This window comes from Acidovorax sp. Leaf191, from assembly GCF_001424425.1.
GTDB lineage: Bacteria > Pseudomonadota > Gammaproteobacteria > Burkholderiales > Burkholderiaceae_C > Acidovorax.
This window is the reverse complement of the sequence record NZ_LMPT01000023.1, coordinates 1-166,513: the sequence shown is the minus strand read 5'-3', so window position 1 is coordinate 166,513 and position 166,513 is coordinate 1. Positions and strand designations below refer to the sequence as shown.

General features: G+C 67.5%; 145 protein-coding genes, 1 tRNA gene, 3 pseudogenes and 1 riboswitch. Of the genes and pseudogenes, 84 read left to right on the top strand and 65 right to left on the bottom strand.

Going from position 1 to position 166,513, the window contains the following annotated elements; translation table 11 throughout:
• Positions 1-1,418 (bottom strand): PAS domain-containing protein (locus ASG27_RS24945; protein ID WP_235508476.1); only part of this gene is annotated, 1,418 nt, incomplete at its 3' end.
• 423 nt (positions 1,419-1,841) lie between these two features.
• Between ASG27_RS24945 and ASG27_RS24940 the strand changes: the two genes are divergently transcribed.
• The 10 genes from ASG27_RS24940 to ASG27_RS24895 all read left to right on the top strand — a co-directional run bounded on the left by ASG27_RS24940 (position 1,842) and on the right by ASG27_RS24895 (position 15,753).
• Entirely contained in the window at positions 1,842-2,390 is a 549-nt protein-coding gene (locus ASG27_RS24940; RefSeq protein WP_056413100.1) for a hypothetical protein, read from the top strand.
• A complete protein-coding gene (locus ASG27_RS24935) occupies positions 2,377-3,114 on the top strand; it encodes a hypothetical protein (RefSeq protein ID WP_200912395.1) in 738 nt (245 codons plus the stop codon). Before ASG27_RS24940 ends, ASG27_RS24935 begins: the two co-directional genes overlap by 14 nt.
• A 338-nt stretch (positions 3,115-3,452) precedes the next feature.
• Positions 3,453-6,044, top strand: a complete 2,592-nt coding sequence (mutS, locus tag ASG27_RS24930) for a DNA mismatch repair protein MutS (protein WP_056413097.1) — start codon at positions 3,453-3,455, stop codon at positions 6,042-6,044.
• Positions 6,045-6,225: 181 nt separating this feature from the next.
• On the top strand, positions 6,226-7,053 hold the full coding sequence (locus tag ASG27_RS24925) for a proteasome-type protease (protein WP_056413095.1): 828 nt from the start codon (positions 6,226-6,228) through the stop codon (positions 7,051-7,053).
• Positions 7,054-7,114: 61 nt separating this feature from the next.
• Positions 7,115-7,936, top strand: coding sequence for an alpha/beta fold hydrolase (locus ASG27_RS24920; protein WP_056413092.1), 822 nt, complete (start codon positions 7,115-7,117; stop codon positions 7,934-7,936).
• Positions 7,937-8,086: 150 nt separating this feature from the next.
• Positions 8,087-8,908: a carotenoid biosynthesis protein gene (locus tag ASG27_RS24915; RefSeq protein ID WP_056413089.1), complete on the top strand. Its 822-nt coding sequence runs from the start codon at positions 8,087-8,089 to the stop codon at positions 8,906-8,908.
• Entirely contained in the window at positions 8,905-10,434 is a 1,530-nt protein-coding gene (locus ASG27_RS24910) for an oxygenase MpaB family protein (RefSeq protein ID WP_235503942.1), read from the top strand. The genes ASG27_RS24915 and ASG27_RS24910 overlap by 4 nt, the downstream gene beginning before the upstream one ends.
• A gap of 17 nt (positions 10,435-10,451) precedes the next feature.
• On the top strand, positions 10,452-12,236 hold the full coding sequence (locus ASG27_RS24905) for a diguanylate cyclase (RefSeq protein ID WP_056413085.1): 1,785 nt from the start codon (positions 10,452-10,454) through the stop codon (positions 12,234-12,236).
• Between the two features lie 72 nt (positions 12,237-12,308).
• Positions 12,309-14,120, top strand: coding sequence for a diguanylate cyclase (locus tag ASG27_RS24900; protein ID WP_235503940.1), 1,812 nt, complete (start codon positions 12,309-12,311; stop codon positions 14,118-14,120).
• Positions 14,121-14,259: 139 nt separating this feature from the next.
• Complete coding sequence (locus ASG27_RS24895) at positions 14,260-15,753, top strand: FAD-binding oxidoreductase (RefSeq protein ID WP_056413080.1); 1,494 nt, start codon at positions 14,260-14,262, stop codon at positions 15,751-15,753.
• Between the two features lie 127 nt (positions 15,754-15,880).
• Here the strand turns inward: ASG27_RS24895 and ASG27_RS24890 are convergent, their stop codons facing one another.
• From ASG27_RS24890 to ASG27_RS24865, 6 genes are all read right to left on the bottom strand, one after another.
• Positions 15,881-17,215, bottom strand: coding sequence for a diguanylate cyclase domain-containing protein (locus tag ASG27_RS24890; protein WP_156370450.1), 1,335 nt, complete (start codon positions 17,213-17,215; stop codon positions 15,881-15,883).
• A 162-nt stretch (positions 17,216-17,377) separates the two neighbouring features.
• Positions 17,378-18,202 (bottom strand): undecaprenyl-diphosphate phosphatase, encoded by an 825-nt coding sequence (locus tag ASG27_RS24885; protein ID WP_056413153.1) that lies wholly within the window; start codon positions 18,200-18,202, stop codon positions 17,378-17,380.
• Between the two features lie 127 nt (positions 18,203-18,329).
• Positions 18,330-19,826 carry an efflux transporter outer membrane subunit gene (locus tag ASG27_RS24880; protein WP_082485766.1) on the bottom strand — a complete coding sequence of 499 codons (1,497 nt, stop codon included), beginning with the start codon at positions 19,824-19,826 and terminating at the stop codon, positions 18,330-18,332.
• Between the two features lie 9 nt (positions 19,827-19,835).
• Positions 19,836-23,018: an efflux RND transporter permease subunit gene (locus ASG27_RS24875; RefSeq protein WP_056413075.1), complete on the bottom strand. Its 3,183-nt coding sequence runs from the start codon at positions 23,016-23,018 to the stop codon at positions 19,836-19,838.
• Positions 23,015-26,275 carry an efflux RND transporter permease subunit gene (locus tag ASG27_RS24870; RefSeq protein ID WP_056413071.1) on the bottom strand — a complete coding sequence of 1,087 codons (3,261 nt, stop codon included), beginning with the start codon at positions 26,273-26,275 and terminating at the stop codon, positions 23,015-23,017. The genes ASG27_RS24875 and ASG27_RS24870 overlap by 4 nt, the downstream gene beginning before the upstream one ends.
• A gap of 15 nt (positions 26,276-26,290) precedes the next feature.
• A complete protein-coding gene (locus tag ASG27_RS24865; RefSeq protein WP_056413068.1) occupies positions 26,291-27,628 on the bottom strand; it encodes an efflux RND transporter periplasmic adaptor subunit in 1,338 nt (445 codons plus the stop codon).
• A 375-nt stretch (positions 27,629-28,003) separates the two neighbouring features.
• Between ASG27_RS24865 and ASG27_RS24860 the strand changes: the two genes are divergently transcribed.
• From ASG27_RS24860 to ASG27_RS24830, 7 genes are all read left to right on the top strand, one after another.
• A complete protein-coding gene (locus tag ASG27_RS24860) occupies positions 28,004-28,417 on the top strand; it encodes a DUF2306 domain-containing protein (protein WP_056413064.1) in 414 nt (137 codons plus the stop codon).
• 72 nt (positions 28,418-28,489) lie between these two features.
• The gene (locus ASG27_RS24855) at positions 28,490-29,059 is read left to right on the top strand and encodes a DUF6622 family protein (protein ID WP_056413061.1); all 570 of its coding nucleotides are present in this window, start codon (positions 28,490-28,492) and stop codon (positions 29,057-29,059) included.
• 56 nt (positions 29,060-29,115) lie between these two features.
• Complete coding sequence (locus ASG27_RS24850) at positions 29,116-29,421, top strand: 2TM domain-containing protein (RefSeq protein ID WP_056413058.1); 306 nt, start codon at positions 29,116-29,118, stop codon at positions 29,419-29,421.
• Positions 29,422-29,483: 62 nt separating this feature from the next.
• Positions 29,484-30,527 carry an alpha/beta hydrolase family protein gene (locus ASG27_RS24845; protein ID WP_056413147.1) on the top strand — a complete coding sequence of 348 codons (1,044 nt, stop codon included), beginning with the start codon at positions 29,484-29,486 and terminating at the stop codon, positions 30,525-30,527.
• Between the two features lie 35 nt (positions 30,528-30,562).
• A complete protein-coding gene (locus ASG27_RS24840) occupies positions 30,563-30,868 on the top strand; it encodes a 2TM domain-containing protein (RefSeq protein ID WP_056413055.1) in 306 nt (101 codons plus the stop codon).
• Between the two features lie 42 nt (positions 30,869-30,910).
• Positions 30,911-31,981, top strand: coding sequence for a sensor histidine kinase (locus ASG27_RS24835; protein ID WP_056413052.1), 1,071 nt, complete (start codon positions 30,911-30,913; stop codon positions 31,979-31,981).
• The gene (locus tag ASG27_RS24830; RefSeq protein ID WP_056413049.1) at positions 31,978-32,832 is read left to right on the top strand and encodes a LytR/AlgR family response regulator transcription factor; all 855 of its coding nucleotides are present in this window, start codon (positions 31,978-31,980) and stop codon (positions 32,830-32,832) included. The genes ASG27_RS24835 and ASG27_RS24830 overlap by 4 nt, the downstream gene beginning before the upstream one ends.
• Positions 32,833-32,893: 61 nt before the next feature.
• Here the strand turns inward: ASG27_RS24830 and ASG27_RS24825 are convergent, their stop codons facing one another.
• Both ASG27_RS24825 and ASG27_RS24820 read right to left on the bottom strand, forming a co-directional pair.
• Entirely contained in the window at positions 32,894-33,526 is a 633-nt protein-coding gene (locus tag ASG27_RS24825) for a LysE family translocator (protein WP_056413046.1), read from the bottom strand.
• Between the two features lie 60 nt (positions 33,527-33,586).
• Positions 33,587-34,234, bottom strand: a complete 648-nt coding sequence (locus tag ASG27_RS24820) for an ABC transporter ATP-binding protein (protein WP_235503939.1) — start codon at positions 34,232-34,234, stop codon at positions 33,587-33,589.
• A gap of 103 nt (positions 34,235-34,337) precedes the next feature.
• On the opposite strand from ASG27_RS24820, the gene ASG27_RS24815 reads away from it, so the two are divergent.
• The 4 genes from ASG27_RS24815 (at position 34,338) to ASG27_RS24805 (ending at position 37,129) form a co-directional block, all read left to right on the top strand.
• Positions 34,338-34,706 (top strand): hypothetical protein, encoded by a 369-nt coding sequence (locus ASG27_RS24815; RefSeq protein ID WP_056413042.1) that lies wholly within the window; start codon positions 34,338-34,340, stop codon positions 34,704-34,706.
• Between the two features lie 367 nt (positions 34,707-35,073).
• A complete protein-coding gene (locus ASG27_RS24810) occupies positions 35,074-35,961 on the top strand; it encodes a transglutaminase-like domain-containing protein (protein ID WP_056413142.1) in 888 nt (295 codons plus the stop codon).
• Between the two features lie 175 nt (positions 35,962-36,136).
• Positions 36,137-36,307, top strand: coding sequence for a hypothetical protein (locus ASG27_RS27375; protein WP_200912394.1), 171 nt, complete (start codon positions 36,137-36,139; stop codon positions 36,305-36,307).
• A gap of 132 nt (positions 36,308-36,439) precedes the next feature.
• A complete protein-coding gene (locus ASG27_RS24805) occupies positions 36,440-37,129 on the top strand; it encodes a glutathione S-transferase family protein (RefSeq protein WP_056413040.1) in 690 nt (229 codons plus the stop codon).
• A gap of 39 nt (positions 37,130-37,168) precedes the next feature.
• Here ASG27_RS24805 and ASG27_RS24800 read toward each other — a convergent pair whose 3' ends face one another.
• From ASG27_RS24800 to ASG27_RS24770, 7 genes are all read right to left on the bottom strand, one after another.
• Complete coding sequence (locus tag ASG27_RS24800; protein ID WP_056413037.1) at positions 37,169-38,272, bottom strand: XdhC family protein; 1,104 nt, start codon at positions 38,270-38,272, stop codon at positions 37,169-37,171.
• A gap of 165 nt (positions 38,273-38,437) precedes the next feature.
• The gene (locus ASG27_RS24795) at positions 38,438-39,184 is read right to left on the bottom strand and encodes a CoxG family protein (RefSeq protein WP_056413034.1); all 747 of its coding nucleotides are present in this window, start codon (positions 39,182-39,184) and stop codon (positions 38,438-38,440) included.
• Between the two features lie 182 nt (positions 39,185-39,366).
• The gene (locus ASG27_RS24790) at positions 39,367-40,581 is read right to left on the bottom strand and encodes a vWA domain-containing protein (protein ID WP_056413031.1); all 1,215 of its coding nucleotides are present in this window, start codon (positions 40,579-40,581) and stop codon (positions 39,367-39,369) included.
• 144 nt (positions 40,582-40,725) lie between these two features.
• Positions 40,726-41,658 carry an AAA family ATPase gene (locus tag ASG27_RS24785; protein WP_056413027.1) on the bottom strand — a complete coding sequence of 311 codons (933 nt, stop codon included), beginning with the start codon at positions 41,656-41,658 and terminating at the stop codon, positions 40,726-40,728.
• Positions 41,659-41,778: 120 nt separating this feature from the next.
• Positions 41,779-42,570: an FAD binding domain-containing protein gene (locus tag ASG27_RS24780; RefSeq protein ID WP_056413024.1), complete on the bottom strand. Its 792-nt coding sequence runs from the start codon at positions 42,568-42,570 to the stop codon at positions 41,779-41,781.
• A 15-nt stretch (positions 42,571-42,585) separates the two neighbouring features.
• Positions 42,586-44,973 (bottom strand): xanthine dehydrogenase family protein molybdopterin-binding subunit, encoded by a 2,388-nt coding sequence (locus ASG27_RS24775; RefSeq protein ID WP_056413022.1) that lies wholly within the window; start codon positions 44,971-44,973, stop codon positions 42,586-42,588.
• Between the two features lie 21 nt (positions 44,974-44,994).
• Positions 44,995-45,465 carry a (2Fe-2S)-binding protein gene (locus ASG27_RS24770; RefSeq protein WP_056413019.1) on the bottom strand — a complete coding sequence of 157 codons (471 nt, stop codon included), beginning with the start codon at positions 45,463-45,465 and terminating at the stop codon, positions 44,995-44,997.
• A 225-nt stretch (positions 45,466-45,690) separates the two neighbouring features.
• Here ASG27_RS24770 and ASG27_RS24765 point away from each other — a divergent pair, with 225 nt between their 5' ends.
• A complete protein-coding gene (locus ASG27_RS24765; protein ID WP_056413018.1) occupies positions 45,691-46,851 on the top strand; it encodes a helix-turn-helix domain-containing protein in 1,161 nt (386 codons plus the stop codon).
• A 175-nt stretch (positions 46,852-47,026) separates the two neighbouring features.
• Here ASG27_RS24765 and ASG27_RS24760 read toward each other — a convergent pair whose 3' ends face one another.
• Together ASG27_RS24760 and ASG27_RS24755 are read right to left on the bottom strand one after the other, a co-directional pair.
• Positions 47,027-47,833, bottom strand: coding sequence for a TOBE domain-containing protein (locus ASG27_RS24760; RefSeq protein ID WP_056413015.1), 807 nt, complete (start codon positions 47,831-47,833; stop codon positions 47,027-47,029).
• A 60-nt stretch (positions 47,834-47,893) separates the two neighbouring features.
• On the bottom strand, positions 47,894-48,598 hold the full coding sequence (locus ASG27_RS24755; RefSeq protein ID WP_056413012.1) for an alpha/beta fold hydrolase: 705 nt from the start codon (positions 48,596-48,598) through the stop codon (positions 47,894-47,896).
• A gap of 164 nt (positions 48,599-48,762) precedes the next feature.
• On the opposite strand from ASG27_RS24755, the gene modA reads away from it, so the two are divergent.
• From modA to ASG27_RS24715, 8 genes are all read left to right on the top strand, one after another.
• Positions 48,763-49,554 carry a molybdate ABC transporter substrate-binding protein gene (modA, locus tag ASG27_RS24750; RefSeq protein ID WP_082493126.1) on the top strand — a complete coding sequence of 264 codons (792 nt, stop codon included), beginning with the start codon at positions 48,763-48,765 and terminating at the stop codon, positions 49,552-49,554.
• A 62-nt stretch (positions 49,555-49,616) separates the two neighbouring features.
• Positions 49,617-50,297 (top strand): molybdate ABC transporter permease subunit, encoded by a 681-nt coding sequence (modB, locus tag ASG27_RS24745; protein WP_056413008.1) that lies wholly within the window; start codon positions 49,617-49,619, stop codon positions 50,295-50,297.
• The gene (gene modC / locus ASG27_RS24740; RefSeq protein ID WP_056413005.1) at positions 50,297-51,397 is read left to right on the top strand and encodes a molybdenum ABC transporter ATP-binding protein; all 1,101 of its coding nucleotides are present in this window, start codon (positions 50,297-50,299) and stop codon (positions 51,395-51,397) included. Before modB ends, modC begins: the two co-directional genes overlap by 1 nt.
• 61 nt (positions 51,398-51,458) lie before the next feature.
• A complete protein-coding gene (locus tag ASG27_RS24735; RefSeq protein ID WP_082485764.1) occupies positions 51,459-53,192 on the top strand; it encodes an EAL domain-containing protein in 1,734 nt (577 codons plus the stop codon).
• Complete coding sequence (locus ASG27_RS24730) at positions 53,189-54,316, top strand: saccharopine dehydrogenase NADP-binding domain-containing protein (RefSeq protein ID WP_056413003.1); 1,128 nt, start codon at positions 53,189-53,191, stop codon at positions 54,314-54,316. Before ASG27_RS24735 ends, ASG27_RS24730 begins: the two co-directional genes overlap by 4 nt.
• Positions 54,316-54,858 (top strand): SRPBCC family protein, encoded by a 543-nt coding sequence (locus ASG27_RS24725; RefSeq protein WP_056412999.1) that lies wholly within the window; start codon positions 54,316-54,318, stop codon positions 54,856-54,858. The genes ASG27_RS24730 and ASG27_RS24725 overlap by 1 nt, the downstream gene beginning before the upstream one ends.
• Complete coding sequence (locus ASG27_RS24720) at positions 54,858-55,256, top strand: DoxX-like family protein (protein ID WP_056412997.1); 399 nt, start codon at positions 54,858-54,860, stop codon at positions 55,254-55,256. The genes ASG27_RS24725 and ASG27_RS24720 overlap by 1 nt, the downstream gene beginning before the upstream one ends.
• Positions 55,253-55,729, top strand: a complete 477-nt coding sequence (locus ASG27_RS24715; RefSeq protein WP_056412995.1) for a DUF2269 family protein — start codon at positions 55,253-55,255, stop codon at positions 55,727-55,729. Before ASG27_RS24720 ends, ASG27_RS24715 begins: the two co-directional genes overlap by 4 nt.
• Positions 55,730-55,865: 136 nt before the next feature.
• Here the strand turns inward: ASG27_RS24715 and ASG27_RS24710 are convergent, their stop codons facing one another.
• From ASG27_RS24710 to ASG27_RS24700, 3 genes are all read right to left on the bottom strand, one after another.
• Positions 55,866-56,693 (bottom strand): substrate-binding domain-containing protein, encoded by an 828-nt coding sequence (locus ASG27_RS24710; RefSeq protein ID WP_056412992.1) that lies wholly within the window; start codon positions 56,691-56,693, stop codon positions 55,866-55,868.
• 83 nt (positions 56,694-56,776) lie between these two features.
• Positions 56,777-57,529, bottom strand: coding sequence for an ABC transporter ATP-binding protein (locus tag ASG27_RS24705; protein ID WP_056413136.1), 753 nt, complete (start codon positions 57,527-57,529; stop codon positions 56,777-56,779).
• A 29-nt stretch (positions 57,530-57,558) separates the two neighbouring features.
• Complete coding sequence (locus ASG27_RS24700) at positions 57,559-58,296, bottom strand: ABC transporter permease (RefSeq protein ID WP_056412989.1); 738 nt, start codon at positions 58,294-58,296, stop codon at positions 57,559-57,561.
• Positions 58,297-58,351: 55 nt separating this feature from the next.
• Here ASG27_RS24700 and ASG27_RS24695 point away from each other — a divergent pair, with 55 nt between their 5' ends.
• The 7 genes from ASG27_RS24695 to ASG27_RS24670 all read left to right on the top strand — a co-directional run bounded on the left by ASG27_RS24695 (position 58,352) and on the right by ASG27_RS24670 (position 64,130).
• The gene (locus ASG27_RS24695; protein ID WP_056412986.1) at positions 58,352-59,476 is read left to right on the top strand and encodes a substrate-binding domain-containing protein; all 1,125 of its coding nucleotides are present in this window, start codon (positions 58,352-58,354) and stop codon (positions 59,474-59,476) included.
• A 253-nt stretch (positions 59,477-59,729) separates the two neighbouring features.
• The gene (locus ASG27_RS24690) at positions 59,730-60,269 is read left to right on the top strand and encodes a TRAP transporter small permease subunit (RefSeq protein WP_056170573.1); all 540 of its coding nucleotides are present in this window, start codon (positions 59,730-59,732) and stop codon (positions 60,267-60,269) included.
• Positions 60,270-60,391: 122 nt separating this feature from the next.
• Positions 60,392-61,930 (top strand): TRAP transporter large permease, encoded by a 1,539-nt coding sequence (locus ASG27_RS24685; RefSeq protein WP_056412984.1) that lies wholly within the window; start codon positions 60,392-60,394, stop codon positions 61,928-61,930.
• Positions 61,931-61,967: 37 nt separating this feature from the next.
• Entirely contained in the window at positions 61,968-62,459 is a 492-nt protein-coding gene (locus ASG27_RS24680; RefSeq protein WP_235503937.1) for a hypothetical protein, read from the top strand.
• A gap of 317 nt (positions 62,460-62,776) precedes the next feature.
• Positions 62,777-63,169 (top strand): hypothetical protein, encoded by a 393-nt coding sequence (locus tag ASG27_RS24675; protein ID WP_235503936.1) that lies wholly within the window; start codon positions 62,777-62,779, stop codon positions 63,167-63,169.
• Between the two features lie 32 nt (positions 63,170-63,201).
• Positions 63,202-63,411 carry a hypothetical protein gene (locus ASG27_RS26345; RefSeq protein WP_082485763.1) on the top strand — a complete coding sequence of 70 codons (210 nt, stop codon included), beginning with the start codon at positions 63,202-63,204 and terminating at the stop codon, positions 63,409-63,411.
• A gap of 152 nt (positions 63,412-63,563) precedes the next feature.
• A complete protein-coding gene (locus ASG27_RS24670; protein ID WP_056412978.1) occupies positions 63,564-64,130 on the top strand; it encodes a dihydrofolate reductase family protein in 567 nt (188 codons plus the stop codon).
• A gap of 89 nt (positions 64,131-64,219) precedes the next feature.
• Here the strand turns inward: ASG27_RS24670 and ASG27_RS24665 are convergent, their stop codons facing one another.
• The 5 genes from ASG27_RS24665 to ASG27_RS24645 all read right to left on the bottom strand — a co-directional run bounded on the left by ASG27_RS24665 (position 64,220) and on the right by ASG27_RS24645 (position 70,271).
• Positions 64,220-65,302: a TRAP transporter substrate-binding protein gene (locus ASG27_RS24665; RefSeq protein WP_056412974.1), complete on the bottom strand. Its 1,083-nt coding sequence runs from the start codon at positions 65,300-65,302 to the stop codon at positions 64,220-64,222.
• Between the two features lie 337 nt (positions 65,303-65,639).
• A complete protein-coding gene (locus ASG27_RS24660; protein ID WP_056412972.1) occupies positions 65,640-66,722 on the bottom strand; it encodes a TRAP transporter substrate-binding protein in 1,083 nt (360 codons plus the stop codon).
• A gap of 354 nt (positions 66,723-67,076) precedes the next feature.
• On the bottom strand, positions 67,077-68,966 hold the full coding sequence (gene dxs, locus ASG27_RS24655; RefSeq protein WP_056412969.1) for a 1-deoxy-D-xylulose-5-phosphate synthase: 1,890 nt from the start codon (positions 68,964-68,966) through the stop codon (positions 67,077-67,079).
• A gap of 91 nt (positions 68,967-69,057) precedes the next feature.
• The gene (locus tag ASG27_RS24650; RefSeq protein ID WP_056412966.1) at positions 69,058-70,032 is read right to left on the bottom strand and encodes a polyprenyl synthetase family protein; all 975 of its coding nucleotides are present in this window, start codon (positions 70,030-70,032) and stop codon (positions 69,058-69,060) included.
• A complete protein-coding gene (locus tag ASG27_RS24645; RefSeq protein WP_056412963.1) occupies positions 70,029-70,271 on the bottom strand; it encodes an exodeoxyribonuclease VII small subunit in 243 nt (80 codons plus the stop codon). The genes ASG27_RS24650 and ASG27_RS24645 overlap by 4 nt, the downstream gene beginning before the upstream one ends.
• A gap of 333 nt (positions 70,272-70,604) precedes the next feature.
• Between ASG27_RS24645 and ASG27_RS24640 the strand changes: the two genes are divergently transcribed.
• From ASG27_RS24640 to flhC, 5 genes are all read left to right on the top strand, one after another.
• Positions 70,605-71,735, top strand: coding sequence for an aromatic ring-hydroxylating oxygenase subunit alpha (locus ASG27_RS24640; RefSeq protein ID WP_056412960.1), 1,131 nt, complete (start codon positions 70,605-70,607; stop codon positions 71,733-71,735).
• A gap of 264 nt (positions 71,736-71,999) precedes the next feature.
• Positions 72,000-72,911, top strand: coding sequence for a DMT family transporter (locus ASG27_RS24635; RefSeq protein ID WP_056412959.1), 912 nt, complete (start codon positions 72,000-72,002; stop codon positions 72,909-72,911).
• Between the two features lie 70 nt (positions 72,912-72,981).
• On the top strand, positions 72,982-73,887 hold the full coding sequence (locus ASG27_RS24630; protein ID WP_056412956.1) for a sulfurtransferase: 906 nt from the start codon (positions 72,982-72,984) through the stop codon (positions 73,885-73,887).
• Positions 73,888-74,206: 319 nt separating this feature from the next.
• Positions 74,207-74,533 (top strand): flagellar transcriptional regulator FlhD, encoded by a 327-nt coding sequence (flhD, locus tag ASG27_RS24625; protein WP_008902803.1) that lies wholly within the window; start codon positions 74,207-74,209, stop codon positions 74,531-74,533.
• Positions 74,534-74,588: 55 nt separating this feature from the next.
• Positions 74,589-75,155, top strand: a complete 567-nt coding sequence (gene flhC, locus ASG27_RS24620; protein ID WP_056412953.1) for a flagellar transcriptional regulator FlhC — start codon at positions 74,589-74,591, stop codon at positions 75,153-75,155.
• Positions 75,156-75,340: 185 nt separating this feature from the next.
• On the opposite strand, the gene ASG27_RS24615 is transcribed toward flhC, so the two are convergent.
• Both ASG27_RS24615 and ASG27_RS24610 read right to left on the bottom strand, forming a co-directional pair.
• A complete protein-coding gene (locus tag ASG27_RS24615; protein ID WP_056412951.1) occupies positions 75,341-75,919 on the bottom strand; it encodes a FlgO family outer membrane protein in 579 nt (192 codons plus the stop codon).
• The gene (locus tag ASG27_RS24610) at positions 75,916-76,662 is read right to left on the bottom strand and encodes a hypothetical protein (protein WP_056412948.1); all 747 of its coding nucleotides are present in this window, start codon (positions 76,660-76,662) and stop codon (positions 75,916-75,918) included. Before ASG27_RS24610 ends, ASG27_RS24615 begins: the two co-directional genes overlap by 4 nt.
• 193 nt (positions 76,663-76,855) lie before the next feature.
• Here ASG27_RS24610 and ASG27_RS24605 point away from each other — a divergent pair, with 193 nt between their 5' ends.
• Positions 76,856-78,226 (top strand): AI-2E family transporter, encoded by a 1,371-nt coding sequence (locus ASG27_RS24605; RefSeq protein ID WP_235503935.1) that lies wholly within the window; start codon positions 76,856-76,858, stop codon positions 78,224-78,226.
• Positions 78,227-78,271: 45 nt separating this feature from the next.
• Here ASG27_RS24605 and ASG27_RS24600 read toward each other — a convergent pair whose 3' ends face one another.
• On the bottom strand, positions 78,272-78,598 hold the full coding sequence (locus tag ASG27_RS24600) for a hypothetical protein (RefSeq protein WP_156370446.1): 327 nt from the start codon (positions 78,596-78,598) through the stop codon (positions 78,272-78,274).
• A 407-nt stretch (positions 78,599-79,005) separates the two neighbouring features.
• Here ASG27_RS24600 and ASG27_RS24595 point away from each other — a divergent pair, with 407 nt between their 5' ends.
• On the top strand, positions 79,006-79,299 hold the full coding sequence (locus ASG27_RS24595) for a hypothetical protein (protein WP_056412939.1): 294 nt from the start codon (positions 79,006-79,008) through the stop codon (positions 79,297-79,299).
• A gap of 61 nt (positions 79,300-79,360) precedes the next feature.
• On the opposite strand, the gene ppc is transcribed toward ASG27_RS24595, so the two are convergent.
• Positions 79,361-82,150, bottom strand: coding sequence for a phosphoenolpyruvate carboxylase (gene ppc / locus ASG27_RS24590; protein ID WP_056412937.1), 2,790 nt, complete (start codon positions 82,148-82,150; stop codon positions 79,361-79,363).
• A gap of 197 nt (positions 82,151-82,347) precedes the next feature.
• Between ppc and hemC the strand changes: the two genes are divergently transcribed.
• The 7 genes from hemC (at position 82,348) to ASG27_RS24555 (ending at position 89,197) form a co-directional block, all read left to right on the top strand.
• On the top strand, positions 82,348-83,313 hold the full coding sequence (gene hemC, locus ASG27_RS24585) for a hydroxymethylbilane synthase (protein ID WP_056412934.1): 966 nt from the start codon (positions 82,348-82,350) through the stop codon (positions 83,311-83,313).
• 12 nt (positions 83,314-83,325) lie between these two features.
• Positions 83,326-84,147 carry a uroporphyrinogen-III synthase gene (locus ASG27_RS24580; protein ID WP_056412930.1) on the top strand — a complete coding sequence of 274 codons (822 nt, stop codon included), beginning with the start codon at positions 83,326-83,328 and terminating at the stop codon, positions 84,145-84,147.
• On the top strand, positions 84,144-85,259 hold the full coding sequence (locus ASG27_RS24575) for a uroporphyrinogen-III C-methyltransferase (RefSeq protein ID WP_056412927.1): 1,116 nt from the start codon (positions 84,144-84,146) through the stop codon (positions 85,257-85,259). The genes ASG27_RS24580 and ASG27_RS24575 overlap by 4 nt, the downstream gene beginning before the upstream one ends.
• A 160-nt stretch (positions 85,260-85,419) precedes the next feature.
• On the top strand, positions 85,420-86,697 hold the full coding sequence (locus ASG27_RS24570) for a heme biosynthesis HemY N-terminal domain-containing protein (RefSeq protein WP_056412924.1): 1,278 nt from the start codon (positions 85,420-85,422) through the stop codon (positions 86,695-86,697).
• A gap of 395 nt (positions 86,698-87,092) precedes the next feature.
• Entirely contained in the window at positions 87,093-87,674 is a 582-nt protein-coding gene (locus ASG27_RS24565) for a cytochrome b (RefSeq protein WP_056412921.1), read from the top strand.
• Between the two features lie 165 nt (positions 87,675-87,839).
• On the top strand, positions 87,840-88,415 hold the full coding sequence (locus ASG27_RS24560; protein WP_056412918.1) for a YceI family protein: 576 nt from the start codon (positions 87,840-87,842) through the stop codon (positions 88,413-88,415).
• 203 nt (positions 88,416-88,618) lie between these two features.
• A complete protein-coding gene (locus tag ASG27_RS24555; RefSeq protein ID WP_056412915.1) occupies positions 88,619-89,197 on the top strand; it encodes a YceI family protein in 579 nt (192 codons plus the stop codon).
• A 132-nt stretch (positions 89,198-89,329) separates the two neighbouring features.
• Here ASG27_RS24555 and ASG27_RS24550 read toward each other — a convergent pair whose 3' ends face one another.
• Positions 89,330-91,063 carry an ABC-F family ATP-binding cassette domain-containing protein gene (locus ASG27_RS24550; RefSeq protein ID WP_235503934.1) on the bottom strand — a complete coding sequence of 578 codons (1,734 nt, stop codon included), beginning with the start codon at positions 91,061-91,063 and terminating at the stop codon, positions 89,330-89,332.
• 318 nt (positions 91,064-91,381) lie between these two features.
• Here ASG27_RS24550 and ASG27_RS24545 point away from each other — a divergent pair, with 318 nt between their 5' ends.
• Entirely contained in the window at positions 91,382-92,002 is a 621-nt protein-coding gene (locus tag ASG27_RS24545) for a VOC family protein (protein ID WP_056412913.1), read from the top strand.
• A gap of 248 nt (positions 92,003-92,250) precedes the next feature.
• Here the strand turns inward: ASG27_RS24545 and ASG27_RS24540 are convergent, their stop codons facing one another.
• Positions 92,251-94,107 (bottom strand): M48 family metallopeptidase, encoded by a 1,857-nt coding sequence (locus tag ASG27_RS24540; protein ID WP_056412910.1) that lies wholly within the window; start codon positions 94,105-94,107, stop codon positions 92,251-92,253.
• A 364-nt stretch (positions 94,108-94,471) separates the two neighbouring features.
• Here ASG27_RS24540 and ASG27_RS24535 point away from each other — a divergent pair, with 364 nt between their 5' ends.
• Both ASG27_RS24535 and galU read left to right on the top strand, forming a co-directional pair.
• Complete coding sequence (locus tag ASG27_RS24535; protein WP_056412907.1) at positions 94,472-97,369, top strand: valine--tRNA ligase; 2,898 nt, start codon at positions 94,472-94,474, stop codon at positions 97,367-97,369.
• A gap of 98 nt (positions 97,370-97,467) precedes the next feature.
• The gene (galU, locus tag ASG27_RS24530; protein ID WP_056412904.1) at positions 97,468-98,355 is read left to right on the top strand and encodes a UTP--glucose-1-phosphate uridylyltransferase GalU; all 888 of its coding nucleotides are present in this window, start codon (positions 97,468-97,470) and stop codon (positions 98,353-98,355) included.
• Positions 98,356-98,700: 345 nt separating this feature from the next.
• Here galU and ASG27_RS24525 read toward each other — a convergent pair whose 3' ends face one another.
• From ASG27_RS24525 to cysM, 3 genes are all read right to left on the bottom strand, one after another.
• Complete coding sequence (locus ASG27_RS24525) at positions 98,701-98,928, bottom strand: sulfurtransferase TusA family protein (RefSeq protein ID WP_056167055.1); 228 nt, start codon at positions 98,926-98,928, stop codon at positions 98,701-98,703.
• 39 nt (positions 98,929-98,967) lie between these two features.
• Complete coding sequence (locus tag ASG27_RS24520) at positions 98,968-99,534, bottom strand: NUDIX hydrolase (RefSeq protein WP_056412903.1); 567 nt, start codon at positions 99,532-99,534, stop codon at positions 98,968-98,970.
• 95 nt (positions 99,535-99,629) lie between these two features.
• Positions 99,630-100,532, bottom strand: coding sequence for a cysteine synthase CysM (gene cysM / locus ASG27_RS24515; protein WP_056167059.1), 903 nt, complete (start codon positions 100,530-100,532; stop codon positions 99,630-99,632).
• A gap of 40 nt (positions 100,533-100,572) precedes the next feature.
• Here cysM and ASG27_RS24510 point away from each other — a divergent pair.
• Together ASG27_RS24510 and ASG27_RS24505 are read left to right on the top strand one after the other, a co-directional pair.
• Positions 100,573-100,657: transfer RNA gene (locus tag ASG27_RS24510), tRNA-Leu, on the top strand.
• Positions 100,658-101,398: 741 nt separating this feature from the next.
• Complete coding sequence (locus tag ASG27_RS24505) at positions 101,399-102,115, top strand: hypothetical protein (protein ID WP_056412898.1); 717 nt, start codon at positions 101,399-101,401, stop codon at positions 102,113-102,115.
• 177 nt (positions 102,116-102,292) lie between these two features.
• Here the strand turns inward: ASG27_RS24505 and ASG27_RS27080 are convergent, their stop codons facing one another.
• Complete coding sequence (locus tag ASG27_RS27080) at positions 102,293-103,642, bottom strand: AlbA family DNA-binding domain-containing protein (protein WP_156370445.1); 1,350 nt, start codon at positions 103,640-103,642, stop codon at positions 102,293-102,295.
• Between the two features lie 188 nt (positions 103,643-103,830).
• Positions 103,831-104,703 carry an aldo/keto reductase family oxidoreductase gene (locus tag ASG27_RS24495; protein WP_056412892.1) on the bottom strand — a complete coding sequence of 291 codons (873 nt, stop codon included), beginning with the start codon at positions 104,701-104,703 and terminating at the stop codon, positions 103,831-103,833.
• Between the two features lie 102 nt (positions 104,704-104,805).
• Between ASG27_RS24495 and ASG27_RS24490 the strand changes: the two genes are divergently transcribed.
• Positions 104,806-105,726, top strand: a complete 921-nt coding sequence (locus ASG27_RS24490) for a LysR family transcriptional regulator (RefSeq protein WP_056412888.1) — start codon at positions 104,806-104,808, stop codon at positions 105,724-105,726.
• Between the two features lie 718 nt (positions 105,727-106,444).
• Positions 106,445-107,380 (top strand): DUF4238 domain-containing protein, encoded by a 936-nt coding sequence (locus ASG27_RS26340; RefSeq protein ID WP_082493124.1) that lies wholly within the window; start codon positions 106,445-106,447, stop codon positions 107,378-107,380.
• Between the two features lie 66 nt (positions 107,381-107,446).
• Here ASG27_RS26340 and ASG27_RS24485 read toward each other — a convergent pair whose 3' ends face one another.
• Positions 107,447-108,625: a tyrosine-type recombinase/integrase gene (locus tag ASG27_RS24485; RefSeq protein ID WP_056412886.1), complete on the bottom strand. Its 1,179-nt coding sequence runs from the start codon at positions 108,623-108,625 to the stop codon at positions 107,447-107,449.
• Positions 108,626-109,253: 628 nt separating this feature from the next.
• Positions 109,254-110,003: a lysozyme inhibitor LprI family protein gene (locus tag ASG27_RS26335; protein ID WP_162240416.1), complete on the bottom strand. Its 750-nt coding sequence runs from the start codon at positions 110,001-110,003 to the stop codon at positions 109,254-109,256.
• Positions 110,004-110,160: 157 nt separating this feature from the next.
• Here ASG27_RS26335 and ASG27_RS27740 point away from each other — a divergent pair.
• A pseudogene (locus tag ASG27_RS27740) lies at positions 110,161-110,317 on the top strand (peptidylprolyl isomerase); the annotation flags it as partial.
• 358 nt (positions 110,318-110,675) lie between these two features.
• Here the strand turns inward: ASG27_RS27740 and ASG27_RS28060 are convergent.
• Together ASG27_RS28060 and ASG27_RS27075 are read right to left on the bottom strand one after the other, a co-directional pair.
• A complete protein-coding gene (locus tag ASG27_RS28060; RefSeq protein WP_442854074.1) occupies positions 110,676-110,909 on the bottom strand; it encodes a DMP19 family protein in 234 nt (77 codons plus the stop codon).
• Positions 110,896-111,090, bottom strand: coding sequence for a hypothetical protein (locus tag ASG27_RS27075; protein WP_156370444.1), 195 nt, complete (start codon positions 111,088-111,090; stop codon positions 110,896-110,898). Before ASG27_RS27075 ends, ASG27_RS28060 begins: the two co-directional genes overlap by 14 nt.
• Positions 111,091-111,234: 144 nt before the next feature.
• Here ASG27_RS27075 and ASG27_RS26320 point away from each other — a divergent pair, with 144 nt between their 5' ends.
• Together ASG27_RS26320 and ASG27_RS24480 are read left to right on the top strand one after the other, a co-directional pair.
• A complete protein-coding gene (locus tag ASG27_RS26320; protein WP_082485758.1) occupies positions 111,235-111,747 on the top strand; it encodes a hypothetical protein in 513 nt (170 codons plus the stop codon).
• A gap of 161 nt (positions 111,748-111,908) precedes the next feature.
• Positions 111,909-112,217: a zinc finger Ran-binding domain-containing protein gene (locus tag ASG27_RS24480; RefSeq protein ID WP_156370443.1), complete on the top strand. Its 309-nt coding sequence runs from the start codon at positions 111,909-111,911 to the stop codon at positions 112,215-112,217.
• A gap of 60 nt (positions 112,218-112,277) precedes the next feature.
• Here the strand turns inward: ASG27_RS24480 and ASG27_RS24475 are convergent, their stop codons facing one another.
• The 4 genes from ASG27_RS24475 to ASG27_RS24460 all read right to left on the bottom strand — a co-directional run bounded on the left by ASG27_RS24475 (position 112,278) and on the right by ASG27_RS24460 (position 115,020).
• On the bottom strand, positions 112,278-112,490 hold the full coding sequence (locus tag ASG27_RS24475) for a hypothetical protein (protein WP_056422285.1): 213 nt from the start codon (positions 112,488-112,490) through the stop codon (positions 112,278-112,280).
• 351 nt (positions 112,491-112,841) lie between these two features.
• Positions 112,842-113,762 carry a DUF6279 family lipoprotein gene (locus ASG27_RS24470; protein WP_235503933.1) on the bottom strand — a complete coding sequence of 307 codons (921 nt, stop codon included), beginning with the start codon at positions 113,760-113,762 and terminating at the stop codon, positions 112,842-112,844.
• Positions 113,763-113,765: 3 nt separating this feature from the next.
• Positions 113,766-113,981, bottom strand: a complete 216-nt coding sequence (locus ASG27_RS24465; protein ID WP_056412877.1) for a hypothetical protein — start codon at positions 113,979-113,981, stop codon at positions 113,766-113,768.
• Between the two features lie 85 nt (positions 113,982-114,066).
• On the bottom strand, positions 114,067-115,020 hold the full coding sequence (locus ASG27_RS24460) for a LysR family transcriptional regulator (protein WP_056413124.1): 954 nt from the start codon (positions 115,018-115,020) through the stop codon (positions 114,067-114,069).
• Between the two features lie 182 nt (positions 115,021-115,202).
• Here ASG27_RS24460 and ASG27_RS24455 point away from each other — a divergent pair, with 182 nt between their 5' ends.
• Together ASG27_RS24455 and ASG27_RS24450 are read left to right on the top strand one after the other, a co-directional pair.
• Positions 115,203-116,399, top strand: coding sequence for an acyl-CoA dehydrogenase (locus ASG27_RS24455; protein ID WP_056165206.1), 1,197 nt, complete (start codon positions 115,203-115,205; stop codon positions 116,397-116,399).
• A 507-nt stretch (positions 116,400-116,906) separates the two neighbouring features.
• Positions 116,907-118,181 (top strand): CaiB/BaiF CoA transferase family protein, encoded by a 1,275-nt coding sequence (locus ASG27_RS24450; protein WP_056412874.1) that lies wholly within the window; start codon positions 116,907-116,909, stop codon positions 118,179-118,181.
• A 315-nt stretch (positions 118,182-118,496) separates the two neighbouring features.
• Here ASG27_RS24450 and ASG27_RS24445 read toward each other — a convergent pair whose 3' ends face one another.
• Entirely contained in the window at positions 118,497-120,155 is a 1,659-nt protein-coding gene (locus ASG27_RS24445; protein WP_056412871.1) for an ankyrin repeat domain-containing protein, read from the bottom strand.
• A 361-nt stretch (positions 120,156-120,516) separates the two neighbouring features.
• Between ASG27_RS24445 and ASG27_RS24440 the strand changes: the two genes are divergently transcribed.
• A complete protein-coding gene (locus ASG27_RS24440) occupies positions 120,517-122,043 on the top strand; it encodes a methyl-accepting chemotaxis protein (RefSeq protein ID WP_056434662.1) in 1,527 nt (508 codons plus the stop codon).
• Between the two features lie 135 nt (positions 122,044-122,178).
• Here ASG27_RS24440 and ASG27_RS24435 read toward each other — a convergent pair whose 3' ends face one another.
• The 3 genes from ASG27_RS24435 to ASG27_RS24425 form a co-directional block, all read right to left on the bottom strand.
• Positions 122,179-122,688 (bottom strand): 6,7-dimethyl-8-ribityllumazine synthase, encoded by a 510-nt coding sequence (locus ASG27_RS24435; RefSeq protein WP_056412867.1) that lies wholly within the window; start codon positions 122,686-122,688, stop codon positions 122,179-122,181.
• Between the two features lie 202 nt (positions 122,689-122,890).
• Positions 122,891-123,071, bottom strand: a riboswitch (FMN riboswitch).
• Positions 123,072-123,178: 107 nt separating this feature from the next.
• Entirely contained in the window at positions 123,179-123,661 is a 483-nt protein-coding gene (locus ASG27_RS24430) for a hypothetical protein (RefSeq protein ID WP_056412866.1), read from the bottom strand.
• Positions 123,662-123,798: 137 nt separating this feature from the next.
• Complete coding sequence (locus tag ASG27_RS24425) at positions 123,799-124,731, bottom strand: LysR family transcriptional regulator (RefSeq protein ID WP_056412863.1); 933 nt, start codon at positions 124,729-124,731, stop codon at positions 123,799-123,801.
• A 215-nt stretch (positions 124,732-124,946) separates the two neighbouring features.
• Here ASG27_RS24425 and ASG27_RS24420 point away from each other — a divergent pair, with 215 nt between their 5' ends.
• From ASG27_RS24420 to ASG27_RS24390, 7 genes are all read left to right on the top strand, one after another.
• Complete coding sequence (locus ASG27_RS24420; protein ID WP_056412860.1) at positions 124,947-125,954, top strand: TRAP transporter substrate-binding protein; 1,008 nt, start codon at positions 124,947-124,949, stop codon at positions 125,952-125,954.
• Between the two features lie 201 nt (positions 125,955-126,155).
• On the top strand, positions 126,156-127,937 hold the full coding sequence (locus ASG27_RS24415) for an IlvD/Edd family dehydratase (protein ID WP_056412857.1): 1,782 nt from the start codon (positions 126,156-126,158) through the stop codon (positions 127,935-127,937).
• A 202-nt stretch (positions 127,938-128,139) separates the two neighbouring features.
• On the top strand, positions 128,140-129,387 hold the full coding sequence (locus ASG27_RS24410) for a fumarylacetoacetate hydrolase family protein (protein ID WP_082485757.1): 1,248 nt from the start codon (positions 128,140-128,142) through the stop codon (positions 129,385-129,387).
• A 53-nt stretch (positions 129,388-129,440) separates the two neighbouring features.
• Positions 129,441-130,040, top strand: coding sequence for a TRAP transporter small permease (locus tag ASG27_RS24405; RefSeq protein WP_056412854.1), 600 nt, complete (start codon positions 129,441-129,443; stop codon positions 130,038-130,040).
• A gap of 80 nt (positions 130,041-130,120) precedes the next feature.
• The gene (locus ASG27_RS24400) at positions 130,121-131,401 is read left to right on the top strand and encodes a TRAP transporter large permease subunit (protein ID WP_056412852.1); all 1,281 of its coding nucleotides are present in this window, start codon (positions 130,121-130,123) and stop codon (positions 131,399-131,401) included.
• Positions 131,402-131,451: 50 nt separating this feature from the next.
• Positions 131,452-132,207: an SDR family oxidoreductase gene (locus ASG27_RS24395; protein WP_056412849.1), complete on the top strand. Its 756-nt coding sequence runs from the start codon at positions 131,452-131,454 to the stop codon at positions 132,205-132,207.
• Positions 132,208-132,267: 60 nt separating this feature from the next.
• Positions 132,268-133,131, top strand: a complete 864-nt coding sequence (locus ASG27_RS24390) for a fumarylacetoacetate hydrolase family protein (protein WP_056412845.1) — start codon at positions 132,268-132,270, stop codon at positions 133,129-133,131.
• Between the two features lie 186 nt (positions 133,132-133,317).
• Here the strand turns inward: ASG27_RS24390 and ASG27_RS24385 are convergent, their stop codons facing one another.
• The gene (locus tag ASG27_RS24385; protein WP_056412842.1) at positions 133,318-133,872 is read right to left on the bottom strand and encodes an acyloxyacyl hydrolase; all 555 of its coding nucleotides are present in this window, start codon (positions 133,870-133,872) and stop codon (positions 133,318-133,320) included.
• Positions 133,873-134,234: 362 nt separating this feature from the next.
• The gene (locus ASG27_RS24380; RefSeq protein ID WP_056412840.1) at positions 134,235-134,876 is read right to left on the bottom strand and encodes an NAD(P)-dependent oxidoreductase; all 642 of its coding nucleotides are present in this window, start codon (positions 134,874-134,876) and stop codon (positions 134,235-134,237) included.
• Positions 134,877-135,014: 138 nt separating this feature from the next.
• Between ASG27_RS24380 and ASG27_RS24375 the strand changes: the two genes are divergently transcribed.
• The 4 genes from ASG27_RS24375 to ASG27_RS24360 all read left to right on the top strand — a co-directional run bounded on the left by ASG27_RS24375 (position 135,015) and on the right by ASG27_RS24360 (position 138,981).
• Positions 135,015-135,917 carry a LysR family transcriptional regulator gene (locus tag ASG27_RS24375; RefSeq protein WP_056412837.1) on the top strand — a complete coding sequence of 301 codons (903 nt, stop codon included), beginning with the start codon at positions 135,015-135,017 and terminating at the stop codon, positions 135,915-135,917.
• A gap of 341 nt (positions 135,918-136,258) precedes the next feature.
• Entirely contained in the window at positions 136,259-137,218 is a 960-nt protein-coding gene (locus tag ASG27_RS24370; protein ID WP_056165232.1) for a chemotaxis protein, read from the top strand.
• A 325-nt stretch (positions 137,219-137,543) separates the two neighbouring features.
• Positions 137,544-138,095 carry a hypothetical protein gene (locus ASG27_RS24365; protein WP_056412835.1) on the top strand — a complete coding sequence of 184 codons (552 nt, stop codon included), beginning with the start codon at positions 137,544-137,546 and terminating at the stop codon, positions 138,093-138,095.
• Positions 138,096-138,273: 178 nt separating this feature from the next.
• Positions 138,274-138,981 (top strand): DUF4124 domain-containing protein, encoded by a 708-nt coding sequence (locus ASG27_RS24360; protein ID WP_056412832.1) that lies wholly within the window; start codon positions 138,274-138,276, stop codon positions 138,979-138,981.
• Between the two features lie 61 nt (positions 138,982-139,042).
• On the opposite strand, the gene ASG27_RS24355 is transcribed toward ASG27_RS24360, so the two are convergent.
• Positions 139,043-139,987, bottom strand: coding sequence for an SDR family oxidoreductase (locus ASG27_RS24355; protein ID WP_056412830.1), 945 nt, complete (start codon positions 139,985-139,987; stop codon positions 139,043-139,045).
• Positions 139,988-140,066: 79 nt separating this feature from the next.
• On the opposite strand from ASG27_RS24355, the gene ASG27_RS24350 reads away from it, so the two are divergent.
• From ASG27_RS24350 to ASG27_RS24335, 4 genes are all read left to right on the top strand, one after another.
• Positions 140,067-141,137, top strand: coding sequence for a CDP-6-deoxy-delta-3,4-glucoseen reductase (locus ASG27_RS24350; protein WP_056413117.1), 1,071 nt, complete (start codon positions 140,067-140,069; stop codon positions 141,135-141,137).
• A 135-nt stretch (positions 141,138-141,272) separates the two neighbouring features.
• A complete protein-coding gene (locus ASG27_RS24345) occupies positions 141,273-143,438 on the top strand; it encodes a PAS domain S-box protein (protein WP_056412826.1) in 2,166 nt (721 codons plus the stop codon).
• Positions 143,435-144,124: a response regulator transcription factor gene (locus tag ASG27_RS24340; protein WP_056412823.1), complete on the top strand. Its 690-nt coding sequence runs from the start codon at positions 143,435-143,437 to the stop codon at positions 144,122-144,124. The genes ASG27_RS24345 and ASG27_RS24340 overlap by 4 nt, the downstream gene beginning before the upstream one ends.
• A gap of 67 nt (positions 144,125-144,191) precedes the next feature.
• A complete protein-coding gene (locus ASG27_RS24335) occupies positions 144,192-145,169 on the top strand; it encodes a Bug family tripartite tricarboxylate transporter substrate binding protein (RefSeq protein WP_056413112.1) in 978 nt (325 codons plus the stop codon).
• A gap of 30 nt (positions 145,170-145,199) precedes the next feature.
• On the opposite strand, the gene ASG27_RS24330 is transcribed toward ASG27_RS24335, so the two are convergent.
• Positions 145,200-146,318 carry an ABC transporter substrate-binding protein gene (locus tag ASG27_RS24330; RefSeq protein ID WP_082485756.1) on the bottom strand — a complete coding sequence of 373 codons (1,119 nt, stop codon included), beginning with the start codon at positions 146,316-146,318 and terminating at the stop codon, positions 145,200-145,202.
• A gap of 494 nt (positions 146,319-146,812) precedes the next feature.
• Positions 146,813-147,814: a GlxA family transcriptional regulator gene (locus ASG27_RS24325; protein WP_056412818.1), complete on the bottom strand. Its 1,002-nt coding sequence runs from the start codon at positions 147,812-147,814 to the stop codon at positions 146,813-146,815.
• Positions 147,815-147,938: 124 nt separating this feature from the next.
• Between ASG27_RS24325 and ASG27_RS24320 the strand changes: the two genes are divergently transcribed.
• Positions 147,939-148,574 carry a cysteine hydrolase family protein gene (locus ASG27_RS24320; protein WP_056412815.1) on the top strand — a complete coding sequence of 212 codons (636 nt, stop codon included), beginning with the start codon at positions 147,939-147,941 and terminating at the stop codon, positions 148,572-148,574.
• 95 nt (positions 148,575-148,669) lie between these two features.
• Here the strand turns inward: ASG27_RS24320 and folK are convergent, their stop codons facing one another.
• The 11 genes from folK to xylF all read right to left on the bottom strand — a co-directional run bounded on the left by folK (position 148,670) and on the right by xylF (position 160,989).
• Positions 148,670-149,206: a 2-amino-4-hydroxy-6-hydroxymethyldihydropteridine diphosphokinase gene (gene folK / locus ASG27_RS24315; protein WP_056412809.1), complete on the bottom strand. Its 537-nt coding sequence runs from the start codon at positions 149,204-149,206 to the stop codon at positions 148,670-148,672.
• 76 nt (positions 149,207-149,282) lie between these two features.
• Entirely contained in the window at positions 149,283-150,905 is a 1,623-nt protein-coding gene (gene pcnB / locus ASG27_RS24310) for a polynucleotide adenylyltransferase PcnB (protein ID WP_056412807.1), read from the bottom strand.
• Between the two features lie 44 nt (positions 150,906-150,949).
• Positions 150,950-151,675 (bottom strand): HAD family hydrolase, encoded by a 726-nt coding sequence (locus ASG27_RS24305; RefSeq protein ID WP_056412804.1) that lies wholly within the window; start codon positions 151,673-151,675, stop codon positions 150,950-150,952.
• Positions 151,676-151,708: 33 nt separating this feature from the next.
• Positions 151,709-152,407, bottom strand: a complete 699-nt coding sequence (hda, locus tag ASG27_RS24300; RefSeq protein ID WP_056413110.1) for a DnaA regulatory inactivator Hda — start codon at positions 152,405-152,407, stop codon at positions 151,709-151,711.
• 373 nt (positions 152,408-152,780) lie between these two features.
• Positions 152,781-153,785, bottom strand: coding sequence for a Gfo/Idh/MocA family protein (locus ASG27_RS24295; protein ID WP_056412801.1), 1,005 nt, complete (start codon positions 153,783-153,785; stop codon positions 152,781-152,783).
• A gap of 23 nt (positions 153,786-153,808) precedes the next feature.
• Complete coding sequence (xylA, locus tag ASG27_RS24290) at positions 153,809-155,125, bottom strand: xylose isomerase (RefSeq protein WP_056412797.1); 1,317 nt, start codon at positions 155,123-155,125, stop codon at positions 153,809-153,811.
• A gap of 62 nt (positions 155,126-155,187) precedes the next feature.
• Complete coding sequence (gene xylB, locus ASG27_RS24285) at positions 155,188-156,636, bottom strand: xylulokinase (protein ID WP_056412794.1); 1,449 nt, start codon at positions 156,634-156,636, stop codon at positions 155,188-155,190.
• A gap of 15 nt (positions 156,637-156,651) precedes the next feature.
• Complete coding sequence (locus tag ASG27_RS24280) at positions 156,652-157,839, bottom strand: ROK family transcriptional regulator (protein WP_056412792.1); 1,188 nt, start codon at positions 157,837-157,839, stop codon at positions 156,652-156,654.
• Positions 157,836-158,630, bottom strand: a complete 795-nt coding sequence (locus ASG27_RS24275; RefSeq protein WP_056412789.1) for an ATP-binding cassette domain-containing protein — start codon at positions 158,628-158,630, stop codon at positions 157,836-157,838. Before ASG27_RS24275 ends, ASG27_RS24280 begins: the two co-directional genes overlap by 4 nt.
• Positions 158,627-159,760, bottom strand: coding sequence for a sugar ABC transporter permease (locus tag ASG27_RS24270; protein ID WP_056413107.1), 1,134 nt, complete (start codon positions 159,758-159,760; stop codon positions 158,627-158,629). The genes ASG27_RS24275 and ASG27_RS24270 overlap by 4 nt, the downstream gene beginning before the upstream one ends.
• Positions 159,761-159,960: 200 nt before the next feature.
• Entirely contained in the window at positions 159,961-160,989 is a 1,029-nt protein-coding gene (xylF, locus tag ASG27_RS24265) for a D-xylose ABC transporter substrate-binding protein (protein WP_056412786.1), read from the bottom strand.
• Between the two features lie 453 nt (positions 160,990-161,442).
• On the opposite strand from xylF, the gene purM reads away from it, so the two are divergent.
• The 4 genes and pseudogenes from purM to ASG27_RS24245 all read left to right on the top strand — a co-directional run.
• Positions 161,443-162,507, top strand: coding sequence for a phosphoribosylformylglycinamidine cyclo-ligase (purM, locus tag ASG27_RS24260; RefSeq protein WP_010459230.1), 1,065 nt, complete (start codon positions 161,443-161,445; stop codon positions 162,505-162,507).
• A 143-nt stretch (positions 162,508-162,650) separates the two neighbouring features.
• Entirely contained in the window at positions 162,651-163,739 is a 1,089-nt protein-coding gene (locus ASG27_RS24255; protein ID WP_056413103.1) for an AI-2E family transporter, read from the top strand.
• A 621-nt stretch (positions 163,740-164,360) separates the two neighbouring features.
• Positions 164,361-164,647, top strand: a pseudogene (locus tag ASG27_RS27820) (DUF6531 domain-containing protein); the annotation flags it as partial.
• A 22-nt stretch (positions 164,648-164,669) separates the two neighbouring features.
• A pseudogene (locus tag ASG27_RS24245) lies at positions 164,670-166,090 on the top strand (DUF6531 domain-containing protein); the annotation flags it as partial.
• Between the last annotated feature and the right edge of the window lie 423 nt (positions 166,091-166,513).

Here is a 166,513-nt window from a genome sequence, read left to right as displayed (position 1 = left end):
TGGTCGCCCATGTCGTGGCCCAGGGTGTCGTTGAGGTCCTTGAAGTTGTCGAGGTCGATGAACAAGAGGGCGCCCAGGTTCCTGGTGCGCTGGCAGGCGGCGATGGAGCGCTGCAGGCGGTCCAGCAGCAGGCGGCGGTTGGGCAGGCCAGTGAGCGCGTCGTAGAACGCCAGGCGCTCGATCTCCTGCTCTGCGCGCTTGCGGTCGGTGATGTCCATGGTGAAGCCATGGGACACCACCGAGCCGTCGGGCTCGCGGTGCGGTATGGCGTTGGTCATGTGCCAGCGGATGCTGCCGTCGGGCATGCGCACGCGGTATTCGCACTGCCAGGGCACGAGCTTGCGCACCGAGGTGATGGCGGACCTCTGCACATGCGGCAGGTCCTCGGGCAGCACGCGCAGCATCAGCACCTCGTGGTCGGCCGTCACCTCGTGCGGCTCCACCCCCATGAACTCGCGCACCGCGTCGCTGATGTACTGAACGCTGGTGCTGCCGTCGGCATGCAGGCGGTATTCGTAGATGAAGCCGGGGATGCGGCTGGCGATGCGCTGGATGAAGAGCAGTTGCTCGCGCAGCTGTTCGGCCGCGCGGTGCTCGTCCGTCACGTCCTGCACCACGCCCATCACCACCTGCACGCCGTCGCGCGGCAGCGTGCGCTGCACGCGCGAACGCATCCAGCGCACCTCGCCATCGGGCCGGCGCCAGCGGTACTCCACATCCAGGCCCTGGCCGCGCTCGCGCACCTTGTCGAACACGCCGCGGTCCTCGGGCAGGATGCCGCTCACGGCGCGCTCGGGATCCACCCACTCCTGCTGCTCGAAGCCGGCGATGTTGCACAGGCCGGGCGACCACAGCAGCACGGTCTCGCCCGGGTCCTCGATGCGGCGCCAGTGCCCTGCGCGGGCCAGGCTTTCCATGGTGTTGAAGACGTCGGTCTGCTCGCGCAGCTCACGGCGCACTTCTTCGAGGGCGTGCTCGGCGTTGGCCAGCGCGGCACGCAGGGTCTCGGCCTCGGTGGCGTCGCGCACCGTGACGACGATGCAGTCCGTGGTCACGCGGCGCGCGGACAGGTCCCAGGCCAGCAGCAGGCGCCCGGCTTCGCGCACCACCTGGCGGCACTCCAGCGGCGCCCCCACGCGCACGACGCCGTGCAGCTGGTCCAGCAGCTGCGTGCCGGCCAGCAGGTCGAACACCTCGCTGGCGTCCGCACCGGGGTGGCGCACCGCACCGAGCCCCGGCATGCGGCGCGCGGCGGCGTTGGCGGCCAGCAGCAGCAGGCGGCCGCCCTGCAGCCGGAACTCCATCAGCGCCACCGGCACCGCATCCACCAGGGCCTGCAGGCGCGCCTGCGCCATGGGCTCGATGGCCCCTTCGCCAGCGGGAGCAAGAAGGTCGGTCAGCAGTTCGGACGAAATCACGGTCGGTCTGAAACCTCTGAAGGAAAGGGGCCTGCGCGCGCACAGCAGCCGGTTGCAAAGCCGTGGCGGCCACTGCGCCAGGCCATGGCACAGCATACAGGCAAGAGTATGTCAAAACGTAACACCATGACAAACAGACATGTAACCGCGTGAGGGGAAACCCCAGGGGTTGAATGGCTGGTCTCCCTGCATGTCCGAGACGTTGGAACACCACACACCCACGATGCTGCAGTACAGGTCAGCGACAGGGCATGCGGTTGTTGATCAGTGCCAGTGACGCCGTCCCCTCATTTTTTATAGTCTCCAACCTGTCACTCTTGCCCCTACCTTGTCAGTACCCATCCGCGTAGATTCTCCAAAGCTTGCCAAACGCTCGTGCATCAGCGATATTCGCAATTCACGAATAGCGAATTCACATCGCCCATGGACCTCAAACCCCAAGACCTGCTGGTGCTGCTGAAGGTTGCAGCCCACCCGCCCCAACGGTGGCCATACGCCGCCTTGGGCGAGGCGCTGAGCATGAGCGCTTCGGAAGCGCATGCCAGCGTGAAGCGGGCCGTGGCATCAGGCCTCGCTGTGGCGCCGTCACGCGTCGAATGGTCACCGGTCCGGCCGAACCTGCTCGAGTTCATGCTGCATGGCGTGCGCTACGTCTGGCCGGCCACGATGGGCCCCGTCAAGCGCGGTGTCCCGACGGCATTCGGAGCCGAGCCGCTGGCCAGCCAGTTGACAGTTGCGCAAGGAGAGGCGCCCGTGTGGGCACATCCTGACGGCAAGGCCAAGGGACCGACGCTGTCACCGCTCTACCGCACCGCTGCGCAGGCGGCTCTGGCCGACCCGTCGCTCCATCGCCTGCTGGCCTTGCTCGATGCCTTGCGCACAGGCAGGGCGCGCGAGCGCAACCTTGCTGCCCAACTCCTGGAGGCCGAACTGATGCGCTTACACGCTGAGGCACCCGATGCGGGCCGATGATCCGAATCTGCCGCAGCTCCGCCAGATCGCCGAGGCATTGGGCGATCTGCGTGAACAGGTGGTGTTCGTCGGCGGTGCCGTCGCCGGCCTGCTGGTGACGGACCCGCTGGCCGACCCGGTGCGCGCCACCCGCGACGTCGATGCGGTAGTGAACGCCAGTCGAGCCCTGTTTTATCGCATCGAGGAAGCCGTGGCGCAGCGTGGTTTCGCGCGCGATATGAGCAGCGATGTGATCTGCCGCTGGGTGCACAAGGAGTCGGGCCTCCTGCTCGACCTGATGCCGGTGCAGCCGCAGGTGCTGGGGTTCTCCAACCGGTGGTATCCGTATGCGGTTGAAAGTGCAGCGCCTGCGAATTTGGGATCGGGCATCACGATTCGGCTGGTCAGCGCCGTGGCCTTCGTGGCGACCAAACTGGAGGCCTTTGCAGGCCGCGGTGGCGGCGACTACCTGAGCAGCCACGACATCGAAGACGTGCTCAACATCGTCGATGGACGCGAGGAGCTGGCCAGTGAGATGGCTGTGGCGCCCGCCGCGCTGCGGCAGGCCGTGAGCACAGCGTTGACTCAACTGCTGGCGAGCCCGGACTTCGCGAACGTGCTGCCAGGCATGATTGCCGAGCCGCAGCGGTCCGGGTTGGTCCAGCAACGCCTGAAGGCCATGTGTCTGGGCGATGAGTTCGTCCAGCCGGGAGATTTCAGCGGGCACCCTCCTCGAAATCTGTAGGTGGTCCCAGGCCGCTGAAGCAGCCAAGAACGGATCACCTGCTGGCCGACATCTGGCGCATGAGCATTGAGGGCATCCGGCAGACGGTGTTGTCTTTCATAGATGCCGAGAACATCAGGATTTTTCACTGCAGTTCGAAGGCGGGCGCCAAGCGATAGCCAGATCAACGAAAATGCGCTTCGGTCCAAAACAGCCCCCTCCCCAAAGCATCGGCAGGGCTGACGGCAATGGAAAATCCCTGGCAATGCAAGACCAAGAAATAGCTGGTTAAGTTGTTGAACATACAAGACAAATCCCAAACACCCGCAGGGGAGCAGGACCTCGCCGGTCATACCCCCATGATGCAGCAATATCTAGCGCTCAAGGCCGGGTACCCCGACACGCTGCTGCTCTACCGCATGGGCGACTTCTACGAAGTCTTCTGGCAGGACGCCGAGAAGGCCTCGCGCCTGCTCGATATCACGCTCACGCAACGCGGCCAGTCGGGCGGGCAGCCGGTGCTGATGGCAGGCGTGCCCTTCCATGCGCTGGAGACCTACCTGGCGCGCCTGATCAAGATGGGCGAGTCGGTGGCCATTGCCGAGCAGGTGGGCGAGGTCGGCGCGGCCAAGGGACCGGTGGAGCGCAAGGTGGTGCGCGTGGTCACGCCCGGCACGCTGACCGACACCGAACTGCTGTCCGACAAATCCGAATCGCTGCTCATGGCCGTGCACCAGGCGCCCCGCGCGCGCTGCGGCCTGGCCTGGCTGAGCGTGACCCAGGGCCGCGTGTACCTGGCCGAATGCGCGCACGACGAACTGGGCGGCTGGCTGGCGCGCGTGGCCCCGAGCGAGCTGATCTACAGCGCCGGCGTGACCGAGCGCTTCGAGCAGCAACTGCAGGTGCTGCGCCAGGGCGGCGCCTTCACCTGCCCGATCAGCCTGCGCCCCGACTGGCAGTTCGACAGCGCCTTGGGCGAGCGCAAGCTGCTGGAGAACCTGGGCGCCGCCAGCCTGCAGGCCTGGGGCGCGCAGGACCTGGGCGAAGCGCACGCCGCCGCCGCCGGGCTGCTGGCGTATGCCGAGCACACGCAGGGCCGCACGCTCACGCACGTGCACAGCGTGCAGGTGCAGCGCGGCGACGACCTGATCGACCTGCCGGCCACCACGCGACGCAACCTCGAACTCGTCAAGACGCTGCGCGGCGACGATGCGCCCACCCTGTTCTCGCTGCTCGATACCTGCATGACCGGCATGGGCAGCCGCCTGCTCAAGACCTGGCTGCTCGAGCCCCAGCGCGACCGCGACCAGGCGCGCCAGCGCCTGTCGGCCACGACGGCGCTGCGCGGCGACGCGGGTGCCGGCGGGGGCAGCGGCCCGTGGTCCCTGCTGCGCGGCGAACTCAAGGGCGTGAGCGATGTGGAGCGCATCACCGCCCGCATCGCCCTGCGCCAGGTGCGCCCGCGCGAGCTGGTCGCCCTGTGCAAGACGCTACAAAAATCAGAGCACCTTGCGCTGTCCGGGCAAGCGCCAGAGCCCTATTTGATTCAAATCTTCAGCCACCTGCACCCGCCCGAGGGCTGCACCGCGCTGCTGTGCGCGGCCATCGACGAAGAGCCCGCGGCACTGGTGCGCGACGGCGGTGTGATCGCCAGCGGCTTCGACACCGAACTCGACGAGCTGCGCGCCATCCAGACCAACTGCGATGCCTTCTTGCTCGACCTGGAAACCCGCGAGAAAGCCCGCACCGGCATCCCCAACCTGCGCGTGCAGTTCAACAAGGTGCACGGCTTCTACATCGAGGTCACCAGCAGCCATGTGGACAAGGTGCCCGACGACTACCGCCGCCGCCAGACGCTGAAGAACGCCGAACGCTTCATCACGCCCGAACTCAAGACCTTCGAAGACAAGGCACTGTCGGCCAACGAGCGCGCCCTGTCGCGCGAGAAGTGGCTGTACGAGCAGATCCTGGACCAGCTGCAGCCCCACGTGCCCGCCCTCACCCGACTGGCCCAGGCCCTGGCCGCGCTGGACGTGCTGTGCACCCTGGCCGAGCGCTCGCTCACGCTCAACTGGTGCGCGCCCCAGTTCGTGCCCGAGCCCTGCATCGAGATCGAAAACGGCCGCCACCCGGTGGTGGAGGCGCGCCTGGCCGAGACATCCAGCGGCAGCTTCATCGCCAACCACACGCGCCTGAACGCCAACACGCGCATGCAGATCATCACCGGCCCCAACATGGGCGGCAAGAGCACCTACATGCGGCAGGTGGCGCTGATCGTGCTGCTGGCCTGCATGGGCAGCCACGTGCCCGCATCGCACTGCCGCCTGGGCCCCATCGACGCGATCCACACCCGCATCGGCGCGGCGGACGACCTGGCCAACGCGCAGTCCACCTTCATGCTGGAGATGACCGAGGCCGCGCAGATCCTGCACGCCGCCACGCCGCACAGCCTGGTGCTGATGGACGAGATCGGCCGCGGCACGAGCACCTTCGACGGCCTGGCGCTGGCCAGCGGCATCGCCACGCACCTGCACGACAAGACGCGCGCGTTCGCGCTGTTCGCCACGCACTACTTCGAACTGACCGAGCTGCCCGCCAAGGCACGCCACGCCATCAACATGCACGTGAGCGCCACCGAGTCCGGCGCGGACATCGTCTTTCTGCACGAGATCCAGCCCGGCCCCGCCAGCCGCAGCTACGGGATCCAGGTGGCCAAGCTGGCGGGCATGCCGTCCCCCGTGCTGCACCACGCCCGCCATGCCCTGGCCGCGCTGGAAGAGCGTGCGGGCGAAAACGATCTGCAGGTGGATTTGTTCGCCACGCCGGAGGCCCCCGAGGGCGCGGGCGCCAGCCCCATCGAAGCAGCCCTGGCGGGCATCCACCCCGACCAGTTGAGCCCGCGCGAGGCGCTGGACGCGCTTTACCAACTCAAGAAGATGCTGGCCAATTGAGTGTAAATGCCACCTGCCGCATGCCTGGCGTGCGCTGTCAGCTATTATTTCAATAGCAATTCACTCAAAACTGCGCCAGCGCCGTGCGGCGCGCAGGGCCTTGCACGGGCCATGCACCAACCTGGAGCGCAAGCCGGACTAAACTTGCGGGTTCCCCCACCCTAGACCCACCATCTGCTCCATGACGTATTGCGTCGCCATCAAACTCAACGCCGGGCTGGTTTTCCTGTCCGATTCCCGTACCAACGCCGGCCTGGACCAGATCAGTTCTTTTCGCAAGATGATGGTCTATGAGAAGGCGGGCGACCGCTTCATGGTGCTGCTGTCGGCCGGCAACCTGTCCATCTCCCAATCGGTGCGCGAAATCTTGCAGACCGAGCAGCTCAAGGACGGGGACTCGGGCGAGACCATCTCCATCTGGAACGCCAAGAGCATGTTCGACGCCGCCCGCGTGCTGGGCGCTGCGGTGCGCCATGTGCACGAGCGCGACGGCCTGGCGCTCAAGCGCTCGGGCGTCGACTTCAATGTGTCGATGGTGTTCGGCGGCCAGATCAAGGGCGAGGGCATGCGCCTGTTCCAGGTCTACTCGGCCGGCAACTTCATCGAGGCCACGTCCGAGACGCCGTACTTCCAGGTGGGCGAGTCCAAGTACGGCAAACCCGTGCTCGACCGGGTGCTCACGCCCGAAACGCCGCTGGACGAAGCCGCCAAGTGCGCGCTGGTGTCCATGGACAGCACGCTCAAGTCCAACCTGTCGGTGGGACTGCCGCTGGACCTGGTGGTCTACGAGGTCGACCGCTTCTCCACCGAGAAGGTGGTCTGCATCGACGAGAACAACCCGTACTTCCGCATGCTGCACGACAACTGGGGCCAGAAGCTGCGCGAGGTGTTCGACAGCATCGAGGACCCGGCCTGGGGCGGCGGTGCCACCAACGTTCCCATCATGGTGAACCCTGCGCGCAGCAAGCCGCTCAAGAAGATCACCAACCACCTGGACAAGCTCATCTGACCTGCCCTGCGCGCCCCGTCCGGGGTGCCGGCTGCAGCCCTTGCTCCCTGCGCGTACCTCCATGCTCCCCATCGTTTTCTCGCACGCCAACAGCTTTCCGGCGTGCACCTACCGCGTCCTCTTCCAGCACCTGAAGGCCCGCGGCTTCGAGGTGCATGCCGTGGAGCGGTACGGCCACGAAGCGCAGTACCCCGTCACCAACAACTGGCCGCACCTGGTGCAGCAGCTGGCCGACTTCGCCACGCCGCAGGTGCAGCGCCTGGGCCAGCCGGTGTTTCTGGTGGGGCATTCGCTCGGCGGCTTTCTGAGCGTGATGGCTGCCGCGCGCCACCCCGAGCTGGTGCGGGGCGTGCTCCTGATCGACTCGCCGCTGCTGGGCGGCTGGAAGGCCAATGCCGTCGACGTGGCCAAACGCACGCAGGTGGTGGGCTCGATCTCGCCGGGCAAGATCAGCCGGCAGCGCCGCTTCAGCTGGGCCAGCAACGACGAGGCGCTGGAACACTTTCGCAAGAAAAAGGCGTTCGCGCGCTGGGACCCGGAGGTGTTGCACGACTACGTCACCCACGGCCTGGTGGACCACGACGGCAAGCGCATCCTGGGGTTCGACCGCGCGGTGGAAACCGCCATCTACAACACGCTGCCGCACAACCTGGGCCGGCTGCTGGCCGCGCACCCGCTGCAGTGCCCCGCCGCCTTCATCGGCGGGCGCGACTCCGAAGAGATGAAGCAGGTGGGCATGGCCCTGACCCTGCGCATCACGCAGGGCCGCACGATGATGCTGGACGGCAGCCACCTGTTCCCGATGGAGCAGCCGGTGGCCACCGCGGCGGCCATCGAGGCCTCCTTACTCAATCTCGCTTCGCTGAAAGCCCTGACCTCGTGATGCGCTGAGCCGGCACGTGTGACGCTGATATAACACCAAAACGGCCCGCAAAAGTACCGAAAAGGCACTGAGGTTTCTGCAAAAACAAGGGGCGCGAATCACGGGCGCATCCTCTACACTGGGGGTTTGTTACAGCGTGATACACCCCACATGCCTGCAAAGACTCCCCTGACTGCCCGACTGCCCGCGGTGACCTTCGCGTTGCTGGCGGCATTCCTGGTGGTCACGGCCTTGCGCACGCACAACGACACCACCATTGCCATCGTCACTGCGTCGGTGCTCATGTTCGCGTGCTGCTGGGCCAGTGCCACCCATTTGCTCGGCGCCCGCCCGGCGCTGCAGTTCGTGCTGATCGCGGTGAGCCTGGGCTGGTTCGCCGAGCAGATGGGCAGCACGCACGGCTGGTTCTTCGGGCACTACACCTACACCGATGTGCTGGGGGCCCGGCTCGTCAACGTGCCCATCGTCATCCCCATGATGTGGTTCTCGCTCACCTACGCAGGCTACGTGATCGGCAACCTGATCGTGTGGCAGTCGCCAGTGGACGGCGCGCCGGGGCTCGGCAATGCGGCCATGCTGTCGTTCCTGGCCGCGATGATCGTCACCGCGTTCGATCTGGGCGCCGACCCCTACCTCGTCTACACGCTCAAGGCCTGGATCATGGCCAAGACCGACGGCGCCTGGTTCGGCGAGACCGTGCAGGGCTTTTTCGGCTGGGTGTTCGTCGCCTTCTGCATCATCTTCAGCTTTCGCCTGTCGGTGCGCCGCCGCCCGCTGCAGCCCGTGAGCCCCTTCCTGCGGCGCCACGCGCTGGTCCCGCTGGCCATCTACGCGTCCGGCATGGTGTTCCAGATGGTCCTGGGCAACCCGGTGGAGATCCGCTCGATCGCCCCGTTTGCCATGGGCATACCGTTGCTGTGCGCCATGGCGGGATTCCAGCGCTGGCGCACCCCCACAGAAGCCGCAGCATGAAGACAGCCACCATGACGAACTCCCGCCACTTCCCGCTTCCCGACGCCGAACTGGCCGGCATGCAGCACCACGCCGACCCGCTGGCCGACCAGACCATTGCCGACATGCTCGGCCCCTGGCCCCCCGGCATGGTGGATGCCGATGCCGAGCAATGGAAGCGCCTGGACACGGTGAACATCCTGCTGGGCCAATGGGCCGACAACGCGGGCATCGCGCAGTGGACGGTTGCGGTGGGCCCGGTGCATGGCACCGTGGGCGGCAAGCCGGCCGATGGCTATGTGGACCAGGCCATGGCCGATGCGCTGAACCACTATGTCCGCACCGCCCAGGTGCTGCCCGACTGGGCCGACGCCCGCCAGATCGAGCGCGCCGAAAAGCTGTTCATGGAGCACGGCGCGCTGTCGTGCATCCTGCTGTTTTGCGCCAGCCTGCCCGAGTGCTACGTGATTCCCGACCTGTCGGCCGTGCTGCACACCGCCGGGCAGCTGGAGCAGAACACCGAATACCGCATCCGCTCCACCGCCGCCATGATCTTTCCGGTGATGATGCACGGCGGCCTGAGCGAACGCGGTGCGGGCGTGGCGCAGGTGCTGAAGGTGCGGCTCATCCACGCCACCATCCGCAACCTCATCCTGCACGGCAGCCCGCAGCGTGCCGTGGACCATCTGAACGCGGGCGATGCCAGCGCCATCGCGCCCACGCCGCTGCCCGCCAGCGGCGGCCGCGGCGTCACCATGTTCCAGATGCTGCATGCGCGCGGCTGGGACGTGGCCGATGACGGCCTGCCCTGCAACCAGGAAGAGCTGGCCTACACGCTGCTGACCTTCGGCTATGTGTTCCTGCGCAGCCTGCACAAGCTGGGCATCGGACTGCCGCGCCACGAGGAAGAAGCCTACCTGCATGCCTGGAACGTGGTGGGCCACGTCCTGGGCATCGAACGCTCGCTGATGGTCGACACCATGGAGCAAGGCCAGGTGCTGATGGCGCAGATGCAGGCGCGCGGGCGCGCAGACCCGATCAGCCCCGATCCCCGCCCGGCCCTGGGCCAGGCGCTGATGCAGACCATGGCCAAGGCTTTGCCGTGGGACATCGTCAAACCCTTCCCCCAGCTCATGACCCGCTACCTGTGCGGGCGCGACACGGCCAGCGACCTGGGACTGACCCAGCCCGTGCCCTGGCCGTCGGCGCTGTTGTTCTGGGTGGTGCTGATCGCGGCGCGCGTGCTCGATGCGGTGGTGCGCCTGGCAATGCCCCGGTTCTCGATAGTCCGCGCCCTCACCCGCGTGCTGGGCTACCACTTCATGAGCCGGGTGCTCATGAGCCAGACACGGCCTTTGCAATTGCCGACCGCGCTGCTCAACCAGGTCGACGACGTGGTCCACAGCTGGAGCGACGACCCCAACGCACCCCGTTGGCTCAACCGCCTGGAAGACCGCCTCACCACGCACGGCAGCTGGAGCCTGGGCCTGGGCCGGACCGAGAAGGCGCAGGCCACGGGCTCCGCGCAGGCGCAGCGACCCGCGTAACCAGGGCCTCCCCACTGATGCACCTGTTGCTCCATGCCCTCCTGCTCCCGGCCCGGCTCTGGCGCGCGCATCGCGGCTTGGCACTCACCCTGCTGTGGCTGCTCGCACCCATGGCCGTGCCCGTGCAGGCACGGGCTGATGCGCCCCTGGTGCTGACGCAGGCCCGGCCCCAGGTGAATGCGTGGGAAGCCATCACCCTGCAGGCCGACCCCACGTACAGCCTCACGGCCGAGGACATGCTGGAACGCCTGGACGCGTTCGAGGCGCCCGCCCGGCGTGGTGGATCATTGGGTGTGCACAAGGCCGCGATGTGGCTGCGCATTCCCGTCATTGCGCCCGAGGCCCCGCGCACGCCCTGGGTGGTGGATCTGGGCTACAGCTCGCTGCAGGCCGAGATCTACCTGACCCGCGGCGGCCAGGTGATCCAGAGGCTGCGCACCCGCCAGCCGGGCGAGGGGCAGCTGTCCAGCCGCACCCCTGCGATGGCGTTCGAGCTGCAGCCCGGGCAACCGTACGACCTGCTGATCCGGGTGCAGGCGACGGGGCCGCTGATCCTGCCCATCACGGTGGGGGAGATGCCCTATCAGATGCATGCAGCCCTGAGCGAGCAGATGCTGCAGGGCCTGCTCAACGGGCTGGCGTTCTTCCTGCTCGCGTACAGCCTGGTCCAGTGGGTCACGCAGCGCGACCGGATGTTCGGCTTCTATGCGCTGGTGGTGCTGGGCAGCGCGATTTTTTCGCTGCAGTTCTTCGGCCTGGGCGCCCAGTTCCTGTGGCCCGACAATCTCTGGATGGGCCGGTATGCGGGCCTGGCAGCCGGGCTGATGGCCCTGGCGGGCTCGTTCCTGTTCCTGGGCCACACGCTGGCCGGCGACACACCGCACAGCCGGTACGCGCGCACCATGCGGGCGGGCGCGGCGATCACCGCCGCGGTGTGCGCCGCGCTCGTGCTCGGCTGGGTGAGCGTGCCCATCGGCATTGCCTACATGAGCCTGGCGGGTGCCCTGCCCTCCCTCATCAGCCTGCCCGCGGCCATCACGCGGGTGCGGCGCGGGGACCCGATCGGCGCCACCCTGCTGGCTGCATGGGTCGCGTTCGGCGTCGCCGCCGCAGTCATGGTGTGCCTGGTCCAGGGCTGGGTGCCCGCGAACTTCTGGACGCTGCATTCGTTCCAGTTCGGCGCCACCCTGGACATGCTGCTCTTCTTTCGCGTGCTGGGCCTGCGCGCCAACGCGGCCCAGGCACGCGCCGTGGAAGCCATGCAGGAGCGCGATCTGATGCGCTCGCTGGCCCACACCGACCACCTCACCGGCCTGAGCAACCGGCGCGGCCTGCAGCATGCGCTGCATTCCGCGCTGGCGCAGTGCTCCGAGCAGCGGCTGGTGGCGCTCTACCTCATGGACCTGGACGGGTTCAAGCCCGTCAACGATGCGCACGGCCACGACGTCGGCGACGACCTGCTGGTGGCCGTGGGCCACCGCCTGCAGCGCAGCGTGCGCCACCACTCGGACATGGTGGCCCGCATGGGCGGCGACGAGTTCATCATCATGGCGCAGGGCCTGGAAACACCGCAGCAGGCGCATGAGCTGGGCCAGGCGCTGCTGCGTGCCTTCGAGCAGCCGTTCAGCCTGAGCCACTTGCGGCTGCACGTGGGGCTCACGGCAGGCTATGCCATCGCGCCGCTGGACAGCGCAGACCCGCAGGTGCTGCTGCGCCTGGCCGATGCAGCCATGTACGCCGGCAAGCAAGACGGCAAGCGCACGGTACGCCGTGGCCGCAACGACCTGGCGCCGGCCACCTGAACGAGACAGCCACACCACCTGCAACCCCGCGACCCTGCTGCCTCCTATACTGCCCAAGCGTCGATCCACACCATGCGCACCGTCCCCCTCTTGCTGCCGTGGCAACGGTTGCCGGCCCTCCTCAGGCGCTGGATGATGGGCTGCGTTCTGGTGTGGCTGTCGGTGGGGTGCCACGGCAGCTGGGCGCAGGGCGACGGCAACGGCCACGGCAGCCGCATCCTGCTGCGCGACGAGGTGCACTCGCACGAAGCCTGGCCCGCCGTCACCATCCTGAACGACGCGTCGCGCGTGCTGTCGGTGGACGACGTCATGCGGCGCACCGCCGAGTTCGCCGCGCCCCCGCGCAGCAGCGGAACGCTGGGCGTGCGCACCGACGCAGTGTGGGTGCGCGTGCCGGTCAGCGTGGCGCCCAGCTCCGACGGCACCTGGGTGCTGGACATCGACTACCCTGTGCTGCAGCGCATCGAGGTCTACCTGACCCATGGGGGCCACGTGACCCAGCAGGCCACGCTCGGCAGCCTGCAGCCGTTCTCGCAGCGCCCGCTGCGCACCCGCACGCATGCCCTGCCGCTCCTGATGCAGCCGGGCCACCACTACGACCTGCTGCTGCGCGTGGAGACCACCGGCGCGATGGTGCTGCCCATCACGCTCAACAAGCCCACCGCATGGCACAGCGCCGCCATGAACGAGCAAATGCTGCAGGGCATCCTGACCGGCCTGGCGCTGTGCCTGTTGATCTACAGCCTGGCGCAGTGGATCAACCTGCGGGACATCCTGTTCCTGCAGTACGCGCTGCTCATCACCGGCAGCACGCTCTTTTCGCTGCACCTGTTCGGCCTGGGATCGCAGTACCTCTGGCAGGACAACATCTGGCTCGAGCTGCATGCCGCAGGCCTGTCGGCGCTGATGGCCACCTGCGGGTCGTTCCTCTTCATCAGCCAGGCCCTCGTGGGCCACCGGCCGCAAAGCCGGCTGCTGCGCGCCATGCGGGCCGGCGCGGTGCTGTGCGCGCTGCTGGCCGTGGTGCATGCGCTGGACGTGCTGAGCACCGCGGCCATCGCCGCCGTGGTGAGCATCCTCGGGCTGGTCCCGGCGCTCATGGGCATCCCCGGCGCCGTGCGCCGCGCGCGGCAGGGCGACCCGGTGGGCACCAGCCTGCTGCTGGCCTGGCTGATCTACTTTGCCGCCACCGCCACGGTGATCGGCGTCATCCGCGGCTGGGTGCCGGTGAACTTCTGGACCATGCACTCGTTCGGCTTTGGCGCCACGCTGGACATGCTGCTGTTCATGCGGGTGCTGGGGGTGCGCACCAAGGCGCTGCGCACCGAGGCCATCGACGCCAACCGCGAACGCGATGCCATGCGCTCCCTGGCCCACACCGACCCGCTCACCGGGCTGCCCAACCGGCGCGGGCTGAACATCGCGCTGGCCTCGGCCCTGCCTCGGTGCGGCCCCGACAAGCTGCTGGCGGTGTACGTGATGGACCTCGACGGCTTCAAGCCCGTCAACGACCGGCACGGCCACGATGTGGGCGACGAGCTGCTGGTGGCCGTCACGCGCCGCCTGCAGGGCCACCTGCGGCAAAGCGACGTGGTGGCGCGCCTGGGCGGCGACGAGTTCGTGGTGATGACGGGCGACCTGGGCAATGCACAGCAAGCCCACGAGCTCGGGCTCAAGCTGCTCGATGCCTTTCGCTCGCCGTTCTCGCTGGGCCAGCTGCAGGTGCAGGTGGGCCTGACCATCGGCTACGCGCTGGCGCCGGAGGACAGCAACGACGCCGTGGGCCTGCTCAAGCTCGCCGATGCGGCCATGTACAGCGGCAAGCAGGGCGGCAAGTTCTGCCTGCGGCGCAACACCGGCGACCTGGCGCTGTCGTCGTCCTGACCTGCGTTGCACCGGCCCCGCGGCGGGCCGCCGACCCCTCGCATGCACTGCGCGGGCAACAGCGGTCATTCAGCACTGGTCAAAACCCACGGCCTGCGATAAACACGGGGCTCCCTTTCACTCTGGAGGATAGTTCGCCATGCCCCATCGCAAGAGCCCTGCCCGTCACGCCAAGGACGAACGCATCGCACTTTTCAGGTCACACGCCGCATTGAACACGGCCGCCGTGGTTGCCGGCGACGGCGCCGGTGAAGCCATCTCGTGGGAGGCCATCGCCGAACTCGAATACAACATCGTCGGGCGCGTGGTGCTGCCGTCGGACCGCAACTACGACAAGGACCGGCAGGAGTCGAACCCCGCGTTCCAGGCCTACCCCCAGGTCATCGTCTACTGCGTGTGCGAAGGCGACGTGCTCGAATGCCTGGCCGTGGCGCGCAAGTACCGGCTGTGGGTGGCGGTGCGCAGCGGCGGCCACAGCACGGCAGGCTACTCGGTCAACAGCGGCATGGTGATCGACCTGAGCGGCATCTCGGGCGTCACGCTCGACCCGCTGGCCCGGCGCGTGCATGTGCTGCCCGGCACCGACTTCGACACCTTCAACGGTGCCATGAGGGGCACCGGCTGGCACGTGCCCACCGGCGCCTGCGGCAATGTGCGCGTGGGCGGCTTCGTGCAGGGCGGTGGCTTCGGCTACACCTCGCGGGCCTTCGGCATCCAGAGCGACATGGTGGAATCCTTCCGCGTGGCGCTGGCCGACGGCAAGATCGTGCTGGCCAGCGCGGCCGAAAACCCCGAGCTGTACTGGGCGATGCGCGGCGGCACCGGCGGCAACTTCGGCGTGCTGCTGCAGGTGACCTACCGCATGGTGCGCCTGGACGACGTGTGGGCCTGGGCCATCAGCTGGGACGAGGCCCATGCCGCCGAAGTCCTCACCCTCATGCAGCGCGACTTCATGAAGACCGGCGCGCCCGATGCGCTGGGCTACATGATGAACCTGGGCTACCAGAACGGCGTGCCCGTGTACATGGTGCAGGGCATGTACACCGGACCGCGCGATGCGGGCCTGGCAGCCATCGCGCCGCTGCTGGCCGTCCCCAGTGCGAAGCTGCTGGTGGACAAGACCGGCAGCTACCCGGCCATGAACACCTGGCTCGAAGACCACCCCTACACCCTGCCCGACAACCTGCCCAATGGCGTGGCCGAGTCCAAGGCCAGCGGCTACATCAGCGCGCGCCTGAGCACCGCCGACTGGCAGCGCATCATCGACTACTTCAAGACCTCGCCCAACACCTGGTCGCTGGCCTACCTGGAGGCCTACGGCGGCGCCATCAACCGCTACCCGGTGGAAGACAGCGCCTTCATCCACCGCAGCGCAGATGCCGACCTGGTGGTGGACGTGTTCTGGCGCAACCCGGCCGAGCGGGCGCAGATGGAGGCCTGGCTTGACGGCTTCATGGCGCTGGTCAAGCCGTTCCTCAACGGCCACGTCTACCAGAACTACCCCGACGGCAGCCTGGAGAACTTCGCCGACGCCTACTGGGGCCCGGCCTACCCGCGGCTGCGCAAGGTGAAGGCGCAGTACGACCCGACCAACTTCTTCCACTTCGCGCAGAGCATCGCGCTGCCGGGGTAGCAGCAGCTTGCCGCCAGGGCCCAGCGCCCTGGCGTTGCGTTGCGTTGCGTGGTGTTGTGTGGTGTGGCAGGTCACGGCCCGGCACTGGCCCCGGCCCGGGCGCCCTGCCCGCCGGCCAGCCGGCGAATCAGCCCGCGTCCGCGTCTGCGTCCGCGTAGTGCAGGCGCCCCTTGCCCGCGCGCTTGGCGCTGTACATGGCCTGGTCGGCGCGGTTGATGAGATCGTCGATGTGGCCGCCCAGCGGTGGGCACACGGCCACGCCGATGCTCGCGCCGATGGACAGCTCCCGCCCGTCCACCAGCATGGGCTGCTGCAGCGCCTCCAGCAGCCGGTGGCCGATGGTGTCCGTCACGTCGCGGGTGACGTCGTGCTCCAGCATCACCAGGAACTCGTCTCCCCCCAGGCGCGCCATGGTGTCGCCGGACCGCACGGTGCCGGCGATGCGCCGCGCCACGATGCGCAGCACCTCGTCGCCCGCGCGGTGGCCCTCGGTGTCGTTCACGCTCTTGAAGCCGTCCAGGTCGATGAACAGCAGCGCCACGCAGCCCACGCTGCGCGCGGGCTCCAGGGCTTTTTCCAGCTGGGCCTGGAAGGCCGCCCGGTTGAGCAGGCCGGTGAGCGAATCGTGGTTGGCCAGGTAGTGGTGCTGGCGCGCGATCTCGATCTTGGCGGACACGTCCTCGACCAGCGCCATGATCGATGTGACCTGCCCCTCGGCATCGGTCAGCGCCGAGTTGAACCACTCGCAATGCACCTCGGACCCGTCGTCGCGCGTGAAGGAAGTCTCGGCCCGGTTTTGCGACTCCTGGCCCGACTGCAGGCGCTGCAGGGCCAGCTGCAGGGTCGCATCCGCGGGCGAGAGGTCCAGCAACTCGTTGAGCAACTGCCCTTGCAGGTCCGCCACATGCAGCCAGCCCATGAGCTGTACCGCGCGCTGCGAGCAGTGCAGCAGCCGCAGGTTGTGGTCCATTTCCAGCACCGCCAGCGGGCTGTTTTCCATGTGCGAGGACAGGCGCTGGTTGGCGGCGCGCAGCGCGTCCATGGTGACCTGCAGCTCGTGCACATCGAGTGCGGTGGTGATGAAGCCCTCGATGGAGCCTTCACGGTTGTGCCAGGGCGTCAGGCAGATGGTGCGCCACTCGTCAAAGCCGTAGGGCGTGCGCAAAAGACGCTGGTACTGAACCCGCTCACCCGACAGAACGCGGGCGACGAAGGGCATGAATGCGGTGACCGCCGCATCGCCGTACATGTTGGTCAACGACTTGCCCGCCAGTTGCTCCGGCACGGTGCCGAACCAGCGCGCGTATTCATCGTTGACATACAGCATCGTGAGGCTGCGGTCCACCACCGCCATGGTGGCGCCAGCGCTGCGCGTGATCACATCAAGCAACTCGTCCTTGGACAGGCTGTGCCCGGGGGCGATGGCCCGATAGTCGGACAACTCTGGATCGTCTTGCATCATGCGGCGAAAGCCCCAGCGGGGCAGGGTCATCGGTGGAACGCCCCGCGCGCCAGCCCTCCAGGAAGGTCACCGCCGCGCGCCTCGGCCCCTGCGCCGAGCGGCAGGGTGTGCCATCAGCTTATCACTTTCGTCCCATAACCAATCCGAGTGAATGCGCAGCCGTCAATCCGCCCACTGCACCCAGCCCGTCCAGGCGGTCACCAGCACGATGATGCCGAACACGATGCGGTAGTACGCGAACGGCACGAAGCTGTGGCTGCTGATGTAGCGCAGCAGCCAGCGCACGCACAGCCAGGCGCTGATGAACGAGAACACCAGCCCGACCGCGAACATCGGAATGTCGGCCGCCGACAGCAGCGCGCGCTCCTTGTACAGGCTGTACACCCCCGCACCGATCAGCGTGGGGATGGCCAGGAAGAACGAGAAGTCCGTCGCCGCCTTGCGCGACAAGCCCAGCAGCATGCCGCCGATGATGGTGGCGCCGCTGCGGCTGGTGCCGGGCACCATCGCCAGGCACTGCACCAGGCCGACCTTGAGCGCATCGAGCGGCGTCATCTCGTCCACCGTCTGGATGCGCGTGGCGGCCGGCGAGCGCCGCTCGGCCCACAGGATGATGAAGCCGCCCAGGATGAAGGTGCTGGCCACCACCACCGGCGTGAACAGGTGCGCCTTGATCATCTTGCCGAACAGCAGGCCCAGCACCACGGCGGGCAGGAAGCCGATGAACACGTTGAGCGCGAACCGCTGGGCCTGGCGCTCGGTGGGCAGGGCCACCAGCGTCTCGCGGATCTTCTGCCAGTACACCAGGATGACGGCGAAGATGGCGCCCGTCTGGATGGCGATGTCGAACACCTTGGCCTTGGCATCGTCGAAGCCCAGCAGCGAGCCCGCCAGGATCAGGTGCCCCGTGGAGGAAATGGGCAGGAACTCGGTCAGGCCCTCGACCACACCCATGATGGCGGCCTTGACCAGCAATAGAACGTCCACGCGCACTCCTTAAGGAAAATTTAAGCCAAATCGGGCTCCACCGCTTGCCTGGCAAGCGCTAGCAGCTATCAAAACAGGAGTATATGCGCAGCGGGCCTGTGGCGGGCCCGCGCAGGCCCCAGCCCCCTCAGGGCCGGGACTGCGGTAGCGTTTGAGCCGGAGCCTGCTGCTGCTCCTGCCACGGCGCCTGCCACCCGCCGCCGAGCGCCTGCACCAGCGTCACCGCCGCCAGCTGGCGGTTGACCTGCAATTGCAGCAGCGCGCGCTGCGCCGACAGCGCCGAGACCTGGGCCGTGACCACCTCGGTGTAGCCCACCTGCCCTTCGCGGTAGCGGTTGAGCAGCTGCTGCGCCGTGCGCTCCGCCGCGGCCACCGCCTCGCGGCGCAGGGGCTCCTGCTCCTGCAAGGTGCGCAGCACCGTGAGCTGGTCTTCCACCGTCTGGAAGGCCGTGAGCACCGTCTGGCGGTAGACCGCCACGCGGCCCTCGCGCGCGGCCTGGGCTTCTTCCACCCGGGCCGCCGTGGCGCCGGCATCGAAGATCGTCTGCGCCACCGACAGGCCCAGCGACCACACCAGTGTGGATGCCTTGAACAAATCGGCCACGCTGCTGCCGCCACTGCCCACCGACCCGCCCAGACTCAGGTTCGGGAAGTACGCGGCGCGCTGAATGCCGATCTGCGCATTGGCCGCCGCCACCGCGCGCTCGCCCGCTGCGATGTCGGGCCGGCGCTGCAGTAGCGTCGAGGGCACCCCCAGCGGCACGTCGGGCACCGCAGCCACCCACTGCGCACGCGCCAGCGAAAAGTCGGCCGGGGCGCGCCCGGTCAGCACGGCCAGCGCATGCTCGAAGCGCGCCCGGTTCTGCCGCACGGTGGCCAGGTCGGCGCGCGCGTTGGCCAGCTGGGTCTGCGCCTGCAGCACGTCGGTCTGCGCCACCACCCCGGCACCGTAGCGGTTGCGCACGATCTGCAGGCTGCGCTCGTAGCCCTCCACCGTGGCCTGCAGCAGCTCGATCTCCGCATCCGCCTCGCGCAGCTGGAAGTACGCCGAGGCCAGCGTGCCCACGGCCGACAGACGCGCCGAGGCCAGGTCGGCCTCGCTCGCCTGCGCGCTGGCCTGGGCGCCGGTGACGCCGCTTTGCAGTCGGCCCCAGAGGTCCGGCGCCCAGTCGACCCCCAGCGATGCCTGGGTGGTCAGGCCCGAGCGGGCGGCGCCCTCGCCGCCGGTGCGCGTGGCACCGCCCGACAGGCTCACCGAGGGGAACAGCCCTGCCCGCTGCTGCCGCACCACGGCCTGCGCCTGCGCATAGGCGGCCACGGCCGCGGCGATGTTCTGGTTGGACAGCTGCACCTGCTCGGCCAGGCGGTTGAGCTCGGCGTCCTGGAACAGCTCCCACCAGGGGCCGCGGTCCAGCGCGTCGGCAGGCGCCGCGGGTGCCCAGGTGGCACCGGCCTCCTTGAACGACGCGGGCACCGCCATCTCGGGCTGCTGGTAGGGCGGCGTGACCGAGCAGGCGGACAGCAGGGCAGCGGCTGCCAGCACCAGTGCCAGCGTGGTCGGGCGGGCCAGGGGGGGCCGGGCGGCGTGCGCGCCGGGTGTGAGCGGGGCGTGGAGATGTGTCATGGGCACCGATCAGGTGGCCGCGCCGGGGGCGCCGGCACGGCTCAGATGTTGTTCGTTGGGGGCGGGCGTGCGCAGCCTGTCCAGCAGCACATAGACCACGGGCGTGGTCAGGAGCGTGAGCAACTGGCTCGCGATGAGCCCGCCGATGATCGCCACGCCCAGCGGCTGGCGCAACTCCGAGCCCTGCCCGAAGCCGATGGCCAGCGGCAGCGCGCCCAGCGCAGCCGCCATCGTGGTCATGAGGATGGGCCGAAAGCGCAGGATGCAGGCCTCGCGCACGGCATCGAGCGCCGACAGGCCGCGCGCGCGCTCGGCCTCCAGCGCAAAGTCGATGATCATGATCGCGTTCTTCTTGACGATGCCGATCAGCAAAAACACGCCGATGAGCGCGATGATGGTGAACTGCATGTTGAACAGCAGCAGCGCCAGCACCGCCCCCACGCCGGCCGAGGGCAGCGTGGTCAGCACCGTGATCGGGTGGATCAGGCTTTCATACAGCACGCCGAGCACGATGTAGATCACGATGATGGCCGTGATGATGAGGAAGGCCTGCTGCCCCTGCGACTGCTGCGCGCTGAGCGCCGTGCCCTGGAAGCTGCCGCGCACGTTGGTGGGCATGGCGATGTCGGCCTCGGCCTGCGCGATGACCTGCTGGGCCTGGCCGAGCGACGTGCCCGGGTCGATGTTGAACGACACCGTGGTGGCCAGCTCGCCGTCCTGGTGGCTGATGGAGGTGGGCGACGCCCGCTCCACCACCTTGGCGATCGCGCTCAGCGGCACCATGGTCGATGCCGCCGTGCTGATCACCTGGCCGGTGGACGCGCCGCGCTGGCCCGGGTTGGCCACCGTGCCGGTGGCGCCGCTCGGGTTGGCGGCGACGTAGATGTCCTTCAAGGCCGGCGGGCCGCGCGTGTACTCCGGCGCCCACTCCATGATGACGGCGTACTGGTTGAGCTCGCCGTAGATCGTGGCCACCGAGCGCTGGCCGAAGGCGTTGTACAGAGCGTTGTCGATGGCCGACGACGTCACGCCCAGGCGCGATGCGGAAGCCTTGTCCACCTCGATGTACGTCTCCACGCCGTTCTCGGCCAGGTCGGTGTCCACGTCTTTCAGCAGGGTCTCGTCCTTGAGCCGGTCGGCCAGCTTGCCCGCCCACAGCTTGAGGTCGGCCATGTTGTCGCTCTTCAGGGTGTACTGGTAGGTCGAATTGCTGGACCGCCCGCCCATGCGCAGGTCCTGCACCGGGTTCAAAAACACCCTGAGGCCGGTGATCTGGTTGAGCTGCGGCCGCAGCCGCGCGATGACGGCGGGCGTGCTGTCGGTGCGCTGCTTGAGGGGCTTCAGGTTGACGAACATGAAGCCGCCGCCCGCGCGGCTGCCGCCCGAGAAACCCACCACCGTGTCCACCGCCGGGTCCTTGCGGATGATCTCCACCGCCTGGCGCAGCTTGGCCGCGAGCGCGTCGGACGAGATGCTCTGGTCGGCGCGCAGGCCGGCGTTGAGCTGGCCGTTGTCCTGCTCCGGAAAATAGCCCTTGGGGATCTTGGCGAACAGGTAGACGTTCAGCCCCACCACCGCCAGCAGGATCAGCACCACCAGCCCCTTGCTGGCCAGTGCCCAGTCCAGGCTGCTGGTGTAGGTGCGCAGCACGCCCTGGTAGCCGCGCTCGGCCCAGCGGGCCAGGCGCGATGGCGGCTTGTCATCGGCCGGGTCGTGCGCGCGCAGCAGCCACGCGCACATCATGGGCGTGGTGGTGAGCGAGATCACGAGCGAGATCATCACCGCGGCCGACAGCGTGATCGCGAACTCGCGGAACAGCCGGCCCACCTGCCCGTCCATGAACAGCAGCGGTATGAACACCGCCACCAGCGACAGGCTGATGGACAGCACCGTGAAGCCCACCTCGCGCGCGCCCTGCAGCGCCGCCTGCATGCGGTCCATGCCGGACTCGATGTGGCGCATGGTGTTCTCCAGCACCACGATGGCATCGTCCACCACGAAGCCGGTGGCCACCGTCAGCGCCATCAGGCTCAGGTTGTTCAGGCTGAACCCCAAAAAGTACATCACCCCAAAAGTGCCCAGCAGCGACACCACCGTGGCCACCGCCGGGATCACCGTGGCCCGCGCCTTGCGCAGGAACAGCCCCACCACCAGCACCACGAGCGCGATGGAGACCATGAGCGTGAGCTCGATCTCCTTGAGCGACGAGCGGATGGAGTTGGTGCTGTCCGACGCCACCGCCACCTGGATGTCCTGCGGCAGCTGGGCCTGCAGGTCGGGCAGCAGCGCGCGCACCGAATCCACGGTCTCGATGATGTTGGCGCCCGGCTGGCGCGTGACCAGCACGATGATGGCCGGCTCGCCGTTGAACAGGCCCACCGTGCGGCGGTTCTCCACGCCGTCTTCCACCCGCGCCACATCACCCAGCCGCACGGCGGCGTTGTTGCGCCACGCGACGACCAAGGATTCGTATTCGGACGCCTTGCGCGCGGGCGACGGCGTGTAGATCTGCAGGCGGCGACCGTCGCCCTCGATGGCGCCCTTGGGGCGGTTGGCGTTCGAGGCCTGGATGGCGGCGCGCACGTCTTCGGTGCTGATGCCGTAGCGGTTGAGCGCGAACGGCAGCAGCTCCACGCGCACCGCGGGCAGCGAGCCCCCGCCGATCTCCACCTCGCCCACGCCGTCCACCTGCGACAGCCGCTGGCTCACCACATTGGACACCGCGTCGTAGATCTCGCCCGGCGTGCGGGTCTTGGAGGTGAGCGCCAGGATGATGACGGGCGACGCCGCCGAGTTGCGCTTGCGGTAGGTGGGGTTGCTGCGCAGCGTGGAAGGCAGGTCGGCGCGGGACGCGTTGATGGCGGCCTGCACCTCGCGCGCCGCGGCGTCGATGTCGCGGTTCAGGTCGAACTGCAGGCTCACGCGGGCGGAGCCGTTGGAGCTCGACGAGGTCATCTCGTTGACCCCCGCGATCACGCCCAGGCGCCGCTCCAGCGGCGTAGCCACGCTGGTGGCCATGGTTTCGGGGCTGGCGCCGGCCAGGCTGGCCGACACCGAGATGGCCGGGTAGTCGACCTGCGGCAGCGGCGACACCGGCAGCACAAAGAACGCCGCGATGCCCGCGAGCGCGAGGCCAATGGTCAGCAGCACGGTGGCGACCGGCCGCTCCACGAAGGGGCGCGAGAGGTTCACCGCACGTCTCCCGCACCCGCACCGGTGCGCACACCGGCAGCTGCTTCAGGCCCTGCCCCCTGCTGCGGCGCCGCGGCAGTGCCCCGGCCCGTGACGCGGCGGCCCATGCGGTCGAACGCGAGGTAGATCACCGGCGTGGTGAACAGCGTGAGCATCTGGCTCAGGATCAGCCCGCCGAAGATCGCGAGGCCCAGCGGCCGGCGCAGCTCGGCGCCCTCGCCCCAGCCCAGCATCAGCGGCAGCGCCGCGAACAGCGCCGCCAGCGTGGTCATGAGGATCGGCCGAAAGCGCAGCAGCGCCGCCTGGTGGATGGCCTCCTGCGGCGACTTGTTCTGGTTGCGCTCGGCGTCGATGGCGAAGTCGATCATCATGATCGCGTTCTTCTTGACGATGCCGATCAACAGGATGATGCCGATGATGCCGATCACCCCCAGGTCGTTGCCCGTGAGCATCAGCGCCAGCAGCGCGCCCACGCCCGCCGACGGCAGGGTCGAGAGGATGGTCACCGGGTGGATGTAGCTCTCATACAGCACACCGAGCACGATGTACACGCACACCATGGCCGCCAGGATGAGCCACAGCTGGCTGGACAGCGACTTCTCGTACGCGCCGGCCGCGCCCAGGAACTCCATCGACAGCCCGGCGGGCATGCCGATCTCCTTGGCGGCGGCGCGGATCGCATCCACCGCCGCGCCCAGCGACACGCCCGGCGCCTTGTCGAAGCCCAGCGTGGCCGCCGGGTACTGCGCCACGCGCGTGACCTGCAGCGGCGCGGGCTGCTCGCGGATGGTGGCAATGGCCGCCAGCGGCGTGGGCGCGCCCGAGCCGGTGCGCAGCTGCAGCGTGCCCAGGGCCTCGGGCGTGTTGAGCTGGTCCTGCTGCGCCTCCAGGATCACGCGGTACTGGTTGGTCTCGGTGAAGATGGTGGACACGATGCGCTGGCCAAAGGCGCTGTACAGCGTGTCGTCCACATTGCTGGCCGTGACGGACAGGCGCGACGCTGTGTTGCGGTCGATGTCCACGTAGGCCGACAGGCCCTGCGCGCCCGCATCGGTGGTGGCGTTGCGCACCTTGGGCTCGGTCTTCAGGCGCTCGGCCAGCTTGCGCGTCCAGTCGTTGACCTGGGCCGAATCCACGCCGCCGATGGACGCGCGGTATTCGGTGGGCCCGGTCTCGGCGTCGATGGTCAAGTCCTGCGTGGGCTGCAGGTACAGCGTGACGCCCGCCACCGACCGCACCCGCTCGCGCAGGCGCTGCATGATGGCCTCTTGCCCGTCGCGGTCGGGCTGGAGGTTGATCAGCATGCGCCCGGCGTTGAGCATGGTGTTGTTGGCCGCGTCCACGCCCACGAAGGAGCTGAGCGACTGCACGTCCGGGTCCTGCAGGATGGCGCGCGAGGCCTGCAGCTGCAGCTCGCTCATGCGGGCGTACGACACATCCTGCGACGCCTCGATGCGCGCCTGCAGCTGCCCGGTGTCCTGCGTGGGGAACAGGCCCTTGGGGATGACGACGTACAGCAGCGCGGTGAGCACCAGCGTGAGCACCGCCACCACCAGGGTCGCGCCCTGGTGGCGCAGCACCCACTGCAGCCAGCGGTCGTAGCCCGCGATCACGCGGTCGAAACCGCGGTTGATGCGGCCCGCAATGCCGTGCTGCCCGCCCACGGGCTCGGGGCGCAGCCAGCGCGCGGCCATCATGGGCACCAGCGTGAGCGACACCACGCCCGAGATCAAAATCGTGATGGCCAGCGTGACCGCGAACTCGCGGAACAGCCGCCCCACCACGTCGCTCATGAACAGGAGCGGGATCAGCACCGCGATCAGCGACACGGTCAGCGAGATGATGGTGAAGCCGATCTGCGTGGCGCCCTTGAGCGCGGCCTGGAACGGCGGCTCGCCCTCTTCGAGGTAACGCGCGATGTTCTCGATCATCACGATCGCGTCGTCCACCACGAAGCCCGTGGCGATGGTCAGCGCCATGAGGCTCAGGTTGTTGAGGCTGTAGCCCAGCAGGTACATCACGCCGCAGGTGCCGATGAGCGAGATGGGCACGGCCAGGCTGGCGATGATGGTGGCGCGCAGGCTGTGCAGGAAGAAGAAGATCACCAGCACCACCATCAGCACCGCCAGGATCAGCTCCAGCTCCACGTGGTGCACGGAGCCCCGGATGCCGGTGGTGCGGTCAGAGAGCACCTGCACCTTGAGCGACGCGGGCAGGCCGGCCTCCAGCTCGGGCAGCAGCTTTTTGATGCTGTCCACCGTGGCGATCACATTCGCCCCGGGCTGACGCTGCACGTTCAGGATGATGGCCGGGGTCAGTGTGGCCCCGGGCTCCTTCGCGCCTGCATCGGCCCCCCCGCTGCCGCTGCCGAATGCGGGCGCGCTGGCCGGCTGGCGGCGGTCGGGCGCAGCGCCGGGCAGCTCGTTGAGGCCCGCCCAGGCGCCCAGGCGGTTGTTCTCGGCACTGTCCACCACGCGCGCCACCTCGATCATGCGCACCGGCGCGCCGTTGCGCCACGAGACGATGAGGTTCTTGTAGTCGTCGGCCGTGAGCAGCTGGTCGTTGGCGTTGATGGTGTAGGAGCGTTGCGGTCCGTCGAAGCTGCCCTTGGCGCTGTTGGCATTGGCCGACGTGATGGCCGTGCGCAGGGTATCGAGGCCGATGCCGTACGACGCCAGCGCCTTGGTGTCGGCCTGGATGCGCACCGCGGGCCGCTGCCCGCCCGCCAGCGACACCAGCCCCACGCCGGTGACCTGGCTTATCTTTTGCGCCAGGCGCGTGTTGACCAGGTTCTGCACCTCGGTCAGCGGCAGCGTGTCGGAGCTGATGGCCAGCGTGAGCACCGGCGCATCGGCCGGGTTGACCTTGGCGTACACCGGCGGCGCGGGCAGGTCGGCGGGCAGCAGCGAGTTGCCGGCGTTGATGGCCGCCTGCACCTCCTGCTCGGCCACGTCGAGCGCCAGGCCCAGGCCGAACTGCAGCGTGATGATGGACACGCCCGACGCGCTGGTCGAGGCCATGCGCTCCAGCCCCGGCATCTGGCCGAACTGGCGCTCGAGCGGCGCACTCACCGTGCGGCTCATCACCTCGGGGCTGGCCCCGGGGTACAGGGTCTGGACCTGGATGGTGGGGTAGTCCACCTCCGGCAGGGCCGACAAGGGCAGGAAGCGAAAGCCCAGCAGCCCCGCCAGCACGATGGCCAGCATCAGCAGGGCGGTGGCGACGGGCCTCTCGATGAACGGACGCGAAGGACTCATGGTGTCAGCGCGCGCTCAAGGATTCTGCGGTGGACGCTGGCGGCGTTCCCCGCGCTCTCCGCGGGGGCCGGACGCACCGCTGCGCGGCCCGCTCGCCCCCGAGCGCGGCCCGCGCGCGCCCTGGCCGTCGGCCGTCTGCACGGCCATGCCGTCCTGCAGCCGGTCGCCGCCCTCGGTGACCACGCGCTCGCCCTCCTTCAGGCCTTCGGCGATCGCCATCAGGCCCACGGTGGCCTGGCCGCGCTTGACCTTGCGCAGCGTCACGGTGCGGTCTTCGTTGATCACATACACATAGTCGCCGTTGGCCCCGGTGCGCACGGCCGTCACCGGCACCACGATGGCCGGCACATTGCGCAGCAAGAGCTGCACGTTGACGAACTGGTTGGGGAACAGCGTGCCCGCGGCGTTGGCAAAGCGCGCCTTGGCCTTCACGGTGCCGGTGGTGGTGTCGATCTGGTTGTCGAGGGTGGAAAAGCGTCCCTTATCCAGCTCGGACTTGCGGGTGCGGTCCAGCGCGGTCACGGCCAGCGCGTCGGCGTCGCGCTGCGCAGCCAGCACGTCGGCCACGCGGTCCTGCGGCACGGCAAACTGCACGTCGATGGGCGCCACCTGGGTGATGGTGGCGATGCCCGTGGCGTCGCCCGAGGACACGAGGTTGCCCGCATCCACGGTGCGCAGGCCGATGCGGCCCGTGGCCGGCGAGGTGATGCGGGTGTAGCTCAGGTTCAGGCGCGCCGTGCCTTCCTGGGCCTTGTCGGTCATCACCGTGCCTTCGAGCTGCTTGACCAGCGCGGCCTGCGTGTCCACGTCCTGCCGGGCGATGGAGTCCTGCGACAGCAGGGTCTGGTAGCGTGCCAGCGTGAGGCGCGCATTCTCCAACTGCGCCTCGTCGCGCTGGCGGGTGCCCTGGGCCTGCATCAGCGCCTGCTCGTAAGGCCGGGGGTCGATCTGCGCCAGGAGCTGCCCCTTCTTGACCATCTGCCCTTCGGTGAACAGCACCTCGGTCAGCGTGCCCGACACCTGGGGCTTGAGCGTCACGGTGGTGGCCGGGATCACGGTGCCGAGCGCATCGATGACCACCGGCAGCTCGGCCCTGCGGGCCACGGCATCACCCACGGTGACCATGGGCCGGCCCCCGCCAGGCGCTCCCCGACCCGGGCCGGCACCCGGCGCCGCGGCGGAATCGCCATTGGCCCGCTGGACCAGGTACCAGGCCGCACCGCCCACCAGGACCACCAGCAGCAACGCCAGCACGCTACCCATCCAGCGGCGCCGGCGGCGCGGTGCCTGCGGGGGCTGTGGCGGGACGGCCGGTTGCGGGGCGGGCGCGTTGACTTCTTCTTGCGGATTCATGGCGGTAGCTGGTGGGTGTTCTTGGGTTCGGCCGGGTCAGAGCATCGTAGGGGGCCAGTTCACGGTCTGCCTTGAACGCTGTGCGAAGAAAAGTAAACCTCGGGCAGCAGCCGCCTCGCGGCCCCTGCCCAGCCGGGTCTTTGTCCTTGCACCGGCCCGGCCCCCTCACGACCCCCGGTAGTTTGCCTGCTCGCCGGCGCAAAAAGGCGTCCGCCATGGCGCTGCGGACCGTAGGCCATCGCCGAATGTTGCTCCGGCCGCTCCCGCCGACTGCATTTCGCGCCCGCCAAGCGGCATTTCGTCGCAAGCCGCTGGCGGCGACAGGGGTGCATCGGCACAGTCCACCCCATCGACCGACCGCCAGGAGAACCCGCCATGCAAAGCTTCACCCCCGTCATCGCCATCCATGTCGCCGCAGCGCTGGCGGCCATTGCCATCGGCCCGGTGGCCCTGTGGGCCCGCAAGGGCGCCACCCAACGCCCCCGCCTGCACCGGGCCGCAGGCTACGCCTGGGTCACCCTGATGGTGGCGACGGCCGTCTCGGCCCTCTTCATCACCGGTGGCGGCGGCCCCCGCTGGGGCAGCTTCGGCCTGATCCACCTGCTCATCCCCATCACGCTGGGCATGCTGGCCCTGTCGTTCGTCTACCTGGCCCGCCGCAACATCACCGGCCACAGGGCCGTCATGCAGCGCGTCTACTTCGGCGCCTGCGTGGTGGCGGGCGCCTTCACCCTGCTGCCCGGGCGGCTGCTCGGCCACTCGCTGTGGACCCAGCTGGGCGTGATCTGACGCCGCGGCGCCCCGTTTTTTGCTCACCAGCGCCTTCCCCACCGCTTCAACCCCCTTCCAAGGATTTTCACCATGCTGCTCCAACTCCTCGTTCACCAGCCCCAGGCCCTGGGCCAGATCATTCAGCAAACGCCCTACTGGGTCTGGGGCCTGCTGGCCGCGCTGGTGTGGCTGGGCGCCAGCCAGCTGTTCGACCGCACCGCCAGCCTGGTGCGGGTGGTGGTCATGCCGGTGGCCATGACGGGCTTTTCCATCTACGGGCTGGCCTCGGCCTTCGGCGGTGCAGGCCATACCGGCGGCGCCGTGGGCGCCTGGATGGCTGCCGCCACGGCCGCCACCTGCTTGGCCCTGTGGTTCCAGCCCACCGCGCCTGCAGGCACGCTGTACGACAGCGGCTCGCGCTGCTTCCAGTTGCCGGGCAGCGCCATGCCGCTGGCATTGATCCTGGGCATCTTTCTGACCAAGTACCTCGTGGGCGTCGAGCTGGCCATGCAGCCGGCCCTGGCCCGCGACGGCAGCTTCGCCCTGCAGATCGCTGCGCTCTACGGCGTGTTCAACGGCCTGTTCGCGGCCCGGTCGCTGCGGCTGTGGCGCCTGGTGCGCAGCAGCGCGGGCTTGGCCAGCCAGGCTGCCAGCGCCTGAAGGCGGCCCCCCTCGCCCCCCCTCCACCACCCACCTCGATCCCCCAGGAGTTCCCCATGCGCCACCACCGCTTCGACCACGACACCGCCCTCGACCCCATCGAACGCCAGGCCCGCAGACGCGCAGGCGCCAAGCTGGGCTGGTACATGCACGCCGGTGTGTACCTGCTGGTCAACCTGCTGCTCGTGACCCTGTCTGCCACCAGCGGCAGGCACTGGGCGGTGTACCCGGCGCTGGGCTGGGGCCTGGGCTTGGCCATCCACGGGATGGTGGTGTTCCTGGTGTCGGGCAGCGGGCTGCACGAACGCATGGTGCAGGCCGAGCGCAACCGTCTGGCCCTGCAACAGGAGCGGCGCCTGTGAGCCACACACCGGTCGCCGCGCGCACCCCGGCGTGGCGGCTGCTGGCCACGGGCCTGTTGGCGATGGCCACCGCCACCGCCGCCCACGCCGGCACGGGACTCAGGGAGTTGCCTGGCCTGCAGGGCGATGGCCCGGTCACCGTGTTCTACCCCAGCGGCAGCGCCGACCAGGCAGTGACGCGCGGCCCCTTCACCCTGCACCTGGCCCTGGACGGCGCAGCCACACCGGGCAACGGGCGGCTGGTGGTCATCACCCACGGCTCCGGCGGCAGCCCCTGGGTGCACACCGACCTGGCGCGCGCGCTGGTCGCGGCCGGGTTCGTCGTCGCCCTGCCCGAACATGTGGGCGACAACTACAAGGACCCATCCACCCCCGGCCCCGAGAGCTGGAAACGCCGCCCCGCCGAAGTCTCTCGCGCCATCGACGCGGTGGCGCAGGATGCGCGCCTGGCGCCGCTGGTGGACTCGGCCACGGTGGGCGTGTTCGGCGGCTCGGCCGGCGGCCACACCGCGCTGACGCTCGCGGGAGGCCACTGGTCCCCGGCGCGCTTTCGCCAGCACTGCGAGGCCCACATCGCCGAGGACTTCTCGTCCTGCGTCGGCTTCATCACGCGGCTGCACGGCAACCTGCTGGACGGGTTGAAGAAAGCCGTGGCGCTGGGCGTGATCCGCCAGCGCTTCGACGACGCCACCGACCAGTCCTATAGCGACCCGCGCGTGCAGGCGGCCATCGCCTTCGTGCCCTTTGCCGCCGACTTCGACATGGCCACGCTGGCCACTCCGCGCATTCCGCTGGGGCTGATCACCGCGGGCCTGGACATCAATCAGGTGCCGCAATTTCACAGCAGCGCGGTGCTGGCCGCCTGCCAGGACCGCTGCACCCTGGTCGCCCACCTGCCCGGCGCCAGCCACGGCGCCATGCTCTCGCCCCTGCCGCCGATGCACCTGCTGGGCACGGTGCACCAGCAGTTGCTGGGAGACCCGCCCGGGTTTGACCGCAGCAGCACCCTGCCCCAGCTGGACGCCAAGGTGGTGGCGTTCTTTGCCCAGCACCTGCAGCCGCTGCAGCCGCTGCAGCCGCTGCAACCGCTGCGGCGTGCGCCGTGACCAGCAGTCCGGCGCCCTAGAATCCACCCTTCACCATGCCCCACCCCATGACTCCCGACGACATCGAACAACTGGCCCGCCGGCGCGCCGGCGCCAAGCTGGGCTGGTATGTGCATGCCGCGGCCTTCGTCGTGGTCAACCTGGTGGTGTTCGGCATGTCGCGCTACGGCTTCGGCAACCGGCCCTGGTCGGTGTTCCCCCTGCTGGGTTGGGGCCTGGGGCTGGCGCTGCACGGCATCTCGGTGTTCGTGCTGGGCACGGGCAGCGGGCTGCGCGAGCGCATGGTGCACAAGGAGCGCGAGCGGCTGCTGCGCGAGCAGCAAGAGCGCAACCAGCGCTAGCACGCACCGCTCCGAGCCCCCGACCTCCACGCCCGCGCTGCCATGAAAATCGACTGGATCGAGAAACTGCAGCACCTGCTGCAAGTGCTGGCCTTCTGCCTGGCCATCGCCGCCCTGCAGTACGCCTTCCAGCCCGAGAAGGCCTACGACATCCCGGCCCGCTACTCGATCGCCATCGGCTCGCTGACCTGGGCGCTGATCGACTTCGGCCGGCACCTGTTTCCGTCCAGCAAGGAGACGGGCTGGCCCACGGGCCTGTCCGGGTTTCTTCTGCCGTTTGCCAGCATCGTGCTGGGCTACCTGGGCGGCACGCTGCTGGGCGACTGGTGGTGCGGCTATTCGTCGTGGGACCAGGGCGGCCGCGCGCAGCTGCGCATCTCCATCGGCATCACCGTGGTGGCGGGGTTCCTGGGCACCTATTACTTCTACACCAAGAGCAAGAGCGCCTGGCTGCTGGCCAAGGTGAACGAGGTGCGCAGCCAGGCCAGCGAAGCGCAGCTCAAGCTGCTGGAGACCCAGCTCGAGCCGCACATGCTGTTCAACACCCTGGCCAACCTGCGCATGCTGATCGGCACCGACCCGGCCCGCGCGCAGGAGATGCTGGACCGCATGATCGGCTACCTGCGCGCCACGCTCAGCGCATCGCGCAGCACCCAGCACCCGCTGGAAAACGAGTTCGAGCGCCTGCGTGACTACCTGGAGCTGATGGCGGTGCGCATGGGCCCGCGCCTGGCCTACACGCTGGATCTGCCCGACGCGCTGCGCGGCGTGCCCGTGCCGCCGCTGCTGCTGCAGCCGCTGGTGGAAAACGCCATCCGCCACGGCCTGGAGCCGCAGGTCGAGGGCGGGCACATCACCGTGCGCGCCAGCACCCGGCCGGGTGACGGCGGGCCGCAACTGGTGCTCGACGTCATCGACACCGGCGCGGGCCTGCCCGACACCCTGCCCACCCCGGGCCCGGGGCAGAGCTTCGGCCTGGCCCAGGCCCGTGAGCGGCTGGCCACGCTGCACGGAACGGCGGGCACTCTGAAATTGATAGCTGGTAGCGCTGGCGGGACAAGCGCTACGGTCACTTTTCCCTTGAAATCGAGCCCATCGAGCACCACCCCATGACCCAGCCTGCCGTGCGCGCCCTGATCGCCGAAGACGAACCCCTGCTCGCCGCCGCGCTGCAGCAGGAGCTGGCCCGCGCCTGGCCCGCGCTGCAAGTGGTGGCCACGGTGGGCGACGGCCTGTCCGCCGTGCGCCAGGCCCTGGCGTTGCAGCCGGACGTGCTGTTCTTCGACATCCGCATGCCCGGCCAGAGCGGGCTGGATGCGGCGGTGGAACTGGCCGACGCCTGGCCGACGGACGGCCCCGCGGGCCGCCCCTTCCCGGCGCTGGTGTTCGTGACCGCCTACGACCAGTACGCGGTGCAGGCGTTCGAAGCCCAGGCAGTGGACTACCTGCTCAAGCCCGTGCAGGCGGCCCGGCTGCAAAAGACAGTGCAAAAACTGCAGCTGGCGCTTGCCAGCAAAGCGCCAGCAGCTATTGATCTGGAAGCAACCATGGCGCAACTGCGCCATCTGCTGGTGGCGCCGGGGGTGGCGGCACCCGCACCCGCAGCCGCAACAGCGCCTGCCACGCCCGCGGCGGGCACGCCGCTCACGCTGATCCAGGCCAGCAGCGGCAGCCAGATCCACATGGTGCCGGTGGCCGACGTGCTGTACTTCGAGGCGGCCGACAAGTACGTGCGGGTGCTGACCGCAGCGCGGGAGTACCTGATCCGCACCCCGCTCAAGGACCTGATCGGCCAGCTCGATACCCAGGTGTTCTGGCAGATCCACCGCAGCACGCTGGTGCGCGCCAGCAGCATCACCACCGTGACCCGCGACGAGGCGGGCAAGCTGCACCTGGAGCTGGCCGGCCGGCCCGAGAAACTGCCCGTGAGCCGCCTGTACGCCCACCTGTTCAAGGCGATGTAGCGCAGCAGCGCAGGGCTGTCCTGGCTGCGCGGCCCGCTGCTCGCTCTACCGCGTCACCGCGCTACCGGTTGGTGGCCAGCAGCAGGCCGCCCGCGCCCATGAAGAAGCCGCCGGTGGCCTTGTTCAGCCGCACCACCCCGCGCGATGTGCGGATGAAGCGGCGGATCTGCCGCCCACCCGCTGCGTACACCGCCGTGGACACGAACTCGGCGGCCAGGTACACGGCGCCCAGTACCACGAACTGGCGCACCGCCGGCTGGGCCGGGTCGATGAACTGCGGAAAGACCGCGGCGAACAAGATGATCGCCTTGGGGTTGGTGATGCCCAGCAGGAACTCCTGCGTGATGAGCGCCCGCAGGTTCACCGGCGCGCCGGACGCCTTCACATCGCCGCCCTCCACCACCTCCAGCCCGCTGAACTCGCGGCTGCGCCACGCACGCCAGCCCAGCCAGAACAGGTACAGCGCGCCCACCCACTTGACCACGGTGAACGCCGTCTCGGACGCCAGCAGCATGGCTCCCAGGCCCACGGCCGAAACCGTGAGGAAGATGGCGAACGCCGCCACCCGGCCCACCGTAGCCACCAGCGCGGCGCCCACACCGGCGCGGATGCCGTTGTTCAGGCCGCAAAAATTGTTGGGGCCGGGCGTGAGCGCAATGGCCACCGCCACGGGGGCGAAGAGGAGCGCGTCCATGGTGTTCCTTGGGATGAAAGGAAAAAAAGTAGAAAAAACTGCCGGGGGAAGGCGCCCAGTTTACCGAGCCCGGGCCAGCGTCAGCGTGCGGCCCCAGGCCACGCCCGGCAGCGGCTCGTAGTGCGCCACCACCACCAGCCGCGCCGGGTCGGCGGCGGCCCGGCCCAGCACCTGCACCAGGTAGTTGACCGAGGGCTTGTCGAGCCCCGCCACCGGTTCGTCGATGAGCAGGAGCGCCGCCCCGCTGGCCAGGCCGCCAGCCATCAGCACCTTGCGGCGGCTGCCGGTGGACAGAGCAAAAAAGGGCTTGTCCAGGTGCGGCTCCAGCGAAAAGCCTTCCACATGGGCCGCCAGGGCCGCAGCATCCCACCGTGCATGCTGCGCAGGCAGCCCCGCCAGCCACTGCCGTGCGGTGAGCTCGTCCAGCGCCGTGCTGCGCGGGTCCTGCCAGAACACCTGTGCGCGGTAGGCCGCCGGGTCGGTGCGCTGCCGCACGCCCTGCAGCGTGACCTCGCCCGACCGGGGCGCCAGCTCGCCCGCCAGCAGGCGCAGCAGCGTGGTCTTGCCGCTGCTTTCATCGCCCTGCACCAGTGCCAGGCCTGCGGGCCAGGCCAGAGACACGTCCTCCAGCACCGCGCACTCGGGGTAGGCAAAACCCAGGCGCTCCACCCTCAAAACCACGTTGTCGGCCACCGCGCGTCCTTGCACATTGAAAAAAGAAGGAATTCTAGAGAGTGGGCCGCGCACGCACCGAGCGCACCAGCACGCGTGGCCGCGCCAGGTTGCCATACGTCTCCCGCACAATGCCGCAATGACCTTGAACTACCTGGACTTTGACTACAGCGAAGACGACGAAGGCACCGGCACCTTCGACGCCATGGCCAGCGTGTCGCCCGCACAGCTGCCGCCCTTGCAGGCCGAAGTGGCGCAGGTGCTGCAGTGGGCCCACGCCGAATTCCCCGGCGCCTGCGGCCCGGCGGAAGATGGGGGCCAGTGGCAGTACGACCTGCAGGGCGTGCAGGAAGTCAGCACGCCGCTGCAACTCGCCTTCGAGCCGCTGTCCGGCAGCATCCACAGCGTCCCGGGCAGCCCGGCGCCTGCACGCACCACCTGGACGCTGTCGATCAGCGGCAGCGCAGCGTTCTGCGCAGCGCTGCGCAGCGCGTTCGATATAGCGTGAATCCCCCCTGGCGGCCACAAAGCCCCGCACAGCCTGCGCAACGGCGCGCCGTCGGCCTACAGTGGCCGCAGGGCCTGCGGGTCTATCCTCAATGCAAGCTGTCGCGCCCGGATTGCGGATGCGCAGCGTACCAAGGACACCCCATGGATCGCCACCTCCAGTACCCCCGCCACACCCGCACCGCGCGCCGCGGTGCGGTACCTTTTGCGTCCACGGCCGGACAGTGGAGCGCAGCATGACCCTTTTGCACACCATGGCCGCCACGCCACCCCACAGCGCATTGCTCGCCACCGATGGCTGGTCCCTGCCCGGCACCGGGGGCAGCGACGCCAACGCAGCGTCGCGCCCGTCGGCCGATCGCGTCCGCATGGAGCTGCACATCGGACTGCGCTACGAGATCGACCAGTACGGCGCGGACTTCGTGTTCAACATCCACGCCGCCAAGACGCCCCAGCAGACAGTGAGCAATGAGCGGCTGGTCATCAACCAGGACATCTCCTACCAGATCCACACCGACCCCGCCACGCTCAACCGCTCGCTGCGCCTGCACGGCGAGCCGGGCGTGCTGGAGCTGTCGTACTCGGCCACCGTAGACATCGCCCACCACCGCGCCGACCCCCTGCAGCTGGCGGAAGTGCCGGTGCGGCAACTGCCGCCTGAGGTGATGGGCTACATCTACCCCAGCCGCTACTGCCAGTCGGACAGGCTGCTGCGCCTGGCCAACAAGGAGTTCGGCGCGCTCTGGCAAGGGCATGGCCGCGTGCAGGCGATCCGGGACTGGGTGAACCGCCACGTGGCGTTCACGTCCAACACCTCGAACTCCAACACATCGGCCGTCGATACCCTGATCGAACAGGTGGGCGTGTGCCGTGATTTCGCGCACCTCATGATCGCGCTGTGCCGCGCGGTGAACATTCCTGCGCGGTTTACCACCGGCACCGACTACGGCGCCGACCCCAGCCTGGGCCCACCGGACTTTCATGCCTACGTGGAGGTGTACCTGGGCGACCGCTGGTACATCTTCGACCCCTCCGGCACCGCCATCCCGATGGGACTGCTGCGCTTTTCCACCGGGCGCGATGCGGCGGACGTGGCTTTTGCCACCATCTTCGGCGGCGTGCGGGCCGACCCGCCGGTCATCCGCACCACTGCCATCGAAGATGCGGACAACCGCTTCGTGCAGCCCGTGCACTGCATCGAGGCACTGTCCACCGACCAGGGAACGGTCGCAGGCAACCATTTCACGGTGCCTTGACGCGCGCAGGCTGGGCCCTGCCTGCCGGCGCGGCAACTGGGTGCCAGCAGATGGCCGCCGGCTCGCAACCGGCCGGCTGTGACCACGCTCGATGCCCGTGCGCCACGCGTGAAAAAGCCCGAAAGCCGCATGTGGCCTAAAATCACTCTTTTTTCCACTTCGACAGAGAACCACCATGGGCAACAAGATCGTCACCGAAGCAGACCGCAAGCGCACTCCCCGTCCCCAGCCCCTGCCTGGCATGTCGCTGGCCACCCCTGGCCGCGGCCAGCGCACCAGCCTGGAGCGTGGCGTGGCCACCCGCAGCAAGAAGAACCCTGGCAAGCGCACCCACAAGGGCGGCTGATCTGCCCCTGGGGCCATGGCCCCGTGCCAAGAAACGCCCTCCTTCGCGAGGGCTTTTTTGTGCCTGCCGGCCTGCCCCCGCCATCGGCCCGCCACAGCGCGGGCGCCCATCTCCAACCGCTAAGATGACACCATGATCACCGTGCACCACCTCGAAACCTCGCGCTCGCAGCGCGTCCTGTGGCTCCTGGAAGAACTGGGCGTGCCGTACGAGCTCAAGATCTACCAGCGCGACAAGGCCACCAAGCTGGCCCCGCCCGCGCTGAAAAAGATCCACCCCCTGGGCAAGTCGCCCGTCATCACCGACGGCGACGAGGTGATCGCCGAGTCCGGTGCCATCGTCGAATACCTGGTGGAAACCTACGGCGCCCAGGCCGGCGGCGACCTGGCCCACCTGCAGCCTGCGCGCGGCACGCCGGCCTACCGCCAATGCCGGTTCTGGATGCACTACGCCGAGGGCTCGTTGATGAACTGGCTGGTGATGAAGCTGGTGTTCATGACCATCCCGACGCAGCCCATGCCCTTCTTCGTCAAACCCATCGCCAAGGCGCTGTGCGGCAAGGTGCAGGACAAGGTGATCGACCCCAACGTGAACACCGCGCTCGACTTCATGGAGCAGCACCTGGGCCAGAACACCTGGTTCGCCGGCGAGCACCTGAGCATGGCCGACTTCCAGATGAGCTTTGCGGTCGAGGCCGCCCTCTCACGCGCCAGCAAGGCTGCCAGCTGCCCGAACCTGCAGGCCTACAAGCGGCGCATGGAAGCACGCCCGGCCTACCAGCGCGGCATCGCCAAGGGCGGGCCGGTGGTCATGGGGGCCTGAACGGGTGGCTGAACGAGGGGTCGGCGCGGCTGGCTCGCGTCAGCCCACCCCGCACACCAGCGCACCCGGCTCGTTGTGCGCCAGTTCCCGCTCGTTCTTGGCCTGTGCCACCTCCACGTCGCGCGGCAGGGCCACGCCGTTCTTCACGGCCAGGATCTCGGCCATCACGCTCACCGCGATCTCGGGCGGGGTCTTGCTGCCGATGTAGATGCCGATGGGCCCGCGCAGCCGCGCCAGGCTCTCTGCCGTCTGGTCGAAGTGCTCCATCATCCGCGCGCGGCGCGCCTCGTTGTTGCGGCGCGAGCCGATGCCGCCCACGTAGAACGCCTCGGTGCCCAGCGCCTCCAGCAGCGCCAGGTCGTCGAGCTTGGGGTCGTGCGTGAGCGCCACCACGCAGCTGCGCCGGTCGGGCTTGAAGGCGGCCACTACGTCGTCCGGCATGTCGCTCACCACCGTGGCGGCGGGCACGTTCCAGCTGCCGCGGTATTCCTCGCGCGGGTCGCACACCGTGACCGCGAAGCCGTTGAACAGCGCCATGGTGGCCAGGTACTCGGCCAGCTGACCCGCGCCGATGAGCAGCATGCGGTATTCGGGGCCGAAGGTGTTGGTGAGCTGCTGCGCGTCCAGCACCAGGTCCTGCGGCGCTGCAGCCGCTTGCAGCGTGACCACGCCATCGGCCAGGCGCACGCTGCGCTGCATGAGGCGGCCGGCCTCCAGCGCCTGGATCAGCGCGGCCAGGCCGGCCGGGTCGGGGTCGTACTCCAGCAACAGCTCCAGCGTGCCGCCGCAGGGCAGGCCGAAGCGGTGCGCCTCGTCCGCCGTGATGCCGTATTTGACAAAGGCTGGCGGCCCGCTGGGGATGCTGCGGTCCACACCGCCACCGCCACCGCCATCGCCACCCCCGCCAACGGCGGACGCTGCCACCTGCGCATAGGCCCGCGTGTGGCGGTCGATCAAATCGTCCTCGATACACCCGCCCGACACCGACCCCACCACCGCCCCGTCCTCGCACAGCGCCATGATCGAGCCCACCGGCCGCGGCGACGAACCCCAGGTCCGCACCACGGTGGCCAGCAGCGCCCGCCGCCCCGCAGCCCGCCAGCCCTGCAGCGTGCGCAGCACCATCACATCCAGGTTTTCCATTTGCTTCTTCGCTAGTTCATTTCAACGGTCTTGCACCGCCATCCACCACGCCCGCTGCGCCCCAAAGCAGCACGGTGCCCCCGCCAGCGCCACCGTGGATCCGGCTTCGCCGGTCCACCGGAGGCGTCCCCCTCAGGGGGAAGGCGCAAAGCGACTCAGGGGGAGTCAGTTCCACCACCACGCTAACAGCACCAGCGCGCCTGCGCCGGCCGCCCACACCCAAACCGGTATGCCGCTGGGGGGATTGTCATCACCCGCTGTGGCGGCCAATGCGCTGTGCTCTGCGGCGGCAGTCGCCCCCGAGGCTGCAGACACGGTGGCGGCGGCAGTGGGCGCACCGGGCCCGCTGCCTGCCTGCATCCCAGTCGCCGCTGCCAGGGCCGCCACCGCAGGCTCGGGCTCTTCGGGCGGCACCGCTGCACCCGCTGCGTCGTCCGCCGCAGCGCGCGGGTGGCGGCGCTGCATCTCGTTGTCAAAGCGCTTGAAGAAATCCTCGGCCATCGACTTGGCCGCGCCGTCGATCAGCCGCTGGCCCAGCTGCGCGATCTTGCCGCCCACCGTGGCCTGCACGGTGTAGTGCAGCTCGCAGCTGTCCTGCCCTGCCGCATCGGCAGGCAGCGGCACCAGCCGGACCTGCGCGCTGCCCTTGCCAAAGCCGGCCACGCCGCCCGATCCGTCGAAGGCGATGGTGTAGCTCTCGGGCGGCACGATGTCCGACAGCGTGATCTTGCCGGCGAACTTGGCCGACACCGGCCCGATCTTGAGCGCCATGGCCACGCTGTACTGGTGCTCGGCGGTGGGCTCGACCTTGTCGCAGCCGGGGATGCACAGCTTGAGCACCTCGGGGTCGTTGAGTGCGTCCCAGGCCTGCTGCTGGCTCACGGCAAGGGTACGGCTGGCTTGCATTTCCATGGTGGGGTCCTCTCAGTGTTCACAGGTCTCAGAAATCCATTGCATTCGATACAGCGCAGCCCCTTCACCGTTCGTGCTGAGCCTGTCGAAGCCCTGCGCGGCGCTTCGGCGGGCTCAGCGTGAACGGTGGTGATGGCATTCGTCGGCAAACCGCCACCGCATCCGCGTCCCGCTCCAAGTCCTCACTGCCGCAGCAGCGCCGCCAGGCTGCCCGCCAGGTCCTGCAGCCGCGCGAGGTTGTGCACCGCCAGCATGCCGTGCGCCTGGCGGTGCAGCGCCGCCGCGCCCCGCGCGGTGGGCGCATAGCCGCCAAAGCGCAGCAAGGGGTTGAGCCACAGCAGGCGGCCGCTGTGGCGGCGCAGCCAGCCCAGCTCGCGCTCCAGCAATTCGGGCGCGCCGGTGTCCAGGCCGTCGCTGATGAGCAGCACCAGCGTGCGCCGCCCCACCAGGCGCCGCGCGTGCTGCAGGCGCAGCGCGGCCAGGCTGTCGCCCATGCGCGTGCCGCCGGCAAAGTCGGCAATCGTTTGGCCGGCCACCTGCAGCATGGCGTCGGTGTCGGCCAGCCGGAACGCAGGCGTCAGGTCGGTCAGGCCCGTGCCGAACGCGAACACGTCGCGCCGCAGACCGGGCCCTGCATGGCGCGGTGCGGTGGCCGCGTGCAAAAAGGCAAGCAGCAGCCGCGCGTAGCGCTCCATGGAGCCCGACACGTCCACCAGCACCAGCAAGGGCAGCGGCTGCTGGCGGCGCTGCAGGCGCGGCAGGGTCAGCAGCTCGCCGCCGGTGCGCGCGGCCTGCTGCATGGCGCCGGGCCAGTGCGGGCGGCTGCCGCGCACGCCGGGGCGGGTGCGGCGGGCGGCATAGTGCGGCAAGGGCAGTGCGATGTCCCGGGCCAGGCGTTCGACCAGCAGGTATTCGCTGGCCGACAGCTGGTGGAAGTCTGCGTGGTGCAGGCGCTGCCGGTCGCTGGCGGTCATGGCGGCGTCGAGATCGATTTTTTCGTCCTCCCGCACCGGCGGGGCGTTGCGCGCGGCCTGCACCGGGGCCAGGGCCTCGCTCACGCGCGGGCGGCGTTTGACCGGGTCTGCCTTCGCTTCGGCACTGGGCAGCATCTGGGCCAGCAGCTTTTGCGCGATGGCGGGGTTCTTGAAGTACGCATCGAACAGCTCGCGGAACACCAGCCGGTCCTGCTCGCGGCTGATCAGCACCGACTCCAGCGCCGCGCCGAAGTCGGCGCGCTCCACGCCCACCAGCATCACGGCCTGCTGCGCCAGCGCCATGCGGGCGGCATCCACCGGCACGCCGGCGCGGCGCAGGGTGCGGCCAAAGCCCGTGAGGTTGTCGGCCAGCTTGCCGGTGCGGGCGTCGCCAAGTTGAGAGATGGGTGTGCCTCCCGCCATGGTCGCACCCTCACAGGTTCCCACACAGGTGACGGATGCGCATTCGATCGCTCCAGACCATTCGGGCTGAGCCTGTCGAAGCCTCGCGCAGCGCTTGGACAAGCTCAGCGTGAACGGCTGCGTGTTTTGGAGGGCCGCTTGGCATCACGCGTCGGCAGGCAGCAACAGCTGCTGCGACATGTCGCGCGTGAGTGCCGCCACATCCTCGCGCTGTTTGAACAAGATGCCCGCCGTGTCGGACACCACTTCGGGGTCCACCACGATGGTGTCGAGCGCGACCAGCGCCTTGGCCCATTCCACGCTTTCGGCAATGCCGGGCGCGCGCTGGAAGGCGTTGGCGAACGGCTGGCTGCGCAGGCGGCCCACGAAGTCGGCCACCTGCTGCGCGAGGTCCGCGCTCGCGCCCGGCACCTGCGCGCGCACGATGGCCAGTTCGCGGTCGCGGTCGGGGTAGTCGAGCCAGTGGTACAGGCAGCGGCGCTTGACGGCGTCGTGCAGGTCGCGCGTGCGGTTGCTGGTGAGCAGGGTGACGGGCGTGGCGCTGGCGCGCACCGTGCCGATCTCGGGGATGCTGACCTGGTACTCGCCCAGGTATTCGAGCAGGAAGGCCTCGAAGGGCTCATCGGCGCGGTCCACTTCGTCGATGAGCAGTACGGCACCGGGCGCGGGGGCCTGCAAGGCCTGTAGCAGGGGGCGGCGGATGAGGTAGCGGTCCTGGTAGACCTCGCGCTCGACCTGCGCCATGTCGGCGTTGGCCTTGCCTTCCGCCAGGCGCATGTGCAGCAACTGGGCGGCATAGTTCCACTCGTACAGTGCCTCGCGCTGCTCCAGCCCGTCGTAGCACTGCAGGCGGATCAGGCTGCGCGAGAGCACGGCGCTCAGGGCCCGGGCCAGCGCAGTCTTGCCCACGCCGGGCTCGCCCTCCAGCAGCAGGGGGCGCTGCAGTTGCAGGGCCAGGAACACCGACGTGGCGAGGCGCCGGTCGGCGAAGTAGCCCACGCCCTGCAGGGCCTGCAGCAGCGCGTCCACGGAGGCGGATGCCGGGTGGTGTGCAACGTGAGGGGCTTGTGGATTCATTGCTATTTAATTGATAGCTGCTAGCGCTTTCCCATCAAGCGGTAGCGGCCATTTTTATTCAATACCTACCCACCACGGAGCACCCGGCGCCGTGGTGGGTCGCCGATCTCCCCTCCCCGCTTATCCCACCAACTGGGCCACGGCCCGTTGGGTTTGCACACTGATGAGATTCGCCCTGTAAGCCGCGCTGGCGTGGATGTCGCTGTTCAGGTCGCTCGCATCGATCTTCACGGCAGCGGCCGACGCAGGCGTGAAGCTCTGGTTGAGCGCTGCCTCCAGCCCCGCGTGGCGGAACACGCTGCTGGCCGCGCCGGTGATGGCCACGCGCACACCGCCGTCCGTCTGCGCCACGAACACGCCCACCAGCGAAAAGCGCGACGCGGCCTGCTTGAACTTGAGGTACACCGCGCGCTTCGGAATCGGAAAGCGAATGGCGGTGATGATCTCGCCCTCCTCCAGCGCGGTGGTGTACATGCCCACGAAGAAGTCGTCGGCCGCGACCTCGCGCTGGTTCGTGATGACCGTCGCCCCCAGGCCCAGCACCGCGCTGGGGTAGCACGCCGCCGGGTCGTTGTTGGCCACCGACCCGCCCAGCGTGCCCCGCGCGCGCACCTGCCGGTCGCCGATGTGCGCGGCCAGGTCGGCCAGCGCCGGGATGGCGCTTTTAACCTCTGCACTGTTCGCCACGTCCATGTGGCGCGTCATGGCACCGATGACCAGCGCGTTGCCCTCGCGGCGGATGCCGGCCAGCTCGGCGATGCTGTTCAGGTCGACGATCTTCTCGGGATTGGCCAGCCGCAGGCGCATCGACGGCAGCAGGCTCTGCCCGCCCGCGAGCAGCTTGCCGCCCTGGGCGATGAGCTGTGCGGCGGCTGCGGTGGAAGAAGGCGCTTCAAAGGTGAATGCGTACATGGTCGATCTCCTTCCTTATGCCTTGGCCGACTGAATGGCTTCCCACACGCGGTGCGGCGATGCGGGCATGTCGAACTCCTTCACGCCCAGCGGGTGCAGCGCGTCGAGCACGGCGTTGATCACCGCCGGTGGCGAGCCGATGGCCCCCGCCTCGCCACAGCCCTTGGTACCGAGCGGGTTGTGCGTGCAGGGTGTGCAGACATGGCCCAGCTTGAACTCGGGGAAGTCATCGGCGCGCGGCATGGCGTAGTCCATGAAGCTGCCCGTCAGCAGCTGGCCCGTCTCGCGGTCGTACACGCAGTTTTCCATCAGAGCCTGGCCGATGCCCTGCACCAGGCCGCCGTGCACCTGGCCTTCCACGATCATCGGGTTGATGATGGTGCCGAAGTCGTCCACGGCGGTGAACCTGTCCACCCGCGTGCTGCCGGTGGCGGGGTCTACCTCGACCTCGCAGATGTAGGTGCCAGCGGGGAAGGTGAAGTTGGTCGGGTCGTAGAACGCTGTTTCGTTGAGCCCGGGTTCGAGCTTGTCGAGCGGGTAGTTGTGCGGCACGTAGGCCGTGAGCGCCACCTGGCCGAACGGGATCTTCTTGTCCGTGCCGCGCACGGTGAATTCGCCGCCGCTGAAGTCGATGTCGGCGTCGCTCGCCTCCATCAAATGCGCCGCGATTTTCTTGGCCTTGGCCTCGATCTTGTCCAGCGCCTTCATGATGGCCGCGCCGCCCACGCTGATGGAGCGCGACCCGTAGGTGCCCATGCCGAACGGCACACGGCCCGTGTCGCCGTGCACGATGTCCACGTTCTCCACCGGAATGCCGAGGCGCGCGGCCACCACCTGCGCAAAGGTGGTCTCGTGCCCCTGGCCATGGCTGTGCGAGCCGGTGAACACCGTCACGCTGCCGGTGGGGTGCACGCGCACCTCGCCGCATTCGAACAGGCCCGCGCGCGCACCCAGGGCGCCTGCGATGTTGGACGGCGCGATGCCGCAGGCCTCGATGTAGCTGCTGTAGCCGATGCCGCGCTGGAGGCCCTGGGCCTCGCTGGCCGCCTTGCGCGCCGCAAAGCCGGCCACGTCGGCCAGCTCTTGCGCCTGCGTCATGCACGCGTGGTAGTCGCCCACGTCGTACTGCAGCGCCACGGGCGTCTGGTAGGGCCAGCTGGTGATGAAGTTGCGCTTGCGGATCTCGTCCTGCGGCAGGTTCATCTCCCAGCCGCAGCGGCTGACCAGGCGCTCGAGCAGGTAGGTGGCCTCGGGCCGGCCCGCGCCGCGGTAGGCATCGACCGGCGCGGTGTTGGTGAACCAGGCGTCCACCTCCACATAGATCTGCGGCGTGGTGTACTGGCCCGCCAGCAGCGTGGCGTACAGGATGGTGGGTACCGCACTGGCAAAGGTGCTGAGGTACGCACCCATGTTGGCGTCGGTGTGCACGCGCATGGCCAGAAACTTGCCGTCCTTGTCCATCGCCATCTCGGCATGGCTCACGTGGTCGCGGCCATGCGCGTCGGACAGGAACGACTCGCTGCGGTCGGCCACCCACTTGATGTTGCGGTTGAGCTTCTTGGCCGCCCAGGTCAGGCAGACGTCCTCGGCATACAAAAATATCTTGGAGCCGAAGCCGCCACCCACGTCGGGCGCGATCACGCGCACCTTGTGCTCGGGCAGGCCCATCACGAAGGCCGTCATGAGCAGCCGTTCCACGTGCGGGTTCTGGTTGCTCACGTACAGCGTGTACTCGTCGTTGGCGCGGCTGTAGCTGCCGATGGCCGTGCGCGGCTCCATGGCGTTGGGGATCAGCCGGTTGTTGACCAGATCGAGCTGCGTCACATGCGCCGCGTTGGCAAAGGCCGCATCCACCGCGCCCTTGTCGCCGATGGCCCACTTGTAGCAGTGGTTGTCCGGCGCCGCGTCGTGCAGGCCTGCGCCGGCCACCGTGCCTGCGGCGGCATCGGCCACGCTGACCACCGCGGGCAGTACGTCGTAGTCCACCTCCACCAGCTCGGCCGCGTCGCGCGCCTGCTGCTGCGTGAGGGCTACCACCATGGCCACATGGTCGCCCACATAGCGCACCTTGCCCTGCGCCAGGATGGGGTGCGGTGGCTCCTTCATCGGTTGCCCATCAGTGCTGGTGATGAGCCAGCCGCAGGGCAGGCCGTTGATGTTGTCGGCCGCCACGTCGGTGCCCACAAAGATGCCCAGCACGCCCGGCGCGGCCTTGGCGGCGTCGGTGTGGATGCTGTTGATGCGCGCATGCGCATGCGGCGACCGCACGAACACGGCGTGGCTTTGCGCAGCCAGCACCACGTCGTCGGTGTACTGGCCCGCGCCGGTGAGGAAGCGGTAGTCCTCCTTGCGCTTGAGCGACTCGCCGATGTGCGGCAGCTTGGAGAAGTCGGATGCACCCATGGTCTGTCTCCTTGTTTTCCGTTATGCCGAGGCCATGGCTTTTTGGCCGACCTGCACTGCGCGCACGATGTTCTGGTAACCCGTGCAGCGGCAGATGTTGCCTTCGAGCAGCTCGCGGATCTCGCCTTCGCTCGCGTGCGGGTGGCTGTTGCACAGGTCCACCGCGCTCATCACCATGCCCGGGGTGCAGAAGCCGCACTGCAGGCCGTGGCATTCCTTGAAGGCCGCCTGCATGGGGTGCATGGTGCCGTCCGGCGCGGCCAGGCCCTCGATGGTCTGCACGTCGGCGCCCTGGGCCTGCACGGCCAGCATGGCGCAGGATTTGACCGCGCGGCCGTTGACGTGCACCGTGCACGCGCCGCACTGGCTGGTGTCGCAGCCCACGTGGGTGCCGGTAAGCAGCAGGTGCTCTCGCAGCGCATGGACCAGCAGGGTGTTGGGTGGAACGTCAACACGGGCCGCGCGCCCGTTGACCGTGAACTGGACTTGCATCTGGCTGTCTCCTCGAAGAGTTTGGCTGTGAACCTGTCCTAAGCCGCTGCATCTTCTGCCCGCCCCCCGGCCCCATCCCTAGGGAGAACCCTGAATTTCCGGCAGCGCGCGCCGGAAATTCTCAAAATGAAACATGTTGCGCCGCACACCGGCGCATCATGCGAAGCACGCCGCTGCTACCGCCCCTGCTGCGGCGCCGCCACCCGCCATCCATCCGGGATACCGATGCTCGCCACCGCACCGCCATCACCCGCCGAGGACCGCCACGCCCTGATCGCACAGGCACGCCGCGCACTGCTGGACGACGGTGCGCTGGCCACCCGCACGGCGGTGGAGCCGTGGATCACGCGGTCGTGGCAGCGCTGCCTGGACCGGGGCCTGCAGCCCGCGCAGCGCGTGGCCTTCGACATGGTGAGCGCGCCCGCCCAGCGCCGCAGCCGCGAGCAAAGCCACGCCCTGCTGCGCGCGGCGCGCCCGGTGCTGGACCAGCTCACCCGCGCGATTGCCGGCATGCGGTACTTCGCCATCCTGACCAACGCGCTCGGCATCGTGGTGGACGTGCAGGGCCCGTGCGACCGCCACGACCCGCGCGCCAGCGCCATCGGCCGCGTGGGCATCGACCTGTCGGAAGCCGCAGTGGGCACCACCGCCATCGGCGCGGCGCTGTCCGAGCTGCAGCCGGTGTGGCTGCACCGGGGCGAGCATTTCTTTGACGACAACGGCAGCTACAGCTGCGCGGGCGCGCCGCTCTTCGGCCCCGACGGGCAGTGCATCGGCATGCTGGACCTGACCGGCGTGGATGTGCCCGAACGCCCCGAACTGCGCCACCTGGTGGCCCGGTCCGCCCGCGCCATGGAAGACGCGCTGCTGCTGCAACTGCCCCACGCGCTGCTGCTGCGCGTGAACTGGCCCGGCAGCACGCTGGGCAGCGAAGCCGACGGGCTGCTGGTGCTGGATGCCGACGGCTACGTTCTGGGCTGCAACAGCATGGCCCGGCAACTGCTGCCCCTGCCGCTGTGCCCGCCCGGCAGCCTGCGGCACTGCAGCGACCTGATGGCCCTGCCCTGGCCTCAGCTCTTCGATGCCGCCCGCTCGCGCGGCACGCCCGCGCCGCTGGACCTGCCGCTGTGGTCGGGGCTGCGGCTGTCGGGCCTGGCCCTGGCCCCGCACCAGGCGGCGTCCGGCAGCGCCTGGACTGCGGGCCCTGCGACCATGGCGCCGATGGCCCCCATCGCCACATCACCCGCCCCGCTGCGCGAGGCCGAAACCGCCCTCATCCGCCGGGCCGTGCAGGACGCCCGCGGCAATGTCGCCGAAGCCGCACGCGCCCTGGGCATCAGCCGCGCCACGGTGTACCGCAAGCTGGGCGTGCCCAAGGGGCATTGAGCGCAGACGGCGGGCACACGCTACGGGCATGCGCGGTGCGCCCACGCCCGCAAGGACTCAAATTTCTTGAATAAAAACGTGGTCTGCCGCTGGGTAGACAAGCGCTACCAGCTATCAAATCCATAGCATCTGCATAGATTGCGCCGCACGGCGCAGACAGCCGACTGCGGTCCCTTCAGACTTCGGCCAGCGCCAGCACCACCGCGTTGTCGTCCACGATCAGCTCCACCTGGCTGCCTGCGCGCAGCCCGCTGCCCGCCGCGGCAAAGCCTACCATCTGCACGCCGGCAGCGAGCTGGGCCGACACTTCGTCGCCTGACTCGCCGCGCACCACGCGCACGGCTTTGGCCGGCAGGCGAAAGCTGCCCGTGGCGGCGCTCTGCGCGCCCGCATCGGTGCGCGAAACCGCCCGGCGCTCCACCCGCACCGCGGTCGCCTTGCACAGCGCCTGCACCACCAGCCCCGGTTGCAGGCCCAGGAGTTCCGCACTCTCGCGGGTGATGCGCGATGCGAGCACCGTCGCACCCGCGAGATCGCCCAGCTCGGCCTCGAACACCAGGTGCACGCGCACGATCTGCCCCAGCACTTCGAGCCGCTGCACCACGCAGGGCCACTGGTTGCGCATGCTGGTGCGCACCGCCAGCCTCGCCAGCGCGGGGCCCGCATGCGGCGTGGCCTGCCAGCGCGAGAGCACGGCGCCCCGCGCCTGGGCCATCGCATCCGCAGCCGCCAGCAACTGCTGCCCCGCCTCCGTCAGCCGCGCGCCCCCCCCACCCGCGCCGCCCACGGCCCGTGCGACCAGCGCCGCACCGGCCAGGTTGGTGAGCGTGTCCACCGCCTGCCACGCCGCCTTGTAGCTCACGCCCACCACCCGCGCCGCCTGCGAGATGGAGCCGGTGTCACCGATCTGCCGCAGGATGTCGATGCGCTTGTCGGTGAGCGCGTGGGTCAGTGCGGACGAGATGGACAGCGATGAGGACATGGAAGATTCAGGATGATGGCCAGGCGGCGCGGGCGGCCAAGCACAAGTGTCGCACCACACCTAGCCGCGCAGCGTGGCCAGGACGCGGCCAAACACGTGCCCACGGTCCGCGGGGTGGTCCTGCAGCCAGGCATGCAGCGCGTGGCCCGACCCTGCCAGGCGGATCACCTCCACGCTGCGCGCCCGCGTGGCCCGGGTGATGTACCCGTGCTCGACCTCCCGGGGGATCACTGCGTCGTGCTCGCCCAGCACCAGCAACAGCCGGCCTTCGAATTGCTCCAGCGCGCTGAACGCGGGCGATGCCGCAAAGGCCGTGGTGGTGCGAATGAGCTGCTGGAATGCCGGCCCGAAAGCCACCGGCTGCGCCGCGGCCTCGTACGCGGCCGGGCAGAACAGCACGATGGCCGCAGGCATCAGGCGCGGGATGAGGCTGCACGCGATGTGGCCGCCCATGCTGCTGGCGATGAGCGACACCGGCGGCTGCAGGCCGAGCCTCTCCACCACCGCCAGCGCCTGCGCCACACGGTCGTCCAGGCTGGAGTCGGACATCGGCCCCGGGCTGTCGCCCTGGCCCGCGAAATCGAACGCCGCCGCAGATTGATCCTGGCCCGCCAAGTAGGTCAGCAGAGGCCGGTAGCCCTGGCGCGACGAGCGCCCGCCACCGTGCAGGGCCAGCGTGCGCGGGGGTTGTGGCGAAATGCCGTGAAAAGCTGTTCCATGCAGCGCCCTGCCTTTGCACAGCACCTGAAATTCTTGCTCTTGCATCCGCCAAAGCTTACAGCGCAGCCGACTGCGGCCTGGCCGGTGCGGCTGCCTCCATTGGCCTGACCCGGCGCAGCCGGCCCCCCTGGCCCCACCAGCACACCACAGCGATCTGCATATACTCGCGCTATTCCATTCATGAATAGCGCTACCCGCGCCGCGCCGCCATGCTGCATCGCCTTGCCTCCCTGCCCCGCATCCTCACCGCCATCGGCTGGTCCACCAGCCTGTCCACGGGACTGTTCGCCGCCCTGCTGCCGTCGGCCCATGCCGACACCGTGTCGGTCGCCGTGGCCGCCAACTTCACGGCCCCCATGCAGAAGATCGCCACCGCCTTCGAGGCCGACACCGGCCACAAGGCCGAGCTGTCGTTCGGCGCCACCGGCAAGTTCTACGCACAGATCACCAACGGCGCGCCGTTCCAGATCCTGCTGTCGGCCGACGACACCACGCCCGCCCGGCTGGAGAAGGAAGGCAAGGCCGTGGCCAACGCACGCTTCACCTATGCCATCGGCACGCTGGTGCTGTGGAGCGCGCAGCCCGGCTATGTGGATGCGCAGGGCGCCGTGCTCAAGACCGGCGACTTCAAGCACCTGGCCATCGCCAACCCCAAACTCGCGCCCTATGGCCTGGCCGCCATGCAGACCATGGACAAGCTGGGCGTGACCGCGCAGCTGCAGCCGCGCTTCGTGCAGGGCGAGAACATTGCCCAGACGCACCAGTTCGTCGCCACGGGCAATGCGCAACTGGGCTTCGTGGCGCTGTCGCAGGTGATGGCCGACGGCAAGATCACCAGCGGCTCGGCCTGGCAGGTGCCGGCGGATCTGCACGAGCCCATCCGCCAGGATGCGGCGCTGCTCACGCCGGGCAAGGACAGCGCGGCGGCCACGGCGCTGCTCCAGTACCTGCGCGGCGACAAGGCCCGCGCCATCATCAAGTCCTACGGCTATAGTTTCTGAAGGGCGTGTGCGCAAATCGCCTGGCACCCCTTCCCGACTTCCAAGACACTTTCCGACGCTCCATGCCCTTTTCCAGCGCCGATCTGGCGGCCATCGGCCTGACGCTGCGCCTGGCCGGCACCACCATGGCGCTGCTGCTGGTGCTGTGCACGCCGTTGGCCTGGTGGCTGGCGCACACGCCGTCGCGCTGGCGCGGGCCGGTGTCCGCCGTGGTGGCGCTGCCGCTGGTGCTGCCGCCCACGGTGATCGGCTTTTACCTGCTGGTCACGATGGGGCCGCATGGGCCCATCGGGCAGTTCACGCAGAGCCTGGGGCTGGGCACCCTGCCCTTCACCTTCTGGGGGCTGGTGGCGGGCTCGCTCATCTATTCGCTGCCGTTCGCGGTGCAGCCGCTGCAGCATGCGTTCGAGAGCATCGGCCGGCGGCCGCTCGAAGCCGCTGCCACGCTGGGCGCCGGGCCGCTGGACCGGTTCTTCACCGTGGCGCTGCCGCTGGCCCGCCCAGGCTTCATCACCGCGGCGATCCTGAGCTTTGCGCACACGGTGGGCGAGTTCGGCGTGGTGCTGATGCTGGGCGGCAACATCCCCGGCGTGACGCGCGTGGTGTCGGTACAGATCTATGACCATGTGGAAGCGCTGGAGTACACGCAGGCGCACTGGCTGGCCGGGGGCATGGTCGTGTTTTCCTTCCTGGTGCTGCTGGGCCTGAACCTCACGCGGCGCCGGGCGTCGATGGTGTCGTGATGAGCGCCAACCCACCGAGTTCTCAGCAGATCGAGGCGCGCCTGCACCTGGCACGCCCCGGCTTCACGCTGGATGTGGACCTGCGCCTGCCCGGGCGCGGGGTGACCGCGCTGTTCGGCCCCTCGGGCTGCGGCAAGACCACCTGCCTGCGCGCCATCGCGGGCCTGGAGCGTGCGCAGCCGGGGCACGTGCAGGTCAACGGCGAGACCTGGCAGGACGACGCACAGCACATCTGGCGGGCCACGCACGAGCGCGCTCTGGGCTATGTGTTCCAGGAAGCGAGCCTGTTCGACCACCTCACGGTGCAGGGCAACATCGGCTACGGCCAAAAGCGCACGCCGCCGGCGCGCCGCCAGGTGGCGCTGGAGCAAGCGGTGGATCTGCTGGGCATCCACCACCTCATGGACCGCAAGCCCCAGGCCCTGTCGGGCGGCGAGCGCCAGCGCGTGGCGATTGCGCGGGCCCTCACCACCAGCCCGCGCCTGCTGCTCATGGACGAGCCCCTGGCCGCGCTGGATGCGCAGCGCAAGGCCGAGGTCCTGCCTTACCTCGACACACTGCACCGCACACTCGACATCCCGGTGCTGTACGTGAGCCACGCCATCGATGAAGTGGCCCGCCTGGCCGCCCACATGGTGCTGCTGGACGATGGCCGCGTGCGCGCCCACGGCCCCACCGCCGAACTGCTCGTGCGGCTCGACCTGCCCCTGGCCCATGGCGACGCCGCCGCCACGGTGATCGAAGGCCAGGTCATGCAGCACGACGACCACGACCTGGTCACCACGGTGGCTTTCGCGGGCGGACAGCTGCTGCTGGTGAGCCCCGGTGCGCATGCGGTGGGCGCGCCGATCCGCCTGCGCATCCAGGCGCGGGACGTGAGCATTGCGCTCACTCCGCCTGCAGGCACGAGCATCCTCAACATCCTGCCTGCCACGGTGGCCCACGTGGCGCACGACAGCCCGGGCCAGCTGATGGTGGCGCTGGACGCCGGGCCCACGCGGCTGTTGGCGCGGGTCACCGAGCGTTCGGCCCAGGCGCTCGGCCTGGTGGCGGGCAAGCCGGTGTATGCACAGATCAAGGGCGTGGCCATCGTCAACTGAGCGCAACAGTGGGCCCGTCCCCGGGTCGTATGATGACCGCCTACAACGGGGGTGGGGCAACATGGTTTCAATCTGGCATGACGCCGCGCAGGCGTTCGGGGTGGGTTTTCCTGCGCCGCTGCAGGGCCTGCTGTTCTGGGTGACTGCGTCTTTGGTGGTGCACGTGTGCCAGCGCCTGGTGGAGCACACGGCGTTCTCGGCCGACCCGCCCAGCCGGCGCGTGAGTGCATCGCACGCATCGCTGGGCATCGGCTGCATCGTGTGGGCGCTGGATGTGGTGGGCCTCTTTCTGTATGAAGAGCTGGCGCACCACGCGGTGGCACTCGACCTGGTGCCCGCCCTCAGCGGGCTCATCATCATGGCGGTGAGCACGCGCCTGACCATACCGACGCTGAGCACCAGCGCCCGAAAACTGCACATCGCGATGGCGGGGGCCTGCCTGGCGGCGGGCATGCTGCTGGCGCACTTCACCATCACGCAGGACTTGGTGCGCAGCTTTGCCACGGTGAACTGGACGGCGATCGTGCTGGCGGCTGCCATTGCGCTGTGCCTGGCCACCTGGACATCCATCCGCCACCGGGCGGTGAAGATGAGCGTCCTCACACCCCATCTGCTGCGCCGGTCGTGGGAAGAAAAAGCCGTGTGCGGCGCGGCCATCCTGCTGCTGCACTGGCTGCTGGTCAACACGTTCGGCCTGCTCAGCGTCCCGGCTGGCGACACGGCGCACAACAGCGCGCTGCTGGTCTGCGTGCTGGTGTTCGGCACGGCGCTGGCCGTGGAGCAGCTGCGCAACATGCACTTCGATGCAGGCCGCCAGCAGCTGCTGCGCCGCGGGCTGTCGATGATGCGGGCGTCCAACATGGCGCACAACCCCGAGCGCGACATGCAGCTGTCGCTCATCGCCGACCGGCTGCACGACCTGCTGCAGCCCGACCGGCTGGCACTGCACTTTCAGCCCATCGTGGACCTGCGCCAGCCCGGCGTGCAGTTCGAGGCGCTGCTGCGCGTGAAAGACCCGGCCCTGGGCCCGCTCAACCCCGAGATCTTTCTGCTGGCCTGCGAGCTGCAGGGCCGCACTGCCGATGTGGACCGCATGATCCTGCGCAACGCGCTGGACTGCCTGGCCGCCTGGCGCGAACAAGGGCTGCTTCAGATCACCATCAGCGTGAACGTGGCACCCAGCACGCTGCTGGCGCCCGGATTTTGCGACTGGCTGCGCGCAGAACTCGCGCAGCGCGCCCTGCCGCACCACGCGCTGCGGCTGGAGATGACCGAGCACGCCGTGATCGCGCTGGGTGCACCCATGGTGGATGCGCTGCAGGCGCTGGGCACGCTGGGCATCGCGGTGGTGATGGACGACTTCGGCACCGGCTACTCGTCGCTGGGCATGCTGGCGGACCTGCCGATCGCGGGCGTCAAGTGCGACCGGTTGTTCGTGCAGCAATTGGCCAGCGATGCGCGCAGGCAGTCGCTGCTGCGGCACATCGGGGCGCTGACCCGCGAGTTCGGCCTGTCGGTGGTGGTGGAGGGCGTGGAGACCGCGGACGAACTGCAAGCCGTGGCGGCCGCGGGCCTGCACGCCATCCAGGGCTACCTGTACAGCAAGCCCATGGCATCGGCCAGCGTGCCGGCCTGGTACGCCAACGAGATGCAGCCGCGCCGCAAGGCACTGCAGGCCCTGCTCTCCCACACCACCCGGGCGGCCGCTGGCAGCGCTGCGGCGGCGCCGGTGCTGTCCGCGTCGCGCGCCTCCGGGCCCGACTTTCTGCACTCCGTTCATCCCTCTCATTCGTGAAAACACTCACCACACTGGTCCTGGGCGGCTATGGCAACTTCGGCGCGCGCATCTGCCGCGCCCTGGCAGGCGACCCGTCCCAGCACCACCACATGACCCTGCTGGTGGCAGGCCGCGATGCAGCCCGCGCGCAAGCGCTGGCAGACACGCTGCACCACGGCGCACGCGGCGTGGCGCTGGACCACCAGGCCCCGGGCCTGGCCGACCAGCTGCGCGCCTGGGACGTGGGCCTGGTCATCCACACGGCCGGCCCGTTCCAGGCGCAGGCCTATGCCGTGGCGCAGGCAGCGGCCGAGGCCGGGGCGCACTACATCGACCTGGCCGACGGGCGCCGCTTCGTGTGCGACTTCCCGGCGGCGGTGCACGGCACCTTCGCTGCGGCGCAGCGCACCGCCGTCACGGGCGCGAGCACCGTGCCCGCGCTGTCGTCCGCCGTCATCGACCACCTGTGCGCCGGCTGGCAGCACATCGACAGCATCGACATCTGCATCGCCCCCGCCCAGCGCGCACCGCGCGGGCAGGCCACGCTGGCGGCGGTGCTGAGCTATTGCGGCGTGCCCATCCCGGTGTGGGACGGCGGCCGGTGGCAGCCCCGACGCGGGTGGGCCGACCCAGTGCCGGTGCACTTCCAGCGGCTGCGGCCCCGCCTGGCCGCGGTGTGCGACATCCCGGACCTGGAGCTGTTCCCACAGCGCTACCAGGTGCGCGACCGCGTGGTGTTCCGAGCCGCGCTGGAGGTGGGCCTGGCGCAGCGCAGCTTCGCCGCCATCGCCGCGCTGCGCCACTGGGGCCTGCTGCCGCACCCCGAGCGCCTGGCCGGGCTGCTGCACCGCGCGGGCGGCGTGCTGGACGTGCTGGGCACGCCGCTGGGCGGCATGGTGGTGCGCGTGGCCGGCACGGATGCCCACGGCCACACGCGCCGCCGCGCCTGGCACATCGCGGCCGACCACGACCACGGCCCGGAGATCCCGTGCATGGCCGCCATCCTGCTCGCGCGGCGCCTGGCGGCCGGCAACCCCTTGCCGCTGGGTGCGCACACCAGCACGGGCCTGCTCGCACTCGAATCCTTCGCGCCTGAATTCGAACGCTGGGGCATGGTGACCGATGTGGTGGAAGAAGCCTAATGGCCCACGGAAAGTTGACGTTCCCTATGCCTGCACGCGCAGACATCGTGTTCGATGCATTTCACTACCATGAGTGGAAAGTTCAGTGGGATTCTCTGGTGCGTGATACGCAGGTACTGGATGGTTCGAGCTGCCCCAGCGTGGGCGCAATGACGGAGAACGCCGGTGCAGGCGCTCTGCGCACGTTGTCGATGCGTACCCGCTTCATACAGTACGACCGCCCCCTACTGGCAGCGGCAACCATGGTCGGACGTTCTTTCCCGTTTGTGCACTGGGCTGCATCGATGCGCCACGAACCCGTGGGCTCCGGCAACTCGCAGCTGGTATACACCTACACATTCCGCACCGGTCCAAGGCTCTTGCGGTGGTTCATGGAACCCCTGGTGAACTGGGTGTTCGTCCGCAAAACACGTGATCGCTTCCAGCGCCTGGAGAAATTCTTGCAGCACCATTCGAACGATATCCACACGTGGCAGCAAAGTCGGTACGAACTGCCCGTGGTGCCGGTACACGCTGCTGCCACAACGCCCCCAGCCCGCTGATGTTCCCGCAAGCAACCTTGCGCCTGCTGCGCTACAGCCTCGTGGCCGTGTGGCTCATCACGGCTGTCGTCAGCGTGTGGGAGCTGCACGGCCAAAGCCGCGACCTGCTGGCCGGCCTGCCGGCCGCGCTGAAGACGCCCCGCTGGACCGCTGCACTCATCCTGGGCGGCGCCGCTGCCGATGCGGTGCTGGGCGTGTGGATGGCGCTACGCCCGGGCCGCGCCGCGTATGCCGCCGCGCTGGCGCTGATGGCCACCGTGACGGTGCTGGCCACGGTGATCCAGCCCGACCTGTGGCTGCACCCGCTGGGGCCCTTGACCAAGAACCTGCCCATCGCCGCCATCCTGTGGGTGCTGCTGCAGGCCACGCCGCACGCTGCGCCAACAAGCCGACCATGAGCCTGTACCTCACCCTCAAGTGGATCCACATCGTCTCCAGCATGCTGCTGGTGGGCACGGGCCTGGGCTCGGCGTTCTACATGTTCTTCACCAACCGCAGCGGCAACGTGCAGGCGCAGGCCGTGGTCACGCGGCTGGTGGTGCGGGCGGACTGGTGGTTCACCACGCCCACGGTGTTCGTACAGCCCGCCACAGGGCTGGGCATGGCGTACATGCTGGGCCTGCCTTTGACAACGCCGTGGCTGGCGCTGTCACTGGGGCTGTATGTGCTGGCGGGCGCCTGCTGGCTTCCGGTGGTGTGGCTGCAGCTGCGCATGCGCGACATGGCGGCAGAGGCTGCGTGCACAGGCAGCGCCCTGCCCCCGCAGTACTGGCGCTGCGCCCGCTGGTGGGAAGCGCTGGGCTACCCCGCGTTCATCGCGATGGTCGTGGTGTTCTACCTGATGGTGAACAAGCCCGGCCTGTGGGGCTGAGTCCCCACCGGACGATGCCTTCACCCGGGGGGTTAGCAGAGCGGCGCGCCGCAGGCCAGCGCCCCCGTGGAGCCGGCTTCACCGGGCCACGGGTGGCGTCCCCCTGGCGGGATGGCGCGCAGCGCCTCAGGGGGGTTCACTTGCTCGCGTTCGGGAAGAACAGTTGCTCGCCGCCGATCTTGTAGCTGGCGATGACCTGCTGGCCCGCGGGCGACACGACCCAGTCGACGAATTTCTGCGCGTCCTGCGCCTTGACGTGCGGGTGCTTGGCAGGGTTGACCACCATCACGCCGTACTGGTTGAAGAGCTTGGTGTCGCCCTCGACCAGGATGGCCAGGTCGGCGCGGTTCTTGAAGTTGAGCCAGGTGCCGCGGTCGGCCAGCACGTAGGCGTTGCTCGACGCCGCGATGTTGAGCGCGGGACCCATACCGCAGCCGCATTCCTTGTAGCCGCTGCCCTTGGCGGCATCGGCGCCCGCAAGCTTCCAGTAGCGCAGCTCGGCAGCGTGCGTGCCGCTCTTGTCGCCGCGCGAGACGAAGTTGCCGTTGCCCGCCGCGAGCTTTTGCAGCGCCTGCACGATGTCCTTGCCGCGCGTGCCTGCCGGGTCGTCCTTGGGGCCGACGAGGATGAAGTCGTTGTACATGACGGGGTAGCGCTTCACGCCCCAGCCATCGGCCACGAATTTCTCCTCGGCTGCCTGGTCGTGCACGAACAGCACGTCGGCGTCGCCCCGGCGCGCCATGTCCAGCGCCTGGCCCGTGCCCAGGGCCACCACCTTCAGGTCGATGCCGCTGGTCTTCTTGAACTCGGGCAGCAGGTGGCCGAACAGCCCCGACTGCTCGGTAGATGTGGTGGACGCCATCGTGATGCTCTGCGCAGCAGCCGCGCCAGACGCTACAAAAATAATAGCTACCAGCGCTTGCTGAATGCGCGGTACAGGGCCCAAAAGCTTGAAATTCTTCATCACCGGGCCACCCCGGGACGAGAAAGCGGAGCCCTCGGGCGACAGCGACGGCACGGGGTGGCGAGCGTGGGGGGCAGTTCTTTTCATACCAGTTCTCCTTTGACAAACAGACGGGCGGCCTCGGGCAGGGGGCCGTTGAAGAAGTCGTGCACCGGCAGGTCGGCCACCAGGCGGCCGTGTTCCATGTAGATCACGCGGCTGGCCAGGCGCTTGACCTGGCCCAGGTTGTGGCTGCTGAACACCATGGTCACCGGGTGGGCGGGACCGCCAGCGCCGTGGCTGGCGGCGAAGTCGGCCATCAGGGCCTCGACCTCGCGCTTGGCGTGCGGGTCCAGGCTGGCGGTGGGCTCGTCGAGCAGCAGCACATCCGGCCGCAGCGCCCAGGCGCGGGCCAGCGCCAGCCGCTGCTGCTGCCCGCCCGACAGGGTGCGCGCGTTCTGCGCGGCGATGCCCTGCAGACCCACGCGCTGCAGCGCCGTGAGCGCGGCCAACCGGGCATCGCGCCAGCGCGTGCCGCGCAGCCACAGGGCCAGCGCCACGTTGTTCAGGGCGCTGGTGCGCAGCATGTGCGGCCGCTGGAACAGCATGGCCTGGCGCAGCGTGCGGTTGCAGTGCAGGCCTCCGCCGCCGTTGGCATCGGCCAGGCCGTGCAGCACGCGCAGCAGCGTGCTCTTGCCGCTGCCGTTGGCGCCCACCAGGGCCACGCGCTCGCCGGGCACGATGCACAGGCTGACATTCGCCAGCGCCACCACGGCGCCATAGCGCACCGAGACGTGGCGCAGGTCCACCCACGGGGCGCCGTCGTTGGCGGCTGGCTGGCCTGGCGCGCCGGCCATCTCCACGCCTTGGGTGGTGTGCACTGCGCTCATGCGGCCACCCCCACCGGCATGCCGGAGGCCGCACCGTCCACCCGCTCGCGCCATCGGCGCACCAGGGCGATGACCACGTTGAGCGCCAGCACCACGGCCAGCAGGAGCATGCCCAGCGCCAGCGCCAGCGGCAGGTCGCCCTTGCTGGTCTCGAGCGCGATGGCGGTGGTCATGACGCGGGTGAAGCCGTCGATGTTGCCGCCAACGATCATCACGGCGCCCACCTCCGAGATGGCGCGCCCGAACGATGCGATCAGCACGGTGAGCAGCGCGTAGCGCTCGTCCCACGCCAGCAGCAGGCTGCGCAGTAGCGTGCCCGCGCCCAGGGAGCGCAGCTGCTCGCCGTGCGCGCGCTCGGCGTCTTCCACCGCCTGCCGCGTGAGCGCGGTGACCACCGGCAGCACCAGGATGGCCTGGGCCAGCACCATGGCCTTGAAGCTGAACAGCCAGCCCAGGGACCCGAGCGGCCCGCTGCGCGACAGCAGCAGATACACCACCAGCCCCACCACCACGGACGGCACGGCCAGCAGGGTGTTGAGCACGGCCAGGACCGCGCCGCGCCCCGCAAACCGCGCCACCCCGAGCCATGCCCCCAGCACCAGCCCCAGGCCGCAGGCCAGCAGGCAGGCGGTGGCGCTGACCGACAGGGAGCGGCCCACGATGGCCCACAGGACCGGGTCGAAGGAGAGGGTGAGTTGCAGCGCTGTGCTCGCGCTTTCGGTCAGCGTGGACATATATTGAATTGGGCTATCGTAGGCACCCTGCCAATATCCAGCCATATGAAATCCTGTGCATAGGGTCCAACTCCACTACACGCTGAGCCGCGACGCGGGCACCGCACTCATTCGCAACCCCTTGCCGGAACTGCTGCAGGCCGTGGCGGAGCACGGCTCCATCTCGGGCGCGGCGCGTGCGCTCGACCTGTCCTACCGCCATGTCTGGGGTGCGCTCAAGCGCTGGGAAGAGCAGTTGGGCGGCGAGCTGATCATCTGGGGCAAGGGGCAGTCCGCCCAGCTCAGCGAGTTCGGCACCAAGCTGCTGTGGGCCGAGCGGCAGGCCCAGGCCCGCCTGGCGCCGCAGATCGCGGCACTGCATGCGGACCTGGAGCGCGCGTTCGCCGTGGCCTTCGACCCGCAGGCCCACGTGCTCACGCTGTACGCCAGCCACGACGACGCGCTGGCCGCACTGCGGGCGCATGCGGCCACACCGGGGCGCACCGGCGGGCTGCACCTGGACATCCGCTTCACGGGCAGCGTGGATGCGATCCGCGCGCTCAATGAAGGGCGCTGCACGCTGGCGGGTTTCCACACGGTGGAGAACGCCCAGGCCGAGTCGCTGACCGCGCGCACCTACCAGCCCCTGCTGCAGCCGGGCCTGCACAAGGTCATCGGCTTTGCCCAGCGCACGCAGGGCCTCATCGTCGCGCCGGGCAACCCGCTGCAGTTGAACACCCTGGCCGACGTGGCCCGCACCGGGGCACGGTTCGTGAACCGGCCGCTGGGCTCCGGCACGCGCGTGCTCATCGACGAGCTGCTGGCGCAGGACGGGCTGGCACCGGGCGCGCTGACCGGCTATGCGTCCGACGAGCCATCGCACACCGCGGTGGCGCAGGCCGTGGCCGCCGGCGCGGCCGATGTGGGCGTGGGCATCGAGCTGGCGGCGCGGGCGCGCGGCCTGGGCTTTGTGCCGCTGGTGCGCGAGCGCTACCACCTGGCCTGCCTCAAGGCGAGCCTGGACCAGCCCGCCACCCTGGCCCTGCGCACCCTGCTGCAGACGCCCGACTGGCTGCAGCAGATGGCCGGGCTGCCGGGCTACACGCCGCTGCGCTGCGGCGAGGTGCTGGCGATGAGCCGGGTGCTGCCCTGGTGGCGCTTTGCCAAGCCCAAGCGCGCCTCCCGCGCCCAGGCGGCCTGAGAACGCATACAGGCAGCGCATGCCGCACAAGCGCATGCTGCGGGGGTGGTGCCAAGAGGGAAAATGGTGTGGGGATACCGGCGCGCAAAGCCTCGGAAAGCGCCGATGAAGGGGCCCGACCCTGAGGAAAACCCCATGTCGGCGCGTCAGGCTTTCTTCAGCGCTTGGGGAGTAGGATGCGCGTTACTTTCAGACACCCTCGGGCCCGGCAGCGCATTGGGCCCGCCCCATTTTCATACTCAGGAGACACAACGTGTCAGCACTTCTCAAATTGGCCTTGGGCATGGACTGGATTTCCAGCAAGCTCAGCAAGATCGCCACCTGGACCGTCCTCGCCGCCGCCCTCATCTCTGCCGGCAACGCCTTCGTGCGCTACGGCATCGACATGAGCTCCAACGCCTGGCTCGAGATCCAGTGGTACCTGTTTGCCGCCACCGTCATGCTGGGCGCGCCCTTCGTGCTGATGCTCAACGAGCATGTGCGCGTGGACATCATCTACGGCAAGCTGCGCGGCAACAAGCAGGTGTATGTGGACATCATGGGCCTGGCGCTGTTCCTGCTGCCTGCCATGGCGCTCATCGCCTACCTGAGCTGGCCCCTGTTCGAGCGCGCCTTCCTGTCAGGCGAGATGTCGGGCAACTCCGGCGGCCTGATCCGCTGGCCCGCCATCATCCTGATGCCCGTCGGCTTCACCCTGATGGTCCTGCAGGGCCTGGCCGAGATCATCAAGCGCGTGGCCTACCTGCGCGGCATCTACCAGATGAACACCCACTACGAAAAGCCGGTGCAGTAAGCATCCCGCTCCTTGGGCCGCCCCCTCCAGGACGCGCCATGAAGAAGACCCCGCGGCACCCCGGCCCCGCTTGCTAGGACGGCCTGCCGCGCTCTCACTCCCGGAATTTCAGGAACAACAAAATGCACATGGAAAACTTCGCCCCGATCATGTTCGCGGGGCTGGTGGTGGTGATGCTGATCGGCTTCCCGGTCGCCTTCTCACTCGCGGCCCTGGGGCTGGCGTCGGGCTTCTTCGCCATCGAGATGGGGTGGTTCCCGCCCGTCTTCATGGCCAACCTGCCCATCAACATCTTCGGCATCCTGTCCAACGAGCTGCTGCTGGCGATCCCGTTCTTCACCTTCATGGGCGCGATCCTGGAGAAGTGCGGCCTGGCCGAAGACATGCTCGACTCGATGGGCCAGCTCTTCGGCACCGTGCGCGGCGGCCTGGGCTACTCGGTCATCATCGTGGGCTTCATCCTCGGCGCCATCACCGGCACCGTGGCCGGCCAGGTGATCGCCATGGCGCTGATCTCGCTGCCGGTGATGATCCGCTACGGCTACAACATGCGCTACGCCACCGGCGTGCTGGCCGCCTCGGGCACCATCACGCAGCTGGTGCCGCCGTCGCTCGTGCTGATCGTCATGGCCGACCAGCTCGGCCGCTCGGTGGGCGACATGTACCGCGGCGCCTGGGGCCCTTCCATCCTGCAGGTGCTGATCTTCGCGGGCTACACGTTCTTCCTGGGCGTGTTCAAGCCGCACTACCTGCCGGGCATTCCGAAGGAAGCGCGCACCATGTCGGGCGCCAAGCTCTGGCTCAAGTGCCTGCGCGGCATCATCCCGTCGGCGCTGCTGATCTTTGCGGTGCTGGGCTCCATGGGCGGCCTGCCCGGTATCGACACCGCCATCGCCACCCCCACCGAAGCCGGTGCCATGGGCGTGGTCGGCGCCATGCTGCTGGCGGCCATCCACAAGCGCCTGACCTTGTCGCTGATGTGGGAGGCCATGCAAGGCACGATGCGGCTCACGGCCATGGTCGTCTTCATCCTGATCGGTGCCCGGGTGTTCTCGATGGTGTTCCAGGGCGTGGACGGTGCCAAGTGGGTCGAGCACATGCTCTCGGGCCTGCCCGGCGGCCAGGTCGGCTTCCTGATCGCCGTCAACCTGTTCATCTTCTTCCTGGCGTTCTTCCTCGACTTCTTCGAGATCGCCTTCATCATCCTGCCCATGCTGGGCCCGGTGGCCGACAAGCTCGGCATCGACCTGATCTGGTTCGGCGTGCTGCTGTGCGTGAACATGCAAACGAGCTTCATGCACCCGCCCTTCGGCTTTGCGCTGTTCTACCTGCGCGGCATTGCCAACACGCTGTTCAAGGAAGGCCGCATTCCCAAGCCCGTGCTGTCCAGCGACATCTACATGGGCGCGATCCCCTGGGTGATCATGCAGCTGCTGCTGGTGGCCATCGTGATCTTCGTGCCCCAGACCGTGACGATGTTCCTGCCCAAGGCCGAGGTGATCGACACCGACAAGGTGCAGATCGAAGTGCCGGTGGACGACATGCGCAGCGAAGAGTCATCGTCGGGCGGCGAGAACCCCTTTGGCGACTCCGCCACCCCACCCGCCGAGCCTGCCACGCCGGCAGACCCCGCGGCAGCGCCGGCCGAGCCTGCCAAGTGATGGCATCCGTGATCGCACGAACCAAGGTGGCCTGCGCATGCTGATGAACATCACGCCGCAGCCCCTGATGGAGCCGTTTCGCTTTGCCCCGAAAGACGGTGAAGTGAACGGCGCGGCGTTCTCGCCCACCTTCCGGGCGTTTGCCACGCTGATCGTGGGCGGCTGCACCCTGTGGTTCTACCAGCTGTGGTCGCGCGGCGCCCTGGGCAGCGGCGTGAGCAACGGCACGGGGTGGTTCATCGCCGGCCTGTTGCTGATGGCCTGGACCTGGTGGAGCATCATGGTCAGCCGCACCCGTATCACCCCCAGCGGCCTGCACCAGCGCTGGGTGTGGGACAAGTCCATGGCTTTCGACGACCTGGCCTACGTGCGCCTGATCCGCGTGCCGGGCTTGAGCTGGTTGATTGCGCCGCGGCTGTATGTGCGGACGCTGGCGGGCAAGTTCACGGTGTTCTACGGCGCGACACCGCAGCTCATGGCGGAGTTCGAGCGGATCGGGGCGGAACTGAAGGCGTTTCGGCAGTTTTGACCGCAACAGCACTGGACATTGCGCCGGGCTCAGAAACACCAGAACCGCGCTGAGGCGCGGTTTTTTCTTGCCGGGTGATCGCGGCATGCCGGTGCACGCTGGACCGTTGCGTCTTGACTCAACGCCACAGTGAGTGGGTAGACTTCCCGCATCGGCCCCATGCGGTCCGCCAAAGACTGGGCGTCGAAGACTGCTCCAAGCTGATCTGATTCAACAGGGTCTGCGACTTTGGCAACCAAGGCAACCAAGGCAACCATGGCAACCATGGCGACAGATGGCGCTTTGCAAGGAAATAAATGCTGTTAACAGATATAGCCGTGGAGCACACGCTGGTGTCCAAGAAGGATGGCGTTCGTCAGACGTTCTTGCTGCACCCGTTCACCGATACGCAGCGAGATTCGCTGGGTAAATTCGAGATCGTTCGTGACATCCAGGAGCCTGGACACAGGGACGTCAAACGTTCAACTTTCGTGACGTTCCAACAATTGGCAGAGCTGTATGCGAAGGGTGCACTCGAAGAATTCGGGTTTTCCGTTCGCATGTGTCCGGGCCAGGGCACCTACCCCTCCAAGCTTCCAGCAAAAAAGATACTGCCTTCGAATATCAAGCCAGGCTCACCGTTCGACCTGGCCGTTCAACAGGTGGATGTGTCGAAGTCTGCGACTCGCGAGTTGAGGACAGCCTTGCTGCGCACCAGCGTCAAGCTTTGAGGCCAACTGCGCCGATTGATGTGGGAGTACCTGTGAATTCATCCGTTGCACATTCCGAACTCATTGCCACGTTCAGACGGGCTCAGGCAGATGCCGCTCACAAGCTCGGATTGATCAAAGCTGCGGAGAACAAGGGCCCCAGGGCCATCCAAGCTGCGGTCGAAACCGCTGCAAAGGCGGTAAAACGCAGAGACTCGTATGCGAAAAAACTGGACAACCTGGGGGTGAGCCTCAAGGAATGAGTGCAGCCGAACCTGCGGCCCGGCACCAGCGATGGGTCAGCACCCACAAGTGGTGTGTGCAGCAACGAGGGAAAAGACACAAGAGCGCAGCAGTGGCCGCAATTGCTAGACAGCGGCTCTGAACACCTGATCACCCAACGCGGAGACATCCCATGGGACTTCTCACCTTCAGCCTCAACCTCACCCTGGACGGCTGTGCCGACCACCAAGAGGGCATTGCCGACGACGAGACACACGCCTTCTTCACCCAGCTCATGGACGAGCACGGCGCAATGCTCTGGGGCCGCGTCACCTACGAGATGATGGAGGGCTACTGGCCGGGCGTCGCGCGTGGCGATGTGCAGGCGCCGCCGGCCGTGCGCGAGTGGGCGGTGAAGCTGGAGGCCAAGCCGAAGTACGTGGTCTCGTCCACACGCAAAGATTTCCCGTGGACCCAAAGCCACCACATCGCTGGCGGTGCTGACTTGCCAGAGCAGGTGCAGGCGCTGAAGGACGCGACAGCTGCTGGCGTGCTGCTCGGCAGCGGCCAGCTCGCGGCGGCGCTGGATGCGCTGGACCTGATCGACGAGTACCGATTTCTGGTGCATCCCCGCATCGCGGGCCACGGACCGACGCTGTACGCCAGCGGGCTGCCTGGCACGCGACGGCTGGCGTTGATTGCTGCGGCGCCTATGCGCAACGGCGCCGTCGCCCTGCACTACCGGCGAGCGCGTGACTGAGTGCGAAATGGGGAAGCTTCTTCACGCCACCCATAAAAAAACCGCGCCGAAGCGCGGTTTTTTGTTGCAATGTCTGACGCAGCGCCAGATCAGAGCTTGATGGTCTGCATGTAGCTGTCGAACCGGCCTTCGGCCACGCGGAACCATGCCACCTGGTCCTTCTGGAATGCGGCGAAGTCGGTGTAGATCTTCTTCCACTCGGGGCTCTTGGCGCTGTTTTCTTCGTACACGGCCAGCGAGGCCTTGAACGATGCGTCCAGGATTTCCTTGCTGAAAGGCAGCAGCTTGGTCTTGGCGCCGATCAGTTGCTTCAAGGCGACGGGGTTGCGGGCGTCGTACTTGGCCAGCATGTCCACCGAAGCCTGTGCCGAAGCGGCGGCGATGATGGCCTTGTTTTCGGACGACAGGGCATCGAAGGCCTTCTTGTTGACGAAGAAGTCCACTTCAGGACCGCCTTCCCACCAACCGGGGTAGTAGTAGTTCGGAGCGACCTTGTTGAAGCCCAGCTTCTGGTCGTCGTACGGGCCCACCCACTCGGCCGCGTCGATCGTGCCCTTTTCCAGCGCTTGATAGATTTCGCCGCCAGGGATGCTCTGGGGCACCACGCCCATCTTGGTCATCACGTCGCCCACCAAGCCGCCGCCCAGGCGCATCTTCAGGCCCTTCAGGTCGGCTGCGGTCTTGATTTCCTTGCGGAACCAGCCGCCCATCTGCGTGCCGGTGTTGCCGCCCGCAAAGCTGAGCATGCCGTAGCCGCCGTAGAACTCGTCCATCAGCTTGCGGCCATTGCCGTGCAGCATCCAGGCGTTCATCTGGCGGGCGTTCATGCCGAAAGGAATGGCCGAACCGATGGCGAACGCGGGGTTCTTGCCGTAGAAGTAGTAAGGCACGGTGTGCGCCATTTCGACGGAGCCCTGCTGCACGCCGTCGACCACGCCGAAGGGAGGCATCAGCTCGCCACCCGCGTGGACCGAGATCTCGAACTTGCCGCCGGACATCGCCTTGACGGCGTTGGCGAACACTTCAGCGCCACCGTAGATGGTGTCCAGGGGCTTGGGGAAGCTCGATGCCAGGCGCCAGCGCACTGCGGCTTGCGCGTGCACTGCTGGTGCCACTCCGGCGGCCAGCACACCGGCAATACCTGCCTGCTTGATGATTGAACGACGATCCATGAGTTCTCTCCGAAATACTTGTGATTGCACACCCTGGCACGCAAGCGGGTCGCCCGCAGCCAAGGACCTTCTAGCCCGATTGATTGTAGGAACATGCCCCCCCGCGGATTTGGGGGTTTTCCCGTGAAAGCCCGGCGCGCGCATACGGGCTTCAGGGTTCTGCAAGCATCGCGATTCAGAGCGCCAACGATGGCTCTGCGGAGTCACAGCGCGCAAGCGCCATCACCAGCCGCAGAAACTGGCGCGCCCCATGCGAGTGCACCCGCGGAACTGGCTTTGCCAGGCCGCTGGGTGCGTCCCCCTCAGGGGGAAGGCGCCGCAGGCGACTCAGGGGGAGCTAAATCTTTTGCGCCGACATGAACGTGTCATACCGCGCTTCCGCAAACCGGAACCACAGGATCTGGTCGCGCTGGAAGTTGCGCATGTCGCCGTAGATCTTTTTCCACTCGGGGCTCCTGGAGTCGTTCTGCGCAAAGACTTCCATCGATGCCTTGAACGCAGCGTCCATCACGGTCTGCGAGAACGGGAGCACCTTGGTCTTGGCGGCCACCAGTTGCTTGAGCGCGTTGGGATTGAGCGCGTCGTACCGGGCGAGCATGTCCGTGTGCGCTATCGATGCCGCAGCCTCGATGATGAAGCGGTAGTCTGGCGTGAGCGACTCGTAGGCCTTCTTGTTCACATAGAGGTCGACCTCGGGGCCGCCCTCCCACCAGCCGGGATAATAGTAGTAAGGCGCCACCTTGTTGAAGCCCAGCTTCTGGTCATCGTAAGGGCCGATCCACTCGGCCGCATCGATCACGCCCTTTTGCAGCGCCTGGTAGATCTCGCCGCCCGGCAGGCTCTGCGGAATGGCGCCCAGCCTCTGCATGACCTCGGCCACCAAGCCGCCACCCACCCGGATCTTCAGTCCTTTGAAGTCCGCAGGCGTCTTGATCTCGCGCAGGAACCAGCCGCCCATCTGCGTGCCTGTGTTGCCGCAGGCAAAACTCACGATGTTGTAGCCGGCGTAGAACTCGTTCATGAGCTTGCGCCCGTTGCCATGCAGCATCCACGCACTCATCTGGCGGGCATTGAAGCCGAAAGGCACCGCACAACCCAGCGCGAACGCCGGGTTCTTGGCGTAGAAGTAATACGGCACGGCGTGGCACATCTCCACCGCGCCGCTCTGCACGCCATCCACCACGTCGAACGGGGGCATGAGTTCTCCGCCGGGGTGGACCGAGATCTCGAACTTGCCGTTGGACAGGGTGCGCACGGCCTTCGCGAACACCTCGGCGCCGCCGAAGATGTTGTCCGAGGAGCGCGGGAAACTGGATGCTATGCGCCACCGCAGCGTGGGCTGGGCATGCACGGCCGGCGCAACGCCTGTGGCCAGTACACCCGCCAGACCGGAGTGCTTGATGAGCGAACGGCGATCCATACAAAAAGTCTCCAGAGGGGTGGTAGTGCCGGAAGGGAGCAGCCAGGGCGCCCTTGCAGCGCCCGCACGGGCTGGTGGCCCGTTGCTTTTTGACGCAATTGTAGAAGGCAGGGGTGCGGACTGCCCTCTAGGTTTTCCCGGGCGCCGGGCGAGGTATCTCTGCGCCCGGCCGAAGCCGTCCAGGGGCGCAGCGGCAACTGCCCCGCTCTGGCCGATCGCAGGTCAGGGTGACGCCGAAGCGATGGCACCGCACGCGGCGACGCTCCGAACGCGGCCGGCCATCAGTGCACGGCCTGTGCGGGCCGCCCATGCCAGTAGCCATTGCCGCACCACCGCCCCCTGGCGGTGTGCCGATCAGGACGCCAGAAAGCGTTGGCGGATCGCCCGCTCGATGCCCGCGGCATCCAGGCCCTGCAGCGCCAGCAGCTTGGCCGGGTCGCCATGCTCGATGAAGGCATCGGGCAGGCCCAATTGCAGCATGGGGCGCACGATGCCCATGGCGTTGAGCGCCTCGGTCACGGCGCTGCCTGCGCCGCCCTGGATGGCGCCCTCTTCCAGCGTCACCAGCACATCGTGGCGCTCGGCCACGTCGCGCAGCAGGGCCTCGTCGATGGGCTTGGCCCAGCGCATGTTGACCACGGTGGCGTCCAGCGCCTCACCGGCCTGCAGGGCCGGGTACAGCAGCGTGCCGAAGGCGAGGATGGCGATGCGCGGGGTGCTGCCGGGCGCAGCAGTGCCCTGGCGCTCGCGGCGGATCTCGCCCTTGCCGAACGGCAGGCCTTCCAGCCCCGGCAGGGGCGCCACGCCAGCGCCGCTGCCGCGCGGGTAGCGCACGGCCACGGGGTGGTTCTGCGCGAACGCGGTGGACAGCAACTGGCGGCATTCGCGCTCGTCGGCCGGGCACGCCATGCTCATGTTGGGAATGCAGCGCACGAAGGGGATGTCGTACGCCCCCGCGTGCGTGGCGCCGTCGGCCCCCACCAGGCCCGCGCGGTCAAGCGCAAAGACCACCGGCAGGTTCTGCAGCGCCACGTCGTGGATCAGCTGGTCGTAGCCGCGCTGCAAGAACGTGGAGTAGATCGCCACCACGGGCTTGACGCCCTCGCAGGCCATGCCGCCCGCAAAGGTCACCGCGTGCTGCTCGGCAATGCCGACGTCGTAGTAGCGGTCCGGGAAGCGCTTTTCGAACTCGACCATGCCCGAGCCTTCGCGCATGGCGGGCGTGATGCCCACCAGGCGCGTGTCGTGCGCGGCCATGTCGCACAGCCACTGGCCGAACACCTGCGTGAACGTGGGCTTGGGCGGTGTGGCAGGCTTGGTCAGGCCCACGCTGGGGTCGAACTTGCCCGGGCCGTGGTAGGCCACGGGGTCGGCCTCGGCCAGCTTGTAGCCCTGGCCCTTTTTGGTCACCACGTGCAGGAACTGCGGGCCCTTGAGGCTCTTGATGTTCTCAAGCGTGGGGATGAGCGAGTCGAGGTCGTGCCCGTCGATGGGGCCGATGTAGTTGAAGCCGAATTTTTCGAACAGCGTGGCGGGCACCACCATGCCCTTGGCCTGCTGCTCGAAGCGCTTGGCCAGCTCCAGCAGCGGCGGCACGGGCTTGAGCACGGTCTTGCCCACGTTCTTGGCGGCCGCGTAGAACTGGCCGCTCATGAGCTGCGCCAGGTACCGGTTGAGCGCACCCACGGGCGGGCTGATCGACATGTCGTTGTCGTTGAGCACCACGAGCAGGTTGGCATCGGCCACGCCGGCGTTGTTCAGCGCCTCGAAGGCCATGCCGGCCGTCATGGCGCCGTCGCCGATGATGGCCACCGCGTGGCGGTTTTCGCCCTTGAGCTTGGCCGCCAGGGCCATGCCCAGCGCGGCCGAGATGCTGGTGCTGGAATGCGCGGTGCCGAAGGTGTCGTACGGGCTCTCGGCCCGCTGCGGAAAGCCCGAGATGCCGCCCATCTGCCGCAGCGTCTGCATGCGGTCGCGCCGGCCGGTCAGGATCTTGTGCGGATAGGTCTGGTGGCCCACGTCCCACACCAGCCGGTCTTCGGGGGTGTTGAAGACGTGGTGCAGGGCCACCGTCAACTCGACCGTGCCCAGGTTGGAGCTCAGGTGCCCACCGGTCTGCGAGACGCTTTGCAGCACGAACTCGCGCAGTTCGGTGGCCAGCGCCTTGAGGTCTGCGCGGGAGAGCTGGCGCAGGTCTGCCGGGTCGTTGATGGTCTGCAGCAGGGGAAAGGACGTGGTTGACATTACTATTCTTTTGATAGCTGCCAGCGCTTGCTGGACAAGCGGCAGGGGCTGGTTTTCATCGTGATCTGCGCCAGCGGTGCAAGAACGGGAGTCAGTGGGAGCGGCGCACGACCATGTCGGCCAGCGCCCCCAGGGCACGGGTGTCGGGCAGGCCGCTGCGCTCAAGCGCCGCCTGCGACTCCCGCAGCAGCTCTTGCGCATAGGCCTGCGCACGCGCAAGGCCCAGCAGCGACACATAGGTGGGCTTGTCGGCCGCGGCATCCTTGCCGGCGGTCTTGCCGAGCGTGGCCGAATCGGCCACCACGTCCAGGATGTCGTCCACCACCTGGAACGCCAGGCCCATGGCGGCGCCGTAGTCGGACAGCGCCTGGTACGCCGGCTGCGCGGCGTGGCCGCACACGGCGCCCATGAGCACGCTGCCCTGCAGCAGCGCGCCGGTCTTGAGGCGGTGCATCTGGCGCAACTGGTCTTCGGTCAATGCCAGGCCCACGCTGGCCAGGTCGATCGCCTGCCCGCCCGCCATGCCGGCCGAGCCCGCCGCGCGCGCCAGCAGGCGGCACAGCGTGGCCTGCGTGGCAGGCGGTATGGCACTGCCGTCGGGCGTGAGCAGCTCGAACGCAAACGCCTGCAGCGCGTCGCCCGCCAGCAGGGCCTGCGCCTCGCCGAACTGCACGTGCACCGTGGGCTTGCCCCGGCGCAGCACGTCGTTGTCCATGCAGGGCATGTCGTCGTGCACCAGCGAGTACGCGTGGATCAGCTCGACCGCGCACGCGGCCCGCAAGGCGGCGTCGTCGGCCGCAGTGGCCGGTGCAGCCGCTGCCGCTGCGGGTTGGCCGCTGCACACGGCCTCGTACGCGGCCAGTACCAACAGGGGCCGCAGCCGCTTGCCGCCATCGAGCACCGCGTAGCGCATCGCATCGCCCAGGCCGGCCGGCGCACCGTCGCCCACCCAGAGGGACAGGGCCTGTTCCACGCGGGCGAGGTGGTGGTGGCTCCAGGGGCCGGCTTCAAATTCAAAAGGCACGGGATTCGTTGCTGCGGATGTCGGCGCGGGCACTGCACTCATTCCTGGCTCCATGGTTGCAGCTGGCCGTCGTCCAGCACCTTGATCTGGTCCTGCACGGCTTCGAGCCGCTGCCGGCAAAAGGCCAGCAGCGTGGCGCCGCGCTGGTAGCCGGCCAGCATCTGGTCCAGCGGCAACTGGCCCGACTCGATGCGGGCCACAAGCTGCTCCAGTTCTTCCAGCGCCGCTTCGTAGCTGGCGGGTTCGGAAGGAGGCGCGGGGGTGGCGGGGGCCTTGGGCATGGAGGGGGCGCAGAGCGCGGGTGAAAAAACCGGTCATTTTAGGCGCACCACTGCGGCGCAGGGGACCTCGGCCACGGGAACGGGTGCGCCGCGGACCGCGCCAGCTGGCCAGCCAACCCGCCCATGGGCCCGGACACTGCGGGAGGTTTGATTTTGATCTGCATCTAGAACGAAGCTTTTCAATACACGTAGCTGGGATGCGGGAATAACCCCACCGCCTATAATCCCATTCCCGCACACCGGCTCAGCTTCCCTAGCCGGTTTCTTTTTTCTGGATGCGCTTCGGCGCACCTCCCGCACTTCCCTGTGGGGAGTCTTTAGGTCAGGTCACCCATGTCTGATTTAAGTCTTCAACTGCAGCAGGCCGCAAGCCAACTACCAGTTTCAAGCTACTTTGACGAGGCGCTGTTCCAGCGCGAGCTAGCCACCATCTTCCAGCGCGGGCCCCGCTATGTGGGGCACCAACTGAGCGTGCCGAATGCCGGCGACTACTACGCCCTGCCTCAGGAGGGCGAGGGCCGAGCGCTGGTGCGCAACGCCCAGGGGGGCATCGAGCTGGTCTCCAACGTCTGCCGCCACCGCCAGGCCGTCATGCTCAAGGGCAAGGGCTCGCTGCAAGGCCAGGGCAAGGGCCATGCGGGCGGCAACATCGTGTGCCCCCTGCACCGCTGGACGTACAGCCCGAAGGGCGAACTGCTGGGCGCGCCCCACTTCTCGCACGACCCCTGCCTGGATCTGAACAACTACAAGCTGCGGGAGTGGAACGGGCTCCTCTTCGAAGACAACGGCTACGACGTGGCCGCCGACCTGGCCCAGATGGGCCCGCGCGCCGACCTCAGCTTCGACGGCTACGTGCTCGACCATGTGGAACTGCACGAGTGCAACTACAACTGGAAGACCTTCATCGAGGTCTACCTGGAGGACTACCACGTCGGCCCCTTCCACCCGGGCCTCGGCAGCTTTGTCACGTGCGACGACCTGCGCTGGGAATTCGGCAACAACTACTCGGTGCAGACCGTGGGCGTGGCCAACCGCCTGGGCAAGGCCGGCAGCCCCGTGTACGAGCGCTGGCATGAGGCACTGCTCGCCTTCCGCGAGGGCAAGCCGCCCAAGCACGGCGCGATCTGGCTCACGCTGTACCCGCACATCATGGTGGAGTGGTACCCGCACGTGCTGACCGTGTCCACGCTGCACCCCATCAGCCCGACCAAGACCATGAACATGGTGGAGTTCTACTACCCCGAAGAGATCGCTGCGTTCGAGCGCGAATTCGTCGAGGCGCAGAAGGCTGCCTACATGGAGACCTGCGTCGAGGACGACGAGATCGGCGAACGCATGGACGCCGGCCGCAAGGCGCTGCTGGCGCGCGGCGACAACGAGGTCGGCCCCTACCAAAGCCCGATGGAAGACGGCATGCAGCACTTCCACGAGTGGTACCGCCAAGCCATGGGAAGCCCACCCTGAGTCGCTTCGCGCCTTCCCCCACGGTGGGGGGACGCCCCCAGCGCGGCGGGGCGGCCCTTGCGCGGGGACGCTGGATCAGGCCGCGACGGTTTCGCACGACGTGGACGCACTCCCCTTGCCGCCGCGACCGAATACCCGAACACCCGAACAGCGAGGTAAATGCTGTCGAGTAGCGGCAATTGCTGAAACCGCTCTCATTACAATAGCTGCAAGCGCTTGGTAATCCAGCGCGGCAGCTATTTTTACTTTCGAGACTCATTCCCCATGCAAGCCCTCTGGATGGTGTTGGCCGCGTTCCTGTTTGCCAGCATGGGCGTGTGCGTGAAGCTCGCCTCCAGCTTCTTCAACTCGGCCGAGCTGGTGTGCTACCGCGGCATCATCGGCATGGCCATCCTGTGGCTGCTGGCGCGCTCGCAAAAGGTGAGCCTGGCCACGCAGTACCCGGGCATGCACGCCTGGCGCAGCTCGGTGGGTGTGGTGTCCCTCGGGGCCTGGTTCTACGCCATCGCCCACCTCCCCCTGGCCACGGCCATGACGCTCAACTACATGAGCAGCGTGTGGATCGCGGCCTTCCTCATCGGCGGCACGCTGCTGGCCTGGCGCCCGTCGGCCACCACCCCGCGTCCCGCGCTGCAGGGCACGCTGATCGCCACCGTGCTCACCGGCTTCGTGGGCGTCGTGATGATGCTGCGCCCCAGCCTGGATGCGCACCAGGCCTTCGCCGGCATGATCGGCCTGATGTCGGGCCTGTCGGCCGCGTTTGCCTACATGCAGGTCGTGGCGCTGTCGCGCCTGGGCGAACCGGAGTCGCGCACGGTGTTCTACTTTGCACTGGGCTCGGCGGTGGCGGGCGGCGCAGCGATGCTGTTCACCGGCACGTCGGTGTGGCCGGGCTGGCAGGCCCTCTGGCTGCTGCCCATCGGCATCCTGGCGGCGGGCGGCCAGCTGTGCATGACCAAGGCGTATGCCAGCGCCAAGACCCAGCGCGGCACGCTGGTCGTGGCCAACCTGCAGTACTCGGGCATCGTGTTCGCGGCGATCTACAGCGTGGCCCTGTTCGGCGACCAGCTGCCGCCCATCGCCTGGGCGGGCATGGCGCTCATCGTGGGCAGCGGCATCGCCGCCACCATCCTGCGCGCCCGCGCCGCACCCGGCGCGCCCGCCGAAGAACATTGATACGAAGTGGATGCGCGGGACCGCGCGCAACTGGACACAATGGAGCCCGTTGTTTTGACATCCCACTCCGATGACCACCTCCTACACCACCCTCATTTCCGCTTCTGAACTGCAGGCCCTGATCGACGGCGGCGCGCCGCTGATGGTGTTCGACTGCAGCTTCGAGCTGATGCAGCCCTCGGCCGGTGCACAGCAGTACGACCAGGCCCACATCCCCGGCGCCGTCTACGCCGACCTGGACCACGACCTGAGCGCCAAGCACGGCGCGCCCGGTGCGGGCGGCACCCTGACCGCGCAAGAGGCCGGCAAGCCCGCGTCCGGCGGCCGCCACCCGCTGCCCAGCCGCGAACGATTTTCGATGTGGCTCTCCGGCGTGGGCTTTGCCAACCCCATGCAGGCGGTGGTGTACGACCGCCAGGGTGCCAACTACTGCGGTCGCCTGTGGTGGATGCTCAAGTGGGCGGGCCACGATGCGGTGGCCGTGCTCGACGGCGGCCTCCAGGCCTGGCAGGCGGCCGGTGGCGCGGTGGCCAGCGGCGAAGAGCCCGCGCACTTCCAGTCCAACTTCGAGCTGGGCGAGCCCCTGCGCCGCCTGGCCACGGCCGACGAGGTGCTGGCCGGTCTGGGCAGCCCTGCGCAGAACGTGATCGACGCCCGTGCCGGCGCCCGCTTTCGCGGTGAGGTGGAGCCGCTGGACCCGGTGGCGGGCCACATCCCCGGCGCGCTGAACCGCCCGTTCGCCGAGAACATCGGCGCGGACGGCCGCTTCAAGCCCGCCGCCACGCTGCGCGCGGAGTTCGACACCCTGCTCGCAGGCCGTGACCCCGCCACGGTGGTGCACCAGTGCGGCAGCGGCGTGAGCGCCGTGCCCAACCTGCTGGCCATGGAAGTCGCCGGCCTGGGCCCTACCGCACTGTTTGCCGGCAGCTGGAGCGAGTGGTGCGCAGACCCCGCCCGCCCCGTCGAAAAAGGCTGATCCGCGCCACAACGTGCCGACGCGACATGTAAAACCGCAAAAAAGATGGTTTTGCAGGCGCTATCAAAACCATGAGCAGAACCGGGCAGGGTGTGCGCCAAGGTACAGCACCCCTGCACCAATGGAAATGCGGGACAGCGCCTGAGGTTCTTGTAAGGCAAATTCCTACACGGCCCACCGCACAACCAGACACGCGGCACATCCAAACCCCGACTTAATTTCTGATTGGGGCGGTTTCACAATCCATTTCAACGGATCACGCAAACCCTGCAACCAGCAGACAACGCAGGATCCGGGCAATGGAACAAAGGAAGCCGCCATGACCAACGAACAACTCCTCGCTGAAATCCGCGAAGCCAACCTCACTTACCTGATGCTGGCCCAGACCCTGATTCGCCAGGACAAGGCGGAAGCCGTGTTCCGCTTGGGCATGAACGAGGAGTCTGCCGATATTCTCGCTTCGCTGTCCGCAGCGCAAGTGATGAAGCTGGCCTCCCGCAACACGCTGCTGTGCAGCTTCCGCGTGGACGACAACCTGGTGTGGAGCTTGCTGACCAACCACTCGGCCAAGAAGGTGGGCAACGAAGCCACCAACACGCTGCACGCCAACATCCTGATGGCCAGCCGCGTGTCTGAAGTGCTCTGACGCAGCAGCGCTTCACCCGCCCCGCCCCCACCGCCCACCCCGCCGAAAGCCCGCCATGTCGTCCACCACCCCTGCCGCCGCCGCCAAAGCCCCAGCCAAGAGCGTTCTGAACGAATCCAAGCAGATCGAACGCGCCGCCATGCTGATCCAGATGGGCGCCCGCATGCAGGTGCTGGAGTCGGAAACCACGCTGTCGTACGAGCGGCTGATCCGCCTGTACAAGGAGATCGCGGGCAAGTCGCCGTCCAAGGGCCAACTGCCCTTCTCGACCGACTGGTTCCTGACCTGGCAGGAAAACATCCACAGCTCGCTGTTCTTGAACATCTACGAATACCTGTCCAAAGGCGTGGACCTGGATTCGGTGGAACTGCTGACCAAGGCCTACCGCCTGTACAACGAACAGGTCGCCACCGCCGAGATCGAACCCCTGCTGTCCTTCACCCGCGCGTGGCGCCTGGTGAAGTTCGTGGACGCCGGCATGCTCACCCGCACCAAGTGCTCGCAGTGCAGCGGCCAGTTCGTGACCGAGCTGTACGAAAACCGCCACTTCACCTGCGGCCTGTGCAACCCACCCGCACGCGCTGGCAAGAGCAAGACCGCCGGCGCGCTGATGCTGCATTGACCTTTCCAGCAAAAAGCCCCGCACGGACTACCGGCGGGGCTTTGGTGTTTCTGGAGGAGACAACAGTCCACTGGTCTATGAACTCGCATGGACCAAGCCAGTGCCCCCGCGCAAGGGCCGCCCCGCCGCGCTGGGGGCGTCCGTCCCCCTCGGGGGAAGGCGCGAAGCGGCTCAGGGGGGCTTCACTACCTTCCAGCCAGCAACACCCGCACGTTCTCGTCCATCGGCACCGCATAGTTGTACGCCGCCACCACCGTGTTGCCCACGGGGTTCACCAGCTTCAGGCTGATGTAGACCACCGTCGTCGACACCGCGTATGTGCCCACCACCACGGCCTGCGCATCCTGCGCCTGGCTCACCTCGCGCACCTCGCGCGACAGCAGCAACTCGCCCTGGTCGCGCTGCAGCAGCAGGTTGTCGCGCAGCTTCACCTCGGTCACCCGCAGCCCGCGGTGCACCAGGCGGCCGGCGATCTGCTCGGAGAAGATGCGGCCCAGGCGGGACGATTCGGTCAGGCGGTCCACATTCACCAACGTGGCCACGAGCACGGGCTGGCTCGCATCCAGCGGTGCGTACTGCAGCAGCGCGTCGGCAGCGCGTTCGTTGGTCTCGATCAGGTCGCTGCGAGAGATGCCACCGGCGCGGTCGCCGTAGTAGTAGCTGTGCATGGGGCTGGTTGCGCAGCCCTGCAGGCCCAGGGCCAGGCAGGCTGCGGCCAGCGCGTGCACGGCGCGGGTTGGGGCGCCAAGCAGACGGGGCCTCATGGCGCCACCACCCGCCAGGTCTTCATGGGCGTGGGGGGCGGCGGCATCGGCGGTGGCGGCTCCGGCGCCTTGGCCTTGTACAGGCCCGAGTCATCTTGTTCGATGTAGTACACGTCGGCCGTGCGCGCCAGATAGCGGTCGGCGCTCTCCAGCGAGGTGGTGATCAGCACTTCGGTGCGCGTGGGCCCGCCCGCGGCGGCGCCGCTGATGGCGTACTGCGTCAGGTCGGTGATCGCGCCCAGGGCCACGATCCCGCCGAGCATCGAGCCCGCGCTCTGGTGGTACAGGTGCCAGTCCCGCGCCACACCCACGCCCAGCGCGAGGCGGGTCCAGGGCATCGGGCCCATGCTGACGACCCGCGCCTCGTGCTGCACCAGTTGCGTCTCGAACGTCAGCGTCACGGCCGTAGGCTGGGTGGACAGCGTCACGCCCCGGTCCAGCAGGCGCGTGATGAGGAGCTTGCGAAACCCGTTGTTGAAGCTGGTGTCGCCCGCAGACGGTGCCACGTAGATGGGGTACTCGCCCGGCGGCCAGGCGCTGATCTTGCCCGCGACCCGGCTGGCCACATCGTCGGCCAGCACGTCCCAGTGGTGCACGGCGCGGGCCTTCTTCTGGTCGGTGGCGGGGTAGTTGTCGGCACGGGGCACATCCAGTGACGAGCAGCCCGCCAACAGCAGGACGATCGAGGCCGCCGCGGCGCGCCAGAGCACGCCCCCTACCGCTGGATGTCGTTGGTTTTTCATGCGCACGACCCCTTTGTCGCCGTGTGGTGGTGGAAATGCAGGCAATGCAATGGCATCGCGTCATCCTAGCGATGAGCGGGGTGCGGCCATCGGGCAATAAGCGCGGGTTTTGCGCCGCTCTTCCCTGCGCACCATCCCAGCGCTGGCGTGGCCGCCTACACAGGGAGCCCGGTGGCTGCAGCACAATCTGCGCATGACTGCGCTCACTGCCGACCCTCTGCCCCCTGCCCCCGCAACCCCTGCGGACGCCATTCCCGCCGAACCGGCAGGCAGCGAAACGCAGGAAACGCCGCACGCAGCAGCCCCCCCGGCGCAAGCCCCCGCATTCGCCACGACCGCAGACAGCCTCATCAGCCCCACCCCCACCCCCCAAGCCGCAGCTGCAGCCGCAGAGTCCGGCACTGCGGCCCCCTCCCTGTCAGGAGCCGCGCTGTCTTCAGCTTCCCCCTCTGCCTTGAACGGCCCGCTCATGCTCCACATGCCCGTGGACGTGCGCAACCTGTCGCTCGCCCTGCTCGCCCTGTTCGCGAGCGTGGCCCTGCTGCACTGGGCCAGCGCGGTGTTCATCCCCATCATGCTGAGCCTGCTGCTCACCACGGCGCTGCGGCCCGCCGTGGAGATGCTGCACCGCGCCCGCGTTCCGCGCTGGCTGGGCGCGGGCGTGCTGCTGATCGCCATCGTCGGCAGCCTGGCCACCGCCGCCTGGTCGCTGAGCGACGGCGCTGCACAGCTGGTCGACTCCCTGCCCGTAGCCGCCAAGAAGGTGCGCGACAACATCCGTTCGCGCGCCACCTCCGCCAGTCCGCTGGACACCGTGCAACAGGCCGCAGCCCAGATCGAACAGGCCGCCAACGAGAACACGGCCGCCGCCCCCGCCCGGCGCGGCGTGCAGCGCGTGATCGTGGAGCGCCCGCCCTTCAACGTGCGCGACTACCTGTGGAGCGGCACCATGGGCCTGATGTCGGCGCTCGGGCAACTGACGGTGGTGATCTTCCTCACCTTCTTCGCGCTGGCCTCCGGCAACCTGTTTCGCAACAAGCTGCTGCGCATCGCGGGCACCAGCCTGGAGCGGCGCAAGGTGACCATCCACGTGCTGGAAGACATCACCAACCAGATCCAGCGCTACCTGCTGGTGCAGGTGTTCACCAGCGTGCTCGTGGGCGTGGCCACGGGCCTGGCGTACTGGGCGCTGGGCCTGCAGAACGCTGCCGTGTGGGGCGTGGTGGCCGGGGTGCTCAACCTGGCGCCGTACATCGGCTCGGCCTTGGTCACGGGTTCATCGGCGCTGGTCGCCTTCCTGCAGTTCGGCACCATCGACATGGCCCTGGCCATCGGCGGTGCGTCGCTGGTCATCCACACCCTCATCGGCAACCTGCTGACCCCCTGGCTCACAAGCCGCACCAGCAGCATGAGTCCCGTCGCCGTGTTCGTGAGCGTGCTCGCCTGGGGCTGGCTGTGGGGCCTGTGGGGCCTGCTGCTGGGCATCCCGGTGATGATGGCGGTGAAGGCCATTTGTGACCGGGTGGAGGATTTGAAGGCGGTGGGGGAGTTGCTGGGCGATTGAGTCAGCGCTGTCGCCCGGCCCGGGCTTGGCCACGGGTCACGCCCGTTATGGGCTGCGCTGGGTGCGCCGCGCCCAGGCCCATTCGATTGCGTTGGCGATGAAGCACAGGGTCGCGATCCCGGCGGCCGTCAGCCAAATTTCCAGCTGGGCGGCTTGCGCCTCCCACCGGCGAATGGTGCTGTAGAGCACCACGGGCGATATTCTTTCGTCGCGCTCGCCGGCCGTCTCCAGAATCGCAATTTCCTGTTCGGCCGAGTTCCAGGTCACCCAATGGACCACTGGCGCCCCGACGGCGAACCACCCGGCCAACGCAAACAGCCAACAGGCCACGCGCCTGAGCATGTAGTTTCTTATTTGTGAAGAACTCGCCATAGATATCTACTGAATGATTGCGTCCCGCCGGCTCCCCCCGAGCCGGACGCGACGTTCGTGTGGACGGTGCCTTCCGCCGCAGGCAAGCCCCCCGCCGGAGCCATCCACGCTGCCACAGAATGCAGCACACCAGCCAGCCGTGACGGCCTGCCTTGCAAGCCACACAAAACCGAAGGCCCACGACCGAGGAAATGGTAGTGGAGGGCTGCCGGGGTTCATGCCGGACTGAAGCTGCGATACCAACCAAGGTGTGGATTTGACGCACTGACCGCTGATGAAATGCTGGCGTTCGCGGTTGGCACTACATTCCGCTTGGATCTGCCCCGCACCTGCACATCCCGTACGGGCGCGGCGGCAGCCACTTGCCACTTCAAGAACGACCACTGCAGCAAAGGTGTGAACTTGCCATGAGCATCGTGACCGATCTTCTCTCCGGCATCGCGGAGTTCATCGCGGACGTCTTCGTATTCAGGCGCCAACGCGAAACGCGCGGCAGCTCAAAGCGCAGCGCGGACGAGGATGCCATGGCAGTCGCCCACTTCGACCTCGTCACGATGTTCTGGATCGCGCTGGCGAGCCTGGGGGTGACGGCCCTGCTCATCTTCGGCATCGGCCTGCCGGTGGCCTGGGGGCTGGGCATCGGCATCGCGTTGGGCGTGGCGTGGGGATGCTTGCGGCACTCCCAGTTGCTGCGCGATTGACGCCATACGCCATACGCCATACGCCACATGCAGGGGCAGCCGCGCCCCTTCCCGGCCCTCGTCAGCCGGTATTGCGCAACCCCGCCGCGATCCCGTTGATGGAGATGTGAATCCCGGTCTGCACCCGCTCATCCCCCTGCCCCGCGCGCCAGCGACGCACGAGTTCGACCTGCAAATGGTGCAGCGGGTCGATGTACGGAAACCGGTGCTTGATGGACCGGGCCAGCGCCGCGTTGTGCATCAGGCGGTGCTTGTCGCCGGTGATGCGGGTCAGGGCGTCTGCCGTGCGCAGCCATTCGGCTTCGATGGCGGTGAAGACCTTCTTGCGCAGCCGCGCGTCGGTCACCAGTTCGCTGTAGCGTGAGGCCAGGGCCAGGTCGCTTTTGGCGAGCACCATGTCCATGTTGGACAGCAAGGTGCGGAAGAACGGCCACTGGCGGTACATCTTTTGCAGCAGTGCCAGCTGGCTCTTGGGGTCCTTGCCTTCGGCGTTGACGAAGGCATCGACCGCGGAACCGAAGCCGAACCATCCGGGCAGCGTGAGGCGGCACTGGCCCCAGCTGAAGCCCCAGGGGATGGCGCGCAGGTCTTCGATCTTCTGGCTGGCCTTGCGGCTCGCGGGGCGCGAGCCGATGTTGAGCTCGGCGATCTCGCGGATGGGGGTGGAGTTGAAGAAGTATTCGGTGAAGCCGGGCGTCTCGTACACCAGTGCGCGGTAGCTGCCCATGCTCGCCAGCGACAGTTGGGCCGCAGCGTCGAGGAAGGCCTTGGTCGCAGGCTTGGTGGGCTGCAGCAGCGTGGCTTCGAGCGTGGCGGCGACCAGGGTCTCCAGGTTGCGCCGGCCGATCTCGGGGTTGGCGTACTTGGAGGCGATGACTTCGCCCTGCTCCGTCAGGCGGATCTGGCCGCGCACGGTGCCGGGGGGCTGGGCCAGGATGGCCTGGTAGCTCGGGCCACCGCCACGTCCCACGGTACCGCCGCGGCCGTGGAACATGCGCAGCTGGATGCCGTGGCTGGTGGCCAGTTCGTCGAACAGCTCCACCAGCGCGATCTCGGCGCGGTACAGCTCCCAGTTGCTGGTGAAGATGCCGCCGTCCTTGTTGCTGTCGCTGTAGCCGAGCATGATGTCCTGCTCGCTGCCGCTTCGGTGCACCAGGCCTGCCACACCCGGCAGGGCATAGAACTCGCGCATGATGGGCGCGGCATTGCGCAGGTCTTCGATGGTCTCGAACAGCGGCACCACGATGAGGTCGTTGCGGGCATCGCCGTCCAGCGTGCCGCGCATCAGCCCCACTTCCTTTTGCAGCAGCAGCACCTCCAGCAGGTCGCTCACGGTTTCGGTGTGGCTGATGATGTAGTGGCGAATGGCCTGGTGGCCGTAGCGCTGGCGCATAACCAGGGCCGCCTCGAAGATGGCGAGCTCACCCCGGGCATGGTCCGAGTAGCTGGCGCCCACCACACGCAGCGGGCGCGCGTCGTTGAGCAGGCGCAGCAGCAGCGCGCGCTTGTCGGTCTCGGACAGCGTGGAATACGCGGTCTCGATGCGTGCCGTGGACAGCAGCTCGGCCACCACCTCTTCGTGCTTGTCGGAGCTTTGGCGCAGGTCCACCGTGGCCAGGTGAAAGCCGAAGACCTGCACCGCACGGATCAGCGGGTGCAGGCGCTCGGCGGCCAGGGCTTCGCCGTGGTGGGACTTGAGCGACGCCTCGATCACGCGCAAGTCGGCCAAAAAGGCCTCGGCACTCACGTACGGGTTCTGCGGGGCGACCGCATGGCGCGCCGCCTCGCCGCCGGTCAGCTCCTTGAGCGAAGCGGCCAGGCGCGCATAGACGCCCGTCAACGCCCGGCGGTACGGCTCGTCCACCCGGTGCTCGTTGGTGTCGGGCGAGCGCGCAGCCAGCGCCTCCATCTCGGCCGACACCTGCACCAGGCGTGCCGACAGCGACAACTCGCCGCCCAGGTAGTGCACCTCGGTCAGGTAGTGGCGCAGTGCCACCTCGGCCTGGCGGCCCAGGGCGTACTGCAAAGTTTGCGCGGTGACGTTGGGATTGCCGTCGCGGTCCCCGCCGATCCACTGGCCCATGCGCAGGAAGCTGTGCACGGGGTACTGGCCCAGCTCGGCTTCCAGGTCGGCATAGATCTTGGGGATCTCGCGCAGAAAGGTGGCTTCGTAGTACGACAGCGCGTTCTCGATCTCGTCGGCCACGGTGAGCTTGCTGTAGCGCAGCAGGCGCGTCTGCCACAACTGGGCCACGCGGGCGCGCAGCTGGGCCTCGTTGGCGGCCAGCTCGCGCGGGGTGAGCGCGTCCTTGGCGGTGTTGTACAGCTGGGCGCGCACCTGGATGTCGTCGCGCGTGGCCAGCAGCTGGGCGATGTCGCGCTCGGCATCCAGAATGCTCTTGCGTTGCACTTCGGTGGGGTGGGCCGTGAGCACCGGCGCCACGTAGCTGCCGGCCAGCGTCTGCGAGATGGTCTTGGGCGCAATGCCGGCCCAGCGCAGGCGCGACAGGGCGACCTCGATGCTGCCCTCTTGCGTGTCGCCGGCGCGCTCGTGCACGGCGCGGCGGCGGATGTGGTGGCGGTCCTCGGCCAGGTTGGCCAGGTGGCTGAAGTAGGTGAAGGCGCGGATCACGCTCACCGTCTGGTCGCCCGACAGGGACTTGAGCAGCTTCTTGAGCGCCCGGTCGGCCTCCTGGTCGGCATCGCGCCGGAAGGCCACGGAGAGCTTGCGCACCTGCTCGACCAGCTCATAGGCGGCCACGCCTTCCTGGTCGCGGATCACGTCGCCCAGGATGCGGCCGAGCAGGCGGATGTCGTCGATCAGGGGCTGGTCCTTGTCGGATCGTTTCATGCAGGTGTCTCCGGGAATGGATGGGATGGCCGGGGGCCGCCCGCCCGGTCTGCGCCAGGCCACACCACAGCCCCGGTGCGGGCGCATGCTAGCATCGCCCGCCCCTGAAAGATTACAAACAGGTTACGAACTTGAGCACCCCCAAAGACGCCCCCCACGCTTCGCCGACCGGGTCGCTGCCCCCCCAGGAGTCTCGCTTGCCGCAAGGGCACAGCCCCGCGGCAACCCCGCCGCTGTCCATCGTGATCGCCACGCGCGAGAGCCGTCTGGCGCTGTGGCAGGCCGAGCATGTGCAGGCCCTGCTGCGCGCGCAGGGCCACACGGTGGAGCTGCTGGGCATGACCACCAAGGGCGACCAGATCCTGGACCGCTCGCTGTCCAAGGTGGGCGGCAAGGGTCTGTTCGTGAAGGAGCTGGAGGTGGCGCTGGAAGAAGGCCGCGCGCACATCGCCGTGCACTCGCTGAAAGACGTGCCCATGGAGCTGCCCGAAGGCTTCGTGCTGGCCTGCGTGATGGAACGCGAAGACCCGCGCGACGCGTTCGTCTCGCCCCGCTATGCGTCGCTGGATGAATTGCCCCAGGGCGCGGTGGTGGGCACCTCCAGCCTGCGCCGCCAGGTGCTGCTGCAGGCCCTGCGGCCGGACCTGAAAATCGAGCCGCTGCGCGGCAACCTCGACACCCGCCTGCGCAAGCTGGACGAAGGCCAGTACGACGGCATCGTGCTGGCGGCCGCAGGCTTGAAGCGCCTGGGGCTGGAGTCCCGCATCCGCACCGCGTTCGACCCCGACACCATGCTGCCCGCAGCGGGCCAGGGCGCGCTGGGCATCGAGGTGCGCGGCGAGCGGCAGGACCTGGTGGACGCGCTGGCACCGCTGGCGCACCAGGCCACCTGGCTCACCGTGGCGGCCGAACGCGCGGTCAGCCGTGCGATGGGCGGCAGCTGCTCCATGCCGCTGGCGGCGCACGCCACAATGAATGGCGATGTGCTGCAGATCCATGCGGCCTGGGGCGACCCGGACGGCCAGGCCCCGCTGGTGCGCGCACAGGCCCACGGGCCCGTGGCCACGCTGGTTCAAGCAGAAGCACTGGGCACCGCGGTGGCCGAGCGCCTGCGCGCTGGCGGCGCGCGCGGCGTGGACCCCGCGTTCCGCCCACAAGACTGAGCCGAGGCGGCCATGCCCCTGCCCCGGGTGATCGTCACGCGGCCGGCCCGCGAGGCCGCGCACTGGGTGGAGCAACTTTCGGCGCACGGCCTTGATGCCGTCGCACTGCCGTTGATCGGCATCGGCCCCTGCACCGACCCCGCAGCCCAGCAGGCGCTGGCGCAGGCGCGCGCACGGCTGGCCGGGTACCGCGCGCTGATGTTCGTGAGCGGCAATGCCGCCACCTACTTTTTTGCATCAAAACAGCCCCTACCGCTGGATAGGCAAGCGCTACCAGCTATCAAAACAAGAGCATGGGCACCCGGCCCGGGCACAGCAGCCGCGCTGGTGCAGGCGGGCGTGCCACCCAGCCAGATCGACGGCCCGGCGCCCGATGCCGCGCAGTTCGACTCCGAATCGCTGTGGCAACAGGTGCACGGCCAGATCGGAGCCGGTGACCGTGTGCTCATCGTGCGCGGGCGCTCGGCCACGCCCGACGGCGCGCACGAATCGGTGCAGGGCACGGGGCGCGACTGGCTAGCACAGCAGATCACTGCCGCCGGCGGGCAGGTGGACTTTGTGGTGGCATACCAACGCGGCGCACCCACTTTCAGTGCGGCGGAGATGGCGCTGGCGCAACAGGCCGCGCAGGACGGTTCGGTGTGGCTGCTGAGCAGCTCCGAGGCCCTGGCCCACTTGGCACAGGCGCTGCCGGGCCAAACCTGGGCGGCGGCGCAGGCGCTGACCACCCACCCTCGCATCGCCCAGGCGGCCCACGCAGTGGGCTTTGGCACGGTGCGGGAATGCCGGCCAGCGCTGGCCGACGTGGTGGCGTCGATAGAATCGGGCGCATGAGTTCCGCGCCTTCCCACGACCTGCCTCCAGCCCACGCCGGCGCGCCCGTGGCCGCACCGGCGGCCATCCCCGTACCTGCACCGGCACCCGCCGCCACAGGCCGCGGCGGCGCCGTGACGCTGCTGCTCGGCACGGTGGCCGCCGCCGCGCTGATCAGCAGCGGCCTGTTGTGGCAACGCCTGAGCGCCATCCAGGAACAACTGGCCCGGCAGTCCGCCGACTCCGGCGCGCAGGCCATCGAGGCCCGCACCATGGCCCGCCAAGCCGAAGAACTGGTGCGCGACACCGCCGCCCGCCTGTCGGTGGCCGAGGCGCGCGTGAGCGAAGTGGCCCTGCAGCGCAGCCAGCTCGAAGAGCTCATGCAAAGCCTGTCGCGGTCGCGCGATGAAAACCTGGTGGTGGACATCGAGTCCGCTATCCGCCTGGCCCAGCAGCAGGCCCAGCTCACCGGCAGCCTGGAGCCGCTGGTGGCGGCCCTCAAGAGCGCCAACCAGCGCATCGAGCGCGCAGCGCAACCCCGCCTGGCCCCCGTGCAGCGCGCCATCGGCCGTGACCTGGACCGCCTGACCCGTGCGGCCGTCACCGACACCGCCGGCCTGCTGGCCCGCCTGGACGACCTGGTGCGCCAGGTGGACGAGCTGCCCGTGCTGAACGCGGTGGCGCAGGCAGCGTCGACCAAGCGCCTGTCCACCGGCCCGGCCGCTGTCGGCAGCCCGCCCGCCCCCACCGAGGGCATGGCGTGGTGGCAAGCCACCCTGCAGCGCAGTTGGGAAGTGGTGCGCGACGAAGCCCGGGGCCTGGTGCGCGTGAGCCGTATCGACCAGCCCGAGGCGATCTTGCTGGCGCCCGAGCAGACCTTCTTTCTGCGCGAGAACCTCAAGCTCAAGCTGCTCAACGCGCGGCTGGGCGTGCTCGCGCGGCAGTTCGAGTCGGCCCGCGCCGACCTGACCGCCGCCACCGTGGCCTTGAACAAATACTTCGACCCCGCATCGCGGCGTACCCAGAACGCGGCCAACACGCTGCAGACCGCGCAGGCCAGCATGAAGGCGGCCGAGCAGCCGCGGCTGGACGAAACCTTGTCCGCCCTGGCCACCGCAGCAGCCGGAAGGTAAATGAATCACCCCCTGAGTCGCTTCGCGCCTTCCCCCTCTCCTGCGGGAGGGGGACGCCACCGGTGGCCTGGCGAAGCCAGTTCCACGGTGGCACTCGCCTCTGGCCGCGCCAGTTTCACGGGCAGGCGCGCAGTGCAGCGGATCACTGAGCAATATTGAAATGCGCGCAGCACTTTGGCTTTTGGCATTGTTTGGCGTGGCCGTGGCGGCTGCGCTGTTCGCGGGCAACAACCAGGGCACTGTCACCCTGTACTGGCCGCCGTACCGCATCGACCTGTCGCTGAACATGGTGGTGCTGCTGCTGGTGGGCGGGTTCGTCACCGTCTACGCCGCGCTGCGCGCCCTGGCTGCGCTGCTGGAGCTGCCGCACCAGGCCCGCCGCTGGCGCGTGCAGCAAAAGGAGCGCGCCATGCACGCGGCCTTGCTCGATGCGCTGACCCACATGCTGGGCGGCCGTTTCATCCGCTCGCGCAAGGCGGCGGTGGCGGCGCTGTCGCAAGAGAGCGCGCTGGCAGCGTCCGGCGAAGGCGTGCCGCACGGCGGCCAGCTGCGCGCCCTGGCGCACATGATTGCGGCCGAGGCATCGCATGCCCTGCAAGACCGTGCGACGCGCGAAAGCCATCTGCAGGACGCGCTGCAGGAGGCCCCGGCCCGCGGCTCCGTGAACGAGCAGGAAATGCGCGAAGGCACGCAGATGCGCGCCGCCCGCTGGTCGCTGGACGACCGCGACCCGAGCGCAGCGCTCGAACGCCTGGCGGCCCTGCCCCAGGGCGCGGCGCGTCGCACGCTGGCCCTGCGCATCAAGCTCAAGGCCACGCGCCTGGCACGGCAGACGCAAGAGGCACTCGACACCGCGCGCCTGCTGGGCAAGCACCGCGCTTTCTCGCCCAGCGCGGCACAGAGCATCGTGCGCGGCCTGGCCACTGAGCTCATCCACAGCGCGCACGACACCGCGCAGCTGCAGCAGATCTGGCTGTCGCTGGAATCGTCCGAACGCAACATGCCCGAGCTGGCGATTCAGGCCGCGCAGCGCCTCGCATCGCTGGGTGGTGACGCCACGCAGGTGCGCGCCTGGCTGCTGCCGGTGTGGGAGCGCATGGTCGGCCTGCCCGACGCGCTGGCCGAACACCATGCGCTGAAGCTGGTGCGCGCGCTGGAAGCGGGCCTGGACGCGCTGGACGCGCCCTGGCTCGCCCGCATCGAATCCGCCCACCAGGCGAACCCGCGCGACGCGCGCCTGCAGTACCTGGCCGGCATGGCCTGCCTCAAGCGGCAACTGTGGGGCAAGTCCCAGCAGTTGCTCACGCAGGCCGCGCAGCAGCTGGCCGACGCCGGCCTGCGCGCCAGTGCGTGGCGCCACCTGGCCGAACTCGCCGAGCAGCGGGGCGACGATGCCGTCGCGGCCGAGGCGTGGAAGAAAGCCGCGCTGGGCCGGTAACCCTGCGCCGCGCAATCCGCGCAACCCGCGCAACCCGCGCACCGGCGGCTTGAGCTAGCTGCCCGAGCACGCCGTTTGAAAGAGCCGCCAGGACGCGCTGCATGACAGAGCGACCTGCCGCCATGCCGCCGCTTCACAGTCCGACCGGCGCGGTCCGGCCAGACCCCGGGCGCTCTTCATCCATCGCCTCACCTGATGCCCCCTGACCGCGCAGGGTTACCCCAAGCATTGGGGAACTTTGATTGCTCAGGCCCCCTCAATTCATTTTTTTTGAACTGAGTGGTCAATCTGCCTGAAGCCGGGCTCGCCCCTGGCTTCCTACACTGCCCTATCACGGACGCGCACCAGCACCCGCTGCAGCGCGCCGGCGCCCACATTCCTGAGCCACCTTTTTGATGACTGCAACCGCCCAAGCCCCTGCTGCCGCAGCACCACCACGCCGCTACACGCGCACCGCCATCCTCCTGCACTGGGTGCTGGGTCTGGCGCTGATCGGACTGTTCGGCTTCGGCCTGTACATGACCGGCCTGCCGTTCTCGCCCCAGCGGCTCAAGTTCTACAACTGGCACAAGTGGGCGGGCGTGACCATCCTGGTGCTGTCGGTGCTGCGCCTGCTGTGGCGCTTGACGCACCGCCCCCCAGCATTGCCTGCCGCTGTCGACAACGCCATGCCGCGGTGGCAAAAACTGGCGCACCACGGCACGCACCACCTGCTGTACCTGCTGTTCTTCGCCGTGCCGCTGATCGGCTGGGCGTACAGCTCTGCGGCGGGCTTTCCCATCGTGTTCCTGGGCCTGTGGCAGCTTCCCGACTTCGTGCCGGTGAGCAAGGAGCTGGCCGAGGCCATCAAGCCGTGGCACCAGTACACCGCGTTCGCGATGGCGGGCCTGGTGGTGCTGCATGTGGCGGCAGCGCTGAAGCACCAGATCATCGACCGCGATGGCCTGCTCCGACGCATGCTGCCTGGTGGAGGATGAAGGCCCCCCTGAGCCGCTTCGCGTCTTCCTCCGAAGGGGGACGCACCCGGTGGACCGGCAAAGCCGGATCCACGGGTGCGCTGGCGAGTGCTCGCCCCAGTCATACCTCAGTGGCACATCTCGGCACTGCTCTCTTTTCCAACAATCTTTGATCGGAGTTTCCGAATGAACTTGTCTTCCGCCTTCTCCCGCATCGTGCTGGGCGCCGCCTTCGTCGTGAGCGCCCAGGCTGCCATGGCCCAGCAACAGCTTGTGCCCGCCCAGAGCGAAGTGCAGTTCACCGCGCGCCAGATGGGTGTGCCGCTCGACGGGCATTTCAAGAAGTTCAGCGCCCAGGTGGCGTTCGACCCCGCCAAGCTGGCTACCAGCAAGATCGCGCTCACCGTGGACACCGGCAGCGCCACGCTGGGCTCCAAGGAAACCGATGCCGAGCTGCCCAAGCCCGTCTGGTTCAACGTGGCCAAGTTCCCGCAGGCGCAGTTCGAGTCCACCGCCATCAAGGCGCTGGGCGGCGGCAAGTTCGAAGTGGCCGGCAAGCTCACCATCAAGGGCAATGCCCAGAACGTGGTCGTGCCCGTGACGCTCACGCAAAGCGGCCCCACCACCACGGCCACCGGCACCCTGCCCATCAAGCGCCTGGCGTTCAAGATCGGCGAGAACGAGTGGGCCGACACGTCGATGGTGGCCGATGACGTGACCGTCAAGTTCAAGCTCGCTCTCACCGGCGTGGGCAAGATCTGAATGAAGCTCCCCCTGAGTCGCTCCGCGCCTTCCTCTCTCTCTCGCATTGCTGCGCAATGCGGGATGGGGACGCTCCCAGCGCGGCGGGGCGGCCCTTGCGCGGGAGCGCTGGCCTCGGCCATGCCTGTTTCGGGCCTGGGCTGACAACTCAAACTTTTTCGTGTTCCTTCGTCCCTGAACCTTTCCTTTTAAGGAGTTTTCGCATGCGCAAGTCCCTGTTCTCCCTGCTGGCCGTGGCTGCTGCCACCACCCTGACCGCTGGCGCCGCCCAGGCCGCCAACTACGCCATCGACCCGACGCACACCTTCGTGACGTTCGAGATCGGCCACTTCGGCACGACCACGAACCGCGCCCGCTTCGACAAGAAGCAAGGCACCGTGGAGTTCGACCGCGCGGCCAAGACCGGCAAGGTGGACATCACCATCGACACCACCTCGGTGAACTCGGGCACGCCTCCGTTCGACAAGCACCTGCAAAGCCCTGACCTGTTCGATGCGGCCAAGCACCCCACCATCAAGTTCGTGTCGGACAAGTTCACCTTCAACGGCGACAAGGTCAGCGAAGTGACCGGCCAGCTCACGCTGCTGGGCAAGACCGCCCCCGTGACCCTGAAGGCCACGCAGTTCAACTGCTACGACAGCCCGATGCTCAAGCGCGAAGTGTGCGGCGGCGACTTCGAGACCACCATCGACCGCACCCAGTGGGGCATGAATTACGGCGTGGAATGGGGCTTCCCCAAGAACGTGCGCCTCGTGGTCCAGATCGAAGCCGTGAAGCAGTAATCACGGTCGTCACTGCCCCCAAGGCGCCGCTGGCGTCTTGGCCCAGAAGCCACCCGCAGCCTCAGCGCAGCGGGTGGCTTTTTTCCTGGGCACCACCGTGGGCATCTGGGGCGCAAGCTGCCCGGTGTGCGCTCAGGCTGTGTCCAGCGACGCATCCAGATCCCAGCCCTGGTGCCGCCACGCCCACACCACATCCGGCTGCAGGGCACGCAAAAAGGCATGGTCGTGGGACACCACGATCCAGGCGCCGGTGAAGGCCTGCAGCGCAGACTGCAGGGCATCCACGGCGGCCATGTCCAGGTGGTTCGTGGGCTCGTCGAGCAGCAGCATCTGCGCCGGCTCGCCCGCCCACAGCGCGCAGGCCAGCGCGGCCTTGATGCGCTCGCCACCGCTGAGCTGCCCCGAAGGCTGCCGCACCTTGTCCGCCCCCAGCCCCATCTGCGCCAGGTGCGTGCGCAACGCAGCCTCGGGCAAGGGCGAGCCCAGCGCCTGCAGTTGCGCGAGCACGCTGCGCCCGGGCGGCAGCATGTCGGTGTTGTGCTGGTCCAGCCAGGCGGCCCGCACGCTGCGCAGCACGCGGCCCCCATACACGTGGCCCGACACGTTGCCCGACACAGCCCCCGAAACATTGCCCGAGACATCGCCCGGCCCCGCGATCAGCCGCAGCAGGCTGCTCTTGCCGCAGCCGTTCGGCCCCATGACCGCGATGCGCACCGGCCCGCTCCACACGCCGTCCAGCGGCGGCTGGCCGGGCGCGGCATGGGGCACCACCACCTGTTCGAACGCCAGCACCTGCTTGCCCGCGGGCACAGCGCTTTGCGGCAGCACCAGCGTGGCCGGTGCCTGTGCGGGAAGGCGCGAGGCCGCCTCGCGCACCGCGTCGTTCAGGCGCATCCGCTCCTGCTGCTGGCGCTCGTGCTCGCGGCCGGCGTGGGCCTGGGCGTTGTTCTTCTGGCGGTCCAGCAGCACGGACGCCTGGTTGGCCGTGCGCCCCACTTCGCGGCCCCGGGCCGCGCGGCGCAGTTGTGCATCGTGGTCCCGCTGCAGCGTGCGCAGGGCCCGCTCGCGCTCGGTGCGCGCGTGGTCCAGGTCTGCCTGGGCGGCTGCGGCTTCGGCCTGGCGCTGCGCCTGGTACAGGGCCCAGTTGCCGCCATAGCGCTGCAGCCCGGCCGGGGACAGCGCCACGATGCTGCCCACCGTCCCCAGCAACTCGCGGTCGTGGCTGGCCACGAGTACGCTGCCGGTCCACTGGCCGAGCGACTCCAAGAGCCAGCGGCGGCCGGGGCGGTCCAGGTGGTTGGTGGGCTCGTCCAGCACCAGCAGGTCCGCACCCGACAAGAAAGCGCCCGCCAGCGCCACGCGCATGCGCTCACCGCCGCTCAGCTGCCGGGCCGCATGCCCCGGTTGCAGGTGGGCCAGGCCCAGTGCCTGCAGCGCCTGTTGCCAGCGCGCGGGCAGGTCCCACCGCCCATCGGCGGCCAGCACATCGTCGGCAGACCCCTCCCCGGCCGCGAGCCGCGCCAGCGCGCCCAGCACCGGCCCCAGGCCGGCGATGTCTGCCACTGTGGCCTGCGGCGCGGCGTCCACATCCTGCGCCACCGCGTGCACCGAGGGCTGGCCCAACACGACGCCGCTGGCCGGCTGCAGCGCACGCGCCGCCAGTTGCAGGAAGACGCTCTTGCCACTGCCATTGGCACCCACGATGCCCGTCACGCCGCGGCCCACGGCCACGGTCAGGGGGCGCGCCCACAGCGCATGCCCGCCGGGCGGGCCCCAGGTGACGTCGTGAAACTGCAGCACGCTGGCGCCCGCACCGGCACGCGGGTGCGGCGGCGCGCCGCCGTCAGCTGCGTAAGAAGCCGTCAAGACGGCAGACGATGAAAAACCCGAAGAAGGATGAGCAGCCGAAGCTGTGGCAGCGCTGCGGCTGCCGGGGACGGATGTGCCCCGTGAAGGTGTCGCCATGCCAAAGCACTCCAGACAAGACAGAGAGCCCCCTGGCCTTCGCAAAGGCAAGCGGGGGAACGGCTTGAAGGGGGCTTACAGGCGCATGGGAGTCGGGCCTCGGTGGGTGGCAATGGACGGATGCGGACTGTACCGCAAACTCGTCGCCCCCAAAAATTAACTTAACGTAAATTGATTACGAATAGTAGAATTGCAACCATCCATCTGAGGAGACACCGCATGAATGCCGTCCTGAAGCCCGACCTGGCCACCCTGCCCGCGCCCGCTGCCATCCAGCAACTGCACCACTACGCCTACAAGGCGCGCGACGCCGAGGAAACGCGCCACTTCTACGAAGACATCCTGGGCCTGCCGCTGTACCACATCATCCAGAGCGACCACGTGCCCAGCACCGGCGAGTACTGCCCGTACACGCACTTCTTCTTTCGCCTGAAGGACGGCTCGTTCATCGCCTTCTTCGACCTGGGCGACGACGTGAAGGCCGAGCCTTCGCCCAACACGCCGCTGTGGGTCAACCACATCGCCTTCCGCGTGAACACCATCGAAGAGCTGGAGAACACCAAGCAGCGCCTGCAGGCCCACGGCATCGAGGTGCTGGGCGTGACGGACCACCACATCTTCAAGAGCATCTATTTCTTCGACCCCAACGGCATCCGCCTGGAGCTGTCGGCCCAGCTGGCCAATGAGGAAGCCATGGAAAAGGACAGTACGGTGGCGCATGCACGACTGAAGGAGTGGACGGCACGCAAGGAGCAGTGGCGCAAGGAGCGCGCCGAAGGCACGGCAGCCCAGCCCCTGAAGCCGCAGCAGAACGACCGGCCGGAGTACGCACAAGGCTGATGCGGTGGCCCGGGGGCGCCCGGCTGGCACTCGCTCGTGATGAAAAAGTGCTCCACCGCTTGATAGAAAAGCGCCAGCAGCTATAAAAAAAGTAGCAAAAAGCCAACACCTGGCGCAGGCCGGGCACTGGCGGCTACAGACAAAGCACGAGTTGCACCGACAGCCCGCGCTCGCCAGCACATCCCCAGGCGTCCAACAGCACGCCTCCCGACCGGCAATGAGCGCTCCCGCAGGCGCTCCCTGGTGCCTCAGCCGCCCTGCTGGTGCGCCCGCATGATCTGGTGCCGCTGCCAGTAATGGCCCACCGCGGCGTTGAACTCGTCCTTTTGCTTGGCCAGGCCGCCGAGCTTGATCTTCGTGGTCTTGGCCGTGCCCAGCGCGCCCTTGTCGGGGTGGGTCACGATGAGCGCATTGCCGAAGCTGCTTTCCTTGTACTCCAGCGCCTTCACCGCGTCCCAGAACACGGTGGTTTCGTCGGCGCTGGTGCGGATGCCGTCGATGCTGATCTCCACGGTGTCATCACCCTTGAGCTGGAACACCACCGGCGGGAAGTACTTCAGCACCACGGCGCGCTCTGCGTCATTGGCCGGCTCGTAGCGGTAGGCCAGGCTGCGCTCGTGGTCTTGCGCGAACTGCTGCTCGTAGTCGCTCCACAGGCGCTGCTCGATGGCGTCGGCCGTGAGGATCTGCTGCACCCAGGTGGCCGCAGGCACGCGCACGGCGATGCTGCCCCAGTCCTGCTCCTTCAGGGCCATGCCCACGTTGCGCAGCCGCTCGGGCATGGCGGGGTGCGAGTCGTAGGGGTGGGGCACGTTGGCGGTCTTCATCGCGGCCAGGAAGTCGTCCGACGCGGCGTACGGCGCGAGGCCCTGGGCCACGAAGCTGGCGATGCCCAGCGTGGCCTGGTCGTGCCGCTCGTTGCGGCCGAAGAGCTCGTCCTCGATCTTGTGGCGGTACTGCGCGTACGCCGCGATCTTGACGAGCGACTGCGCGATCGCCGCGGGGGTGATGAGCTTGGCGGCGATGCGGTCGGCCTTGAACTCGCGCTCGCGGCTGTCGCGGGCGAGCGCGATCTCGAAGATCATGCGGTACAGGTCGAGCACGGGCGAGACGATGGCGGTGAGCCCCCCGGTGCGCATCGCGTGGCGGTAGTGGTCGTACTGCACGAGCTTGGGGCCCAGCAGCGCACTGCTCTTGGTGTCGCCGCCGCGCAGGTGGGCCAGCTCATGGCCGAAGACCGCGTCGGCCTCGGACTGGTCGAGGATGCGCAGCAGCGGCAGGCTGACGAACAGCGTGCGGCCCGTCAGGAGCTTGTCGCCCACGGCCAGCGGGGCTTCGGTGACGAAGAAGTTGGCGTCGATGCCGGCCACGATGTGCTGCGGCGGCTCGGTCTTCAGGCGCTCGGCCATGTGGCGGATGCGCTTCCACAGCAACGGTGCATCCTCTTCGGACACCAGCTCGCCCACGGCGCGGCTTTCGGAATGCACCCGCTTGAAGATGCCCGCCACCGCCAGGAACACACCGGCCGCCACGGCCAGGCCGACGACGATGATGAGCTTGGGCGAGTACTTGTGAAAGAAAAAGGCAGTGACCCAGAAAGACAGCCAGACCGCCATGGCCCCCTGCACGACCAGCGCCGCCGCACTGGCCCAGGTGGTCAGGCGCCAGCCGGTGACGAAGCTGGTGTACTGCAGCGTGCGGTCCGCAAAGGCCAGCGCGCCCAGGCCCAGCACGCTCACCAGCAGCAGGGCACTGGCCACCAGGGTCCAGAACGACACCTTGCGCGCCATGTTGAACTGCCAGACGTCCGAGTACCGCTCGCACAGCGCCGCGCGGTAGTCCTGCGCCTCCGGGTCGGTGCTGCCGCAGATGGTGGACGGCGGGTTCAGGCGGTAGTAGTCCTTGCGCGCCAGCTTCTCGGCCGCGGGCATGCCCTTTTCGGCGTCGATGCGCTGGCTGATGCCGGCCACGAAACCCGCATCCTGGTCGCGCTGCGCGTAGCCGCTGAAGAAGTACGTACCCGCCGGCACCAGAAACAGCGCGAGCAGCGCGTACACGAAGACCTTGGCCAGGGCCGTGCGGAAAGAAGATGGAACTGCTGTCATGGGTTCGGACGTGTGTTATGGCGGCCCAATGCCCGAAACCGGCGCTTTTGCGCGCCGCCTTTCGGGCCGGTAGTCCACCGTGTTGTATGTAGTGATCCGAAGAGCACGCGCGTGCTCTCTTGCATGGAGCCCGGCCTGCTTCGCTGCGGCCTTCCCTCGCTCCATGGGCGGCGATTATCGGCACCGCTGTGGCTGAAGGTGCAGGCACAAGGTAACAATTGGATAGAAACGCTGGATGAACGGTCGGACAGCCCGCAGCCCCACGGCGCCGGGGCAGTGGCTGCGCTCCCGTAAAATGCCCGGTCCATCTTGTCCGACCCGGCGCCGCACAGCGTGGCCGCCGGGTCCCACCGCCCCATACCCCATGAGCTCGCCCCTGCAACAAACCGGCCTCGACAGCCTGTCCAAGTCTTTTGAACCCGCCGCCCTGGAAGCCCACTGGGGCCCCGAGTGGGAGCGCCGTGGCTACGGCGTCGCCGGGTTCCGGGGCACCGGCGCCGCCCAGGCGGGCGAACCGGCGTTCTCCATCCAGTTGCCGCCACCCAACGTGACAGGCACGCTGCACATGGGCCATGCGTTCAACCAGACGATCATGGACAGCCTGACGCGCTACCACCGCATGCGCGGCTTCAACACGGCGTGGGTGCCGGGCACCGACCATGCGGGCATCGCCACGCAGATCGTGGTGGAGCGCCAGCTGCAGGAACAAGGCATCAGCCGCTACGACATGGGCCCGACCCCGCCCGAGGCGCGCAAGAACTTCGTGAGCAAAGTGTGGGAGTGGAAGGAAAAGTCGGGCAACACCATCACCACGCAGATGCGCCGCATGGGCGACAGCGTGGACTGGAGCCGTGAATACTTCACCATGGACGACAAGCTCTCCACGGTGGTGACAGACACCTTCGTGAAGCTGTACGAACAGGGCCTGATCTACCGCGGCAAGCGCCTGGTGAACTGGGACCCGAAGCTGCAGTCGGCCGTGTCCGACCTGGAAGTCGAGAGCGAAGAAAAAGACGGCTCGCTGTGGCACATTGCCTACCCGCTGGCCGATGGCTCGGGCAGCCTGACGGTGGCCACCACCCGCCCCGAGACCATGCTGGGCGACGTGGCCCTGATGGTGCACCCGGAGGACGCGCGTTACACCCACCTCATCGGCAAGATGGTGAACCTGCCGCTGTGCGACCGCCAGATCCCGGTGATCGCCGACGACTACGTGGACAAGGAATTCGGCACGGGCGTGGTGAAGGTCACCCCCGCGCACGACCAGAACGACTACGCCGTGGGCCAGCGCCACAAGCTGCCCATGATCGTGGTCCTCACGCTGCAGGCCACCATCAACGAGAACGCCCCGGCCAAATACCAGGGCATGGACCGCTTCGTGGCCCGCAAGGCCGTGGTCGCAGACCTCGAAGCCCTCGGCGCGCTGATCGAGGTGAAGAAGCACAAGCTCATGGTGCCCATCTGCACCCGCACCGGCCAGGTCATCGAGCCCATGCTGACCGACCAATGGTTCGTGGCCATGAGCAAGGTGAGCGACCAGGACCCCACGGGCAAGAGCATCGCGCAAAAGGCCATCGACGCGGTGGCCACGGGCGAGGTGACGTTCGTGCCCGAGAACTGGGTCAACACCTACAACCAGTGGATGAACAACATCCAGGACTGGTGCATCAGCCGCCAGCTGTGGTGGGGCCACCAGATCCCGGCGTGGTACGACGAGGACGGCACCGTGATCGTGGCCCGGAGCGAAGCCGAGGCGCAGGCCAAGGCGCCCGGCAAGACGCTGCGCCGCGACGAGGACGTGCTCGACACCTGGTACTCGTCCGCGCTCGTGCCTTTCAGCACCATGGGCTGGCCTGAACAAGGCGACGCACCCACCGACGACTTCAACCTGTACCTGCCCAGCACCGTGCTGGTGACGGGCTACGACATCATCTTCTTCTGGGTCGCCCGGATGATCATGATGACCACGCACTTCACCGGCCGCGTGCCGTTCAAGCATGTGTACATCCACGGCCTGGTGCGCGACGCGCAGGGCAAGAAAATGTCCAAGTCCGAAGGCAACGTGCTCGACCCGGTGGACCTGATCGACGGCATTGCGCTCGACCCGCTGCTGGACAAGCGCACCACCGGCCTGCGCAAGCCCGAGACCGCACCCACCGTGCGCAAGAACACGCAAAAGGAATTCCCCGAGGGCATCCCGGCCTACGGCGCCGATGCGCTGCGCTTTACCTTTGCGGCGCTGGCCAGCCTGGGGCGCAGCATCAACTTCGACAGCAAGCGCTGCGAGGGCTACCGCAACTTCTGCAACAAGCTCTGGAACGCCAGCCGCTTCGTGCTGATGAACTGCGAAGGCCAGGACTGCGGCCTGAAAGAGCACACCAAGGAAGAATGCCAGCCCGGCGGCCCCGCCCACGGCTACATGCACTTCAGCCAGGCCGACCGCTGGATCACGTCGCTGCTGCAAAAGACCGAGGCCGAGGTGGCCAAGGGTTTTGCCGAGTACCGCCTGGACAACGTGGCCAACACGATCTACGACTTTGTCTGGAACGAATACTGCGACTGGTACCTGGAGATCGCCAAGGTGCAGATCCAGAACGGCACCGAGGCCGAGCAGCGCGCCACGCGCCGCACGCTGATCCGCACGCTGGAAGCCATCCTGCGCCTGGCCCACCCGATCATCCCGTTCATCACCGAAGCCCTGTGGCAAGTGGTGGCGCCCGTGGCCGGTATCCCCGGCGAGTCGGTCAGCATCGCCCGCTACCCAGAGGCCCAACCCGCCAAGATCGATGAGGCCTCCATCGCCCACATGGGCCGCGTGAAGGGCCTCGTGGACGCCTGCCGCGCCCTGCGTGGCGAGATGAACGTCTCGCCCTCCACCCGCCTGCCCATGTTCGTGGTGGGCGACACCGAGTTCATGCGCGGCGTGGCGCCGGTGCTGCAGGCGCTGGCCAAGCTCAGCGAGGTCAAGGTGTTCGACGACGAAGCCGCCTGGGCCGCCGCCGCGCAGGCCGCGCCCGTGGCTGTGGTGGGCGATGCCCGCATGTGCCTGTACATGGAGATCGACGTGGCGGCCGAGAAGGCCCGTCTGTCCAAGGAAATCGCCCGCATCGAGGGCGAGGTCGCCAAGGCCCACAACAAGCTCTCCAACGAAGCGTTCGTGGCCAAGGCCCCCCCTGCCGTGATCGACCAGGAAAAGAAGCGCATCGCCGACTTCGGCGCCACGCTGGGCCGGTTGCGCGATCAACTGACACGACTGGGCTGACCACCGACGCCATACTCGTCGGGCTGGCGGGCCCGCCCTGGCGGCGCCCCCACCACCGCCCGATTTCACTGCTTCACATCCCCGAAGGAACCTTCTCCATGACCGTTGCCACCACCGTCCGCAAAGCCGTGTTCCCCGTTGCCGGCCTGGGCACCCGTTTTCTGCCCGCCACCAAGGCGTCTCCGAAAGAGATGCTGCCCGTGGTCGACAAGCCGCTGATCCAGTACGCGGTGGAAGAAGCCTACGCCGCCGGCATCCGCCACATGATCTTCGTCACGGGCCGCAGCAAGCGCGCCATCGAAGACCATTTCGACACCGCGTACGAGCTGGAAGCCGAACTCGAAGCCGCCGGCAAGAAGGAACTGCTGGACCTGGTGCGCTCCATCCAGCCCGACGACATGGACTGCGCCTTCGTGCGCCAGCCCCGCTCGCTGGGCCTGGGCCACGCCGTGCTGTGCGCCGAACCGCTGGTGGGCAAGGAGCCCTTCGCCGTGTTGCTGGCCGATGACCTGATGGTCGGCCCCCAGGGCGGCCAGCCCGTGCTGGCGCAGATGGCCACGGCTTTTCGCCAGCAGGGCCGCTCGGTCATCGCCGTGCAGGAAGTGCCGGAAGACCAGGTGCACAAGTACGGCATCGTGGCCGGTGAATCCGCCGGGGGCCCGCTGATCCGCATCGAGCGCATCGTCGAAAAGCCCAAGGCCGACGTGGCCCCGTCCCGCATGGGCGTGGCCGGCCGCTACATCCTCACGCCCGGCGTGTTCGACGAGATCCGCAACCAGCCACGCGGCGTGGGCGGCGAGATCCAGCTCACCGACGGCATCGCCCGCCTGATGCAGAACGAGGCCGTGTACGCGTTCCAGTACCAGGGCAAGCGTTATGACTGCGGCAGCAAGGAAGGCTTTCTGGAAGCCACGGTGGAACTGGCGCTGCGCCACCCGCAGGTGGGTGCGCACTTCCGTGAATACCTGAAGGCGCTGGAGCTGTAAGCGTAAGCGCGACCGCGGGGATCAGGCCCCGAGGATCGTTCTCCAGGGATCGTTCTCCGGGGATCAGGACTCGGGGGCCAGAGATCGCCCACCGGCGCACCATCCCCCCCGCCCGTTCGGGCTGAGCCTGTCGAAGCCAGGTGCCGCGCCTGGCCCGCGCGGATAAAGCTGACCGGCGCCCAGTCACAACACCGTGCCTGCACAACAAAAAACCCTCTTCCAGCAAACGCTGCGAGAGGGTTTCTTTTGAATGGCCGGGCGTGCGCCCGTGGCCCCCAGCCCTGCACAGGACGCCCCGCGTCGTGAACCGCCTGCGGTGCCTCCGTGCGTGTACCCGTCAGGTCGTCAACGCCGACGCAGCACGTGGATGTATTCCTCGCCCACCGTCTGCTGCTCCACCAGCTCATTGCCTGTCTGCTTGGCAAACGCCTGGAAGTCCCGCAGCGAGCCGCTGTCCGTCGCCACCACCTTGAGCAACTGGCCGCTGGCCATGTCGGCCAGCGCCTTCTTGGCCTTGAGGATGGGCAGGGGGCAGTTCAGGCCGCGCGTGTCGACTTCTTTGTGGATGTCCATGGTGTTGTGTCCGTATCTTGTCTTGTCTTGTCTTGTGCTTCAGTCTTTGGGCGGCAGGTTCAGGCCCCGGCGGCGTTCTTCATTTTCTTCGGCCGTGAAGAACACCGGCTCGTGCCCGCGCGTACGCAGCCAGTCGGCCAGCGCATAGCCGGTGCCGGCGGGCCAGCATTTGAGCTCGCCCAGGTCATAGAACCGGTAATCCACCAGTTCGGGCGACAGCCGCACCTCGCCCTGCGCCACCACATGGTAGGCAATGATGACCTGGTTCATGCGCAGAAACTCGTACGCCCCCACCATGGTGGTGGACAGGACGTCGAGGTTGGTCTCTTCCTTCACCTCGCGCGCAATGCCTTCCTGCGGCGACTCGCCCGCTTCCATGAAGCCGGTGATCAGCGCAAACATCTTGGCCGGCCAGGCCGCGTTGCGCGCCAGCAGCACCCGGCCGTCCACCTCCACGATGGCGGCCAGCACCGGGGTGGGGTTGTTCCAGTGCGTCCAGCCGCAGGCGGGGCAGCGCAGACGCTCCTTGTCGCCACCATCCTCGGCCAGGGTGATCGGCTGCAGCGCGGTGCCGCAGTGGGTGCAGTAGCGGGTTTCGTAGTGCATATGCTCTTATTTTGATAGCTGCTTGCGCACGCTCATCCAGCGGTAGCGGCCATTTTCATTAAAAAAGAAGGGCACGCAGCCGGCCTTCTTCCAGATCACGCGGGGAATACGCCGGTGGACAGGTAACGGTCGCCCCGGTCGCACACCACGAAGACAATCGTGGCGTTGCTGTCGCGCGCGGCGATCTGCTGGGCCACCCAGCAGGCACCAGCGGCAGAGATGCCCGCAAAGATGCCCTCTTCGCGCGCCAGGCGGCGGCACATGTCTTCGGCGTTGTCCTGGTTCACGTACACCAGCTCGTCCACCGTGCTCGCGTCGTAGATCTTGGGCAGGTACTCCTGCGGCCACTTGCGGATGCCGGGGATGCGCGAGCCCTCTTCCGGCTGCGCGCCGATGATCTGGATGGCCGGGTTCTTCTCTTTGAGGAACCGCGACACACCGGTGATGGTGCCCGTGGTGCCCATCGCGCTCACGAAGTGCGTGATGCGCCCGCCGGTCTGCTCCCAGATCTCGGGGCCGGTGGTTTCGTAGTGGATGCGCGGGTTGTCCGGGTTGCCGAACTGGTCGAGCACCTTGCCCTCGCCCCGCTTTTGCATCGCCTCGGCCAGATCGCGCGCATGCTCCATGCCGCCGCTCTTGGGGGTGAGCACCAGCTCTGCGCCAAAGGCCTTCATCGTCTGCGCGCGCTCGATGGACAGGTCCTCGGGCATCACCAGCACCATGCGGTAGCCCTTGATCGCCGCCGCCATCGCCAGCGCGATGCCAGTATTGCCCGACGTGGCCTCGATCAGCGTGTCACCGGGCCGAATGTCGCCGCGTTCTTCGGCCCGGCGGATCATCGACAGGGCCGGCCGGTCCTTGACCGAGCCCGCCGGGTTGTTGCCCTCCAGCTTGCCCAGCACCACGTTGCCGCGCGCGGCGTTGTCCTGAGCCCCAATGCGCTGCAGCGCGACCAGCGGCGTGTTGCCAACCGCATCTTCAATCGTCGGATATTTCATGCGCCCTACTGTGCCATAATTTGCGGCTTCACGAATTCCAGCCCGGGTGGTGAAATTGGTAGACGCAGGGGACTCAAAATCCCCCGCCGCAAGGCGTGCCGGTTCGATTCCGGCCCCGGGCACCACGAACGAGTCCAGAAGAGTCCATGCTCTTCTGGACTTTTTTTTATTTGTCCTTTGGGATCAGCAGCTTGGCTGTCCGTACCCGTCGAGACCAGCCGCCCATCCGAGAAAACTAGGGCATATTTACATGTGCCAGGTCTACAGCTTGTGCCCCCACTGCGGGGTCGTATCGCACCCTGGAAAGCGCCCTGAAGCGGACTCTTGTGACAGCAGACGTCAGCCCAACGTCTTTCCATACTATTTCCGTCATACAGAGCGTCCGAATCTGCTGCTAGGCACATTTTTTCGCGCTCTCGGTCAGGTCCCACAACTCACCGAAACCCACCGAATTCACGAACCGCCCGCCGGTAGTGCCCCCAGCCGCTCGGATTTGTGCCGCTCGCCTTGCACGGTCACCCTTCTCACACGGCCCCCTTAATTTCTCAACGCCCGACGGACCCGCCCCGCTATTGCCCCGGCGCCGGCCCTGCGCGAGGACGCCCAGTCGCTGCGCACGCAGCTCAGTGCAGCCCGCAGACGCAGCGAGGCGCAGCGGCCCGCCGGTGGTCCTGCGCGCAGTGTTGAAGGGACTCATTGGCAAGTTCTCGCAAGGCCGGGCGTGCGGCGCGCCGTCACCTGCAGAAGACAGATCGCCGGCGAGTCTCCACTGTCGACAAGAAGGTGTCCCTGCAGTTCAGCACCCGCACGGGCCAGACCCACACCGCAGAAATCCAGCTGACCGACTGCTGATAGGAACCATCACCATGACCACCAAGACCACCCCCATTCAGGCTGAACTGACCCAAGCCGAAGCCACCTATCACGCTGCGCTGCGGGCGCTCGCACAGGCGTGCGCGGAGTTCAACAACGGCGCGGGTAAAACCTACGCCGAGTTGCTGGAGCGCCATGCGGAGCTGCGCAAGAAGATCGCCGCGCATGAGGCCGCGGCCGAGTCCGCAACGCAGGAATTCAAGCGTCTGTTAGCGGCCTCGAACTACGAGAAGACCAAGGCGGTCAAGGATGCGCTGTTCACGAAGAACGATGCCCAGTCGATTGCCGAAGAGCTGCGCGAGGCGCTGGCCGATTCGGAGCGCACCGCGCTGCCCATTCGGGCCAGTGCGTCACGGGCCGCGGAGCACTACGCAACCGCCCACGATGCCGCCTATGGGGCCTATGCGCGCCTGGAGGCCTACAAGGCCCTGGCAGAGTGCGAAGAGGCCCTCTCGAAGGCTATGGCGCTGCTGGCGCACGTTCCCGACCCTTTGGGCTTTGATCAGCGCGCTGAGGACATGCGGGCCTACCGCATGAAGTTCGTCGGGGATCGCCTGACGGCCGTGGCGCTGGAGCGGCCTGAGGCTCTGGAACAGCCCGAGGTGGAGGCGCTGGGCGTGCTGGAGCTGGGGGCGTTTACGGGGCGTGCGTACCTGACGCCGGTGCAGGCGCTGCAGTTGCAGCGCGCGGAGGATGCTGCGGCGGCGTGAGCGTCGCGGTGGTCCTGCCAGGCGTGCGCCTGGCGCTGAAAGCAAAAGGCCCCGGCAGTGATGTCGGGGCCTTTTTGCGTTGGTCAGCAATCCGCCAAGAGCAGCCGGTCAATTTAAATGAAAGCGGCGCTCCGCTGGGGCACGGGGTTAGGCATCACTGGGACCGATTGCGCGCCTCTAAAACCGGTTCTTTGTCATTTCCGCCAGTTCTTCAGAGTAAAAGCTGTCCGAAGGGGTGAAGAAGTCAAAATGTTCATACAGTGGATGTGTCATCGCCTTCACGGTGTCAGGCAGAAGCTCCCGCACTACCTGCTGGGAGAACTTGGCTCTGGTCGTAACGGTCTGCGCCGTTGTTACGTGTCCGCCAGGCATGAAGCGACGCATATTGTGAACAAACAGGCTTCTGCCAGCTAACCCGGTCCACGTGCACTCAACAAGCACTTCATACCCGGCCTCGAACATAACGTCTGCAAGGTCAACGACTCGCAAAAGAAACTCGCCAAGACGCCACACCGGTAAGGTTGCTTCAAAAAGTTCGCCGGGCTTTCCAAACCCCTTTACCGGATCATGAGAGTCTTCTTGGTAGCCACGAAGCAGGAAAAAATTCCCCTTGGGGTCTATCCTCCAGAAATCGGCATGCCCAACGTCGGGAAAGCTGATATGCGCGAGCCATGCTTCGATACAGCCATCTACAAGCTTTGGCTTAGCAGTCTCTTGATTGAGCACAACAAGTGCTGACCATCCCGTGTACCGTCTAGCAGACTGATTAGCCTCGATGATTTCCTTTGCTGTCGCGTTTTTGCTATTGCCGACAATGCGAGCTGCGAAGGAGAAGTGACCGCGGGTGATCTTGGCGGGGTTCTCTGCAGGTAGACCAGCGTTTAGGCCCTCCCAACGAACTGTAGAGGCTTCCACAAATGCGTGAAGCACTTCCTGTTCATCAGTCTGTTTACCCCCTAAAAGATCAGTTGCGCTTGGAAGCAACGTCCTCAACATAGCCACAATCTCTTCCCTCTGGTTCTGGACAGAGCGCTTCAAAAGCGCATCCCATTCAGCCGAACTTTGTGGGCCGCGGCTCTCGGGGCCCGGTGCCCGCACGTAGTAAATATGCGGCTTCAGGCTGCCGTCCGGAGTACCGCTGTCTGAGCGTATCGGCACCTTGGATCTGCCAGTAACTCGAATCAACGGGTATTCCTCCTTCGTTACGGGATGGATCTGAAGCGTGGTCTCAACGTGGAATGAAGGCTCCGCGCGTCTCTTCAATATCGCGTTCATAGCATCCGTGAGATATGGCTCCATCGATGCAGGGCGCGTCGGGTCCGGTACCAGCTTCTTTGACGCATCCTCCAAATATCCAATTAGAAGAAAGCCGCCGCCATGATTCTCAAGCGCTATCAAGGCTTTGGCGACTAAGCCTTGAGACTCTAAATCTTTCATATCCAACCAGCGCTTGACCTCGAAGTCGAGAGACTCGCTCGGGCTGACCAGCCAATCTTCGAAACGTGAGTTGATATCTCGATTTAACAAGGGATTGGCTCCAGCATAAAAATTCTTTGAAACCCGGCAAGCCGTAAGTCTGCAAACTATAGCGTGTCAGTAGGCTAAACATGGCCCGCGTTATGTTCGCTGTGGGTGCCGATCGCAGACATCATCCTTCCCTGGTCGCGTTGTGGAACCTTGCGCACCCGGTTCAAACAACTGAGACCCGCCTTGCATCATCCCGCCGCCACGTTCTCAAGCCGGTCCACCGCCTCTTGTGGCAGGGTCAAGCTGCCAGCTGCCAAGTTCTCATGCAGGTGCCCCACCGACGAGGTACCGGGGATCAGCAGGATATTGGGTGACCGCCGCAGCAGCCAAGCCAGGGCCACCTGCATCGGCGTGGCGCCAAGTTGCTTCGCCACCTCCGACAGGCCCGCCGATTGCAATGGCGAGAAGCCACCCAGAGGGAAGAAGGGCACGTAAGGCACGCCCTCACGGGCTAGGCTGTCGATCAAAGCATCGTCAACACGGTGCACGAGGTTGTATTGGTTCTGCACGCAGGCGATGCGGCAGATGCGTTGGCCATCGGCGATTTGCTTGGCCGTGACGTTGCTTAGGCCGATATGGCGCACCAGGCCCTGCTGCTGCAGTTCCGCCAGTGCGGAAAGGGGCGCCTCCAACGAACCTTCGACAGGGCCGTGCACATCAAACATGGCGCGCAGGTTCACCACCTCGAGCCGGTCTAGGCCCAGGTTGCGCAGGTTGTCGTGCACCGCTTGGCGCAACTGTTCAGCCGAGGTGGCCGGGTTCCACGAGGCGTCCGCTCCGCGCACGCAGCCAACCTTGGTCACGATGACCAAGTCATCCCGATAGGGATGCAGCGCTTCGCGGATGAGCTGATTGGTTATGTGCGGCCCGTAGAAATCGCTGGTGTCGATGTGGTTCACGCCCGCCTCGACAGCTGCGCGCAGCACCGCCAGTGCGGCGTCGCGGTCCTTGGGCGGGCCGAACACGCTGGGGCCGGCCAACTGCATGGCGCCGTAACCTAGGCGACGCACCTGGCGGTCGCCCAAGGCAAAGGTGGTGGGAATGTTCTGGGGGTCCGTCATGTCGCTATCTCCTGAGTTGAAAGGGATGGCGTCCACTTTAGGCACCAGGCCATTGATTGATAAGCCGGCACAATCAGCACAGGCTGTGCAGGAATTGAAACGATGAAGATCGATCTAGGTGACCTCGATGCGTTTGTGGCGGTTGCCCGCACCAAGGGCTTCCGCGAAGGAGCTCGGGCCAGCGGCGGCAGCGCTTCCGGGCTGAGCCTGGCAGTGCGCCGGCTAGAGACCCAGTTGGGCGTGCGGCTCCTGCACCGCACCACCCGCAGCGTGGTGCCGACCGAAGCCGGCCAGCGCCTGCTGGAGCGCCTGGGCCCGGCCCTGAGCGAGGTAGAAAGCGCGCTGGATGTGATCAATGGCTTTCGCGACAAGCCTGCCGGCACTTTGCGCCTCAATGTGCCTATGAGTGCCTCGCGCCTGGTGCTGCCGGACCTGGTGCCTGACTTCTTGCAGGCCTTTCCCGATATCCAACTCGACGTCATCGTCGAGGATGGCTTTGTGGACCTATTGGCCAGCGGCTGCGATGCCGGTATCCGCTACGACGAACGCCTGGAGCAGGACATGGTGGCCGTACCCATCGGTCCTCGTGTGCAGCGCTTTGCGGCCGCCGCTTCGCCCGCGTACTTGAACCGCTGTGGGCGCCCGGCGCACCCCCGAGAGTTGCTGAACCATGCCTGCCTGCGCGGACGCTTCGCCAGCGGCACCGTGCCTCCGTGGGACTTCGAGCGTGATGGTGAATCGCTCAGGTTGGAACCTGTCCCACGCATGGTGGTGCGCCTGGGAGCTGCGGCCGATCTGGCCGTTGACGCCGCCGTCGGCGGTGCAGGCGTGGTTTATTTGTTCGAAGACTGGCTGCGGCCGCATTTCGACAGCGGCAAGCTGGAACCGGTGCTGGCCGACTGGTGGCCGAGCTTCTCGGGACCATTCCTGTACTACACAGGGCGCAAGTTGATGCCGGCCCCGTTGCGGGCGTTTGTGGACTTTGTGCGGGCGCGGTCTGGTGGGCTTGTCGCCGGTCAATGAGCCCATCTAAGTCAGCCCGCACGCTTAGGTAAATAGCCACGAAAATCGCACTAGCGACTAAATGGTGCTTTAAGACCTTGCCTGGCTGCTACAGCTGTCCCGGAGAGCATCATCACCATGCCCGAAAAACTTTTCGGGTGATATGTAGCCATCGCTTCTTAGCCGTCAAAGTCGTAACGTAACTGAAGCAGTTCCACTCAGCAGCGTGAACTGACAAATGCCGGCATTTCCCGTCACGCCAACCAACTCGGCAATCGGCCGCCAAGCCGCACCACGCCTAGCGCAAGGCCCATTCGGCACAATCAGCAGAAACGGCCTCTTTAGAGGGCAGGCGAGGCGGGGTCTCCACTGCGCGCCACGACCTCGCGGCAATGCCTCCGACCTTGAACCCAAAACCGCTCACCAGTCGGCTGACGGGAACGCATCAAAACATGATTTTGAAAGCACTTACCACTGCGCAGTCGGGATCGGGCGTTTAGCGCGATCTGGATGCATGCGAATTGCTCGATGCAGTGAGTCATTGCCCTGGGATTTCCGGCTGGCCTCTGGCCACGCCAGGACAAGTACGTTACTCAAACATGCACGGCAACCCGCAGCTCATCGATGTGGGTCGCCCGGCGCTGCGTTCTCTCCGATACGACCCCTAAATACTACAAATCTGATAAAACGCCAACAATCGAAACCAACTTGAATTACTCACTCGAATAATACCAACACCATGACCCACGCAAAAAATCATCACTACGTTCCTCAATTACTATTGAAAAACTTTTCATCAAACAAAGGACGGCTACATGTATTTGACAAGCTAAATACTCGACCTTTTCCAGAGAATCAGAAAAATATAGCTAGCGAAAATTACTTCTATAACTTCAGCGAAGATGGAATCAATCACTCCATGGAGGAATGGCTATCCCAACTAGAAACAAAAGCAGCCCCAATAATTGACGAAATAGTTTCATCCAAAAATCTGAATAGCATTAATAGCGCCACAAAATCTGAATTATCATTTTTCTTTGCAGTTCAAATGGCAAGAACTAAAATGCCACAGGAAAAAATCAAAAGATTGGTTAAGAGATTTCGCGAACTCCTTACAGAAAACGGTCAAGAAATATCCAACCTTGACGAGAAACTTAAAGATTTTGTCACTGAGCCTACGGAAAATGACCTAAAGGCAGGTACAGCCAAGGCAATTTGGGTCGACGCCCCAATGTATGCGCCATATCTCGAAAATAAAATCTGGATGCTTATTGAGCGAAGCCAAGAAACCCCATTCATCATAGGTGACCACCCCGTCGCTCGAAAGAATGAAATCGATAAGGACTGGTCAGATTTCCCTGGACTTATGAAAATAGGAGTTGAGTTTTATATACCACTCTCTCCCGATCTGTGCCTTGCCATGTGGTGCCCATCAATCGTGCAAGGGGTGATAAATCAATTTGCACCAGAGAAAGAATGGATCGTAGACAGAACATTTAAAGTTGCAAACATTCTTTCAGGCTCCAAAAATTCATCAAAAATAGTTAACGCCCTTCAAGTTTATTGGAGCGAGCGTTTCTTGTTTTCAAAAAATGATGATTTTGGTGATTTGGCTGAAAAAATTAATAACCTCCCATATATGAGGCATGGCCCTCGACCAAAATTAAATATTTAGCGCGACGAATAAATATTCGCATCAAATTACTGGCGCAACTACACATATTTAGGATGCGAACCATATTCAAAACACCTTTTTATCTCCACCCAGATAATCCGCCCACCATTGCATCAACCTCGTCCGGTCCGCCATGTACGTTGTCCGGTGGTATGCAGCTCTGATCTCGTTTTGTTCACGGTGCGCGAGCTGCCGCTCAATCACATCCGGGTTCCATCCGTGTTCGTTGGCCACGGTCGAGAACAAGGCCCGGAACCCGTGGGCCGTGGCGATGCTCTTGTAGCCCATTCGCGCGAGCGCTGAGTTGAAGGTGTTCTCGCTAAGTGGCTTGCTGGGGTAGTACGGGCTTGGGAACACAAGCTCGCGGCCGCCGCTGATGGCTTCGATCTTGTCCAGCACTTCAAGGGCCTGTTTGGACAAGGGCACGCGGTGTTCCTCGCGCATCTTCATGCGCTCTGCGGGGATGGTCCACAGGGCCGCCTTGTGGTCGAACTCCACCCAGCGCGCGCCGCGCACTTCCCCGGGCCTACAGGCCGTCAGCATGAGCATGCGCAGGCCCAAAACGATGCTCGGGGAGCCGTCATAGGCCGCGAGCTTGCGCATAAACTCGGGCAGCTCTTTTTCCGCCAGGGCGGCCCGGTGCTGGACGATGCGGGGTTTGAGGATCTCCGAGGGCACGAGATCGAGCATGGGGTTGGTGTCGATGCGCTGGTGTGAGACGGCCCAGCGGTAGATGGCCTTCACGCGCTGCAGCACTCGGCCTGCTTGGTCGGCGGCGCCGCGTGCTTCCACCTGTTTGACCGCTTCCATCACGTCCCGGGCCTTGAGGCTGGCCATGGGGCGTGAACCCAATGTGGGAAAGATGTCGTTTTCGAGCGAGGCCGCGATGCGGCCCATGGTGACGGGCTCCCAGCGGGCCGACTGGTGATCGATCCAGTCTCGGGCCACGGCTTCGAAGGTGTTGCGGTTTTCATGGACGACCCGGGCCTTTTGTTCCTTGCGGGCCTCCCCCGGGTCTTGGTTGTCCTGCAGGAGCTTGCGGGCCTTGCTGGCGGACTCCCTGGCCATCTTCAGGCTGATGTCGGGGTAAACGCCAAAGGCCAGGCGCTTTTCTTTTCCTGCGAAGCGGTACTTCATGCGCCAGTAGCGCCCGCCTGCCTTGGTGATTTCGAGATAAAGGCCCAGGCCGTCTGAGTGTTTGCCGGGTTCGGAGAGGGTGCGGAGCTTCGTGTCTGTGAGTTTCAAGGGGGCACCAAAAAGGGCTGGGGGCACAAATGGGGGCACATTCTGCCAGCACAAAGCAGAGAGTGAGCATTCATGCGGGTTAGCGCCCAGATTGTGAGAGTGGCCCCGGCACCACGAACGAGTCCAGAAGAGTCCATGCTCTTCTGGACTTTTTTATTTGTCCTGTGGAATCAGCAGCTTGGCTGCCCGTACCCGTCCAGACCAGTCCACCCCCGGACTTGGCCAATGGCCCGAACTCGCTTCTCTTTGGCCCCTTGATCCAAATCGACCGACTCCCGCATGTGTACAGCCCGCACACATGCGGGAGTCGCTTGTTCATGGCCGTCCGTCCCTGATCGCCTCAAGGCCGTGGCGCTGGAGCGGCCGGAGGCTTTGGAGCAGCCCGAGTGGAGGCGCTGGGCGTGCGTACCTGACGCCGGTGCAGGCATTGCAGTTACAGCGAGCGAAAGATGCTGCGGCGGCCTGAGCGTCGCGATGATTCCTACCAGGCATACGCTTGGCGCTGAATGCAAAAGGCCCCGGCAGTGATATTGGAGCATTTTTGCGTTGGTCTGCAATCAGTTAAAAGCAGTCAATGCTAAGAAGCGCCAATCTCAAAAGATCGTTTTTATTCCCAATAAATATCGTACTAATATCGGCAATAGCCTTCATCGCGCGAAACCACAAGGCAGTCCTTTTTTCCTCTCAACGCACTGCGATTTACGGAATCTCCCATACCAGGACGCACAGTCTCGGTCACACCATTACGCTCGAAGCGAAGACCATCCGCTGTAATGGTGCCAACAAATTTGCCATGCATATCCGCGTCCAAGCCCCACTGATTGTCAATCAAGAGGCGATTGCCTTCGCGCGTAATTTTCATTACAGTGCCTTCGCCGCCGCGCCAGCGGCCGAGAAACGCGGATGCTGGCAAAGGAGCTGCAGAATTCACCTTCGACCCGAGTTCTTTCTCCAGCGATGAAGAGCGAGATTTAGTTACTTCAACCCAACAGCTAGCAACGGCTACAGAAGCCATCGTGCCGCCACTGCGCCCTTTGGAGACGCAGTCCCGATCACGCGATTTCAGCCACGCCCGTTGCTCGGTCAAAAGAGTCTTTCGAGCAGCTGTACTCAGGGTAGCACGCAACTCAGCATAGTGCTTGCTCATCTCGGCATCTGCATCACGCAAGTCATGTGCAGCGCATTGCTGCATTTCAAGTGTTGAGATGCACTGCGCCGGCCTTTGACCGGTAAACGCTGGATTATTCATGAATTGGCCTGCGGTCTGAGCCCACGCCGAAGCAGAAAGGTTCATGGCGACGAGAGCAATGCCGATAAATAAAGGTTTTTTCATTTCTACTTTGAATATATTGGCGGACTTGAATTTCTTTGATGCCATCAGAATTAACACCCAAGAATGCCTATTAAAGTATAAAAAATTTGCTCTCACTGTAGGAGCAATTCCCATTGGCCTGTTAACTCAATTTTGGAGCAGAAGAGCAAATTTTTAAGGTAGCACCGGCACAACTCGCGCACCGCATCTCTGCGTATCAGCCTCCGGCTCATGGGGTGGCGACCTGGATACGGCCGACCCTTCGCGCTACGTGAGCGAGTTCAGCGCCGCCCTCTTCACACTCGAAAAAGGCCAAGACCACCGAGACCCCCATCAAGAGCCAGTTTGGCTACCACGTCATCCGCCTTGACGATGTGCGCTAGACCGAGCGGCTCAGACCGGACGGCCAAGGCACCAGCAAGAACGCTCAGCGTCTAGCGCTTGTACTTGTTCGGGATGGGATGGGTCCGGCACCACGAACGACTCCAGAAGAGTCCAAGCTCTTCTGGACTTTTTCTTTCTCCTTTGGAATCAGCAGCTTAGCTATCCATGCAGTCCACGGCCATCTACGCAATTGGACAATCGGCAAACCCATCAAAGCCCATCAAAGCCCATCAAAGCCCACCAAACCGACCGAGCCGCCCGGCCGTATGCCGCTGCCAACTTACGAACAGCAAACAACACGGGCGACGAAATCGGACGGTGGTGGACTGTCCGCTTGCCAATCCTTTTCAGATATCAGGCATCAAGGACGTGCGCCCTGAGATAGCTCGCCAGAAGCGATACACGGTGCTCTTGATCTTGGTAGAACTCCCGCTCCAGTGCGCCGAATCGCGCAGTCTCTCTGACCGAGTCAAGAGCTTGTTGGCGTTTCTCTCGGTCTACCGGCGGCACGGCGTGTGGAAACTCAGCATTGGCTGCCGCCAGCAAGTGGGCTGTATTGCTAGCGCCGATGGCTTCAAGCGCGGACACGGTGGGAACCGCCAGAGCCCCGGCGGAATTGGAGTAATACTGATCCGTTGTTCACCTTCGCTTCCAGCAGCCATACGCCCACGCCGACGACCTGCAGCGGAGTCATATCTGTCGTCCCTGAAAAAATGAACTTCGAGACCCAAGGATCAATGCGTTCCAGAACGTAGTCGAGGTCATCCATGATGGGTATTCAGCGAGCCTTGGTCGGACCTGCTGACACGCGCGGCGCGTGTCCTTGCATCAAGTGGGCCGCGAGCAGCTGCGTAGTCATAGTCCTGTGTCTCCCGCAGGTTTTTACAGGATACAGACGTCATGAGGAATTGTTGTGCTGAGTTTGACGAGTGAGCGGTGGTCAGAACTGCAACACGCATACGGCAGCGCGGTGGATATCCCCGCGCTGCTCGCTCAATTGAGCTCTCTTCCGTCATCGGAGGGTACTGCCGAGCCTTGGTTCAGTCTGTGGAGCGCACTCGCTCACCAAGGCGACGTTTATTCCGCGTCGTTCGCCGCTGTTCCACATGTCGTTGCCGCGCTGGCAATCGCACCAGCCGAAGCCGATTCTTCATTCCTTCAATTCCCCGCATGGATAGAAATTTGCCGTGCAAAAGGTGGAATCGAAGTTCCTGAAGACCTCTCAGAAGCCTATTTCAGTTCTCTTGTGCGCCTTCCGTCGCTGGCAGCGCTGGCGCTCGCCAGTCAACGTGAGCGCGGGGTTGTTGCTTGCGCGCTGTCTGCCACGGCCGCCGCCCAAGGACAGCACGCTATTGCTGAGGCAGTGCTCGAGATGGCAGAGCCTGAGACCGCTGGGAAATTTCTGCAGTGGTACTTCGACCGATAGCGCCCCACCTCTCGGTCAATCGGAACTGCGCCAGCGGCCTTCAAGCTGCCTTCAACCCTTCGACAATGCGCGGTGGTTGGACGGAGCAGACCTGGTGACCGGACCGCCCGACGTTCAGCGATACATTCGGCAGACCACAATAACAGGAGGGGTCACCGATCATGCAATGTCCGACATGCAACAACCTTAATGCAGCGACCGACGTGAGGTGCATGAGGTGCCAAACGACGCTGATTCACGAGGCGGCGGGCCACTCGGAAGGGTTCAAGAAGGCTGCGAACGCACTCGACGCGCGCATGTACTCGGGCATCGGGGCTTTCTTCGGTTTTGCGCTGACCGCCGTGCTTTTGAAGTTTGTCCTGACGGAGCACTGGCTTTCAGACCGGCAGATTTACCTGTCCGCAGTGGTGGCAGGCGTCGTGGGTTCGATTCTTGGGCGGCTGTTTCTCAAAGCCAGGCAAAATTTCTGAGGCTGGCGCGCGCTGACTGAACTTTGGTTTTTGAAAAGCAGATGCCGGGATAAGGCCTGCTCACTTGCGCTGCGTTTGTGCCGCAGCGGCAGCAGCACCGCGTGACCGCTGCGCCGCCCGAAGCTCGGCCAGCGCCTCTTCCACCGCCCGCCGGTACTCCGGCGTCAGATCCTCGGTCTTGAGTTCGCGCTCGTGGAATTGGGCGCGGTGCGGGTCTTTCAGCAAGTCCTGAATCACGATGCCCTTGAGCTTTACATAGACAGCGTTGTCCATCGGGGTCTCCTGCAAGTGCCAAGCAAGGACCCCATGATCTACCCAAATGCGCAAAAGACGTCATGGGGGATTGCCACGGGATGCGAGGCGACCAGCGGCACGCAGTTGCACGCCGTCGCAGGCCGCAATACGCCGTGCGGCCACCGATCAGCATGTGGTCTGGCTTCGCGCGTCAATGCCTGCAGCTCCGGCCTGACTGCACGGCAGCGGGCAGCAGCGCTCAACAGCCACAGTACCTGCCAGCCCCTGCCGGTCAAACCTCGTCGCCGCAAGCTGTAGCCAACCATCCCGCACCAGTCAGGCCTGCTGGTTCGCCACCGCGGCCCCCACGACCTGCACGGCTCTACCCCGTCACTGCGCAGCCAGCGTCATGAAATCCTGCTCGTACGACTTGGCCGATGCCACCGCCTTCACGCGCTGGGCCGGCGTGGTGGCGTTGTGCACCTGTGCAAAGCCGGCGCAGCCTTCGGTCACCAGCATCTGTGCGTAGCTGCGGTAGGCCGGGTCGGGGGATTGGTCGAACCGGGCCAGGTACTCGCGCACCAGAGTTTTCGTCTGGGCGGTGTTCTGCCGGTCGCGGGCCACGGTCTGCAGCACCTGCACCAGGTCCTTTTGGCGGCGCAGGCGTTCGTTGTAGGTGCGCTGGGGGTCGAAGGAGGACTGGGCGATGAAGGCGCGCAGCGCGGCCTTTTGCGGCTCGTCCAGCCGGCCATAGAAGCCCTCGGCCCGCGAGAGCAGTTCCTTGAAGCGGTGTTCACGCAGTTTCTCGGGCGTGGGGTCGAGCCATTCCTTGCGCCAGTCGGCATTGCTGTCGGCCTGCTTGCGCTCCAGCTGGCGGATCTGGCTGTCCGTCAGCTGCGATGCCAGCCACAGCATCTTGGGCTCGGCCTGGCTGACCACCTGGTCGAGCTGGGTGCGGATATCGGCGTAGGTGCTGCAGGCCTGCTGCGCGGTCACGTCGTCCGCCAGCTGGCGCTGGACCTTCTGCAGCACCTGGGCATGCTGGGGCAGCATGGTGTCGCGGTGCCACTGGTGCAGGTCATCGAGCTCATCGCGCACGCGTTCGCTCTGTGCGTCCGACAGCCCCAGGTAGCGGTTGATCTGCCACGCCATGAGCTGCGGCGCCTGGTTGTAGGCCAGCTTGACGGTGCTGCAGCCCTGGAGCAGCAGCGCCATGGCGGCGCCCAGCACCACCGCGCGCAGGGCGCGGGCCCTGCCCGACAGGGGCGTGCGCTTCGAACGAGGCGCTGCAACAGCGGTGTGGTGTGCCACGGGTCAGTTGTCTTGCCGGCGTATGAGCTGGCGACCGCTGGGGGTGATGGTCAGGTCTCCGGAGGTGCCCTTGGCGATGAAGCCCCATTCCAGCAGGCGCGCGGACACGTGGTCCTTGAGCGCGTGGGGCATGGTGATGGTCTGGCCCATTTCGAGTTGCTTCAGGGTTTCGATCTCGTCGACGGTGGGATCGAAATGCGGTGCATGGTAGGTCGTCATGGAGGGCGCTTTCAGGTTGTGATTTATGTGTTGACTGATCCTTGCAGCGCCAGATTAGTTCAGCCAGAAGGCGCATGCAAGCGCATTAGCCGGGTCCCGGCATTGGACTGCCCCCCAACGCGGCCATGTCCTGCAACCAGCGTGAGAACGCGGTCAACACCGGGGACTGCGCGGGTTGCGCGGGGCTGATGAGGTAGTAGCCGCGCTCGCCGCGCAGGGGCCGGGCGCAGGCCACCACCAGTTCGCCGCAGGCAAGCTCCGCCTCGATCAGCAGCGGCGGGATCAGCGCCACGCCCATGCCGTGCGTGGCCGCCACGGCCAGCATGGAGAACAGCTCGTAGCGCGGGCCATCGAGCGCGTGCGGCGCCTCCACCGCCATCGCATCGAACCACTGCCGCCAGCCATACGGGCGCGTGCTTTGCTGCAGCAGGGGCAACTCGGCCAGCGCTTCGGCCGCCACCGGCTGGTGGGCGCGGCCCCGGCCACGTGGCGCGGCGGACTCGAGCAGGCGGGGGCTGCACACGGGCACGACGTCTTCGTGCATCAGCAACTGGGCTTGCACGCCGGGCCAGTTGGCCACCTGCTCCGGCGTGCCGGCGTACAGCGCGGCATCGAACGTGGTGTCGGCAAACAAAAATGGCCGCGTCTGCGTGTCGATGTGCACCACGATGTCGGGGTGCACCTGCGCCAACTGCGGCAGGCGCGGTATGAGCCAGCGCGTGGCGAACGTGGGCACGGCCGCCAGCGACAGCGTGCCGCCCTCGCCCTGGTGGGCCATCACGTCGAGCGTGTCGCGCTCCAGCCCCTGCAGCCAGCGCGCCACCTGGCGGCCATAGTGCGCGCCGGCAGGCGTCAGCACCACGCCGTGGCGGGTGCGGCGAAACAGCTGCACGCCCAGAAACTCTTCCAGTGCCTGGATCTGGCGCGAGACGGCGCTTTGGGTCAGCGCCAGTTCTTGCGCGGCGCGGGTGTAGCTCTCGTGGCGGGCGGCGACTTCAAAACAGGCCAGGGCCTGGGTCGATGGAATATTGCGGCGCATGATGAAGATGAACTTGTACGCTGCCGACTTGACAGGCGGTATCTGGCACAAAGTATTCCATACATTCCATTCATGCATATCTGGATGAAAAGAACTCGCTTGCGGCCTGGTGGGGTGAGGCCTACGATGCGCCCCAGAACACCTTTGTTGCCACCCCTTTTTTTCCGCCTGGAGACACGCACATGGCCCACGCCTCTTTTCAATGGGATGACCCTTTCCTCCTGAGCCAGCAGCTGACCGACGACGAGCGCGCCATCCGCGACGCTGCCGCCGCCTACTGCCAGGACAAGCTGGCACCCCGCGTGCTGGACGCCTTCCGCCACGAGAAGATGGACGTGAGCATCTTTCGCGAGATGGGCGAAGTGGGCCTCCTGGGCCCCACCATCCCCGAACAGTACGGCGGCCCCGGCCTGTCGTACGTGGCCTACGGCCTGATTGCCCGCGAGGTGGAGCGTGTGGATTCGGGCTACCGCTCCATGGCCAGCGTGCAGTCGTCGCTGGTGATGGTGCCCATCCATGAGTTCGGCACCGAAGCGCAAAAGCAGAAGTACCTGCCCAAGCTCGCCACGGGCGAGTGGATCGGCTGCTTCGGCCTGACCGAGCCCGACCACGGCTCCGACCCCGGCAGCATGGCCACGCGCGCCTACAAGGTCGATGGCGGCTACAAGCTCAAGGGCAGCAAGATGTGGATCACCAACAGCCCCGTGGCGGATGTGTTCGTCGTCTGGGCCAAGGAAGTATCCGAAGGCGGCGCGGTGGGCCCCATCCGCGGCTTTGTGCTGGACAAGGGCATGAAGGGGCTGACGGCTCCTGCCATCCACGGCAAGGTGGGCCTGCGTGCATCGATCACGGGGGAGATCGTGATGGACGACGTGTTCGTGCCTGAAGAAAACGCGTTTCCTGAAGTGCAGGGCCTGAAGGGCCCCTTCACCTGCCTGAACAGCGCGCGCTACGGCATCGCCTGGGGCGCACTGGGTGCGGCCGAGTTCTGCTGGCACACCGCCCGCCAGTACACGCTGGACCGCAAGCAGTTTGGCCGCCCCCTGGCTGCCAACCAGCTCATCCAGAAAAAGCTGGCCGACATGCAGACCGAGATCGCCATCGGCCTGCAGGCCTGCCTGCAGTTCGGCCGCATGAAGGACGCGGGCACGGCCAGCGTGGAAGGCACGTCCATCATCAAGCGCAACAGCTGCGGCAAGGCCCTGGACATCGCCCGCCTGGCGCGCGACATGATGGGCGGCAATGGCATCAGCGACGAGTTCGGCGTGGCGCGCCACCTGGTGAACCTGGAAGTGGTGAACACGTATGAAGGCACGCACGATGTGCACGCGCTGATCCTGGGCCGTGCGCAGACGGGGATTGCGGCGTTCTCGAACTGAGACGTGGAACTCCCCTCTGACCTTGCGGGAGAGGGGCTGGGGGAGGGGGCGTAGCGGCGCATGCGTTGTGCTTGATCACCCCCTCTCCCCAGCCCTCTCCCGCGAGGGGAGAGGGAGCGAATCCTGGGGGCCTATGGGGTGCGGTGCTGTGTCGACACTCCCCTCTCCCCTTGCGGGAGAGGGGTCGGGGGAGAGGGGTCTGCGGCGTGCGCCTATGCCTGTGCCACCCCCTCTCCCCAACCCTCTCCCGCGAGGGGAGAGGGAGCGAATACGGGAGCCTATCGGGCGCTGTGTTGTGTCGACACTCCCCTCTCCCCTTGCGGGAGAGGGGCCGGGGGAGAGGGGTCTGCGGCTGCGCCATGCCTGCGCCGCCCCCTCCCCTCAACCCTTCGCCCACGAGCTAGATTGAGTCTGCAACGCGCCCTGAGCACGTATCTGGAGGCATAAAAGGCCTCCATCGCTTGCCAGACAAGCGCCAACAGCTATCAATTCCATAGTAACAACACCATGACCACACCCTCCTCCCCCCAAGGCGCCCTGGCCGGCATCAAGGTCCTCGACCTCTCCCGCGTGCTCGCGGGCCCCTGGTGCACGCAGGTGCTGGCCGACCTGGGGGCGGATGTGGTCAAGGTGGAGCGCCCCGGCGTGGGCGACGACACGCGCCAGTGGGGCCCGCCCTTCTTGAAGGACGCCGAGGGCAACGACACGAACCAGGCCAGCTACTACACCGCCTGCAACCGCAACAAGCGCTCGGTCACCATCGACATGGCCTCGACCGACGGCCAAGCGCTGATCCGGCAGATGGCGCAAGAGGCCGACATCGTGGTCGAGAACTTCAAGGTCGGCGGCCTGAAGCAATACGGCCTGGACCACGAGAGCCTGCGCGCGCTGAACCCGCGGCTCATCTACTGCTCGGTCACCGGCTTCGGGCAGGACGGCCCGTACGCCGAGCGCGCGGGCTACGACCTGATGGTGCAGGCGATGACGGGCCTGATGAGCATCACCGGCCAGGCCGACAGCCAACCCGGCGGCGGCCCCATGCGCGTGGGCGTGGCCGTGATCGACCTGTTCACCGGCCTGTACGCCAGCAACGCCATCCTGGCCGCGCTGCATGTGCGCGACAACGCCGTGAGCGGAACGGGCCAGGGCCAGCACATCGACATGGCGCTGCTGGACGTGGGCATGGCCGTGCTGGCCAACCAGGCCTCAGGCTTCCTTGCCACCGGCAAGGCCCCCGAGCGCATGGGCAACAGCCACCCGAGCCTCGCGCCCTACCAGGACTTTGCGACCGCCGACGGCAACATGCTGCTGGCCATCGGCAACGACGGGCAGTTCCAGCGCTTTTGCGCCGCGGCCGGCCAGCCCCAGTGGGGCACCGACCCGCGCTTTGCCACCAACACGCTGCGCGTGAAGCACCGCACCGACCTGATCCCCGCCATGGAGGCCGTGACGCGCACGCGCACCACCGCCGACTGGATCGCGCTGCTGGAAGACAAGGCCGTGCCCTGCGGCCCCATCAACACCATTGCCCAGGCGTTCGACGATGCGCAGGTGAAGGCGCGCGGCCTGGCGGTGACGCTGCCGCGCTGGAAGGACGGCGAGGCCGCCACCGACGGCGTGCAGCAAATCACCGGCGTGGCCAGCCCGCTGCGCCTGTCGGCCACGCCGCCGGTGCTGCGCAATGCGCCGCCGGCGCTGGGTCAGCACACGGACGAGGTGCTTGCAGAGATGGGGATCAGTGCCGAGCGTGTTGCAGCACTGCGGGCGACGGGCGTGGTGTAGCCACTCGCTGACCGACGTGATCCGTGATCCGTGATCCGTGATCCGTGATCCGTGATCCGTGATCCGTGATCCGTGATCAATCATCCGCGACGCCCCGCCTCACTCGATGCGGGGCGTTGCTTTTTCTGCTGCTACTTTCCCGTCGTAACGGATGATCGGCTGGTCGTAGTCCTTGATCGGCTCGAACCTCCCTCAACCGTTCGGGCTGAGCCCTTCGACGGGCTCAGGACAGGCCCGTCGAAGCCTCGCGTGGCGCTTCGAGGGGCTCAGCGTGAACGGTGGGATGTGGTCGGATAGAGGTGAACGCGTTTCGCCTCAGACCAGCGGTGCAACAGCCTCCAGCAAGCATTCCGTCACATCGTCCGAGAACCGCATCAGCCGCCCATCCAGCAGCACCGCCTCGGACCCCTTCGGATCAAGCGCTGCCGGCGGCAGGCCATGGTCCAGCAACGCCTGCGCACACCCCACCCAGTCGCCACCGGGCTCGGGCGTGTTGATGGAACCCCACGACAGCGCGCCGCAAGCGTTGTCCTCAAAGCCATGCGTGGCCTGCCAGCGCGCGCCGTGCTCCAGCAGGAAACGGGTCAGCGCCGCGTCGCCCCGAAAGATGGCCAGGTGCAGTGCGGTGCCGTCCCAGTCGCCACCCTTCGCGTCGATGGGCCAGCCCAGGCGCACCATCAGCCGCACGGCAGCGCCGCAGTCCGCCTGGGCAGCCAGCTCGGGCAGCAGGCGCTGCTGGGGCGGCGACAGCGCATGCACCAGCCCAGGCAGGGCGGTCAGCAGCATGCGCGCCCGTGCCTCGTCGGCCTCGGCGCAGGCGGCGATGAACTGCTCGTCGGCAGGCACCTCGCCCCCGCCCGCCGCGGTGCGCAGAAACGCCCCCACGGCAGGCAGCCCATACCGCAGGGCCTGGATGTGCGCCGCCGTGCCGTCGGCAGTGTGCACGGCAGGGTCGGCACCTGCGGCCACCAACGCCTGCACGTGTGCGAGCGATCGCCGCCGCCGCAGGGCCCACAGCAGGGGCGCGCTGTGGGGGGCGGGCCCGCCGTCCTGGCCCAAGGGCTCGTTCGCATCCGCACCGTGCGCCAGCAGCAGTTGCAGCGCAGGCAGGTCGTCCATGTCGAGCACCCTGTACACCGCGTTCGTGCCCTGCGCCCGCGCGCCCGCCTCCAGCAGCATGCGCGTGCAGTCCAGGCTGCCCAGCGCGTGGTACAGCGACTCGCCATCGTTGGGGTCGGCGCCCGCGTCCAGCAGCAGGCGCGCCATGCCGGCATGCTGGTTCTGCCCCGCTGCGCCATACAGCGCCGACAGGGGGTGCGTTGCATCGGGCGCTGCCAGCGACGCGGGGGGCCAGCGGCTGCCCACCCGCTGGTTGGCATCGGCACCCGCTTGCAGCAGCAGGGCCACGCAGGCCTGCAGGCGGTCCGCAAACGCCGGCAGCCGCGCCAGGCTGGAATGCGCCACGGCCAGCAGCGGCGGCAGCTGCAAGGGCCCGCCAGCGCGGTGCACCCAGCCCGGGTCTTGCGCAATGGCCTGGCGCAGGCGCGCCTCATCGCCCACGGCACAGGCCAGCCACGGGCCTTCGTCCTGCGGGATGGCGCCATCGGCCCACAGCCGTTCGGCCAGCCGGGGCCGGGCGCTGTGGTTGCCGCCTGCAATGTCGCCGGCGTAGACCAGCCGCAGCCATTGCAGGGTGGCGCGCTCCGGGTCATCCACCAGCGCACGCCGTGCCAGCACAAAGCCCTGGAAGTCGGCCCACGACGCAAAGCCATGCTCGCGCGCCAGGCACGACTGCGCGTCGTGCAGCCTGAGGCCCAGGGCTGCGATGGCGGCATCGCCCAGGCCTGCGGCGGAAGGCAGCGCGTTGCGAAAGCGCGCCAGCGCCTCGGGCTCGCCGTTGCGGTAGCCAGCCAGCAGGTCCTTGGCTTGTTTCTTGAGATGGCCCAGGTCGGGCCGAGGGGGAATGCGTTTCACGAGAACCTCCGTGCATGGATCGCCGACGGCCCGCAACTCCGGCAGCACAAAGGATGAAAAGAAAGGTCAGCTCGGCACGGAACACGCAGAGTGCTCCAGGAGTGGCAAGTGGGTTCAACCCTTCCCGCGGGCCCGGGCGCGGCTTGCACCGCGGGCGGCATCTTACTGCGGCGCAGTGCGCACCTTTCAGCAACCGCGTTAATTCCGCACACAAAAACTTACACACGTGCCCATAATGGCATCGGAAGTCTCACTCGCCGTGCGTCACCGCTGGCCGGCCTGCAGAGACTTTGCAGCTTGCATCTCCGCGCCCGATGCGTTGTGCGATGGCGCCGTTGTAGTGGAACCTCAGGAGTCCGCCATGAAGCTCAGTCTCAAGCTCCCCCTCGCTTTTACCGCAGCATTGCTGCTGCTGTTCGCGGCGGCGCTGTTCGGCATCAGCCGCCTGAACCAGGCGCTGCACACCTACCAGACCACGGTGGCGCAGAGCTTCGAGCATGAGCGGCTGGCCTCCGCCATGCTCAGCGACTTCAAGGTGCAGGTGCAGGAGTGGAAGAACGTGCTGCTGCGCGGCAAGGACCCAGCGCAACTCAACCGCTACTGGGCCGCGTTTGAAAAACAGGAGAAGGCCATCAAGGACGGTGCACAGAAGCTGGTGGCCAGCCTGCCCGCAGGCGCGGGGCGCGACCGGGTGGCGCAGTTCGCCCAGGCGCATGAGCGCATGGGGGTGGCCTATCGCAAGGGTTTCGAGGCGTTCAAGGCTGCCGGCCACGATGCCGAGACCGGCGACAAGGCCGTGCAGGGCATGGACCGCGAGCCATCGCAGCTGCTGGACCAGGCCGGTGACCTGATCGCCAAGGCCAGCAGCGAGGTGGCGGCAGGTGCAGCCGGCGCGGCCCGGCAGGCCACCACCATCAGCCTGGTGGTGTGTGCGCTGGGCATGGCCGGCGCGGTGGCGTTCAGCCGCACAGTGGTGAACCCGCTGGACAACGCCGTGCGGGTGTCGCAGGCCGTGGCCAGCGGCGACCTGACCGTGGCCCAGCCCGTGCGCGGCAAGGACGAGATCGCGCTGCTGCAGAACGCGCTGCACGCCATGCAACTGAGCCTGTCCGGCGTGGTGAGCCATGTGCGCCACAACGCCGACAACGTGGCCGCCGCCAGCACCGAGATCGCGCAGGGCAACAACGACCTGTCGGCCCGCACCGAGCAGCAGGCCAGCGCGCTGGAGGAAACCTCGGCATCGATGGAGGAGCTCAGCTCTACCGTGCAGGCCAACGCCGACAACGCCCGCCAGGCCAACCAGCTGGCCGTGAGTGCATCCAAGGGCATCAACGACAGCAGCAAGAAGATCGCCGACATCATCAGCGTGATCGACGGCATTGCCTTTCAGACCAACATCCTGGCTTTGAATGCCGCGGTGGAGGCCGCCCGCGCAGGCGACCAGGGCCGCGGCTTTGCCGTGGTGGCCAGCGAGGTGCGCAGCCTGGCCGGGCGCAGTGCCGCCGCGGCCAAGGAGATCAAGAGCCTGATCCACACCAGCGTGGAGCGGGTGGAGCAAGGCACCGCGTTGGTCGACAAGGCCGGCGCCACGATGACCGAGGTGGTGGCGTCGATCCGCCGGGTGACCGACATCGTGGGCGAGATCAGCGCAGCCAGCAGCGAGCAGAGCGCGGGCGTGGCCCAGGTGGGCGAGGCGGTGATGCAGATGGACCAGGCCACGCAGCAAAACGCGGCGCTGGTGGAGCAAAGCGCCGCAGCGGCCGACAGCCTGAAGGTGCAGGCGCAGCAACTGGTGGACGCGGTGGCGGTGTTTCGCCTGTCGCCGGGCGAGCAGCACGCAGGCGTCGGAGTACGGGTAGGGGGCGTGCCACGGCTGGCTGCAGCCTGAGAGCCCTGGCGTGCAGTCGACATTCAAACCAATCGACTGCGACCGCTCGCGCATCAAGCGCTGATAGCTATATTTTTTATAGCATCCGACGCTCGCGTGCCAGCACGCCCGGGCGCCACAGAGGGTTGGGGTTTTTCAGTCCCCGTGCGCAGGCTCCAGCGCCTTGTACTGCGCCATGGTGCGCAGGCAAGCGTCGGCCACTTCGGTGCCCTTTTTCACGAAGTGTTCGCGGAAGAACTTGAGGTGGTCTTCGTGCTCGTGGAAGTCGCGCGGCGTGAGCACGGCGGACATCACGGGTACGTCGGTATCGAGCTGCACGCGCATCAGGCCGTCGATGACGGCGGTGGTCACGAACTCGTGGCGGTAGATGCCGCCGTTGACCACCAGCGCACAGGCCACGATGGCGTCGTAGCGGCCGCTTTGCGCCAGGCGCTTGGCCAGGAGCGGGATCTCGAAGGCGCCGGGCACTTCGAACTGCTCGATCTGCCCGGCGGGCAGCCCGTTGCGGCCGAACTCGGCGATCGCGGCATCGCGCGACTGGTGGACGATGTCCCGGTGCCAGCCGGCGCAGATGATAGCGACGCGTTCGCTGCGGCGCGCCGTGGCGGCGGAGATGGCTGTCTGGGAAGGAATGGACTGATTCATGGACTTATCTCAAAAGCGAGGAAAGGATTGCCAGAATCAGGGCGCGCGAACAGGACTGCCGTGCCTGGGCGGCGCCGCGCGCACCGGTGCCGCAGTGTCGGCCGGACCCCAGGGCCGTGACGCATCACCACCCCGCGGACACAAAAAACAGACACGCTGCACCCAGCACACACGGCACCCCCCCTGCGGGCTGCCCCTGGTTTCGCGATCTCTTTCATCCGGACTGTGACCGTCGGCTCTGGCATCTCACCAGATCTGCTGACCCCGGGCCGCCGCCACTGCTGGCACGGCCCGGGCGCTCGCGGGCTGCTGCAGTGCAGATGCAAAGACATCTGCCTGCAGATACCGCCGGTGGGGAATTTCGCCCCGCCCTGAGAACGCTGCCGGGCAGGAGACATCCCGCCCGGCGCACGGATTCTAGGGGAAACCCTGGTGCCCTGCAGTCGCCTGCGCGATGGCCCTGCCGCCACCGTTGAGGCACATCAACCCGTCAGCGCGGCTTCTCGAAGCCGCCCTCCACCCAGGCCGTGGCGCTCGCGGCCGTGAGCTTGAAGGTGGGCGGCGCCGGCACCCGCGCCAGTTCTTCACCCAGATCGTCCTGGGCACTCAGCGTGGCCGTGGCGCCTTCTTCGTCGGGCACGATGGCCAGGGCCACCTTCAGCCGCTGGCCGTTGACGGTGACCGACACGTTCTTGTTGAGCTGCGCATGCAACTGCTGCTCATGGCGGCGCAGCACCTCGCTGGCGGTCTTGACCAGGGTGTGGAAGGCCGAGACGTCGAGCGGCTTGGGGTTCTTCTTGTCGCGCCCCATGGTCCAGGGGCCGACCAGCGCGGGCTCCGTCTCGCCCTTGAGCGTCATGGACACCGCCCAGCCGTCGTCATCCTCGTTCTTGATGACCTGCGCGGTCCATTGGCCGTCGGACCAACGGCGCGGTTCCTGGATGGTGTCGGGCGTGTCAGGGGTGTCTTGCATGGAGAGAAGGCTTGCAGAAGATTCGGGGAAAGGGCGCAGAGCATAACGGCCCGGGCGGGCGGGCGCGGCTGCAAGGCATTTTCCATAACCTTTGGTTATCGATAGCCGAGTGCCCACGGCGCCCACAGCCAGGCCGGTCAGGGCCCATCGGCGGCAGGGCTTGCCACCTCGCGCAGCACGTCGATGAAGGCCTGCATCGCAGGCGTGGGCGACTCTCCCAGCCGGGTGATGAGGCCGTAGTCGGGCATGCGGTCGGGCAGGTCCACAGGGATGCGGGCCAGCAGGCCCTTGGCGATGTACCGCTCCACCAGCGCCTGGGGCTGCAGCGACAGCATGTCGGTGGTCTGCATCATCTGGAGCGCAAACAGGAACGACGGGGTCTCCACCACGCCCGAGCTGAGCGCCAGGCCGTTGCGGCCGAAGATGTCGTCCGACACCCTGCGCACCGCGGTGGACGCGGGGTACAGGATCCACGGCCAGTGCGACAGCTCGGCCATGTCCAGGTCGCGCGCGCCGCGCAGGGGGTGGTGCAGGCCGCCCACCACCAGCAACGGCTCGTTGGACAGGCGTTCGTAGTGGAATTGCGCGCGCTGCGCCTCGTCGGTGAAGCGGCCGATCATCAGGTCGATCTTGCGCTCGGCCAGCCACACGATCAACTGGTCGCTGCTTTGCTCCAGCACCTTGAGCACCAGCAGCGGGCGCAGGCGCTGGATCTCGGCCACCGACGCCGTCAGCACATGCGCGGCCGACCCTGTGATGGCGCCGATCGTCAGGTGGCCGTGGCCGCCCTCCTTGAGCGCGTTGAATTCATCGACGAACTTGCGGTGGCCGGCGAGCGCGCTGGCTGCGTAGCGCAGCGTGAACAGCCCCAGCTCGTTGGGCCGCATGCCGCGCGACAGGCGATCGAAGAGCCGCGATTCCAGGATCTCCTCGATGTCCATCAGGATCTTGGTGGCCGCCGGCTGCGTGATGTGCATCTGCTCGGCCGTCAGGCGCAGGTTGCGCGTCTGGCCCAGGATGTCCAGGAACTGCAGGTGCCGAAAGCGCAGCCGCGCACAGACCTGCGCCATCGACAGGGGTTTACCCGAAACAGGGGTGGAGGCCACGGCAAGTCATCAGCATTTGGAATGGATGCTAGCAAAAAAGTGAGTGGACCCGGCGCCCAGCCAAACCTAATCTCTCGCCTGCGTCGGGAGGGTCCTGCAGAGACCCGATGGCGCCGGTGGACCGTCTTTGGGCAGTGCTCCACCGTGCCCCAGCCATTCCATATTCGGAGACAAACACCATGCAATTCAAATCACTCGCCCTGGCCGCTGCATTGCTGGCCGCCATGGCCGCACCTGTGTCGGCGCAGATCAAGGACCACGTGTTCAAGGTCGGCATCGGCCTGAACGACGACCACCCCCAGGCGCAGGCCGTCAAGCACTTTGCCGAGCAGCTCTCGGCCAAAAGCGGCGGCAAGCTGGTGGCCAAGTTGTACGCCAGCGGCTCGCTGGGCAACGACGTGAGCATGACCTCGGCCCTGCGCGGCGGCACGCTGGAGATGACGGTGCCCGACAGCTCCACGCTGATGGCGCTGATCAAGCCGTTTGGCGTTCTGAACCTGCCGCTCACCTTCAACAACGAGCAAGAAGCCGACGCGGTGCTCGACGGCCCGTTCGGCCAGAAGCTGCTGGCCAAGCTGCCCGAAAAGGGCCTGGTGGGCCTGGGCTTCTGGGAGAACGGATTCAGGCACGTGACGAACTCGCGCCGCCCCATCACCAAGGCGGAAGACCTGGCAGGCCTGAAGCTGCGCGTGATCCAGAGCCCCCTGTTCCTCGACACCTTCAACGCCCTGGGCGCCAACGCCACGCCCATGCCCTTCACCGAGCTGTACTCGGCCATGGAGCAGGCCGCCGTGGACGGCCAGGAGAACCCGCCCGCCACCATCTTGTCGAGCAAGTTCTATGAGGTGCAAAAGCACCTGGTGCTGTCGCGCCACATGTACAGCGCCTGGGTGCTGCTGATGTCCAAGAAGACCTGGGACGGCCTGTCGGCGCAGGAGCAAAAGATCGTGCAGGACGCCGCGCGCGAAGCCACCCTGTTCGAGCGCAAGACCATCCGCGCGTTCAGCGAGACCGCACTGGGCGAGCTGAAGAAGGCGGGCATGCAGGTGACCGAACTCGCACCCGCCGAGCAGGCCAAGATGCGCGCCAAGCTGCAGCCGGTGCTGACCAAGTACGCCAAGGAATTCGGCGAGGAGACCACTGGCGAGATGAACGCGGAACTGGCCAAGGTGCGGGGCGGCAAGTAGTTTTTCTGCTCCGCCCCACCGTTCTCTGAGGGCTGTCGGAGCGCTGTGCAAGGCTTCGACGGGCTCAGCCCGAACGGGCTGGGTCTGATCGACGCGCCGCGCATGGCTTCGAAGGGCTCAGCCCGAACGGCTTGGTGGTTCGACCTCACACATGCCCCCCCTGGCGCAGCGCCCGTCCCTCCTGCTGACACACCGCGATCCATGACCCAAACACCCCGCCGCCCCTTCCGCTCCCGCGAATGGTTTGCCGACCCCGCACGCTCGGACATGACCGCGCTCTACCTCGAACGTTTCATGAACTACGGGCTCACGCCCGAAGAGCTGCGCTCGGGCCGCCCCATCATCGGCATCGCGCAGACCGGCAGCGACCTGTCGCCCTGCAACCGCATCCATGTGGACCTGGCGCGGCGCGTGCGCGAGGGCATCCGCGACGCCGGGGGCATCCCGATGGAGTTCCCGGTGCACCCCATCTTCGAGAACTGCCGACGCCCCACGGCTGCGCTCGACCGCAACCTGGCCTACCTGGGGCTGGTGGAGATCCTGTACGGCTACCCCATCGACGCGGTGGTGCTGACCACCGGCTGCGACAAGACGACGCCGGCCGGCATCATGGCGGCGTCCACGGTGGACATACCGGCCATCGTTCTGTCGGGCGGCCCCATGCTGGACGGCTGGCACGACGGAGAACTGGTGGGCTCGGGCACCGTGATCTGGCGCAGCCGCCGCCAGCTGGCCGCGGGCGACATCGACGACGAAGAATTTTTGCAGCGCGCCTGCAGCAGCGCGCCGTCGGCCGGCCACTGCAACACCATGGGCACCGCATCGACCATGAACGCGGTCGCTGAGGCGCTGGGCCTGTCGCTGCCGGGCTGCGCCGCCATTCCGGCCCCCTACCGCGAACGCGGGCAGATGGCGTACGTGACCGGGCGGCGCATTGTGCAAATGGCGTACGAGGACCTGCGCCCTTCACGCATCCTCACCCGCGAGAGTTTTCTCAACGCGCTGGCCGTGGTCAGCGTGGCCGGGGGCAGCAGCAACGCGCAAGTGCACATCATGGCCATGGCCCGCCACGCGGGCGTGGACTTGCGCCCCGAGGACTGGACGCAGCATGCCTACGACCTGCCCCTGCTGCTGAACATGCAGCCCGCCGGCAAATACCTGGGCGAGCGGTTCTTCCGCGCAGGCGGTGTGCCCGCGCTGATGTGGGAGCTGCTGCAGGCCGGCCGCCTGCATGCCGATGCCTTGAGCGTGACCGGCAAGGCCCTGGCCCACAACCTGCAGGGCCGCGAGACGCGCGACCGCGAGGTGATCTTCCAGTTCAACGCACCGTTGATGGAAAAAGCCGGCTTCCTGGTGCTGCACGGCAACCTCTTCGACTTCGGCATCCTGAAGACCTCGGTGATCTCCGAAGCCTTCCGCCAGCGCTACCTGAACACGCCAGGCGCAGAGGGCATCTTCGAAGCGCGCGCCGTGGTGTTCGAAGGGGCCGATGACTACCACGCGCGCATCAACGACCCGTCGCTCGGCATCGACGAAGGCTGCATCCTCGTGATGCGCGGCGCGGGTCCCATCGGCTGGCCGGGCTCGGCCGAGGTGGTCAACATGCAGCCGCCCGACGCACTGATCCGACGCGGCATCAACACCCTGCCCACGCTGGGCGACGGACGCCAGTCGGGCACGGCCGACAGTCCGTCGATCCTGAATGTCTCACCCGAAAGCGCGGTGGGCGGCGGCCTCTCCTGGCTGCTCAGCGGCGACACGATTCGCATCGACCTGAACGCCGGCCGCTGCGACGCGCTGGTGGCGCCCGAAGAGATCGAGCGCCGCCGCCGCGAGCTGCCCGCGCCGCCCATCCCCAAAAGCCAGTCGCCGTGGGAGGCGCTGTACCGCGAGAAGACCGGGCAGCTGGTGGATGGGGCGACGCTCGACTTTGCGCTGGACTACCGGCGGATTTCGGAACACACGCCGCGGCACAACCATTGATGGGGTGGGCGATGCGTGGCCCGTGCCCTCCCCCCTCCCCACCGTTCGGGCTGAGCTTGTCGAAGCCTTGCGCAGCGTTTCGACAAGCTCAACGTGAACGGATGGGGTGATGCAGGGATGGCATGCGGGAGAGCACCCAGCACCCGCCCACTGCTGCGAAAACTCTGGGCAGAGAACCAGAACTTCATTTCAAGGACTTCCCATGACCGAAACCTCAGCATCTTCCGTCCTGCAGCGGGCGGCGCAAGCGCCCGCACCGCACGCCCGCATCCTCCCCGAAGACGGCCTGGCCGGCACCCTGGTCGGCCGCGCCTGGGTCCCCGGCGCTGTGCCCGGCCCCGCAGTGATCGCCCTGCGCTCCGACGGCGTGTTCGACCTGAGCCGCCACTACCCCACCATGAGCACGCTGCTCGACACCCCCGCGCCCGCAGAGGCAGCGCGAGCAGCCCCCGGCCAGTACCTGTGCAGCGTGGATGACCTGCTGGCCAACAGCCACACCGGCCAAGCCGGCCAGCATGGCGTGCGCGACGCAGCCCTGCCCTGGCTGCTGGCCCCCTGCGACCTGCAGGTGGTCAAGGCCGCCGGCGTGACCTTTGCGGCCAGCCTGATCGAGCGCGTCATCGAAGAGCAGGCCCGCGGCGACGCGGCCCGTGCCCAGGGCCTGCGCAGCCAGGTGGTGGGGCTCATCGGCGAGAGCCTGGCAGACATCCGCCCCGGCTCCGGGCAGGCGATGGCCCTGAAGGCACTGCTGCAGGACAAAGGTCTGTGGTCGCAGTACCTCGAAGTCGGCATCGGCCCCGACGCCGAGGTCTTCACCAAGGTGCCGGTGCTCGCAGCGGTGGGCACGGGCGAGGAGATCGGCATCCGCGCCGATTCGGCCTGGAACAACCCCGAGCCCGAGGTGGTGCTGGCCGTCAACAGCCGTGGCGCCATCGTGGGCGCCACGCTGGGCAACGACGTGAACCTGCGCGACATCGAGGGCCGCAGCGCGCTGCTGCTGGGCAAGGCCAAGGACAACAACGCCTCGTGCGCCATCGGCCCCTTCATCCGGCTGTTCGACGCAGGCTTCGGGCTGGACCAGGTGCGCACCGAGACCGTGCACCTGCGCGTGGCGGGCACCGACGGCTTCACGCTGCGGGGCATCAACACCATGGCCAGCATCAGCCGCGACCCGGCCGACCTGGTGGCCCAGACGCTGGCCGCGCACCAGTACCCGGACGGCTTCATGCTTTTTTTGGGCACGCTGTTCGCGCCCATCGAAGACCGCGACCAGCCCGGCGGCGGCTTCACCCACAAGCTGGGCGACGTGGTCACGATCCAGAGCGCCTGGCTGGGCGCGCTGCACAACACCGTGACGCACAGCGAGACGGCGCCGCCCTGGCGCTTTGGCCTGCGCGCCTTCATCGCCAACCTGGCCGCGCGCGGGCTGCTGCAGGGCGCGGCGCTCTGAGCCTTTGAAACAACGCGAGACCGGCCGACCCCGCCATCCACGGAGACAACCTCATGCTCAACACTGTCATCGACCGCTACGTCCGGGCCATCAACCTTCTCATCGCGCTGGCGCTGGCCGCCATGGTGGTGCTGGTGTTCGGCAACGTGGTGCTGCGCTACGTATTCAACTCCGGCATCGCCGTCAGCGAGGAGCTGTCGCGCTGGCTCTTCGTGTGGATCACCTTCCTGGGCGCGGTGGCGGCCATCAAGGAGAACGCGCACCTGGGCACCGACATGCTGGTGTCGCGCCTGTCGGTGCGGGGCAAGAAAGCCTGCATGGCGCTGGGCCACGTGCTGATGCTCTACATCACCTGGCTGTTCTTCGACGGCAGCTGGCAGCAGATGAAGATCAACTGGGATGTGGAGGCCCCGGTCACCGGCGCATCGATGGCCATCTTCTATGCCTCGGGCGTGGTGTTCTCGGTGTGCGCCGGCTTCCTGCTGACGCTGCAACTGCTGCGCGTGCTGACCGGCAAGGCGAGCGAGGACGAACTGGTGATGGTCAAGGAGTCCGAAGAGCAGGCCGAGCTCGAAGCCCTGCAGGCCGAGCTGGCGCGCGAAGACGCGGCCGCGCGGGCGCTGGGCCAGACGCCGAAGCAACGCGGCCAATAAGCAAGCACGCCCGCAAGCACGCATGCATGCATGCATGCATGCATTCACAGATGGCACATCAAAAATAACGGAGACAACACATGACCGTGCTGATTTTTCTGGGGGCCCTCATCGGGACCATGGCCCTGGGCATCCCCATCGCCTATGCGCTGCTGGCCGCCGGCGTCGCGCTGATGTGGCAGCTCGACCTGTTCGACGCGCAGATCCTGGCGCAGAACTTCATCAATGGCGCCGACAGCTTTCCGCTGCTGGCCGTGCCCTTCTTCATGCTGGCTGGCGAGATCATGAACGTGGGCGGGCTGTCGCAGCGCATCGTCAACTTCGCGCTGGCGCTGGTGGGGCATGTGAAGGGCGGCCTGGGCTACGTGGTGATCCTGGCCGCCTGCCTGCTGTCGTCGCTGTCAGGATCGGCCGTGGCCGATGCCGCGGCGCTCACCGCGCTGCTGCTGCCGATGATGGTCAAGGCCGGGCACAAGAAGGAGGTGTCGGGCGGGCTGATCGCGGCGTCGGGCGTCATCGGGCCCATCATTCCGCCGAGCATCGGCTTCGTGATCTTCGGCGTGGCGGCCAACGTGTCGATCAGCAAGCTGTTCATCGCGGGCATCGTGCCCGGCATCATGATCGGCGTAGGCCTGGCGGTGACCTGGTGGTGGGTGGGCCGCAAAGAAGTGCTGGCCATGCCGGAGAAGAACACTGCAGCCGAAGTCTGGCGCACCGCGCGGGAGTCGGTGTGGGCGCTGACCTTGCCGGTGTTCATCCTCGTGGGCCTGCGCATGGGCGTGTTCACGCCGACCGAGGCCGCGGTGGTCGCGGCGGTGTATTCGCTGTTCGTGGCCAGCGTGATCTACCGCGAGCTGCCGCTGCGCGCGCTGCTGCCCATCTTCACCACCGCGGCCAAGACCACTGCGGTGGTGATGTTCCTCGTGGCGGCGGCCATGGTGTCGTCGTGGCTCATCACCGTGGCCAACCTGCCTGCGCAGATGGTGGAGCTTTTGAAGCCCTTCATGGGCAACCAGACCTTGCTGCTGATCGCGATCATGGTGCTGGTGATGCTGGTGGGCACGGCCATGGACATGACGCCCACCATCCTCATCCTGACCCCCGTGCTGATGCCCGTGATCAAGGCCGCGGGCATCGACCCGGTGTACTTCGGCGTGCTGTTCATCATCAACAACTCCATCGGCCTGGTCACGCCGCCGGTGGGCACGATCCTGAACGTGGTGGCCGGCGTGGGGCGCATGAAGATGGACGAGGTCACGCGCGGCGTGCTGCCCTTCATGGCGACCGAGTTCGCGGTGATGTTCATCATGGTGATCTTTCCGCAGACGGTGCTGGCGCCGCTGCGCTGGTTCACGGGCTAGTGCTTGGCAATGCCTTTTCCGCCCTCTCTGTCACCCACCGCCGCCACACCATGACACTCCGACTTGCAGGCAAGACCGCCTTTCTCACCGCCGCCGGCCAGGGCATCGGCCGCGCCACGGCAGTCGCCTTTGCGGCCCAGGGCGCGCGGGTGATCGCCACCGACATCAACGCTGCCGCTCTGGCCGCCCTGCAGCGCGACACAGGCTGCGAGACCCGCGTGCTGGACGTGACCCAGGCCCAGGCCGTGCGTGACGCAGCCGCCGCCGTGGGGCCGGTGGACGTGCTGTTCAACGGCGCGGGCTTTGTGCACGCGGGCAGTGTGCTCGACTGCACGGACGACGAGTGGGACTTCGCGTTCGATCTGAACGTGCGCGCGCAATTTCGCACCATCCGGGCTTTCCTGCCCGGCATGCTGGCGCGCGGCGCCGGGTCCATCATCAACGTCGCGTCGGTGGCGGGCAGCATCAAGGGGGCGCCGCGGCGGTTCGTCTACGGCACCACCAAGGCGGCGGTCGTGGGCCTGACCAAGTCGGTGGCCGCCGACTTCGTGGCCCAGGGCATCCGCTGCAATGCCATCTGCCCCGGCACGGTGATGTCGCCGTCGCTGCAGGACCGCATCACCGCGCAGGCCGCGGCCACGGGCCAGAGCCTGACCGCCGTCGAAGCCGGTTTCGTCGAGCGCCAGCCCATGGGCCGCCTGGGCCGGGCCGAGGAGATCGCCGCGCTGGCGGTGTACCTGGCGAGCGACGAGTCATCGTTCACCACGGGCACCGCCCAGGTCATCGACGGCGGCTGGTCCAACTGATTTCATCTACGCTCTGCGTTTTGCGCCACCCATCATCCAACCCCTCCACCACTACGAACCATGAAGCTGCTTCGCCACGGCCCCAAGGGCCAGGAAAAACCCGCCCTGATGCACACCGACGGGACGGTGCGCGACCTGAGCGGCGTGCTGCCCGAGATCAGCCCTGCCACCCTGTCACCCTCTGGCCTGGCCGCGCTGGCCGCCATCGATGCCGCCACACTGCCCGTCGTGCCCCAGGGCCTCCTGGGCGTGCCGTGGACGGGCATGCGCAAGTTCATCGCCATCGGCCTGAACTACGCCGACCACGCGGCCGAAGCCGGCATGGCCATCCCGAAGGAGCCCATCATCTTCACCAAGACGGTGGACTGCGCCGTGGGCTGCAATCACCCGGTGGTGCTGCCGCAGGGCTCGGTCAAATCCGACTGGGAGGTGGAGCTGGGCGTGGTGATCGGCACGCGCGCGCGCTACGTGAGCGAGGCGGATGCACTGCAGCACGTGGCCGGCTATTGCACCATCAACGACATCTCCGAGCGCGAATACCAGCTCGAGCGCGGCGGCACCTGGGACAAGGGCAAGGGCTGCGACACCTTCGGCCCCATCGGCCCCTGGCTGGTGAGCGCCGACGAAGTGGGCGATCCCCAGAATCTGTCGATGTGGCTGGACGTGAACGGCGAGCGCCAGCAGACCGGCAGCACCCGCACGATGATCTTCACGGTGGCGCAGCTGGTGAGCTACCTCAGCCGCTTCATGACGCTGGAGCCCGGCGACCTCATCACCACCGGCACCCCGCCCGGCGTGGGCATGGGCAAGAAGCCCCAGGCGCAGTTCCTCCAGCCCGGCGACGTGATGCGCCTGGGCATCGAGAAGCTGGGCGAGCAGGAGCAGACCGTGTTTGCGTGGGACCCGCAGCTGATCGACGGGTGACGGGTGACGGGTGACGGGTGACGGGTGATGGGTGATGGGCGCCCTGTGCGTCCCGGGCACCTCGCGCGCGGTGGGGGCAATACGGCGTTTACTGACTAAAAAATGCCTCTTCCGCGCACTGGACAAGCGCCTGAAGCTATCAAATCAGTAGCACTCAACGCGTTCATGCGCGCGCCCCGGCTTCGTTCAAAAGGCGAAGCCGTAGCGCAACTGCACGAAATCCTCGCCCGGGTTGGGCTTGCGGATGCCACCGTTGGAGACATGGCGCACGATCAGCATCAGCTCGTGCTGCCTCTGCGCACCGAAGTTGAAACCAATGCCCTGGTGGTCGGTAAAGTTGAAACGCGTGCTGAAGGTCTTGTGCCGTGTGGCGTAGTGCCCGTCGAGCACCGACAGGCCGATGCCCCCTTCCATGAACCACGCCGACCGCCCGCCGTCAAACCGCAGTCGCAGCGTGGGCACCAGCGCCAGCTGGGTCCAATGCCGCCGCTCCGACGCCGCCGTACCAGCGGGCGCGCGCCAATGGGCCACGTGGGCATCCCAGTGGCCCGAGAGTTCGCCCCCCAGGAAGGAGCGGCGCCATTCCCAAGGCAATTGCACCCCCACCGATGCAAGCCCCACATCCCCAGCGGCGCGGGCGCCGTCGATGAAGATGCGGCGCTGCTCCGGCGGAGCATCCTGGGCGCTGGCGGTGGTCGATAGCACGCCGAGTGCCGAGCCCAGGACGCACAAGAGGCTCATGCGGCTCAAGCGGCGCCAAGCGCGCAAGGCTGCAGGCAAGCGGTTGTATATGAGGGATTGCTGCGTATTCAGCGAAGAAAAAGTAGGCACAGAAACAAACTCCGGAAGCGCTGGGTTGCCGGCGGCCTGCGCAAGCCAAACCGCTCGGCACCGACCGCGAGCGGACGCAGCAACGTCCAGTCACGCGGGCGGGCAGCTTCCCGAGTTTTCTTGCAATTTTTTACCGCCTTCAACATATCGTGCCGCTACCGTGAGCACGCTCCCTGTAGGACAAGGCGCTTTTTCCGCCCGACGAGGGGCCGGGACTGAACGGCTGCGCCCCATGAGGCGCGCCACGTGATGTCAATTCGCCTCGATGCGTATCAATGCGCCACCGTGAACCGCTGCTGCACGTGCCGCGACGTTTCCAGCTCGTCGGCAATCGCGACGGCCAGGTCGGTCACGCTGATGCCGCCGGGCGCCTCGCCATTCATCAGGGGCGCCTCGGTGCCCAGGCGGTACTTGCCGGTGCGCTCGCCCGGGGCCAGCAGGATGGGGGGCGACAGGAAGGTCCAGTCCAGCGTGTTCTCGGTGCGGATCCAGTTCAGGGCCTCGCGGGCAGCCAGGGCGCCCTGCTTCCATTCGGCAGGGAACTCCGGCGTGTCCACCAGTTGCACGCCGGGCGCCACGAACAGGCTGCCGGCGCCGCCCACCACGAGCAGGCGCCGCACGCCCGCCTGCTTGGTGCCGTCGATGATGGCGCGGGTGCCCTTGAGGAACTGGTCGTGGATATCGGGCACCGTCCAGCCGGGGTTGTAGGCACTGACCACGGCGTCGTGGCCGGCAGCGGCTTGGGCGATCTGCGCGGCATCCTGGGCGTCGGCGGCGACCACTGTCAGCCGTTCGCGGGCGGTGAGCTTGCCGGGGTTGCGGGCGAGCACGGTCACGCGGTGGCCGCGCTGCAGCAGTTCGTCGAGCACGGCCGAGCCGACAAAGCCGGTGGCACCAATCAGGGCGATGTTCATGGAGGGTTCCTCGGGTCAGAAGTTGGGATGCAGTGAGAATAGGGGCTTGTCAAAGCGTGCGGTAGAGGGCTTCAAATGCCTTGTGCTTGAAGCTGTGCTTCACAATCAACCACTTTTTCACCCCTACGCCTTCTTTCCATGGACGACCTCAAACGCATGGCCGTGTTCGCCGCGGTGGTGCAGCACGGCTCGATGAGCGGTGCCGCGCGCGCGCTGGGCATGAGCACTTCTGCCGTGAGCCAGCAGGTGCGCAAGCTGGAGAGCGACGGCGGCGTGACGCTGCTGCACCGCTCCACGCGCAAGCTGGCGCTCACCGAGGCGGGCCAGCGCTACCACGCCCGCTGCGCCGCCATGTGGGCGGCCGCCGAGCAGGCGCGGGCGGAGCTGGCGGCCTCACGCGATGCCCCCAGCGGCGAACTGCGCCTGTCGGCCACGGTGGGGTTTGCGCGGCACATCGCCCCTGCGCTCGGTGACCTGCTGGCCGCCCACCCGGCCCTGCGCCTGCGTCTGCTGGTGGACGACGCCACCATCGACCTCATCAATGCCCGCATCGACCTGGCGGTGCGCTACGGGCGCCTGGCCGACTCCACCTGGGCGGCGCGACGCCTGGGCAGCATGCAGTGGCGGCTGTGCGCATCGCCCGCCTGGGTGGCCGCACACGGCCGGCCCGAGCACCCCGACGCGCTGCTGTCGCACAGCTGGCTGGGCTTTGCACGCGAGAACGGCGGGCTGCTCGTCGACCTGCGCAGCCCTGCGGGCGAGCCCCGTGCACTGCGGGTGGAGCCGCGCATCGCCAGCAACAACCAGTTGTCGATCCAGCAGATGTGCGAGGCGGGGCTCGGCCTGGCGCTGGTGGGCAGCATGGATTCGCACGAGGCGCTGCAGGCCGGGCGGCTGGTGCTGCTGCTGCCCGACTGGTCCTTCGGCACCATGGATATCTGGGCGGTGACGCCCCAGCGCGATGCACAGCCCGCCAAGGTGCGCCAGGCCATCGCGGCGCTGCAGGCCTACCTGCGGCAGGTGCCGGGGGTGGCGGACTGAAGGGGCTTCGGATGCCGCCAGTCCGCCTACCGCAGGGCAGCGACGGGGCCGCGTGGTCGAAAACTTCTGGCACCCGGTCGGGGCAGTGCGGTACAAAGACAGAGGCCGCGTTGACCCGCACGGCGGCTGCGCGACGTCGTTCAAGAAGGACGACCGGCGCAGGGGTGCCAGCGCCCTTGCATTGGGTAGGGATATGGGGCCCGGTCTGTATCGGCGCCGCGACGGCGGCATGCTGCAGCGCACTATTCGGGTATTGCCTGAAGATTTAGCGCACTGCGCAAGCCGTTCTGCTCCTAGAATTTGTAAAAGCGCGTATCTTTTTTCTGCGCGAAGGATCCATCATGAAAGCAGTGCAGCAGGACATCGACGAGCGGACCAACCTCACCAGCACCAACAAGTTCGAGCTGCTGCTGTTTCGCCTGGGTGTGGACGCCGCCCTGGGCAAATCCGAACTCTTCGGCATCAACGTCTTCAAGATCCGCGAGATCGTGGCCATGCCCAGCATCACCCCGATCGCGGGCACCACGCCCCATTCGCTGGGTGTGGTCAACCTGCGCGGCCAGGTGATCCCGGTGCTGGACATGCCCTCCATCGTGGGTTGCAAGCCCCAGACGGGCCTGAACATCATGCTGGTGACCGAGTACGCCCGCACCACCCAGGCGTTTGCGGTCGAATCCGTGGAAGACATCGTGCGCCTGGACTGGAAGCAGGTGCTGTCGGCCGAAACCAGCGGCGCCAAGGGCAAGCTGGTGACCAGCATCGCCCGCCTGGACGGCAACACCGACGAATCGCGCCTGGCCCAGGTGCTGGACGTCGAGGCCATCCTGCAGATGGTGTCGCCATCCGACGGCCATGAGGTCACTGAAGAGAAGGTGGGCGCCAAGCTCAAGCTCAAGCCCGGCACGATGATCCTTGCGGCCGATGATTCCTTCGTGGCCCGCTCGCTCATCGAGCAGGAACTCAAGGCGCTCAAGGCGCCGTACGAGATGGTCAAGTCCGGCAAGGAAGCCTGGGACCGGCTCAACGCCATCGCCAAGAGCGCCGAGGCCGAGGGCAAGACCGTGCTCGACCGCGTCGCCATGGTGCTGACCGACCTGGAAATGCCGGAGATGGACGGTTTCACGCTCACCCGCAACATCAAGCAGGACGCGCGTTTCCATGGGCTGCCGGTGGTCATCCACTCCTCCCTGTCGGGCTCTGCCAACGAAGACCACGTGCGCAGCGTGGGCGCCGATGGCTACGTCGCCAAGTTCGTGGCGGAAGACCTGGCCGAAACCATCCGGCGCGTGTTGCCCAAGTAAAGATCGGCGTGTGCCGTCCGGCGCACTTTTGCGGCCGGCCGGACTCTCACTTCAGGCGTTTCTAGCAGCCAGCGCTGGCCCAGCAAGCGCTGGCTGCTATGCATTTTGACGATCGCGTCGTCGATACTGTCAACCTGTGGCGAGCGGCAGGGGAAACTGTCCTACCTGCAGGATCGCCGTCCGGTCAACCAAACCCCGCCTCCAAACGCTAAAGTTACAACGCGTGAACACGCAGTCCGCGAATTTGTAACACCCCGCCGGGGTGCTTTTCGGGGGCTTTACGAGCAGGTCGGAACGCCCACGCCCTGCCGGGGGTCTGAACAGTATGAAAAACACATTCGCCCGCATCATTTCCATCGCGGTCCTGGGCGCCGCAGCGACCGGGTGCGCCACTGTCCCGGGCGACCCGTACTACGAGCCCGCCTACCAGCAGCAACCGGGCTACATCTACAACTCGCAGCCCGTCTATTCGAGCCCGCCGCCGGTCTACCCTGCGTACCCCGCTTACTCCGCACCACCCGCGGCCATCTACTACGGCGGGCGCGACCGCGACGACCGCTGGGAGCGTGACCGCAACCGCAGCGACTGGCGTGACCGAGAACGCGACCGTGAGCGCATGGAACGTGAACGCGAACGGGACCGTGCCGAGCGTGAACGCGCAGCCCGCGACCGCCGCGACCAGCAGGCCCGCGATGCCGACCGCCGCCAGCGCGACCGTGACCAGGCGATCCGCGAGCAGGCCGAGCGTGACCGCCGCGCCGCCGAAGATCGCCGCAACCGCGAGTCCCGCCCCGGCCGCATGGCACCCGACAGCTACACGCCAGCCCCTGGTGACTGGCGTGCACGCCAGGGCATCAACAACCCTGACAAGCCTTGATGCGTTGAGCCAGGCGGCGCCATACACAAGCGCCCGCCTGCCAAGGTGCCCCAGTCCTCGCACGGCAGCACCCTGGCTCATGGCTGAGGCAAGGCCGATGCTCCTGGTGGACCATGTCACCTTGGCCGATTCAGAGTGAAAATCTGCACACCCTCTTCGCCTTTTACAGGTCACCGCCATGACGATCCGCCTGCATCACCTTCTGCTGTGCCTGTGCGCGGCCACACTGGGTACTGCAGTTCAGGCCCAGGTCCTGCGGTGTACCGACGCCCGCACCGGCAAGGTGACCTACACCGACGGAGAATGTGCTGGCGGCACGGCAGCGCGTGAGGTCGAAGCGCGCAAGACTCCGCAAGAGTTGCAGCAGGAACGCGAACTGGCGGCCGAAGCGCTGGAGCGCAAGCAGCAGCGCCTGCAGTCCGAAGCTCTTTCTGCTGAAACCGACGCCCGGCGGGCCGCAGAGCGCGACCGTGCGAAGGCAGCGCAGAACGCTGCAGCCGCTCCGCAACCCCAAGACTACGCCCGCTCCGCCGAGTGCGCGCGCTCGCGGCGCAACCTGGACCTGGTGGCATCCGGCTTGTCGCGATCCACCTACGAGCAGGACGTGCGCCTGGAGGCCGCGCAGCGGCAGGTGGACCTGGACTGCCTGGGCCCCCAAGGCTATGCCGAAGTGGAAAAGGCCCGCGCCAACCAGCCCCGCGTGGTGGTGGTGCCCCCACGCTATCCGCCGGTGTACCCTGCACCCCAGGCCCCGCCGCGCCTCACGCAGTGCGGTGACTTCCGGTGCACCGACAACCAGGGCAACAGCTATCCCCGCGCAGGCCCCGGGCGCTTCCCCGGACCGGGCGGCGTGTGCCGCTCGAACGGCGGACAGGCGCCCTGCTGAAGCTGGCCTGAGGGCTACCGCGCCCCGGGCCCACCCCCTCTGCGCCGGACCGGCGGGCGCACTACCCGCGCAGGCCCTCGGCCACCGTCGGGTAGCGCAACACCAGCCCCAGCTCCTGGCGCATGCGCCGGTTGTAAAGCCGGCGCGATTCGCTCATGAAGCTCAGCAGCATCACCGACAGTTGTTCCTGCGCGGCGCTGCGCGCCACGCGCGCCGGGCGCGGCAGGCCGTACAGGTCGGCCGCCAGGTCGAAGTAGTCGCCCATCTTGAGCTCCGTCTGGTCGCTCACGTTGTAGATGCGCTGCGGTCGGCCGCGCCACAGGGCGGCCAGGCAGGCGCGCGCCAGGTCGTCGGCATGGATGTGGTTGGTGAACACGTCGTCCTCGGGCACCAGCACCGGGGTGCCGCGGCGCAGGCGGGCTTCGGGCGTGCCACCTTCGCGGTCGGGGGCGTAGATGCCCGGAATGCGCAGCACGCTGGCCCGCACGCCCGAACGGCCCAGGTGGCGCACTGCCCGCTCGGCATTCACGCGCCGCTGCGCGCGTGGCGTGCCGGGGGCCACGGCCCGGGTCTCCGGCACCAGGGCACCGCCGCAGTCGCCGTACACGCCGGTGGTGGATGCATACACCAGCGATGTGGGCAGGCTGCGCAGGCGCAGTGCGCGGGCCAGGGCCACCGTGCGGGGATCACGCCACCAACCTCGGCCGCCAGCACCTTCACCGGGTGGCGGCGCCAGGTGCAACACCCGCGTGGCAATGCCCGACAGTCGCCGGAGCGTGGCCGGGTCGTCCAGGTTGCCGCGCAGCGGGCGAATGCCCTGGGCGCGCAAGGCCGCGGTGCGCTCGGGGCTCGACGTGAGCGCCAGCACCTGCATGCGCCCCGCGCCGGGGCCGGTGTGCAGTTGGCGCGCCACGCGTTGACCCACGTCACCGCAGCCCACGATCAGCAGGCGCTCGCGGCGAAAACGCGCCGGCAGGGCGCCAAGGGGGTTTTGGTTTGAAGGCAAAATCGGTCCGTTTACTCAGCCGGGTGAATGCGAAGAACACCGGTTTGTGAAGAAGTACGTTCCCAAGGATACCCACAAGATGACCAGCGCCGAGACCGCGAGCCCCAGAGCCTTCCAGATCACCGTCCAGCCCAGCGGCCGCGCTTTCACCGCCAACGCCGGCGAAGCCATCCTGGCCGGCGCCATCCGCAGCGGCGTGGGCCTGCCCTATGGCTGCAAGGACGGCGCCTGCGGCTCGTGCAAGTGCAAGAAGATCAGCGGTGCCGTGCACCATGGCGAACACCAGTCCAAGGCGCTCACGGCCGACGAAGAGGCCGCCGGCCTGGTGCTGACCTGCTGCGCCGAGCCGCTGACCGACGTGGTGCTGGAGTCGCGCCAGGTCACCGACGAGAGCGCCTACCCCATCAAGAAGATGCCGGTGCGCGTGTCCACCCTCACCAAGGCATCTCACGACGTGATGCAGGTGCGCCTGCAGCTGCCCGCGGCCGACACCTTCCGCTACCACGCGGGCCAGTACATTGAATTCATCCTGCGCGACGGCGCGCGCCGTGCGTACTCGATGGCCAACGCGCCGCACACGCAGGCCGAGGCGCCCGGCGTGGAGCTGCACATCCGCCACATGGCGGGCGGCAAGTTCACCGACCACGTGTTCGGCGCGATGAAGGAAAAGGAAATCCTGCGGGTCGAAGGCCCGTTCGGCAGCTTCTTCCTGCGCGAGGACTCCGACCGCCCCATCGTGCTGCTGGCATCGGGCACGGGCTTTGCGCCCATCAAGGCGCTCATCGAGCACATGCAGTTCAAGGCCATCACCCGCCCCACGGTGCTCTACTGGGGCGGGCGCCGTCCGGGCGATTTGTACATGCACGACTGGGTGTTGGCCCGCGCGGCCGAGATGCCGCACCTGACCTATGTGCCCGTGGTGTCGGACGCAGAGCCCGACGACGGCTGGACGGGCCGCACGGGCTTTGTGCACCAGGCCGTGCTCGATGATTTCGCCGACCTCTCGGGCCACCAGGTGTATGCCTGCGGCGCGCCCATCGTGGTCGAGTCTGCGCGCGACAGCTACAGCGCGCACCGCGGCCTGCCGCCCGAAGAGTTCTATGCGGACTCTTTTACGTCCGAAGCCGACAAGCATGGGACGCCCCCCTGAGGCGTTGCGCGCCTTCCCTCCCGAGGGGGGACGCACTCGGTGGACTGGCGCAGCCAGATCCACGGGTGCACTGGCCCGGGCCGTGCCCGTTTCTCGGGCCGGGGATGCTGTCGAGCAACACCGTGGACCATTGAAATGACCAGGCTGCGCCGTGCGCTGCAGGGCGCGGGCTCCACGGTCACGGTTCTGTGCGTGGCCGTGCTGATGGTGCTGGGGGCCGGGGAATGGGCCACGCGCAATGAGCTCGATAGCCAATGGGACAACCTGCGCCGCTCGGCCGAAGTGCAGGCGCTGGCGCTGCGGGGCGTGGCCACGCGTTACAGCTACCTGCCCTTCACCGCCGCGCAGCAGCCGCTGGTGGCGCAGTTGCTGCGCAACCCCAGTTCGCCGCAGGTGCGCGAGGCTGCCAACGCCTATCTGCAGACCGTCAACACCCGCGCGGGCTCCGACACGCTGTACGTGATGGATGCCCAGGGCATGACCCTGGCGTCGAGCAACTGGGACACCCCGAGCAGTTTCGTCGACCAGAACTACGGCAACCGCCCGTATTTTCGCGACGCGCTCCATGGCCTGACGGGCCGCTTCTACGGCGTGGGCAAAACCACCGGCGAACCTGGTCTGTTCGCATCCGCGCCCGTTCAGCAGGCCGACGGCAAGGTGATCGGCGTGGTGGCCGTCAAGGTGCGCATGCAGCCCATCGTGGACACCTGGTCGCAGCTGCGGGACCCGGTGTTCGTGGCCGACGAGCGTGGCATCGTGTTCCTCGGGTCGGTGGCGCCCTGGCTCTATAAGACCACTCGGCCGTTGCCGCACGACGCGGTGCGGCAGGTGCAGCACGACGAGCAGTACGGCGCGCAATGGTCGCCAGAGCCGGTGCCCTGGAAGCTGGAGCTGCCTGCCGACCAGCCCGGCGGGCAACTGCGCGTGCCGGACACTGGCAAGGACTACTTGGCCTACGAGGAGCCCCTGCCCGACCTGGGCTGGTCGCTGACCATCACGGCCGACAGCAAGGTGGTGGCTGCGGCCCGCCAGCAGGCCTGGGCGCTGGCCAGCCTGGCGTCGGGCCTGCTGGTGCTGGGCGCGCTCTACTGGCAACTGCGCGAGCGGCGTTTGGCCGAGAATCGCCAGGCGCGCATCGAGCTGGAGCAGCGGGTGCACGAACGCACCCACGCGCTGCAGCAAGCCCAGGCGTTCCGCCAGTCGATGGAAGACTCGCTGCTGGTGGGCATGCGGGCACGCGACCTGGAAGGCCGCATCGTCTATGTGAACGCCGCCATGTGCGACATGGTGGGCTACACGGCCGCCGAGCTCATCGGCCAACGGCCGCCCTACCCCTACTGGCACCCCGACGACCTGGACCGCCACTGGAACGACGTGGACACGGTGCAGGCCGGCAAGGCATCGCCCCAGGGCCGCGAGAACCGGCTGCGGCACCGCAACGGCTCGGACGTGCACACCATGTTCTACACCACGCGGCTCATCGACGGCAGCGGCCACCATATCGGCTGGATGAGCTCGGTGGTGGACATCACCGCGCAAAAGCGGGCCGAAGAACAGCAGCAGCAGCGCGAAGCCCAACTGCAGCGCGTGCAGCGCGTGATCACCGTGGGCGAGATGGCGTCCACCCTGGCGCACGAGCTCAACCAGCCGCTGGCGGCCCTGGTCAACTACGCGGCCGCCGCCAAGTCGCTCGCAGCACAGGGCAAGGCCGAGCTGCTGAACGATACCCTGGCCGCCCTCTCGGCCCAGGCACTGCGCGCGGCCGACATCGTGGGCCGCATCCGCCGCTGGGTGCGGCAGCACCCCGAGGCGCGCGAGCCCTGCGACCTGAACGCCGCGGTGGACCAGTCCCTGGCCCTGCTGCTGCGCGCCGAGGCCCGCCGGCACGGCGTGGCCGTGCGGCTGGACCTGGCCCACGGGCCGGTGCAGGTGAGCGCCGACCGCGTGCTGCTGGAACAGGTGGTGCTGAACCTGGGCCTGAACGCACTGCAGGCCATGCAGTCGCATGCCGCGCCGCGTGCGGGGCACGAGTTGCTGCTGCGCACCACCACCGAAACGGGCCGCGCGTCCCTGCAGGTGCTGGACCGCGGGCCGGGCCTGGCGCCTGAAATCGCCGACCGCCTGTTCGAACCCTTCTTCACCACCCGCTCCGACGGCCTGGGGCTGGGCCTGAACATCTGCCGCTCCATCGTCGAGAGCATGGGGGGCGAGCTGCTGGCCCGCAACCGCGAGGGCGGCGGCGCAGTCTTCGAGATCCGGCTTCCCCTGCACACCGCGCTCCTGCCCAACGAATCGCCATGATCGACCACCACGTCACCACCACTACCACCACGGCAACCCCCGAAGCACCGGCATTCCATGTCTACATCGTGGACGACGACGAAGGCGTGCGCCATTCGCTCGCCGCGCTGCTGCTGGCCGGGGGCCATGTGGCCGAGCCTTTCGAGAGCGGGGCCGACTTTCTGGCCCGCGCCGACCTGTCGCGCCCGGGCTGCGTGCTGCTGGACCTGCGCATGGACGGCATGAGCGGGCTGCAGGTCTTTGACGCCATGCGCCAGCGGGGCACCGTGCTCAAGACGGTGTTCCTGTCCGCGCACGGCGAACTGGCCTCGGCCGTGGCCGCCGTCAAGCAAGGTGCCGTGGACTGGCTGGAAAAGCCCTGCGACGAAGCCACCCTGCTGGCGGCAGTGCACCGCGCCGCGACCCTGTCAGAGGAAGTGGCTGCCCACACGCAGCGGCACGCGTTGCTGCTGGAGCGGTGGAACGCCCTGAGCCCCCGCCAGCAGGAGGTGGCGCGCCTGCTGGCCACCGGCATCAGCAGCAAGGAGGCCGCCCGCGCCATGGCCCAGCGCGACCCGGAGCGCCCCATCGACCCACGCACCGTGGACACGCACCGCTCGGCCATCTTTCTCAAGCTGGACATCCGCTCGTCGCACGAATTGGGCATGCTGGTCGAGGACCTGGGGCTCTCCAGGACCCCGTCCTGACCCCAAAGAACGCCCCACCCGAAGGTTTTCGTAAGCCTTCTTACGATTTTTTTGCACAATGGCATCCATGAACCGCAGAAACATCCTCATCGCCAGCGCCGCCCTCACCGCGGCTTTCTCCTCCCACGTCGCGCTCGCGCAGGACTCGGGCCAGCCCATCCGGCTGATCGTGCCCTACGCAGCGGGCGGCCCCATCGACGTGACGGCCCGTGCGCTGGCCGAGCGCGTGCGCGACTCGCTGGGCACCGTGATCATCGACAACAAAGGCGGCGCGGGCGGCAACATCGGTGCCGACGCCATCGCCAAGGCCGCGCCGGACGGCCTGACCATCGGCATCTCCGCCACCGCCACGCACGCCGTCAACCCCTGGCTGTACACCAAGATGCCGTACGACGCCGCCAAGGACTTTGCGGGCATCACGCAGATGGTGCGCGTGCCCAACGTGCTGGTCATCAACGCCGCCAAGGCCGAGCAGCTCAAGATCCACACCGTGGCCGACCTGATCGCCTACGCCAAGGCCAACCCGGCCAAGCTCAACTACGGCAGCGGCGGCAACGGCAGCGCGGGCCACCTGGCGGGCGAGATGTTCAAGCAGCGCGCCGGCATCTTCGCGCTGCACATCCCCTACCGCGGTGCCAACCCCGCACAGCTGGCCCTGCTGGGCGGCGAGGTGGACTTCAACATCGACAACCTGGCCGCCGCCGCGCCCAACATCCGCGCGGGCAAGCTCAAGGCCCTGGCCGTGACCTCGCTGGACGCCTCGCCCTCGCTGCCTGGAGTGCCGCCGCTGTCTGCCACCTTCAAGGGCTTCTCCATCGACACCTGGTGGGGCCTGGTGGCGCCTGCAGCCACGCCCAAGCCCATCATCGACAAGCTGAACAAGGCTTTCGTGGCGGCCCTGAACACGCCCGAAACCAAGACCCGCTTCGCCGCGCTGCTGGCCGAGCCGGTGAGCACCACGCCAGCGCAGTTCGACAGCTTCATGGCCGCGGAGCGCGCCAAGTACCAGCAGGTCGTGAAGGCGTCGGGCGCCAAGGTGGATTGACCGCGCCGGGCGCGTGGCGCCCTGGCTGTCTCAGGAAATGAAACGGCCGTCTCGGGTGAGCATCGAAATGTCGGTGAACGATGTCCCGAGGCGCTTGCCGCCGCGGTAGTCCAGCTTGTAGTCGCCATAGGCCAGCGGGGCCTCCTGCAAGGCATCGGCCACCGCGGCCGCGGTGGCCGCCCCTTTGGTTCTACCCAGGGCGTCAGCAAAGGCGCGGCCCAGCAAAAACCCCTGGTAGGTCATGTAATTCTTGGGCGCCGCCGACGCAGCGATGGCGGTGTCGTAGTCGCGCGCCAGCGGGCTGAGGGTGGAAAACGGGTTCGGCACCACCTGCGACACGATCAGCCCCGACGCACTGCTGCGCACCGAATCCACGAGCCCGGGCGTCGCGCCCTGCGACAACAGGTAGATCGAACCGGGAAACACATGGGCCTGGTGCAGTCGTTCGAGCAGGACTTTCACGCCCGCGCCCGCATACACCATCACCAGAAAACTCGCCCGAGAATCCAGGAAGGCTTTGAGCACCGCGTCGGCATTGGAGCCATCGGGCGCCGCAGCGATCGAGCCTTTGAATTCGAGCTTGTTGTCCTGCGCTGACAGGCGCGCACTGTCGACCCACGAAGCGCCTGCGGGCACGTCGGTGTGCACCACGAACACGCTCTTGTGCGAGATGGTGGCGCCATGCCGCACCATGTTCCTGACCTCGTCGCCGTAGCTGGCGCACGAGAAGAATGTGAACTCCTGCTTGATTTTGCGCACGCTGTCGTCGCCGGTCAGCGCAAAGAGCGGCACCCGCTTTTCCTCGCAGTACGGCATCACGGCCTTGGCCACGCCCGTGCCGGCCACGCCGATGATCGCGGCCACCTTTTCCTGCTCCACCAACCGCTTGGCATTGGTCAGGGCGGCCGGGCCGTCGAGCTTGTCGTCGAGCGTGATCAGCTCGATCTGCCGCGCCGGACGGCCTCGGTTGGCATGATCGAACGCGGCCTTGATGCCCTGGGTGTACATGCCACCCATCTCGCCGAAGTTGCCCGACAGTGCGACCGTCTGGCCGATGCGGACGACCTCTGCAGCTCTCACGTTCCGGCCGATCACGGACAGCGGAGCCAGTAATGTGGATTGAACCAATGCGCGGCGACCGAGTGACATGGTGCGGTGACCTCCTGTGCTGATGGGAAACTGCCAGGCAATGACAGAAAATCAGTATGCAGCACTCGGAATAATCAGAAAAATGATTCGCCAGCCCAGGGGCCATACGATTTTCCGCACTGAACCAGCGGGTCCATTCACTCTATGCAACGCATGCTTCTGGGCGTTTCACCCCATTAATTCCGACCCCGACGGAGTGCAATATTCCGAACAAAAATACCGTCGAAAAATTAATAACAACAGAAAATCACTGGCGCTTATTGAAATGCAGCATTTAATGCACCACCGAAAGCAATCCCGCAGTGCCCCGGCGCTGACATTCGAATATGCGTGCAGTGCGGGGCAGTGCGGAGCAGTGATCAGGCGACAGGCAGAACGGGCCCTTCGTGCACCGCATCCATGGGATGAAAAACGCCTCTGCCGCTTTTCCATCGGGCGCAATCAGCTATCAAATCAATAGCAAATCAATAGCAAATCATTCCATCACGAATGCACTACGCCGTGCGGCGAAACTGCCGCCGGTAGGCCGAGGGCGCTATGCCCACGCCCGCCGAGAAGTGCTGCCGCAGCGAGACGGCCGAGCCGAAGCCGGCCTCGGCGGCCACGGCCTCGATGGACTGGTCGCTGCCCTCCAGCAGGCGCTGCGCGAGGGCGATGCGCTGGTTCTGCAGCCACTGGCCCACGGTGGTGCCGGTGGACTGCCGAAAACGCCGGGTGAAGGTGCGCGGGCTCATCACCGCGCGCTCGGCCAGGGATTCGAGCGTGTGGGTGTGGTGCAGGTGCTCGCCCAGCCACTGCAGCAGCGGCGCCAGCCGGTCGCCACGCACCGACGGCGCCACCGGCTGCTGGATGTACTGCGCCTGCCCGCCCTGGCGGTGCGGGGCGACCACCATGCGGCGCGCGGCGCGGTTGGCCACCTCGGCGCCGTGCTGCTGGCACAGCAGATGCAGGCAGCAGTCGATGCCCGCAGCCGTGCCGGCCGAGGTGAGCACCAGGCCATCCTCCACGTACAGCACCTCCGGGCGCGGCAGCACGCGGGGGTAGCGCCGCGCAAACTCCTGCGCCAGCGCCCAGTGCGTGGTGGCGGCACGGCCGTCGAGCAGCCCCGCCTCGGCCAGCACAAAGGCGCCCAGGCACAGCCCCACGATGCGCGCACCGCGGCGGTGTGCCGCCTGCAGCGCCGCCAGCAAAGCAGGTGGCGCCGGCGCCAGGTCATCGCGCCAGGACGGCACCACGATGATCTGCGCGCGCCGCAGTGCCGCCAGGCCATGGTCCACGTGGATGCCAAAACCCGCCGAGGTGCGCAGCGGCCCGCGCTCCACGCCACACACCACCAGCCGGTAGCGGTGCGCGCCCTCGGCCGTGCGGTCCTCCCCAAACACCAGGCAGGGCACCGACAGGTGAAACGGGCTGATGCCGTCGAAGGCCACGACGGCCACGGTGTCCGGGGCGGGCGACGAAGCGGGCAGCGGGGAAGACGCAGCAGAGGCAGGCATGATGGCCCGATTCTATCGATGCATGTCAATCCAGCCACTTTTGGTGGACAGCCCAAGCGCGAACAATCACCTCGTTCCCGAACGGCAATCCCAGACTTTTCTCCATCCACCCAGGACCGTGACCATGACCTCTGCCACCACCGCCCCCCGCCGCGCCTTGATCGTCATCGACGTGCAAAACGAGTATTTCGCGGGCGGCAACCTGCCCATCGAATACCCGCCCGTTGCCGACACCCTGCCCAACATCGCCCGCGCCATGGACGCCGCCCACGCCGCCGGCGTGCCGGTGGTGGTGGTGCAGCACACGGCGCCGACCGGTGCGCCCGTGTTCGACAAGGCCACCGACCGTTGGCAACTGCACCCCGAAGTGGCCCGCCGCCACGCCGACCACCGCATCGAAAAGAGCATGGCCAGCGCCTTCACGAACACCGGCTTGGCCGAGTGGCTGGCCGAGCGCGGCATCGACACCCTCACGGTGGTGGGCTACATGACGCACAACTGCGACGCCAGCACGATCTACGAAGCCTCGCACCGCGGGCTGTCGGTGGAGTTCCTGGCCGATGCGACGGGCGCCCTGCCCTACGCCAATGCCGCGGGCCGCGCGAGCGCTGAAGAGATCCACCGGGTGTTCAGCGTGGTGTTCCACAGCAACTTTGCCGCAGCCGTGTCCACGGCCGACTGGATGGCCGCGGTGCAGGCGGGCACGGCGCTGGCCAAGGACAACGTGTTTGCGTCCAACCAACGCGCGCGGCAGGGTTGAACCCCTGAGTCGCCGGCGCCGCCCGCCCCAGGGCGACACCACCTGCGGTTTGCCGGCTGCTCTCGGCAGAGCCGATCAGCGCGACCAGTGGGCGGCTACAGCCCTTCGCACCACGCGGCCGACAGCCGCTCGATGCGCTGATCCTGCACCGCCGCCAGCCACTCAGGGTGGACTTGGCGGGGCGCGATCTCGGCCAGGGGCAGAAGCACGAACGCGCGTTCCTGCAGGCGCGGGTGCGGCACGGTCAGGGTGGGCGTGTCGATCGCCTGTTCGCCAAAAAACAGGATGTCCAGGTCCAGCGTGCGGGGTGCGTTGCGGTAGGGGCGCTCGCGGCCGGCGGCCGCCTCGATGGCCTGCAGCGCGCTCAGCAAGGCGTGGGGGGCCAGGGCAGTGCGCACGGCGACCACCGCGTTGTGATAGTCCGGGCCCGTGGCGTCCACCGGCGCGCTGCGGTACAGCGACGATGCGCGCAGCACCTGCGTGCCTGGCAAGGCATGGATGGCACGGGCGGCTGCGCCCAGGGCGGCGGCGGCATCGCCCAGGTTGGCACCCAGGCCGATATAGGCCGTGGAAGCGGATTGGTCGTCAGGCCGCAGCGCAGGCGCTGCGCCGCTCTGCGGTGCCGGGGTCATCGGGGTCTGCGCCGTGGGTTGTCTTGTGGCTGCCGCACCCACCGCATCGCGGCTGCAGGGCGCGGGGCCATGCCGATCAGGCGTCCTGCTCGGGGCCGGGGACCGAGCTGCTGGCACTGCCGTCGCCCACGGGCTTGCGGCGACGGCGGCGGCGCTTCTTGGGGGCGGCTGCGCCGTCGGCCGTGAACTCGGCGGCGCCGTCACCGGCATCGGCTGCGTCGGCATCGCCGCCCTCGCGGGGGGCCGCGGCGGGTGCAGGGGCGGGTGCAGGTGCCGGGCGCGGCACGCGCTTGACCACCGCCTGCTGGGCCTTCTGGCGGGTCTTTTGCTCTTCCTTGGCCTGGTCCATCAGGTCTTCGCGGCGCTCGTCGTCGGCGCCCTGGAAGTCCTGCCACCACTCCGCCAGGGCCTCCTCCACCTCGCCCACATCGGCGCGCAGGCGCAAGAAGTCGAAGCCCGCGCGAAAGCGCGGCTGGATCACCATGCCGAACGGCGTGCTGCCCACGCGCTTTTCAAAGCGGGGCTGCATGACCCAGATCTCGCGCATGTCTGCGGCCAGCTTGCCGCGGCCCGACACATCGCCGATGCGCTTGTCGAACACATCGTCGATGGCGTCCTGCAGCGCAGGCAGCGGGTGCTGGCGCTGGGCCAGGCGCTCCGTCCAGCTCTTGCGCACGTCTTCCCACAGCACGCAGGCCAGCAAGAAGCTCGGGGCCACGGGCTTGCCTTCGTTCACACGGCGGTCGGTGTCCAGCAGCGCGGCCTTCACGAACGGGGTGTCGGCGCGCTCCACCGCCACATCCAGCAACGGGTAGATGCCCTTGGCCATGCCCAGCTTGCGCAGTTGCTCCACGCTCGCGATCGAGTGGCCCGTCTGCAGCAGCTTGAGCATCTCGTCGAACATGCGGCTTTGCGGCACGTCGGCCAGCAGGGTCTGCGACTCCACCAGGGGTGCGGCGGTCTTGGCCTCGATGGTGAAACCCAGGCCGCTGAGCTTGGCCGCAAAGCGCACCGCGCGGATGATGCGCACCGGGTCTTCGCGGTAGCGCGTGGCCGGGTCGCCGATCATGCGCAGCGTCTTCTTCTTCGCGTCCTGGATGCCCTTGTGGTAGTCCACCACGATCTGGCTGACCGGGTCGTAGTACATGGCGTTCACCGTGAAGTCGCGGCGCGTGGCGTCTTCGTCCTGCGGGCCCCAGACGTTGTCGCGCAGCACGCGGCCCGATGCGTCCACGGCATGCTGCATGCCCGCCAGGGCCGCCCTGGAGGTCTTCTCGTTGCCGCTGACCTGCTGCCCTGCGGCGCTGTTGTCCAGGTAGGCGCGGAAGGTGGAGACTTCGATCACCTCATGCTCGCGGCCCCGGCCGTGCACCACGTGCACGATGCGAAAACGCTTGCCGATGATGAACGCGCGCCGGAAGAGACCCTTGACCTGCTCGGGCGTGGCGTTGGTGGCCACGTCGAAGTCCTTGGGGCGCAGGCCCAGCAGCAGGTCGCGCACGGCGCCGCCCACGATATACGCCTCGTAGCCGGCCTGCTTGAGCGTGGCCACGACCTCGGCAGCCCGGCGGTCCACCAGCTCGGGGTTGATGCCGTGCACCGTGGAGGGCACCTCTTCGCGCTTGCCGAAATGGGGCTTGCCGCCCGAGGTGCCGGGGGTCGATTTGCCCAGCAGTTTGTCAATGAACTTCTTGATCATGGGTCAGCGAGTGAAGCAAAAGGTCTGGCGCTGGCGCGCGGGTGTCAGGAAGCAGCGTCCTGGCTGGCTTCAGTCTGGGGGAACAGGTCCAGTATGCGCCAGCCGCGCTCCTGGGCCAGCGCGCGCAGGCGCGGGTCGGGGTTGGTGGCCACGGGGCGGTTCACCTTCTCGAGCAGGGGCACGTCGTTCATGGAGTCGCTGTAGAACGTGCTGTCCACGTCCGCCCAGCCAAGCTGGCGTGCGGCCAGCCACTCTTCCATGCGGCGCACCTTGCCTTCGCGCATGGTGGGCACGCCGTCGATCTCGCCGGTGTACCAGCCACTGAGCGGGTCGCGCGCCAATTGCACGGCCAGCAGCGCATCGTCGGCGACGCCGAGCGCATGGGCGATGGGGCGGGTCACGAACTCGTTGGTGGCGGTGACGATCAGCACCGTGTCGCCTGCGGCCTGGTGCTGGCGAATCAAATCGCGCGCCTGGGGCTGGATGGCCGGGCCGATCACCTCGCGCATGAACTGCGCATGCGCGGCGGCCGAAGCCTCGGGCCCGCGCAGGCGCACGGCCTCGGTCGCAAAGCGCACGTAGTCGTGCACATTGAGCGTACCGGCCTGGTAGTGGGCATAGAACTCGCCGTTGCGCCGTGCGAACTCCACCGGGTCATTCCAGCCGATGCGGATGGTGAACTCGCCCCACTCGTAGTCGGAGTCGAGCGGCAGCAGCGTGTGGTCGAGGTCGAACAGCGCAAGCCGCAGGGGGCGGGTGTCAGAGGTCATTCAGGTTCACAAAAGGCAAGGAAGGACGCGTCATCATTCCGATTCGAGCATCGTTTTGAGCAGGGGGATGGTGATGGCCCGCTGGGTGCGCAGCGCAAAGGCATCGAGCTGGTCGAGCAGCAGCATCAGGCTGCCCAGGTCGCGCGAGAAGCGGTTGAGCATGTAGTCCATCACGTCGTCGCCCAGGAACACGCCGCGGGCGTCGGCCTCCTGGCGCAGCACCGAGCGGCGCTCGGACTCGCCCAGCAGCTGCAGCTGGAACACATGGCCCCAGCCCAGGCGGCTACGCAGGTCGTCGCGCAGGGGCAGGTCGGCCGGGGGCAGGTTGCCGGCGGCCAGCACCCAGCGCTGGCTGCCGCTGGCCGGGCTGATGGCGTTGACGAACCAGTTGAACGCCGTGGCCTGCTGGGCGGTGTCGTACAGATGCACGTCGTCCATGACGATGGCGGCCCAGTCTTCGTTGAAGTCCAGCGGCTCGGCCACCGACGGGTCGAGCCAGCCGACGCTGGCGCCCTGCTCCCGGAGGGACTGGCGCACCGCCTTGAGCAGGTGGGTCTTGCCGCTGCCGGGCTCGCCCCACAGGTAGGTGGGCACGGGCGACCGCGTGGCCAGGCTGCTGCCGTCCCCGGCGGCCAGGCGCAGGTGCTGCAGCGCGGCCTCGTTGGGGCCGGCGAAGAAACGGGCCAGGGTGGGCCCCGTGGCCAGGCCGATGTCCAGCGCCAGCTGCTTCATCATGCGCGGCACCCCCGCGGCCGGGCCAGGCCAGCGGTGGCGGGTGCAGGAGCGGCGGACAGGTATGGGATCGGCAGCGGCATCACAGGTGAATTGGAAAGTGCCTGACCCTAGAGCAACGGAGCAACTACGGCGGGCACCGCGGACAAGAGGCTGGGGCGCGGGGTCGCCCCGATCCGGCATCGCAAGGACGGGGGGTGACAGTGAGCGGGATTTTAGACTGCCGCCAACCGGCTTCGGGCGGCCGCCAGCGTTCCGGGCCCGGACGGCGGCGCCGGAGGGCTTGTGCGCCCTGCCCGGGGCACCCTGTCAATGATGCCAAACCCCGAGCCGGTGGGCCCGGGCGCCCTCTGGTCGCGGGTTCGCGCCGCCTTCAGGCGAGTGCTTCCCACCGCCCGGTGCGCTCGGACTGCCAGAGCGCGTCGATCACCCGCGCCTGGGCCACCGCGTCGTCGATGCCCTGGGCCTGCGGGGCCGCACCGTCCCGCACGCGGCGCGAGAAGGCCTCCACCTGCAGCTGGTACTGGTCGCAGGCTGTCAGGGTTTCGTTGGTGATGCTGCTGCCGTCCAGCAGGCCGCCCTCGTCCAGCGCCAGGCGCATCTCGCCACCGCGCACCGCGTTGAAGGGGATCAAGAGCTCGATGCGGCCGCGCGTGCCCACCACCTGCACCCGCTGGTAGCGCACGCTCTGCGTCGACACGGTGAAGCTGGCCTGCCGACCCGCGCCAAAGTCCAGCAGCGCGCTGGTCAGCCGGTCGGTCCCCAGCGCCGGGTCGCGGTGCACCAAGGCGACGGCGCGCTGCGGCTCCGCCTCGAACAGATAGCGCCCGGCCAGCACCGCGTAGCAGCCGATGTCGTACAGCGCCCCGCCGCCGATGCCCGGCTGGTTGCGGATGTTGTGCGGGTCGTCGTTGAAGTACGAAAAGAACACCTGCACCGCCTGCGGCGTGCCGATGCGCCCGGCCCGCACCAGTTCGCGCGCGCGGTGCCACTGCGGGTGGTGGCGCACCATGAAAGCCTCTTCGATGTGCACCTGGCCTGCGGCGGCGCGCAGTGTTTGGGCCTCTGCCGCGCTCAGCGCCACGGGCTTCTCGCACAGCACGTGCTTGCCCGCAGCAGCGGCCTGCAGGGTCAGCGGCACATGCAGGTGGTTGGGCAGCGGGTTGTAGATGGCCTCGATGGCCGGGTCGGCCAGCAGCTCTTCGTAGCTGCCGTAGGCCTGCGCAATGCCCAGCTTCTGCGCCGCCTGCCGGGCCGCAGGCAGCGTGCGCGAGGCGATGCCGCGCAACTCCACCAGCGGGCTCGCCAGCAGGGCCGGAATCACGTGCTGCATGCCGATCCTGGCCGTGCTCAGCACGCCCCACACCACAGGTTTCATACCAAGCTTTCGGTTCGTTGTTGTCAAAGATAGCTGTTGAGCAGGTTCTCCAGCAGCTCCTGCCGGCCCGACACCGGCCGCGTGTCCTGGTTGCGCTCCAGGGCGCGGTCGGCCACCTCGGCCAGTCCCAGACGGCCGGCCAGCAAATCCTGGCCGAAGGCCGCGTTCCAGCCAGCATAGCGGGCATCGACGTGGCGGGCCAGGCGGCCGTCGGTGACCATCTTCTCGGCGATCAGCAGCGCCCGGGCCGCGACGTCCATGCCGCCGATGTGGCCGTGGAACATGTCCTCGGCATCCAGCGACTGGCGCCGCACCTTGGCGTCGAAGTTGAGGCCCCCGGTGGTGAAGCCGCCGGCCTGCAGGATCAGGTACAGGGCCAGCGCGGTCTCCGGGATGTTGTTGGGGAACTGGTCGGTGTCCCAGCCGCACTGCATGTCGCCGCGGTTCATGTCGATGGAGCCGAAGATGCCCAGGTCGATGGCCGTGGCGATCTCGTGCTCGAAGCTGTGCCCCGACAGCGTGGCGTGGTTGGCCTCGATGTTGACCTTGATCTCCTTGTCCAGGCCGTAGCGGGCCAGAAACCCGTAGACCGTGGCGGTGTCGAAGTCGTACTGGTGCTTGGAGGGCTCGCGCGGCTTGGGCTCGATCAGGATGGTGCCGGTGAAGCCGATCTTGTGCTTGTACTCCACCACCATGTTCAAGAAGCGCCCCATCTGGTCCAGCTCGTGGCCCACGCGGGTGTTGAGCAGGGTTTCATACCCCTCGCGGCCGCCCCACAGCACGTAGTTCTCGCCGCCAAGCTTGAGCGTCGCGTCCATCGCCTCCTTCACCTGCAACGCGGCCAGCGCAAAGATGTCGGGGTCCGGGTTGGTGGAGGCGCCCGACATGAAGCGCCGGTGGCTGAACAGGTTGGCCGTGCCCCACAGCAGCTTCACGCCCGTCTGGGCCTGCTTGGCCTGCAGCACGTCCACCATCTCGTGCAGGTACCTCACGCTCTCGCGGGGGGTGCTGCCCTCGGGCGCCACGTCGCGGTCGTGAAAGCAGTAGTACGGCGTGCCCAGCCGGGCGAAGAAGTCGAACGCCGCATCGGCCTTCAGCCGCGCCGCGGCCATGGGGTCGGCCACCTGCTGCCACGGGCGCTCGAAGGTGCCGTCGTAGCCGAAGGGGTCGAAGCCGTTCCAGCAGAAGCTGTGCCAGTAGCACACGGCAAAACGCAGGTGGTCTTGCATGCGCTTGCCCAGCACCAGGCGGTCTTTGTCGTACCACTTGAAGGCCAGCGGGTTGGTGGAATCGGGGCCTTCGTAGGCGATGGGGGAGATGTCGGAGAAGTAGGTGCTCATGGTTTTCTCGGCTAAGGACGGAACATGGCTCGGGACAGGGCTCAGGACGGGGCTCGGGGACATCAGGGCCTGCGGTACATGCTGCGAAACAAGGCATGGCGCGGCGCCAGCAAGGCGCGCTCGGCAGGGTCAGGCAGGTAGACGGTGTCGATGGGCGGCGGCAGGCACGCCCACTCCAGGGGAATGCCAACGCTCAATGCGCCCAGGCGGGCCGCGCCCAGCGCGCCGCCCACGGCCGAGCCGCCGTGGGTCACGATCTCCACGTTCAGCGCGCTGGCCAGCATCTGCGCCCAGAAGGCGCTGCGGGCGCCACCGCCCACCAGCGACAGGCGCGACACCTCGCTGCCTGCGGCATGCAAGGCCGCCAGGCCGTCCCGCAAACCAAAGCTCACGCCCTCCATCACCGCATAGCCCAGGCGTGCGGCGTCGGTGTCCATGTCCAGCCTGTGGAAGCTGCCGCGCACCCGCGCATCGTTGTGGGGCGTGCGCTCGCCGCTGAGGTAGGGCAGAAACACCGGCGCCGCCTCGCGGTCCGGGGCGCTCAGCGCCGCGGCGCGTGCGGCCACCTCGCCCGCGTCTGCAGCGCCCAGCAGGTGGGCCACCCACTGCAGCGCGCTGGCGGCGGCCAGCATCACGCTCATCTGGTGCCAGCGGCCCGGCACCGCGTGGCAGAACGCGTGGGTGGCGCTGGCCGCATTGGGCTGGTACTGCGGCGTGACCACAAACAGCACGCCGCTGGTGCCCAGCGACAGGAACCCTTGGCCGGGCTGCACCGCGCCCATGCCCACGGCGCTGGCGGCGTTGTCGCCCGCGCCACCAGCCACCACGGTGCCGGGCCGCAGCCCCAGCGACCGGGCCACATCGGTCCGCAGGCGCCCGCTCGCTGCGCTGCCCTCCACCAGGCGCGGCATGTGCCGGCGCGCCAGGCCGGTCAGCGCCAGCAGTTCATCCGACCAGTCGCGGCGCTGCACATCGAGCCACAGGGTGCCGCTCGCGTCCGACAGATCGCTCACGTGCTCGCCGGTCAGCATCAGGCGCACATGGTCCTTGGGCAACAGCACCTTGGCGATCTGCCGGAACACCGCGGGTTCGTGGCGTGCCACCCAGCGCAGTTTGGGGGCCGTAAAGCCGGGCATGGCAAGGCTGCCGGCCAGACCGCTCAGCGCCGGCAGCTCGCGCATCATCTCTGCGCACTCCTCGGCACTGCGCGTGTCGTTCCAGAGGATGGCGGGGCGCAGCACGCGGTCGTTTGCATCGAGCAGCACCGCGCCATGCATCTGGCCCGACAGGCCGATGGCCTCGGTGGCTGCGTACTCCTCGGGGTGCACGGCCCGCAGGCTGGCCAGGGCGTCCTGCGTGGCCGCCCACCAGTCGGCCGGGTCCTGCTCGCTGTGGCCGGGGTGGGGGCGCGACACCGACAGGGGCGCACCGGCGGCACCCAGCACCTGCTGGTCCGGGCCGAGCAACAAAGCCTTCACTTCCGAGGTGCCGATGTCGATACCGATGTACATGGTGGATGGCTGCGTTCAGTGAAGAAGGGCGGGCGGTGTGGCGCCTGCCGGTGGTGAGCCCAGGGTCTGCTCATCGGACCCCGCCGCGGCGACTGCCGGTGCGTGCATGGGCCGCAGCTCGTGGTGCAGCACCAGCGCGGCCGCGCCCACGGCCGAGGCCAGCAGGCCGTAGCGGGCTGCGCGCACGGCGGGCGCCGCCACGCCGGCGCTGGCTGCGTAGGCATCGAGCGTGTCGCGGGCCTGCTGCACGATGCCGGGGTGCCGCTCGCACGAGGGCCCGCCCACCACCAGCGCGCCGGGGTTGAAGGTGGTCCAGAGGTTTTGCAGCACCACGCCCAGGAACACACCGCCGCGCGCGGGGTCGCTCTGGCGCTCGAGCGCCCGGGCCCCGAAGAAGGTCTCGGCACACCCCTTGCGACCGCAGGAGCACGGCGGCCCGTCGATCTGCAATATGCTGTGGCCGATTTCGCCGGCCATGCCCTGCAGCCCGGTGAACAGCCGGTCGTTGAGCACAATGCCCGCCCCCACGCCCACGCCGCAGGTCACGAAGATCAGCGAGTCCGTCGCCTCACCATCTGCAAACTCGTACTCGCTGAGCGCGGCGGTGTCCGCCTCGTTCTGCACATGCACCGCCACCGGCGGGCTGCCCGCGTCGGCCAGCGCACGTGTGATCAGCGGCAAAAAGGCCACGTCGCGCCAGCCCAGGTTGGGTGCAAAGCGGATGGTGCCGGTGGCCTCGTCGAATGCGCCGGGCACGCCGATGCCCACGCCCGACACCGTGACCGGCCTGGCCGCCAGTTCGGCCTGCGTGCGCACCACCAGCGCCGCCGCCTGGCGGCACACGGCGGCGGGGTCGCGGTCGGCCAGGGGAGCCTCGGCCGCGCACAGCACCTCGCCGGTGACCGATACGCCCACCACCCGCAGCGACTCGACGCCGATCTCCACCCCCACCATGGCACGGCGGCTGCCGTCCAGGCGCAGCGGTGTGGACGGGCGGCCCATGCCCTGCGCGGCGGCCAGCCCGGTCTCGGCGAGCCAGCCTTCGTCGATCAACTCCCGCACCAGGAGGCTCACGGTGGATTTGGTCAGGCCGCTCTCGCCGGCCAGTTGGGCGCGCGAGAGGCTGCCTCGCTGGCGCAGCAGCCGCAGCAGCACGCTGCGGTTGATGCGTTTGACAAGTTGCTGGTCGCCAGTGGTCTTCATGCGGGTGTGGGGGTCGGCGCAGGCTCGCCAAGGCGGTGGGTCTGCGCTTTTCCGTCGGGTTGTTTGCCTGCGATGATCATGCCCAGAACTTCGTCCTCGGTGACATCGGCCGTGCGGTAGGCGCCCACCATGCGCCCGTTCTTCATCACCGCCAGGCGGTCGCTGAGCCCGAACACATCGGGCATGTCGTGGGTGATGAGGAAGATGCCCACGCCTTCGGCCTTGAGCTGGCGCACCAGGCGGCCCACCATGGCGGTCTCCTCGGGGCCCAGCGCGGCGGTGGGCTCGTCCATGATCAGGATGCGGGCGTTGAAGTAGATGGCGCGCGAGATGGCCACCACCTGGCGCTGCCCGCCCGACAGGCGCCGCACCGGCGTGCGCACGTTGCGGAAGTTCTTGTTCAGGCGCTCGAAGACCTTGCGGGCTTCGGCGTCCATGCGGTGGTCGTCCAGCGTGTTCCAGCGGGTGAGCAGCTCGCGGCCCAGGAACAGGTTGGCCACCGCGTCCAGGTTGTCGGCGAGCGCCAGCGTCTGGTAGATGGACTCGATGCCCAGCCGCTGCGCATCGGCCGGCGTGCGGATGTGGGCGCCCTGCCCCTGCACCAGCACCTCGCCGCTGTCGATGGGGTAGGCACCGGCCAGCATCTTCATCAGCGTGGACTTGCCCGCGCCGTTGTGCCCCAGCAGGGCCACCACCTCGCCCGGGTACAGGTTGAGGCTGACGTCGTCCACCGCCCGCACCCCGCCGAACGACTTGCGGATGCCGCGCATCTCCACGAGTGGCGCGTTCATGCGGTGTCTCCCGTCAGGCGGCGGTACACCACGTCGAACACCACGGCCGCGATCAGCACCTGCCCGATGATCACGTAGCGCAGGCCGATGGAGATGTCGAGCAGCAAGAGCCCGCTGTCGATGCTCTGCATGATGAGCGCCCCCAGCACCGACCCCAATATGGAGCCGCTGCCGCCCGCCAGCGCCGTGCCGCCGATGACAGCAGCCGCGATCACGAACAGCTCCATGCCCGTGCCCAGCGAATTGGTGCCGGCGTTGAGCCGCGCGATCGAGACCATGGCCGCAATCGTGATGAGCACACCCATCAGCGCAAACAGCATCAGCGTGACGCGCCGCACCGGAATGCCGACCAGGGCCGCGGCCTCCGGGTTGCCGCCGATGGCGAACACGTAGCGCCCAAAGCGCGTGCGCCGCACGATGAACGACAGCACCACCGCCACGCCGCCCCAGATGAGCACGGGGATGGGCACGCCCTGCGGCGCATCCTTGGTGGGGATCTGGTACGCGTTCATGGTGGCGACAAAGCCCACGGCGATCACCGCCGGCACGGCTGCCACCAGCGCATCGAGCCACAGTGCGGGGTTGGGCACGCCGTACGAGGCCTTCGCCCGGCGCCGCAGCCAGGTCTTCAGGCCCAGCGCCACCACCAGCACCACGGCCAGCACCCAGCTGGCCTGCACGCCGATGGCGCCATCGAAGCCGCCACCCAGGCGCTGAAAGAAGCTGTCACTGACCGGCTGGGTCTTGCCGTCGGCCACCATGAAGGCCGCGCCGCGAAACGACATCAGCCCGCCCAGCGTGACCACGAACGACGGCACCCCCAGCATCGCCGTGAGCGCGCCCTGGTAGAGCGACACACCGATCGCCACCGCCAGCCCGGCGAGCGACGCCGCCACCCAGTGCCAGCCGGCGGTGTACATCAGCGTGGCGATCAGAACGCCGACGAAACCCATCACAGAGCCCACCGAAAGATCGATGTGGCGCGCCACGATCACCAGCACCACCACCGTGGCCACGATGCCGACCACGGCCGTCTGCTGGGCGATGTTGTAGAGGTTCTCGGGCGACAGGAACAGGCCGCCCGAGAGGATGTTGAACACGACGGCGGTGACCACCAGGACGGCGCCCATCAGCACCAGCCGCCAGTCGATGGCCAGCTGCCTGAGGGCATGGGGAACAGGACTCACAAGCGCACTCCGCCAAAATTGTTCGTGAAGGGACCGGGCGCAGGCCGGCCCGCCGCGCGCGGCAGGGCCCCGCTCCCGGTCCGGGAGCTTCAAAACGTGTTGTTCAGCCACCGGGCGGCATGCAGCGCCGCGCCGGGGTCACTTCACTTGCAGGCGGCGGGCGCGTTGGCCGCATCCACACCCTTGCACAGCGCGTCCTTCTGGATCCAGCCGGCCTTCACCACCAGGTCGAGGTTCTTGGCGGTGATGGGCACGGGTTTCAGGAACTGCGCCTGCAGCGGCACTTTCTTCTCGCCGCCGTTCCAGGTCTGGGCGCCGGCCACCTTCTGCCCCTTGGCCAGCGCGACGGCGGCGGCCGCCGCGTCGCGGCCCAGGTCGCGGGCGTCCTTCCAGACCGACACGGTCTGCGAGCCCTGGGCCACGCGGTTGAGCGCCGCATGGTCGCCGTCCTGGCCCGACACCGGAATGCCCTTGATGCCCTTGGCCGTGAGCGCCGCCACCACACCGCCGGCCGTGCCGTCGTTGGAGGCCACCACGGCGTCGATCTTGCCGCCGCTCTTGGTGATGATCTGCTCCATGTTCTTTTGCGCGACCTCGGGCTTCCAGCCTTCGGTGTATTCCTCGCCGACGATCTTGATGTCGCCCTTGGTGATGGCCGCCTCGATCACCTCTTGCTGCCCGCCGCGCAGGAAGTTGGCATTGGGGTCGGTGGGCGAGCCCTTGATCATCACGTAGTTGCCCTTGGGCTTGGCCTCGAACACCGCGCGGGCCTGCATGCGGCCGACCTCGACATTGTCGAAGGTGATGTAGAACACGCCGGGCGCTTCGATCAGGCGGTCGTACGCCACGACCGGGATCTTCTGCTGCGCGGCCTTGTTGACCGCGGGCAGGATCGCGTCCTTGTCCATCGCCAGCACGATCAGCACCTTGGCGCCCTTGGCGATCAGCGAGTCGACGTCGGACAGCTGCTTTTCGGGCGAGCCGCCCGCGTCGGCGCTGATGTAGCTGGCCCCGAGCTTGGCCAACTGGTCCTTGATGGCCTTCTCGTCCGTCTTCCAGCGCTCTTCCTGGAAGTTGGACCAGCTCACGCCCACCACCTGGGCAAAGGCGCTGGCGCCGGACAGGCCCAGCACCAGGGCTGCCAGGGCGGTCAAGGTTGTCTTCAATTTCATTCTTGTCTCCATTGATGGCCTCGTGCGGGCCTTGGTTGGTGTGAACGACGTTGACTGTCGCGCCGCAACCCCTCTCGCTGAACCCTGCAGGCTGCAGTCCGTGGCGGGCGGTTCCCCCTTCCGGGCAACTACCTCCGCCGACATAGTGCGGACGACGAACTAATTATGGAAGGGCTGAACCGACGCACACATCGGGGCAAACCCGACATAGTTTGATGAGTGAACTTATTAGTTGCACAGCGATGGAACGGTGATCCCGCGAATGCCGCGCCGTGCCCTGCGGATAGCCGTCGCGGCTTGGGGTGGTCGGCGTGCGCGTGCGATGGCACCGCCCGGGTGCCAGCTTCAAATCCCCCGCCCGGTCAGGGCTGAGAAAGTCCGTCCCGGGCGTGCCGCTTAAAATCCTCGGATTCCAGCCCGCCCGGCGGGTCTACCAGCACCAAAGCCCCTTCCATGAGCTCCTCTGCCTCCTCCACCCCTATCTCGTACAAAGACGCCGGCGTTGACATCGACGCGGGCGACGCGCTCATCGAGCGCATCAAGCCGCTGGCCAAGAAGACCATGCGCGAAGGCGTGCTGGCGGGCATCGGCGGCTTTGGCGCCCTGTTCGAAGTGCCCAAGCGCTACAAGGAGCCCGTGCTGGTGTCCGGCACCGATGGCGTGGGCACCAAACTCAAGCTCGCGTTCGAATGGAACATGCACGACACCGTGGGCATCGACCTGGTGGCCATGAGCGTGAACGACGTGCTGGTGCAGGGCGCCGAGCCCCTGTTCTTCCTGGACTATTTCGCCTGCGGCAAGCTCGATGTGGACACCGCCGCGGCCGTGATCGGCGGCATTGCCAAAGGCTGCGAGCTGTCTGGCTGCGCGCTGATCGGCGGCGAAACCGCTGAAATGCCCGGCATGTACCCCGCAGGTGAATACGACCTGGCCGGCTTTGCCGTCGGTGCGGTCGAAAAGGCCAAGATCCTGACCGGCCAGGACGTGAAGCCCGGCGATGTGGTGCTGGGCCTGGCCAGCCACGGCGTGCATTCCAACGGCTTCAGCCTGGTGCGCAAGTGCATCGAGCGCGCGGGCGCCACAGCCCCGGCCACGCTGGACGGCAAGCCCTTCAAGCAGGCCATCATGGAGCCCACCCGCCTGTACGTGAAGAACGTGCTGGCCGCGCTGGCCGCCCACCCGCACACGCAGGATGCCGGCGGCATCAAGGCCCTGGCCCACATCACCGGCGGCGGCCTGCTGGAGAACATCCCCCGCGTGCTGCCCGACGGCACCGCCGCCCACCTGACCAAGGGGAGCTGGCCCCAGACCGAGCTGTTCGCCTGGCTGCAGAAGACGGCCGGTATCGACGACATCGAAATGAACCGCACCTTCAACAACGGCATCGGCATGGTGGTGGTGGTGGATGCTGCCGCCGCTGAAGCCACGGCCGCCACGCTGCGCGCCGCGGGCGAGCAGGTGTACGCCATCGGCACCATCGCCGCACGCGGCGAAGGTGCGGCCGTGGTCGTGGCCTGAAGTGATGCAATGCCCCGCCGAGCCGCTTCGCGGCTTCTCCCCAGTCTCGCATGGTAGAGCTCTGCGGGCAGGGGGACGGCGCCAGCTCGGCGGAGTGGCCCGAGCGAGGCGTCCGCTGGCCGGGGCTGCGTCAGTTGCTGACCATGCGGTCGATACCGAGCACCGTGGCTAACCAACATCCCACCACCCTGCCCCCGCTCGCCGCGACGCAAGGCATCGTGATCGCCAGCTATGTGCTCATGGCGGCCACGCTGCTGCTGGTGATGTGGCGGGGGCTGCTGCCGGGCCTGTTGTGCGTGTGCCTGGGTTTTCTGCTGACGCGGGCACTCACCCGCTGGTTCGCGCAGGGTCTGAGCCGGGTGCGGCGCCAGGCCCATCCTTCGGTCTCGGCGTTGCGCGTTGCGCAGATTGCGGCCGCCGCACTGGTGATGCTGCTGCCACTGGCGCTGCTGGCGGCGGGGCTCACGCATTCGCGCGGCTATCTGGTCACCGCACCGCAGCAGTACCAGGAGCTGCTCAACTACATGGCGCGCACGGTGCTGGAGCTGCGGCTCAAGCTGCCGGAGGACATGGCCGCGCACCTGCCCGAAGGCGTGGCCGACATCCAGCGCATCATCGCCAGCTACCTGGGCGCCAAGGCAGGCGCACTGGCCATGGCCGGCCGTGCCTGGCTTGCCGGCGTGCTGTTTGCCTATGTGGGCCTGCTGATCGGCGCCCTGGCCGCCGTGCGCCCCGCAGTGCTGGCGCGCGGCCCCCTGGCCCAGCAACTGCGGCTGCGCATCACGCTGTTCGGCGAGGCGTTCCGTCAGATCGTCGCCGCGCAGTTCTGGATCGCGGCGTTCAACACCCTGCTGACGGGCCTGTTCCTGTTGTTCGTGCTGCCGGTGTGGGGCCTGGAACTGCCCTACACGCCGGTGTTGATCACCTTCACCTTCATCGCCGGGCTGGTGCCTATCGTGGGCAACCTGGTGTGCAACGTGGTGATCACCATCGTGGGCCTGTCGGTGTCGCCCCTGGCGGCCGCGGCCTGCCTGGGCTTTCTCATCCTGATCCACAAGGCCGAATACGTGATCAACGCCAAGGTGGTGGGCCGCCGCACCCAGATGGGCGTGTGGGAGCTGCTGTCGGTGATGTTCGTCGCCGAGGCGGTCTTCGGCCCCGCGGGGCTGGTGGCGGCACCGCTGTTCTATGCGTACCTGAAAAAGGAACTGGTGGCGGCGCGGCTGGTGTAGCCCGCGCGCAGGTTCTATCCGGTGCACCCTTGTGTGCCCAGCCAATAGCCGGTGTCGCGTCGTTCACGCCGCACCGTCCGGCTCTCAAGGACCTTTTATCGTCATCCAACTTCTGATCGATATCCAAGAGCGGCGTACCTCCCTCGCCATCAAGATTTTTGAATGCGTATGCGCCTCGAAAATCCCAATGAAGCACTGAACTACAACGTCTTTTCGACAGGTCTCCAATGACCCAGTAAGGCGGCATCGAGCCCTGCCACGTCCTGGCCGTCGAACAGCACCTGGCCGCTACTCGCCATCAAGATTTTTGAATGCGTATGCGCCTCGAAAATCCCAATGAAGCACTGAACTACAACGTCTTTTCGACAGGTCTCCAATGACCCAGTAAGAGTTGTATCGGACGACAAAACAAACACGCTCCGGCAGCTGTTTTGCACTCCCTCGAACCTATCATGCGCGGCGATTTGAGCCCCCTTCAAGAGGGACACCGCCACAACAAATGATATGAAGAGGGAATCACCATGGGCAAGCCGGCAGCAAGGCTGGGAGATCTGACGAAGCACGGAGGGCCGATCACGCAGGGATCGCTGACCGTGCTGATCGGCNGAAGAGGGAATCACCATGGGCAAGCCGGCAGCAAGGCTGGGAGATCTGACGAAGCACGGAGGGCCGATCACGCAGGGATCGCTGACCGTGCTGATCGGCTCGCAAGGCGGGATTGCCTGCTCCAGCTGCCCGGGCGGCAAGGCCATCGGCAGCCCCGTCAACCCCACGCTGGGCGCCAAGGTGCTGGTGGGTGCGGAGGACCTCGACTTTGCCCTGCCCGGCCCCATGCCGCTGGTGTGGCAGCGCCAGTACAGCAGCTACGTCAACGCAGAGCACGGCGGCGACTGCGGGCTGCTGGGCTANGACTTTGCCCTGCCCGGCCCCATGCCGCTGGTGTGGCAGCGCCAGTACAGCAGCTACGTCAACGCAGAGCACGGCGGCGACTGCGGGCTGCTGGGCTACGGCTGGAAGCTGCCGCACGAGCTGAGCATCGAGCTACAAGCCACGCAGACCCTGCTGCGCGATGCTGGCGGGCGGGTCATCACGTTCGGCGAAGCCCTGGAGCCTGGGCAGACGCTGCGCAGCGACAGCGAAGGCCTGCTGCTGATGCGCGGTGGCGGCATGGGGGTGGCGCAGGCCTTGTCTGCTCTGGCTGGTAATACCGAGAATCCTCCCGTTTCCACTACCGGCGCCAACCCTTACCCCAACACCGCAGAAGAACTCCTGCCCTGGCACCGGCAACAACGCTGGGCCCATGTACCTGCCGCCGCCAAGGCCGACCCCAACTACCTGCTGGCCGCCACGCAGGGCGGGCGCACCGTCTGGCTCTTCAAGGTGCCAGCCGAGGGGTCTTCCAAGGGCCCATGCCGCCTCATCGGCCTGATCGACGCCTACGGGCGCAGCCAGCACTACCAGCACGACGAGCACGGACGCCTGCAAGGCATCACCGACGGGGCGGGCCGGCGCTATACGCTGCTGTACAACCGACCCAGCAGCGCCGCAGACGCAGCAACCGCCACAGCACCCCCGCAAACCCTCCCGGGCCTGAACCCCGACAGCGGCCTGCGCCTCGTGGGCGTGGACTGCACCTACAACCCGCACGACCCCGAGCATGCGGGTTCTAGCTCAGGCTCAGGCTCAGGCTCCAAGGGCCCATGCCGCCTCATCGGCCTGATCGACGCCTACGGGCGCAGCCAGCACTACCAGCACGACGAGCACGGACGCCTGCAAGGCATCACCGACGGCGCGGGCCGGCGCTATGCGCTCCTGTACAACCGACCCAGCGGCGCCGCAGACGCAGCAACCGCCACAGCACCGCCGCAAACCCTGCCGGGCCTGAACCCCGACAGCGGCCTGCGCCTCGTGGGCGTGGACTGCACCTACAACCCGCACGACCCCGAGCATGCGGGTTCTAGCTCAGGCTCAGGCTCAGGCTCCGGTGCGGGCGCACAGCGGCACGCCCCCATCCCCCTGGTGCGCTACCACTACAGCCCCCTGGGCGATCTCATCGCCGTGCACGCCCGCGACGGGCGGCGCACCCGCCAGTTCACCTACGACAGCGCCCACCGCATGGTCTCCCACCGCGTGGGCAGCGGCCCCGAGCACACCTATGTCTACGAAGATCAGGTCGAAGGCCAGCGCTCCAGTGCAAACTTCGGCAACCCACCGCCGCGCCCCGGCGCCCGCGTGGCCGAACACCACAACGAAGAAGGCCTGAGCTACTACTTCGGCTACGAAGACGTCCACCCCCAGGACCCGCGGGCCGCCAGCTGCACCCCAAGGTGCTGTTGCCCAAGGACCATGTGNGAACCCCGACAGCGGCCTGCGCCTCGTGGGCGTGGACTGCACCTACAACCCGCACGACCCCGAGCATGCGGGTTCTAGCTCAGGCTCAGGCTCAGGCTCAGGCTCAGGCTCAGGCTCCGGTGCGAGCGCACAGCGGCACGACCCCATCCCCCTGGTGCGCTACCACTACAGCCCCCTGGGCGAGCTCATCGCCGTGCACGCCCGCGACGGCCGGCGCACCCGCCAGTTCACCTACGACAGCGCCCACCGCATGGTCTCCCACCGCGTGGGCAGCGGCCCCGAGCACACCTACGTCTACGAAGACCAGCGCCAAGACCATAAAGTCCCCGGCGCCCGCGTGGCCGAACACCACAACGAAGAAGGCCTGAGCTACTACTTCGGCTACGAAGACGTCCACCCCCAGGACCCGCGGGCCGCCAGCT

What these genes read in the sequence shown, in the direction of transcription:
- ASG27_RS24940 (WP_056413100.1), top strand. Translation starts at nt 1,842, where the DNA reads ATGGACCTCAAACCCCAAGACCTGCTGGTGCTGCTGAAGGTTGCAGCC.
- ASG27_RS24935 (WP_200912395.1), top strand. Translation starts at nt 2,377, where the DNA reads ATGCGGGCCGATGATCCGAATCTGCCGCAGCTCCGCCAGATCGCCGAG.
- mutS (WP_056413097.1), top strand. Translation starts at nt 3,453, where the DNA reads ATGATGCAGCAATATCTAGCGCTCAAGGCCGGGTACCCCGACACGCTG.
- ASG27_RS24925 (WP_056413095.1), top strand. Translation starts at nt 6,226, where the DNA reads ATGACGTATTGCGTCGCCATCAAACTCAACGCCGGGCTGGTTTTCCTG.
- ASG27_RS24920 (WP_056413092.1), top strand. Translation starts at nt 7,115, where the DNA reads ATGCTCCCCATCGTTTTCTCGCACGCCAACAGCTTTCCGGCGTGCACC.
- ASG27_RS24915 (WP_056413089.1), top strand. Translation starts at nt 8,087, where the DNA reads ATGCCTGCAAAGACTCCCCTGACTGCCCGACTGCCCGCGGTGACCTTC.
- ASG27_RS24910 (WP_235503942.1), top strand. Translation starts at nt 8,905, where the DNA reads ATGAAGACAGCCACCATGACGAACTCCCGCCACTTCCCGCTTCCCGAC.
- ASG27_RS24905 (WP_056413085.1), top strand. Translation starts at nt 10,452, where the DNA reads ATGCACCTGTTGCTCCATGCCCTCCTGCTCCCGGCCCGGCTCTGGCGC.
- ASG27_RS24900 (WP_235503940.1), top strand. Translation starts at nt 12,309, where the DNA reads ATGCGCACCGTCCCCCTCTTGCTGCCGTGGCAACGGTTGCCGGCCCTC.
- ASG27_RS24895 (WP_056413080.1), top strand. Translation starts at nt 14,260, where the DNA reads ATGCCCCATCGCAAGAGCCCTGCCCGTCACGCCAAGGACGAACGCATC.
- ASG27_RS24890 (WP_156370450.1), bottom strand. Translation starts at nt 17,215, where the DNA reads ATGATGCAAGACGATCCAGAGTTGTCCGACTATCGGGCCATCGCCCCC.
- ASG27_RS24880 (WP_082485766.1), bottom strand. Translation starts at nt 19,826, where the DNA reads ATGACACATCTCCACGCCCCGCTCACACCCGGCGCGCACGCCGCCCGG.
- ASG27_RS24870 (WP_056413071.1), bottom strand. Translation starts at nt 26,275, where the DNA reads ATGAGTCCTTCGCGTCCGTTCATCGAGAGGCCCGTCGCCACCGCCCTG.
- ASG27_RS24865 (WP_056413068.1), bottom strand. Translation starts at nt 27,628, where the DNA reads ATGAATCCGCAAGAAGAAGTCAACGCGCCCGCCCCGCAACCGGCCGTC.
- ASG27_RS24860 (WP_056413064.1), top strand. Translation starts at nt 28,004, where the DNA reads ATGCAAAGCTTCACCCCCGTCATCGCCATCCATGTCGCCGCAGCGCTG.
- ASG27_RS24855 (WP_056413061.1), top strand. Translation starts at nt 28,490, where the DNA reads ATGCTGCTCCAACTCCTCGTTCACCAGCCCCAGGCCCTGGGCCAGATC.
- ASG27_RS24850 (WP_056413058.1), top strand. Translation starts at nt 29,116, where the DNA reads ATGCGCCACCACCGCTTCGACCACGACACCGCCCTCGACCCCATCGAA.
- ASG27_RS24845 (WP_056413147.1), top strand. Translation starts at nt 29,484, where the DNA reads ATGGCCACCGCCACCGCCGCCCACGCCGGCACGGGACTCAGGGAGTTG.
- ASG27_RS24840 (WP_056413055.1), top strand. Translation starts at nt 30,563, where the DNA reads ATGCCCCACCCCATGACTCCCGACGACATCGAACAACTGGCCCGCCGG.
- ASG27_RS24835 (WP_056413052.1), top strand. Translation starts at nt 30,911, where the DNA reads ATGAAAATCGACTGGATCGAGAAACTGCAGCACCTGCTGCAAGTGCTG.
- ASG27_RS24830 (WP_056413049.1), top strand. Translation starts at nt 31,978, where the DNA reads ATGACCCAGCCTGCCGTGCGCGCCCTGATCGCCGAAGACGAACCCCTG.
- ASG27_RS24825 (WP_056413046.1), bottom strand. Translation starts at nt 33,526, where the DNA reads ATGGACGCGCTCCTCTTCGCCCCCGTGGCGGTGGCCATTGCGCTCACG.
- ASG27_RS24815 (WP_056413042.1), top strand. Translation starts at nt 34,338, where the DNA reads ATGACCTTGAACTACCTGGACTTTGACTACAGCGAAGACGACGAAGGC.
- ASG27_RS24810 (WP_056413142.1), top strand. Translation starts at nt 35,074, where the DNA reads ATGGAGCTGCACATCGGACTGCGCTACGAGATCGACCAGTACGGCGCG.
- ASG27_RS27375 (WP_200912394.1), top strand. Translation starts at nt 36,137, where the DNA reads ATGGGCAACAAGATCGTCACCGAAGCAGACCGCAAGCGCACTCCCCGT.
- ASG27_RS24805 (WP_056413040.1), top strand. Translation starts at nt 36,440, where the DNA reads ATGATCACCGTGCACCACCTCGAAACCTCGCGCTCGCAGCGCGTCCTG.
- ASG27_RS24800 (WP_056413037.1), bottom strand. Translation starts at nt 38,272, where the DNA reads ATGGAAAACCTGGATGTGATGGTGCTGCGCACGCTGCAGGGCTGGCGG.
- ASG27_RS24795 (WP_056413034.1), bottom strand. Translation starts at nt 39,184, where the DNA reads ATGGAAATGCAAGCCAGCCGTACCCTTGCCGTGAGCCAGCAGCAGGCC.
- ASG27_RS24790 (WP_056413031.1), bottom strand. Translation starts at nt 40,581, where the DNA reads ATGGCGGGAGGCACACCCATCTCTCAACTTGGCGACGCCCGCACCGGC.
- ASG27_RS24785 (WP_056413027.1), bottom strand. Translation starts at nt 41,658, where the DNA reads ATGAATCCACAAGCCCCTCACGTTGCACACCACCCGGCATCCGCCTCC.
- ASG27_RS24780 (WP_056413024.1), bottom strand. Translation starts at nt 42,570, where the DNA reads ATGTACGCATTCACCTTTGAAGCGCCTTCTTCCACCGCAGCCGCCGCA.
- ASG27_RS24775 (WP_056413022.1), bottom strand. Translation starts at nt 44,973, where the DNA reads ATGGGTGCATCCGACTTCTCCAAGCTGCCGCACATCGGCGAGTCGCTC.
- ASG27_RS24770 (WP_056413019.1), bottom strand. Translation starts at nt 45,465, where the DNA reads ATGCAAGTCCAGTTCACGGTCAACGGGCGCGCGGCCCGTGTTGACGTT.
- ASG27_RS24765 (WP_056413018.1), top strand. Translation starts at nt 45,691, where the DNA reads ATGCTCGCCACCGCACCGCCATCACCCGCCGAGGACCGCCACGCCCTG.
- ASG27_RS24760 (WP_056413015.1), bottom strand. Translation starts at nt 47,833, where the DNA reads ATGTCCTCATCGCTGTCCATCTCGTCCGCACTGACCCACGCGCTCACC.
- ASG27_RS24755 (WP_056413012.1), bottom strand. Translation starts at nt 48,598, where the DNA reads ATGCAAGAGCAAGAATTTCAGGTGCTGTGCAAAGGCAGGGCGCTGCAT.
- modA (WP_082493126.1), top strand. Translation starts at nt 48,763, where the DNA reads ATGCTGCATCGCCTTGCCTCCCTGCCCCGCATCCTCACCGCCATCGGC.
- modB (WP_056413008.1), top strand. Translation starts at nt 49,617, where the DNA reads ATGCCCTTTTCCAGCGCCGATCTGGCGGCCATCGGCCTGACGCTGCGC.
- modC (WP_056413005.1), top strand. Translation starts at nt 50,297, where the DNA reads ATGAGCGCCAACCCACCGAGTTCTCAGCAGATCGAGGCGCGCCTGCAC.
- ASG27_RS24735 (WP_082485764.1), top strand. Translation starts at nt 51,459, where the DNA reads ATGGTTTCAATCTGGCATGACGCCGCGCAGGCGTTCGGGGTGGGTTTT.
- ASG27_RS24725 (WP_056412999.1), top strand. Translation starts at nt 54,316, where the DNA reads ATGGCCCACGGAAAGTTGACGTTCCCTATGCCTGCACGCGCAGACATC.
- ASG27_RS24720 (WP_056412997.1), top strand. Translation starts at nt 54,858, where the DNA reads ATGTTCCCGCAAGCAACCTTGCGCCTGCTGCGCTACAGCCTCGTGGCC.
- ASG27_RS24715 (WP_056412995.1), top strand. Translation starts at nt 55,253, where the DNA reads ATGAGCCTGTACCTCACCCTCAAGTGGATCCACATCGTCTCCAGCATG.
- ASG27_RS24710 (WP_056412992.1), bottom strand. Translation starts at nt 56,693, where the DNA reads ATGAAGAATTTCAAGCTTTTGGGCCCTGTACCGCGCATTCAGCAAGCG.
- ASG27_RS24705 (WP_056413136.1), bottom strand. Translation starts at nt 57,529, where the DNA reads ATGGCCGGCGCGCCAGGCCAGCCAGCCGCCAACGACGGCGCCCCGTGG.
- ASG27_RS24700 (WP_056412989.1), bottom strand. Translation starts at nt 58,296, where the DNA reads ATGTCCACGCTGACCGAAAGCGCGAGCACAGCGCTGCAACTCACCCTC.
- ASG27_RS24685 (WP_056412984.1), top strand. Translation starts at nt 60,392, where the DNA reads ATGCACATGGAAAACTTCGCCCCGATCATGTTCGCGGGGCTGGTGGTG.
- ASG27_RS24680 (WP_235503937.1), top strand. Translation starts at nt 61,968, where the DNA reads ATGCTGATGAACATCACGCCGCAGCCCCTGATGGAGCCGTTTCGCTTT.
- ASG27_RS24670 (WP_056412978.1), top strand. Translation starts at nt 63,564, where the DNA reads ATGGGACTTCTCACCTTCAGCCTCAACCTCACCCTGGACGGCTGTGCC.
- ASG27_RS24665 (WP_056412974.1), bottom strand. Translation starts at nt 65,302, where the DNA reads ATGGATCGTCGTTCAATCATCAAGCAGGCAGGTATTGCCGGTGTGCTG.
- ASG27_RS24660 (WP_056412972.1), bottom strand. Translation starts at nt 66,722, where the DNA reads ATGGATCGCCGTTCGCTCATCAAGCACTCCGGTCTGGCGGGTGTACTG.
- dxs (WP_056412969.1), bottom strand. Translation starts at nt 68,966, where the DNA reads ATGTCAACCACGTCCTTTCCCCTGCTGCAGACCATCAACGACCCGGCA.
- ASG27_RS24650 (WP_056412966.1), bottom strand. Translation starts at nt 70,032, where the DNA reads ATGAGTGCAGTGCCCGCGCCGACATCCGCAGCAACGAATCCCGTGCCT.
- ASG27_RS24645 (WP_056412963.1), bottom strand. Translation starts at nt 70,271, where the DNA reads ATGCCCAAGGCCCCCGCCACCCCCGCGCCTCCTTCCGAACCCGCCAGC.
- ASG27_RS24640 (WP_056412960.1), top strand. Translation starts at nt 70,605, where the DNA reads ATGTCTGATTTAAGTCTTCAACTGCAGCAGGCCGCAAGCCAACTACCA.
- ASG27_RS24635 (WP_056412959.1), top strand. Translation starts at nt 72,000, where the DNA reads ATGCAAGCCCTCTGGATGGTGTTGGCCGCGTTCCTGTTTGCCAGCATG.
- ASG27_RS24630 (WP_056412956.1), top strand. Translation starts at nt 72,982, where the DNA reads ATGACCACCTCCTACACCACCCTCATTTCCGCTTCTGAACTGCAGGCC.
- flhD (WP_008902803.1), top strand. Translation starts at nt 74,207, where the DNA reads ATGACCAACGAACAACTCCTCGCTGAAATCCGCGAAGCCAACCTCACT.
- flhC (WP_056412953.1), top strand. Translation starts at nt 74,589, where the DNA reads ATGTCGTCCACCACCCCTGCCGCCGCCGCCAAAGCCCCAGCCAAGAGC.
- ASG27_RS24615 (WP_056412951.1), bottom strand. Translation starts at nt 75,919, where the DNA reads ATGAGGCCCCGTCTGCTTGGCGCCCCAACCCGCGCCGTGCACGCGCTG.
- ASG27_RS24610 (WP_056412948.1), bottom strand. Translation starts at nt 76,662, where the DNA reads ATGAAAAACCAACGACATCCAGCGGTAGGGGGCGTGCTCTGGCGCGCC.
- ASG27_RS24605 (WP_235503935.1), top strand. Translation starts at nt 76,856, where the DNA reads ATGACTGCGCTCACTGCCGACCCTCTGCCCCCTGCCCCCGCAACCCCT.
- ASG27_RS24600 (WP_156370446.1), bottom strand. Translation starts at nt 78,598, where the DNA reads ATGGCGAGTTCTTCACAAATAAGAAACTACATGCTCAGGCGCGTGGCC.
- ASG27_RS24595 (WP_056412939.1), top strand. Translation starts at nt 79,006, where the DNA reads ATGAGCATCGTGACCGATCTTCTCTCCGGCATCGCGGAGTTCATCGCG.
- ppc (WP_056412937.1), bottom strand. Translation starts at nt 82,150, where the DNA reads ATGAAACGATCCGACAAGGACCAGCCCCTGATCGACGACATCCGCCTG.
- ASG27_RS24580 (WP_056412930.1), top strand. Translation starts at nt 83,326, where the DNA reads ATGCCCCTGCCCCGGGTGATCGTCACGCGGCCGGCCCGCGAGGCCGCG.
- ASG27_RS24575 (WP_056412927.1), top strand. Translation starts at nt 84,144, where the DNA reads ATGAGTTCCGCGCCTTCCCACGACCTGCCTCCAGCCCACGCCGGCGCG.
- ASG27_RS24570 (WP_056412924.1), top strand. Translation starts at nt 85,420, where the DNA reads ATGCGCGCAGCACTTTGGCTTTTGGCATTGTTTGGCGTGGCCGTGGCG.
- ASG27_RS24565 (WP_056412921.1), top strand. Translation starts at nt 87,093, where the DNA reads ATGACTGCAACCGCCCAAGCCCCTGCTGCCGCAGCACCACCACGCCGC.
- ASG27_RS24560 (WP_056412918.1), top strand. Translation starts at nt 87,840, where the DNA reads ATGAACTTGTCTTCCGCCTTCTCCCGCATCGTGCTGGGCGCCGCCTTC.
- ASG27_RS24555 (WP_056412915.1), top strand. Translation starts at nt 88,619, where the DNA reads ATGCGCAAGTCCCTGTTCTCCCTGCTGGCCGTGGCTGCTGCCACCACC.
- ASG27_RS24545 (WP_056412913.1), top strand. Translation starts at nt 91,382, where the DNA reads ATGAATGCCGTCCTGAAGCCCGACCTGGCCACCCTGCCCGCGCCCGCT.
- ASG27_RS24540 (WP_056412910.1), bottom strand. Translation starts at nt 94,107, where the DNA reads ATGACAGCAGTTCCATCTTCTTTCCGCACGGCCCTGGCCAAGGTCTTC.
- ASG27_RS24535 (WP_056412907.1), top strand. Translation starts at nt 94,472, where the DNA reads ATGAGCTCGCCCCTGCAACAAACCGGCCTCGACAGCCTGTCCAAGTCT.
- galU (WP_056412904.1), top strand. Translation starts at nt 97,468, where the DNA reads ATGACCGTTGCCACCACCGTCCGCAAAGCCGTGTTCCCCGTTGCCGGC.
- ASG27_RS24525 (WP_056167055.1), bottom strand. Translation starts at nt 98,928, where the DNA reads ATGGACATCCACAAAGAAGTCGACACGCGCGGCCTGAACTGCCCCCTG.
- ASG27_RS24520 (WP_056412903.1), bottom strand. Translation starts at nt 99,534, where the DNA reads ATGCACTACGAAACCCGCTACTGCACCCACTGCGGCACCGCGCTGCAG.
- cysM (WP_056167059.1), bottom strand. Translation starts at nt 100,532, where the DNA reads ATGAAATATCCGACGATTGAAGATGCGGTTGGCAACACGCCGCTGGTC.
- ASG27_RS24505 (WP_056412898.1), top strand. Translation starts at nt 101,399, where the DNA reads ATGACCACCAAGACCACCCCCATTCAGGCTGAACTGACCCAAGCCGAA.
- ASG27_RS24495 (WP_056412892.1), bottom strand. Translation starts at nt 104,703, where the DNA reads ATGACGGACCCCCAGAACATTCCCACCACCTTTGCCTTGGGCGACCGC.
- ASG27_RS24490 (WP_056412888.1), top strand. Translation starts at nt 104,806, where the DNA reads ATGAAGATCGATCTAGGTGACCTCGATGCGTTTGTGGCGGTTGCCCGC.
- ASG27_RS26340 (WP_082493124.1), top strand. Translation starts at nt 106,445, where the DNA reads ATGACCCACGCAAAAAATCATCACTACGTTCCTCAATTACTATTGAAA.
- ASG27_RS26335 (WP_162240416.1), bottom strand. Translation starts at nt 110,003, where the DNA reads ATGGCATCAAAGAAATTCAAGTCCGCCAATATATTCAAAGTAGAAATG.
- ASG27_RS27075 (WP_156370444.1), bottom strand. Translation starts at nt 111,090, where the DNA reads ATGGATGACCTCGACTACGTTCTGGAACGCATTGATCCTTGGGTCTCG.
- ASG27_RS24480 (WP_156370443.1), top strand. Translation starts at nt 111,909, where the DNA reads ATGCAATGTCCGACATGCAACAACCTTAATGCAGCGACCGACGTGAGG.
- ASG27_RS24475 (WP_056422285.1), bottom strand. Translation starts at nt 112,490, where the DNA reads ATGGACAACGCTGTCTATGTAAAGCTCAAGGGCATCGTGATTCAGGAC.
- ASG27_RS24465 (WP_056412877.1), bottom strand. Translation starts at nt 113,981, where the DNA reads ATGACGACCTACCATGCACCGCATTTCGATCCCACCGTCGACGAGATC.
- ASG27_RS24460 (WP_056413124.1), bottom strand. Translation starts at nt 115,020, where the DNA reads ATGCGCCGCAATATTCCATCGACCCAGGCCCTGGCCTGTTTTGAAGTC.
- ASG27_RS24455 (WP_056165206.1), top strand. Translation starts at nt 115,203, where the DNA reads ATGGCCCACGCCTCTTTTCAATGGGATGACCCTTTCCTCCTGAGCCAG.
- ASG27_RS24450 (WP_056412874.1), top strand. Translation starts at nt 116,907, where the DNA reads ATGACCACACCCTCCTCCCCCCAAGGCGCCCTGGCCGGCATCAAGGTC.
- ASG27_RS24440 (WP_056434662.1), top strand. Translation starts at nt 120,517, where the DNA reads ATGAAGCTCAGTCTCAAGCTCCCCCTCGCTTTTACCGCAGCATTGCTG.
- ASG27_RS24435 (WP_056412867.1), bottom strand. Translation starts at nt 122,688, where the DNA reads ATGAATCAGTCCATTCCTTCCCAGACAGCCATCTCCGCCGCCACGGCG.
- ASG27_RS24430 (WP_056412866.1), bottom strand. Translation starts at nt 123,661, where the DNA reads ATGCAAGACACCCCTGACACGCCCGACACCATCCAGGAACCGCGCCGT.
- ASG27_RS24425 (WP_056412863.1), bottom strand. Translation starts at nt 124,731, where the DNA reads ATGGCGCAGGTCTGTGCGCGGCTGCGCTTTCGGCACCTGCAGTTCCTG.
- ASG27_RS24420 (WP_056412860.1), top strand. Translation starts at nt 124,947, where the DNA reads ATGCAATTCAAATCACTCGCCCTGGCCGCTGCATTGCTGGCCGCCATG.
- ASG27_RS24415 (WP_056412857.1), top strand. Translation starts at nt 126,156, where the DNA reads ATGACCCAAACACCCCGCCGCCCCTTCCGCTCCCGCGAATGGTTTGCC.
- ASG27_RS24410 (WP_082485757.1), top strand. Translation starts at nt 128,140, where the DNA reads ATGACCGAAACCTCAGCATCTTCCGTCCTGCAGCGGGCGGCGCAAGCG.
- ASG27_RS24405 (WP_056412854.1), top strand. Translation starts at nt 129,441, where the DNA reads ATGCTCAACACTGTCATCGACCGCTACGTCCGGGCCATCAACCTTCTC.
- ASG27_RS24400 (WP_056412852.1), top strand. Translation starts at nt 130,121, where the DNA reads ATGACCGTGCTGATTTTTCTGGGGGCCCTCATCGGGACCATGGCCCTG.
- ASG27_RS24395 (WP_056412849.1), top strand. Translation starts at nt 131,452, where the DNA reads ATGACACTCCGACTTGCAGGCAAGACCGCCTTTCTCACCGCCGCCGGC.
- ASG27_RS24390 (WP_056412845.1), top strand. Translation starts at nt 132,268, where the DNA reads ATGAAGCTGCTTCGCCACGGCCCCAAGGGCCAGGAAAAACCCGCCCTG.
- ASG27_RS24385 (WP_056412842.1), bottom strand. Translation starts at nt 133,872, where the DNA reads ATGAGCCTCTTGTGCGTCCTGGGCTCGGCACTCGGCGTGCTATCGACC.
- ASG27_RS24380 (WP_056412840.1), bottom strand. Translation starts at nt 134,876, where the DNA reads ATGAACATCGCCCTGATTGGTGCCACCGGCTTTGTCGGCTCGGCCGTG.
- ASG27_RS24375 (WP_056412837.1), top strand. Translation starts at nt 135,015, where the DNA reads ATGGACGACCTCAAACGCATGGCCGTGTTCGCCGCGGTGGTGCAGCAC.
- ASG27_RS24370 (WP_056165232.1), top strand. Translation starts at nt 136,259, where the DNA reads ATGAAAGCAGTGCAGCAGGACATCGACGAGCGGACCAACCTCACCAGC.
- ASG27_RS24365 (WP_056412835.1), top strand. Translation starts at nt 137,544, where the DNA reads ATGAAAAACACATTCGCCCGCATCATTTCCATCGCGGTCCTGGGCGCC.
- ASG27_RS24360 (WP_056412832.1), top strand. Translation starts at nt 138,274, where the DNA reads ATGACGATCCGCCTGCATCACCTTCTGCTGTGCCTGTGCGCGGCCACA.
- ASG27_RS24350 (WP_056413117.1), top strand. Translation starts at nt 140,067, where the DNA reads ATGACCAGCGCCGAGACCGCGAGCCCCAGAGCCTTCCAGATCACCGTC.
- ASG27_RS24345 (WP_056412826.1), top strand. Translation starts at nt 141,273, where the DNA reads ATGACCAGGCTGCGCCGTGCGCTGCAGGGCGCGGGCTCCACGGTCACG.
- ASG27_RS24340 (WP_056412823.1), top strand. Translation starts at nt 143,435, where the DNA reads ATGATCGACCACCACGTCACCACCACTACCACCACGGCAACCCCCGAA.
- ASG27_RS24335 (WP_056413112.1), top strand. Translation starts at nt 144,192, where the DNA reads ATGAACCGCAGAAACATCCTCATCGCCAGCGCCGCCCTCACCGCGGCT.
- ASG27_RS24330 (WP_082485756.1), bottom strand. Translation starts at nt 146,318, where the DNA reads ATGTCACTCGGTCGCCGCGCATTGGTTCAATCCACATTACTGGCTCCG.
- ASG27_RS24325 (WP_056412818.1), bottom strand. Translation starts at nt 147,814, where the DNA reads ATGCCTGCCTCTGCTGCGTCTTCCCCGCTGCCCGCTTCGTCGCCCGCC.
- ASG27_RS24320 (WP_056412815.1), top strand. Translation starts at nt 147,939, where the DNA reads ATGACCTCTGCCACCACCGCCCCCCGCCGCGCCTTGATCGTCATCGAC.
- folK (WP_056412809.1), bottom strand. Translation starts at nt 149,206, where the DNA reads ATGACCCCGGCACCGCAGAGCGGCGCAGCGCCTGCGCTGCGGCCTGAC.
- pcnB (WP_056412807.1), bottom strand. Translation starts at nt 150,905, where the DNA reads ATGATCAAGAAGTTCATTGACAAACTGCTGGGCAAATCGACCCCCGGC.
- ASG27_RS24305 (WP_056412804.1), bottom strand. Translation starts at nt 151,675, where the DNA reads ATGACCTCTGACACCCGCCCCCTGCGGCTTGCGCTGTTCGACCTCGAC.
- hda (WP_056413110.1), bottom strand. Translation starts at nt 152,407, where the DNA reads ATGAAGCAGCTGGCGCTGGACATCGGCCTGGCCACGGGGCCCACCCTG.
- ASG27_RS24295 (WP_056412801.1), bottom strand. Translation starts at nt 153,785, where the DNA reads ATGAAACCTGTGGTGTGGGGCGTGCTGAGCACGGCCAGGATCGGCATG.
- xylA (WP_056412797.1), bottom strand. Translation starts at nt 155,125, where the DNA reads ATGAGCACCTACTTCTCCGACATCTCCCCCATCGCCTACGAAGGCCCC.
- xylB (WP_056412794.1), bottom strand. Translation starts at nt 156,636, where the DNA reads ATGTACATCGGTATCGACATCGGCACCTCGGAAGTGAAGGCTTTGTTG.
- ASG27_RS24280 (WP_056412792.1), bottom strand. Translation starts at nt 157,839, where the DNA reads ATGAAGACCACTGGCGACCAGCAACTTGTCAAACGCATCAACCGCAGC.
- ASG27_RS24275 (WP_056412789.1), bottom strand. Translation starts at nt 158,630, where the DNA reads ATGAACGCGCCACTCGTGGAGATGCGCGGCATCCGCAAGTCGTTCGGC.
- ASG27_RS24270 (WP_056413107.1), bottom strand. Translation starts at nt 159,760, where the DNA reads ATGGGCGCCGTCCTGGTGGTCACCGCCGTCGTGTTCAACATCCTCTCG.
- xylF (WP_056412786.1), bottom strand. Translation starts at nt 160,989, where the DNA reads ATGAAATTGAAGACAACCTTGACCGCCCTGGCAGCCCTGGTGCTGGGC.
- purM (WP_010459230.1), top strand. Translation starts at nt 161,443, where the DNA reads ATGAGCTCCTCTGCCTCCTCCACCCCTATCTCGTACAAAGACGCCGGC.
- ASG27_RS24255 (WP_056413103.1), top strand. Translation starts at nt 162,651, where the DNA reads ATGCGGTCGATACCGAGCACCGTGGCTAACCAACATCCCACCACCCTG.